A 208,530-nucleotide genomic window follows, 5' to 3' on the forward strand; every position below is an offset into this window, starting at 1 on the left:
AGTTCGTGGTGATTACGGGACTTTCAGGTTCAGGTAAATCTTCACTGGCTTTCGACACCTTATATGCAGAAGGTCAACGTCGCTATGTGGAATCTTTATCTGCCTATGCACGCCAATTCCTGTCACAAATGGAAAAACCTGAAGTCGATTCGATTGAAGGTTTAAGCCCAGCTATTGCCATCGAGCAGAAATCAACCAGTCATAACCCACGTTCAACGGTCGGTACGATTACTGAAATTTATGACTATTTACGTTTGTTGTATGCTCGAGTGGGTACACCCTACTGCCCTGAGCATGACTTGCCGATGGTGGCACAAACCGTGTCGGAAATGGTTGATGCGGTTAAAGCACTTGAAGAAGGTACGGCTTTATTGTTACTTGCTCCTGTTGTACGTGAGCGCAAAGGGGAATACACCAATTTATTTGAGCAATTACAAAGCCAAGGTTTCGTCCGTGCACGTGTAGACGGTGAAATCATGGAAATTGATCCACCGCCTGAACTGGATAAGAAGAAAAAACATACCATTGAAGTCGTGGTCGACCGTTTTAAAGTCCGCGATGACTTAGGCAACCGTATTGCAGAAAGTTTTGAAACCGCACTGCGTTTAGGTGGCGATATTGCAATTTTGTCATGGATGAAAGGCGAACAATCTGATCGTGTGTTCTCAGCAAAACACTCATGTCCTGAATGTGACCGTGCCGTTGCCGAATTAGAACCTCGTCTGTTTTCTTTTAACAACCCATTTGGTGCTTGCCCCGTCTGTGATGGTTTAGGGACACGCAGCCATTTTAGTTCTGACAAACTCATTCCAAACCCCGAAGTCAGCATTAGCCAAGGGGCAATTCGTGGTTGGGATCGTCAGCGTCCATACTATTACAGCATGATTGAAAAAGTCGCTGCACACTTCGACTTCTCTCTTGATACGCCGTGGAATGAACTTGATGCGGATACCAAAAAGAAATTCCTTTACGGTACAGGCAAAGAAAAAATTGACTTAAGCTATATCGATGAACGTGGTCGCCGTCATAACCGTGTGATGGCTTTCGAAGGGGTTTTACCACATTTAGAACGTCGTTACCGTGAAACTGAATCAAACTATGTACGTGATGATTTAGCTCAGTATTTATCGAATGCTGCATGTGACGCTTGTGGCGGTTCACGTCTCAATGAAATTTCACGTCATGTGCGTGTCAAAGACAAAACCATTGCCGAAATCACCAAAATGTCGATTGGCGATGCTGAAAGCTATTATCAAGATCTCAATCTTGAAGGCGCCAAAGGTGAAATTGCCGATAAGATTTTTAAAGAAATTCGTGAGCGTTTGCACTTCCTTGTATCCGTAGGCTTGAACTATTTAAGTCTATCTCGTTCAGCCGAAACCTTATCAGGCGGTGAAGCACAGCGTATTCGTTTAGCTTCGCAAATTGGTGCTGGCTTAATGGGCGTGATGTATGTGCTGGATGAGCCATCGATTGGTTTGCATCAACGTGATAATGACCGTTTGCTTGAGACTTTGGTTCGTTTACGTGACTTGGGCAACACCGTTTTAGTGGTAGAGCATGATGAAGATGCCATTCGTGCAGCGGATCATATTATTGATATTGGTCCTGGTGCAGGGGTGCATGGTGGTCATGTCATTGCCGAGGGGACTTATGATGAATTGGCAGCCAATGAAGACTCTCTGACCGGCAAATACTTGTCAGGCAAGTTAAAAATTGAAGTGCCAAAAACGCGTGTACAACCACCAAAACCTGATGAGCAAATTAAGCTGATGGGTGCATGTGGTCACAACTTAAAGAATGTCGATTTGACTATTCCATTGGGTGTTATGACTTGTGTAACAGGTGTTTCGGGTTCAGGTAAATCAACCCTCATTAACCGCACCTTATTACCGCTTGCAGCAACACAATTGAACGGTGCAACCACGTTAACCGCTGAAAAGTTTGATTCGATTGATGGCTTACAATTCCTCGATAAAGTCGTGGATATTGACCAAAGCCCAATTGGACGTACACCGCGCTCAAACCCTGCAACCTATACAGGTTTGTTTACGCCAATTCGTGAACTCTTTGCTCAAACCCCAGAAGCCAAAGCACGTGGGTATGCCGCAGGTCGTTTCTCGTTTAACGTGAAAGGTGGTCGCTGTGAGGCTTGTGAAGGCGACGGTATGATTAAAGTGGCGATGCATTTCTTACCGGATATGTATGTGCCATGCGATGCCTGCCACGGCAAGCGTTATAACCGTGAAACTTTGGAAGTCGGCTATAAAGGTAAAAACATTTCTGACGTACTCGAGATGACCGTTGAAGATGCAATGCATTTCTTTGATGCGATTCCTGTCATTCATCGTCGTTTAGAAACTTTACATCAAGTTGGTTTAGGTTATATCCGTTTGGGTCAGTCGGCAACCACGCTTTCAGGTGGTGAAGCACAGCGTGTGAAACTTGCGCGCGAACTTGCCAAACGTGATACGGGTAAAACCCTGTATGTGCTGGATGAACCAACCACAGGTTTGCATTTCCACGATATTGCCAAACTTTTAGATATTCTTCATGAGCTACGCAATAAAGGTAATACCATTGTGGTGATTGAGCATAACTTAGATGTGATTAAAACTGCCGACTGGATTGTGGACTTAGGTCCTGAAGGTGGTGCTGGTGGCGGTATGATTATTGCTGAAGGTACACCTGAAGAAGTAGCGAAAAATAAGGTTTCGCATACGGCGAGATTCTTAAAGCCGATGTTGAAATAATCTCCCCCCTTACGGATTAATGCTCCTCATCTTTGAAAAGGAGGGTTAGGGAGGTTTCAAAATAATAATTTATTATGCTAATACGGTGATTCATTCACCGTTTTTTTTTCTTATGACTTTATTAGAAATATTAGATACAGCTATTAAAATTGGTTTAGGTGCGCTCATTACAGGGATCATTACTTATTTCAATCAAAAGGCAAATTTGAAGGCACAACAAAATAAGGAAAACAAAGAGTTTAATCGTAATCTTTTAACAAAAATTTCTTCTGATATAGAGTAAATAAATCATTTAATTTTAAAAATTTGGGCTATATTTGATTTTGAAATTAAAAAGCCTGTATTAGATAAAGAAGTAATTAGCGACAGACTCTCTCCTCTGCGAGAAAACCTATTTGATGACTTTAATCTATTAAGTAAAAATGAAGGGCTTTTACTTTTATATGACTATAAAGATCAACAAGAAATATTGAGAAGATACGGTGAACTTGTAGGTGCTTTTAATTCCTATACATGTTTTCGTAAAGAATCTGTTTCAATTGAGAAAACTGCTGAATATAAAGCAAGTATATTAGAGACTAGAAAACAACTTTATCAAAGTTTAAATAAAGCCATTCCTAAATAATTTTTAACTGAAATCCAATCACATGAAAGCGACCTGGATGTCGCCCGTTTGATTAAGATATAAGGATGTATCCTCAATCAAACAAAAGCATTTTGCCTACTTTTTTCTTTCAAAAGTAGGAAACTACTACGCAAATTTAATAAAAAATCTAACTGACAATTGAGGACGTGATTACAGCCAATATTCACATAATCTTAGCTTGAAACCGTATTGCGTCCCTGCGCTTTCGCTCTAAATAATGCTTGGTCTGCCTTAGCAAATAATGCTTTCCAAGAATCAGCACCTACCGCAACACCCACACTGATCGAAACCGTAAATGATTGACCTTGCTCATCTGTAAATTGTAAATCACCAATACCCTTACGCATCTTTTCTGCAGCACGTAACCCATGTTCAAGGTCTAAATTTTCAATCAACACCAAAAATTCATCCCCACCAAAGCGAACGACTAAATCAGTTGATCGAACATTATGACTTAAACAATTTGCCACCTGCTGAATGACTTGATCCCCTGCCACATGACCATACTGATCATTAACCTGTTTAAAATAATCAATATCTACAATCATCAAACACGTTTGGGTAAACTTATTGGGCTGAGCTTCCATAAGTTTGGTATAGGCTTCTAAAGCAAAACGATTTGAAACACCTGTTAATTTATCAGTATTGGCAATATTCTTTAATTCAAACTCAAATTCATCACGTTGATGCAACATTTTCTGAAGTTTTTGCATCGCTTCGTGTAATGAATGTACTTGCTTCTGCTGATCTTCAATAAAATGACTATCGACCAAAGCATTGGCATACGACAATTCAACTAATTTATCTCTCACCATGATAAGCGGCGAAATAACTTTACGTTGAACATAGATCATCGTAAATAAAGCAGCCAATAGTGAAATTAAAGAGACTATCAACGTGAGTAGGAAGTTCAATTGATTCGCGTCTTTTTCTGACTTTGCGATTTCAACGCTCTTACTGAGCAAATAGTCTTGTAAATCGATAACTGTTAAGAATTTACCAGATACAGCTACACTTAATTCAGTCCCTGATAAAAAATAAGGTTGTCCCTTTCGGCTTTCATCAATTAATCGCATGATGATAGGTAAACCTTGATCAATAAACTGAGTTTTCACTTCTTGGTGTAAGCGAGCGAATTCAGCTGTACGATGGCGTTCGGGTTGAATGGTATTCACTAAATCCCACAAATAGCGAACTTGTTTTTGCGTTTGTAATGCGCGTGCAATATTGTCACTTGGTAACGGCTGCTGAAATGTCACATGTGCAGTTACATTTGAAGCAACACGTCCAGCCTGATCTCGCAAATCAGCCAACACCAAAATCATGGTGTAATAATGCCCCATCGAACTGTCTTTACTTTTAGACTGCATTACCAGTTTCTTCAGTAAATCATGACTGCTATCCCACGCATTAAACATTGTAAGAATAGCTTGATCTAAAGCTTCAGGCGTACGCTCTGCAAATGGCAACGAAATATAATGATCGACTTGTTTGCGACCTTCCGCTAATTTTGGATTTAGGTATTGAGCGACGTACTCTTCTAACCCATCATATCCAGACTGATCTAATCGATGAATCGAGACCTTAATTTGTTCATCTACTCCCGCGCGATACTCAATAAGCGCTTGTTTATTTTTTTCAAACTCTTCTTGTGAACTCGACATTGCCATGTTCGCAGGGCCACGCTCGCGTGAAATACGGTTCGCTAGAGCAGCAACAGCTCGAAGATTTTCAATTTCAATCAATGCTATTTGTGATTTCTGATATTCGCGATAATGGCTAATGACCAATGGGATTGAAATACAGAGGATAGATAAGACGATAATCATCACGAACACAAATAGGCGGCGACCAATTTGCTCGGAATGTGATTTTAACATCCAAACTACCTCTAAAATAAAAGACCGTATAAAGCGGTGAGATTTATAAAATTTCTTTGAACTTAGTTATATTTTACAATATAACCATGCTTAAAAAGCACTTAAAGCACAAGTTTTTATTTAAGAAACAATGTGATAAATATCACACTATTGTAATGCCGTAAATTTTTTTTGTTCAATATTTAAATTATTTTTCCACCAATATACAAGTGACATATTTGGCAGTATTTACTTTTTTTGAATTAAAATCAGATGATTATTTTGATCACTTAATCAGCATCGAAAAAATAGATCATGCGCATAATTTTTAATCATTATACAAACCTCATCCTTTAAACCATAATGCTTACATTGCAAAGACACTGATTCATATCAGATTTGCTTAATGAATTTTATTCTACCCTCGGATGTTTCTCCCACATACAGAACATCCTTTTTCAGCCCAGCCATCCCAATCGGCTGGGTTTTTTTTATCTTTTATATGACTTTTAACGTAAATAATGAAATAAACCAAGTCGATCTAAAATATCTAAAGTGATTTCCTTCCGTTGCTGAATTTTATCACCATTTTTCATTTCTAAATTTAATGCAAAGGCAGTGACTTGACCGCTGGCTTGTTCTACAAAACCCACATACCAGCCCACCTGAGGCTCAATATCCATTCCCCAACCACTTTTGGCATATAGCTTATTCGCACCACGTGATTCGACATACATCATGTCTCTTACATCTTGTTGTACATCTCTACGAAACGGCAATGACAACTGTGCCAATCTATAAACAAATTTAACTTGTTGATCAGGTGTAATCTCTAGAGGACCTTTTAACCAAAACTGATCTATCTCATCCCCGACTTTTGCATTTCCATACTGAATTCGAATTAATTCCTGTTGCATCAATGTTGGTCCAATACGGTGTGGTAAGGCTTGATACACAGGTACAACAGATGATTGTAAGGCCTCACCAAGCGTAAAATCACGTTGCCAACTATCAAATGAACGCTTATTTCCATCCCATTTAAACACTTCATACCGAGTTGATTTATGATGTTCTAATCCAATCAAAGCATTCACTATTTTAAAAGTGGATGCAGGGATAAAATTTTCTTTTGTTCTTGTTCGATCAGAACCGTAAGTTTTAACGTGTTTGCCATCATAGGTGATAAATACACCTTGAATATTTTGCTGATTAAATAGGGTCTCAATATGATGCTGATTCTTTGATTCACTGCTATTCAGCATTGAATCGTCTTTTAAATCGTATGCTTTTATTCTCGGATTAATATGATCTAAGGCCTGGCAGGCAGATAAAAAAACAGACGTTAAAAAAAGTGCAACAACGTAGATTCCTTTCAATTTAATGTTCCAATTTGACCAATGCATTTAATTCAATTTTGACAGATTATTTCCAATTTTTTTGTCTATTTTTAACACTTTTTTTAAAAATAATATTTACATGTGCAATATGCTGGTGCATAATGCCCCACATTAGGGCGAGATAGAAATATACCTCAGCAGAATTTCTGTATTTCCCTCAAGTTTTGGCGAAAAAACCTAGTTTTCTATGAAAACTAGGTTTTTTTTTGCTCAGTATTGATAAAGAATACACCCAGTTATGCACTATAATGGTGCAAATAAATATAAGTTAAAAAAAAACCCAGCCTTGGGGAAAGCTGGGCATATAAGAGAAATAACCACTATAATATTTAGTAAATCTAAAAGGCAGAACTCAATTTATTTAAATATAAAAAAAAACTTAGTTAACGAGCATGTAATTATGTGAAAATTAACTTAAATTGCAAACATCGCAACCCTTTGAAATTCCGAATAGACCTAACACTTTACTACCAAGTAGGTGAAAAAAGTCACATTATTTATTTTCAAATGAGTTAAAATTAAACGAAAATCTTAAATTTCATGTAAATTAACATTTTCTTTATACGTTTTATCCGATTCTAATAATCTTTTTTTTGTATAATTTCGATGCAATTTTTTAAGCTTAATCGACGTTGAAAATCTCCTTATCACATTGTTATTTTTGAATAAAATGTTCAAAAATTCATGTTCTTAATCTTCTTGTATCAAGACATAACACACAAAATAAATTTAGACCAGCAGACTATTACCTTAAAGATCATTGACTTAATACATTGTTACAATACAATATTTACTGCATATTCATTCGACATTTATTTGGTAACTATTATGAAAAAAATTAGTTTAGCCACTGCTTTATTAGTAGCAATGACTGGGGCACACGCATATCAAGTTGAAGTACAAGGGGCTGCTGAATACTTTGATGACTCATTGAACAATGATAACTACACTGGTTCTGTACAAGGTACTTATTACTTCAAGAATGTTGACTCAACTAAAGGTCCTTTAGCTGAAGCGGCTTTCTTAAATCAGGCATCTAATGTATCTGTGGCTTATAATTTCGGTGAATATTCTGCTGATATTAAAGTACCTGCTTACGGTATTAATGAAGAAGTTAAAGCAGAACAACATAACTACGGTGCTAAAGCTGAAGCTTACATCCCAACTAAACTTATTCCTTTATATGCAAGCGCATCATATAGCCACTCAAAAACTGATGCTAAAAATGATTTCACTGCAAACAACCCATTAAACCACCCACAAGTTGCTAAATTAGCAGATGGTAACGGCGATCGTTATGCTTTAGAACTTGGTGCAATGTTACTTCCAAACTTCTTAGTTGCTGTAGGTTATACAAGCGTTGCTGATCAATACTCTTTTGATGTCTTTAAAGCAATCAACAACGGCAGCGTATTCTCAGCACTTGAAACAGGTACTATTGCTGAAGATCAAGATGCGATCACAGCTCGTACTAAATATGTAGGCGGCATCACTGATACAAATATGTCTGTTGGCTTTGAAGCTGGTTTAGTATACGGTGAAGACACACTTTACCAATTAAAATCTGACCTTTACTTCAATCCACAGTTAAGCGCAGGCGTTTCTTATACTGAATCAAGCTTTAATGACACTCCAAGCTCAGCTATCGGTGCTAACGTAAACTACTTCATCACTCCAGCTGTAGCTGTTGGTGCAAGTTATGTAAATGCTAACGCTGAAAATGGTTCTAGCCGTGATACTGAAACTGTTGGCTTAAATGCTAAATTCCGTTTCTAATAAATTATTAGATACAGAATCAAAAAAGGACGCATAATGCGTCCTTTTTTAATCATTCACTATTTACTCAGGGCTACGAATTACACTTAAGAAATGTAAATGTCTTTCGTATTGATCAATGACATCTTGAATTAAGTCTTCTTGTGTCCAGTCCATTACATCATAGGCCTGTCCACCCTCTCTTAAAAACACTTCCGCCTGATAATAATCCTGCTCAGTCACCATTGTATCTGGCATAAAGCTCGGTGGCGTTGTTCTTTGTGACATCACTTGATATACGAAATTCAACTCAGCATGATGATCTACCCTCAACTCTACACCTTCACCCAATCGATTTACACTAACCTTAAACTGTCTTCTCTTGAACTCTTTCTGCACTTGCTCTAATGCTTGAGATACTTGAGATTCAATAAATACATCAACCTCTTCCTTAGAATGAGGATAGTGCATAATCAATCCTAAGCGTTTTTGCCAACTCCGTGGTTGATGAATCGCTCGAGGTGTAATTCTCGCTTCTTGCAAAGCATTCATTTTAATTAAATCTACTTTTAAGGCTTTGAGTAATCCCCAACAAATAAAGAGCATAATGACGGAGAATGGCAATGCACTCATGATGGTTGCAGATTGTAAAGCACCGAGCCCACCGACCAATAATAATACAATTGCCAATACCGCCATAAGCACAGTCCAAAAGAGTCGTTGCCATGTCGGTGAACCTTCACCTTTGGCCGTCAAATAGTCTGTAACTAATGCACCTGAATCCGCTGAAGTGACAAAGAATAAAATAACCAGCGATGTTGCCACCACACTCATGATTGAAGCGAGTGGTAAGCTATTTAAAAATTCGAATAATGCAACGGAAGAATCCTTCTGTACTGCTAGCATCAGTGCTTCATTGCCTTCTTGCATAATACTGAAGAGCGCAGCATTCCCCATAAAGCCCATCCAAATGAGTGTAAATCCAGTAGGAATCAACATAACTCCAACGATAAACTCTCGAATAGTTCTTCCATGTGACACACGTGCGATAAACATCCCGACAAATGGTGACCATGAGATCCACCATGCCCAATACATAATCGTCCAACCACCAATCCAACCATTCGGTTGATAAGCATATAAATTAAATGTCATGGTAAAGAGATTAGAAACATACTGACCCATGTTCTGAATTGTGGTTTGCAAAAGATAAATGGTAGAACTCGCGAAGAATACAAAGAGCAATAAACTTATTGCCAATACCAAATTCAACTCAGACAACCGTTTAATTCCTTTTTCTAAACCTAGAAAAACGGACAATGATGCCAATGAACTGACGATAATGATCAGTATCACTTGAGTACTTGCTGATTGAGGAACATCAAATAAATAATTCAAGCCTGAATTAATTTGCGTTACACCAAAACCCAATGTTGTCGCCACACCAAATACTGTTCCAATCGTGGCAAATGTGTCTACGGCATCCCCCATTGGACCATGAATTTTTTTTCCAATGATCGGATAAAGCGCGGAACGTACTTTTAAAGGCAATTGATGTCGATAAGCAAAATAGGCCAAGGACAATCCAATCAATGCATAGATTCCCCATGCATGAAGTCCCCAGTGGAAGAAAGTCACTCGCATCGCTTGCTGCGCTGCCATAACCGTTTCTCCATCACCGACTGGCGGAGAGACATAATGCATTACAGGTTCTGCTACCCCAAAAAACATCAGGCCAATCCCCATACCTGCGGTAAAGAGCATGGCAAACCAAGAGCCATTACTGTAACTCGGTTGGCTATGATCTGGACCGAGCCTGATTTTGCCGTAGTCAGAAATTGCGATATAAGCCAGCACGATCAGAAATATGGCAACTGCTAAAACATAGAACCAACTAAAAGAATCCGTAATCCATTGGTTCAGTTGCTGAGTAACTAATTCAAAACCATTAGGAGATAACACCACAGTGGCCAAAAATACAAAAATGATGAGTACCGTGCTGATAAAAACACGTGGATTTACATTTGAATACCATGAAGGATGCTGAGAAGACATAATTCCCCTATATATTTATTTTTCGGTGAAACGCTTCAAACTGGATAAAACGCTATATGAATTGAGATCATTTATCCTCAACCTCATATAAAGCCGGGTTAGTTTCATCAAAAACAGAATAGAAAATCGACTCAATATCGAGGGTTGGAGATTATTTTTTGATCTAAGTACTTATTATTCATGATTTTGCAGATGAATGCCGTTAGCAAGATGTAACGTTCTGTTTTAATCATCCTGATGCTTTGGCAAATGAGCAATGTATTGCAGTGCAACTAAGCGCGAAACAATCAAAGCCAGATACATGACTCCACTAAACATTTGAATCATGGCAATCAGTCTCGCCAGCGGACTCAAGGGCATAATATCTGAAAGACCTGTTGCCGACTGAATACTAAAACTGAGAAACAACAAATCTAACCAACTATGTTGAACAGATTGTTCAGGCGTTATGCTAAAACTCAGTGGGTCATATAGCTGGCAGATGCTATATAAAAATGCGAAGCTCCATGCAATTAAAGTAAAAACAGCTGCTGCCGCAAATAATTCATCTTTGGTCAAATAGCGGTCTTCGAACATATATCGAACCAAACCATAAGCCGCTGTCGTATACGCGATAACTTCAAATACATGCGCTGTAATTTGAATATAGGCTTGATGATATCCAATCAGAATCAAGAAAGAAAAAATGAGAGCTCCTAATACCCCAAATAAACCTACAGCACTAAAAATTGGGGTCATTTTGATGACTTTAGCAATAATAAGAAGGACTAAAGCGCCGAGAATCCAAGTCATGGAGCGATAAGCCAAATCATGACTTGATATCACTGCGAGGAATAAAATCAGCAGCTGTAAAATCAGTAGACACGCGGATGGTAAACGTACGAGATCACGTATCACGCGGCATATTAAACTCATCTCAACTCCAACTATTTTTATTGTTTTGTTTGAATGAAAGCATAGCGGACAGTTGATGACTTGTATGTCATTTAAAATAGAAATTTGGTAAAGAAAAAAAGCCCCTTAAAGGGGCTTTTTATCATGATCAGTATGGTTTAGTGGTCTGACGCACCAGAAATACCAATACCTGTTTGTGAACGTACAAACTGTGCATCAAATGCTTTACGTTCTGCTTGCGCTTGTGCAGAATTGTCTGTCACAGAGAACAACCAGCAGAAGAAGAATGCTAAAGGCATCGCAAATAATGCAGGACCGTTATATGGATTAATTGGTGTATCAGAAATACCAAGCGTATCTACCCAAACTGCTTTAGAAAGTACGATGAGTACAACCGCTAAAACTAATCCAACAACACCACCGGCAACTGCACCACGCGTTGTTAAACCTTTCCAGAACATTGAAAGTACAAGCACTGGGAAGTTTGCACATGCAGCAACAGAGAATGCTAAACCTACCATGAAGGCAACGTTTTGTTTCTCGAACAAGATACCCAAGATCATCGCAAAGATCGCAAGACCTAAAGTCGCGATTTTAGACATACGAAGTTCAGATTCAGGTGTAGTTTGTCCTTTTTTCAATACGTTCGCATATAAGTCATGTGAAATTGCTGAAGCACCTGACAACGTTAAACCTGCAACAACTGCTAGAATCGTGGCAAATGCAACCGCTGAAATGAAGCCCATGAACAAGTCACCGCCTAAAGCATCAGACAAGTGAACCGCAGCCATGTTATTACCACCAACAAGCTCTAGCTTGCCAGTTACTGCCATTTTCGCAATATCAAGGAATTGTGGGTTGTTCGATACATAGAGAATCGCACCGAAACCAATGATGAAAGTTAAAAGATAGAAGTAACCGATAAAGCCTGTTGCGACAACAACTGATTTACGTGCTTCTTTCGCATCTTTTACTGTGAAGAAACGCATGAGGATATGTGGTAAACCAGCTGTACCAAACATCAATGCTAAACCAAGAGAAATCGCATCAATTGGGTTTGATGCCAGACTACCTGGTCCCATGATTTTGGTTGCATCATCTAAGGTTAAATCATGTACTTTAGAGAAGACTTGAATCGATTGCTCGAACATATTGGTGAAGCTAAAGCCAACGCCTTTCATCACCATAAATGCCATGAAGGTAGCACCTGACAACAACATCACTGCCTTAATGATTTGCACCCATGTTGTCGCTAACATACCGCCAAACATAACGTATGCCATCATGAGCAGACCGACGATGACGACAGCAATGTTATAGTTCAAGCCAAACAGAAGCTTGATCAACTGACCAGCGCCGACCATTTGGGCAATCAAGTAGAATGCAACAACAACAAGAGAGCTTAACGCTGCCAGTGTGCGTACAGGTTTTTCTTGTAAACGGAATGATACAACGTCAGATAAATTGTATTTACCCAAGTTACGCAAACGCTCTGCTATCAAGAAAAGTACGATAGGCCAACCTACCATGAAACCAAGTGAATAGAGTAAGCCATCGAAACCTGACAGGAAAACCATCGCAGAAATACCAAGGAACGATGCTGCGGACATATAGTCACCAGCAATGGCTAAACCATTTTGGAAACCAGAAATTCCACCGCCTGCGGTATAGAAATCTTTGGTGTTTGTGGTTTGTTTAGCTGCCCATTTGGTAATCCCCAGCGTTGCACCGACGAAAATCAAGAACATGATAATCGCAGGCCAATTTGTTGCTTGTTGTTCTGCTGCACCTAAATCAGGACCTGCAAATGCCAATCCAGATAACATTGCAGTCCCTGCAAATGTGAGTAAAGAATTCCATTTCATCTTAGTGTAGTCCCTTCTCGTGAGTGATGGCTTCAACTTCGCGCATAGCTTCTTCGTTTAATTGATCGAGCTTATTGTTGGCAATGTACGAATACACACCACATAACAAGAAAGACAGCACGATGATGCCTAATCCTAGAGGGATACCCCAAGTGGTTACACCACCTGAAAGCGATGACAATAAAAACTCTTTGTTATAGCCAACTAAAAGCATAAAACCAACGTAGACAAACAGCATAATGCCTGTCAATGTCCAGCTCAGTGTGCTTTTCTTTTTGACCATTTCTTTGAATTTGGGATTCTGTAGAATTTGCTCTACTTGTCTCTCATCCATAAACAAGACTCCATATGAGACCCAACCGTAGGTCATTTTTTTTATTTAAATTATTCCGATTTTTAAATTAGCAAGATTTTGCATTGGTTGTAATTTAGACTTTGGTCGCTAAATTTTGATCAATTTGAACGTGACAGTTCATGGATGCGTTATCATTACACGAGATTCTCAAGTGTAAGTCCTATGAACAGTTGGTTGATTATTGGGGTACTCGCCCTCTACATCCTCATCCTTTTTATTTGCGCCTTTTTTGGTGAAAAACATGCCAGTCGGCTCAGCCCACGTGGACGCATGTTATTGTTTAGTTTGACCTTAGGCGTGTACTGTTCGTCTTGGACATTCTACGGCGCAACGGGTGCTGCTGTTCGTGAAGGGATCATTTTCCTTCCAATCTACTTAGGCCCACTTCTGTTTGTCTGGTTTGGTTATGATATTTGGCGTCGCTTAGGTCGAGTACGTCAGCACCATGCTATTTCCTCAATTGCTGACTTTGTGGCAGCACGTTATGGCAAAAGCGGACCTCTCGCCTCACTCGTCACCATTTTAGCCGTGATCGCCATCATTCCTTATCTTGCCTTACAACTGAGAGCCATTGCACTCAGTGCATCCGTGATGTTGCAACAAGATTCAGAAGTGATGAATCTGACCACCAATGGTGTACTTGCACTTACAGGGGTTCTAGCAATTTTGGCTATGATGTTTGGTACACGTCAGATTGCCAACACCGAACAGCATGGCGGTTTAATGCTGGCAGTCGCTTTTGAATCCTTTGTTAAATTATTTGCACTCCTCTGTGTCGCTTTTTTCTTTTTATTTGAACGCCCCGAAAACCTCATTCAAGTTTCCGCAGACGTATCCAAAACCTTCCATGAAATTCAACTGATGGGCGTGCCAGATACCTTTTGGATTCAAACACTTTTAGCAGCATTAGCAATTATATGTTTGCCACGCCAGTTTCATGTTGCTGTAGTTGAATTACGTGATGAAAAACATATTCGTGGTGCGCGCAGATGGTTTGCCGCTTACATCATTTTAACCGTTGTCGCGATTATTCCGATTGCAAGTTGGGCACTTCATGCTGCACCAGAATACATGGCAGTCCCTGATGTTGCCGTGCTGTCACTGCCTTTGAGCTATAACCAAGAATGGCTGACGCTCTTAGCATTCCTTGGAGGATTTTCGGCTTCAACTGGTATGCTTTTAGTCTCTTCAGTCGCACTCTCAATCATGCTCAGTAACGACTTGATTATGCCTGCGCTATGGCGCTTGGGTTGGATTTCTCGTCATGACAAGCGTTTACCTCGAATGCTGAAATTCACACGTCGCGTATGTATTTTGGCGGTCATGCTACTTGGATTCTTGTTCTTCCATTTCTTTAATGACATTGATCAGCTGTCAGTATTTGGTCTTTTGGCATTTAGTGCTGTTGCACAGTTTGCACCTGCACTTATTGGGGGGTTGTACTGGCGTGGTGGAAGTAAGCAAGGGGTCTATGCAGGTCTCATCGTTGGTTTTGTGATGTGGAGTTACACACTGCTCTTACCAACAATTTTAAGAAGTTTACCAGATGAATATTATCAATTTACTTATTCGTTTCTGATGTTTGGCCCTCTGGGATTTGACTTATTAAAGCCTGAAGCATTACTTGGTTTTGAATCATTTGCGCCATTAACACATGGTGTAATTTGGTCACTTGGCTTAAATATCGTGCTCTACATCTGGATCTCACGAATTTATCGTCCAAGTATTGCTGAGCAAATACAGGCAGAAAGTTTCTTCTATTACGAAACTAAACCCCTACAAACGCAACAAACCTCAAATGAAGTTAATTATTTACATCATGATGTCGCACGATTAAAAGTGGGTGACCTGATCACGCTTGCCAAACGGATTACGGGTGAAGGTCCGACCATGCATGCGTTTAATCAATTCTGCTTATCCAATAATGTGATATTAAACGAAAACAGCAGTGCCAATGGGATGTGGTGGCGCTTCACTGAACAATATCTTGCTGGCACAATTGGAGCTGCATCGGCACGTACCCTACTCACTACAGCCATGGTTAACAATGGATTAGCACTTGGACAGGTCGCTAATATTCTAGACCAAGCATCACAATGGCAACGCTTTAACCAAAATCTAATTATGACCATGATCGACCACATGACCCAAGGGGTAAGTGTTGTCGATGAAAACATGTGTTTAGTCGCATGGAATAATCAATATCTCGTTTTATTCGATTATCCAAAAGATTTGGTATATGTGGGCTGCCCGATTGCAGACTTGATCCGATACAACGCAGAGCGCGGTGAATGTGGACCTGGTTCCGTTGAAGAGCACGTACGTAAACGTATTCATTGGATGAAAGTAGGTAGCGCTCATGAGTTTGAACGTATTCGTAAAGATGGTCGTGTTATCCAAATGCGAGGAAATCCAATCGAAGGCGGTGGCTTCGTGACGACATTTGCTGATATTACGGCATTCCGAGAAACTGAAGCACTACTTGAAGGACGCGTTCAAGATCGCACTCAACAACTTGCCAATGCCTTGGCAGAACAACAATTGGCACGTGAACAAGCTGACAAAGCCAATATGTCAAAAAGTCGATTCATTGCTGCAGCAAGTCATGATTTACTTCAACCTATGCACGCTGCACGGTTATTCAGTACGGCATTAGAACAAAGCATTCAAAATGAAGAAGATGCTAAAACGCTACAGCAACTCGATCGTGCCTTACATGGTGCAGAGAGTATGCTTTCTGCATTATTAGACATTGCACGTTTAGAAGGTGGAACAATACAACCTAAACGACAAGCCTATCCATTACATGACCTATTGAGTGACTTAGAACTACAATTTAAATCAATTGCAGCACAACGAGCGATCTCCTTCCGAGTGCATGACGTGAAGTTCTGGATTGATACAGATCCTCAATGGATTCGCCGTATTATTCAAAACTTTGTCAGTAATGCCCTAAGATACACAGCAAAAGGTCGTGTAATTGTTGGGGTGTTACGTTCAGCAGAAAGAGCAAACCATATTCGTATTGGTGTTTGGGATACTGGTCCAGGGATTGCTGAACAACAACGTATTAAACTCTTCCAAGAGTTTGAACGTTGTGGACATACCTCGCCATGGGGTGAACAAGGTTTAGGTCTTGGACTCGCCATCGTTCAGAGAATGACCAGCATGTTGGGTTATCCTGTGCATGTGTATTCCGAGTTGGGTAAGGGTTCATGTTTTATGATTGAAGTCCCACTCATCGATGCACCAAAGGTTGTGACCGCACCAATTCAAGCCACACCATTAAAATCTGCAGCGTATAAAATTTTATGTTTAGACAATGATGAAACTATTTTAGAAGGCATGGCAACTTTGCTTACTAAATGGGGTTATCAAGTGTTTAAAGCCACAGAACCTGAACAAGCGCTTGAGATTATTCAACAAGAGAACATTCAAGTTTGGTTGGTCGATCAACACCTGAATTCAAATAAAATAGGATTAGATTTTATTGTAGACCATCGTCAAGAAAATGTACCTGTGGCATTGATTACAGCTGATTCAGATCCTGAGCTTCCTCAACGACTCAAAGAGCTGAATATTGTCCTACTGAAAAAACCTCTCAAACCTGCCTCACTACGTTCATGGTTATCAGGTTTAAAAATTTCAAAATAAGATTTGAATAGTTATATTTTGATACATTCATCACCCAGTTTTTCCAAGAAGAGCTGGGTGATTTTGATACATATTCACACCATACTTTACAATGATTGGCAGACCTTAGCTTTAGAGGTGGCAAAAGAGAACAAAATAAAGCTAAAGAGAGCGTTGGCAATTGACCAAAAAAATCAAAGTCCGATTTTCTATGGCAAAACACATCAAAAGTTGAAAGATCATTTAAAACAAATAGTTACAAGTTTACTAACATCATGTTTTTAGATGACAAATTTACTCATCAAATAAAAATTAATACTTTAGTCTTATTCTTATTGCAATCAACATAATTCTAAATCTAGCCATCAGCACATCTTCTTTCGATTAAAGAAATCAAAGTACCTCAAATTTTCTCGAGAATAAAAGTATCAAATGGAGTCTTGCAATGAATATTTCAGAAGCTATGCCACATGGTTTAGATCGTAATCACGAATTTCATCGCCAATATGGTGCCAATGCAATTTTGCCTGAAATCAAGTGGCAAGAAATTTTTCCATCTACATCCTTAAAAAATGTACATGTACGTGCCTTAGAACAGATTTACCAAACTGCAGTACCTTTGGCTTTACAGGTTTTTGAACAATTAAAATTTGATGTATTTACACCAGCAGCTTATCACCCTCAAGGCTTAGGTTTATTTGATAAATTGGCACAACAAGAAAATCAACTTATTCAACGTTTAGCATCAGAATGCCGAGATTTAGATGAACATACGCGTCATCAAGTGTGGAGTATGTTGTTGCGTGGTGGTGCCGTTTTGGTCTTTAAAGCTTGGCTTGGTAAAGTGAAAACTGGTGAAAATACGCTGGATACCACGCAGTTTGATGAAATTTCAGATTTACTCTTCATCAAAACACCGCCGCTTGCACTCGCAGAACAACTGGGCATCGATGCATATGCAGATTTCGATCATATTTTTCTCATGTATGGCAATGAGGTATTTTTAGATCGTTTTAATGGACTTGAAACGGCTGCACTCTTTGTTGATCTGAAAGTTTATGATGCCGCTTTTTTAAGTCTTAGAGATGATCGCGTTGCAGAATATTTAAAACGCAAGGGCTATGTAACACAAGATCAAATTGATGAACTTCAATGTGCACTCAATCCTCTATATTGTAATGAGTTGACACCTAAACAGGACTGTTTAGCCTAAAGTAGATACGCATCGAAAAAAAGACCTTTGATTAGGTCTTTTTTTCAAATCTAAGAATCAATTAAACACGTTTTTCTTCGATGTTTAATGCATTAATCGCTAATACAGCCTGAGTACGATTTTGAACGCCTAATTTACGGAAAATCGCGGTCACATGCGCTTTAATCGTTGCTTCAGAAACATCAAGTTCGTATGCGATCTGTTTATTCAACAAACCTTCCGCAACCATCATTAACACTCGGAATTGTTGTGGTGTTAGAGATTGAATACGTTCTGCTAAAGCTGTTTCATCTGCAGCACGTGGATCAAAGTTTAAATTCGCAGGCAGGTTTGGTGGTAACCACATATCCCCTTCTAATACCTGACGAATCGCTTCACCAATGTGACTTGGATGCGCTGATTTTGGAATATAGCCCATTGCACCATGTGCAATCGAGCGTTGAATAATTGAAACTTCTTCATGCGCCGATACGACAATAATTGGTAACGATGGATACTGTGCACGCACATGCACCAACGCTGAGAAGCCTGATGCACCTGGAAGATTCAAATCTAAAAGCACTAAATCTGGTTCAGGACCTTTTTCTAAACGTTCATAAAATTCATTAACAGCAGCTGTTTCATGGATTTGGGCTTGCGGTAAGCTGTAACGAACTGCTTGAATTAAAGCATGACGAAACAGTGGATGATCATCAACGATTAAAATATTCATAAGCGAGGCGAGAGATCTCAAACACAATCAATATACTAACTGTGCTATAGCTGTTAAGGATATATAAATATTAACGAATTTTTGCAGAAAATGTCGGGCTAAATCTTACAAACGCGATTTTTTTATGTAATTTTGAAAATTCGATAAGCACATCACTTTTAAATATAAAATTTATTCAAATATTGAAATAGCTTATTCATAATCATAAATATACGTTTATTCAGTTATTTATCACTTATTTATATCTCAAAAAGATTAAATTATCGCTATATACGCAAAAATGATATTTATTCTTATTTTGCTTATTTTACAGAATAAGCATAAATCCACATAAATAGTGCATCCGAGATTAATTTTAAATTTTTAGGTTTGTACTATGTCTACTGCTCAACAAAAACCATTAAATATCGTTGCTGTCTCTGGCGGTCTAAATAATCCTTCAAAAACTGAAGCGCTTGTTCAAGCGATTTTGGATGAGTTAGGTGAAGCAACACCTATTAATGTGCATTTTATTAAATTTAGCGAAATCGGTCATTTATTAGGTGGTGCCATTTATCGCAATCAGCTGCCGCAACGTGTTCAAGATGATCTTGCTGCTGTTGAAGCCGCGGATGCATTGATTGTGGGAACGCCCGTATATCGCGCATCTTTCACAGGTTTATTTAAACATTTCTTTGACTTTGTAGAACAAACTGCGCTGGTTGATGTGCCTGTATTACTAGCTGCATCAGGGGGCAGTGATCGCCATGCCTTAGTACTTGAGCATCAATTGCGTCCTTTATTTAGCTTCTTCCAAGCACAGACTTTGCCAATTGGCGTTTATGCAACTGATCGTGATTTTACGCCTGAATACACCATTCACAGTGAACTATTACGTGCGCGCATTACCTTAGCCATTGCTCGTGCTTTACCAATTTTAGAGTGGGCACCAGCCAAAGGTAAACGTGCTGAGGTTGTGAAAGATAAAACCCAACAAGCCAATCAAAACTTGGGCATTAACAAACAAATTGAACAAGAAGAAGTATTACCTTCAGCAGCAGTACCAAGTTTAGATGCAGCAGAGTCACGCTTGCATCACAAGAATAATGCTGCCCCAAAAATTGAAGTGGCATAAATATAATTGAATCAATGAGGGTATAAGCCATGTCTAATGCAGAAAAACAAGCGATTAAATTTGCCTATTGGGTTCCAAATGTCAGTGGTGGTCTTGTCGTCAGTAATGTTGAACAACGAACAGACTGGAGCTACGACTACAATGTTCGACTCGCGCAAGCTGCTGAAAAAAGTGGATTTGAATATGCTTTGACACAGATTCGATTCACGGCAGGATACGGTGCGGAGAATCAGCATGAATCTGTAAGCTTTAGTCATGGCTTATTGGCAAAAACTGAAAAGTTACGTGTAATCGCAGCAATTTTACCAGGCCCTTGGAAACCCGCGCTGGCGGCTAAACAGCTCGCGACAATTGATCATTTAACCAATGGTCGTATCGCTATTAATGTTGTGAGCGGATGGTTCCGTGGTGAATTTGATGCCATCGGTGAAGAATGGCCTGAACACGATCAACGATATGCACGTTCAGAGGAGTTTATTCGTAGCTTAAAAGGCATTTGGACGCAGGATAACTTTAGTTTTGATGGAAAATATTATCAATTTAAAGACTACACCTTGAAGCCAAAACCTGTTCAAAGCCCACATATTGAAATTTTCCAAGGGGGTAGCTCGCGTGCCGCACGTGATATGGCATCTCGTGTTTCTGATTGGTATTTCACCAATGGAAACACGCCTGCTGAAATTAAAAAGCAGATTGATGACATCCGTGAAAAAGCCAAGCTGAATCAACATCAAGTCAAAATTGGGGTGAATGCCTTTATCATTGCTCGCGATACTGAAGAGGAAGCAAAAGCTGTACTTCAAGAAATCATTGACAATGCAAATGTAGAAGCAGTCAATGCCTTTGGTGATGCAACTCGTGAAGCTGGTGCCGCAACTCAAGAAGGTGAAGGTAACTGGGCAAAATCAACATTTGAAGATCTTGTCCAATACAACGACGGGTTCAGAACAAATCTCATCGGTACACCGCAACAAATTGCTGAACGTATCGTTGAATTAAAATCAGTTGGTGTGGATCTGATCTTATCTGGCTTCTTACATTTTATAGAGGAAGTTGAATATTTTGGTGAAAAAGTACTGCCTTTAGTTCGAAAACTCGAAGCTGAACAGCAACAACACATCACCGCTAAATCAGCTTAATTGGTCTTCGATTAATTAACAACGATCTGAATGAAATCAGCGCTTTGTTCAGTCTTGTTTTGACCCTGATAACTATAATAATAGCGTCATGCAGTAGCAACTTAACCCCCAAGGCTCGGCTTGGGGGCTTTTTATTGGATAGTTCATATAATCTGATCAGCAACAGTACATCGAAAATTGAATAAATCGTACATTGTTCCGCTGTTGCACGGTTATAATCACCTCAAAAATGAAGACAGCACAGCCTTATGGGTTCAATTCAATCAATAGAACATTCAAACAATTCCTCTGGTGCTTCAGCGAATAAAATGGCGGTTCATATTATTTTCGCTATTGCATTAGCGCATGGATTACATGATCTGATCCAGTCTTGCTTACCAGCCATTTATCCCATGCTGAAACTCAATTTTGACTTGAGCTTTACCCAAATCGGGATTATTTCTTTGGTCTATCAAATGACTGCATCTATTCTGCAACCTTGGGTTGGACTCTACACTGATAAGCATCCTAAGCCCTACCTCCTCCCTTTGGGTATGTGCGTTACACTGCTAGGTATCGTTCTGCTGGCATTTGCATGGACTTTTCCAATCTTACTGATTTCAGCAGCACTCATCGGTGTGGGCTCATCTGCCTTTCACCCAGAAGCCTCACGAGTAGCGAGAACAGCATCAGGTGGTCGCTTCGGAACTGCTCAATCCGCTTTTCAAGTGGGTGGTAATAGCGGCTCTGCCGTTGGGCCACTGTTGGCCGCAGCAATCATTGTACCGAACGGCCAAGCCTCAGTTGCTTGGCTCATGATATTTGCCATTTTCGCTATTTATCTGCTTTACAGAATCAGTCGATGGACCATTCAATATGGTGTTCAAGCTGCTTCAGCAGTAAAAGCCAAGCAATCAATACCGTTGAAAGGTTCTAAACTTGTACAGGGAATTGTGATTATCTGTGCGTTAATGTTTGCAAAATTCACGTACATTGCAAGTATTGGAAATTACTATACCTTCTATTTGATCGAAAAGTTTCAGGTCAGTATTCAACAGGCTCAGCTTTATTTATTTGCTTTTTTAGCTGCAGTAGCAATCGGTACTTTTGCTGGCGGCCCTATCGGTGACAAAATAGGTCGTAAAGCTGTCATTTGGATTTCCTTCATTGGCATGGCACCCTTTGCATTACTCATGCCACATGTGAATTTGATGTGGACGTGTATCTTTGCGATTCTTGCTGGATTGATTATGTCTTCCGCATTTTCAGCAATGGTTGTATATGCACAAGAAGCGATGCCAGGTCGTGTCGGCATGGTCTCTGGTTTGATGTTTGGTTTGATGTTTGGGATCAGCGGTATCGCGGCAGCAGCTTTGGGCTATGTGGCAGATCATCAAGGTATTCGTTGGGTATTTCACTTTAGCTCATACTTACCACTACTGGGTTTATTGACCTTCTTTTTACCTAGAACCAATTGATCTGCGTAAGATGATCATCGCTACGATCTCAGTTAGGATTAAAAGCAATTAAGATTTATTTTTAGGCAAAGGTTTATTATGTATACAGGTATCGTGCAAGGGTTAGAAAAAGTATTAGATATACAGCATAAAGAGGGATATCGGACTTTTGTTATTTCTAATGCGCTCAATCTTTTTCATGATGTATTTATCGGCGCCAGTGTTGCGATTAATGGTGTTTGCTTAACCGCTACACAAATTGATCTGATCGCTGGTCAAGTGCATTTTGATGTTTCAAATCTGACACTTGAATTAACCACTTTAGGTCAACTCAACGTCGGTGATGAGGTCAACATTGAACGCTCCGCTAAAGTAGGTGCTGAGAATGGTGGGCATAATTTATATGGTCATATTGAAGGCACTGCAACCGTAAAGCATTTAAGCAAAAATGGTGAAACGTTTCATATCGACCTTGAAATTCCAAATGGCAATATCAAATATTTCTTCTTAAAGGGCTTTATCGGTTTAAATGGCTGCAGTTTGACAGTCAATCGGGTTGATCGTGCAAACAATCAAATCTCAATCGATCTTATTCCAGAAACTTTACGCTTAACCACATGGAAATATGTTCAAGTCGGCGATCAAGTCAATTACGAAATTGATCAGATGACACGTACGCTTGTCGATACTTTAGAAAATATTCATCAAAAATAAATAAAAGCCTCTACGATAGAGGCTTTTTTCATAATCAATTGGATCTAAGAGTAGAAACTTGGATCTGGAATTTTTCCAGTTAATGCCCACTCTCCGACTTCCTGATATTTATAATCAATTGGATCATGCAGGGTTTGGGTTCGTACATTACGCCAGAATCGATCTAAATTCAGTTTTGCAGTAGTCGCGCGTGCACCCATCACTTGAAAAATATTTTGTGTCACATAAAGTGAAGTACTAGTCGCTGCAATTTTGGCGGTTGCGATTGCAATTGAGGCTTCACCACGTTGCTCCGCAGTTAATGTTTCCCCTTCATCCCACGCCTTTTGTAATGTATTGATCGCTTTTTCCGCGAGCAAGCGCACACCTTCAAGTTGCACATAAAATTCGGCGAAATGCTTCTGGGTAAATGGATCATTCACCGCTTGTTCAACCAGTGATTTCGACCAAGCTTTTTGTGTTTGAACTGTCTCTTTCGCAACATTGAACGCTCCCTCAGCAACACCTAAAAATAAATGCACGAAAATCAGTTGAGCAATTAGCGGTCTCAAACTTGAATAAGGTGTACTTAAAGGACCGGGATTGAGGAGTAATTCATCCTTGCGAATTTTGACCTGTTCAAAATGACTGGTACCACTATCCGTTTGACGTTGCCCCATATTATTCCAATCCCCAAGAAAGCTCACGCCCTCTCGTGCTGTTGGAATCACGCCAATCAGTAACTTTCCATCTTCATTAAATCCCGAACAGAGCAGGATATCTGAATCAATTGATCCAGAACAAAAACTTTTATCACCATGGAAGATAAATTCTTCATCAGAAACTTGTTTCGCGGTTGTTCTACGATCTAATGGATTTAACGTATTTCCCCAAAATAAGTTGTGTTTGGCGGTTTGTCTAAACCAATCTCCATATTGAGCTGGCTGTGCAAAAAGTTGTACCGTCGCAATAAGCAAATGATGAAAGCCATATACATGCGCAAGTGAACTATCAACTTGAGCAATGGTTTGAATAGTTTTAAAAATCGTGCTCCAAGTTGCACCTTGCCCACCAAATTCTTTTGGAATAGATAAAGACAACAAACCACTTTGTCGAATTAGATCTCGCTGAGCCTTTGGATTTCCACCTTGTTTATCTCGTTCTGCTGCGGTTTTCGCAAACTCAGATGCAAGTATTTGCGCAGTCTCAAGTGGCGTTTCAGGATTAAAATTTAGGGGAGAATTCATTGTTATATTCCGTATCGCATCTGCTGATAAGCTTAGCAGATCAACATGATTTGACTTATCACAATGCCTGCTTTTCTTATCACTGAACTAAAAATACCGCTAGTTGAACTAACGGTATTTAAAACATGACTTCGTCTGTTTAATCAGGATTACTGCTGTGATTTCACTTCAGCAATTAATTGATCCACGACCTGTGGATCTGCCAAAGTTGAGGTATCGCCCAAACTATCTAGCTCATTAGCGGCAATTTTTCTCAAAATTCGGCGCATAATCTTGCCTGAACGTGTTTTTGGTAATGCTGGCGCCCAATAAATTGCATCTGGTGTAGCCACAGGTCCTAAAACTTTTCTTACCCAACCTACTAGCTCTTTCCTGAGTTCTGCTGACTCTGGCGTATCTGCCTGTAAAGTTACATAGGCTGCAATCCCTTGACCTTTGATGTCATGTGGCATACCCACAACGGCTGCCTCTGCAACATGTTCATGTGCAACCAATGCACTTTCAATCTCTGCAGTCCCCAAGCGGTGTCCCGAAACGTTCAGAACATCATCCACTCGCCCCGTAATCCAGTAATAACCATCTTTATCACGGCGTGCACCATCTCCCGTGAAATAATTCCCTGGATAAGTTGAGAAATATGCCTCGATAAAACGATCTGGATCACCCCAAATGGTACGCATTTGTCCTGGCCAAGAATCTTTGATCACCAAATTACCTTCAGCCTCTCCTTCTAGCTCTTTACCATCAGCATCAACCAAAGCAGGTTGTACACCAAAGAATGGGCGTGTTGCAGAACCAGGTTTAAGTGCCGTTGCGCCCGGTAAAGGCGAAATCATGAAGCCACCTGTTTCAGTTTGCCACCATGTATCTACAATTGGACAACGACTTTCACCAACTACGGTGTAGTACCAGTTCCAAGCTTCAGGATTAATTGGCTCACCGACGGAGCCCAACAAGCGTAAGCTACTACGGTCACTTTCACGGATAAATGCATCACCTTCACGCATCATCGCTCGGATCGCCGTTGGTGCCGTATATAAAATTGTGACGTTGTGCTTATCTACAATATGTCCAGTGCGTGCCCAAGTTGGGTATTGTGGAACACCCTCAAACATCAATGTTGTCGTCCCATTTGAAAGTGGACCATACAACACATAAGAATGACCAGTAATCCAACCGACATCAGCGGTACACCAGAAAATATCATCTTGTTTTAAATCAAATACTTCCCTAAAGGTAAAGTTCGCGTAAGTCAGATAACCGCCTGTAGTATGTAGCACACCTTTAGGTTTACCCGTTGAGCCTGAAGTATATAAAATAAACAGCGGATCCTCTGAATTCATTGGTTCAGGTGGACAGATATCTGTGACTGTCATGATTTCCATGTGATACCACAGGTCACGACCTTCATGCATTGTGATTGGGTTACCAGTACGATGCACCACAATGACATTTTGTACAGAGCTCGTCCCTTCAAGCTCCATCGCTGCATCAACGTTTTCTTTCAGTGGAATTGGCTTACCACCCCGCATGCCCGAGTCTGCTGTAATGATGACTTTTGCTTGGCTATCATCAATACGACTTGCTAAAGAATCTGGTGAAAAACCTCCAAACACCACGCAATGTACCGCACCAATACGTGTACATGCCAACATCGCAATGGCTGCTTCAGGGACCATTGGCATATACAGAACAACACGGTCGCCTTTGGTCACGCCATGCTTCTTGAGAACATTGGCAAAACGACAAACTTCATCGTGTAATTCTTCAAATGAAATAATTTTATGGCGTGATGGATGATCACCTTCCCAAATAATCGCAGGTTTATGTGGGTGTTCTTTTAAATGTCGATCGAGACAGTTTTCACTGACATTTAATTGGCCATCTGCAAACCATTCAACTTTGTAATTCTCTTTATCAAAGTTGGTATTTTTGACTTGTGTAAAAGGCTTAATCCAGTCTAGTTTCTTGGCTGCTTCGGTCCAAAATGCTTCGGGGTTTTCAATAGATGCTTTATACCGCTCGAAATATTGCTCTTCATTGGTTCGTGCAGTTTTTTTAAAAACTTCGGGTACTGGATATATTTCATTCATAATTCGCATCCTTGATTTATGTTTCTCATCTCGAGAGTTGTCTTGATCATACTGATCATTTTTTGTCTTATATCTTGAGTATGACTATACTTTAAAATTTCAAACAATCATGCTTTGGTCGTAGACTGAGCATTCATTTATTTCAAAAGTTATCCGTATCTTCTTGCCAATTGAACAACCTAAAATATCTAACAATCAATGATCCGAATCATTGCTGATCATCATTCCTAAGCAAGTAAAATCTGTCGTTGTCAAAAAACTCCATTTTTTTATCAATAAATACCATTTCGATTTTTTTGTTGGACAAGGTGCTGAATGTTTATAAAAACATGCAATTTTTTTGTTATTTTCAGTTTATTCAATGAATAAAAATGACGATAAAACCTGCGAACGTGATTTTTATTCACTGTATTTTCAGGCAAAATGTAAACATTCAATACATTTGGAACACTCGTGGCTGAACAACAAAATTCTTTGAGTCAGGTGGCTCAAGGTACGACTCAACTTCTACAAGATGCAAGTGAGAAAACGGCTCAAACCGTCATTGCACATACTGCGAAATACAATGATGCATATACCACCATTGATAAAATCATGGATGGCTTTTGGGAACGAATCCCTTATATCTGTATTGCTTTGATTGTATTTACCTTATTTTGGTTGTTGTCTAAGCTGTTCAAATTATTTGTCAGAAAAGCACTTTCAGAGCGTTCATATACCAAACAAAATTTAGTGCTCGTCCTCAACCGCGTCGGTAGCTCTTTTATTATTTTCTTTGGCTTCTTAATTGCGATGGTTATTGCAATTCCAGGGTTTACACCTGGACAGCTGATGAGTGCACTGGGGATCGGATCTGTCGCAATTGGTTTTGCATTTAAAGATATTTTTCAAAACCTGCTCTCTGGTATCTTAATTCTACTCGGTGAACCCTTCAAAATTGGCGACGATATCATTGTGAATGGTTTAGAGGGGACCGTTGAAGATATTCAAATTCGTGCAACCTACTTACGTTCACCTGATGGTCGCCGTATCGTCATTCCCAACGCAACGGTTTATACCAATGCAGTTACTGTTAATACGGCATATCCACGTCGTCGTTGTGAATTCGTGGTCGGTATTGGTTACGAAGATGATGTTCAAAAAGCGAAAGATATTATTTTGAGTATTTTAGACCGGGATCAACAAATCCTCAGTCAACCTGCATTTAGCGTGAATGTCTCTGCCTTAGCTGATTTCTCAATCAACCTCACTGTACGTTGGTGGGTGAATACGGGTGAAACTGCGACATCTACATCTATTAGTTTAGTTCAAGAAAAAGTGATTCAAGCTTTTGCTGAACATGAAATTTCGATTCCATATCCAGTTCAAGAGGTTAAAGTCTATCGCGGAGATTCTTCACAAGAAGATGAGTCACCACGTGCTAAACAGACAACCTAACACATAAGGAATCACTGTTTCAGTACGGATAATTCGGTTGCCTAAGCTGACAGCTTGGCAGCCGTTTTTTATGAGTAAATCAATCTCATAAGGAATATAACCACCTTCAGGCCCAATCAATATCGTACATGGGTGCTCAATCGCATGAGGCATACTGTGGGTTGCATAAGGATGTGCTACATAAGCTGGTCGTTCAACGGAAATCATTTGAGGAAGAACATCTTCCACAAAAGGTTTAAAGCGTTTATATATTTCGATTTCAGGTGGAAATGTATCACCCGCTTGTTCTAAGCCCAGTTGAACATAGTGATCAATTTGCTGTAAAAATGGTGTTTGCCAATAGCTTTTATCGACCCGATAGCTGTGCAGCAAAATGATTTTTTCTACGCCTAAAGTTACAGCATCTTGAATCAATCGTCTCAATACTTTCGGTCTAGGCATAGCAACGATTAACGTTACAGGTAATTTCTTCGGTACAGGCTCTTCATAAAGTGGCTGAATTAAGATTTTCCTTTCAGAAATTTCTATGACCTCAGCTGTATATCGACCAGCACCTCTAATACCAACCTTTAAAGTAGCTCCAATTTTAATATCAAGTTGATGCTTCAGATGCTCAATTTGGCGTGCAGATTGAATCGTCCAGAGGTCATCCTGTGCTGATGCAGGATCAAGCAATACAATATTCATATACTTAAAAACTAAAGGTATTGATTCAGGACATGAATATGTTTTTGCAATGACCCTGTATTCCGTTGCATGATCTTTTGAGCCTGATTTTGTACTGCTAAAATCGTTTCATCCTGAGATAAGCACTGAATAAGATGATTCACCAACTCTTCCGTAGTTTGACCGATTAGAATCCCTTTTTCTTCCACAAATTCATCGACAATGGTTTGAAAGTTAAAGTAGTTCGGTCCAATCACAGTCGGGACATTGAGTGATATTGGCTCTAAGATATTATGCCCACCGCCAGGTTCATTTAATGATCCACCCACAAAACTTGCTTGGCTCAATGCATACCAAATCCACATTTCACCCATACTATCAGCAAGATAAACTTGTGTATCAGCCTCAATGATTTCACCTAAACTACGTCGATGCATTTTTAACTCATGACTTTGAATGGCTTGTGCAACTTCATCAAAACGTTCTGGATGACGGGGTACAATAATCAGCAAGACGGCAGGATGATCATTTAAGTAGTCTTTAAACTTGGATAACAGATTTTTCTCTTCAGGATGATGTGTGCTTGCAATCGTAATAATTTGGCGTGCTTGCAAATCCCAATCTTGATGAATTTGTTGCGCTTTCAATAACATTTCTTCGGGCGCATGAATATCAAACTTAATACTGCCCACTGTTTGACTATGCGCTGTAGCAGCACCTAAAGCCCTAAATCGATTCAGTGAAGCTTCATCTTGAGCCAAAAGTTGAGTCAGACCGCTGAGCATAGGCTGAGTAATACTTGGTACTTTGGCGTATCCTTTCGCTGACTTTTCAGATAAACGTGCGTTCACCAAAAAAGTGGGTATTTTATTAATTTTCGCCTGATCAATTAAATTGGGCCATAGTTCCGTTTCAACCAAAACCAACATTTTAGGTTGATATTTTTTAAAAAAAGCACTGACTAATTTTTTTTGATCTGCAGGTAAATATACTGCTTGAAAAAGATCTACATATGGTGCTTTTGCAAATAAGGATTTAGCTCGTGCCTGACCTGTTTTGGTGGTATTCGTAACCAACACAGCATACCCAAGCTTTAAATAATGTTCTATCAGAGGTTGTGCAGCATTGGTTTCTCCAACTGAAACCACATGAAACCATATCGCATTAAGATTTTTTGGAGATTGAAACGGACCGAAGCGCTCTAAGCACTCTTGATGAAATTGCTCAATATTGTCTGCTCGCTTTTTTATACGCCATTTATAAATTGGCTTTAGTAAAGCCAATGCTGCGTTATACCAAAATGGAGTTGTCAAAACGTAAGACCTCGAGCTTTCTTAAAAAATAGGGCATGACCACGAAGTTGAGATCATACCCTGCGAATTTTTTCGGTTCAAATACTTATCTTAAATTTCAATTTCCTTGTAAAAAAGGATAATCGATATAGCCTTCAGCCACATTCGTCCCGATCATATTTTCTAACTTTAATACATTCAAAGGAGCATTGTGTACCAAACGCTCATATAAATCAGGATTGGCGATATAATCTTTACCAAAAGACACTGCATCAGCTTGACCTGAAGTGAGAAGTTGTAAAGCATCCTCTCGACTTAAACGCATATTGGCAATAAAAGGAATACCTTGTCCACGCGCTTTTAATTCTTGACTAATACTGTCTTCTGCCAAATATTCACGTGTAAAGAAAAATGCAATGTGTCTTTGGCCGAGTTGTTCTAACACATAACCGAAAGTTTCACGTGGATCATCATCACCCATATCGTGTTCATCACCACGAGGAGCTAAATGTACACCTACTCGACCAGCACCCCAAACTTCAATTAGCTCATCCACGACTTCTAACAAGAAACGCGCACGATTTTCAACCGAGCCACCATATTCATCTTCACGCTGATTGGTTTTCGATTGCAAGAATTGATCAATTAAATAACCATTCGCCGCATGCAATTCCACACCATCAAATCCTGCCTCTTTAGCACGAATTGCTGCTTCTTTATATTGCGCTGTAATCGCGTGAATTTCAGAAATTTCTAATGGACGTGGCAAGACATAAGGACGTTTCGGACGCAACAAACTGACATGTCCGGCTTGTTGAACAGCACTCGCCGAAACGGGTATATCACCCTTCAGTAAATCTGGATGTGACACACGTCCAACATGCCAAAGCTGAGCGACAATTAAGCCATCTTTATCATGAACAGCTTGGGTTACTTTCTTCCACCCTTCTACTTGAGCATCAGTGAATAATCCTGGCGTATTTAAATAGCCATTCGCTTCCTCAGAAATTACGGTCGCTTCTGAGATAATTAATCCACTACTTGCACGTTGCGCATAATACTCAGCCATCATTTCTGTTGGTACGCGATCATCTGTCGCACGACTACGTGTTAAAGGTGCCATAACCACGCGATTTTTGAGCTTTAATTCACCAAAGACTACTGGGCTACTAAAATCAGTCATTCATCTATCCTCTTCACTCATTATCGTTAGAGTGATTGTTGAAGGTGTTCTGCAAAACTTTTTATCAGTGCTTCATTACGAGAAAAATAAGACCATTGACCATGCTTAGTAACATGAACCAAACCTGCTTGCTGTAAAACAGATAAATGATTAGACATGGTTGACTGAGATACATCTGCAATTTTTTCAATCTGTCCTGCACATACGCCACGACTAAAATCTTGCACGCACTCATCTTGTGGAATAAAGCGCTCTGGATCTTTTAAACATTGTAAAATTTGGCGGCGTATCGGGTTCGATAAGGCTTTAAAAATTGCTTCAGTATCCATCTCATTTCACTCAAGTTAATGATCTGCACTGTGCTGAACTCATTATATCGATTTTTATAGATATTAATATCGAATTATTACGATATTTAACAAATCGAGTTTATGAATGACTGTGCCGAATAATTCTGATTCTAACATTGAACTGATTTAATCTAGCAAGCTTCGTGCTAGAACGAAAAAGGCAGGGCTTTTGCCCTGCCTTTTTTTAAAAAAATATTAAAGCCCTTGTTTCAAACTAGCTTCAATAAATTTATCAAGATCACCATCTAACACGGCACCCGTATTTGAATTTTCAACGCCAGTACGTAAGTCCTTAATACGTGAATCATCCAACACATAAGATCGAATTTGGCTCCCCCACCCAATATCCGATTTAGAATCTTCTAGTGCTTGAGCTGCTTCATTACGCTTATTCATTTCCAATTCGTACAATTTAGCACGAAGCTGTTTCCAAGCATGATCACGGTTAGCATGTTGTGAACGCTGGTTCTGACAAGCCACCACAATTCCAGTAGGTGCATGGGTTAAACGCACGGCAGAATCTGTTTTGTTAATGTGCTGACCACCTGCACCTGAAGCGCGGTATGTATCCGTTCGAACATCTGCTGGATTGATCTCAATTTCAATGTTGTCATCAATTTCTGGAGACACAAAAACCGCTGAGAATGAAGTGTGACGACGGTTGCCTGAGTCAAAAGGTGATTTACGAACTAAGCGATGTACACCTGATTCAGTACGTAACCAACCATAAGCATATTCGCCTTCTACACGAATAGTTGCCGATTTAATCCCAGCCACATCACCGTCAGATTCTTCCATTAACTCAGCTTTAAAGCCATGACGCTCAATCCAACGTAAGTACATACGTAATAGCATAGATGCCCAATCTTGAGCTTCAGTACCACCTGACCCCGCTTGGATTTCGACATAGCAAGGATTTGGATCCATTGGATTACTAAACATACGTCTGAATTCAAGTTTAGCCAGTTCAGCCTCAGCTGAATCAAGTTCTGCTTGAACATCTGCAAGCATTTCTTCTTCATCCGCTTCTACAGCAAGATCAAGCATCGCTTGTGCATCATCAAGTTGTGTTGCTAAACCATCTAAAACATTTAAAACGTTTTCGAGTTCACCTTTTTCTTTTGCCATCGCTTGAGCACGATTTTGATCATTCCAAATTGCTGGATCTTCAAGTTCGCGGAGAACCTCCTCTAAACGCTCTTTCTTTAGATCGTAGTCAAAGATACCCCCGTAGTGTTTGACCACGTTCGTTCAAGTCTTTCAGCTGGAGAAGATAAGGATTAATTTCCACGGTGTAGATCCTAAATATGTCTATATCAAAATTGGCAATATTTTAACACAGCCAAGTAAAACTTGAGAGTTTGCTTTTTTATTCAATATTCTCTTGACCATTGTTTAGTTATTATTAACAATACATTTAATTATTAAAAAATACTTACTTTATTTTTACAACAATAAGCAGAGACTTATGAAAATGAACAAAACCTATTTGGCTTTGGCCATCCTCCCTTTGACAACTTCAGCTATGGCCTACCAAGCTCAAATTGATGCTGGATATACCTATTTTGACCATGATAGTCTCAAGGTTGATTATCACGGTGTATTTGAAACAGAAGGTACTTATTACTTCAAAGCAGTTGATACTGAAAATAAACCACTTAATGAGGCTGCATTTCTTGGCCACCATAATCGCGTTTCAGCGAAATATAGTTTTCAGCATATTAAAGACGATAAAGTGTATATAAATGAAACAGTTGCACAAAGCAAACAAGAGCTGCACGGCTATTCAATAGGGGGAGAATATTATATTGATCAACTGTACTTCACAGGTGAGGTCGGTCGTCAACATTATAAAGTGGAGTCACGCTCAAGCTCACTAAACGGTTCATCTCATGCTAAGCAGCGTTTCGATATAACCACCTATAGAGCTCTCGTTGGTTATACTCCTATTCAAAATTTACTGATAGCAGTAGGTATTAATGCTTATAAAGGTGAAGGCTTTGATGAAAATGCTTTTGCTTTAAAAGCCAAATATGTCACCCCATTAGGCCAAAATGGTCAATATCTCAATTTAGAATTGGATGGTAGTTTTGGACATGATATTGATTCGATTACATTTGGTGGGGATTATTATTTAACTCAACGCTTAAGCCTAGGTAGTGCTTATACACGAGATACGAATAGCACTAGTAAAATTCATAAAGACGAATACCAATTACGTGGCAAATACTTTATCAATAATAATCTCTCTCTTGGGAGTATTTTAAGATTCAGTGATGATGAAGATAAGTTTAATATAAACGGAACATATCGATTCTAATTCCATTCAACATGGGGAAGTAGCAGTGCCAAAACTGCTACTTTCGTTCAAATTGCATACAATTTATATTCAAAAGCAACATAAAATGACTAAAACACCTTATCTTTCACATGAATTAACATGTTTTTTTATTTTTTAAAATCAATAGCTTAAATTTTTATTTTTACATAAAAATTACACAAGATACATTACTGTTACTTTTGCTTGATTGATCCTTCATTATTTTCCCCTACACTGAACTTGTAACAAAAAATGTATTAACAACTAACTCTATTGAGGGGAAGTATCCATGAAAAAATTAGCAATCGCGTCTGCACTTCTTTCTGCTTTAGCTGTAACTGGAACTGCAAATGCATATCAAGCTGAAGTAGGTGCTTCTGCAGGTCTTATCGATCCTGATAATGGTAGTACAAGTGGTTCATTTGGTGTTGATGGTACTTATTATTTCCAACCAGTTCAAACACGCAATGCTCCACTAGCTGAAGCTGCATTCCTTGATCGTGCAAGTAATGTAAATGCGAAATACCAATACAGCGAAGTTGGTGATGATGAAAGACATCAATACGGCGTAGGTGTTGAATACTTCGTACCTAATTCTGATTTTTATGTAAGCGGTAATGTTGGTCGTGATGATCGTAAATTTGATATTGGACCTGATTTTGATGAGACAGTTTATGGTGCTGAAGTAGGTTATTTACCTGCACCTGGCTTATTAATTGCAGCAGGTCTTAAGGGTTACGATAACGACTATGATGATGGTGTTGACCCAACATTACGTGCTAAATATGTAACTACATTGTCTAACGGTAAAGATATCAACTTAGAAGCTGGCGCTGCATTTGGTGACCTTGATGAATATAATCTAGCTGCTGATTACTTTATCGATAAAACTTTAAGTGTTGGTGTAGATTACTATAGTAAAGATACTGGTCCTGCAGATACAAACGAGTTTGGTGTAAGCGCACGTAAATTCTTCACACCTCAAGTCAGCTTAGAAGGTCGTGTAGGTTTTGGTGAACTTGCGAATAATGATTACAACAAATTCGGTTTAGCTGCTAAATATCGCTTCTAATATCTTGATTAAGATTTAATGTTTCTTAAAAGCCCATCTTAATGATGGGCTTTTTTTTGTGCAAAAACCCGATGCAATGTCATTTTTTGTGCATTGACTCATCCCCTTTTGTTCTTACAATAGAAACCAGCTGTCACAAAACAGTCATATTTCTATAACAAAGAGAGTCAATATATGTTTAAAAAAATTACACTTGCGACTGCACTTATTGCAAGCTTAGGAACTGCACATGCGTATCAAGCTGAAGTTGGGGCTACAGCCAAATTGATCGATCCTGATAATGGTAGCAATTCTGCAGGTTTTGCGCTTGATGGCACATATTATTTTAATCCTGTTCAAATCAAGAACTCTCCATTAAACGAAGCTGCATTTTTAAATCGTTCAAGCAACGTGAATGCACAAGTGTCTTATGACGACTTTGATGTAAACGAATATTGGAATTATGGTGTTGGAGTTGAATATTTTGTTCCAAACACTGATTTCTATCTAAATGCCAATATTTCTCAGGAAACTGAAAAAGCTCCGAATACTCCCGACTTTGATATAACTTTCTATAAAGTTGAAGCTGGTTATTTCTTAGCACCATCTTTATTGGTCGCAGCTGGTTTACGTGGTTGGGATCATGATTATGATGATGGCATTGACCCTACTATTCGAGCAAAATATGTCACTCAAATTGGCACAAATGATGTGAATTTAGAGGCTGGTGCTGCATTTGGTGATTTAGACGAGTTCTCTTTAAGAGGCGATTATTACATTGATAAAACACTCAGCGTGGGTGTCGACTATTTCAATCAAGATTTCAACGGCGGATCTTTTGATGAATTTGGTGTAAATGCTAAAAAATTCTTCAATCAGCAAGTAAGTGTCGAAGGTCGAATTGGTTTTGCAGATGACGGTAATACCTTTGCTATACGTGGTGCATACCGCTTCTGATCTTTGAGTGCTAAAAACCGCTCTGATGAGCGGTTTTTTTATTGATGCATATGTACAATGCGCATTTGCAAACTGGTATTACCATTAAAGGTATTTTTATCCAGCTCATAGACCAAGCGAATTTCATTAAGCATCGGATCAAACTGATATTTATCTGCTGCGTTAAAGGCGATTGCCTCTACCACTTGACCATTTTCTAAAGCTACACGCAGTTTCAAGTGCACATCCTTCAGCCAGCGATAATCCAAAATTTTAAATACTCCCTCGAATACAGGCGCAGGAAACTTTTGCCCCCAAGGACTTAAATTTTGTAATACGTCCACCGTTTCAATTTGGAAAGCTGAAGCTGGCAACTCCCCATCCGTCCATAAGGTTGCAGTAAACAGACTTTCATCTTGACTGGCAATCAACTGCTCAAATACCTGCTTAAACTCAGCAAAATGTTCTTTTTTAATGGTTAGACCTGCAGCTGCAGCATGCCCACCAAAGTGACTGACAATATGTGGATATTGCTCAGCCACACGCTCAATCGCATCCCGAATATGAATTCCCTCAATTGAACGCGCTGAACCTTTGATATGAATGCTATCTTCATCACGGGCAAAAACGATACTCGGACGATGGAACTGCTCTTTTAAGCGTCCTGCCACAATTCCAATCACGCCTTGATGCCAATGTGGCTCAAACATAATTAACGCTGCAGGTATTGCATCCTTATCTAGCTGAATTTGATCTAATGCAGTCAATGCTTCTTGTTTAATCTTACCTTCTACCTGACGACGTTCCACATTGAGTTGATTCAGCTGTTCCGCTAAAGGATATGCTGTAGCCAAGTCGGATGCTAAGAGACATTCGATGCCAATGTCCATGGTTTCCATACGCCCTGCCGCATTAATTCGCGGTCCAATCACAAAACCTAAGTCTTGCGCTTTCAGTCCTGCAGGATCACGTTTGGCAATATCTAATAAGGCTGAAATTCCAGGGCGACATAATCCTTGTTGAATCCGCTTTAGACCACTGTCGATTAAGATTCGGTTGTTATAGTCCAAACTGGCAACATCGGCATAGGTCCCAAGCGCAACCAAATCCAAATAGTTAGTCATTTGTGCAAAAGACTTGCCCATTTTTTTACGATGACTGGATAGGTTCGCCAACACATAAAAGGCAACTCCTACTCCTGCCAAAGCTTTACTTGGAAACTCACAACCGAGTTGATTCGGATTCACCACTGCCTCAGCCATAGGCGTTGGCTTGGTTGTGAGATGGTGATCGGTAATAATTACTTGCATCCCATGATCTTGAGCTTGCTTAACTCCATCATGACTTGAAATGCCATTGTCGACCGTAATCAACAAATCAGGCGTAAAGTTGGCAAACGCAAGATCTGCAATAGCAGGTGTCAAACCATAGCCATACTTAAAGCGATCAGGGACTAAATAATCAACATCTGCCCCCATGTCACGTAGTGCAAGCATCATCAGTGCTGTACTGGTCGCACCGTCAGCATCATAGTCACCGACAATCACAATTTTTTTGTGTTGATCAATGGCTTGGTCGATCAACTGAATTGCAGCATCTAACCCCTTCATAGTTGGCGCTAATAAGTATTTTAATTTCAGTTCTAGTTCTTGTTCAGATTCAACGCCTCGACGTGCCAAAATTTCGGCAATAAATGAAGGCACGCCCTGAAAATTTTCAGGGCGTGTTAAAAATGGACGTTGCTTGATTTCAAATTTTGGCATTTATGGCATCAATCGTTGTAATTTCCACGCACCGTCGATTTTTTCATAACACAAACGGTCGTGCAAACGGTTTGGGCGACCTTGCCAGAACTCATAATAATCTGGCTCTATACGGTAACCACCCCAGAAGTCAGGCTTATCTAAAGTTTGTTGATCTGCCACACGCTCATGCAAATCATTAAAGCGTTGCTGTAGCTCGTCACGGCTCGCAATCACACCACTTTGTGGGGTACTAATATGCGCTGCAATTTGACTATCACGCGGACGCTTATGGTAATAATCAGCGGATTCTTGTTCCGAAATTTTTACCACTCGACCTGAAATGCGAATTTGGCGTTCTTGTTCTGCCCAATAAAACAGAATTTGCGCATAAGGATTGGCTACTAAGTCGAGTCCTTTTTGGCTGTCATAATTGGTATAGAACGCATAACCATTTTCATCCGCACCTCGAAGTAATACGGTACGTACGTGCGGTCGACCCTCAGCATTTGCCGTAGCCAATGACATGGCATACGGTTCGTGAAGCTGAGCTTCTAACGCATGGTTAAACCACAATAGAAACTGTTCATGTGGATCAGCATTCACTTGATCCTCATGTAATTCGCCTTTTTGATAATTTAGGCGCAGTTCACTGAGATCTTTAATCAAATCACTCATGAGTCAATCCCCGATTAAGCTGCTGCATTAGCACGTACAGCATCTGCCAAAGCATGTGCCAGTGCAGTCACTTCTTGAAGATTATCACCTTCAACCATCACACGAATTACAGGTTCAGTCCCTGACTTACGAATCAGTAATCGACCACGACCTTTAAGTTGCGCTTCGGCTTTGGCAAATTCTGCAGCCAATGCAGGTACTGAGTATGGATCAAACATTGCATCTAAACGGACATTTACAAGCACGTTTGGCAGTAATTTAAAGTCAGCAACCAACTCATGCAATGCTTTCTTCTGTTCAACCATGACAGTTAAGACTTGTAGGGCTGCAATAATCGCATCACCTGTGGTGCTCTTGTCTAGAGTTAAAATGTGACCTGAAGGTTCACCACCAATAACCCAACCGTTTTCCTCTAAACCTTGCAATACATAACGGTCACCAACTTTGGCACGTAGCAGTGGAACTTCTGCTTTTTCAAGTGCTAATTCAAGTGCCATATTGCTCATGAGCGTACCGACAATACCGGCTGGTTTATTGGCACTTTGTGTCGCCAAGATATATAGAATATGATCGCCATCAATCAGCTTTCCATTCTGATCCACTAGAATGACACGATCTGCATCGCCATCAAATGCAATACCCAAATCTGCTTGGTGATCAACTACAGCAGCTTGCAAACTCTCAGGATGAGTTGAGCCACAGCCTTGGTTAATATTCAAACCATTCGGTTCATTATGAATCGCAATCACTTTGGCACCGAGCTCACGGAATACCGCAGGACCCACGTTATATGCTGCTCCATTGGCACAGTCGACGACAATTTTTAAATTGTTTAAATCGTAATGGTATGGGAACGTTGATTTACAAAATTCAATATAACGACCTGGAGCATCATCAACACGCACACTTTTTCCTAGACTCGCAATATCATCAATGACAATATCTTTCTCGAGTTCAGCATTAATCTCATCTTGAAACTCGTCTGGTAATTTTTTTCCTTCTGAAGAAAAAAACTTAATGCCATTATCATGATAAGGGTTATGTGAAGCTGAGATGACAATCCCTAAACTGGCATGCAAGGCACGAGTTAAATGAGCAATGGCCGGCGTAGGTAATGGCCCCAATAAATGCACATAAACACCAGCTGCGTTTAAACCCGATTGTAAAGCCGCTTCTAAAATATAACCTGATAAACGAGGATCTTTGCCCATCACCACAATCGGTTTATTTCTTTTTGTTCTACGCTTAAGTACTTTACCCGCAGCAAACCCTAATTTGAGTGCAAACTCAGGTGTGATTGGAAATACACCGAATTTCCCACGAATACCATCAGTACCAAAATAACTCATTCATTCTCTCACTTCTTAGCGGGTGATTAACATCATCCTTTTTCAATGCACACCACTTTACACCAAAATAAAAAAACCGTCATTTACATGACGGTTTTTTTTAAAAATTGTTTTATAACAGGCAATTAACCAACACGGTAATTCGGTGCTTCTTTAGTAATGGTCACATCGTGAACGTGTGATTCAGACATACCCGCAGACGTGATTTTGACGAATTTCGCATTTTGACGAAGATCTTCAATCACTGCAGAGCCTGTATAACCCATAGATGAACGTAAACCACCCATCATTTGATGCACGATGTTGCCCATTGGCCCTTTGTAAGGTACGCGGCCTTCAATACCTTCTGGAACCAACTTCTCAGCACCTGCTTTAGAGTCTTGGAAATAACGATCCGCAGAACCTGTTGCACCCGCCATTGCACCCAATGAACCCATTCCTCGGTAAGCTTTGTAATAACGACCTTGGAAGAATTCAACTTCGCCTGGTGCTTCTTCAGTACCAGCAAGTAAAGAACCCACCATAATCGTACTTGCACCTGCACCGATCGCTTTTGCCATATCACCTGAGAAGCGGATACCACCGTCTGCGATCAATGGAATTTGATCTTTCAGTGCGTTAGCAACAGAATCGATCGCCGAAATTTGTGGCATACCAATACCTGCAACAATACGAGTCGTACAGATTGAACCAGGACCGATACCTACTTTCACAGCATCTGCGCCTGCATCAAGTAAAGCCAATGCAGCATCGCCAGTCGCAATGTTACCGCCAATGACTTGAACTTGTGGGTAGTTGGCTTTAACCCAACGTACGCGCTCGATAACACCAGCAGAGTGACCATGTGCAGTATCGACTACAATCACGTCAACACCCGCATCAACCAATGCTTCAACACGGCTTGGAGTTTCTACACCTGTACCAACTGCAGCACCCACACGTAAACGACCTAAGTCATCTTTACAGCTATTTGGATAAAGCTCAGCCTTATTAAAATCTGTTACAGTGATTAAACCTTTTAGTTCGTTGTTTTCGCCAACAACAATCACTTTCTCAATGCGATTTTTTTGGAGAAGTGCCTGAATGTTTTCTTTCGATTCACCTTCGCGAACGGTGACCAAACGATCTTGACCAGTCATGATGTTGCTTACTGGCTGTTCAAGATTAGTTTCAAAGCGTGTATCACGACCTGTCACAATACCAACTACTTTGCCATCTTTCACCACTGGCACACCGCTGATATTGTTCGCTTGCGTAATTGCGATTAACTCACGCACAGTCGTTTCAGGGGTTACTGTAATTGGATCTTTCACCATGCCTGCTTCGAATTTTTTCACACGGCGTACTTCAGCAGCTTGCGCTGCAATATCCATATTTTTATGAAGGATACCAATACCGCCATTTTGTGCCATTGCAATTGCCATACGGGATTCAGTCACCGTATCCATTGCTGCAGACACAAGAGGGATATTCAAATTAATGCCGCGAGTTAAACGTGTCTTTAGAGAGACATCTTTTGGGAGAACAGTAGAGTAGGCAGGGAGTAATAGGACATCATCAAAAGTTAACGCGTCTTGAACGATGGTCAACATAACAGTCTCACTGGTAATTTCCGTGCGCCATTATATACAAATTTTAAGGTAAATTTCATTTCTTATTATCGACAATTTTATGAAATTTACCCACCACCCCTATTTTTATGCAATTTACTATCCGAAAAAATCATAATAAGAGCATATAAAACAGAAGCATATTTTAAATCATTCAAATTAACTGACCTGATCGTAATCGTCATCATTCGACGATGGAACAATTTCAATATCAATTAATGGGATCAGATGATGGGCTTGTCGAGCTTTGGCACATTGCGCATCTCCGGCTTGGACCTCTCTACACGATGAACTGCGAACCGTATAGATCGAGCAAGAGACCTGCTTCCCTATTTCTCCTTCTAGAGCAACGCATCGCGGGTTAGTTTGATTCGTCCCCACCATACAAGCATATACAGGGTTAATATCCTCAACCATCTCGGCAGGGATGTTCATCGCTTCCGCACCATAAAATGAAACACGGAAATAGGCACAACAAGCACCACAACTTAAACACGCATCCTGTGCAGAAATCTGAGAGAGCATTTTTAAATCTCTTAAAAATAATTTTTTAGTGACGAAATCCTAAAAAAACTTAATTTCAAAAACAAGATTTATTTTTATTATATTTATTTACTAATCAATAACTTCCATTAAAAAAATGCACCATTATGAATCACTTTCATGGTGCATTATTTCAATACTATTTATAAATAAACTAAATCTTTTGAAGATTCAGATCTTTATGCGTATACAACCATTTATAAACAATAATGTTGCACTAAAGTGCCCACACCAATGACAAGGAAAATTATTGCGCCAATTTTGTGAATCAAGGAAATAGGTAATCGATTCGCCAATTTATCACCAATAAATACTGCCGGCGCATTAGCGATCATCATACCTAATGTCGTTCCAGCCATCACCCACCAGATACTGTCAAAACGTGCAGCAAGTGCCACTGTCGCAATCTGCGTTTTGTCGCCAATTTCAGCCAAGAAAAATAAAATAAATGTCGCTCCAAAAACGCCAAATTTTTGCCATTGTTGAATACTTGCTGACTCATCCTCTAGTTCATCAGGGACCAGCATCCAAGCAGCCATAGCAATAAATCCTATTGCTAGAATCCACATGAGGATCTCGGGACTTAAAATTGTTGTAACCCATTGTCCTAGAGCAGCGGAAACTCCATGATTGACAATTGTCGCTAACAAAATAGCAATTAAGATTGGAACGGGTTTACGAAAGCGTGCAGCAAGAAGTAAAGCTAACAATTGGGTTTTATCACCCATTTCAGCTAGTGCGACGATACCTGTAGACAGAAGGAATTCATACATGATGTCTTTCTCTGGCTAGCATAACAAATACCAATGACCCACCATCCCTGCTAGCCAAAAATCCGCAGAATGGTAAATCAAAGGTCTTGCCAACAAAAGAAAGCTCAAATAGAGCTCATTTGGTTCTTTGCTATGATGACCATGCTCGTTTTAGAGCAAATATGTTGACCATCACCTGTTCTATTGCAGAACAGCGGCTACTCCCCAATGAAGTTTATCCATTATAATCCTGGCTTTTTGTTTTTACAAATAAAAACCCCACCGAAGTGAGGTTTTGATTCTGCAGACAAAATACGTTAAAAATATTTAGATGAGCAATGTACGAATATCTTTAAGCAGCTTCGTCAGTTTATTGGTAAAGCGAGCAGCATCAGCACCATTAATGACACGATGGTCATAAGACAATGACAATGGAAGCATTAAACGTGGATCAAAACCTTGTCCATTCCACACAGGTTGCATCGTTGCAGGTGAAATACCCAAGATTGCCACTTGCGGCCAGTTGACAAGCGGAGTGAATGCCGTACCACCAATTGCGCCTAGGCTTGAAATCGTGAAGTTGGCACCTTGCAGATCTTTCGGTGGCAATTTCTTATCACGCGCTTTTTGACCCAACTCACCGAGTTCAACTGCGATTTGCTTAATTGATTTTTGATCTGGATTACGTAGCACAGGCACTGTTAAACCATCTGGTGTAGCAACAGCAATACCCATATGGATTTCTTTACGCAGTAATACGGTTTTGCCATCATCAGACAAATGACCTGCAAACTCACGTTCTTCTTTTAGCAAATGCGCTACAGCCTTGATGATGAATGCCATAATGGTCAGGCTAATGCCTTCTTTCTTAAAGTTGCCTTTAAGCTCATTACGCCATGCTTCAAGCTCCGTAATATCTGCCGCATCGAATTGGGTCACTTGCGGGATATAATTGTTCAATGACAACTGTGGAATAGACACTTGCTGTAAACGTGTTAACGCTTTTTCTTCTACACCACCAAAGGCATCAAAACTTGGTAATTTAGGCAATCCTGCTGGTGCAGCAACTGTCGGTGCAGCAGTTACAGGTGCTGGTGCAGTTAAACGTGTTTTCACATACGCAAAGATGTCTTCTTTCATTAAGCGTGCATGTGGACCAGAAGCTTTGACTTCTGCCAACACAACACCAAGCTCACGCGCCAACTTACGTACCGCAGGACCAGCATATACTTTAGCATTTGCTGCATTTTGCTCTTTGGTCAGCTTATCTGCTGAAGGAGCAGCTGTTTGTACAGGAGCACCAGCTTGCGCAGGGACTGCTTTTGGTGCTTCCGCTTTTGTACTCACTGGTGCTGCTACAGGGGCTTCTGTAACTGGGGCTACTTGACCTTCAGCCTCAATCGTAACTAAAGCCACGCCTTCAGACACGTTTTGACCCAATTCAATATGAATTGCGGTAATCACACCTGTGGTGGTACTTGGTACTTCAACGGTCGCTTTATCTGATTCAACCACAATGATGCTTTGGTCTTTTTCAACCTTATCACCAACAGCCACTAAAATTTCAGCTACAGCAGCTTTGTCTACACCTAAGTCAGGGACAGCAATCTCAACTTTACCTGCTGGCGCTGAAGCAACTGTCACTTTTGTTGATTCTGCAGGTGGTGCCACTGCAGCTAGAGCAGTCATCGGTGTAGTTTCTGCAGCAGCTTGCGCCACGTTTGATACTGAAGCTGCTGTTTTCACTTTCAGAATCACAACACCTTCTTTGACTGTATCACCGACTGAAATTTCAATCGATTCAACTGTACCCGCAACAGCACTTGGAACTTCGACTGTCGCTTTGTCAGACTCAACAACAATGATACTTTGATCGGCATCAATTTCGTCGCCAACCGCAACCAAGATCTCACCCACAGTGGCTTTTTCAACACCAATGTCTGGTACTTGAACATCAACAGTTTCAGATGCCGTTGCTGCTTTTGGTGCTTCCACTTGAGATTGGGCTACAGGTTCTGCTTGAGCTTGTGCTTTCAATTCTTCAACTTGTGCTGTAGGTGCTTCAGATGACGTTTGCCCCTCCGCTTCAAGCTCTACCAAAACCGCACCTTCAGCAACTTCGTCACCAAGGCTCACCAAAATACTTTTCACCACACCTGCTGAAGTGCTTGGCACTTCAACAGATGCTTTGTCAGACTCCAACAAAACAATGCTGTCATCGACACTAATCGTATCACCCACTTTGACCAAAATTTCAGCCACTGTAGCTTTATCTACACCAATATCAGGAGTCGTAATTTGCATGCTTAGTTCTCCTCTTTGTAGTCAGCTACAGCGTGAAGTTCAGGCGTTGTTTGAGGTGCCCAAGCGACTGGACGGTCAGTATCTAATTCAAAGCTAGAAATCGCATCTTTAACTAGACGCGCATCTACTTCACCCTCGTCAGCAAGTTTCTTCAGTGTCGCAACAACAATATGTGCAGCATCTACACCAAAGTAGCTACGAAGTTTTGCACGTGTATCTGAACGACCATAACCGTCTGTACCTAATGCTACAAATGGACGGTTATCTGGAAGGTAAGCGCGAATTTGCTCACTGTAAGCACGCATATGATCTGTTGCAGAAACGACGATACCTTTCGTACCACGCAACTGCTTCGACACCCATGCTTCTTTTACATCTTCAGTAAGTGGATGTAAACGATTATATTCTTCGCACGCCATACCATCACGCGCAAGCTCATTAAAGCTTGTTACGCTGTAGACATTCGAATGAATTTGATATTCATCACGTAAGATTTGAGCCGCTTTAATCACTTCACGCAGAATTACACCTGAACCTAAAAGCTGAACTGTGGCTTTTTCATCTTCCTCAAGTAAATACATACCACGTTTAATGCCTTCTTCAGCACCTTGTGGCATCGCTGGATGCTCATAGTTCTCATTCATTACAGTTAAGTAATAGAACACACGCTCCTGATCCACATACATGCGTTTTAGACCGTCATGTACAATCACCGCAAGTTCATATCCGAAACATGGATCATAAGAAATACAATTTGGAATCGTATTCGCAAGAATATGTGAGTGACCATCTTGATGCTGTAGACCTTCACCATTCAGCGTAGTACGACCAGCAGTTGCACCCAATAAGAAACCTTGCGCCTGTGCATCACCTGCCGCCCATGCAATATCACCAATACGTTGGAAGCCAAACATTGAGTAATACATGTACATCGGGATCATAGGAAGGTTATTGGTTGAATAACTTGTTCCTAAAGCAGCCCAAGCACTCATCGCACCTGCTTCATTGATCCCCTCTTGAAGCATATGACCATCTTTCGCTTCACGGTAATGCATCAACTGCTCTTGATCTTCAGGGGTATATTTTTGACCGTGCGCGGCATAAATGCCCAATTGACGGAACATCCCTTCTAAACCGAAAGTACGAGCCTCATCTGGAACAATTGGTACCACACGGTCTTTAATTGCTTTTTCTTTCAGTAGTGCAGAGATTAAACGTACCATCACCATGGTCGTTGATTGTTGCTTACCATTAGAACCAGCTAACACTGCATCAAATACAGACAACTCAGGAATCGCTAAAGATTCGCTCTCTTTACGACGTGCTGGTAAGTAACCACCTAATGCCTCACGGCGAGCCTTCATATACTTAATTTCAGGCGAGTTTTCACTTGGGCGATAAAATGGAACTTCTTCAAGTTGCTCATCGGTAAATGGCAAGTTGAAACGGTTACGTACATATTTAAGCGATTCAAGTTGCATTTTCTTGATTTGATGCGTTTTATTGACCGCTTCAATTTCTTCAGATAAGCCGTAACCTTTAACAGTTTTCGCGAGAATAACCGTTGGCTGACCTGTAGATTTCATGGCTTCTGCATAAGCAGCATATACTTTGTAAGGATCGTGACCGCCACGATTTAAATTATCGATATCTTCATCACTTAAGTGTTTAACTAACTCTTCAGCTTCAGGATATTTACCAAAGAAGTGCGCACGTGTATAAGCACCACCTTTCACTTGATAACGCTGATAATCACCATCTACAGCTTCTTCCATAATGGCTTTAAGCGCACCAGATTCATCTTTAGCAAGTAGTGGATCCCAATGACGACCCCATACTACTTTAATCACGCGCCAACCTGCACCACGGAATAAAGACTCAAGTTCTTGGATGATCTTACCATTACCACGAACTGGACCATCTAAACGTTGCAAGTTACAGTTTACAACCCAAACCAAGTTGTCTAACTTTTCACGACCTGCCAACGAGATTGCACCAGTACTTTCTGGCTCATCCATCTCACCATCGCCAAGATAAGCCCAAACCTTACGATCTTCTTCTTTAATCAAACCGCGGTTCATCAAGTACTTTTGAATATGTGCTTGATAAATGGACATGATTGGACCCAGACCCATCGATACCGTTGGGAACTGCCAATAGTCTGGCATTAAGTATGGATGTGGGTACGAAGGCAAACCAATACCATCAACTTCACGACGGAAATTGTTTAGATGCTCTTCAGTTAAACGACCTTCCAAGAATGAACGCGCATAAATCCCTGGTGCACAGTGACCTTGATAATAAATCATGTCACCGCCGAAGTTATCACTGTTCGCACGGAAGAAATGGTTAAAGCCAACATCATATAAAGTTGCAGAAGATGCAAAGCTGGCTAAGTGACCACCAAGATCGTCGCCTGTTTTATTGGCGCGAAGCACCATTGCTAAAGCATTCCAACGAATCAAAGCACGAATTCGGCGCTCCATATCTGGATCGCCAGGCATTGCAGGTTGCTCTTCTACTGAAATCGTATTTAAGTAAGGAGTATTTAGACGCTGAATGGGAACATGTTTCGCAATCGCACGTTGATACAGTTTTTCAAGAAGAAAGGCTGCTCTTTCCGTCCCCATATGCTGTAAAACAGAGTCAAAAGCGTCCTGCCACTCTTGGGTTTCTTGTGCGTCGGTATCACCGTAATACGCCATATTACACCTATATTCATGCCTATTTGTATGCCCTATATTTAACATATTTTCGCGATACGCAGTTATGGCTATAAATGAATACGACATTAGACTAATATTTCGATAATAAATAGTACTTGACCATTTATTACACAAATTAACACTAAAACGCCAATATTGCTGTTTTTTTATACAAAGCTTTATTCTAATCTTAAATTTAATCAGGTGACCTGACAGCAAAAACGAAAATCGCCAAGACTTTGCTTGGCGATTTATTTAAACGACTTAACAATGGATGTGTATTAATGAGGTTTGATAATTAATTAAGGCAACATCGCTAGGTAAGTTGAAGGGTTTTTACGCTGACCATCTTTGACCACTTCATAATGTAAGTGAGGACCAGTACAACGTCCAGTACAACCCACATTGGCAATATGCTCACCAGCAGTGACTTTATCACCTACTTTAGCAATCAAGCGTGAAGCATGTGCATATCGTGTGATATACCCATTACCGTGGTTGATTTCAACATATTGACCATAACCTGTACCCCAACCTGATTTGGTCACTATACCTGGACCAGTTGCATATATTGGAGTGCCTGTTGGTGCAGCAAGATCTAAGCCTGAATGGTTTTCAGCACGTCCGCCCATTGTTCGGCCGCCATAATTTGAACTGACACGACCAGTTGGAAGCGGGTGTGTCACTAACCATGAATATGCATTATTTGAAGAGTAACGATTTGAACTTGTCGTTGTAGTTTTTTTAGCAGGGTATTTACTATTAAGCAGCGCATTATTTAATTCGATTGGATCCGCCTTCGCTCGAACTGTCACATCGACTTGTGCTGTCGCTGGAATGTCCATGTCATCAGGATGACTATAAGAACCTTGTGATAGTGTTCTTGTTAACTCTTCCAATCGATCAGGATTGGAGGCTTGTGTGGCATCTAATTGAACTAAATCTGCAAATGCAACCGAAGCTGCTGAAGCTGCTAAAGAAAACGCTAATAAAATACGTCGCGTATACATATAAACCTCATTAAACTGTTCTTACTCAAGTCTCTTGTGTGATCTCTTCCTTGATATCGAAAGAAACAAGCGTTTAAGATTAAGACAAAACAATGTAGGAACAATGTATGTCAGAACCAAAAAATATGTTTCAACAAACAAGACAACACATAAAAACAGGAAACTTATCGTTTCTCACAAAGCAAGTTGCTGACTGGCAGAGACTTACAAAATTAATTCAACCGCTATTGCCCAAAAATGAACAATGGCAAGTTGTCTGTTATCAATACGGTATTTTGACCATCACCGGTGAAAATCAAGCCATGATTAGTCAACTCGGTTACCTTCAAAAACAGTATATTTCTCAGTTATCACAAATCCCTGAACTCAAAGATTTACAAAAAATCCAAGTTCGTCTTCGAGCAAAAAAAGAAATTCCCCAAACACAAACTGAAAATTCCAAAACTTCTTTATGTCCGACAACGCAAGAAATGTTACTCAACGCTGCTAGTTTTGTGAACGATCCTAAGCTTAGCCAAGCTATGATACGTTTGGCAAGCAATAAAAAGTAACTGGACCATTTGATTTAAACGTCATTCACTAGTTTAAAAGCGAATTAAGTCACACTTAACAATGTTACACTATAACATTTAACCTGAAGACAATGACTTAGATCACACTTACATATTGAATTGGACAAGACTTTTCGTCATCAAATGTTACAATTTCATAATTAGATGGATCACTCTGAACATTGCGAAGCAGTTGATTATTGAGTGCATGTCCAGATTTGTAACCATCAAACTTCGCAATAATTTGATGTCCGAGTAAATAAAGATCACCCACCGCATCTAATATTTTATGACGTACAAATTCATCAGCAAATCGTAAGCCTTCTTCGTTCACAACACCTGAATCATCAACACCAATTGCATTATCTAAACTAGCACCCAAAGCTAAATTATTCGCCTTAAGATAATCCAAATCTTTCATAAAGCCGAAAGTACGTGCCTCACTGACTTCATAAACAAATGTTTCCGTTGAGAAATCAATACTGGCAGACTGATATTCTTTGGCAAAGGCTGGGTGATCGAAATCAATCGTAAAATTAAGTTGAAAACCATCATGCGGATTAAAAATAGCGCGCTTATCGTCAATTAATGCTTCTACAGGCTTTAATATTTTTATAAATTTTTTAGGCGCTTCTTGCTCCATCAACTCACCTTGCATGAGTAAATAGATAAATGGACCGGCGCTTCCATCCATAATTGGAACTTCTGAAGCTGATACTTCAATAATCAGATTATCAATACCAAGACCTGCAATCGCACTCATAATATGTTCGATAGTCCCAACTTTGGCATTTTCTTGTACCAAATTTGAACACATAAATGCTTCTTGAATCAGCATCGCATTAGCAGGAATATCTACAGGCGGATTTAAATCAATACGGCGAAAAACAATACCCCCATCAGCTACATGTGGTACAAAGTTAATCATTACTTTTTGCCCACTGTGTAATCCGATACCACTCGCTTTCACGACTCGTTTCAGGGTGCGTTGTTTCAACATGTTTCTTCAATATTCATCTAAAATCTAGTATACGTTAGCACATTTAGCCATTGATAAAAATCAAAAAGGTGGCATAAGCGCCACCTTTTCTGTTTGATCATCGTAAACACATTATGTTACATGTTATTTACGCTGTTGATTTTTAAGATAATCTTGAATGCTCATTGGTGCAGATCGAGGCGCTGCAGAAGGCTCTGGGGCTACACTCTCTTGATTCTGACGTTTACTGATTGCTGGAACATCATCTTCATCCAAAGCAGCAGCTTGCCCACCAACTGATGGGTTTACACTCACTGGCGCACGGCGCTTCACTTCCGTTTCATTCGCATTACGAGTTAAACCTGTCGCAATCACAGTAACACGGATTTCATCACGCGCATCTGGATCAAATACTGTACCAAAGAAGACTTCACCTTCATCCAGATCAACAATTTGATTGACAACATCTGTGATAATTTCAGTTTCACGCAAGGTAACATCATTACCGCCAGTGATATTAATTAAAACACCCTTCGCGTTCATAATATTTACGTTGTCAAGCAACGGACTGCGAATCGCAAGACGCGCTGCATCTTCAGCACGATCTGGACCGCTACTCTTACCTTCACCCATCATCGCATAACCGCGTGTGCTCATCGCTGTTTTTAAATCGGCGAAGTCAAGGTTGATATGACCAGGACGCACAACTAAATCAAAGATACTTCGTACCGCATTAAGCAAGACATCATCCGCTTTGCGATAAGCATCTTGCATCGAGATATCACCATAAACGCTAAGTAGGCGTTGGTTTGGAATGATAATCAATGAGTCAACATGCTTTTCAAGTTCTTCGATCCCTTTTTCAGCAGAACGTTGACGACGACGACCCTCGAAGTTAAATGGAGTGGTGACAACACCAACCGTCAAAATACCCATTTCTTGTGCTATTTCAGCCACGACTGGTGCTGCACCAGTACCAGTACCACCACCCATGCCGGCAGTAACAAATACCATATCTGCACCTTCCAGATGCTGACGGATTAATTCGCGACTTTCTTCTGCTGCAATTTGACCGACATCAGGATTTGCTCCTGCACCTAGTCCACGCGTACTTTGTTGGCCCAATTGGATTTTGAATGGCGCATTCATACGATCCAAAGCTTGTTTATCTGTATTTGCACAAACAAATTTCACGCCTTTGATATCAGATTGCACCATGTGTTGTACGGCATTACCACCACCGCCACCAACACCAAACACAGTAAAACGGGCTTGACCGTTATTATCGGTTTGTTCATCTTCTAAAAATTCAAATGAAGCCATGACCTTAACTTTTCCTAATAAATTTGGCAGTCACTTAAGCCCGTATACTGCCTTGATCTTCAATAATAAAAATTTGTTTTTAGGATGCGTTGCAATCACATTCTTGTCAAGCACATGAAGTTGCTCTTACAAGTTGCAAACAATACTCCCTTAAAAACTAAACTTAAAAAATACCTTTCAATTTGTTATTAAACGCATTCCAACCATTAGCTATGCGCTCTAATAATGGACGCTTATTCACTTCTTCAGGTTGCTCAACCGATTCTTGTAAATCGCTTTGACTAAATAACAGCAGTCCCGTTGCGGTAGAATACATTGAACGTCTTAATGCAGGTAAATGTTGATCATCCGCATATACTTGTAGCGGAGGGTTGCCTAAATGAGCAGAAACACCCAACATACGACGTGATAATGTGATCATACCCTCAATCTGACATGCATCACCACTTAAAACCACACCGTGATATAAACTTTGTAGCGCACCACGTTGTTGTAACTCATCACGCACCATAGAAAGAATTTCTTCGTAACGTGCAATAATAATCTCTGATAGCTCAATCCGACTGATCGCTTGAGGACCATCGATCGCTTCAAACTCGATCATATGTTCAGGTTTGACTTGCTGTAAATCAACACAACCGTAAAGCAATTTGAGTCGTTCAGCTTCTTCGGTCGTCGTTTGCAATACTGCGGCGATATCACGCGTTACATTTTCACCACCACGTTGAATGGTGTGTGCTAGCACTAAATGACCTTCAATATAAACTGCAATATTGGTTGTACCAGCCCCAATATCCAATAAGCATACACCATACTCTTTTTCATCTTTCAGCAATGCACCTTCAGCCGTTGCTAAACATGAAATCACCATCTTTTCGACAAAAATATTGGCGCCTTTCATTGCACGATCTAAATTTTGCATGGTGCTGATTGGTAGCATCATGAGTTGATAATGCGCCGTCATGCTATTTGCTGAAAGGTTAATTGGATTATGCACCCACTCAGGTGAATCATCCAACTCAAAACCCAATGGGACTGCACTTGCAAGATAATGATCAGAAGTTAAATGACTGGCTTTTGCCATTTCTAAAGCTTTAACCACTTCTGAAGTCGTAATGGTGCGTTCTGGATTAGAAATCGGTGTCCGGCCTGTCGCATAAGCACTTTGCAGTTCTGTACTCGGGATCGATACCCATGCTGAATGCACACGACACTCCGCCATATCTTCTGCTTCTTGTACCGCATTCTTAATCGCAGAGATCACTTTTTCAAGGCTAACAATTTTTCCTTTGTTCATGCCTTTATTTCGCGCAGTCGCCATACCGATGACCTGGATATTATCCGGCGCATGCACTTTACCAATTAGAACTGAAACTTTATGTGTCCCAATGTCTATCGCAACAACTGAGGGAACAGCCTCATTCATGATTCACTACCATTTTCTTCATTGTTTATATCTGGCTTATGCCTATTTTTAAAGCCACGTATTATGGCTTTGCAACTCTTGAATCTGCAATGTTAATGTCATTAATGGTTACAACAAACTGACCATTTATAATCTTTGGTGGTGTCGCATTTTTCCATTGAATCGCCAAGCCATTACGGTAACGTAAGTCAATCGCTGAAACTCTTGGCCAAACCACTTTCAGATCTGCTTGAGATAAGTGACTCAATCGTTGCAGTTTGCTCATGGTCTGATCCTGATCCACAATAATACGTAAACCCGAATCGAACTGCATAAACCATGTCCGACGATCTGTTAAATATAGCTCTTTCAAACGCAGATTCACTGGACTAAACAGTTGATTAATTTCATGATAACGTCTCATCATGACTTTTGACTGATCTGACGGACCATGCATAAGTGGTAAATTTGCGTGATTTCTAGAATATGCCTCTGTATACACCACACCCTGATCACTTAACAGACGTCCTGTTCCCCAACGTGCAATCGGATGTTTCGGAATAACACGAACCTTAATACCGTCTGGCCAAGCTCTAGAAATGACCACTCGATCTACCCAAGAAATCTCTAATGCCTTATCACGAATTTGCTCAAGATCAGCAGTAAAATAATTGCCTGTAATGGTAGGCATTAACTGCTGTTTCACTTGACTAATTTCAGGCTCGGCTTGCAGACCAACCACATCCAAAGATGCTACCTTTGCACTGGTCATGACGCTATATAAGCCATAAATCCCGACCAAAAGTACACAACATGCAAAAATAAGCATGACCCAACCACCCGCATTAATCATTTTCTCTTTGCGAGTCGGTGGTTTGTCATGAATCGATGTAATCGCCGCACGTTTGCGACGCATCGATGGAGGTAGTTGAGCCATAACTTAGTGTGATTCTTTCGCTAAGGTTTGCTCTAAAATAGCCAAACACAAATCTTCAAAACTATAACCTACTGCTTGAGCTGCTTTTGGTACCAATGAATGACTGGTCATGCCTGGAACAGTATTCACTTCTAGCAGCCAAAATTGACCTTGCTCGTCCTGCATAGCATCAATTCTACCCCAACCACTTGCCCCAACAGCTTGAAACGCTCGTAAGCAAAGCGCTTGTAAACTTTTTTCTTCAGCTTCACTCAAACCACAAGGGATACCATATTCAACATCATTACGTTGGTATTTAGCTTCATAATCATAAAAGGCTACATCAGCTGGAGGTTGTAAACGGATGACTGGTAATGGTTGTCCGTTTAAAAATGAAATCGTAAATTCACGACCTGTAATCCACTTCTCAGCCATGACCACGGCATCATGTTGAGTCGCTTTTTTAATTGCTTCAGCTAAATCCTCTGCTTTCTCAACCTTACTCATGCCCACACTCGAGCCTTCGTGCACGGGTTTGATAATCAGTGGTAATCCAAGCTCTGCAACGAGTACTTGTGCATCAGTATCTTTAGAAACAATGCGGTATGGCGCTGTAGGAAGTTCAGAACCTTGCCAAATTTGCTTGGTCTTTACTTTATCCATTCCGATAGCCGACCCCTGCACACCAGTTCCAGTATATGGAATATTTAACCACTCTAATGCGCCTTGGATTTGACCATCTTCTCCACCACGACCATGTAACACAATAAATGCACGATCGTAATTTACCAGTTCAGTCACACTGCGTTCTTGAGGGTCAAAACCCTCTGCATTCACCCCTGAACGTACCAATGCTTCAAGTACAGCCTTACCACTATCTAATGACACCTCACGCTCTGCAGATTTACCACCAAGCAATACAGCAACTTTGCCGAATTTAGAAGCATTTGACACGTTTAGTTCCTTAAACTTATAAAATTTTCAATTTAGCCAAATCATCAAACGACGATTATTTTAAATAGAGCTGGTTCTGAGCAAGCTCAATTGAAATTGCTCCAACGTTACCCGCACCTTGAGTCAATAACAAGTCATTTGCTTGTAACACTTTTTGTATCACATTTGGCAAATTCCCTTCTACTGGATCAATCAAGATTGGTTCAACATCACCACGCAATCGGATACTTCTTGCCAATGAGCGACTATCTGCACCAACAATCGGCTTTTCACCTGCAGAATATACTTCTAATAGCAGTAATTGATCGACTTGTGACAAGACATCAACGAAATCATCAAAACAATCACGTGTACGGCTAAAACGGTGAGGTTGGAACATCATCACAAGTCTACGATCAGGATGACTTGCACGCGCAGCTTTAATCGTTGCTTCAACTTCTTTTGGATGGTGACCATAATCATCAACCAGTTTGACCGTTCCATCACCTAACTCAAATTCACCTTGAATTTGGAAACGACGCCCTACACCACTAAAACTTTCTAAAGCACGAGCGATTGCAGCATCAGATACACCTTCATCAGTTGCCACACCAATCGCAGCTAACGCATTAAGGATGTTATGCAAACCAGGCATATTAATGGTTAACTTGAGTGGCTCTTTGTTTTTGCGAAGCACAGTAAAATGTGATTGCATCCCTTCTTGTACCACATCTACAGCACGAATATCGTTATCTTCGTTAAAACCATAAGTTAAAACAGGTCGACCAATACGTGGCATGATTTCACGAATATTTTGATCATCGCCACACACCACGGCTAAACCGTAGAACGGAAGTTTCTGCAAGAATTGAACAAAAGTATCTTTCAACACATCGAAGCTACCACCATAAGTATCCATATGATCAGCATCAATGTTGGTAACAATAGCGGCCATTGGTTCTAAATATAGGAATGAAGCATCAGATTCATCTGCTTCAGCTACAATATAACGACTCGCACCTAAAGCAGCATTTACTCCAGAGCGATTAAGCAAACCACCAATCACGTATGTCGGATCCATGTTTTCTTCAGCAAGCATACAGGTCACCAAACTTGTTGTTGTGGTTTTACCATGTGTACCTGCAACCGCAATACCATGACGGTAACGCATCAACTCGCCCAACATTTCCGCACGACGAACTACAGGGATGCGTGTTTCAATCGCTGCTTTAATTTCTGGGTTTTCTTGGTCAATCGCAGTCGATACAACCAATACATTCGCACCGTTAATATTATCAGCAGCGTGTCCGATATGAACTTTAATGCCATTTTCTTCAAGCTGTGCAGTGGTTTTAGAGGCTTTAATATCCGACCCTGAAACTTTATAGCCTTGGTTTTTTAAGACTTCCGCAATCCCGCACATTCCTGCACCACCAATACCCACAAAATGGATATGCTTGATACGGCGCATTTCAGGAATTTTAATCAGGTTTTTTGCTTTATCAGCTGGGTTCGTTGAAGACATAATTTTCTCTAAAACTTACAAATCTTGAATTAAACCAACCACACGCTGAGTTGCATCTGGTTGAGCTTGTTGACGTGCTTTAACAGCCATTTCCGTCAACAATGTACGGTTCATGAGTGGCAATAAAACTGCTTTTAATGAATCAGGAGTGAGTGTCGCTTGTGGACAAATTTTTGCAGCATTAATATCTGCTAGGAATTTGGCATTCGCTGTTTGGTGGTCATCTACTGCACTTGGCAAAGGTACAAATAAGGCTGCAACACCCGCAGTAGCAATCTCAGTGACCGTCAGTGCACCAGCACGACAGATTACAAGATCGGCATTGGCATAGGCTTCCGCCATATTTTCAATAAACGGTTGAACTTCTACCTGTAAATGATCAGGAGCATCGGCATAACGTGCCCGCGTGCTATCAGCATGATTTTGACCACACTGATGATAAACACTTAAAGGAACATCTAATTGTTTCAGTGCTTCGGGTACGCGCTCATTCAATGCTTGTGCGCCCAAAGAGCCGCCTACAATTAAAATACGAATAGGTTGATTGGCTTTTTCTCGCTCTTGATATCGCCAAGCAGGACTCAATATCGCAGAAATTTCCTTACGTACGGGATTACCTGTAGTCACGATTTTATGATTTTCTGGAAATGTTTTCGGGAATGCCTGACAGACCGTTTTAGCAACACGAGCCAATTGGGTATTGGTGAAACCCGCTACTGCATTTTGCTCATGAATGATGACAGGAATACCAAGAATACGCGCAGCCAAACCACCAGGACCCGCAACATAACCGCCAAAACCAGCGACTGCATCAACGTTTAATCGTTTCATATAGCGCATTGCGCTAAGCGTTGCTTTTAAAATTTTAAAAGGGGCTTGCAGCTTACGGACGATTCCATTGCCACGCACACCCTGAATATCAATTTGATAAATTGGAATGTGGTGATTTTTAAGCAAGCGGTTTTCCATACCTGAAGGCGTTGCCAACCATGACACTTCGACACCTTGCTGTTGTAATTCCTGAGCAACTGCTAGGGCAGGAAATACATGTCCACCTGTACCTGCAGCCATCATCATGACATGTTTAGGTTGTTTATGCTGAGCTTGTGTCACGGTCTAATTCTTCAAATCTAAGAGCTAACAGAAAATTTTATATAAGGTATCAATTGTAATCACAATCGTATATCCATGAAAGTTTATTTACTTTTTTTCACGGACGCTTTAATTGTTTTTTTCATATGATTTCAGAGTTTAAACTAGATTTATTATGAGGTGTGCCTTTTTTATGTATTTTACCATTCGATCTAGTTTATAACGCACCAAAATAATGATTAATGTGCACATTAAAAACCACCACAGTATTGGCTCTATTGTTCCTTCGTATCTGCGCTACCACCATATTGGATATAAACTTATGTCTAAATGGTATGAGGCAATAGTTCTATTTATGATATTGCTATATCTCATTGAGATTCAGCTCGCGAATAAAAGGATTTTTAAACGCAAATGTCAAAAATATCATCTTATGACATTTGGATTATTTTGGCAGGCTACCTTGCTGCAATTCATGTCGGTAAACTTTCTGCTGTTATTCCAATTCTTCAAAAAGATTTAAATCTAAGTTTCACCCAAGCAGGCCTATCCTTATCACTGGTTCAAGGTGCTGGAATGCTATTTGCCCTGTGTATTGGTGCTGTATCTGAGAAAATAGGACTCAAAAAATGTCTTATTTTTGCACTCATTCTATTGGGGATGAGTAGTTTTGCAGGCTTATGGATTGATCATAGTATTAGCCTTTATTTTTTTCGATTTATGGAAGGCATTGGATTTCTCACCATTAGTCTTTGCGCTCCCGCAATTTTAAAACGCCTAAGCACGCCTGAAACCATGAATTTTAAAATGGGGTTATGGAGTTCTTATATGGGAGTTGGGGTTAGTCTTGCTATTTTGACCATCCCTGTATTACTCGAATGGCTCAGTTGGCAACACATTTGGGCATTATTTGGTGCCTTTTGTTGGCTGGTTGCCTTGATGATTTACCATTTTTTACGTTATGACGATAAGCAAACCACTGTAACGACAAGGGCACTGAGCACATCAACCTCCAACTCTTTTTTATCTATTGTTAAAGTCACCGTGACCCATCCACCCATTCTCTGTCTAGCCGTTATCTTTGCTTGCTATACCAGTCAATGGATCACACTCACAGGTTTTTTACCCAGTCTTTATGTCTCATTCAATATGGATTTAAAGCTTGCAGGAATTTTGGTGTCAATGGTTGTATTATCTAACTTAGGTGGAACCTTTGGCGCAGGCGTATTACTTCAAAAAGGCATAGCTCCTTTTAAATTACTTCAATTTAGTTTTTTAAGTCTAATTTTATGTAGCTGGGTTGTATTTTCACAACCCTATTGGTTGATTTTTGAGTTGCAATATTTGTGCGCTATTTTGTTTTCTTTTATCGGTGGCATTATTCCGACGACCGTCTTTGCCAATACGCTTAGATACGCACCACAGGTCAACGCAGCAGCATCCAGTATGGGCTTAGTGCTGCAAATTTCTGCATGTGCGCAGTTCCTTGTTCCCCCAGCAACAGCAGCTCTCGTTTCGTCTTCTCACCAGTGGTCCAATGCCGCATGGGTTACCGTAAGTCTTTCCACCCTAGGACTATTGACCAGCTATTATTTATTTAAAATATATACGCAAAAAAAAGAGCCTATTTAGGCTCTTTTTTGCAGATCAGCTAACGTCCAGCTTCCAAAACATCAAATAATGTATCTGCGATAGAAGTACCAAATTGTGCGTCTATTTCACGTATACACGTTGGACTAGTCACATTAATTTCTGTTACATAGTTTCCAATGACATCAAGACCAACAAATACCAGCCCCTTCTCACGCAAGAATGGTCCAACTTTAGCAGCAATCACCTTATCATTTTCAGTCAACGGACGTGCTTCACCACGCCCACCAGCAGCAAGGTTACCTCGCGTTTCACCATTTTGTGGGATACGCGCTAAACAATATGGAATTGGCTCACCATTGACCATCAGAATACGCTTATCTCCATCCACAATTTCAGGAATATAACGTTGCGCCATAATCGGTTGCTGCCCCATTTGAGTCAACATTTCCAAAGTTGAACCGATATTTGCCCCTGCAGCAGTTAAACGGAAAATCCCCATACCGCCCATCCCATCTAGCGGTTTTACAATCACATCTTGATGTTCAGCAATAAACTCTCGGATTAAACTTTGCTGTGAAGTTACCAAAGTCGGAACCTGCAGTTCTGGAAATTGTGTAGCGAACAGCTTTTCGTTACAGTCTCGCAAACTTTGAGGTTTATTGATAATCCAGGAACCTTCACGTTCCGCTTGTTCCAGAATATAAGTTGTATAAACAAAGTTCATATCAAAAGGTGGATCTTTACGCATGAGTACAACATCGTATGCGGCTAAAGATTCTTTCTGTTTTTCACCAAGTTCATAGTAATGATTATAATCCTCAAACACTTTAAGTGGTGAGATCAAACCAAAAGCTTTGCCTTGATCGATATATAAATCTTCCTGAAGTGCATACCCTAACTCATGACCGCGACGTGCAGCAGCCCAAAGCATTGCCATGGTCGAATCTTTTTTGAGGTTTACATTTTCGATGGGATCCATCACCACAAGTACGCGCATGATCTGTTCTCTATTTTATCAATGAAGCGATTATAACGAAGTTTAGTGAACGATCTACTGATCTATCAAAGGATCAATTGTATAAATTCAGAGAAGCTCCTTCCTATTTCTGCTGAGCACTAGAATTTGGATTCATATCAAACTACTAAAAAAAATAATAAAAAACGGCGCAATGAGCGTCAGGAAAAATCCACTGAGAATTGCAATTTGTACATCTAATGGTGAACAATTGTTTTTTACAAAGGGTAAAGTCGAGTCCATCGCCGTGGCACCACATACACCAATGATTGGCTTTGGATAACGCTGACCTAATAAATACAACAATGCAATCGCATAAAACTCTCGTACAAGATCTGTGATCAAAGCAAAAGTTCCCTGCTCAGGTCCTAATACTTTAGCAACTAAAGGACCAGAAAGAGAGAACCAACCAAATCCACTCCCCATCACAACGAGTTCGACAAAAGATTGAGTCATGATATGACTCGTCAAATAAGCCGCAATAAATAGTGCAATGATTGAAAAAAATGGCACTTTAATATGATTCATAGTGAGGGCTTGAATTTTAATCGTAGACAAATCCACTCCGATTAAAAAAATCAACACATACAATAGTATCGCGCTTAACATTTCCCCTGATAAAGTCTTGGGTAATAGCCAATATAGCCCCATCCCGATCAACACCATTCCAATCGCAATCAAGCATTCGGTAATAGGTTTGAGCATATCCTTGAATGATTTTTGGTGCTCAGCCTTAAAGTGGCTACGATTAAATAAAAGTCCAAAGGTAATCACACTTAACACTGTAGAATAAATAAAAGCTTCAATTAATATTTTTGAACCAAGATCTTTATCAAACAAGACACTGCCAAATTGAAAGCCTATAGAGATGAGGAGCAACCACACCAAAAACGTAATTTGACCAACCAATATATTGCGAACTTGAACGTTTGCAGCTTTACCTATGCCCCAACCCAATATAAGAGAAATGAGAATAGGTAAAAGCGAAATTATTAAATTTTGAATCATATTTTTTGCTTTGTAAGAGAGAAATCAATCAAAATCATCCAGCGCTCACCAGCCTCAGCATTTGTGCCTTGATCTATTTTTCTAATAGGTGATACATAATGTGAAACTGCTGGATCGTGTACAGCAAAACTTTCAGAAGCTTGTCTCAACGTAAATTTTTGATAAATATTATAATTATTTACCTCATCTAAACGCTTATTTCTTTCCTGAGGTGATGCAATAAAGTTTTCACCTCCTTCAATGTTATTGCTCCTATAAAACAAATGAGCAAATGTGAATGGCTCACCATCCTGATGAAAACAATTAGGCGAACTAATTCCTAGCTGATCGGCATGAGTTGAACGCAGTTTGACAAAATGGACACCCACGTAAATTGGCAGATAGGCATTTTCCAAACCAAAAGTAAGTTGATAATCATCTACAATCAAATCATTAAGATATTGCGTAGATTTAGCTTCTTGGCTCAACGCGTTAAAATAACGAATCGACTGATGCTCGGGATTGTTCCCTCCCTGATCATATCCAGATAACTCCTGCCCTATATTATCACGCACTGTCGGCAACCAAATAGGCTTAAGATCTTTTTCCCAAGGTAAAATTAAGGCATTTCCGTATCTTCTAAACCTTTGAGTATGTGTAGGTGCAAAAGGATCTTTTTCAAGTTTTTCAAACTCTTTAGCTAGTAATAGTTTAGAAAAATGATCCACCTCTATAGATTTATAATGTAGATACCCTTTTGCTTTGAAGGTATTCTTCAAATCAATTTCTTGATGTTTTATAGCAGTCAAATTGCTATACGATTCAGTATTAGCGTCTAATTGATCAAGCACAATTAATCCTTAAGAATAACTAAATAAATATCATAGTTACGCTAAAATTATTACGTTTTTATTAAGGTTTACTCACAAAATAATATTACTATTTCAAATTAAATTATTAAGAAAAATTACAAAATTATTGTTACAACTTCAAATACGAATTACATCAAACGTTAACATCGTTGAATAAAACTAACAGGACTTAATATTCCAACAATAGGTACAAGTCCATGATTAAAATAATTTCTACACTATGTTTACTCACTATCAGTTCAGTTACTTTAGCAGCAGGCAATCCTACACGAGTCGGTGATGTACTCGGTCGAGACCTCAACGTTCCAATTGTTGGTGCATTAGGGCATACAGGTGTATATGTAAGTTCAAACAATATTGTTCAAGTCATGAACAAAACGGCATATGTAGATGTGATTGAATATGTCAGCTTAAGTGGATTTAAAACTACAAAATATTGGGGAGCAAAGGCCAAAACAAGTTTTGGATATAAATCTCCTTACTCATCTGCTGCTAATCAAATCACTGCGATTTCAAATCAGCAACGACCTCATGTCGCTTACACGCTGTATTCAGCAACACCAAACCCAGCTGTGCAAGTCTGTTCACAATATAACTCCAACGGTGCTTGTAGCAAATATACATGGCAAAAGGGAACGTTCCGATGTGACAGCTTTACGAAATGGCTCTACACTCAGACAGGTAATGGTAATCTAGGAGGAAGCACACCGCGTGGAACTTTCAACAGTAGCTTACTCACAATTACACGAGTGTAAATAAATCATTCCCATTATATTGCCTTCACATCTCTGATGTTGAAGGCAACGACAGCTTAATATTATGAATAAGAAAAATATTTTTTTGGTTATTTTGATCTTCGTGATCTGTGCAGTAATTTTATGGGTGTATTTGAAATCGACAGCAGATACGACTCAAAGTATATCAAATCAAAACAATAATACTTCAACGCTAAAAAGCAATGAAGATCGTGCGACTAGTTTGTCTGAAAATAGTGCAGATATGGAACTCAACACTAGCAACCTACCCGTATGGGCAAAAAAGTTACTTCAACTGGATCAATCTACTGCGAATCGAGATGAAAAAATACATGATTTAATTCAGCTCCTTGAACAAAACCAGCATGATGAAAATGCAATAGAAGAAATCCTGACTCAACTTACTTCTCTCAATCCTTTAGAAGCAACTGAACAAATTTTGCCATTTCTCACACATCAAAATCCTAAAATTCAAAGCTTAGCGATAGGCGCACTGAATAATGCGATGTTGCTGACTGATCGAGAACATGAACTCAAAAAATCCCTACCTGAAAATGATTTGATTCGACAGAAAATTAGTCACGCTTTAGAGCAACGTTTTCAGGATCCAACTTTAGATCCAAAGGTTAAACAAGTTCTTATTTCTAGCCTACCGCATACCGCATCTGTCCAAACTCAGCACAATCTTGCACAAGAACTTCTTCAACAAAATTCTATCTCACCAAACGAAGCACAATTTCTTTCTCAATATCTGCTAAATGGTCAGGGAAATAACACAACTTTAGAACAACTTGCGCATAAAAATCCGAAGATGATTGAAGACATTATTGCGAATTTAAATAATCAAATTGTCGACCAACCAGCTATTGTTGAAGTTCTGAATAATGATCAAAAAAAGCAACTACATAATTTTATCTTACAGCATCCACCAAGCTCGAAAGATGAAAGTTATGGATATAAAAATGATATATGGCGATTTTCTTTAAACCAACTTCAACAATAAATAAAAGTTAGACTGGTTTTATATGAATATTTTTCAAGCTTATAATTACATAAAATTTACATTTAAAATAATTAAATAACTTCTCACTCCTATTTTAACTATAAATCAACATAGATTTAATACATTAATCTTTTTTATTTTAAGCTAAATTAATATTACATTTTAATCATTCATGATTTCATTTTTTTAATCGTGATGACTAAATATTTAGCACTCCAATAATCATAGTTATAAATTTAATGAGGGCATTATGAAAATAGTTTTAATTGGTGCAACAGGCATGGCAGGTTCTCGTATTCTTGAAGAGCTTGTTTCACGTGGACACTACGTCAAAGCGATTGCGCGTAATACAAGCAAAGTTTCAGATACAGAGCGTGTGTTAACTGTAGATTTAGATTTAAATGATCAAGAAGCACTTGTAAATGAGCTGAAAGGTCAAGATGCTGTAATTAGTGCAGTACGTTTCCAAGGTCTTGATATCAATTCACTTCTTAATGCTATTCGTGAATCAAAAGTTAAACGTTATATTGTTGTTGGTGGCGCTGGCGGTTTAACTGTACCAAATCAAAATGTGCGTGTAATCGATACAGAAGACTTCCCTGATGCATATAAAGCTGAGGCGGAAGCAGGCATTCAGTTCTTTGATAAGTTAAAACAAGTGGACGACATTGACTGGACCTTTATTGCTCCTGCAGCGGAATTCGGTCCTGGTAAGCGAACTGGTGAATATCGCTCTGGTAAAGATGAACTTATCGTTGGTGAAGAAGGCAGTAAAATCTCTGCAGAAGATTTCGCAGTAGCGCTCAGTGATGAGCTTGAAAATAATAACCATATTCAAGAGCGCTTTAGCGTAGGTTATTAATATTCAATGATATTATTAAAAAAGGAAGCTTAGGCTTCCTTTTTTATTATTTATTTCGCTCTATGAGATATTTTAAATAAATGAGATGAATGAAATCTAAAGAGGTTATAATATTTATATAAATAAAATTTAAAAAGTAGTATTTTCATGAATTATCTTGAGTATTTTTTATATATTTTCACTGTCATTATTATGATTGCCACTCCAGGCCCTGTTATGATTTTGGTGGCCAGTGCAGGTGCAAAAGGTGGTTATCGAAAAGCATTACAGACTATTTTAGGTACTAATGTTGCCTCACTATGTTTAATTACCCTTTCAATTCTTGCACTTAAGGGTGTTCTGCATTTTAATGAGCATATTTTCAATGTCATCAAAGTCCTAGGATGTCTTTACATTGGCTATTTAGGTTTTGAAATTCTTAGAGAAACTTTTCAGCACAATCAAACTGCCTCTTCAAAGATCAAGCCGATCGATAGTGGTTTTTCCAAAGGTTTTTTAGTTGGTATTTCCAATCCAAAAGATATTATTTTCTTCACTGCTTTTTTTCCGCAGTTTATTCAAATTACACCAAATATAGATTTAAGTTTGACGCTGTTAATCATCACATGGATTCTTCTAGATTTTGTCGTACTATCTTTGGTCTATTTAGGTTTTAACGCTATTTCTCAACAACGTATTTATTCAAAAATCTTAGCCTTGTGTGGCGCGATCCTCATGACCATCGCTGGGTATGGGATATTCAGCACAGCGCTCTTTTATGAGTCTCTTTAACTTATTTAAACTACAATTTATTCCCGGGGTTTCTAATGATGCAACCCGCCATTATCGTCTTTTATTCAGAAGATAAAAATCATTGATTAGATGATTCTTGCCTGCGATCAGGTTATACATTTGATATACCCCACCGTAGCAAAATCGTCCTTGAGTGATGAGGTAACAAGAACTGAATGAAAAGTTGGGCATAACGTAAAAATGTAATTTGTGTGATGCAGATAAGAATTTCGCATAAGCTCTATTATGTTAAATGGGAGGGAGGGAGCAAAATAAGTTAACATTTTGCTTCCGACCACATTAAGCTAGAGTTTTATTTAAATAAAGCTATTTAGTAATCATTAAATTAATTAAAATCTAAATCTAACACCAGCTCCATATAACCAACCTTTCTCAGAGTTTGATTCTATTTGCCACGACGTTTCATCATTACCTTTTGAATACTCATAGGCAATGTCGATATACGGCATGATCTTTTTACTGATTTCATAGCGAGTTTCAAGCCCTGCGGTTGCACTGCTTAAACCAGTTTTTTTCGCATATTTAGAGTCATCACTAAAGATCGCATCCAACTCTAAATAAGTTTGAATAATCAACTTTTGGGTAATCAGAAAATCACGTTCCGTTTCTAGACTAAAGCCCGCATAACTGTCTTCTCCTGCATAGAGATAAGCATCAGTTTCAAAGAAATATGGTGCCATACCATGTAAGCCAATCACTGCATCAACATTTTCTTCGGTGTCTTTGCGATGATCATCGAGTTCAACTTTTTCACTGCGATAACGTGCACCAATCTGTGCATCCCAAAAGTCTGAAATCATACGGCTATATAAAAGTTTGGCATCATAATGTGCATCATGCGATTCTTCTTTATCGGCATGAACTTTAATAAAAACCTTATTTTCATCTGTGCCAATACTGGTTTCAAACTCTGACTTTAAACCGCCTGTGCCATCTTCATTGACAAACCACTTATTATCCACCGTCGTAATCGCATAAATTTGCGCACCGTGTTCTGAGCGATGATCATAATGCGAACTCTGCTGAGTATTCGCATCTGGTACATGATGTAAATGATTAACCGTAGATGTTGCCTGATGTTGTGCATGATTCATCTCAGACATGGCTTGATGATTCATTGATGGCATATTTTTCCCATTATTCTGAGTGGTTGAATGATGCCCTTCGTGCGCCACACTTAAGGTCGTTAAACTCAATACCGCAACAGAAAAAATCGCTTTCAATACAAAATTAGTGATGTGCATGTTCAGCTCCTTTTTGCTCAGTTACTTGGTGAGTTTGAGTCGAATTTGTACCTTGAATTGGCATTGTAGATACTTGTTCATCGCTAACATTCGCCACGATTAACTTGTTCATCATCCCCGCACTCATGTGATACAACAAATGACAATGGATTGCCCATTCACCCAATTCATCCGCAGTTAATAAAGCCGTAACTGTTTTACCCGGTGGTACGATCAATGTGTGTTTATTTGGCATATCTACCGACTCTTGACCATTCTCCAACTGCATAAACATACCGTGTAAATGCATCGGGTGTGCCATCATACTGTCATTAATAAATTTGATACGGATACGCTCGCCATATTTCACTTTTAAAGGCTCAGCATCACTAAATTTTTTACCGTTAATGGTCCAAATATAACGTTCCATAGTACCGCCCAAACGCACGACCAATTCACTGCTGGCTTCACGAGTATCTTTTTGCGGCTCTAACGATTTTAAATCGCTATATTGCAAGGCTTTGTTACCTGCAGGTGTAGAGGCATTTGCCCAACCATAAACCACTTGATCATTTTTTTGCGGTTTTACTGCGCTATGCTGTGAATGATCCGTGCCTTTCATATCGCCATGGTTCATTTTCGAATGATCCATTCCTGAATGATCACCACCACCATGTCCCATATCTTCCATAGTCAAAAGCGAGCGTGAACGTGGCTGAGGCATATGAATGCCGTGTGTTACAGGATTTAGTTCATTGTGTAGCGTACCAATCGCATAACCTGAACGGTCAATTGACTCAGCTTCAATTTGATAATGTCCACCTTTTGGCTCCACAATCACATCATAAGTTTCAGCCGTACCAATACGGAATTCATCTACAGAAATGGGTTTCACAGGCTGACCATCAGCACTAACCACAGTCATTTTCAAGTTAGGAATACGGACATCGTAGAAAGACATCGCAGATGCATTCACAAAACGTAGGCGAATTTTTTCATTCGGTTTAAACATTCCTGTCCAATTTTGTTCAGGTGTTTTGCCATTAATGAGGAAGGTATAACCTGTAACATCCGACATGTCGGTTTTTAGCATACGCATCTGATTCCACATGTTGCGGTCAGACCATGTCGCTTTTATACCATCACGTTTAACCTGCTTCCAAACATCACCCAAGGTTTCACGCTGATCTTGATAATATTCAGCTGAAATTTTAAGATCTTTCTGAATTTGATCACTGGTTTTTTCATGAAAATCTGACAACATCACCACATAGTCACGTTCAGCTTTTTCATGTGCTGCCAATGGTGTTTTACCTTTTGGATAAATCACAAAAGAACCATATAAGCCGTCTTGTTCCTGTCCTTTAGAATGAGCGTGATACCAATAAGTCCCGCTTTGGCGAATCTTGAATTTATAAACATACTCGCTTTGAGGCTTAATACCGTTAAAACCATTGAATCCTGGTACACCATCCATAATGCCCGGCAACAACAGTCCGTGCCAATGAATAGAAGAATCTTGGTTTTTTAAATTATTTTTCACGCGAATGATGGCTTCATCACCCTCTTCAAACTCAAGCAAAGGCGCAGGAAATTGACCATTTACGGTAATGCGCTTTACAGGCTTTCCAGTTGGGCTGACCACTGCTTCATCAATAACAAGCTGATATTCACGCACTTCGGCAAAAACCAAAGGCGACGATGCAAAACAAATACCTGCTAATAGGTACGAACTAATTTTATGAGACATAACTTAACCTTAATTTTTGAAAAATAAATAAATTTTAAAAAAATTGGTTAAGTTTTAGGAGGACGTGAAATTTCTTGCCAATACCCATTTAGATATTGGTTGAGGTAATAAAAATTAGGCTGATCTATAGAATAGAAGGTATCTAGGGGATCTAGCGAGCTTTGCAAAGAATGAAGACATGAGATCTGTGTCTGGCAGGATAAGCTAGAACATTCCTGACACTTTTTGTGATCTATATTCTGATTAATAGCTAAATGATTATGGCAATCGGTATTCGTTTGTACTTCGTGATTAATACCATGTTGAGTGACTTGCTGTGCTTGATCTAAACAATGATCTTGGCTCATTTCAGTTTGCATATTGATATGCATTATCTTTACTGATGCAACAGACACACTACTCCATCCTATGGCAAAAACCATAAGAAAACAAAACCAAAGTTTTTTGGAGAGATGAGTCAACACGAGTGCTATCTAGGAATAGAATTTAATCCAAAATATCTTAACGGAATTTCAACTATTTACAACTCAATATAATTTAGTAGTTTCTCTAAAATTAACATAATACACCTTATGCGAAATCAAAAATGGGAGTCTTAGGCTCCCATTTTTTACTATTTTTTTTAAAATTTCGTATAACGCCTATTATGTTAAATGGGGGGATTTATTTAATCCGCTTACCATCTTTATCTATGATGATTTGACCATCCTCTTTGATAAAAGCTCCTAATTGAGGCGCAGACAAAATATCTAAAACGAGTTCAGATGGTCTACATAGTTTTACACCTAATTCAGTCACTACAAATGGACGGTTAATTAAAATTGGATACTCAACCATAAAATTAATGAGCTGTTCATCTGTCCAGTGTGGCTGATCCAATTTATGAGTTTCAAAAGGTTCTACATTTTTACGAATAGCTTCATGTACAGAAAGACCTGATTTTTCAATTAAATTAATCAGTTCTCTCTTGCTCGGAGGGTTGAGAAGATACTCAATAATTTCAGGTTCCTCTCCGGTATTTCGAATGAGAGCCAGTGTATTTCTTGATGTTCCGCAAGCAGGGTTGTGATAGATCTTAACTTTTGATGACATTGGATTAACTCAAAGCTTAGTAATATTGCATTTATATATGGATATGCGTATATTCGCAATAGCATATATTGGAGTGTAGATGATGGATCAAGCAGATTTCTTTAAATGCCTATCTGACCCGACACGTCTAGATATTTTAAAAATTATTTTAGCAAGACAAAATGTATGTGTTTGTGAAATCACAGAGATATTACAACTGAGCCAACCCAAAATTTCTCGTCACTTGGCTTTACTCCGTAACCTCTCAATTTTGCTAGATGAGCGCAAGGGACAATGGGTGTATTACCGATTAAATCCTGATTTACCAGAATGGGTAAATGCAGTGCTCAATGTCTTAAATGATGAAGTACTGAATAAACCTGCAAGCAACTTATCTATCTCTATGCAATGCGAGTAATTCAATGTCCGGATCAAAGCTCTCATTCTTAGATCGAAATCTAACGCTATGGATTTTTATTGCCATGGCATTAGGAGTAGGTATTGGTGTATTTTTTCCTCAAGCATCTGTGGTACTCGATCAATTAAGCATTAATTCAGTGAATATCCCTATCGCAATAGGGCTTATTTTGATGATGTATCCACCACTTGCCAAAGTAGACTATGCGACTTTGCCTAAAGTCTTTGAGGACAAGCGAACCCTTACATTATCTCTCGTTCAAAACTGGCTAATAGCACCTTGCTTAATGTTTGGTTTGGCAATCATTTTTTTACATGCCTATCCTGAATACATGACTGGCCTAATTCTCATAGGCTTAGCCCGATGTATTGCGATGGTCCTCGTCTGGAACGATCTGGCATGTGGGGATAATCAATATGTCGCTGCCTTAGTCGCGTTTAACAGTATCTTCCAGATCTTATTCTTTAGTACTTATGCCTGGTTATTCTTAACCTTCTTACCACCATTCTTTGGAGTAGAAGCACAAATCATTAATGTGAGCTTTTGGACAATTACCTATGCTGTTCTTATTTATCTAGGTATTCCGTTCTTACTTGGATTTTTAACTCGGTTGATTTTAGTCAAACAGAAGGGGGTGGATTGGTATCAATCTAGATTTATCCCAAAGATTAGCCCAATCAGCCTTATTGCCCTTTTATTCACGATTATAGCCATGTTTAGCCTTAAAGGTGGTGAAGTGGTTAGCCTTCCTCTAGATGTACTTAGGATCGCTATTCCTTTGACAATTTACTTTGTTGCGATGTTCTTCATCAGCTTCTTTATGAGTAAGTGGATGGGTAACGATTATCCTAAAACAACTGCTATTTCCTTTACTGCGGCAGGCAACAATTTTGAATTAGCACTTGCTGTAGCGATTGCCACTTTTGGATTAGCTTCACCTGTGGCTTTCACAACCGTGATTGGACCGCTTGTTGAAGTGCCTGTATTGATTGCCTTAGTGACAGTTTCGCTATGGCTGAGAAAAAAAGTGTTTAAAGAGGCATGAGTCGAATGAACCTACCAAATATTGATCCTAGTCTTTTAGAAAAACCGACTTTAGAAAAAGTTCAGGCAAAGAACCTTAAACATCCACCAAGAATACTGCTTTTGTATGGCTCAAATCGTGACAGATCATATAGCCGTTTAGCTGTTCAGGAAGCTGGTCGAATCCTTGAATATTTTGGTGCGGAAGTGAAAATCTTCCATCCAAAAGGGCTACCCCTCCCTGAAGATGGTGATATGCAACATCCAAAGGTTAAGGAACTCCATGAACTCTTAGCATGGTCAGAAGGCATGGTGTGGTGCTCTCCTGAGCGTCATGGCTCAATGAGTTCGATATTGAAAGCTCAAATTGATTGGATTCCATTAGCAGCGGGTGCAATCCGTGCAACGCAAGGTAAAACCTTAGCTGTAATGCAAGTTTGTGGAGGTTCGCAATCCTTTAATGCTGTAAATCAATTACGTATTTTAGGGCGTTGGATGCGTATGATCACGATACCAAATCAGTCCTCAGTCCCTAAAGCATTTCTAGAGTTTGAAGAGGATGGTCGTATGAAGCCTTCTTCTTATTACATGAGGATTGTCGATGTGATGGAAGAACTTTATAAATTTACGCTTTTAACCAGGGGACAGTCCTCATATCTCACTGACCGTTACTCTGAACGTGTAGAAAGTGCAGAAGAGCTTTCAAAGCGTGTGAATCAAAAGAGTATCTAGATTTCCTAAAATTAACATAATACACCTTATGCGAAATGATTTTTTATTAAATACAAATCAATAACTTATATCAATATAAAAAACCCAGACCTATAGATCTGGGCTTTTTTATAGATTCTTCAAGTTCCACGCTTATTTATTAAGCAATGTTTCACATTAATATTAAGTAGAACTTTATAAGTCTTAAATTCCGTACTTCACACGGTATGCTTCCATTTTCGCTAAAGCATCTTTATCGCCTTTAGCATCTAAGTAATCCATTAAATCTTTCATTGTGATAAGCGCATGCACAGGAATTTCAAGCTCTTTTTGAACTTCTTGAATCGCAGACAATTCACCCTGACCTTTTTCTTGACGGTCAAGCGCAACCAATACACCCGTTATTTGCGCGCCTGCATTTTTTAGAATGGTCACAACTTCACGAATGGCTGTACCCGCAGTGATCACATCATCAATGATCCACACTTTTTTACCTTCTACCGAAGCACCCACAAGCACACCACCCTCACCGTGATCTTTAGCTTCTTTACGGTTGAAGCCCCAAGGTACACTTACACCGTGGTTTTGTGACAATGCTACAGCCGTTGCTGCTACAAATGGAATACCTTTATACGCAGGGCCAAAAATCACTTCAACATTATCGCATTCAGTTAATTTTGCTGCATAGCCAGAAGCCAAGCCAGTTAAGGCTTCACCGTCATTTAACAAACCGGCGTTGAAAAAATAAGGACTCACACGACCTGATTTTAAAGTAAACTCACCAAATTTAAGCACACCACGTGATAATGCCAGTTCGATAAAAGCTTGTGGATTAAATGCCGCTTGCGCTGTCATGAGGTGCTCCATTTATTAAATTGAGGTTAAACTCGAGCATGATACCAAAGAGTAGCTATCCTAGTGATCAAAAAATTTTACGTGTCGTATCAATCAACGTAAATGGTCTTCGTTCTGCAGAAAAAAAAGGAATTTTTGACTGGATGGCAACTTCAGATGCCGATGTCATTTGCATGCAAGAATCCCGTATTACACACGAACAATGGACAGATAAATTTAAGCCAGAAGGTTGGTATACACACCTATTCCCAGCTGAGCGTCCTGGCTATGCTGGTACCGCAATCTATAGTCGTTTGCCGTTTATCTCAGTTACCGATGGTCTGGGTTTTGAATTGGCTGATTCACAAGGTCGTTTTATCTCAGCAGAATTTGATCTAGGCTTAGAGAAAACAGCTCATATTTGCTCACTCTATTTACCATCAGGTTCTTCTGGTGAAGAAGCACAAGCCCGTAAAGATCACTTTCTAAATGAATATAAGCAGATCTTAAAACAATGGCGTGATGAAGGTAAATCTGTGATTGTTTGCGGTGACTACAATATCGTACATAAACGCATTGATATTAAGAACTGGTCAGGCAATCAAAAAGCTTCAGGTTGTTTACCACATGAACGTGCATGGCTCGATCATATTTATGATGATTTAGGCTATGTCGATACCTTCCGTGAAGTGCGTAAAGAAGCAGAACTTTATTCATGGTGGTCAAACCGAGGACAAGCCCGTGCCAAGAACGTGGGTTGGCGGATTGACTATCAAGCTTGCTCACCAGATTGGAAAGATCGTACTGTGAATGCATGGGTATATAAAGAAACGTGGTTTAGCGATCATGCCCCTGTCATTATCGATTATAAAATTTAGTGTCGTGCAAACTGAGTGAACAACTGTTTACTAAATGTACGCTAATTGCTCACAAATCTTGTCGTGTTAACGTATTTTTATTCCGACTAATTCAGTGCATTATTGTCGCACGGCACAGGGACATGTCAGGATGACAATAGGGATTGGAAGCCGTAGGATGAAAAGAAAATAAATTTCGGTTTATTTTCCAAGGATGAAGACATTGGACGTTGAATTGAGACCCGCATGATCAGGATGATTTAATGCGGGTTTTCTCTATTTAAAAGATCAATACAAATTTTAACATAAGAAATTTTCCACCATTTTATTGATAACCACCATAAAGCCACACTGTAGATTTCAAACCTATTTAAAATATTCTGATCACATTTATGTTTTTGCGTAAATTTTGCTAAGCTCTAGACTGATCACAATGAATAAGACTGTTAGAGATGATTAAAGTTTACGGTATTAAAAATTGCAACTCGATGAAGAAAGCATTCGATTTACTCAATGAGTTGGGGCTTAGTTATGAGTTCCACGATTATAAGAAACAAGGTATTGATGCTGAAACAGTACAAAAATGGCTAAATGATCTTGGTGCTGAACTTGTCCTCAATAAAAAGGGAACGACTTGGCGTAAATTGTCTGATGAATATCAACAAACTGCCCTTGCATCTGAACAGGGCTTGATTGAAGCACTGACTACACATACGAGCCTTATTAAAAGACCAGTGATCACTACTGAATCAGGCTATGTAATTGGTTTTGATGAAAATGCGATAAAAGCATTAAAGAAATAGGAAATAAAAAAAGCCGAGCAACTACCCGGCTTTTTTATGAATCTTAAATTAGTTCACGCGTACCCAAGTTTGGTTACGACCAAGCGCTGATACACCGATGAAACCACGAAGTTCAAGCTTTTGACCACCGTCTTTCAATGAACCCTTCAATTTGTAAGTTTTTCCAGATTGTGGGTCTAAGATTGAACCACCATCGTAATTCGTTCCACCTACATTTTTAAGACCCTTCACAATGGTTAAACCTTTTAAAGATTTCTTGTGATAGGGACCTTCACAGTTCGTACATGAATTTTCTTGACCCGGTGTGACAACACTCTGAATGGTTGCATTCAATGTTCCGTTTGGCTGTTCAGTGAATTTTACAAAAGCTTTAGCTTTTTTAGTTTTCTCATCAATCGTATTCCACACGGTACCATTGAGTGGATCTGCAGCATTTGCAAATACTGCTGAAGCGAGTAATCCTAACGCTAGTGCAATTTTTTTCATTGTTTTTTGTTTCCCTTGCTGAATTGACTTTAATATTATTAAAAATTGATAACATTTAAGCAATTTTTGAATGTGACTATTTAGTGTACCATTGTAATGCTGTGTGCTGATAATAAACATAATTTCATTAATATGGAAAAACAATGAAGATCAATCCGGTTTTGAAACAATACATAACAGAGTCTTTTTTAAAAACGAGTCTTCGCTTTCCGAGTCGCTTTAATCTTCCCCCCACCGTACTTCGTGTTGCCTTAGAGCAGATGACGCGTGTTTTTCCACAGTCCAAAGATGTCAGTATTCGAAAACTAAGAATCGCAGGTATTCGTGCCGAAGAAATTTTGCCTCAACCTGAAACGACTCAGCTCATTTTTCACATTCATGGTGGCGCATTCTTTTTAGGATCGTTAAATACACATCGCGCATTGATGACTGAAATGGCACTTCGGACTCAAATGCAAGTGCTACATATCGACTACCCTCTTTCACCTGAACAACGTTTCCCAGATCTCGGAGAAGCAATCTATGATGTGTACCAATTATTGGTAGAGCAAGGTGCTCAACCGAAAGATATTATTTTATCTGGCGATTCTTGTGGTGCCAATTTAGCACTTGCACTGGCTTTACGTTTAAAAGAAGAAAATCCAAAACTTCTTCCAAGTGGCTTGATTTTAATGTCACCCTTTCTTGACTTAACTTTGACCAGTGAATCTCTACGCTACAATCAAAAGCATGATGCTTTATTGTCAATTGAAGCTTTAGAAGCAGGCATAAATCATTATGTTCCTAAAGGTGTAGATGTCTCAATTCCCGAAATTTCCCCAATTTTTGGAGATCTCAAAGGATTGCCACCGACATTGGTTCAGGTGGGTTCAAAAGAAATTTTGTTAGACGATTCTACGCGATTTGAAGAAAAGGCTAAAGCAGCTGGAGTGGATGTTGAGTTTAAGTTATACACCGGTATGTGGCATAACTTCCAAATGTTTAGCGCTTGGTTTGATGAAGCAAAGCAAGCTTTGACCGATATCGCAGAGTTTGCCCATCGTTTGGATAAAGACTGATTGAATCAAAACTGAAGTAAACATAAAAAAGAGTAGCGTAAGCTACTCCTTTTTTATTCATTTAGAATAAGTATGAGACACCAAATCCACCATGATAACTTCGATCGGATCCACTTAGGTCTACACCGATGCTTGCATCTAACTGCGCACGATCATTCAAGGCATAGATTAAACCAGATGCCAGTCCATACTCTCGCTCTTGGCTTTCTTTCTTGGTAAATACTGCTTCAGAATAGCCCGATAAATTACCCACGATTTTATACCCAATAGTAGGTACAGCAGTCACCGACCAGTCACTATTTTGAGCCGAATAGAACATTCCTATTCCTGTCGTTACAGTATCGTTATATTGATACTCAACAGATGAGCCCAAAGTATAAATATCATCAACATAAGTAAAACGATCATTTCCTGTTGCGATTTTAGCTTGTGCCAAAATTGCCATTTTCAGTTGATCATCTTGTAAGTCAACGTGATGCTTAATCCCAACAGAAACATCACCTAAACCATCATGGTCATCAGTTCGATTTTGGATTCGGGTCCGCTCCCACGCTGGGCCATCCCAACCCAATTGAAGCTCAGTATTCTTACTCAATCCCGTACGCAACAGGACATCAGCATTGAGTCGCAATGATTTATTTTTAAAACCATTTTCAGTACTTTCAACATACTGTGCAGTTGGAAGTCCCTGCTCCCATGCCAATTGACCTACGGGCGTAATGCCTGTGCTGAAACTCGTACCAGGTCGATCGAAGGCAAAATCTGCAGCCATCGCACTTACACTCGCGGTTGAGCAAAGTATCAAGCTCAGTTGTTTTAATTTTGTCATGGGGCACCCAAATTAATTTAATTCTTTCGTCATTTTTGCGCCACGGCTACGTAATAACTCGAGTGTCTCACGTTCTTCCGGTAAAGCCTGTGACCAATCAATGGTATCAAAATCGCAGTCGAAAAATAAATCACTAATTGAACTCAGAATGGTATTCCCCTCTTCATCTTTGGTATTAGGATCAACTTGATGATCAAGTAAGCGTTGAACTGCAGGCACACATGCAGCACTCGCAGCATCCCAAAGTGGGCCGTAACATTCCTCTGCATCCCATAAATGGAAATTAGCTTTCGCTGCAATCAGTGCATCTAGAATATCAAGATGTACTTGTAATTTCTGTTGTTTTTCTTCTGTTGAAAGCGCATTTCCTTGCTCATACGCTTCACAAATTTCTTCCCACCATTGAAATAAAGTGTCTGACCACACAGAAACCGCAGGGCCTTTCTCTCCTGCGATAAAGTTTGGATCTAAACCTTCTGCTAACAGGCGCTGTACCTGTGCTAGGTCTAATTCTTCTAAGGCCTGTAAAAACACTTGTTGATGTGCTGTTAGCATTTACTTTCTCTACTATTTATCTATAACGACATTATGCCTAATAATGCAGATCATTATTCAATTAAATAAATCAAAACTGTTCATTCAAAATTTTATTCAAAAAAAAAGCCCCGAAGGGCTTTTTGCTATTCCACATCCACTTCATCTTCTTTCAGTTGGATGGGCGCTCCACGAGGGTTCTCTTTTTTCTCGAATACATGTTCAAGACTACGCTTTAATCGGTCAATCGCACCATGAATCGCTGTGTCGATATTATGACCTCTGTGATTGACCACAACTGGTTTTAGTCCAGCTGGGCGAGCTTCGATCATACATTGAATATCGTCTGCACCGCCTTTATGGGCATTTTCATCACTTAAATGAACCGAAAAATGGGTAATTCTTTCACTATGGCGTTGAAACTCTGTATTTAGTTCTGCACGTACATAATCAATTAATCGCTCACTGTTTTGAATATTCTTATCTGTACGGATTTCTATGTTCATAAATATCATCCTCACTCTTCTTCTGAATCATTTTTGTGCAAAACTTTTTATCTTGGCACGTTTGTAGCTTGCAATCTAATTGCATCGAACATCTTCAATTGCTGTTTGGAATACGTCCCTCCACATTGAATGATGAACACTTTTTGAGTCTGCAGAACCGTGTCCTTATACTTTGAATATCGGGCCTAACTCAAAAATATGCAAGTGGTATTTTAAAAAATTAATAAAAGGATTACTCATTGTGACAAGTACTTACTTACGCGGACAGGCGCTTATTGATTCGATTCAAAATGCACCTTATTCCAGAGACTTAAGAGGTTATGGGGCGAATCCACCTCATCCTCATTGGCCTAATCAAGCGCGTATCGCAGTGCAATTTGTCTTAAATTATGAAGAAGGTGGTGAAAACCACATTGAGCACGGTGATCAAGGTTCAGAGCAATTTTTATCTGAAATCGTTGGTGCTTCCAGTTTTAATGCTAAGCATATGTCAATGGATTCTATGTATGAGTATGGGTCAAGAGTCGGTTTTTGGCGTATTCATAATGAGTTCAAGAAACGTCAATTACCCATGACTATTTTTGGTGTGGGAATGGCTTTGGCACGTCATCCAGATGTGGTCGAAGCAATTAAATCTGCGGATTACGATGTGGTATCTCATGGTCAACGTTGGTTGCATTATCAGAATATGGATATTGAGACCGAAAGGCAGCATATGGATCAAGCCATTAGTGTACTTGAAACGCTATTCGGACAAGCCCCAATCGGTTGGTACACAGGTCGAGATAGTCCCAACACACGTCAACTTTTAACTGAATTTCCTCAAATCAAATACGACTGTGATTATTACGGCGATGATTTACCTTTTTGGACACAGCTCACCCATCCCAATGGCGAGCAGCATCCGCATTTAATTATTCCTTATACTCTGGACACCAACGACATGAAGTTTAGTTCAGCAGGTGGCTTCAATCATGGTGAACAATTTTATCAATATCTAAAGGATGCCTTTGATGTCTTGTATGCCGAAGGAGAAACTGCACCAAAAATGATGTCTATTGGGATGCACTGCCGTCTTTTAGGACGCCCAGGACGCTTCAAGGCACTACAACAGTTCTTAGACTATGTTCAATCTCATGAACATGTTTGGATTTGTCGTCGTGGAGATATTGCGCAACATTGGATCGATCATTTCGCACCATAATTTCACATTCATGAGAAAAAGAGTGCTTTATAAAGTGCTCTTTTGATCTTTTTCAGTCACTTTTTCCACCAAATCTACTTTGGCATTGTTATTGCAATTTAAGCCTAAAGTTTCAATGTATAGGTTTGAATTGTGTTGCTTTCAGAATTTAATCAAACATCTGTTGAACATCAGAAAGCATTTTTATTGCAATGTGTTCATATCCCACGATGGGGCGAGGAAATCATTCATCACGGTCCTTTTGACACACGAGAAGGACTATTAAAGTATGCTGAACAACATGCCATTACATGGACATGGGATGAAATTTTAGCAGCCCTAAATACACACCCAAGGATTGGCGAAAGAAAAGCAAAACTTGAATTATCAGAACAAGAACAAACTTTTTCAAGGCGTGAACAAGCACGCATCACACATGATCAAGAAGTTCTAGATGCGTTATATAAAGGCAACTTGGCCTATGAAAAAAAATTCGGTTTTATTTTTCTGATTAAAGCTTCTGGTTTGAATAGTGAAGAGATTCTGACTGCATTGGAATACCGCTTGCTAAACGATTTTGAGACTGAAAAAAGAATCGTCCATCGCCAACTTTTAGAAATTGCTTTACTGCGCCTCTCACAGGAAATTCAAGCATGATCAGCTCACATATTTTAGATACCCACCTTGGACGTCCTGCAAGTAATGTTGAAGTTAAGCTTTTTTCTGCGTCTGGAGAGTTATTAGCGATAGCCAAAACCAATTCTGATGGACGTGTGACAGCAGCAGATTTTGGACTCGATCAAATTGATGTCGCTGAATACAGCATCGAATTTATGACGCAAACTTATTTCTCAGCGCAGAACATCCCAACTTTTTTTCTAAAAGCCGTCATTCATTTTTCAGTAACCGATGCTCACCAACATTATCACATTCCCTTGCTCATTAGCCCTTATGCCTACTCCACCTATCGTGGCAGCTGAGCACTCGCAAATTTAAAATATAGAGGGATTTATTATGACTGCACACGAACAACAACAATCACCCGAACATGAATATCTTGGTACTGGTAAAAGTGCTGCTTATGGCTTACAACATGTTTTAACCATGTATGGTGGTATTATAGCGCCTCCTCTGATCGTGGGTACGGCTGCAGGCTTATCAGGTATGGAAATTGGGCTACTCATCGCTGCTGCTTTATTTGTCGGTGGCTTAGCGACAATTTTACAAACCATAGGCGTTAAACATATTGGTGCACAATTGCCCTTGGTTCAGGGTGTCTCTTTTGCTGGTGTAGCCACAATGGTCGCAATTGTCACCACAGGTGGCGGATTACAGGCAGTCTATGGTGCCGTCATTGTGGCATCACTTTTAGGGTTTTTCTTAGCGCCCTACTTCTCTAAAATTATTCGATTTTTTCCCCCAGTTGTTACAGGCTGTGTAATTACAATCATAGGCTTATCACTCCTGCCAGTTGCTGTGCGTTGGATGATGGGCGGCAATAAAAGTGCACCTGATTGGGGAAGTGCTGAAAATATTTGTTTAGCGTTAGCGACGCTTGCAATCGTCATAATATTGAATATGGCTGGCAGTGCCACAATTCGACGCCTTTCAATTTTACTGGCAATTATTCTTGGCACTGTCTTAGCATTTATGTTTGGCTTTGGTGATTTTAGCAAAGTTGGGGAAGGTCATTGGTTACAGGTTCCTAGCTTCTTTGCATTTGGTATGCCGACCTTTGAGTTTACAGCAATACTTTCCATGATCATTGTTACCCTCGTGATTATGACTGAAACTACAGCTGATATTATTGCAGTCGGTGAAATTATCGGTACGGATGTAGATTCAAAACGTATTTCAGATGGTCTACGCGCAGATATGTTATCAAGTGCAGCAGCACCGATCTTTGGTTCATTTATGCAAAGTGCGTTTGCGCAAAACGTTGGTTTAGTTGCAATAACAGGGATTAAAAGTCGCTATGTTGTCGCTGCTGGCGGGATAATTCTGGTCGTACTTGGATTACTCCCAGTGATGGGGCGTTTTATTGCAGCGATTCCTGTGCCTGTACTTGGGGGGGCTGGCCTTGTTTTATTTGGTACAGTAGCCGCGAGTGGTATCCGTACACTGGCAAAAATTGATTATAACGATCAGAAAAACTTAATTATTGTCGCGACTTCAATTGCTGCAGGAATGGTACCCATTATTGACCATTCATTCTATTCCGACTTCCCAAAATGGGTCCAAACCTTGTTCCATTCGGGTATTAGCTCAACCTGCTTAATGGCGATAATCCTCAATATATTATTTAATCACTTAAAATTATTTGGACCGAAAATTAATATTAAAAGTAAACAAATAATTGATTCTCATCATTAATTTAACCCATCTTTGTATCAATGCCTGCATACGTGGGCATTAATTTTTCCTTTCATCCACTTTTGGCTTTATTTTTGCAAAAGAATCGTTATTCTGTTACCGCTTTCTCTGGGGATTCTTTTATGAAACTTAATCAAATCGCAGCACTTTGCGCATTAGCTTCTACAGCAGCGTTTACTCAAGCAAGTCCAATTGTTTGGCAAGATTTCAGCCTAACTGGTCTTTATGGCGATAACTACCTAAACCCTTTCTCTCAACAAGAAGGTGAACGCTATACCATCACTGCTGAATATGCTGCAAAGCTTAAGTACTCGGATGTTTTCTTTTTCGTCGATCAACAATGGGGCGGAAAAGATGGCGATTCAACTTACCTTGAATTAGCTCCACGATTAAGTTTAAGTGAAGTTTCTGGCCAAAAACTAAGCGCTGGTCCAATCAAAGATGTATTGATTGCAACGACTTGGGAACACAACGCTGGTTATAACAACAATACTGAGTTCAATAACTTCTTGTATGGCGTAGGCTTTGCTTTAGATATTCCTTACACGCAATATGCAAATATTAACTTCTATCGAGTTGACAATGACTTGACTGAAGATGACTACCAAATGACGATCACTTACGCTGTTCCATTCAAGCTAGGCAATGAAGAATTCTTGGCAGATGCATTCCTTGATTGGTCTACAAATGAAGGTCCTGGTCATGCGAGTGAATTGAACTGGACAAGCCAATATAAATGGAATGTTGGTAAACATATCTCTCCAAAAACCAAATTGTATGTAGGTGTTGAACACTCTGTTTGGAACAATAAATTCGGTCAAAAAGGTCAAGACCAAAACGATGTAAGCGCATTGGTTAAATATCATTTCTAATTGATATTTATAATAAAAAAGCAAGACTAGTGTCTTGCTTTTTTTATGCTCAATAATCAAAATAAAGTTATAAATACTGACGATTAGAATAAAAAATGTCTTTTAAAATTCGTTTCGCAACTGAACAGGATTTAACTCAAATCCAAGATATTTACAACGATGAAATTCTGAATGGTTTTGCAACATGGAATGAGCAAGATCAAGACATTTATTATTATCAGAATTGGTATCGTCAGCATCTAATAGATCATTTCCCTATTTTTGTGGTTGAAAACGAACTCACCCAACAAATTGCAGGTTATGCTGAATATAGTACATTTAGAGCGATCAGTGGTTTTAGACAAACTGTCGAACACTCTGTGTATATTCATCCCAATTTTACACGTTTGGGTTTTGGCAAAGCTTTACTCCAACATTTAATTCAACACGCAAGCCAACATAAAATTCATGTCATGATCGCTGCTATAGATCATGAAAATTTTGCATCCATCAAATTACATGAATACTTTGGATTTAAACAAACAGGCTATTTACCAGAAGTCGGACAAAAATTTGGATCTTGGCGCAATCTCGTCTTATTCCAACTGAATCTAAATACTTAAAAAGGGCATTTAGCCCTTTTATTTAAAATCTCTTAATCCAAAGGATTTCCAACAATATTACTGATAATACCTTTCATAATATGAGGTCCTTGTTCTTTTCTTAAGTCCTCATACCATTCACGAGTAATCGATTCGTCTTTCATATGCGTCACATCACAACGTTTACGCGCTCTCAATACCATTTCAGCCGTGCGTTCATTACGTTTGTTTTGATAACGTCTTAACGCATCCTGAATTCCCAATGTATTAATCTGTAATGCCCGAGCCAAATAAATGGCATCTTCCATCGCTTGGCAACCGCCTTGCCCAATATCAGGTGTTGTACTATGTGCTGCATCGCCAACAATCACTACTCGCCCTTTATAGAAATCTGCAAATGGTTCTATATCATGGATTTCAACACGATTGGTTCGCTGTTCATCAATAGCATCAATCAAAGTTTGTACTTGCGGACACCAACCGTCAAAATATTGTTTTAGTAATTTTTTATACTGAGTACGATCATTTTCCAAACCTAATTCAAGTGGTACATCAAAGAAGAAGTAAAAACGATTACCTGCGACTGGCATTAAAGAAGCTCGCTTCCCTTCTCCCACAAAGGTGGTCCACTGATCGGCAGGAGCGAGCGACTCAGAAATTTCGACCAACCCATTCCAATTCACATAACCTGCATAACGACGCTCAACTTGCTCACCTAAAACATAGGCACGCGTGATTGAATGAGTCCCATCCGCGCCGACCAATAAATCCGTGGTTATTTGTGTTCCGTCAGCAAAATGGATTTTGACATCATCACCTTGATCCTCAAGTCCGATCATTTTTTTTGCAAGATGAATATCTTCACGTCCAAACTCATCCATTAACATATTTTGTAATTCAGCGCGAGAAACAGGATAAGGTCGCTGCCCGACTTCTTCAATCAATGGATATAAACTAAATTGCGTCATGACATCACCCGTGAGCCCATCGACATAAGCAAGGTGATCCATTTTCCCACCAAGTTGAGCGACTTGATCCGTGAGTCCTAGATAGTTCAAACATTTCACACCATTTGACCACAATGAAATCGCAGCACCCACGGGTAAAATTTTTTCAGTTTGTTCATATATTGAAACTTGATGACCAAATTTCTTCAGCGCAATTCCGGTCGTTAATCCTGCCATTCCGGCACCAATAATGGTGATATTCCTTTTTACTTCCACAATTTTTTTTGCTTTAACCCACTGCTTAAAGCGAAAAACGTGCCATTTCCACCAATATAGCGCTACATAAGTGCAAGGTTGGCACATGCTGTGCATTCTTTTTAAAGCCCTTAAGCAGATGCGACATAACAACGCATTACGATTCTAAGAATGCATTCTTTTGATAAGAATCAAGTTTTAAAGTAATAATGGAAGATGACATGGCAACACTATTGGCACCGGAATTTGAAATCCCTACTCATTTACAGCAACTTACTAACCTTGCAGATGCCCGAATTGGTGCAAAAGTCACAACATGTTCTGATGATTTTTTTGCTGAAGCTCAACGTATGCTTCAGTTTGATGCGCCTATCTTTGTAGAAGGTAAATTTGATGATCATGGCAAGTGGATGGATGGATGGGAAACCCGTCGTAAGCGTCACAGTGGTTATGATTGGGCGATTGTTCACTTAGGTGTTGCAGGTAAAATTAAAGCACTCGATATTGATACTACTTTTTTTAGTGGTAATTATCCCGCTTCTGCTTCAGTAGAAGGGTGTTATGCACCAAATGAAAACTTGGATAATGCTGAATGGCACCAAATTTTACCAAATAGTATATTGGGACCAAGTCAGCACCATGTCTTTGAAGTTTCAATGAATCAGATCTTTACCCATCTTCGTTTAAATATTTTTCCAGATGGGGGTATCGCACGATTCCGCGTATATGGTGAAGTCAGCGTTAAAATCCAAGATCAAAACCAAACCCTCGACCTGCTTGCACTTGAAAATGGTGGACGTGTTATTGCCTATAGTGATGCACACTTCGGACATCCACGTAATCTGATCAATCCAGGACGTGGGATTAATATGGGTGATGGTTGGGAAACCGCACGCCGTCGTGCACCCGGTTTCGACTGGTGTATTTTAGCTTTAGGGCAAGCTGGTCACATTGAAAAGATCGAGATTGATACAGCCCACTTTAAAGGAAATTATCCTGCTGAAGTGTCCATTCAAGCCATTTATATAGAAGATGCAACGGATCCTCAATTGACTCCACAAAGTATGTTTTGGCCTTTCTTATTAGATGCTCAACCAATGCAAATGGATCACATTCATAACTTTGTAAATGAAGTATTGCGACACGAAAAAATTTCTCATATTCGGGTGAATATGATTCCTGATGGAGGGATTAGCCGTATACGCCTCTGGGGTAAAGTAAATCCTTAGTTGAGCATTTGTTACTTTTAAAGTGATCTTATTTTGACTGCATTTTCGACACAATTCTAAATTGAAAATGCAGTATCTTTTTAGCGAATTTTTATGATGCATACCATTACCCTACAACCTTTAACCTCCGAAAATTTTGCACCTTTTGGTGACGTCATTGCTTGCCAAGGAAATGATTATTTTCATATTAACGATGCGCATACAGAGCGCTATCATGCTTTAGTGACCACTGAAATTATTGGCGATGCCAAAGCCGGGATTAGTATTTTTCGAAATATTCAAAGTACCAATATTCCGTTCAAAATTTCAATGCTTGAACGTCATCCTCATGGATCACAAGCTTTCATCCCGATGCAGGGACAAAAGTTTTTAGTAGTGGTTGCACCAAACTTAAATGCGAATCAGCCCGATATTTCAAACCTACAAGCTTTTATAACTAATGGCTCTCAAGGTGTAAACTATCGTACGGGGACTTGGCATCATCCACTTTTAACATTGGAAAGCCCGAGTGATTTTGCGGTGGTGGATCGGATTGGCAGTGGACCTAATTGTGATGTGTTTAAGTTTGATCAAATTGAAATATCACATTGAATCTGGTGCTTATGCATCTCAGTTATGCAGATCATGAGACCATCTAATTTTATGTCCATCTTTGACTATTATTTTACAACTAGGTAATCATTGTCATTCACCGATGTCGCATATTCTTCCATTCTTGAAATCAGTCCATTTTCAATGGTGTACTCTTGTACCCATTTTTGCTCAAATTCACCATCTTGACCATCAATCGTAAATTTTTCGCGTCCAAAAACCACCACTTTGTTACCTTCTTTGACCATACGTAAAATATTAAAGTATGCGACATGCATGGTTGTGAAATTGGTATTGAAGAACTGTTCTACACCCGTTTTTCCTTCAAATCGAATTGAAGGCAGTTTTTGTGAGCCATGGTGAATCCATACCGTATCCTCAGTTACTGTTGCAACAGCAGCCTGTAAATCTTGAGACCTAAATGCCTCAAACATTTGGTCTATGATTAGAAGTGAATTGATCATACTCATTTTATTTACTCTTTTTATCTTAGGATAAAAAGAGGTTAATGAAGGGAGAGTGAAAGATCACTATCAGCTGGTATAGCGATTTAAAGATTTTGCTAGAAACGATGAGTTCTATACGACTGCTTGATTTTGACAAGCTGACATCACATGTAACACCGCAGCAGTTCTCGTTTCCACAAACAGCTTCTCAAAAACATGCTCTAAATGTTTATTGACGGTGCGTGGACTCAACTCCAAAATTTCTGCAATATCTCGGTTGGTTTTGCCAAGCGTTACCCAATGCATAACTTCAGCCTCACGTGGTGTTAAATTCGGACAAGCTTGAGCGATCTCCTCAACACTTGGCATGTGTGTTTGCTCTTTGAGCTGAACCAAAACATGTTTAGGTAATTGTCCTTCTTTCAGCTTGGTCAATAAATTTAATTGTAATTGCTGATGCCCATGACCATATTGACCATGTAGCATTTCTTCTTGATAAGATTGCTGGAAAAGTGCTTTTAACCACTGATTTATACTCTTTCTAAAATGAGTAATATCAATTCCATGTTGCGTTAATAAACCTTGCACTACAGGTGTCTGCCAAATAATTTCCCCATCCATATTCATCGACAAAATTGCACTGCCTGTTGCATCGAGCATTTGTTTCTGTTGGTGCATTAAACGGGCTTGCAGTAAATGCGTTTTGACACGTGCTTGTACTTCATCGATATTCAGTGGCTTTGTCACATAATCTACGCCCCCGACTTGAAAGCCTTTTACAATATGTTCGGTTTCCGTCAAACCCGTCATAAATATGACAGGGATGTGCTCAGTCATTGGACTCGCTTTAAGCTGGATACAGGTTTCAAAACCATCAATCTCAGGCATACTCCCATCCAATAAAATCATATCTGGCTGTGAACGGTGCGCAATTTCAATAGCAGTAAAACCATTGGTGGCAACTAAGACCTGATAGCCTGCTTGATCAAGACTTTCATGTAATAAACTTAGATTTTCAGGAATATCATCCACAATTAAAATACTTTCTAACATAGCTTAACTCCCTTCCAAATCAGATCTGATTTCAGATAGGTGCTCGTGTAATCGTTGTAATGCACGTTGGGTATCGAAGCGTTGAATATCAAATTCTATGTGTTGCCATATAGAAGGATCACAGACATTGCGTTTCTTGCAAATTTCGAGGATCTCTTTGGCTCCACGGATATAACCAATACTCAAATAATCTTCTAGTTTGATTAGCGCTTGTTCTGGTGCTACATCATCCTCATCAATCACGCTGACAGATAAAGCGTTACTATCATAGTGTAAGGGTTCAACCTGTTTTTGAGGTTCTTCTGCGACTTGAGTTGGCTCATTCTGATGAACCCAGTTTAAGCCTAATTTATCTCCAATTTTGTTCAGTAGCAGATTTAAGTCCACGGGTTTGACCAGAAAGTCTTCATTCAATACATCGGTTTCAGGGTTCTGCATTCGTTCATTGGCATCTGCGGAAATAATGATGATGGGAACATTGGTCATTTTATTATTTCTCAATAATTTCGCAGTTTCCCACCCTCCCATCAAAGGCATACTCAAATCCATTAAAATTAAATCTGGTCGAAATTCAGGGACTTTTCTTAGACATTGCAATCCCGATTCTGCTTCTTCAAGAATAAAGCCGAGAGGTTTAAGGAAATTTAAAACTAGTCCACGATCAGTTGCTTCATTGTCTACGACCAATATTTTACGGCGATGTCCCGTATAGCCAGATACTGTATTCGATGCGACATCAGCAATGGGATGAATGACCGACTTTGAAGGTAAATATAGTTTTATTTTAAAAATTGAACCGTTTTTTAACGTACTGCTTACCTTTAACTCCCCACCGAGAATATCCACCAATAGTTTAACAATTGGTAAACCCAAACCTGTTCCAGCAAAGCTCCCTTGTACGACATTTTGTCCGCGCTCAAAAGGCTGGAATATTCGCTCTAGATCTGCTTGAGCAATCCCGCATCCCGTATCATGAATTTCAAAATATGCCGTCTGAAAGCGATAATCTACTCGAAATTTCACCTCTCCTTCGAGCGTAAATTTCAAAGCATTTCCCATTAAATTGATAAGGATCTGTTCAAGTCTTTTTTTATCTATACGTACGTATTGTGGTATTTTTTCACTAATTTCGACCGTAAATTTCAGTTGTTTCTGTTGGAATTGTGGCTCAAACATATTCACGATTTGTTGGAGAAACTTCGGAAATTCAATATTCGACATTTCTAAAGAAATTTTACCTGTTTCAATCCTTGCAAGATCAAGTAAACCATCAATCAAGGACGTTAAATGCTGCCCACTACGACGAATCACACCCAGCGCAGCTTTTCCTTGTTCAGAGAGTTGTTCTTGTTTATTGAGTAACTGGCTATATCCTAAAATACTATTTAGAGGTGTTCTCAGTTCATGACTAATTCCAACAACATAACGACTTTTGGCCTCATTGGCTTTTTCAGCTTGAGTTCGTGCATCTTGTAATTGCCGATCTGTAATTTTATGCGCTTCAATTTCGTCCATGAGCAGTTGTGTTTGCATATTACTTTCAAGCTGAGCTTGTCGGCGACTTTCATCATTGAGTACCAACCACCATGCTGCAACACATAACAGTAAAAATAATACGGCATAAATTTTCACAAATAGCATCAGCAACTCATGCTGTTGAGTTGATCCAAATACTGTGCCGAATTTACTCAGTTCTTGTAAATAAACCAGACTTAAACTGACTGCCAAAACCACACTCAGAACAAAGATCATCAAAATATAAAGACTCAATCTAGTATTGATGTATCTCAACCATTGGCGCGGTAGAAACCAAACTGCAAAATGCTTAAGTTGTGCAGACCACCGTGCATGAGGCTTACATAAATCATGGCAACGAGCTTCTAAGGTACAGCATAAAGAACAAATCATATTGTTATAAGCAGGACAAGTCGCCATGTCAGCCATTTCATAATCATGCTCACAAACCACACATCGTTGTGTCTCTATTGGTTTTAATGATTTATCTTCATGACGTGCGATGTAGTATTTGCCACGAGTAAAATAAGCAAGCATTGGGACACAGACGATAGCTGAACCTAAAGCAATAAATCCTGCTAAGGATTTTGCGATATCACCAAATAATCCCCAGTAGCATAAAATCGACAATAAGGATGCAATACATAAACTGCCAACACCGACTGGATTAATGTCATAGAGGTAAGCACGCCTAAATTCAATTCCTTTCGGGCTCAGCCCCAATGGCTTACAAATGACGAGATCAGCAACGATGGCACCCACCCATGCCAAAGCCACATTACTATAAAGCCCCAATACACGCTCCACCGCATGGATGACGCCTAGTTCCATCAACAATAGCGCAATAAAAATATTGAACACTAACCAAACCACACGTCCGGGATGACTGTGCGTTAAGCGTGCAAAGAAATTAGACCATGCCAATGAGCCAGCATAAGCGTTGGTTACATTGATCTTTAACTGTGCGATACACACAAACATGACTGTAAGAAATAATGCAGCAGCAGGATGCTCAATCACTTGTTGGTAGGCGATCCAATATAGATAATTCGGATTGCTTAATTCATGATTCGGCACCATAAATTTAAGGGCGAGTACCATTAAAATCATGCCCATAAAAATTTTAATGAATCCCACCAATATCCATGCAGGACCACCTAAAAATACCGCCCAATTCCATGTCTTTTGAGCATGTTTTTTGTCTGGCAAAAATCTTAAATAATCAGCTTGTTCACCAATCTGCGTAATCAGCGCAAACAAAACAGTGCAAGATGCGCCAAAAAAAGCCAAATTGAATCCTGCACTTTGACTTTGTGCGCCTTCTATTAGGGCAACTTCAGAGAGCAGAGTCGGGTGCTTCACCAAAACAAAGCACCATGGTAGTAATAATAAAAAAATCCATAATGATTGGGTAAACGCTTGTACTTTATTAATAAACCCTATGCCTTTGATCACTAGGGGCAGAATAATAAGCGCAGAAATTAAATAACCTAGACTCAGCGGCACACCTAAACCAAGCTCAAGCGCCAAAGCCATGATAGCGGCTTCAAAAGCAAAGAAGATGAAAGTAAAACTGGCGTAAATGACTGAAGTTATAGATGAGCCGATATAGCCAAAGCCTGCGCCCCGTGTAAGTAGGTCAATATCAACATTGTATTTGGCCGCGTAATATCCAATAGGCCAACTGGTCAAAAAGATAATGATTGAAACGACCACTAAGGCCCAAAATGCATTGCTAAAGCCGTATTGCCATAACATGGTTGCACCAAGCGCTTCCATCGCTAGAAAACTGACTGCTGCAAGCGCTGTATTGGTCACCGTCCAAAGGGACCACCGTCTTACTGACCTCGGCGCGTAGCGTAGTGCATAGTCTTCAATACTCTCATCGACCACCCAAGTATTGTATTTACGGCGTGTATGAATCACCCGTTGCGGTGCTTGAGGAGTATTGCTAGATGAAACCATAAAGCTAGGCAATTTAAATAGACCCTTACAGTTAGCAAAATCTATGCCCAGCTTAACTTTCATCAAAAATCATTTTGAGGAACATCGATATACGTAAAGTGACGTATATGCTCATTTTTTAACACCCCTTAGGCTTAAGTCCATAGCAAGCGCAAACAATAAATCGCGCAATGGCCTTATCCACTTCATCAGGGGAACACCAATGACCTTAAAATCTAAAGTTAAAACATCTGGCTTACTCGCAGGACTACTCGCTGTTCCTTTTTTACTGGCACCTGTCTTGACCACTGCGAGTGCTCCAGCGACAGCAAAAGTAAATACAACCAAACTTAACGTAAATGATAAATTCGTCTATGTCGGTCAGCTTCATTCAGCGACGGGAACGATGGCAATCTCTGAAACAGGAGCCATCCAAGCAGAACGTTTAGCCATTGAGCAGATCAACAAACAAGGTGGTGTATTAGGTCGTCAGATTAAAATTGTTCAAGAAGATGGTGCATCTGACTGGCCAACTTTCGCTGAGAAAGCCCGAAAATTAACTGAAAAGGATCGTGTTGCAGCAATTTTTGGTTGCTGGACTTCAGCTTCTCGTAAAGCCGTATTACCTATTATTGAACGAAATAATTCGCTTCTGTATTACCCAACATTCTATGAAGGTCTAGAACAATCTAAAAATGTGATTTATACCGGTCAAGAAGCTACGCAACAGGTGCTTGAGTCTCTGAATTGGCTTGCACGTGAGAAAAAAGCCAAAACATTCTATTTAATCGGTTCTGACTATATTTGGCCACGTACCACCATGAAAATTGCCCGTACACACATTGAAAAAGTGTTGAAAGGTAAAGTCGTCGGTGAAGAATACTACCCGCTTGGTCATACGCAATTTGGTTCTTTAATTAACAAAACCAAACTTCGTAAACCAGATGCAATTGTCGCTGCCGTAGTAGGTGGATCAAACGTTTCATTCTACAAGCAAATGAAAGCGGCAGGTGTGACTGGCGATAAGCAAACACTGCTTACCTTCTCTGTGACAGAAGATGAATTACTGGGGATTGGTGGCGAAAATATGAAGGGCTTTTACTCTTCAATGAAATATTTCCAAAGTTTAAATAATCCAAGTAACGCAGCTTTCGTAAAAGCATTTAAAGCAAAATATGGTCCTAAAGCAGTAATTGGTGATGTGACTCAAGCCGCTTATCTTGGTCCGTGGTTATGGAAAGCCGCAGTTGAAAAAGCTGGTAGTTTTGATGTTGCCAAAGTTACCAAAGCCTCTTCAGGCATCGAAATGAAAAATGCGCCTGAAGGTTACGTGAAAATTGATGCCAATCATCATTTATGGAGCAAATCACGTATTGCACAAGTGCAAACCAATGGTCAATTCAAAGTGGTCTACGAATCAAAAGGTTTAATCAAGCCTAATCCATTCCCTAAAGGCTACTAAATCGACAGCACATGATCAGGAGAGCCCTCTCCTGATCTTTTCATTTCAAACCTATTATTTAAAGCTTGGAGGATGAGGCGATGGATTTATCTTTAGCTGACTTCGGTGCAATTTTTGCGATGCAAGGCTTTAATGGTCTTTCTGTTTTCTGTGTGCTGTTGTTAATGGCACTGGGCCTTGCAATTATTTTTGGGCAAATGGGTGTCATCAATATGGCACATGGTGAATTCCTCACAATAGGCGCGTATACCACATTTGTCATTTCAACCCTGACTGAAAGCTATTTTCCTCAGTTGCTTCCCTATTATTTTATTGTAGCGATTGTGGCAGCTTTTCTGACAGCAGGCATTATCGGCTATATGGTCGAACGGCTCATGATTAGTCGGCTTTATCAGCGGCCACTCGATACTTTGCTTGCAACTTGGGGCTTGAGCTTAATCATGCAACAAGTGTTTCGCTCTACATTTGGTCCCAAAGAAGTGAGTCCAACACTACCTGATTGGCTTATGGGCTCTTATCAACCGACAGAGACGATTGATATTCCTATTAATGGCTTATTCCTTGTCGGTGTCACACTCACCGTGACCGCTTTCGTCTATTTCCTCATCTATCGTTCTCGCTGGGGCTTACAGCTTCGTGCGACAAACCAAAACCGTTTCATGAGTGGTGCCGTTGGTATTAATACAAAGCGTGTGGACAGTCTAACATTCGCATTAGGTTGTGGTTTGGCCGGTATTGCTGGTGCGGCGTTTACGACAATTGGCTCAACTGGTCCAACTGCAGGCTCTCTCTATATCGTAGACACGTTCTTGGTTGTGGTGTTTGGTGGAGCTGCAAGTCTATTAGGCACTATCGCTTCGGCTTTCAGTATTGCACAAGCCCAATCAATCCTAGAGTTCTTCCTGTCAGGCTCTGTTGCCAAAGTCATTACCTTAGCGACGGTCATCATCATTTTGATGTTACGTCCTCAAGGTTTGTTCTCAATCAAAGTTCGTAAATAGGTATTCAGGAGAGATTGATATGAGTAATCCAATGAATGCCTTGTTAGGCGGTAAAGAAGGTGCGATTGGACTGGCTATATTGGCAGTACTGATCCTATTTGTAATGCCCATGTTTTTAGATGTTTTCCGTCTCAATTTAATGGGTAAATATCTTACATTTGCTTTTGTCGCGATTGGTTTAGTGCTGTGCTGGGGTTACGGCGGCATTTTGAGTTTAGGTCAGGGTATTTTCTTTGGGATCGGTGGCTACTGTATGGCCATGTTCCTCAAACTTGAAGCTTCTGACATGCAATCCACAGCAGCTCAAACCACACCCGGTATTCCAGATTTTATGGACTGGAACCAAATTACCAGCCTACCAATGTTCTGGGAACCATTCCATAGTTTCACATTTACCCTATTCGCGATTGTAATTATTCCAATTTTATTGGCTTTTATTATTGGTTTTGCAATGTTTACTCGTCGTGTAGGAGACGTGTATTTCTCTATCATCATGCAAGCGATTGTGGCGATTTTGACAATTTTGATTATTGGTCAACAAGGCTTTACTGGTGGTATCAACGGTATTACTGATCTCAAGACATTACATGGCTGGGATATCCGTACGGATGAAGCAAAGTACGTTTTGTATTACATCAATGCATTGTTACTCATCGCAGTCATCATGATCAGTCGCTTTGTTCTCAGCTCAAAGTTAGGTCGCTTACTTTCTGCAATGCGTGAAAAAGAAGAACGTGTACGTTTTTCTGGCTATGACGTTTCAATGTACAAAGTCTTTATCTTCTGCTTTGCGGCAGTCGTTTCTTCCGTCGGTGGGGCAATGTTTACACTGCAAGTCGGCTTCATGTCTCCAACGATTATTGGCATCGTCCCATCTATTGAAATGGTGATCTTGGCTGCAGTAGGCGGACGTTTATCACTGATTGGAGCTGTATATGGTGCAGTTTTAGTTAACCTCGGTAAAACTTACTTCTCTGAAGCATTCCCTGAAGTATGGTTGTACTTCCTTGGTGCATTGTTCATAGGCGTTGTGATGTTCTTACCGAATGGTTTAGCTGGCTTATATGAAAAATATGTTCGCCCACTTATCTTCAAAGATAAAAAAACAACGGCTTCGCCTATCCCCCATCAACCCACGGAGTCCAAAAAAGATAGCAATATTGAAGTAGAAGGAGGTGTGAAATGAGTAAAGTCGGCGTAGAAATGGCAAAACCTGTACTTGTTATCGAAGATCTCACAGTCTCGTTTGATGGCTTTAAAGCCGTCAGCGATCTCAACTTCTATCTCGATAAAAACGAAGTTCACGTGGTGATCGGCCCTAATGGTGCAGGTAAAACAACAGTATTGGATTTGATTTGCGGTAAAACTAAAGCAACTTCTGGCACGATCAAATTTAATGATATTGAACTGACTAAGCTCAAAGAGTTCGAAATCGTTCGTAAAGGTGTCGGTCGTAAATTTCAAAATCCCAATATTTACGAAAACCTTTCAGTCTATGACAACCTAGAAATGTCTTTCCCACGTGGTCGTAATGTGTTTGGGGCTTTGTTCTTTAAGCGAACCAAAGATGTCGAAGAACGTATCCAAGAAGTCGCTTCAAAAATTTTCCTCACTGATTTATTACACACCTCCGCAGGCCTATTGTCTCATGGACAAAAACAATGGCTTGAAATAGGGATGTTGCTTATGCAAGACCCCGAGTTGTTAATGCTGGATGAACCTGTGGCAGGCATGAGTGTTTCTGAGCGCGAACAGACAGCACAACTGCTTCGTGAAATCAGTAAAGGACGCTCAGTCCTCGTGATTGAGCACGATATGGAGTTCGTAAAAACTATTGCAGATAAAGTGACTGTATTGCATCAAGGGAAAATCCTCGCAGCAGGAAAAATGGATGATGTGCAAAGTGATCCAAAAGTCATTGAAGTCTATCTCGGACACTAAGGAGGCCTTATGAGCGGATTATTAGAAATTAGTTCTTTGTGTTCAGGTTATAAACAAAGCCAAGTCATTCATGATCTAGAGCTTAAAATTCAACCCAAAGAAATTGTGGCGATTATGGGTCGAAATGGGATGGGAAAAACCACACTGTTTAAAACCCTTATCGGTGATATTAAAAATACTCAAGGCGAAATCAAGCTCGATGGTAAAAACTTAGAAAAGCTTGACCCGTATCAACGCGTGGAAAATGGTGTTGCCTATGTTCCTCAAGGTCGTATGATTTTCTCAACCATGTCTGTTCTAGAGAATATTCAAACGGGTCTCCCTGCGTCTGCCCATGGCAAAGTACCTGACGATCTGTATGAGCTTTTCCCTGTACTTTGGGATATGCGTAAACGCAAAGGGGGAAATTTATCTGGTGGACAACAGCAACAATTGGCAATTGCACGTGCACTCGCCACCAATCCCAAAGTATTGCTGCTCGATGAACCTACCGAGGGAATCCAGCCCTCGATTATTAAAGATATTGCGAAAACGCTAAAAGAAATTCGCGATCAACGAGACCTCACTATCGTGGTCTCCGAGCAAGTACTGAGCTTTACTATGGCGATGGCAGATCGCTTCTTGGTCATCGATAAAGGCCGTTTTGCTTATGAAGATGTCAGAGCGAATGTCGATGAAGCGACCATTAGCAAATATCTTTCAGTTTAAAGCACGTCATCTCATCAATTCTTAATTTGGCATCTCCCTCGATTTTTCGGGGGATTTTTTTTGACCATTTGTTGGAGTGGTATTGTTATTTCGATCTAAAGACTCATTCAAAATATCGCTTCATATACGCAATTCACCGTATTTTGCATCGATCAATTTCACGAGAAACTCCTTACATAGATTTTAATTTTAAAGATATGGGGAGTAAGTTGAATGCGTCACGGTGATATCTCAAGTAGTCCAAATACAGTAGGTGTAGCAGTAGTGAACTATAAAATTCCACGCTTGCACACCAAAGCAGAAGTACTTGAGAATGCAAAAAAAATTGCTGAAATGTTGAAAGGAATTAAACAAGGTATTCCAGGTATGGATCTCATTGTTTTTCCTGAATACAGCACCATGGGCATTATGTATGATCATGATGAAATGATGGCAACGGCAGCCACAATCCCAGGTGATGAAACGGCAATTTTCTCTAAAGCTTGTATTGAAGCAAATGTTTGGGGCGTATTCTCAATTACTGGGGAACAGCACGAAGAACACCCGCATAAAGTGCCATATAACACCTTAGTGCTCATCAATAACAAAGGTGAAATCGTTCAAAAATATCGCAAGATTATTCCATGGTGCCCAATTGAAGGCTGGTGCCCTGGAGATACGACTTATGTGACAGAGGGCCCTAAAGGCATCAAAATGTCACTCATTATCTGTGACGACGGTAATTACCCTGAAATTTGGCGCGACTGTGCGATGAAAGGTGCTGAACTTGTGGTGCGATGCCAAGGTTATATGTACCCGGCTGATGAACAGCAAATCAATATGGCCAAATGTATGGCTTGGGCAAATAACGTTTATGTCGCTGTTGCCAATTGTACTGGTTTTGATGGGGTATATACCTACTTTGGACATTCGGCAGTGGTCGGCTTTGACGGACGTACATTAGGTGAATGTGGTACGGAAGAAAATGGTATCCAATACGCACAGTTATCACTCACAGAAATACGTGATGCACGTAAATACGATCAATCACAAAACCACTTGTTCAAGCTGCTACACCGTGGCTATACAGGCGTATACAACAATGGTGATGGTGATAAAGGGGTTGCCGATTGTCCATTCGACTTCTACAAGACATGGGTCTTAGACGCACAAAAAGCACAGGAAAATGTTGAGCAGTTTACGCGTTCAACCATTGGCGTTGCAGAGTGCCCAATTGGCAACTTACCTCACGAAGGGTTAGAGAAAGAAGCTTCTTAAAGAAGCTTCGTCCGACTTGATTTCAGGAGGTTTCGAACATGACATTTGCCAGTGACCGTATACATGCCAATCAGGAAAGTTTGGCAAAACAACGCTATGACATGCAAAGCAAGGAATGTATTGCACGTACTTCCCGATTCAGTTTTGAACCAGATGCCGTGATGACCCATCTACGTGAACATATTATTGGACAAGAAGCCGCACTTGATGAAATTGAAAATATGCTCACCACAGTGAAAGCAGATTTTAACGCAGCTCATCGTCCTTTAAGTGTCACAATGATGTTAGGTCCTACCGGTGTAGGAAAAACTGAAACAGTCCGCCTCATTGCTGAAGCGATACACGGTAAAGCTGATGCATTCTGTCGAATTGATATGAATACATTGGCACAAGAGCATTATGCAGCCGCCCTGACAGGTGCCCCACCAGGCTATGTCGGCTCTAAAGAAGGAAATACTTTATTCGATGAAGCCCTGATTCAAGGGAGTTTCTCCAAACCTGGCATTGTTCTCTTTGATGAAATTGAAAAAGCCAGTACTGAAGTCATTCGAGGGCTACTCAATGTGCTTGAAACAGGAACTTTAAAATTAACTGCGGGTACAAAGGTTTTAGACTTTAAAAACTGCATGATTTTTATGACGAGTAATGTGGGTGCCAAAGATGCTCAAAAGCGTCTGAAACAACTCAGTCAATTACCAAAACCACTCCAGAATTTAGCCAAGCATTTGAAATTAGATGACAGTGAAATCACGACAAAAGCACTCGATAAAAAGTTTGATCCTGAGTTTCTAAATCGAATTGAGCGAATCTTACATTATCAGCCAGTTGAATCTGATTTTGCTGCAACCTTAGTCCAACTCGAAATTGACAAAATGAACCAACGTCTAAAAAAGCAAAGTCGAACCATTGCTTTGACCGATGCTGCCATTCGATTCCTGAGTTCAGGACATGATGTTCGATTTGGTGCTCGGGGTTTAAGCCGTCGTTTTAAAGTGTTAGTTGAACCTGCACTCGCGAAAGCTTTTCTAAACAACAAGCACATTAGTGAATTCATCATCGATTACGACAATACGAAGCTTCAAATTCAGATGATTGAGCCTGCAGTGAAACAACTTGATCCGTTACTGATACACGAAGCATCACAACAACACTGAGACCTAAACTTTATTTGACCTCAATACAGGGGATACATTATGCAACATATTAAAATCAAACCAGGAGTTCCACTTGCGGAGCAAGCCGAAATTGGTCACAACCGTTGGCACCCAGACTTACCTTTTCTGACATCAGTAAAACCTGGTGAAGAAATTCTGATTGAAAGTTTGGATTTCCTTGACGCACAAATTAAAGATACTGACGATATTTCTGATGTTAAAAATGTGGATTTAACACGTGCTCATCCTTTAACAGGTCCATTCTATGTTGAAGGTGCAGAACCAGGTGATTTGTTGGTCATTGATCTACTAGACATTCAACCGATTTCTGATGTGGGTTTTTCGGGTGTTTTTGCCAAGGAAAATGGTGGTGGCTTCTTGGCGGACTATTTCCCAGAGGCAGATAAAGCCATTTGGGATTTGAAAGGTTTATTTGCAACTTCACGTCATATCCCTGGTGTACGTATTGCAGGATTAAAACATCCTGGCTTGATGGGAACTCTACCATCACATGATTTACTGAAAGAATGGAATCGCCGTGAAGCATTGCTCGTTCCTAAAGGTCAGGCAAACCCTCCTGATCCACGTACAGCCGTTCTGCGTGGTGTGAAAGGTCCAGAATTTGATCGTATGGCGGCTGAAGCTGCACGCACAGTTCCTCCACGTGAACATGGGGGTAACACAGACATTAAAGACCTTGCTGCAGGAAGCCGTATTTACTTCCCTGTTTATCAAAAAGGTGCTGGCTTCTCAATGGGCGACCTCCACTTCTCACAAGGTGACGGTGAAATTGGTTTCTGTGGTGCGATTGAAATGGATGGCGTTACACGTGTCGGTTTCGATTTAATCAAAGGTGGAATGGAAAAATACAATATTGATTCACCTATCTTTGTTCCAAGCAATGTACGTCCAAATTATGATCAATGGCTGACTTTCGAAGGGATCAGTGTTGAAGATGGTGTAAATCACTATCTCGATGCGACAGTGGCTTACCGCCAAGCATGTTTAAAAGCCATTAAGTATCTTGAAAACTTTGGCTTTACTGGGTCACAAGCCTACATGTTACTTACCGCTGCACCGGTTGAAGGTCGTATCGGAGGTATTGTAGATATTCCAAACTGTGCATGTACCGTCTCACTCCCAACCTCCATTTTTGAACAAAATATCTTGCCGCAAGGTGCTTTAAATGACGATAAATTTTGGGGGCATAAACGCTAATTAGCGCATTATTGTTGTTACAGGTTTCACCATTTTACGGGGTAGCTTGAGTAAGCATGCGAGCTACCTCCTTTTTAACTTTTAAACATGCGCATGCTTAAAAATAAGTAGGAGCACGACCATGCCATTATACGATTTCCGCTGTGATCACTGCGAAGGAATTTTTGAACAACGTGTGCCTATTTCTAGGATTGCAACTGACACCATCGAATGTAAATACTGCCAACAACAAACCTTAGCAAAACCGATGATAACTGGCAGACAACAAATCAACATGAAGACCAAATGGCGCCCAGGGTCAGGCGCAGAACAACTTGCAGGACCTTTAGTCGGCGGTCCAGGTACCAATAAAAATAGTGCGCGCAGTTCAGTGCTACACAATTGTCGTGGTGTGAATTGTTCACTCTGTGAAGTATAAAAAGGCCCGCAGATGCGGGCTTTAATGCTCGTGTCTACGAACAATTAAACGACTAATTCAGCTAAGTTGCCTTTTTGTTCCAACCATTCTTTACGATCACTTGCGCGTTTCTTGGCTAATAATTTATCTAATAAACCTGAAGTAAAATGCACATCATCCAAATCTAGTTGCACCAAACGACGAGTATTGGGATCCAATGTTGTTTCACGGAGCTGACTTGCATTCATCTCACCCAAACCTTTAAATCGTGTGATTTGTGGGGATTTAGTTTTGGCTTTTTTCAATATGCCTTCTAATTCTGCTTCATCAAGCGCGTAATGCACATCTTTACCGTCATCAATACGGAATAAAGGTGGCATCGCAACAAATAAGTGCCCTGCTTCAACTAGACTTGGGAAGTGCTTCACAAATAATGCACATAGCAAAGTCGCAATATGTAATCCATCTGAGTCTGCATCGGCAAGAATACAGATCTTGCCATAGCGAAGTTCAGACAAATCATCAGAACCCGGATCGACTCCTATTGCGATTGCAATATTATGAACCTCTTGAGAAGCAAGTACTTCATCTGAAGAGACTTCCCAAGTGTTTAAAATTTTTCCGCGGATCGGCATAATCGCTTGGAAATTCTTATCACGCGCCTGTTTAGCAGATCCTCCAGCAGAATCACCTTCCACAATAAATAGTTCTGACTCTTCCAAACTATGTCCCACACAATCAGATAATTTGCCTGGTAAAGTTGGACCTGAAACGATTTTTTTGCGCTCAACTTTCTTCGCTGCTTTTAAACGACGTCCCGCTTTTGAAATCGCCATTTCAGCCAATTGCATTGCAATTTCAGAGTTTTGATTCAACCATAAGGCAAAAGCATCTTTGGCGATGTTCTGTACAATCCCTGAGGCTTCACGACTTGAAAGACGCTCTTTGGTTTGACCTGAAAATTGTGGCTCTTGAAATTTCAAAGACAGAATATAGTTCACGCCATCCCACACATCTTCCGCTGAAAGCTTCATATTACGTGGTAAGAGATTACGTAACTCACAGAACTCACGGATCGCATCCGTCACACCTGAACGAAGACCATTCACATGTGTGCCACCTTGCGCCGTTGGAATCAAGTTCACATAAGATTCTTGAATGCTCTCTCCGCCTTCAACATTCCAACAAATCGCAAACTCCGCACTGGCACGTTCCGCGTCACCTGTAGCGACAAATGCAGGCATAGGGATGATTTCACGATCTTCTAATTCATCCATCAAATAATCGACGAGACCATTTTCAAACTGCCAAGTGATTTTTTCGTTGTTAATTTCATCAACATAATTGATTTGTAAGCCAGCAGCTAATACCGCCTTCGCTTTTAAATTGTGTTTAAGTGCCTTTAATGCAAATTTAGGTGAATCAAAATATTTCGCTTCAGGCCAAAAGTGAACTGAGGTACCCGATGCACGTTTAGGGGCTTTACCTTCCAGAACTTCAAGTGGTGCCGTTGCTTCACCTTGCTCAAAGGCCATTTTGTATAAATTACCTTGGCGCTGAACTTGAACTTCCACACGTGTGGAAAGCGCATTTACAACAGAAATACCAACCCCGTGCAAACCACCAGAGAATTGATAATTATCTGTGCTGAATTTCCCACCTGCATGCAGTTTAGTCAGAATAATTTCAATGCCGCTTTGACCATATTCAGGATGAATATCAACTGGCATACCACGCCCGTTATCTTCTACTGACAATGAACCATCTTTATACACAGTCACTGTAATTTTATTCGCGTGTCCTGCCAATGCTTCATCGACCGCATTATCAATGACCTCTTGCGCCAAATGGTTTGGACGTGTGGTATCGGTATACATGCCTGGACGACGGCGTACAGGATCTAAACCAGATAAGACTTCAAGGGATTGGGCCGTATATTGAGACACGTTGAATTGTTTCCTTATTTTAAGCTGTCAGCTAAAAACTGATATACCAAGGGTATTTTATCCGCGAAATCATCCATCGCGTGATTGCCATATGTTTCTGTAATGAGGAACGCTTGATGACCATCGCAATTATAATAACGTTCCGCTTCACGATAATCCAAAACTTCATCACCTTGTTGTAACAAGACCAAGATTTTGTCTGCATCTTGCACAAACGGAACTGCCATATGCTCCAATTGATCAAGCTGAGCTTCATCTAACGACCAATTCGCAGTGACTGGATAAGGAAACTGCGCCGTTGAAAACAAGTTTCTAAATAATTTCCATGGTTGCATAGCGGGATTAATCAGTACAGCTGCGACTCCATGTTTCGCGGCAAGCTGCGTCGCATAAAATCCACCTAAACTGCTCCCAATCAAAACGACATTTGACATAGACTCGATGAGCGTCGAAATCGAAGTAATGACCTGATCAGGCGGCATATTTAAATCGGGCAAATGCACTTGTACATGTTCATGTCTTTCAAAATACTGACGAATCAGTTGCCCTTTAATCGAAAAAGGACTACTTTGAAATCCATGTAGATAGATAATATTCATGAACTGATTAATTGCATTTTCCTCAAAATTGTTCTAATTTTTATTGTGAATCAGATCACATATTTGTTTCTCTTTTGTACGATAACAAATATTGTCAGACAAAAAAATTAGAGCCGATCTGAAATCAAAGTTATCTTAAAAATTGTTCGGGATGAACAACATAAGATAAATACAAGGAATTTTATACAGTGATCATTGCTAAAAATAAAGTGTCTTTAGATGATCATGCACTATCAGGATAAGACTAGATGCCGAGTTTAACGCCACTACATGAAACCTATTGTAAATGGGATCGATCTCCTCCGAGTCAGGCCGATGTGCTTGAAGGTTTGGCACAACTGGTCAGCACTCCAATCAACCTTGCTGTTCAAAATCTCATTCAATCACTTCAACGTGAAGTGCTCTTAACCGTATTTGGTTTAAGTAAAAAAACATCAAAAGAATTTCAAAAAAAAACCTACGTTCGAAAGTTATATCAATTTTCATATGACACGCTTCTAAATTACGGAAATTATTTGGTCGCACCAGCCCTGCGCAAAATCATTGATCAATTTCCGAAACTCCATGATAAACCCCTCACGCCAAAAATGATTTTTTTGGTCAGTGCTCTTAATGGCGTGATTGGCGACTATTTACTCAAAAATCAAAATCCGTTGGCGATTACCAGTAATCTGTATGATCACTATGGAGAGTTACAACAGGGTGACCTGTCAGGTCGTGTCGTGATCTTTTGCCATGGTCTGTGCATGAATCATCTTGATTGGACCAATCGTAACTATGGCGGTATTGGTGAAAAACTGCTTGCACAACGCGACAACAACACCATGCTTTATTTGCATTACAACACTGGTCGCAGAATTTCAGCGAATGGTCGTTCGTTGGCCAATATGCTTGAAGACTTGGTAAAGCGCAATCCACGTATCACCAGCCTTGATTTAATCGGTCACAGTATGGGTGGTTTGGTTTCTCGAAGTGCTTTGTTTTATGGTAAACAAAATCTCCATCAATGGTTTCACATGGCAGAGAATTTGGTCTGCTTAGGTTCTCCACATCATGGTGCAGTTCTAGAACGTATTGGCTTTGCCGTTCAAGAAAAAATTGGACACTTTCCCGTCATCAAGTTAGCCAGCCACATTGTGAATATTCGCAGTGATGGTATTTTGGATTTACGCCATGGTAGTGTCCGTGATGATGACTGGGAACACAATCACGCTCGTATTGGCATGATGGATGATAATCGTAAACCTGCACCGCTGCCTTCACATATCAATACATTCTTAGTAGCTGGAACAATTGAGTTTGAAAATCGTAAAAATCGTACACTCAAAGTCATTGGCGATTACTTAGTGAGTGTGCAAAGTGCTTTGGGTGAACATCCAAATCCGCGATTCCAACTGAAATTGCCAGAATCACACAAAGCGGTGTTCTACGGGCTCAATCATATGGAAATTCAATACCATTCCAGTGTTGCTGAGCAAATCGTTAAATGGTTCTATCCACATCACGATGAATTAGCTGAAGAGCAAATCCGTAAATATTTAATCAAATTAGAAAGCATGGAAGGAATCGTAGAAACCTGACCATCTTCAATAAAAAAGCCAACTATTAGTTGGCTTTTTTATTTTAAGCAGGATACTTTCTGAATAACTGCCAAATCGAGATGATCAGCAAAATACTAAAAAATACCAAAGACCACACAGGTAAAGACTGACCTAGGAAAGTCCAGTCTACTACCGCACATTCGCCTGATCCTGACAGCACTTGTTGAAGCACTGTTTTAAGCGGCAAAGCATCTACCAAATAATCTAAACCGGGCCCACAACTTGGCACTTTATCTGGAGGTAAACTCTGCAGCCAGACATGACGTGCAGCAACACCCGCTGACCATAAAATCGATAATGTCCCTAGGAAAGCATATGCTCGTTTTAAACCATTACGGACGGGATTGTGTAGAACCGCAATAAAAGAAATCAGTCCCAGTCCGATCAGACCTAACCGTTGAAATACACACAATGGACAAGGCTCAAGTCCTTGGACATGTTCGAGATACAACGCGAAGGCCATTCCAATCACGCTGGCTACAAACAACAGACCACTCACCATGCGATAATTTTGCCACTGCATATACTTTCCTCAATATTTTTATCGATATGCTTTTAGATATTCTTTAAAGGTTAGACTACACTCTGCTTCCAACTGTTGTTGCTGTTCAAGTGATTGCACTGTGAGTTGTTCAAAATAGGTGACTTTATCCTGAGATAACACATAATTTTGATAATGATCAGCATGTTGATGCGCGAGCACACTGCCTAAGCTCCAAGTACCACTATGTTTTACAGTATCTTCTACTATTTTCGCAGAGAAGGTTTCATCCACCTCATCTACACGTGATTGCATGATTTGCATTGCATCAGAATACAACGAGGTCAAGTGAACTTGATCTAACGTTTCTGCTAAAGGCTGCATCTGTTTGAGATATTGATTTGCCCATGTCTCAATTTCAATTGATTGACCATTTTCAACAATGGCAGCATTTGGCGCACGTCCACGATTCACAACTTCTTGCTGGTTTTGTTCAATCACTTCAAGTTCATCATCTAGCAGCTCAGGACTGTCTTTTAATAAACAATAAAGCGCTAATACCTCTAGGAAGCCTGCAGTATCTTCATTGATACCAATTGGGCTGTATGGATTCACATCTACTGCGCGTAATTCAACATACCCTACCCCACGGTTTGCTAATGCATCAGATGGTGTTTCACCAGACTGTGGTACTTGTTTAGGGCGTACAAGACTGTAGTACTCATTTTCAATTTGCAGTACGTGATCATTAATTTGGATCGGTTCGCCCGCTTCGTCATCTAATCCCAAACGACTGAAAGCAGCATAAGACGTTTTCACCGCCTTTTGTAAGCCTGCTAAATATCCTTTCAAATCATTGTAATGAATACCTAACTCTTTCTGCGCTGAGTTTTGATATCCAAAGCGCCCCATACGCAATGCAGTGGCATATGGCAAATACAATGTTCCCTTAATTAAAGGCAATAAATGATGTTCACGACCCGTCATAAAACAACGACAGACCGATGGGCTTGCACCTATCAAAAACATAACCAATGGGGTTAAACGAATGAAATTTCGAATTAAAGCGAAATATCGATGGCTGCGATAATCCTGCAAACTGAGCTGTTTTAAAGCTTCATCTTGCTCGTTTGCTTGCAACTGCTCAAACAACGCATCAGGGAATGAAACATTGTAATGTACACCTGAAATCGTCTGCATACGACGACCATAACGTACACCTAAACCACGACGGTATAAGGTTTTGAATTTACCAATATTGGACGAGCCATATTGCGCAAGACGAATACTTTCTTCTTCATCATCCAACATACATGGCATCGACATTGGCCATAGCTTTTCACCATCTTCTAGATGTCGATGAGTGAAAGCATGAATATCTTCTAAGTAGCTTAATGCTTCAGGAATTGAAGATTGAGGAGGCGTAATAAACTCAAGTAAGGCTTCAGAATAATCTGTCGTAATATGAGGATGAGTTAACGCAGAGCCTAAACCCTTAGGATGATCTTTCTGGGAGATAAAGCCATCACTTTGCATCCTTAAGCTTTCGCGCTCAATGCCTCGTAACATACCTTTAAACACCGACGAATCCACCCAATTTGGTAAAATTGTTTCAGAGAGCGCTTCGGGTTGACTCATTACTTACTCGCTTATCTAGAAGAACGACTGAGATAAAAAATTATTGATTTATATCAAGTATACCGTGATTTATATTCCCAAATGCAGTTTGCATATACATTTCAGTTGGATAAACCTTTTATTTTGGCAAATTTTTAACACAATCTTAGTCTTTAAGACATCTGAAATTTGTGATTTTATTGCAGAATAAATGCTAACAAACTGTAAAGAATATGAATTATCACAACGTTATAGATTTTTGGTTCAGTGCTGAAACTCAACCACATTGGTTTGCGAAAAGCGATGCTTTCGATCAACTTATTCAAGCGCAATTTGGTCACACCATCCAACAAGCTGCCGCAGGCGAACTATGGACATGGCGGGAAACTGCTTTAGGACGCTTAGCAGAAATCATTGTCTTGGATCAATTTTCTCGTAATGTTTATCGTGGCAAAGCTGAATCTTTTGCCCAAGATCCATTAGCACTTGGGCTAGCTCAAGAAGCGGTTCGTCTTGGTTTAGATCTCGAACTGGAACCTGAACAACGTAGCTTCTTATATATGCCTTTCATGCATAGCGAATCAAAAATCATTCACACTCAAGCGCTTCGTTTGTTTGAGGCATTAGGCAACCCTGTAAATTTAGACTTTGAGAAAAAGCATCAAGTCATCATTGAACGTTTCGGCCGCTATCCTCATCGTAATGAAATTTTAAATCGTCTCTCTACGCCTGAGGAAATAGAATTCTTAAAACAGCCAAACAGTAGCTTCTAAATTGATATTGACACAACAGACTTCAGGAGAGCGAAATGAAAAACTTATGCATGATTTTGGGATTATCTGGCATGCTCCTGCTGTCTGGTTGTGTCACGACGCCAAGTAAACCGCGTACATTTGATCAGCTTGGGCAATTCGCAACTATTCCCTTGAACCAATCAACGTATCGTATTAGTTTTCAAGGCTCATCTAACATGAGCTATGGTAAAGCTGAAGAAATAACCTTACTTAAAGCTGCACAAACAACAGTCAAACAGGGCTTTCATTTTTTTAAAGTCCAAGATGATCCAAGCAATCGCACACAACAACCACCTCGTCAAGCTGTGGTTTATTCCAATCCTTACCCGTATGGTTATGGATATCGTAGACATCCTATGTTCTTTGATCCTTTTAATGATGTGCCACAGGTGGTCAGTTTAGAGCCAGTTCAAGTAGCCTATACCATCACCTGTTTTAAAGATCAAAAAACAGCACCTCAAGATGCTTTTGATGCACGTTTAATTTTACAGGCCTTAGGGTCTAAATATGGTTTAAGTGCTACAGGCGACATACTGCCTGTACAAACACAGCCTTCTCAATCACAATAAAATAATATTAATACAACAGCTTACATAGGAATTATGCATGAGTGTATCACCAACAATGACTACCCCTAGTCTGGATCGAAGCAAACGGTTTGCCATGATCGCACTGGTTGTCGCTGTATTGGCTTGGATATCGCTCATGGTGGCTGCCAAAATTTTTCCAGAATATGTTTGGCTTATTCATATTTTAATGTTGTCTGCTGAAGCAGGTGTGGTTGGTGGTTTAGCAGATTGGTATGCCATTACGGTTTTGTTTCGGAACCCATTCGGCCGTATCCCTATTCCTAAGTTTTTAAAAGATCACACCGAAATTATTCCACGTAACAAAGCGCGTATTGCAGAATCCATGGGACGTTTTGTTCAAGAAAACTTCCTATCGCCACAGATTGTGGCAAAAAGCTTGAGTCAAACAGATGTGAGTTTGGCAGTAGGACAATGGCTAGCCAATCCAGATAACAATCGTCAAGTGACTCAAGTGATTCAACAGACAGTGCCTAAAGTTTTTGAGTTTGTTGGACAAGAACAAGTCGGTAGGTTTATTCAAACTAACAGTGTGCAATGGGTAAAGAACACTCAAATCAATACCCTGGCCAGTGAAATGATTCGTGCCGTATTAGAAAATGACTTCCACCAAGATGTTTTACAACGTGGTCTCGATGTTGCGCACGGTTGGGTGACTTCACATCCTGAACAAACTCGGGAGCTAACCCGCACCCTATTTAAAGAACTCGGAGTGTGGCGTTTAGCCAAAGGCGCAAGTTGGATCGGTATCGATGTTCAACAAAGAACGATTGACTCTTTAATAGAGCGTGTCGAGTCAATGTTGGCAGATCCAGAGCATCCATGGCGTCAAAAAATTGAGAGTATTGCACAGCATTTAATGACTGAACTCGCAAATCCTGAAAGTCAGGCGAGTCTTAAATTAAATGAAACTAAAAATGCATTGTTAGATAGTCCTCAAGTTTTAAATTTTATTACTGGTGCCGTCGTCATTCTGTGCAATGCCATTCGTGAAGATTTGGAGAAAGCAGATTCAGGTATAGCTGAAAATTTACGTGTTGCGATTCAACAAGTCGGTCAAAACATCATTTCCAATCCTGCATTACGCCAATTATTAAATGAAAAAATGAGTTCAATGGCAGTCAATCTCAGTGATCAATACAGCGAAAAAGTCATTTTATTTATCAGTGAACGCATTCACGAATGGGACTCACGAGAAATGATCGATAAAATTGAAAATGAAGTCGGTGGTGACTTACATATGATTCGCGTCAACGGTGTTGTCGTTGGTGCATTTATCGGTTTAGTGTTAGGGATCATCCGAGCAGCAGTTGAATTTTTGATTTAACTTAGAAATGAAATTTAAATTTGGTCGCTGACTAAAATTGAATTCATTGTGAATTGACGTCATCAAAAAGCCCATTTCTGCATGAATGGGCTGTATTTATTATTCTTAATCCATTTAAAGAACTAAGCTATCACTAGAGTCATTCCTATCTGCTTCATCTTATATAAACCATAATAATATTATAAGGTTACATAATTTTTTTTACGATTTAAATGTGAAATAATATCTTGATAAGAGTCTACTTTACAAAAATAAGCTGGGGAGTTCTTTCTCACGTCTTCTGAGGGTTGAAATAAAAAACCATAATCAACTAAATGCAACATCGAAAAATCATTGAATGCATCACCGATCGCAATACTATTGGTCATTGAAACGTTTTCTTTTTGGAACTTTACAATAATTTCATGTTTCCCTTTATCTCGTGTATACAGAACATTTTCTATAAATCCATCTGGTCCAATTTCTAAGTGATGACAATATGTATTTTTAACAGGAAGATTTAATTTTTCAAAAAAGGGAAATAAAAACTCATAAAAGCAATCTGAAATAATGTTAACTTCAAAATTTTCAGCCTTTTGCAAATATTCTAAAAACTCCTTAGCATCTGGAATGACATCCAGTTCTTTAATGTCATCGATTAATTGTTTTAAAGGAATTTTATTTTCTTTCAGTAAATTAATTCTAAATTCCATCAGAGACTTATAGTCTGCGACTTCTCGAGTTGTAATCGCCAACTCTGGGATATTGTATACATTTGAAAAGTGTTTCCATATTTCAGGGACAAGAACACCTTCCATATCGATAAAAGCCATCTTTTTCATATTGCTACCCTATTATTGAAATTTAGCAAACAGAAGTGCTATCCCTAGCAGACATAATACAGTTCCAATCACTCTGTTAATCTGTACTTGCTTAGCTAACATTTTCTGTCTTAAAACAATCGATGAAAAAAGCAAAGCCACCAATCCAAACCATAAAAAATGAGCAAAAGACATAAATAGCCCATAACCGACCAGAATCGCTTTCGGCGTACTCACACTGATGATCTGAGTGTATGTACTAATCACAAATAAAGTCGTTTTAGGATTAAGTGCATTGGTGAAAAAGCCATATTTCACTGCTTGAAAAGGATTAATTGCAGCAGTTGATGACGTCTCGACAACCGGACTTTGTACAAAAGTTTTATAACCGATATAGATGAGATAGATGGCTCCAATATACTTCACAATATTTAGAATTTGAGGTGTATACGCCATGACAAATGCGACAGCAATAAGCGTATAAGTCACATGAATCAAAACACCTAAAGAAATTCCCAGTGAAGTGAGAACACCTATCCTTCTACCATATAAGTAACTGTTTTTTGTCACGATAGCAAAATCAGCACCAGGACTCACAACAGCGAGTATGGTGATGAGAATAACTGCTATAAACTCACCCATTCATTATGCCTTTTTAAACGTGATCACTAATACATCTCTTAATCCAGTATCACCCAACGTAAAATCATTGACTTTGATTTCCGTTACGCTGTGATAGACCTGATGATCATCCACAAGTGCGATATCTAAAAAATTTTCAAGCATAAATTCTGCTTTCAAATTCTTATTTAAGTCATAAATTCGGGTCATTCCACCCTGAACATTTTGACGGTTGATCATGGCCATTAAAACGAAATCCACCCCATCTCGATGTATCCCCTCAGGGGTTGGCTTACCACTATCGTTAAATTTTGCTTCAATGCGAAATTGATGCGCTTCGATAAACCAATTTTCAGTTTCAATTTCTGAAAAGGTGAGATATGCGAATTGTAGTAAATTTCTAAAAATTGGATTTTCAATTGTATTTTTATCAATCTCTGAAAAATATCTCGCAATTCCACCATTCAAAGTGTTGTATTCAATCGTCTGAAAATGAGGAATATAAGAATTTTTCAGTAAAATTTTATGCTTATCATTAATAGTAAAAGTTGCATGTTTTCTTGTTCGATATTTACCTTTATCCGACATAAATTGATCTAAATCTAGAGCGTTCCAACTGTCTATAAAATCACTGACATCTTGCTCATTAACATCGTGAAAATTATTATTTTTCTGTATTTCTTGGAATGTATTTAAATCAATAAACGCATAACCCTTTTTGATTATCTCTTTTGAATATGTGTATTCATGGAGATGCTGCTTGTTAAATGGACTGAATTTTAATATATTTTCCATTGTATTAGCTTTATTTTGCTTTTGGTAATCTTCATTTTGAACAAAAGTTAAAAAAATAAAATCAATAAAATCGACTAAAAATATATGAGTTTTTGGAATGATAGAAAAAATATCTTTGAATTCACTGAAGTTTTTTTATTTTGTCGCTAAATACAGCAGTGTCACGATTGCAGCAAAGAAATTATTTGTTACGCAAAGTGCCGTCAGTAAGCAAATTTACAATCTCGAAGAAATATTAAATATCACATTATTTGAACGACGAAATAAAACCTTGATACTCACCAAAGAAGGAGAAACTCTTTTTCATTGCGCTCAGAATATTTTCAATCAATTGGATGATTGTTTAATTGGACTAACTCAAAATAAAACTGAAAACAAACAATTGGTACTGTCCTGTGAACCAACCATTTCGATGAAGTGGTTAATTCCACGACTTGTTGAATTTAAAAAACTTGGACATGATTTTGAAGTGGTTTTGCTCACAGGTGGTGGTGTAGTCGACTTTGAAAAAGATAATATCGATATCGCAATACGAAGAAATGATTTTGAATGGGGATCGCATCTGTTTAGTGAGAAAATTGGCGATGAATATATTGTGGCAGTCCAAGCATCTCACCACCCTAAAACCAAAGAATTGTTAATTTCTAAATCACGCCCTTATTTTTCAAAAAAATTACACCAATTGGATGAACTCAAAGATATTCTGAAGAAACATTCCAAAATAGAATTAGAGCATTTTTACTTATGTTTAGAAGGCTGCTTGGCTGGCCTAGGAAAGACGATCATTTCTATCTACATGATTGAAAAAGAATTAGAGCTCAAGTCTGTAAAAAAAATAACACCAATTCTTCAGGATGGTTCTGCCTATTATCTACTGTCCCATACTAGATTTATTGAAGATCCTCGGAAGATTATTTTTTTAAATTGGTTAAAAAATGAAATGAAGCAAAGTCAGATCAATCATTTTTAACATGAGATCACATAGATCATCTAAGGTTTTAAACTTAATTGAAGATCATTAGAATCTTATGAAAATTAAAACGAATATGTCGCAGATATTTGTATTTAGTGCAGGCATTTCAACTGCTAAACTACGAAGAAACGGGCTAAATATTACTATCCAGCATGATTAAAATTGAATCTAAATTACCAGACTTAGGTGTCACTATTTTTAGCGTGATGTCAGCACTCGCCCAAAAGTTGAACGCGTTAAATCTTTCTCAAGGTTTTCCTGATTTTCCACCTCCTCCTGAATTAATTGCAGCTTTAGCTCAAGCCACACAACAAGGCTATAACCAATATCCACCTGGTGACGGTCTGCTGAGTTTAAGACAAAAAATTGCAGCCCAATTCTGCCAACGAGACCAAGTCGATTTAGACCCGATCAGCGAAATCACCATTACACCTGGTGCAACGACTGCAATTTTGTGTGCGATTCAAGCTGTTGTAAATGCTGGAGATGAAGTAATTATTTTCGATCCTGCTTATGATAGTTATGCACCTGCAGTGAAACTCGCTGGGGCGCAAGCGATCCATATCAACTTGGTACATCCAGACTTCCATGTTGACTGGAATGTGGTGAAAGATCGAATAAATGAACGAACGCGATTAATCATTGTAAATACACCACATAATCCCTCAGGTGCAATTTGGTCCAAGCAAGATTGGCAACAACTGATCGAGTTGATTCAGGATAAAAACATTTGTGTACTATCTGACGAGGTCTATGAACATTTAGTGTTTGATGGTCAACAACATTATTCTGCGCTTAGTTTTCCTGAACTTCGAGATCGTAGTTTTGTGATTGGTTCATTCGGAAAAACGTTTCATGTTACTGGTTGGAAAACTGGATATTGCGTTGCACCTCAGGCACTGATGAAAGTATTTCGTCAAATTTATCAATTTGCCAATTTCTGTGGTGTCCATCCGATTCAAATCGCGCTTAATCAATTCATCGAACAACATCCTGAACATATTTTAGATCTCCCCAATTTTTATCAAGCTAAACGTGACTTATTCATCCATGGAATTCAACATTCAAAATTTCAATATGTGCCGTCACCAGGAACTTATTTTCAAAACTTAGATTTCAGTACACTAAGACCTGAGCTCACAGATATAGAAATGTGCCAATATCTTGCAGAACAACACAAACTGGTAGCGATTCCTATATCAGTGTTTTATCAACAGCCACCTCAAGATCTGAAGCTCATTCGGGTCTGTTTTGCAAAACGAGAGGAAACCTTGCATCTTGCAGGAGAAATTTTAACGAAGGTTCAATCACAATAACGAAAAGAGACGAGACGGATTACTTTATTACTAAAGCAATTTGAATGATAAGGTGCTAAGGTCAATCCGTTGATATAGAAAACAATAATGGATAAGACTTATATATGGCGAGAACCTTACGGCCGATTGATGAACCTGGTTTCTGGAAAGTTTTTTTAGTTTTTTTAGTTCCGCTGATTGCAACCAATATCCTGCAAAATTTATCCGGCACAATTAATACGATCTTCGTCGGGCAAATGATGGGCGTTCAAGCAATTGCTGCTGTTTCCGTCTTCTTCCCTATTTTGTTCTGTCTCTTGGCTTTTGTAATTGGGCTTTCGGCTGGCTCGACGGTATTGGTTGGTCAAGCGTGGGGAGCACAAAATTTAGAAAAAGTAAGAGCGGTTGTCGGCTCTACTATTTTTATGACATTGATCGGCGGGACGATTATTGCCATTTTAGGTGTTCTATCTGCACGCCACATTCTTGAGGCCTTGGGCACAGACCCAAGTGTCATGCATTTATCTTTGCCTTATGTTCAATGGATGTTAGCAGGTAGCCCACTCCTTTTTATTTATATTATTTATACCTCTATCTTACGTGGTGTCGGTGATAGCATTACACCTCTCATCGCTTTGGGAATGACCAGTTTAATTGGGCTCTTTATTACCCCTGTTCTCATCGCTGGATATTTTGGATTTCCTCAATTGGGTATCATTGCACCTGCCATCGCCACGATTGTGGGTTATCTGGCCGTGCTTATTTTTCTGTACGTTTATTTAAATAAAAAAAATCATCCATTACGTCCAGATTTAGCAATGTGTAAACATGTACGCCACAATCCTGAACTGAGCAAAATTATTCTCAGACTTGGCGTTCCTACAGGCATTCAAATGGTCACGACCTCTGTGGCAGGATTAGTCATTGTCGGCTTGGTCAATCGCTATGGTTCAGAAGCAACAGCTGCTTATGGCGCAGTTAATCAGGTTTTGAACTACATCCAATTCCCTGCTCTGTCTATCGCAATTGCTGCCTCTATTTTTGGGGCTCAAGCGATCGGTGCAGGTAAAGCGGATTCTTTATCACGTGTAACTAAAACAGCACTGGGGATGAATTTTGTCTTTACAGGCGGGCTCGTAATCTTGGCTTATTTGTTCTCAAAATATGTCATGGCATTATTTATTACAGATGAAAAAGTCGTGATACTCGGGCAACAATTATTGTTTATTGTGCTGTGGTCAATTTTATTTTTTGGCGCGAGTGCTATTTTCGCCTCAATTATGCGTGCAAGTGGCACTGTGACTATGCCAATGATCATCAATATTGTAGCCATACTCTGTATAGAACTCCCAGCAGCTTATCTATTTAGCGCATGGTGGGGGCTGGCGGGAATCTGGTACGCTTATGCTTTGGCTTTCGTTTGCTTATGTGTGATGCAAGGTTTGTATTATCAATTTGTTTGGAAAAAGAAAACTGTTCAAGTACTGATTTAAATTAGAAATCAAGAAAATAAAAAAACCCGCATGACGCGGGTTTTTTTAACGATTATTTAGAATCGAAACGTTTACTCATTTTAGTCGCAAATGCAGTCACTTTTTGATAGCCCGTTGGCATCACACGTTGCATTAAATCAATCACTTTCGCATCGTTACCAATCAGTAAACGACGGCGATCTTTTTGCACTGCTTCTAGAATTTGACGCGCTGCTTCTTCAGGTGGACAACGTAATAATTTATCAAATGTCTGTGCAGATTTCTGTGGATTCATGCCCAAAGATTTTAAACTGTCATTCATTTTTGCAGCTTTCGCAATATTGGTACGAATGCCACCTGGATGTACGCAAAGCGCGCTCACACCCACATTTTCAATATCTAGCTCTTGACGAAGAGATTCAGTGAAACCACGTACAGCAAATTTAGTTGCATTATACGCAGACTGAGTTGGTTGCGCAGTTAAACCGAATAAACTTGAAATGTTGATAATGTGTCCATCACCTGTTTTCTTAATATATGGTAAGAATTCTTTGGTGCCGTACACGACACCCCAGAAGTTAATGTTAACAATCCATTCCAACTCTTCGTATGTTGCGCCTTCAACGGTCGAACCCAATGCCACCCCAGCATTGTTGAAAATCATGTTCACTGAACCATGATTCTGTACAGTTTCAGCCGCCCATGCTTTAACTTCGTCACGATTCGCAACATCTACTTTCTTGGTTGTGACTCGTACATTTGCATTCTTCGTCAGTTCAACTGTTTCTGCTAAGCCCTTTTCATTTACGTCACTTAAAGACAAATGACAACCTTGCTTGGCCAGTAACACCGCAAGTTGTTGACCAATACCAGAACCTGCACCTGTGATTGCAGCCACTTTGTTTTTAAAATTTTTCATTGTGAATCCTTTTTTTGATTTTTATGCACCACAGCGTTGATCTGGGTCATTCATGTTCACTATAATTTTGACAATTATTATTGTCAATGTAACTATCGACCATTTTTATTGTTACTATAGGCCAATTTAGTATCTTTAGCTGATCAGTACTCTATACTGACCGCAGCATAACACTTTTATAAAAAGACTCGAATTGCTATGAACCCAGAGAACCTCACTCCATCAGAACACGAGCAAGCGATTGAAAAGCCTCCCGCAAAAGAGCGTCAATTTAAAGGGATGTCCTTAACTGAACGCAAACAAGCACGCCGTGAGAAACTTATTGAAGCGGGTATTGAAGCATATGGAACTCATGGTTTTTTCTCAGTAACCGTTAAAGATATTTGCACACAAGCGAAATTAACTGAACGTTACTTTTATGAATCTTTTAAGAAAAGTGAAAACTTATTCCAAACGATCTTTTTAGAACTGATTGAGAAGCTTCAACAAACATTAATGCAAGCTATTATGAAAGCCTCTCCTGAGCCTCTCAACATGATTGATGCAGGTCTAAATGCGTTCTTTAGTTTTTTAGAAGATGATCCGCGTACCGCTCGGATTATTTATATTGATGCAATGCTCGTCCAAGAACTTCATAATCATGCAACCATTCAAGAAACAATGGGCCGTTTCGACCGAATGATTCATGCCTTTGTCACATTAATGATGCCACATACCCATCTCACTGAAAAAGAGATCTCCTTGATTGCAACTGGTCTAAATGGCTATGTCACTCAAGTTGCTGTTCGCTGGGTAGTAGGTGGTTTTAAACTTCCACGTGCTGAGGTCGTTCAGGCATGTAAAACCGTTTTTCTCGCCCTATTGAATGATCTAATGAAAAAGTAGCATCAAATTAAGATGAAGAAATTGTGACAAATCGTAAGTAAATTTAAGATATTGATTTAATTTCAGATTAATAAATATCAATGAGACAAAATTCAGCCTAATTGTCACAAAACATTGCTATATTTAACTTCGATTTCCATCTTGCAATGATACTGTCATAATTAATCTTTGTAATAAGCCTGTCATAAATATAAAACGGTTCACCGTTCATCATAGGATATTGCGTTGTGAAAGATGACTACATTTTAATTGTCGACGACGAGCTCCCAATTCGGGAAATGATCCATACTTCTTTAGATATGGCAGGCTTTCAATGCTTGGAAGCAGAAGATGCGAAACAAGCACATCAAATGATTGTTGATCAACGTCCAGCGCTTATCCTACTCGACTGGATGTTACCGGGTGGCGTGAGTGGCGTAGATTTGTGTCGTCGCCTTAAGCGTGATGAAACACTTTCAGAAATTCCAGTCATTATGTTGACTGCGCGTGGCGAAGAAGACCATAAAGTTCAAGGTCTTGATGCTGGTGCAGATGACTATATGACGAAACCATTTTCAACACGTGAGTTGGTATCCCGTATTAAAGCAGTGTTAAGACGTGCAAATGCGTTAAATGGCGAAAAAACCATTGATGCAAATGGCTTAATTCTTGACCCAGTAAGCCAACGTGTCAGCTATAATCAAAATATTCTTGATATGGGGCCAACAGAATATCGTCTATTGGCATTCTTTATGACTCATCCAGAACGTGCCTATACCCGTGCTCAATTACTTGATCAGGTATGGGGTGGAAATGTGTATATTGAAGACAGAACCATCGACGTCCATATCCGTCGCTTACGTAAGGTGCTCGAACCTTATGGTGCAGACCGTTATGTTCAAACTGTGCGTGGTACTGGCTATCGTTTTTCAACACGAGCTGATGTTGCTTTAGGTTAATTTAGATTTTATGTACGAACCCTACCCCGTCCCAGAATTGGCACGTGAACATCAAAAGTTTCTATATAGCAGTTTATGGACTTTTGCCAAGCAAGACTTACGTTTACTGGTATTTCTACTGATTATTGCGGGCTGTATCGGGTTAGGGATTGGCTATCTTTGGATATGCTTAGGCATTGCCTGTCTCATATTTTTTGGTATCCAATTACGCTCATTATATTTAGTCAATGATTGGATTTCGAATCGTCCTTACGATGTACCACCAAATTTAAATGGAATCTGGGGGGCATTACTGTTCAATGTATATCGGGCTCAACGCCAAGAACGTATTGTTCAGTCTGAAATGGTTGGACTGATCGATCGAACTCAATCTTCTCTCGTGGCTTTATCAGAAGCGATTATTCTTACGGATGATTCCCATCAAATCGAATGGTGGAATCCTGCTGCGGAAAAGTTATTTGGCATTCAAGCTGTTGATCGTGGCCGCAACCTGCTCACGATTATTCGCCAGCCAGATTTTATTGAATATTTTCATAATACCAATCAAGCACCAGATGGTGTAAAAATTAAATTGGTGAACCATGATAATAAGTACGCGCAAATCAAACTGACTCGCTTTGGCAATGAAAGTCGCCTCTTAGTTGCGCACGACATTACGCGTATGAAAAATCTCGAGCAAATGCGTTCAGATTTTGTTGACAATATTTCACATGAATTAAGAACACCACTCACAGTGTTAAGTGGGTATATCGAAACATTCACAGATCAAGAAGATATCAATCCGCGTTGGAAACGTGCCTTTGAACAAATGCAATCGCAAACTAAACGCATGAATGCATTGGTCAATGATCTTTTGCTTTTGTCTCGTTTAGAAAATGAAAAACAAATTGCGAAAAATCAAATTATCGAAATGCCAAGTTTAATGAACCATCTGTTTGATGATGCGCAAGCTTACAATATTGATTATGGTCATACACTTAACCTTGATATAGACAGCCACTGTGACTTAATTGGTTCAGATATGGAATTGGCGAGTGCATTTAGCAACTTAATTACCAATGCCATAAAGTACACCCCGAAAGGTGGCACCATCACCATCGGCTGGCATGATGATGGAGAACGTGGCTATTTTTCTGTTCAGGATACTGGTATTGGAATTGATCCAAAACACTTACCGCGTTTAACTGAGCGTTTTTATCGTGTGGATAGTGCACGCAGTCGTCAAACAGGTGGTACTGGTTTAGGCCTTGCCATCGTTAAGCACGTACTTATGCAACATGGCGCACATATTGAAATCGAGTCGAAAGAAAACGAAGGCTCTACATTTATTGCCGTGTTTCCCAAAGAACGCTTGTATAAAATGCACGAATAAAAAAAAGCGCCTTAGGCGCTTTTCTTATTCAAAAGATATACTCAAATAAGATGACCCAACGCTTCACCCATTACTACAGTTGAGTTCGCCTTAAATGCTTGGTCCCATTGCATTTTATCTTTCTCAAACAAAACTACAGCCGTTGAACCCAAATAAAAACGTCCGAGCTCATCACCTTTTTCAAGTTTCATCGCATGATGGTTCAGCTCTAAGCGACCTGTTGGTTTTACTTTACCTGTCGCAACAGTTTCAATTCCAGCAACAATCATTGCGCCAACTAAAACAACAGCCATACGACCAATATCAGTATCGAATAAACATACCATTCGTTCATTACGTGCAAACAAACCCGGAATATTTTCAGCTGTAGTTTGGTTGACTGAAAATAATTCACCTGGAATATATAAAGTTTCAGTCAATGTACCAGAATAAGGCATATGCACACGATGATAATCACGCGGTGATAAGTACACTGTTGCAAATTCACCATTTTTGAATGGTGCTGCCAATTGAGGATCACCAATTAACTTTTCAACTGAAAAGCTTTGACCTTTTGCCTGAAAAATATCGCCCTCATTGATTTTACCTAATTGTGAAATTGCACCGTCTGCAGGTGACACGACACTTTTAGGATTAGGATCAATTGAACGAACGCCTGTTTTCAAAGAGCGAGTGAAAAACTCATTAAAGGATTTAAATTTCAAGGCATTTTGTTGCTCAGCAATTGACATATCAATGCCATATTTTGCTTTAAATGCTTGAATGACAACATTCTTTAATACTGGGTTTTCACTGGCTGCGACTTTACCCACCAAACGGCTGAGTTTTTGTTGCGGGACGATTTGCTGCGCTTGAATAAATAGTTTCTTTTTTAAATTTGTCAGACTCACTCAGGTGACTCTCCAGTAATGATTGGACTGTCGAGGCGGTTGCCCCACTCGCTCCACGCACCATCATAAGCTTGGATATCCCAACCCAGTAATCGACCAATAATGTAAGCTAAACCTGAACGGTGATGAGACTGACAATATACGACGACTGGCTGATCAAATTGAAAGCCCAATTGTTCTAAACGTTGTTGCGTGCGTTCTAAGGGGTGCAATTTTAAATGATTTTGACGATTAAGTGCAGTACTCCACTCAAAATGTCTAGCCGTTGGAATATGTCCCCCACGACGTGCCGCGAGACGTTGCCCGGTATACTCCTCAGCCGTTCGGCAATCCCATACTTGGCAAGTTTTATTTTCAATTTTTTTTATCAAAGTTGAATAATCAATACGGTGTTGATCAACATTGGATATCTTAACTTGAAAAAGACATGTGACTGGCTGAACCTCTTCAACTTCTGAAGAAGTAGGATAGTTGGCGCCTAACCATGCATGAATACCACCATTTAATAAACTGGTGTTATAAAAACCCATACAGTGTAGATTCCATATCAGTCGACCAGCCCATGCCCCACCTTCATCATCATAGACCACGACATGATGCTCAGGTGATATGTTTAATATCTGGACTAGCTGCTGAAGCCCTTCATCATCAGGCAATAAACCCGTAGCTTGTTCCTCTTGGCGCACTAAAAATTTTGGCTTCAGATGTATAGCATGCGGAATATGTAATTGCTCATAGACCGAACTTCGGGTCAAATCAACAATACGTAACTTTTCACTTCCTAAATGAGGAACAAGTTGTTCTGCTTCAATGAGCAGACCGAAATCAAAAGCGTTAGTGGTCATATTTATTGAATAGTTCTATTGGCCTTGTTCAAATCTTAGCACAAGACTTTTTCAAAATTATTCTGATTTTTTGCATGGTATTAGCAAAAAATCAGAAAAGGGAAATTATGATTAAGGAGACTCAACATCAAATACCTGACGCAAATATGCGAGGAAGGTATCATTATCAGTCATCGTTTTTCCTGGACTATCAGAGAGTTTAGCTACCGATTGACCATTGCATTCGACTAACTTTAGAACAATATTCAAAGCAGTTTGTCCCATATCATTGGTGAGGTTAGTACCAATCCCGAAACTGACTTGGAAACGATCTTTAAAATATTGATGCAAATCCCATGCCTTCTCTAAGTTTAGACCATCACTGAAAGTGAGCATTTTAGTTTTGCTGTCAATTTTTAACTTTTTATAATGTGCGTAGGCTTTATCGCCCCACGCATATGGGTCACCACTGTCATGTCGTAGACCATCAAATAGTTTGGCAAAATACAAATCAAAGTCTCTTAGGAATGCATCCATACCAACAACATCTGTCAGTGCAATGCCTAAATCTCCGCGATATTCCTGCACCCAAGTTTCAAGTGCAGCTTTTTGGAAATCACGTAAGCGAACATCAAGTGCTTGGAAAGCTTGTAAAAATTCATGTGCCATCGTACCAATGGGTGTAATACCCAACTGCTTTGCCAATAAAACATTACTGGTGCCACGAAAAATATGTGGTGCAGCCTTATTAAACTCTTCCACCACGTGTTTCTGCCAGTCAAAACTATAGCGACGGCGTGTTCCAAAATCGGAAACAAGAAATGGTGGATCATTCGGTTGTTGACTACTTTCATAGTGTTTCAACAATTCAATTTTAGCTTTAAGACGGCGCTCTCCTTCTGCCAATACCTGCTCATCGCGAATACGACGAAAATAGAGTTCATTGACGATTGCAAGCACGAAAATTTCAAACATCATTGCTTGAACCATAGGTCCTTCGATACGAATATCTAAACGACCTTGATCATCGATACTGGCTTTAATAAAGCGGCGCTTAAGTTGGAATAATTCTAAATAGTCTACAAAATCACTTTTAATAAAGCGTAAACTTCTTAAATATTGTAATTCATCTTCTTTAAATTTGAGCTGACACAGTAAATCTAACTGTTCGTTCAGTTCCTCTAATATATCCACGAGTGGATAGGCTGTATCTTCAAGGTTACGACAACGAAATTGATAGACACTATCCGTTTGAGGAAATTGATGTAATACCACTTGTAACATCGTGAATTTATACAAGTCAGTATCAAGTAAGGATTGAATAATGGCAGACATATTATTTTTCAGTTTTTAGCAACTTATTGCATTAAAGCACATTTTGTTGCAATTCATAGCTCGTTTTAGTAATTGTCGAAGATTATTCGACTAATTACTAAAACTTAAACTGATTATTTTTTTGCATTGTCTTGACTATATGACTCAGTCAAAGCTTTCAATGCTTTATCTTGCCCAATAACTTTTGCGAATTCTTCTGTGGTCTTGTGTCCTGTCTGTTTTGCTTGAGCATCACAATCGACCTGGCGTAATTGTTTGGCAATCGACCATTCAAGCTTAAAGATAGCACCCATCAAAGCTGTATTACCCTTATTATCACGAGCACAGCGGTCTGCGCCGTTTTCCAATAGAGTCGTTACAATATCTTGATGACCATAGTAGGTCGCCATCATTAATGGTGTAAAACCAGCATGGTTTTTAATATTGACTGGAAACCCATGTTTCAAAAATTCATGAATAACTTCTTTGTTTCCTGTTTTCGCTGCTGCAAAAAATAAGTCAATCACTTCTTTCTGATCTGATTGTTGTGAGCTACTGACAGACGTCGTTTGAGCGTGAAGCATTACTGAACTTAAACTCAGTAAAGCGATTAATAAACTATATACAATATTTTTCATTCTTCCCTCACCTGAGTTTAAATTCGATAACGAGTGCCTGTAAAACTCCCCTAGGGTTGCAGGAAAGGAATTGAGTTTTACAGGACTTTTTTGAGGTGACACCTTAGACCCTAATCACCAATTCAAGGACTAATCTTGATTAGTCTTTTAAAGCTGCCGCTTTCGCTTTAACAGTCGCTAAGTTACCGTTTACAGCTTTAGTCATACGTGTGCCGTAATCCGCATCTGCTTTATAGAAATAAGACAACATGATGTGTTTAGTTTCTGAATCTTTTACGTTACCAAGATCAGCTGCTAAGTTCATAATGAGGTCAGATTTCTCTTTAGCAGAGTATGAACGGTATAAATCACCCGCTTGCTTAAAGTTTTGCTCTTTCACACCACGTTGCTGAACTGTGCCAGAAAGTGGAGTTTCAACAGCACGAGCTTTCGCTGTAGATGGTTTTGGTTCAATACGACTTGGTTCATAGTTCACGTTAGATGAAGTTGCACCAACATTCATATAACCATCTTGGTTATTGTTGTTCACATTTACCAATGGACGGTTTACTGGAATTTGCTGGTGATTTGCACCCAAACGGTACATTTGTGTATCAGAGTAAGAGAAGATACGACCTTGAAGTAAGCGGTCTTCTGATGGCTCGATACCTGGTACTAAGTTACCCGGAGCCATTGCCACTTGTTCCGTTTCTTGGAAGAAGTTTTTAGGCATACGGTTAAGCGTTAACGTACCTACTTTTGTTTCTGGTACTAAATCAGTAGGCCAGATTTTAGTTGGATCAAGTGGATCGAAATCGAAGCTATTCAAATCTTTAGGATCCAATACTTGGATATAAAGATCCCATTTCGGGAAATTGCCCGCATTGATGTTCTTATAAAGATCATTCGTTAAGTGGTTGAAGTCTTTACCTTGTAATTCAGCAGCTTCTTTAACGTTTAGACCTTTAACACCTTGCTTAGAACGGAAGTTAAATTTAACGTATTTATATTCGCCTTTGTCGTTGTACAATTTAAATGCATGTACACCGAAACCGTCTTGTTCACGGTAGCTCGTAGGAACACCTTGGTTACCATATACATAAGTCAACATATTTGTTGCCCATGGCTGGCTAGACAAGAAGTCAAATACGCGATTAGCGTCTTGAACGTTGTCAATTGGGCTTGGTTTCATTGCGTGGATGAAGTCTGGGAACTTGATCGCATCACGAATGAAGAATACAGGCGTTTGGTTACCAACTAAATCCCAGTTACCTTCTTGAGTATAAAACTTAATTGCGAAGCCATGTGGGTCACGTAAAGTTTCTGGAGAATGCTTACCATGAATTACTGTAGAGAAGCGTAAGAATACTGGAGTTTTCGTACCTGCTTTGAAAAGTGAAGCAATAGTAAGATCTGATAAATCTTTAGTTGCAACGAATTCACCATAAGCTCCCGTACCACGTGCGTGTACAACACGCTCAGGGATACGCTCACGACCGAAACGTTGAAGTTTTTGAATCAACTGTACATCTTGTAATAATACAGAACCATTTGGACCTGCAGTGATTGAATTTTGGTTATCACCCACTGGTGCGCCGTTATCTTTTGTCAATGGTGCAGCTGATGCTGCTGTCGCAGTTGCAAGCATTGCAACCAACATTGAACGCTTAAACATCGTTTTCTCTCTCAAATTTACCTTTCCTGCACGCGTAAATTACCTTCTTTAACAAAATTGGTAAAAAGGTTAATTTTTATTATTTCAATCGCTTTATTAGATCAAAAGTATATACTCCAATTAATTATTTTTTTATCAATGAGTTATTAGGATAGATGACGACTTTATCCCTTTTCTTTTTTCCAATTTGATACAATTCATTTGAATTAAAAAACATCAAACTTGGTTGAATTATGCGTGCTTTACTCCAACGCGTCCTTGAAGCGAAAGTCGTTGTGGATGGTGAGATTACTGGTCAAATCGAAAAAGGGATTTTAGTTTTTATTGGTATTGGCAAAGAAGATAACTTTGAAAAAGGTAAGAAGCTCATCGATAAGATTTTAAAATACCGTTTTTTTGATGATGACCAAGGAAAAATGGGTTGGAATCTTAGCCAAGCCGGAGGCGGATTATTATTAGTCTCGCAATTTACCCTGATGGCACAAACCCAAAAAGGTTTGCGTCCTGACTTCGGCCCTGCAATGCCGCCTCTCGAAGCAAAAGAACTGTATGAACAGTTAGTTGAATACGCAAAATCTCAGTTTGAACATGTACAAACAGGAATCTTTGCAGCGGATATGAAAGTACATCTCATCAATGATGGTCCGGTAACCTTTAATCTTGAAGCTGAATGACTAGAAAAGCCCTCTGATGAGGGCTTTTTTTCTTGCATTTCAATACTCATCTCTAGAATCAAAACGAGAAAAGTCCGTATTTAGGTGCTGTATTACTTACCTGTCTTTTCTTTAATAAATTGACGAGCAAATTGTATTTTTTCTTTTACAGGTTTAGGAATTTTTGGTGGAATTAATTTAGCGACTTGGTTAAACCATACCAATAAGCTGAAATCACCTTCCATTTTAATACTGCCATTTTGCATACCCGTCATGAATGCAGTTGGATCACCTTTCATCAGGGTTTTAACACCTTGCTCGCTATCAGCAAACTGAAGTACGAAATCTGCTTTCTCTGCATCACCTGAAACAGAATCAATCTGACCATTGTTGACTAAAATCTGACGTGCAACACCGAGATCTGTACCAATTTGAATACGGAACTGACGATCATGAATTAACTCAATAAATTTTGGACTCGTACGTGACAATTGTTTCATACGCAACGCCAAACCTAACACCAAAAGGTCTAGTGGATCTGTGCTTGCATCAACGATAGGTAATTTCACAACAGGTATTGAAGATAGTTTCATGACAATTTAAGTCCGTTTTTTTAATATCAAAAATAATTGATTCATCCTAGCATATCTTATAAGTAAGGAAATGCAGCTTTGTTAAACAAAACGTATAGGCAAAAAAAAGGTATATCATTTTGATACACCTTTAAATATAAAATTGTTACCACGCAGTTTTGGTCTACATATCATTTGTCATGAGTAGGATTTAATCGTCCTCATATACAGGAGTATGTTCAATATAACGACGATTTTCTAAAGCCTTTTGCGCACGACTATCTTCGCGAAGTAGGAAAGCCGTTAAAGCCACCATGGCTAAGCTAATCGCTGTTAAATAACTATATGCCAAAGACATGTCAAATACGTGTTGGACACTATAACGAATACCTTCAAGTAAACCCCAGAAGACCATACCCGCCAACATAAACCCTAGCCAATGACGATAAGGTGAAAAGAATACGGCCGCCAATGCTACAGCGATCAGAGCAAATCCGAGTATCGTTGCAAAAGTTAAAGTGACCATAAAAATCTCCGTCAAAATTTAGATGTTTCAAATACTGCCTAATGGTGTTTCACAACAAATTAAATAACGCTTCACTTTCTTCAATGGTCTTGTTGGCGTCTATGAAAGCATTATGGTGAGTTTTTTTCAGAAAAAAAGACCTGATGCTTTTGTAAGCGACACATATTGTCGCAACATTCTTTTGTCATTACATTTTTTAAGATTAGACATTTTTCATAGAGTCAGAATCAGTCAAACTTGGCGTGTCATTACAAAAAAATACCTCGTAATTTTTTGTCAAAAACATCTTTTTTTCGATGATGACCATCTGTTTTTTCGTCTGAACTTAGCTGATTAAAATTTGTCTAAGAATGATTCACTTAGATAAAAAAAAGCGACCATTTGGTCGCCTTTTTAATAAGCTTTTTTTGATTTTAAGCTCGACTTAAATCTTTATCATGTACACCTAACAGGTACAGAACACCATCCAAACCAACACTTGAGATGGCTTGATTTGCATTTTGACGCACCAATGGTTTAGCACGGAATGCAACGCCCAAGCCCGCTATAGAGAGCATTGGCAAATCATTCGCACCATCACCTACTGCAATCGTTTGCTCAAGTGAAATGCCCATTTCATCCGCAATTTGGCCTAATAAAAATGCTTTACGAGCGCCATCCACAATATGCCCTTTAACTTCGCCAGTGACCTGCCCATCTTGAACATCCAAGATATTGGCATGAACTTCATCAATCCCAAGTTTTGCTTGTAAATATTCAGCGAAGTATTGGAAGCCACCAGATAAAATAGCCGTACGATAACCCAAAGATTTCAGGGTTGAAATAAGACGTTCTGCACCTTCAGTAATCGTTAAACGTTCTGCAATTTTAGGCAATACAGAAGCATCCATACCTTTCAGTAGCGCCACACGCGCACGGAAACTGCTCTGAAAGTCCAGCTCACCTTGCATAGCACGCTCAGTAATTTCTGCGACTTGTGCACCGACACCTGCTTCAATTGCAAGCTCATCAATCACTTCTTGTTCGATCAGCGTTGAATCCATATCAAAGCAAACTAAACGACGATTACGACGGTACGGCGTGTCTTCTTGTACTGCAACATCGACACTAAGGTCATTTGATAAACTTAAACATGCCGCTCGCATCGTTGCAGCATCTAACATCTGACCGCTCAAACCAAATTGCACACAAGCACGTTTTGGTTCATTTTCAAAATGATTCAACGTTGGGCGACCAGACAAACGAGTGACTGTTTCAATATTAAACCCTTGACTTGAAACAATATTAGTCACTGCTTGCAAATGTGCTGCAGTAAGTTCAGGTGCCAATGCCGTCACGATATATCGTGTACGTCCACCCTCTTTCACCCATTGCTCATAATCTTCTGAATCGATCGGTTTAAAGCGCACAGTAAGACCAATATCGTGTGCTAAAATCAGAATATCTTTCATGGCCAAAGCCGTTGCTGTCTGGTCTTCGGAAGCAACCACGATGCCGAGAGTCAATTGGTTATGGATAACTGCTTGTCCTACATCTAAAATTTGCAAAGAATGTACGGACAACACCTGCATCAATCGAGTAAACTGATTCGGTTGGTCAGGTCCTAAAAATGAAATAAGAATGATTTCTCGCATGAATTGACTCGGGTCTGAGCTACGAATATTGTAAGAATCATAATCGAAATTGAATTAATTTTCTTTGGAAGTTTACGTTGAATGCGCCTAGACAAGGGCTATTTGCTAGCCTGCTGATTGTAAGTTTTGCCTTGCATACCTTTTTATTGGTTATTGCAACGACACATCAATTAAATGAAAACCGTGCAAGCCAAGGTTTGCTAATGACGACTCAACTGGTCGCAGATAGCTTAACTGAACTTGAACCTGCCAATACTGTATCTCTTGCATTATTAGCCAACCGCTATGCAACGAATCCAAGTGTTGCATATATACGTATTCTTGGCACAGGAGATCAAGTTCTCGCAACTGCAGGCTTGTCTAAGACGCGTCAGGGTGAAATCTTCGTTCGAGATGCACTACAAAATGAAAAGAAAATTGGCAGTGTGGAAATCACATTGGTTAAACCAAGTATCGGTGAAATATTAAGAACACAATGGCTGGCGATCCTCTCGTCACTCTTTATTCATGGCTTATTATGGTTGGCTTATCGTGCCATTGCTCGCCCTACGCGTAGCGAATATCTTGCGAGATTAAATAATGAGTCCCGTTTACGTCATGAGATCAAGCTGCTCACTGAAGCATTAGAACTGGAAAAGAGTCAGCCTAAACAACCTCATACGCCAGAGCAAAATAAAGAACAAGCTGCAATTACGCCAAAAGTACCGACTCTGCAGTTAGATCAGGATGCTTTATCACTGAATATCCAATTTTATGATCCGAAACAATTAATTAATACGGTCAACAAATCTGTCTCTTTACCTTATTTTAATTTATGTCAAATTTTCTTAAATAAGAGCATCGAACTGTGTACAGCGCATTATCATTTGAATGTTGATGATATCGTTGTGAATCGTAGTTTTGATCAACAAGGCGCTGTCATCAGTATTTCTTCACTCAAGAATAACTCGATTGCTTGCATCTTAATGATTGGTTCGGTGTTTCAATTATTGTCAGAAGTACTCTATAAACGTTACCGTGAAGATAAACGGTTCGTATTGCAAACACGTTGTGCAGTAACCGCACCAGTGGAGGCAATGCAACTCGATTCAGTACAAGCGGCGGAAAGACTCACACATCACCTGATTGCGAAAGAAATGGCGCTATATTTGACCCACGATCAGTTAAAGCATATTGGTGAATGCTATCAATTGGTTCCGATGCCGAATCCAACCAGTGTGTTAACACGTCACGCTTTCATGATTAATGGTATGAACGAAGCCTGTGCCGAACTCGCACAAAATATCCGTACTGAGATTTTGAAAGGCAAAGCCCAAAGCTCCTCGACGGATCGTACAATCAGCTCTTAATTAGATTAAATTTTAATAAGTAAACCAGATTTGATGCTAAGTTAAATCTGGTTTTTCTTTTTAAAAGCTCACAGTCCTGAAAAGTTAGACTAAGCGTCTAGTTTGTATACAAAATTGCTCTTTTGGTAATTTTATCTCTCTTTTCAATGTGCTATGAAGGTGTATGTTGGACTGTGTTGAATGGTACAGTCATAAGCATAGGCAAACTGGCTAAAAAAGCGTTAGACTATGGCGCAACAAATTTATTCAAATGTCAGAATGACATAACAAAAAGGTGAAGGTTGATGTCGCTCAATACTGTAGAAGAACTTGTAGCAGATATCCGTGCAGGAAAAATGGTCATCCTGATGGATGATGAAGATCGTGAAAATGAAGGCGACCTCGTTATTGCTGCAACGCACGTACGACCTGAAGACATTAATTTCATGATCACGCATGCTCGTGGCTTGGTTTGCTTAACGTTAAGTCGTGAACGCTGCAAACAATTAAATTTACCGTTAATGGTTGATGCGAATGGCGCTCAACACGGGACAAACTTCACGCTTTCTATTGAAGCTGCAAATGGCATTTCTACAGGTATTTCTCCAGCAGAACGTGCGCACACGATTCAAACAGCAGTTGCGGCACATGCAAAACCAGCAGATATCGTTCAGCCAGGCCATATTTTTCCACTCATGGCACAACCAGGTGGTGTGCTCCATCGTGCAGGTCATACCGAAGCAGGTTGTGATTTAGCTCGTCTTGCAGGTCTTGAACCAGCTTCTGTGATTTGTGAAATTATCAATGAAGACGGGACTATGGCCCGTCGTGCTGACCTTGAAATTTTTGCTGAAAAACACGGTCTAAAAATTGGTACAATTGCTGATCTTATTCACTACCGCATGACCAATGAACAAACGGTAGAGCGTTTGGATCAACAAAAACTCGATACCGAGTATGGTACTTTTGATCTTTACCGTTATCGTGAAGTCGGGAATCCTGATATTCATTTGGCATTGGTTAAAGGTCAACCTGAAGAAGGTGTGACGACTGTTCGCGTTCATGGCTTCAATCCAGCGCGAGACTTATTAAAACTTAATAAGCAAGATGGTGAAGCAGCTTGGAACTTAGATCGTGCTTTAAAAGAAATTGCTCAAAGCGATCGTGGTGTCTTGGTATGGATTGGACAACGTCAGCCGTCTGATTTAGGTCCAGCATTAGAAGCATTAACTGCGCCAAAACCAGCCAAGTCAAATGCTGCCTTATCTCAGCAATACCAAACTATTGGTGTGGGTGCACAAATTTTACGTGATTTAGGCGTACAGAAAATGAAGCTCCTGAGCTCACCTTTACGCTTCAATGCATTGTCTGGCTTTAATTTAGAAGTGGTCGAATACATCACAGCTGATCAGAGCTCTCATTCATAACTCTTATTAAATATCGAGGTTGCTATGGCGATTCGCCGTATTGAAGGTTTATTACATCTCGCGAGCGAAGATCGTTACGCGATTCTAGTTGGTCGTTTTAACAGCTTTGTTGTTGAACATTTATTAGAAGGTGCAATTGATACATTGCATCGACATGGTGTTAAAGACGATAATATCACTGTCGTTCACGCGCCAGGCGCTTGGGAACTTCCGGTTGTGGCGAAAAAACTCGCAAATTCTGGTAAGTTTGATGCGGTAATTGCACTTGGTGCAGTTATTCGCGGTAGCACTCCTCACTTTGACTTTGTTGCTGGTGAATGTGCAAAAGGCCTTGGTGTTGTTGGTTTAGAAGCTGGTTTACCTGTGATCAATGGCGTATTGACCACAGACAGCATTGAACAAGCCATCGAGCGTTCAGGTACAAAAGCAGGTAATAAAGGTGGCGAAGCTGCCTTGACTGCAATTGAAATGGTTAACTTGCTAAAGGCGATCTAAAGCATGTCGCAGACACTCCAAGCTACTTATGCAGCTAAACGCAAAGCACGTCGTTTTGCTGTACAAGGGATTTATGAATGGCAAATGAGCCACAACCCTGTGCATGAAATTGAAGCACGTACACGTGCTGAAAATGCCATGCATAAAGTGGATCTCAGCTATTATCACGAGTTGCTCACACAAGTGATTGCAAATCATGAAGCATTGGATGCGTTATTAATTCCAGTACTAGATCGTGAGATCTCGGCACTGGACGGCGTTGAATTAGCTACTTTGCGTCTTGGCGCGTATGAATTGAAAGAGCATCTTGAAATTCCATATCGCGTCGTTCTCGATGAAGCAATTGAATTGGCTAAACACTTCGGCGGTGCAGATAGTCACAAATACATCAATGGTGTATTAGACCGTTTAGCACAAAGCCTACGTGAAGCAGAAAAGCAACAAGCAAAATAAGTTGTTGTTGAAATGGCTGAGTTTTCTATTATTGACACCTATTTCAATCGACCGAGTTATTCTTCAGTCGATCTAGGTGTCGGTGATGACTCAGCCCTGCTCACCCCGCCTCCACAGCAACAATTGGTCATTTGTGCCGATACCCTCGTTGCTGGTCGACATTTCCCCATCGATACAGATCCCCATGCGATTGGATGGAAATCTGTAGCTGTGAATCTTTCAGACATTGCAGCCATGGGTGCAAAACCTCAAAGCATTCTCTTGGCATTGAGCCTACCCCAAATTGATCATCACTGGCTAAAAGGGTTTAGTCAGGGTTTGTATGATTGTTGCGATCAATTTGGAGTAAGTTTAATTGGCGGCGACACAACGCAAAGCCCACATCTCACATTATCAGTTACCGCTCTAGGCTGGGTGGATATTGGAAAAGCCGTGCCACGTTCTGGTGCTCAAGCAGGTGATTTAATCTGTGTATCCGGCACTGTCGGTGATGCTGCATTCGGATTAAAATATCCCGATCATGCTTTAAAAAAACGTCTCGATTATCCCACTCCACGTTGTGAACTCGGTCAAGCGCTTAAAGGATTGGCGCATAGTATGATTGACGTATCCGATGGTTTAGCACAAGATTTAGGACATATTCTCAAAGCATCTCATGTTGGTGCCGACCTACACTTAGATCAACTTCCACTTAGTCCTGCCTTACAAGCATTGTCCAATCAGCAAAAATGGAAATTGGCTTTAGCAGGTGGTGATGATTATGAATTGTGTTTTACCATTCCTTTACCTGCCTTGGATGAATTAAAAGCTCGACACTGCGATACACCGATCACGGTGATTGGTGTCGTAAAAGAGACACAGCAATTAGATTTTTATCATCATCAACAACCACAAGAACTAGAATTACAGGGATATCAGCACTTTGCAAAAACAACCAATTAATTTTAAAACGATGACTTGGTCTGAACGTTTCATTGTTTTTTGTGGCGTTGGATTCGGTTCTGGTTTAGCGCCAAAAGCACCTGGTACTTTTGGTTCAGCTTTTGCCTTGTTGTTTATCCCTGCTTTCATGGCAATAGGTTTTTTGTATAGCACGATTGCCATAATCGTTATGTCATTGATTGGGATATATATTTGTGGAAGAGCTGCTGATATAATGCGCGTCCATGATGACGGACGAATTGTGTGGGATGAATTTGCGGGTCAATCGATCACGTTTCTCCCTTTAATCTATCTAGGCCTGATGAATTGGGTATGGCTTTTTATTGGTTTTGCACTTTTCCGTCTCTTTGATGTTTGGAAACCTTGGCCTATTCGCGTCATTGATCGTCAAGTCGACGGTGGTTTCGGCATTATGCTTGATGATCTGATCGCAGGTCTGTGGGCAGCACTTTGTATTATAATTTATCTCTATATTGATATGGCTTAAGCCAAGCTCCAAAGAAAGGATGTTGTATGTCAACCACAGTTGTTATTCTTGCTGCAGGTAAAGGGACGCGAATGCGTTCAAAACTACCAAAAGTATTACAACCTTTAGCAGGACGTCCACTCTTAGGGCATGTCATTGAAACCGCAAAAAAAATACAAGCTGAAAATATTATTACTATTTTCGGTCACGGCGGCGCTCTAGTTAAACAAGCATTTTCGACAGAAAATATTGACTGGGTTGAACAAGCTGAACAACTTGGTACAGGTCACGCTGTTCAAATGACCTTACCTGTATTACCCAAAGATGGTATTTCTTTAATTTTATCCGGCGATGTGCCTTGTATTACAGCCGATACATTACAAAAATTACTTGAAGCAACACAATCTAAAGGTATTGGCTTAGTCACACTTACACTAGACGATGCTTCAGGTTACGGTCGTATCGTGAGAGAAAATGGTAAAATCCAAGCCATTGTTGAACATAAAGATGCTTCTGAAGCGCAACGTTTAATTCAAGAAATTAATACTGGCATTTATGCAGTAAGCAATGCCAAATTGCACGAGTGGTTGCCACGTCTGAATAATAATAATGCGCAAGGCGAATACTATTTAACAGATATCGTAGCAATGGCTATTGACGATGGACTCGAAATTGCCTCAGTTGAACCTGCTTTAGCTTTCGAAGTTGAAGGTGTAAATGATCGTGTGCAATTGGCAGCATTGGAAAGAGAATACCAAAACTACCAAGCGAAATTACTGATGCAGCAAGGTGTACATTTGATCGACCCGAGTCGTTTCGATCTCCGAGGTTCACTCAAGGTTGGTCAAGATGTACGTATCGATATCAATGTCATTATCGAGGGCGAATGTGAACTTGGTGACAATGTCGAAATCGGTGCAGGCTGTGTAATTAAAAACTCCAAAATTGCTGCAGGCACGAAAGTTCAACCGTATAGCGTATTTGATTCAGCCATTGTGGGTGAGCAGACTCAAATTGGACCATTCGCACGTTTGCGCCCTGGTGCTAAATTGGCAAATGAAGTACACATTGGCAACTTTGTTGAAGTGAAAAACACCACCATTGGTTTAGGCTCTAAAGCCAATCATTTTACGTACTTAGGTGATGCTGAAGTGGGTGAGGGTTCAAATATCGGCGCGGGTACGATCACATGTAATTATGATGGTGCCAACAAGTTTAAAACGATCATTGGTGACCAAGCCTTTATAGGTTCAAACAGCTCTTTAGTCGCGCCGGTTAAAATTGGTAATGGTGCAACAGTTGGTGCTGGATCGACGATTACTCGTGATGTGGATGATCATAGTTTAGCCGTAGAACGCTCTAAACAATTTGTGAAAGACAATTATCCACGTCCACAAAAGATTAAGAATTAAGGGGATTACAATATGTGTGGTATCGTCGGCGGTGTAGCAGAACGAAGCATAACGAATATTCTAATTGAAGGCTTAAAGCGTCTTGAATACCGTGGTTATGACTCAGCGGGATTAGCTTTAATCAATGCAGGTCAAGTTTTACGTGAACGTCGTGTCGGTAAAGTTATCAACCTTGAAGAAGCGGTTTCAGAAGCAGCGATCACTGGCGCGCTTGGTATCGCACATACACGTTGGGCTACTCATGGCAAACCTACAGAAAATAATGCACATCCGCATATATCTGGTCAAGTCGCTGTGGTACATAACGGTATTATTGAAAATTACCAAGAGCTTAAAGATGATCTTGAAGCATTAGGATATGTGTTTACATCCCAAACAGATACTGAAGTTGTTGCACACTTAGTTCATGATGCACTGAAGTCTGCTCCTAACCTGCTTAAAGCCGTTGAACAAGTTGTGCCTCAACTCAAAGGTGCATTTGCACTCGGTATCGTACATACAGATTACCCAAATGAATTGATCACTGTTCGTGAAGGTTCACCGCTCGTGATCGGCGTGGGAATTGGTGAGAACTTTATCAGTTCTGATCAATTGGCCCTATTACCGATTACCAATCGTTTTATATACCTTGAAGAAGGTGATATTGCGCGTTTAACACGTGATACGATTGAAGTCTATGTACAAGGTGAGCGCGTTGAACGCCCTGTCAAAGAACTTGATGCGACAGTGAGTAATGCTTCAAAAGGTGAATACAAGCATTACATGCTGAAAGAAATTTATGAGCAACCCGAAGCGATCAAGCAAACCATCTCTCAAGCCTTAAATGCCGATCACTTACGTGATGATTTTCTTGCAAATGCTGTAGAAGATTTTTCTCAGATTCAGCAAGTTCAAATCATCGCTTGCGGTACCAGTTACCATGCAGGCATGATCGCAAAATATTGGTTTGAACAACTGATTGATGTACCTTGCCAAGTTGAAATTGCAAGTGAGTTCCGCTATCGCACTCCAGTCATCGTGAACAATACACTCTATGTGTGTATTTCTCAATCAGGTGAAACTGCCGACACATTGGCTGCTCTTCGTGATACACAAAAACGTGCCAAAGCGAAAAATATTAATATCACCACGATGACGATCTGTAACGTTGCAACATCTTCCATGGTGCGTGAAACAGATTACAGCTTATTGACATTAGCAGGTCCAGAAATTGGGGTTGCGTCGACCAAAGCATTCACCACACAACTTGCTGCCTTGATGCTTCTCGTGCTTAAGTTCGGTCAAGTTAAACAAACGATTTCTAATGAACAAGTAACTGAAATCATTACTGGATTGTGGCATACACCTAAAGTGATTCTTGATACATTACAATGTGATAAAGAAATTTTACGCCTATCTGAATTGTTTGTTGAAAAACAACATTGCCTATTTTTAGGTCGTGGAACACAGTTCCCAATCGCGCTTGAAGGAGCGCTTAAGCTGAAAGAAATTTCATATATTCATGCTGAAGGTTATGCAGCTGGTGAGTTGAAACACGGCCCATTGGCCTTAGTTGATAATGATATGCCTGTTGTCATTCTTGCTCCTCAGGATGACATGCTTGATAAGCTCAAATCAAATATGGAAGAGGTTCAAGCACGTGGTGGTGAGCTGTTTGTATTTGCAGATGAAAATAGTGGCATTAAGGAGAAAGAGCGCCAACACGTCGTTCAAGTTCCGAGCGTTTCAGCACTATTATCACCAATCGTATACAGTATTCCTGTGCAGCTTTTGTCCTATCATGTCGCTGTACTACGTGGTACCGATGTAGATCAGCCGCGTAACTTAGCTAAGTCAGTTACGGTTGAATAATTCAATTTGATCTACACTTAAAAAGTGTATGAGAGTAATAAAGTTTCATACTAAGTAATAAAGTCTCATACTGAGTAATAAAGTGTAATACTGAATTGCTCAAAAAATCCACACAAGCTATGCTCTAAACAGCATGATGTGTGGATTTTTTTATGGCCTACTTTAAGAACACACAAAATCATGAACTCAAAATTCAAAAATGGATTAAAGAAGGACGAGGACAGGGTTTTGGAAATAACTATAAACCTTGGCTCACAATTCGAGATGTGAGTTCAGAAGGTCGATCTCACCGAGTTTTTGGTCATAAAAGCCAAAGAACTCATCATCTTCTCTCTGATCTAGAACTTTCTACTTTTCTATTACTAGAATGGCATTCAACGACTATCGATATTCGAGAACAATATCCCTTAGACCTCGAACAAACTCTAGAAATTGCGAAGACAATTGGAATACCTCACCCTAGATTTGGGAAACATTATCAAATCATGACAAGTGATTTTTTAGTGGATACACATAACTCAATAACACCTAAATTTGTAGTCCAAGTTAAGTATTCAAATGCTCTCAATGATCCACGCACAATAGAAAAAATAGAAATTGAGCGACAATATTGGAAACAGCAAAACATACCTTTTTATATTTTTACCGAGCACCAAGTTCCTAAAACTGTCAGCCAGAACATCCAATGGTTATACAGTTCAATAAATACTCTGGAACTAAGTGAACAAGATACGCTAGATAAACTTAACTTTTATGCAGATATTTTCATTAAAAATAAATCTAAAAAAATTAATGAATTAGCGAGAACCATTGATCAAAAGTATCATTTTGAGCTAGGAAAATCGTTAAGAGAAATTAGAGACTTGCTTGCTCAAAGGTATTTCATATTTGATCTTAATATTTCTTTTAAGGATTTAAATACAGACCATATTCAATTGGGTGAGCTTCATATTTGGAATGAGGTACTTCATGCTGAAAATCAATGAAGTATTAAATTTTGAAAGCTCTTTATTTAGGATTTTAACGATCCTCCCTGACTCTGTGATTTGGATTAGTCTTGACTTGGAAAATGCTTTCCCAATTGAAGTTAGTAGAACAGAAATCTTAAAAGGTTTGGAAGATGGCAATATTGAAAGAGCAACAGACCCACATGAGTCACTTGCTTTCATTCAGTCTGAGAAGGAATCAGTACAAGAAATAAAACGTGACCAAAATTATGCCCTTATTTATCCTTTGATCTCTCATGAATTATTTTATATTCCAGTACAAAGAGGAAAAATAATTAGTGAAATCATGAGTCAACATGAAGTCACCAAACAAACTATTTATCGCTTAGCTCGCAGATATTGGCAAAGAGGACAAACTCCTAATGCATTGCTTCCTGATTACAGAAATAGTGGAGCTAAAGGTCAAAAAAGAACAGCTAAAGACAAAAAATTAGGTCGACCTCGTATCTATAATAGTGAACAAGGCATTAATGTTAATGAAAACATTGAAAAACTTTTCTATCGAACCATTAAATTATTCTTTTTAAAAGACAATAAACATTCACTCCCATTTGTATATCGAAAATTTCAATCCACATATAAAAATCTCTATCCTGATACAGCCGAATCAGATATTCCAACAATATGGCAGTTTAAGTATTACTACGAAAAAGAATTCAAAAAAGTTGAAAGCATAAAAGCTCGTATTGGTACATCCAACTACCGCAAAGACTATCGTCCTTTGCAATCAACATCTAACGCTCAAGCCTTAGGCCCTGGTGCACGTTATGAAATTGATGCCACTATCGCTGATATTTATCTTGTTTCCAATTCAAATCCAGAAAGTATCGTTGGTAGACCCACCATTTACTTTGTGATTGACGTCTTCAGTAGATTAGTCACAGGCTTTTATATAGGTTTTGAATCACCTTCATATTTAGCTGCAATACAAGCATTGAATATAGCGATGACCGATAAGGTTCAGTATTGTGCTGAGTATGGGATCTCAATTCAGCAAGAGGATTGGCCAGCTGTTGGTCTACCTGATGCTTTACTCGCGGATCGAGGAGAATTATTAGGCTATCAAATTGAAGCCTTAGAGAAAACTTTCGCTGTAAGACTTGAAAATGCGCCAGCTAGACGTGGTGATGCTAAAGGCATCGTAGAACAAGCTTTCAATACATATCAGGCTTATTTCAAAAAAGAAGGTAAGGGAAAAGGTATTGTTGAAAGCACAACTGTAAAAAAGACTGGTGGTAATGATTACCGTCAAGATGCCACATTAAATATTCACCAATTTACTGAAATCATTCTTGCTTGCATCATCTCGCATAATCAATTTCATGTGCTAAAAACATATGATCGTGAAGCAGATATGCCCAATGACTTACCAACTATTCCCTTACATTTATGGAATTGGGGTATTCAAAACCGAACAGGAAAATTGAGAAGTGTTCCAGAAGAAGCACTCAGAATCGCATTATTGCCACGTACTAAAATCACAATATCAGACCTAGGCATCAAAGCATTTGGTCTTTACTACCTAGCGAAAGAAGTACTTGATCTCGGTTGGTTACATCGTAAAACAGGAAGTTCTCGTCCTCAAAACCTTGAAGCTGCCTATGATCCCTACTCAATGAATAAAATTTATATTTTTCCAAAAGATAGTAGTCTTGAATACTGGATAGGGTCTCTCTCTGATCGATCGAGAGAATTTATGGATTGTACTTTGTGGGAAGTTAAAGAAAGGCAAAAAGCCCAAAAAGAGCACCTTGTACAGCACGAACTAGAGGCTTCAAAAAAACGAAGAGAGCTTGAAGTTTTTATCAGTGAGAAACTTAATACTAAGCATCCAAAGAGCCCAATTAAACCATCTCAACGAATCGCTGAAATCACTGAAAATAAAGCAAAAGAAAAAAATATTGAACGCAAAGCTAAGGTAAAACAGCAAAAAATATTGGATACAAATATTATTCCAATGCCTAAACTGAAAGCCTCAATTAAGCCTCAAGATGCTGAAGCGGTTCATTATCCAGACTTAACAGACGAATTATTTGGTGAGGATGACTAAATGACTTTGCCATTAAATTTTATTCAAGCACGTTACACACCTAGTTTTGGTGAATATAAAGACAATCCATTTATTGAAGCTCTACCACCAATCATGCAAGAAATTGCAGATATCAAAGCTAATCTGATTGGTAAGGTGGACTTTAACCCTGAGGATATTCTGAGATCTAAGAACGAAAGAATTCATCTTTCATCTCAACTTCTTCATCAATTTTTTCAACCGATTACTCGGCATATTTCATTAGAACAAAAAATTGCAATATTAATCCGTAAAGGCTACGTCGGGCGTAATATTGCTGATGGTAAATTGCACCAACATTTGCAAAACGGTTATGAGCGTATTATGTCGGGAGACATTAACGCTTTTCGTTTTGATGCGCCAAAATCTACAGCTTTAAGCTATTCACTGATCGGTTGTTCAGGCAGTGGTAAAAGCACAACCCTACAGCGAATTCTGAACCTTTATCCTCAAGTGATTTATCATGATAAATATAACTTCACCCAACTCGTTTATCTCAAAATAGACTGCCCTCATGATGGCTCATTGAAAAATCTATGTTTACATTTCTTTCATGCGATTGATGTTGCATTAGGGACTGATTTTGGAAGAAAAGTGGCCTTAAAAAGATTAGGAGTTGATGCTCTACTCAACTATATGCGTCAAATTACCAATACCTATGCTATTGGTGTACTCGTCATTGATGAAATTCAACATCTGAGTGTTAAAAATTCAGGTGGTGCTGAAAAAATGCTGAGCTTCTTTGTCACTTTAATCAATGTTGTAGGCTTGCCAGTAGTAATGGTCGGCACACCCAAAGCTAAATTTATATTTGAGGGAGATCTACGTTCAGCACGTCGCGGAGCTGGTTTTGGCGCAGTTATATGGGAACCTATGAAGAATAATCCCCCATTATCAAATACCACAACGAGAACAGAATGGATGGCTTTTACCAATGCTCTATGGAAATACCAATGGCTAACCAATAAAGAACAACTGAGTGAAGAAATTCGAGACTGTTGGTATGAACTGTCGCAAGGCGTACTGGATATAGTCGTTAAACTTTTTGTTTTGGCTCAATGTCGAGCGATCATGACAGGACTAGAAAGAATAACGCCAAGTTTGCTTAGACAAGTCTATGAGGATGAGCTCAAATTTGTCCATCCTATGATAGAAGCACTCAAGTCTGGAGATCCTAATCGCATCGCACTTTATTCTGACTTAACTATTCCATATGTGGATAAAACCTTACTTTTACTTCAGAAAAAAATAGAAGAAGAACAAGAAAAAGTTGAACAATATAATGGAAATGTACATGCGCAAAGATTGCATAACCTATTGATTGCCACTGGTTATCCAGAATCTAAAGTAATCGCTGTAATCAAAAAAGCCTTTGTCGATTTCCCTCATCTCAATATGCAAGAACTCATGCCTATCGTTTCTAATTGGCTCACTGAAGTTGAGGAGGATAAAAAAACTAAAACTGCAAAAATCAATGTCAGAAAAATAAAACAAAGTGAATGGATGAGCTTACCATCAGATGATTTAAGGTTTAAGTTTTCTCAAAGGCAAAAATCCCAAAATTTTTATGACATTCTTCAATCAAGCGATTTAATTTTTGATATTCAAACTTGGGTGAAATCAATGTAACAGTGGAATTGGCATGTTGAATTTTCCTACACCATATCCCAATGAGTTAATTTACAGTACGATAGCACGAACTGGAATTCACCATGCTATTACAAGTCCTAAGCAATTACTCGAAGAAGTATTTGCTAATCGTAAAGTCATTGCCACGATTGATTTACCTAGCCATCTAATATGCCTGTTAACGCATTTATCACCGAATTACACACTTGAAAAGATTGTTTATGAACATACACTTTTTCCAATCCACGCTCTATTTTCTCCTGAAAATACACGGTTAAAATGCCTTCACTGGATGGGGAGTCAATCAAAAGGTTCTATCCATTTAGCATTAGGAGTTGCGGCATCCAAAGTTAAGCAGATAACAACGCATCGCTATTGTCACCATTGCTTAGAAGAACAATATCACCAATATGGAGAATTTTTTTGGTCAAGACTTTGGTACATTCAAGGTGCAAATTGCTGTAGCAAACATAAAGTTAAATTGTCAGAATTTTTACCACCAGCCCATTTGAATGGACGACATCAATTTATTCCTGCAAGTTTTATTCTGGATCGCAAGCAACCTCATAACCCTGCTCATGAATTAGATATAATCGTGAGTAGGCGTGTTGATGAGCTGTTAAACCTTCCTCCAACAACATCACCTAACTTTTATCAATGGAGTCAATTCTATCAGCGTATTGCAAAACGATTAGGTTTCAACAGAGGTTTTAAACACATTGATCATTCAAAAATTCATGTAGCAGTTATAAAAACATGGGATTTAAAATGGTTACAGCAACATCACCTTGATGAACTGAAATCCGAAACAAGTTGGCTTAAAGCTATCTTTAGAAAGCATCGTAAGTCATTCAGTTATCTTGAACATATTATCGTCTTAGAGACGTTTTTCCCTAAAGGCTGGACATGGACAGCCATTCTGAGTGAAATCCATCAGTTCCCATCTCATCCATCTGATACTGATAAACCAATTCAAAAAACTAAATTTAAAGACAGTTCTATACTCAGTACAAAGCGAAATGAATGGGTGTCTTTGATTCAAAATTTTGGAATAAAGCCGTCCAGAGTCAGAAATGCTGCTTTATATGCATGGCTTTATCGCAATGATAAAACTTGGTTACTCACAAAAAATAAATGCTATCACGCTTTGCCCACAAGTATTCCCAAGAAAGTAGATTGGCCTCTGAGAGATTGGCACATGGTGAGGCGATTATTCAAAATATTCTATCAATCATTAGACGATTTGAGTTTACCTAGGCAATCTAGAAACTGGTATCTCAAACAACTACCGCAACACTCTACCGTAGAGAAAAACCTATATCAGCTGCCCTTAACACATAAATTTTTGAGTACTTTTTCAGAAGATATTAGCTCTTATCAAATCCGAAGAATCACTCGAACAATTATTCAATTTCAAAAAAATAATCAACACCAAGCGAGTTGGCAATTATTACGATACTCGGGATTAAGTGAAGAACGATTAACAGATGAAGCTCTCAAATTCCTAAATCAAATTAAAAGGATTAATCATGGCTAAGATCAGTCACATTGCTAAGAATATGAAAATAAAAAAGATTGGTTCTTTGTTTAAAAAACATAACTCAGGCAGTTGGGCAATAAATCTAGCTTTGGAAAATGAAAATAAAATACATGAGACGACTTTCACTAATTTTTCTAATGCAAAATTATTAAGAAAAAATAGTCACATCAACCCCACTCAAGAATATCCCAAAGGCTACAATTTACGCTTTAAAATTAGTTCAACTCGAGATTGGCTATCTTCTGTCAATAATACAAACTTACCGAAAGGAAAGTTTCTAGAACATTATTTCTTGTTTGATGCAGTCCGTGTGGATCAATTCGGTCAGCCAATGTCCGAAACCATCAAAATTAAGCTCCCTCAATTTGAACTTGCTCGATCTCTGTTTTTCTACACTCCATATTTAGCAAGATCAGCAATCATAGAGAATAGTTTGAGTATCGATTTCGATATTGCTTCAAATCGAGATCACTACCTCATCAATATTTTACCAGCCTGTTCATACCCAATTTCGCATTTCAATGATTCAGGTATCCGACGGATCTTATCTTGGATTCTTCTCGATCCTGATATTCGACAATCTTTTGAAAGTATCAGTCAGTTTTGTACCAAATATGGCTATGACGTTGACCAATATCGTATATGGAGTTTTTGTTTTAATCCCCCTCAACTCAATGGAGTGATCTTTGATTCATATGGCTATTACAAGGCTGAAACTTCTGAGTTTTTTGTCAATGAAATATCAGGTTTCGAAAGAATCTCAAGCCGAATTTCGAAAGAAGTTGAGTTCTATAGCGATAAATTCATTGAGTCTAAATCAGGCGGTAAAGGTGAAAACTCTTCAGGAACTAAAAATAACGGAAAAGAACCGACCATCAAAGATGACGAGGATGGCAATAGTGATGATGTTCAAATCATTGATGTTGTACCGACACACTTCGACTTCCTAGAAGCCATTGAAACAAGGAAAACTTCTAAAAAAACTAGGCATAGAAATCATGGTACAAAAGATCAAGACTTACCATCCACTAATGCGACATCGGAAGTTAGCACCAACGAGCCTATTTCTGAGGGTACTATCCCCTCTGCTGAATTTAATGGTGTTGAAGATGAAACTGAAGATCTTCATTTGTATCTTGATCGTTTCTCTGCATTTCAACAAATGATTGATTTGTTTTGCAAGGAAAACACAGTTAAAAATTCTACCTTTCAACTCCATAAATTACCCAACATTCAAGGTCACTCCAAACATATAAAAACTGATGGAAATCCTAGATGTGTCGCAGAAGTTAGTTTTCAATATAATGGTCAAAACATTGTGATCTTAGAAGTAGATACATCCGATAATAAAAAGCCTCTTTCGACTCGGGTTTTATCACTTAAGGATGTGAATCAATGGAACCGAACTGATCGAGCTAAAATACTTGAGCTTGTCGTCACTCAATGCTTACGTTGGCCAAAAGGCATATTTAACAATATTAGTTTTAAAAATAGTACTTTGAACCATCCTCGGATGGATTCAAAAAATAAACAGATTTCTGATCAAGAATTGCAAAATTGGGCGAAGCGTTTAGAATCTAATATTTTAGCCTAACGCAAAATTACATTAATGCTAAAAGTTGATAATCGATCAATAAAAAGCCTATTTGGCAAATTGCCGATCTGGAAGTTAAGGGAAATTTATGAGTAATCAATTAAATTTTAAAGTTAGTTCTGGATTAAAAAATATTATTGGTCGTGATTTAATTATTAACGATACTGTAGCTATTTTTGAATTAGTAAAAAACTCATTTGATGCGGATGCTAAAAAAGTTCAACTCTATTTTGATAAAGAACGAATCATGGTCATTGATGATGGCCATGGCATGACATACGATGATTTAGTTAACAAGTGGTTATTTGTTGCTTATTCGGAAAAGAAACTAGAAAATCAGCTAAATCATACTGACTATCGCCATACTGTTACGAATAAAACTTTCGCTGGTAGTAAAGGAGTAGGAAGATTTTCTTGTGATAGATTAGGAACAAGTCTAAAGCTTCAAACAATCCATAAAGATGCTTTAGATCACAGTGAGATTTTAGATATTGAATGGGATATGTTTGAATCTGATGATCTCAAGCGATTCGAATCAATTAAAGTCTATAATAGCTCTGACTCTAGATTTAATCTAGAAAATATTGATTACTCCTATGATTTATTTAACAGATTCTCATTAAATAAATCTTTAAAAATTCCAAAACATGGAACAATTATCGAAATAAAAAATTTACGTGAAGTTTGGGATAGAAAAAAATTACTAGATCTTAAAAATTCTTTAGCGAAACTTATTAACCCATTTAAGCAAGAAAATGATTTCGAAATTATTATTTATGCCCCTGACGAAATGGATAAAGATAACAAAGAATACGAAGATAAAAAAAACTTAGATGAACATATACCTTTAGTAAATGGCCCAATCCAGAATTTTATTTTTGATACATTGCAATCTAAATCAACTTATCTAGATGTTAATTTTACCGATAATGGTGAAACCATTACTTCAATACTTAGAGATCGTGGAGAGTTGATATATAAAATTAAAGAACCTAATGATTACTCATATATAAAAAATTCAGAATTTTCATCCAGTATTTACTATTTAAATACAGCAGCAAAACAAACATTTAAACGACGAATGGGCATAGCATCAGTATCGTTTGGATCAATTTTTGTATTTCGTAATGGCTTTCGCGTCTACCCTATTGGTAATGAAGGGGATGATACTTTTCATCTGGATCGAAGAAAACAACAAGGTTATGCCAGATATTTAGGCACACGTGATGTTATAGGAAAAATTGATGTCAAAGGTACTGAAGAACAATTTAAGGAAGCAACCAGCAGAGATCAAGGACTAATTGAGACGCCTGCATATCTTCAATTAGAAGAATGCTTTATGGAAAAATGTATCAAACGATTAGAAAGCTATATTGTTGATGTTACTTGGAAAGATAGTCTTGATAGAGAATTAGATACTCCTGAAAGATTAAATACAGATCTTGCTAAAGCACGCATCATACAAATTGTTTCGAAATTAGCTAATTCAAAAAAAATAGAGTTATTAGAATATAGTGAAAATTTAATCACTATTCTTAATGAGAAATCAAAAGAATTCGAAGAATCTATTGAAGGGTTAAAAGCAGTTGCCCGTAAATCTAATAATAGTGAACTATGGGATAAAGTTAATAAAGCTGAACAGAGATATTTAGAACTTAAACAAGCCGAATTACAAGCTAAAAAGGAGGCTGAAGAAGCTGTAGAAGCCAGAAGAGTAGCTGAAGAAGAAGCAAGAAAAGCAAATCAAGAACGTCAAGAGGCTGAAAAACAAAAGCAGGCGGCTGAAGAGGCATCAAAGCAGGCTGAGGAAGAGAAACAAGAAGCTTTATCTGAAAAAGAGAAAGTCTCTCTAGCATATGAAGAAGAGAAGAAAAGAAATCTATTTCTAACCGCCAATTCATCATTAGATAAGGATAATATTGTTAATCTTATGCACCAAATTGGAATTTATGCTTCAACTATTCATACTATTATTACAAATCAAATTGATAAACTAAATCATAACGAAGAATTAAATAAAGAAGAATTAATTAATATATTCGAAAAATTAACATTTAAAAACCAACAAATGTTATCTATATCTAGATTTGCAACACAGGCTAACTTTAGAATTAAGTCAGAACAAATTACTGCTAACATAATTAATTTTTTTGAAGAATACCTGTTAGCAATTTGTAGTATATATACTGGTGATGCATTAAAAATCAATTTTGATACTGATATTGATAATTTCGAAAGAACATTTTTACCAATTGAACTTTCTATGGTAATTGATAATCTTGTACATAATTCACGTAAGGCTGGAGCAACTACTGTTGATTTTAGCTTTAAAAAAATAGGCTCCAAACAAATTGAAATTTCTGTAACTGATGACGGTCAAGGCATAGATTCATATGAAAAAAATAGAATATTTGAAAAAGGCTTTAGTACTACAGATGGTTCAGGACTTGGTCTATATCATGTAAAATTCATTATAGAGCAAATGGGTGGAAGTATTTCTTTAAAAGAAGACTACCAGAATGGTTGTCAATTTATAATTAGGTTAGTATAAAATGCGTTTAGATTACCAGATATTATGGTTTGAAGATCAGAAAAATAATGTTGAGGAAGTCGCAAAAGGCTTATCCACACGATTAAGTCGATTAGGGTTTAATTTGAAAGTAGAATGGATTAAACCTGGTAATGATCTTAATAATACTTTCGGCAGTATAAAAAATATTGTTAATAATTTTGACCTTATCTTACTTGATTATGATTTAGGTAAAGATAACTTCAATGGTGTAGATATTGCTAAAAAACTTAGACGCTCAAACTTTCTAACTGATATTATTTTTTACAGTTCAGCTTCACCACATGACCTACGTAAGTTTATGTTTGACAATCACGTGGATGGTGTTTTCTGTATTAACAGGAATAATTTACAGAGCGAATCATTCGATATTATACAAAATAGAATACGTAAAATTCTTGATATTAACCATATGCGCGGTATTGTAATGGAGGTTGTTAGCGAATTTGATGAGTCAATTAATGATTTAGCCAAAAATCTTGAAACTAAGATTGAGTGTCTAGAAAAAAAACAAGAAATTTACTCATTCATACATTCTAAAATTACTTCTCTAAGTTCAAAAAATGATACTCAAATATCAGAAATCATTAATAATCAATCTGGTTGTAACTTCGAAGAGCTTATAAATCATAGAGCATGTAGTAGTTTCATCAAGTATCAAGTTTTAAAAAAAATGTTGGAAGATTTAGAAGATAAATACAATATAACAAATATATTAGATGTCTTAAAAAAATATAATGAGGAAGTTATAGGCCCAAGAAATGAGCTGGCACACGTAAAACCAACTGAAGAAAAAGGGAAAACTGTTTTTAAGGTGGGTGACAAGCTTTATGGCGAAAATGAATTTAAATTATTACGTCAAAACTTATTAAATCACCGTGATAATTTTAACGATCTTAAAAATTTGCTTATTAACGGTAATCTTGAAGAAGTGCAACGTGAATAGTCCTGGTATTTGAATCATTAATCCATTACAATTATTTTGAAATTCTAGTATAAGAACCTATTATGCGCTTTATAGACTTGTTTTCTGGCTGTGGCGGACTCTCGTTAGGACTACTAAATGCTGGTTTGACAGGCCTTTTTGCTATTGAAAAGAATGCAGATGCCTTTCTTAGTTTAAAAAATAATCTTGTTATACCTAATCCTAATTTGAAAAATACTTTCAATTGGGACTACTCTCAAATTTCTGTACAACACCACGATATTCATGAAGTCTTAGAAGAAAAAAAAGATTATTTAGCTCAATTAGGGAAAAATCAAATTGTTGATTTGATAGTAGGTGGTCCACCATGCCAAGGGTTTTCAACAGCTGGAAGACGGGATCCAAATGATCCTAGAAGTAAACTGGTATACGATTATTTAAAAGTAGTCTCTTTAGTACGCCCCAAGATTATTTTAATGGAAAATGTTAAAGGAATAACATATAAAATTAAAGATCAACCAGCAACAGCTAATAGTATTAAAATTAATTTAGCGAAATTGGGCTATTTACCAATAACATTCATTGAAGATTGTTCTGTATGGGGCGTACCTCAGCATCGTATTCGATTCATATTATTTGGTATTAATATGGAAGAGATTATTGGTGTAAATTCATTTTTATCTGAACAACAAATATTAGAGTTCAGCCAAAAAGTAACTCCCTTATTTGAAAAAAAATTTAATCTATTTGCTTACAACTTTAAAGCTCAGAAAAATTTACCAATTAAAGTTTCTGCTCAAGAAGCTATTGCTGATTTAAAAACGTTAAGCAAGTATAACCGTGTATATAAATTAAAAAATGTCACTGATATTTCAAGTGATAAGTTCTTACAAATATCAAGTATACGTTGTCCTGAAAATTTAAATAGAAGTTATATTGATTTAATGAGGAATGGACTTGCTGAAGATTTTTTACCAACTGGTTTACGCTTAGCTAACCATACTCCTAATATAAAAAATAAATTTAAAAGAATTTTAAGCGATTTAAATAACCCTAAAGTATCAGAAAAATATCAACTACGACGGATGCGAACTCTACCAAAAGATTATGTACTTGATACTTTCAATACTAAGAAGCAGATTACTAAAGTTTTAGATCCATCAGAATGTGCTCCAACTATCACAACACTACCAGATGATTTACTGCATTATGATGAACCTCGTATCTTAACTGTACGAGAATGCGCTCGTTTACAATCATTTCCCGACTGGTTTGAGTTCCATGGCCCTTATACAACTGGCGGAGAAAGAAGAAAAATAAGCTGCCCGAAGTACACTCAAGTCGGCAACGCTATTCCTCCCTTAATGGCAGAGGGTATTGGATTATTTTTATTAAATGAATTTAGTAATATTTGTCATGAGCTAAAACTAGAACTACTCAATTACATGAAAGAAAAGTCTGAAACTCAAGGCAGTAATTTAGATGGTAAAGTTTCTAAAGCACTTGCCAATTCGTAAATTTTTTCCAAAGTAGGATTAACTTCTCCTCTTTCAATTCTTCCTAAATAACTCCGATCCATGTTACAGAGTAATGCCAGTTGCTCTTGTGACATGTTTCTTTCTTTTCTGTATTTACGAACCAAATGTCCAAATTGAATAGTAAGTTCTGACATAAACATTCAAATGCTTAAAAAACAGAACTATCACTATTTGAGGACTATATATCCACGGACTATAATCCTCTTTTTAGGTTTTCTAGTTTTTCATCATGAAACAAATTGCTTCACCTATCTTTCAATCTTTTCTATTACTTCTATCTCACAATCAAATTGATGGATGGACATCAAACAAAATTTGGAAAAACTTGAATCTTTCAAAAGATGAAAAGCAACGAATCAACCAGCAGCAACTTTATAGACTGCTTAGAAAACTTGTACAGCAAGGCTATTTGATCAAAAACATTCATTTAGACAATCCAAGGCTTTCAACATTTTTTGAAACAGAAAGCATGTACGCTTTTAGAAAACAATTTGAAAATCATACCGAGATACATGATTCAGAAAAACTTGAATTAAAAACTAAAGAATTAAAAGAAAAGCAAAAGATTTGCGAAAACCAAATCAAAGCTTCTGAGCAAGCACTTATAGATTTCCCAGAATTGAAATCTGAAATTTTGCGTAAAAGAAAAGATTTACAAAAAGATGTAGAGCAATTAGAGGCTTACTCATCATTTATTAACCGACTTATTTCAAACTTTTAAAAGAAGCATGCTCATACAGTTTTAGATTCTAATTCAGTCACAGCAGTCATAGAATATTCCGCAAGCTGTATGAGCACATATATCAAAAGAAGAGCTCACGGTTTCATCGAAACTACTACAAAGATGAAATATTTTTCTTAATTTTTCTACGTAAAAATTCAACCATTCTTCCTGATTTTGAAAGTCTTCGATATTCTTTAACTTGGCATGGAAATCGACTAATAGATGACTTAATTTACTTATATTTTCAGGTCTCATTGTCAATTCAATTGTCATGGGTTCCACGATATTTGAATAGATATTTCCGACTTGATCAGTTGAACATATTTTTAAAATTAAACGATTGTTTTTCCTTGAAGAAAAAAACAACTTTGTTTTTCCAATTTGTTCATGTTCACCTATTTCTGTTTTCCTTCTTTGAATTTCTTTAAAAAAACTGTTGGACAGCATCTCAGATGTAGTTTTGTCCAAAAGCTCGTCTTTCAATCTTCTAATAATTAAGGCATCTCCACTACCTGAGAAAACAATATGCTCCAAATAGGCTATTTTTTTATAAGAATCAGAAACTATTGAAAACTTTAAATCATCTGTCTGATGGGTTAATCGCCGATCCGCAGCAATAATTACGCTATCTTTTAATTGAATTCCAATAATTAAAGTCATGTTAAATTAGTAAAGAAACTTAAGTTTCAATGTTACATCACCTATCTTATTCTGTGATATATTTTGCAAAATACTATTCATAATATTAATAAAAGATGAATTTAGAGCTTAATCCCAAAAATACTATTGCTAGTGCTGGTGGTTCTCAAGTGATCATCAATAAAAATGGGATCACTATTATCACACCAGCGAAGTTTGAAGTTAAAGCTGGACAACATCTCTTTCAAAGTGGGGCCAAAATCCCAATGAATCTTCCTAATCTTCCCACTTGGATACCTCATCAAGAATTTTTTGTGATTACCGATGAAAATAGCAAAGCCATTCACAATCAACACTATATTATGACTGATGAAGATGGCTCTAAAATTGAAGGCTATACCGATAAAAATGGTCATACAAAAACGTTTAAATCTATGAAACCTAAAGCTGTGAAGATCGAACTTCTAGAACGTAATGATCCTCAATATCATAATTTTGAGGAGGATTTTTATGGCTAAAGGTAGCAAAGGTTCAGGTCAAACGTCTTCCTCGACTACTCAGCCTCAAACAAATGGCAAAGTTGTTAAGTTAGAACCAGGCAAAGAGAAAGATTACCTCTGTGCTCATATTTGTTTTGCTAAAAAAAATCCTATCAAAGGCAAAGCTGGTCAATTTTTAAATCAAAGAGCATGTACATATGCTATTTGGAAACAAGAAGAAGCGAATGAATTGATTTGGCGCTATAAAGCTGAAGTGGGCTACCGAATGAGGGACCGTTTTCCGACACCCATTATGAGTGAAAAGCAACTTCAGAGAGCAAGCCGTTTTCCATTGGGAGTAGCAGCACGTGAAGGTATGTTTAAGTTGTCAGAACTTGAGCAAAGTGCTAAAGGTCGTTTAAGAATCCCTGATGTCATTGTTTTAAAAGTGACTGATCAAGAACTCATTAATATGAGAGTTCAAGGACAGGCCGATTGGAGTAAACTTATTCCAGTTCAAAAAAATATTTCTAAAGTGATTGAAATTAAATTTGGCAAAGATAAATTATCTAGAGAACAAAGAAATGACTACATACAAATTGCAGGTAACAGAAATAATTTCAAGTTACTTGAAGATGTAGATTGCTCATGTGAACTTAGAGACAATAATTCAAATAGTAGTTCTGCAACTGTTGGCTCTAAATACACTTATATTCAAAACATGTTAGTGGCAATTAAAATTAAACAGCAGCAAGGTATACAACATCCACCTGTAAATACACCTAGTCCTATTGCCGATTTTCTAGATAAAGCACCTTTATATGAGATAGCTGTAGGAGTTGGGATTACAGTAGTTGTTGTAGGTGCAATAGTTCTCCTTCCCGTAAGTGCGACAGTAGCTGGTGCTGGTGCATTGGGTGGATATGTATTAGCTACATCTTAATTAGAGAGAATAATGAACGGTTCAGATTTTGAAAAAATTGTAGATGATGCAGATTATATCAATTATGACTATGGAGATCATGGGGAAACTGTACTTTCAGTGCATTTCCAGTCTTGTTTTTACTTTTGGAATGGACATACTTCTGAAATCCGCCAAGCAATCTTAAACTGTTATACAAAATATATTGAGCTCTGGGGAGGCCATATCACATGGGGCTTTGATCCATTAACAGATTGGAAGCAAAAAAAAATAAGCAATCTTCCATCACTTCAAGATGTAATAACTAAACGTGCTGATCCTGATGAAGTTATTGAATGGTACGTAGCAGATGGCAGCTTTGAAGATGACAAAATTGAATATGCAAATAGATACGTATTTTCATTGTTGACTAATCGAGCTTGGCAAATTCAACACGGAAATATTTTGTATTTCAGATTACCTAGGGATCTTTTTTTTAATCAAACAACACACGATGAAATTTTAAGATTCAATCAATACTGCTTACAACAGCTTAGACCATGGTATATGGTGAGTGGGATGCAAGCTGCTACACCTTTTAGTGATGAAGGCGTAAAAATAGATCTTGTATCTCAGGCTAGGGACTTTAAAGGCATCTATATTGAAGACTCTTGGGATACTATGAGAATGCCATACGGTATACGCGGTTTTGATTGGCTTACCTTCGTGAGTAATGATCTTTCAGAAAAAATCGGGGGTGCATTAAAGCTTCAAGATACCCTAACAAAAGCAAAACTTCGATTTCAAACTATTGCTAATGGCGTCCTTATTCAAGCATCTGATTACCCTGAACTCATACCTAATGGAACACCAGATCCACAAGGCTACTTAAAACTAAATCATATTCTGCGGCCTTTAAGAGATGGCAATTACGGTTCCATGGGGGATGCTACCTATTTAGGAGAAAATGACCAAAGTTTCGATATCCCATTAACTGATTTATGGATGCGTCGTTTTGATCACGAAAGAGTATGGAACGATTTAGTTTCAACAGCCAAATATAGAAAACCTAAATCCATAGTAAAGCTATCAACGAATCACATATGTGAAATTTCTGGACGATATCGATATGAAGATGATTACGATTATGTCCGGAATGAGCCTATGCCTTTTGAAGAGCCAGACAGTAGAGAAAACGATCACCGAAGTTACATTATTTTGAATAAAGGCGATATTGCACCATATTATTTAAAATTAGGTCAGCATGGCGAGCTTTTAGAAACAATGGAAATCGAATGGACTCTCTTTGAAGAATTTAACTATTGACCTCTTATTTGGGTATGAAACTTTATTACTCGATAAAGATTAAAAATAGAAGAAAAGATAGAGCTGAGTATGAAACTTTATTTTTTCTTCTACTTATTACGAAGTTGAAATATCAATGAGATAAGGTTCGTTCAGTATGAAACTTTATTACTCGCCTACAAAAAGATCGATAATGAAAATTATCGGTCTTTTTTTTATCAAATGAAATATCTTATCAGTGCATGTTTAGTCGGACATCCAGTTCGCTACGATGGTCAACATTGCCTTCAAGAAAAAATTAAAACGCTGATTGATACCGATCAGGCCGTCGTAATCTGCCCTGAAATTTCTGGAGGACTTAGCACTCCCAGAGCCCCTGCTGAAATTCAAAAAGGAACAGGCTCCGATGTTTTGAGTGGTCATGCAAAAGTATTTGATCTTTCGGGAAAAGATGTTACCGAAGCATTTATTTTAGGTGCCAAACAGACCTTAGCTTTTGCGAAAAAACATGGGATTACTCATGCGATTTTGAAAGCTAAAAGTCCATCATGTGGTTTTGGTCAGATTTATGATGGCTCTTTTTCGGGGTCAAAAATAAATGCGGACGGTGTTACAGCAGCGCTTTTAAAGCAACATGGTATTCACATCATGACTGAAAAAGAATTTCTAGATCAGTTAATGAAATAAAATCAGCTACTTAATCACATCATCGTCATATTCATGTTTTTTAAGGTGAGCTTTGTCACGCGTCGCCCAATAACTCGCCAAGATGGGTCCCGAAATATTGTGCCATAAACTAAAAATCGCACTTGGAAGTGCTGTAATGGGTGTTGCCGCAAAATGAACCGCAGCTAAAGCAACGCCTAAGCCAGAATTTTGCATCCCTACTTCTATCGAAACTGCTTTAGCATCTGCTTGATTAAGCTGCAATAATTTTGCAGCCCAATAACCTATAAAATATCCTAATCCATTATGTAAAATTACAACAGCAAGGATCAGTAACCCTGACTGTAAAATTTGCATTTTGCTTCCAGCAATAATCGCAGCCACAATCAATACAATCGCGATGACTGAAACCATAGGCATCATTGCGATATATCGATCTATTTTTTGCTTAAATAGGCCGCTCACGATCACCCCTAAAATGATAGGGAACAAAATCACTTGCATTACCGATACAAGCATTGCTACCGCATCTATATCGATCCACTGACTCGCTAAGAGATAAAAAATCAATGGTGTCAGCAAAGGTGCTAACATCGTTGAAACTGAGGTACACGCGACGGACAAAGCCACATTTGCCTTTGCCATATAAGCAATGACGTTAGATGCTGTACCTCCGGGACAACATCCAACAAGGAGTACGCCAACGGCAATTTCAGCGGGTAATCGAAATGCTATGCACAATCCCCATGCCAATAATGGCATCACTATAAATTGAGCACTCACGCCAACGGCAACCGCCTTAGGCTGGCTGAAAACACTTTTAAAATCTTCCCACGACAGGGTCATTCCCATGCCAAACATGATAATCCCGAGCATCCAAGTGATATAAGACTTAAGCCAAATAAAAGCTTCTGGCATATACATGGCAATTCCTGCAAATAGGAGTACCCACAGCGCAAAGGTTTTCTGCACGAATTGATTGATAGCTTTCATTTAGAAGTTCACTTGTTGGATTAACGACGTATGATCTTGAGCCATGCCTTTAAATGGTCTGCGCTGAGTGTCTGAGAGTCATCAGTTCTTTGGCGTAAATTCGTTTCACACCTTGTGCAAGCATTTCTTGCCATGCATGTTGCAACGAACCATTTAAATCGATGCCTTTAGTCGCATCTGACACGACATAACTGTTAAAACCTAATTTTGCAGCATCAATTGCCGTCCAAGCCACACAAAAATCAGTGGCGATCCCGACAATGAAGATGTCACGAATTCCACGCTCACGCAGATAACCTGCTAAGCCAGTCGATGTTCGATGATCAGCTTCTAAAAAGGCAGAATAACTATCAATATGTGGATGAAAACCTTTACGAATGACCAACTGCGCTTTGGATATATTCAAGTCTGGATGAAAATCTGCATCATGTGTACCCTGCACACAATGTGAAGGCCATAACACCTGGCGGCCATAAGCTAATTCAATCGTCTCATAAGCAGACTTTCCAGGATGATTTTCAAAAAATGAAATATGGTCTTGAGGATGCCAATCTTGGGTAAGGACAACATTGTCAAAATGCCGAGCAAGTGAATTAATGGTTGGAATAATTTGATCTGAATTTGCTACCGCCAAATTTCCCCCAGGGGTAAATCCATTCTGTACATCAACAACGATAAGTGCACTTTGTTGTGGTTGGAACATCCTTTTCAGCTCCCAATATTTTTAAAATTGTTAGGGACTATTGCATAGGATCAAGAGAACTACAATTGCTTGAGTTGAAAATTTGATATCAAAATTCTATAAAAAAAGCCTGCATCAAGCAGGCTTTAATCTATGTTTTTGTCTTAATTCTGGATACGACGTACCAACATTAACATGAAGATTGCAGAAATAATAATACAAGGGATTGCTGCAGAGATTACGCCTGCTGCACCAAATCCTGCCGTTAACAATGATCCTGCAATTGCTGGCCCAAGCATAGCACCGATACGACCTACTGCCGATGCTACACCAACACCTGTACCACGTACTTCTGTTGGGTACACAATACCACCAAATGCGTAAAGCACACCTTGACAGCCAATCACGAAAGCACCAACCAATGCTGAAGCCAAATACATTTGTGTGAGTGAGCTTGCTGCATTCAACGCAAGAAGGCCAGCCAAAATACCACCGTACATTAACAAGATCACATAAGCTTTTTTCCAGCGGTCAGTTAATACACCTAAAATCACAGTACCTACAGTAGCACTTACCATGAAGTAGAATTGCGCTGTCGCACCTTCTTTTCTCGAAAAACCTAATTCTTGGAATAGAGAAGGTAACCAGCTGAGCATGATGTAAACCACCATGAGCGTGAAGAAATAGCTACACCAGATGAACATCGTACGAAGAAGATTCTGTGAATTAAACAAATCTTTAAACGAACCTTGTGGAGCTTCTGCAATTTCAGCTTCAGTTCTATTTTGCGTTTTCAAAAATTCTTTAGATTCAGGTAAGAATTTCATCATCACTGGTATAACAATTAATGGTAATAAACCACCAAGATAGAAAATATTTTTCCAATTAGCACCGAAATCTGTACTTGCAATTAAAGATAAGATCGCAGCACCGACAGGCATACCACAGTACATTAGCCCTACAGCACGACCACGATTTTGTGGGGTTACTGCTTCAGAAGCCAAAGTGATGAGAATTGGCATTGCTGCACCTAGTCCTGCACCTGCAAGGAAACGTACAGCCAATAAACTGTTAAAACTATTTACCCATACCGTACATAAAGTGAATACAGCGAAAACAGCAACAGACCAAATTAAAACTGTTTTACGACCAATACGGTCCGCAATACGCCCACCTACCAGTGCCCCAGGTAACAGACCTAAAATACCGGCACTAAAAAACACACCTAATTGTGAACTATCTAAACCAAAATGTTCACGAATACCCGCAGCTGCAATACCTGCAGCCTGAATATCTAAGCCTTCAATTACTGCAATGAGGAAGCAGATACCTACCGTCAAAATTGCATGTTTGTTACTTACTGATTCTTGCATTGAACTTCCCTCACTCATCAGCATTTGAGTCCGATGCCCGATTATCTATGTAAGTCAATGAAAGTGAGAGTTATCAAATGGTGTAATAAAATGTAATCAAAATAAGATTAAATTTCATACCTCTTGCCAACCAAAATAAATTCTAGTCTTCAAAACGATTAATTATTTTTTTTATTTAGGAAAAAACCAAGAAAAATCTATTATAAAATCTATAAGTATTAGAATAATTTAACCTTTAAGTAAAAAAAATAAGACGTTTTATAAATTATAATAATCACATAATTTAAAAATTATTAGTCTATTCACCTGTATATACATACATCTTAAATCTGATGTAAGTGATATAAGCTATTAATTCAGGGTAAATTGGTCAGATTTTAGTTCGAATTTTCATTTTTATCCGCAATACTTTCATAGACGAACATCTATCTTCACTGTAATTTAAATGCCTAACCATAAGGTCTTAAAATTGCTTTTTTTAAAAAAAGTTACTTGTTTTAACTAAACTTTTTTTTGACTGAAGTGAATTCATATTGTTCTTATTGGTAGCTTAGTTCATAATTTGCATACGCATTATCCAGTATGCAGGCATATTGGATCGTGATATAAATCAAAATACATACCCATCCAAACTTCGCTTCTCAACCTTCACTGGATGGAAAAATAGGATCGTGTTTTAAAATGACTACTCAGCAAGCTCAGGTAATTCAAGGCTCAATCGTCGCAATCGTCACTCCAATGTTTGAAGATGGAACTGTTGATTGGAAGGGTCTCGAGAAGCTTGTTGAATGGCACATTGAACAAGGTACAAACAGTATCGTTGCCGTGGGAACAACAGGTGAAGCTTCGACCTTAAGCATGGCTGAACACACTCAAGTGATCAAAGAAATCATTCGTGTAGCCAATAAACGCATTCCAATTATTGCCGGCACAGGCGCAAACTCAACGCATGAAGCGATTGAGCTTACCAAAGAAGCTAAAGAGCTTGGTGCAGATGCTGCACTTTTAGTAACGCCATATTATAACAAACCGACTCAAGAAGGCTTGTATCAGCATTACAAAGCAATTGCTGAAGCTGTTGATTTACCGCAAATTCTTTATAACGTACCTGGCCGTACTGGCGTTGATATGAGCAATGAAACTGTAGTTCGTCTTGCTGATATTCCTCAAATCGTAGGGATTAAAGATGCAACAGGTGATGTTCCTCGCGGTGCTGAGCTTTTAAAAGCACTTGAAGGCAAAGAAATGGTGGTCTATTCAGGTGATGACGCAACAGCATATCAACTGATTGAGCATGGTGCGAAAGGTAATATTTCTGTGACCGCTAACGTTGCTCCAAAGCAAATGAGCCAAGTGTGTGCCGCTGGTTTAGTGGGTGATGCAGCTCAAGCAAAAGCAATTAATGATCAAGTTGCAAATTTACACGAAATTCTATTTTGTGAATCAAACCCAATTCCTGTGAAATGGGCACTTCATGAAATGGGATTAATTGGTACAGGTATCCGTTTACCACTTACTCCATTAGCAGAACAATATCGAGCTTCACTGCGTGATGCATTAAAAGCTGCGAGCATTATTTAAAGAAGAGTTTAACAACTATGCAACTACGTTTTGGTTTACCCCTTGCCCTTTCAGCCCTCAGCATGGTCGGTTGTAGTACGATTGGTATCGATAATGGTTCACTCGATTATAAAAAATCTACTGCACAAGCCCCGCTTAAATTCCCTGAAGGTTCAATGGTTAGACCAGCAACACCGCTTTATCCAGCGCCTGTTGTTGAACAGCTTGCAATAGACAATGCGCCACAAATGATTAATAAGCGAGGTAATCGTTTTGAGCTACCTCGTCCTAATGTGGCACCAACCATTTCTAATCCTGTTGAGAGTGAACAATCAACTGCTGTCGGTCGTCCACAACTTTTAACTGATGGAAATGGCAATCCGTTGATCAAAATTGACGGAAATTCTGCTACAATTTGGCAATACACAATCGCCACCCTCAGTAGCCTCAACTACAACTTTGTCAATCAACCTAAGAATCCCCATTCCGCGACAATTCAAGTGGATGGTGAAAGTTTAGTGCTTAAACTGACATCTGTAGGTTCGAGTCATACCTTGGCCGTGTTTACCCCAACTAACGCGTTTGCAGACAAACAAAAAGCTGCGAGCCTGTTAACCCAGATTTATCAAAACTGGCCAGCCTAGTCGTTCTAGGCATATTTTTTCTGAAAAAGGTTCCACCATGTTAAAACAAACCTTGCTCTATACTGGTAAAGCTAAATCCGTTTATGAAACCGATAGTGCAGACCACCTGATTTTAGTCTTTCGTGATGATGCCTCAGCATTTAATGGCGAAAAAATCGAACAGCTAGATCGCAAAGGTAAGGTGAACAACCGTTTTAACGCCTTTATCATGGAAAAACTTGCAGCTGCAGGTATCGAAACTCATTTCGAAAAACTTTTAACACCAAACGAAGTTTTGGTTAAAAAGTTAAACATGATTCCAGTTGAATGTGTAATCCGTAACTATGCAGCTGGTTCGCTTTGCCGTCGTTTGGGTGTTGAAGAAGGTTTAGAACTTACACCACCTACATTTGAATTATTTTTCAAAGATGACGCTTTGGGCGACCCAATGGTGAATGAATCTCAAGCCATTGCTTTAGGTTGGGCTACTGCTGAACAACTTGAGCGTATGAAAGAGTTAACGCACCAAGTAAACGTGGTGTTAAAAGATCTTTTTGCTCAAGGCAACATGCTTTTAGTTGATTTTAAACTTGAATTTGGTGTGTTCCATGACCGTATCGTTCTTGGTGATGAGTTCTCTCCAGATGGTTGCCGTCTATGGGACAAAGATACCAAGAAAAAATTAGATAAAGACCGTTTCCGCCAAGGTTTAGGTGGTGTGGTTGAAGCTTATGAAGAAGTTGCGACACGTATCGGTGTTGACCTTTCTGATATCTAAATCAAAATTTAGATAAAATGAAGCCGAGTCATATGACTCGGCTTTTTTGTATCTGTTGATATTATTTTTATATTTTGAAATTGTTGTTATGCATTCATTATTTTTGTTAAGTAGCATTACCAATGCTCTCTCCTCATTGGTAATGCTACTAATTTATCGAATGGATATTTAAATAAGATGACAAATCTGGGGCCTTGATCATTAAAAAACTCAATTGTTGTTTTTGTTTTTAAATTTACCCCCATTAATCGAATAAATTAATGTTATTTATTAAAATGATCGTTTTTACAATATTACTAAGTTCAACTAATATATTTTTATACCAGGCAACTACAGGAGTTGGTGGCTCAAGAGAGAGACTGTAGTTGCCGACCAGATGAATCGCTTTTCGCCCAGCTTCCCATAGAACTGGGCTTTTTTTATTGTTGTTGCTGCTCTTGCTGCCAACGTCGCTGCTGTAAACGCTCTGCTTCGACTTCACGCTTATTACGAGCTGATTCGTACAATTTGGTACCTTTCAGCTCTGGAGGCATATAATCCTGCAACACGAAATGTTCTGGATAGTGATGTGGATATAAATAATCTACACCATATCCCTGCTCTTTCATTAACTTGGTCGGAGCATTTCTTAAATGTAATGGAACTGGAAGATTTGACGTACGTTCAGCCAACTCTAATGCTTTATTGATTGCTAAGTAAGTGCTGTTACTTTTCGCGCTTGTAGCCAAATACACTGCACATTGGCCTAAAATAATACGGCATTCTGGCATTCCAACCGCTTGAACGGATCTAAAACACTCCCCAGCCAATAGCAATGCATTAGGATTAGAATTTCCAATATCTTCCGAAGCGGCAATCAACATCCGACGTGCAATAAAGACGGGATCTTCTCCCCCCTTTAACATTCTCGCCATCCAATATAGTGCAGCGTCAGGATCACTTCCACGAATTGATTTAATGAAAGCTGAGACTAAATCATAGTGCTGCTCACCAGATTTGTCATATCGCGCAATATTTTGTTGACCTACTTTCACCACGATGGCATTGGTGACAATATTTTCAACATCTGCTTCAAATGTGCTCGCAATGAGATCCAATAAATTGAGTGCTTTACGAGCATCACCTGCGGCAAATTGAATTAATGCATCATATTCTTCGATGTGAATATGACGGTCTTTCAGAAATTGGTCTTGCTTGAGTGCACGTTCAATTAAATGTTGAATATCATGCTCAGATAATGCATTCAGCGTATACACCTGACAGCGCGACAACAAAGCATTATTGACTTCAAAAGAAGGATTTTCTGTGGTTGCACCAACCAGAGTAATCTTGCCTTTTTCTACTGCGCTCAGTAAGGCATCTTGTTGAGATTTATTAAAGCGATGAATTTCATCAATAAAAACCACTGGCACAATGAGATCACCACTTTCCCCAATGATTTCTCGAAGCTCTTTAACACCAGTGTTGAGTGCAGACAAGCTAATAAAAGTACGATCTACAGCTTGAGCTAACAAAAGCGCAATGGTGGTCTTGCCGACGCCTGGAGGCCCCCAAAAAATAATCGAAGGTAAATGTCCTTGGTCAATCATTTGACGTAAAGGTGCGTCTTCACCAAGCAAATGATCTTGTCCGATAATCTCAGACAAATCACGTGGACGTAAGCGTTCAGGTAGCGGAATTTGTGTATCGGACATATTTTTTATAGATCTCAAAGTGCTGTTGACTAGTCTACTATGTAATAGTCAAATTCCAATATTAATAGTCAAAACAACCATCACTATTCAACATTTTTCATTTTACTCAGATTCGAGTTTTGCTTTTAATTTGAATAAATAAGCTTGCGGTCCATCTTCTATTCCCCAAATTGTGCCATCCTTCGCTTCATGCAAGTCTCGTACTCGAACCCCCATATCCAAGCGCTGAATTTCTCGTACAGGTTCAGATTGTGGATCTACCACAATAATGGCTTTCGATGATAATCCACCGATTAAGGCTTTGTTCTTCCATTGTGGAAAATAGTTAGATTTATAAAAAATCAGACTCGAGGGTGAAATCACTGGAGACCAATCAAGTTTAGGGGCTATAAATTCAGGTCGCGTTTCATGATTCGGAATCTGTTTCCCATCATAGTGATCACCATTAGATACAATTGGATAGCCATAATTCTTACCTTTTTCAATAAGATTGAACTCATCACCACCTTTAGGGCCCATTTCTGCCACCCACAAACGATTTTGATGATCGAATGCCATACCTAAAGGATTACGATGACCTAAACTCCAAATCTGCGCTGAGACACCACCTTGTTTGGCAAATGGATTAGATTCTTGAGCACGACCATCATCATACAAATATACAATTTTACCTAGATTAGACTGCATATCTTGTGCAGGCTGAAACTTCTGCCGTTCCCCTGAACTAATCCATAAATTCGCTTGCTGGTCAAACACTATACGATGTGCATAATGCCCCTGACCCGACACTTTAGGGACTTGCTCCCATATGCGTTCGACATCCGTCAGTTTCGGTGCTTCGATATTCGATAAATCCAATTTCGCTCGGATTACCACTGCACCAAATAATCCATTTTTTTCTTCGGCATAACTGAGATATAACCAAGCGTTATTATTGAAATTAGGATGAATCGAAACATCACCTAACCCACCTTGTCCGCCATAAGCAACTTGAGGCACACCAGCCACGTTAAAACTAAGTTTTGATTGTGGGTCAAACAACTTAAGTATGCCTGACTTTTCTGTAATTAACAGTTGCCCATTTGGTAAAGTTGCAATCGCCCATGGTTCATTAAATAGAGCAATTTTTTCAACTTGATATCGTTGTTCTTGAGCTTTTGAATTTTCGTTTTTGACTGTTGATTCCTGCGGATTCTGTGCTTCAGTGGCTTTATTTTGATTGGCATGACACGCCATTATGATTCCGCTCAAACCAACAATCCAAATCAGTTTTGCAGCTTTTAACATGCCTTTCCCTTTTTAAATCCTTGAATATCAGTCTCAAGGATTAAACGACAATGATCATTTTAAAAGTGTTTTTATATTACAAAATATGTGCAGTCTCGCAATTGAATGTACTAGCGTACCCACCGCACGATGTATTCATCTATTTCATTTTCATTAACAAGCTGTTCAGATATACAACGACCTGCTACAGATTTTCGAGCACTAATCACACTTTGTTTATTGCCTGTCACCAAGTGATGCCAATTCGGTAGCTTTTTACCTTCATTAATACGTCGATATGCACAACTCGAAGGTAGCCATCGTATTTGTTGTAATTTTTCAGGCGTTAACTGAATACAGTCAGGTACATGCACCTGACGATTTTCATAATCTGAACAATGCCCCGTCTGACAATCTAGAAGTTTGCACGCCACTTTGGTATATGCGATTTCTTCGGTTTCATCATCTTCTAATTTAACCAAACAACACATACCACAACCATCACACAGTGCCTCCCATTCTGCTTGGTTCATTTCAAACAGTGAATAATGTTTCCAAAATTCAGGGCGTAAAGATGTGCTCATGATTCAGCTAAATATCAAAAATTTGAGTCAGTATATCACTAATAATTCTCATAAAATTTCACCAATCTCAGTTACAGTTGATTAACTAAAGAATATCAATACTCTACGTTAAAATACCCTTTGTATACATTTTGCTCAGTTTATTTTCTTATACTGAATGAACATTAATAAAAATTTATGGAGAATCAAAATGTTCCGTTGGGCGATTATTTTTGCAGTGATTGCATTGATAGCAAGTTTGCTAGGGTTTGGTGGTGTAGCAGGCTTATCTAAAGATTTCGCAATTATCTTACTTGTGATTGCAGTGATTCTCGCAATTGTAGGCTTTATCTCAAGAGGCAAAGTCTAGTGTTCTAAATCACTAGATTAAATTGAAAACACAAGATTGATGAAAAGAAGAAGGTACTCCTTCTTCTTTTTTTATTTCTTTTTTATCTGTTCATTGATACGCGTTTTATATATTCCAATCTTTCATAAATTCTCACATTTGATTTTACTTTCTTATTGCAAATTCATCACTTCGGAAAACATTTATGCTTTAATCTTTGCTGATTTTCATAAACGAAAGGACTTTCAATAATGACTTCAGCAATTCAAACAAGAGAAATTCAGTATAAAGCGGCAGATGGTACACAATTGATTGGTTATTTTGCCGCACCTGAAAACTCTTCAGGAGCTGCGGGTATTATTGTAGCCCCAGAGTGGTGGGGTCGTAATGAATATACAGAACAACGTGCTCGAGAACTTGCAGAACAAGGATATGCTGCTTTTGCCATTGATATGTACGGCGACAAAAAGGTAACCACTGAAGCTTCTCAAGCAAATGAGTGGATGATGCAAACTTTCGCACAGCCTGAAACAATTGTACAACGCGCTACAGCTGCGTTAGACACTTTATCTGCACAGCCTGAAGTTGACGCAACTCGATTAGCTGCGATTGGTTTTTGTTACGGCGGAAAAGTTGTTTTAGATCTTGCTCGCTCTGGTGCGAACTTAAAAGCAGTTGCTACCTTCCATGCTAATTTATCTGCGCAAACACCTGCTCAACAAGGTCAAGTAAAAGCTGAAATTCTGGTTTTGCATGGTGAGCTAGATAGCATGGTCACGCTAGATGATGTGGCACAATTTAAAGAAGAAATGTTTGCAGCTCAGGTGCCACATGAGGTCATTATCTTTGAGGATGCAAAACATGGTTTTAGCAATCCACAAGCTGATGAACGGGCAAAAGCCAATGATGTAGATCTCGGTTATAACGCTGAAGCTGAGGAAAAAAGCTTAGCTGCGATGTATGAGTTACTGTCGCGTCACTTAGATTAATTACTTTCAAAGTTTATTAGCGCTAAGATTATTGAAGAAAGAAGATAAAATATAAGAGGAATATAAGGATGAGTGAACAATGTACTTATTGCAATCACGATGAATATGATGTGATTGATAAAAATGAATTCGGTGTGATTTTGCCAGAACAGCAGCCGTTGACTAAAGGACATTCCGTTATTATTCCTTTACGTCATGTGAGTTCTTTTTTTGAAATTACCGATAAAGAGCGTAAAAGTTTACAGTCATTGTTAGAACTGGCACGTAACGAGTTAAAAATCCGTCATCATCCGGAAGGCTTTCATATCGCTTTTAATGATGGCAAAGTTTTTGGCGATGAAGAGTCGGAACATTTACACATCCATATTATTCCTCGTTACAAAAACCAACCGCTTAAATTAGATAGTCGTTGGGGCATTATTCAAGAGTAATGTTGATTTTACAAAAAGGCGCAATATGCGCCTTTTTTCATGCTTTTTTAAAAGGTCTTTGCCTAGATTGGTTATACTGAGCACAGATTGTATTAATGGTATTTTCATGTTTTCTTTTTCAACTGCGTTACTGGATTGGTTTGATGTACATGGTCGACATGACCTGCCATGGCAAGTCGCAGATGATCCTTACAAAGTTTGGGTCTCTGAAATTATGTTGCAGCAAACCCAAGTGAAAACTGTTCTGAAATACTATGATCGTTTTATTGAGCGCTTTCCGACGGTCACCGATTTAGGTCGTGCTACTTGGGATGAAGTTGCTCCTTACTGGGCAGGTCTAGGCTATTATGCGCGTGCTCGCAACCTGCATAAAGCAGCCACAATCGTAAGTCAAAATGGACATTTTCCAGAGACTTTAGAAGCTTGGATGGCACTGCCAGGAATAGGTAGATCAACTGCTGGTGCATTGATGTCACTTGGATTACGCAAATACGGCGTGATAATGGATGGAAATGTTAAGCGTGTTTTAGCACGTTTCTTTGCCATTGAAGATGATTTATCAAAGCCTGTCCATGAACGTGCAATGTGGGAATTAGCCGAGCAACTCTGTCCTGAACAACGCAACCATGATTACACGCAAGCCATTATGGATTTGGGTGCAACAATTTGTACTCCTAAAAAACCACTTTGCCTGTACTGTCCAATGCAGTCAGAATGCCAAGCTTTAAAGCAGGGTCTGACACAAGAGTTACCCTTTAAAAAGCCAAAAAAAGCAGTGCCTATAAAAACTGCGGATGTTTTATTACTGCGAAGTACTGAAAATACATGGTTATGGCAACAACGTCCGCATTCAGGCTTATGGGGTGGTTTATGGACCTTACCCATCATTGATGAAACTTCAGAATTTAGTCAATTGACTCAGCAATATGGTTTGGTGAGTAATCAATTACCAACTCAAATTTCACACAGTTTCACCCACTTTACCTGGTTACTGAATGCACATATTTTCCATGTTGATCTCGACCAGATGGAATACCTCCAAACAGAATTAGGAGGTGAATGGCTCGCTCCACAAGTTGTAACAGAAATGGGCATTCCAACTGCGATGAAAAAATTGATCTCAGCCGTGAATTTGTGACATAGTCGATTCAAATAAGTGTGGCTGTATCATATCAAGGAGTTCGAGTGACTAAGTATTTGCGACATTACATCATCCTAAGTGTAGCTATTTTACTTGTCGCCTGCAGTAGCCAACCTCCAAAACAAACGCCGCTTGATCCAACCCTCGTTGCTCGCTTACATATGCTTCCTTTGGATCGAAAATTACCTATCCCAGTACAAGGTGTAAAAGCGAGACAACTGACAGACACTTGGGGTGCATCACGAAGTCACGGTCGAACACATGAAGGCATTGATATCTTGGCGGCTCGTGGTACAAAAGTTTATAGTGCAACTGATGGAATTGTTCGCAGTATGCGCGATAATAAGCTGGGTGGGAAAGTCATTTGGATTTTAGGACCCGCTGGTTCTTGGCATTATTATGCGCATTTAGATCAGCATAAAAAAGGTCTCAATGAGGGTGACTTCGTGCGACGAGGTGACCATATTGGTTATGTCGGCAATACGGGTAATGCTCGACATACTGCCCCTCATTTACATTATGGAATTTACTTAGATGGTCGCGGTCGAGGCCCTGTCAATCCATACCCTTATTTACGTTAAATTAAAGTTTTTATTTTTAGGAAGTTTTCATGTCAGAAGCCTTGATTAATCGTCTAGTTGAATTTGCAGAATCTGGCAATCAACAACGTATTGTCTTAAATGGACAAAGCCATCAGGGCTGGATTATGGAAATTACCGAAGAAGCTCTGTTGATTAGCACTGGTTTTGCAGATAAAGCAGGTAAAGATTTCTGGATTAATTTTTCGGATTTAGAACAAGCAGAGTTGTTCTTTTGGGACAATCAAAACGATCAGTGGGTTGCTTTTACCATTTGATCACTTCGGAGCATTCGCATGACGATTCAACGCTGTAGCTGGTGCTCCGATGAGCAGATTTATATTGATTATCACGATCAAGAATGGGGTGTTCCTTTATATGATGAACACACCTTATTTGAAATGCTCTGTTTAGAAGGTCAGCAAGCAGGACTCGCTTGGATTATTGTTTTAAAAAAACGCGAGCGATATCGACATCATTTCTTTCAATACACCATTGAAGAAATTGCGACTTTTACAGATGAACATTTAATCGAAATAGCACAAGATCCGGGCATAATTCGTCATTTAGGTAAACTAAAGGCGATTCGAGATAATGCTCGAGCATGGTTGAATATGCGCCAAATCATGCCTGATATGGTCAAATGGCTATGGAGTTTTGTAGGGCATCAACCCAAAGTTCATTCTGTGCCAGACTATCGCTTAGCACCAACACAAAGCGAATTAAGCCTGCAACTGTCTAAAACTCTAAAAAAGAATGGTTTTAAATTCGTGGGTCCAACCATTATCTATTCTTATCTGCAAGCGGTAGGAATGATTGATGATCATGAAAATCACTGCTTTAAAAAGCTTAGTTTAGCGCCATAATCTTTTTAAGAAGGTGCTTGGGATGATGACCTCATTTTTTGTTTCACCCAATCCGCTAAAAACACGATGGAGTCATGAATTTCATGAGTTAGTTCATGCCCTGCATTTAAGCGAATATAATTTTTATAACGGCGTTCTTCTCCAAAAACATCACCGGGAACAATGTTAATACCATGTTGACGTGCAGCATAATAGAGTTCTAAACCATCAATATGTGTCGGCAATTGCAGCCATAAAACATAACCACCATCCGGCTGACTTAACCCAATGTCGATCCCGTGAAAAGCGTTTAATATCGTTTTTCGATATGCATCAACTTGATGATTTAATTTTGGTTTTAATCGGAGTAGATGCTCACGATAGGCTCTACTATACATCAGGTCAGCCAAAGCCAATTGCAAAGGTGTATTCACACTGACATTTTGAATGACAATTTGACGATGCAAATATTTAAGCCTCGGCGGTAAACAAAACCAACCTACTCGATATGCGCTCGACAATGATTTTGATATTGAACTGCATAAAATGACATAGCCTGCTTCATCCCAATGTTTGATCGGTAAAGGTCGCTGTAAATTAAAACTACATTCAGCATAAATATCATCTTCAATCACATAACATTGATATTGTTCAGCCAATTGCACAATTTTCTGTTTATCATGATTTGAAAGCTCAAATCCTAGTGGATTTTGATAATTCACAGTCAATAGACAGGCTTTGGTATCGGGGTGCTGCATTGCTCTTTCTAAGCGTTCTAAATCAAAACCATCCACATTTGCAGGTATCTCAATCAACTTGCGTTTCAGTGTCCCTAACAACTGTAATTGACCATTAAAATTTGGGGTTGGAATCACAATGCCATCCCCTTCCTTGGTCAAGAGCTGAACCACGAGTGATAACGCAGCCATACAGCCATTGGTGATATAAATCTCGTCTGGATTGATATAAAAACCATCTTCAGCCCAATGGTCTGATAAAGCTTGTCTCAATCTCAAATGCCCTTGTCGATTACTGTAAAGGAAATCTTCTGGTTGACTGTGTTTTAAAGCACGTTGAATTGACTTTCGGATTGCATCTACAGGCACGTGATTTGGAGAGATTTGTACTGCACCTAAATGAATTGATCGGTTATTGATTGAAGACTCCTGTATTTCAATTTGCAAATCTAAGTTACTGATATCCTTTGCTTCAGCTTCAAATTCACGATGATAAGGCAATACTGGTGGATCATTTTTGGATTTCAAATGTTGTACAAAATAACCTGATTTATTTTTAACAGTGATGAGCCCTTCCGATTCCAATATTGCATAACAATTTTTTGCTGTATTTAAACTGACGGCATGTAATGCTGAAAATTGTCGAAGGGAAATGAGCTTCTGTCCTGAACACAGTTCTCCACTCAGAATTTTCTGTTTAATATGTTTGGCTAAGATTTGATACTGGAACATGAACTGTGCTCATTTTTATAAAATGTGTGTATCTGTATCTATAAACCTAGCAAATTTATGATGGTCTTACAGCTAAAAAAACACAGGAGGCCACATGAACAACGATAAATTATATTTGATATTACCCTTGGTAACACTTTTGACAGCTTGCCAACCAAAGCATGCGATCGATCAAGTTGCACTTGAGCAAAAATTTATTTGTACATCATTAATTGATGGCTTCTTGAAAGTGACACACAACAGCCATTATCGTTTTACGAAAAATATTGAATCTCCAGAGCAGCAGAAAATTTACCTTTACACCGTGTCTTCTGATCATGCAGTCAAGCTCAATAGCCCCACACAAAAAAATTTAAATTTTCAATGTGATGATTCCAAAAAACAGACCTACCAAGTTTTTCTATTGGATCAGGCATCTAAGACAAAGCAACCAATTTTGAGTTTTCATTTGCCTCAAGCAGCAGAGTTAAAGCAATTTACAGCTTACACTTTGAAAAATGATTAAATGCCTGATCTAAAGTCATTATTTCAAAATATCTGGTAACGATATCTGCACAGATTGAGATTTTGCTAATTCAGTTTTCATTTTTTGCAACATTTGATAAGGCTGCTGTTGTACAAACATATTGGTCACACTTTGTGGAATTGCACCTTCTGGATCCGCATATCCTGAAGTGCTGACCTTCACCTTATTCGGTCCAATCTGTTCAAAGCTCCAGTCTCCAACATAGTGTTGCAGCCGAATATACTGAGGATTCTTCGATTTACCCGTTTGCGAAGCTTTATTCTTAATATGAACAATACCTTTTGAATCCTTATACATTTTCCCTTGCACAATCAGATCTCGATCTTTCAAAGGAAATGGAAAATCTAACACCATGTAGAGTTTAAATTCCCCTTGCTTCAAATCTTGAGAAATCACCTGTGCTGAACCGACATTGGGTACCCATGATTTTGCATTTTCCACATCCAAAACTATTGCAACTGCTCTTTCGAGTGAAGCATCCACTACTGTTTCAGCACGATAGGACAACACAGGATGATCAGGATTTTGCATCGTCCACACTTTAATATTGTTTTTGTTAATGGTGAGTCGAGAGGCTTCATTGGCTTGAACTTGGCTTGTCAGGCCAATGGCACTGACAAGCAAGCAGATCATAGAAATTTTCTTCATTTTTATTCTTCATATTTAACATTATTATTTAGATGATCACGCAGTATTTTTAAACTTAAACTTTGATATCGTTGAAGCCTAAAACGTCTTTCATGTCATATTTTTTCGGTGCTTTACCTACAACCCAAGCAGCGGCACGTACTGCACCTGCAGCAAAATTCATGCGATTCGTGGCTTTATGTGTGATTTCTACACGTTCACCTTCACCAATAAACATTACCGTATGTTCACCCACAATATCGCCACCACGAATGGTTTGGAAACCAATACTTTGACGTTCACGAGGACCAGTATGTCCTTCACGGTGATACACAGCATCTTGCTTCAAATCACGACCTAATGCATCAGCAATCGCCTCACCCATCATTAAAGCAGTACCTGATGGCGCATCAACTTTATGACGATGATGTGCTTCGATCACTTCAATATCGACACTGTCACCAAAGACTTTAGATGCTAATTCTAAAAGTTTAATGGATACATTCACGCCTACGGAGTAGTTTGCTGCGTACACTACAGGAGCAATCGTTGCACTTTCATCTAAAAATGCTTTTTGCTCATCGTTCATTCCCGTCGTACCGATCACTAATGCAACACCAGCCTCACGGCACAGTTTCAAATGCTGTTCAGTTGCAACTGGTGCAGTAAAATCAATAAATACATCGCAATCATTTAAAACATCTTGGATATCACCCACGACTTTCACACCAAGTGTACCAATACCCGCTAATTCGCCTGCATCCGCGCCAATAAGGCTACTGCCTGGACGCTCTACCGCTGCTGCTAATTGATAACCAGCATCTTGAACTGCTTGAATCAATGTACGACCCATACGGCCACCAGCACCTAAAATCCCAATACGCGGAGCGACAGACATAACCTATTCCTAGTGTTGCTTTAAAATTGTTCTTACTATAACAAAAGTCTATACATACGCTAAGTTTATCGATATAAAAAATTATGCTGTCTTCTAAGCATTTGATTCAAACATTAATCGAATAATCAGATTAAATTGAGAAAAATATTCGGTTTTTTATATTTATAAATTTTAACTATGATCAATGCCATGAAATTCAACACTTTTATAAGGAAATAATATGGCAGACCAAGCTCGAAAATTATCAACGATCCAAACGATCGAACAGTTACAGTTGGATGCTTCATTAGTTCAAGGTTTAGATCATGCCGAAACTGCGTGGATCATTATCGAAGCTATTCAACAATTGCAGGAATATCATAATCAGTGGCACTGAGATGAAACGGATCAGATGATTTTTCTTATTTAAAAGAAAATCATCTTCTGTGTTATTAAAATATTTACAATTTAAAAATCATATTAGGATTCAAAATTTAAAATTGCTCAAAGCATTGATTGCTCAGCTAAAGCATCGGTTTCTATTTTCATTCCTATTAAAATATGTTCTTATTATCTCGTTATTTTTAATCTAAATTACATTCTATCTTCACAGTTTCTCTGCATTTTTTCAGTACATTAGTGTGAACCCCAATTTATAAGGTCAACGAGGGCGGAATATGAAAAAGATTATGACAGTTTTGACATTATCTTTAAGTGCAATATTTACAGCAAATATTGCCAATGCTGCTCCTTACTCTGATGACTACCAAGATAAAGGTTCACGTGAACGTGGTAAAGGATTTGAGAAACGTACTCAATATGATGCTTCATCAGATCAAGAGTTCCAAGATCGTCGTAAAAACAGAGAAGAGCGTGGCGTAAAACGTTTACGTCAACATAAATGGCAAACTGGCTACGTCATGCCTCAACACTATCGTGGCAATAGTTATAAAACCGAATATAAAGATCATAACCTACCAAAACCTGGTAAAAACCAACAATGGTACAAAGTGAATAATGACTTTATTCTGGTGGATTCAAACAGCAATAGCATTTTGAAAATCCAGCAAGATTAATTTTGGCGTTTAAATCGACCCGACTTCATGTCGGGTTTTTTGTTGAGTTCAATCCTAATCATTCATCTTCATCACTTCTTCATACATTTCACAAATTGACTATATCTCTCCACGGTTTATCTCAAATCATTTTGTACTTTAGCGATATCGGATAAATAACAAAGTTAGAGGTATCCCACATGAAAAAGTTAGTATCAGTACTTACATTAGCAATGAGTGGTTTATTGGCAACATCTGCGATGGCTGGTCCACATGACGATGGTCGTCACTATTCAAAACCAACTCCACCACCAGCGCATTGGAATAAAGGTCAGCCTGGGAAATATCAACATGACCGCTATGAACAAAATCGTGGCTTCCAAAATGTAAATCCAAGCCGTCAATGGCGAGTAGGTCAACTGTTACCACGTCAATTCAACTCTTCAAAATTTGAGTTAAGTGATCGTCAAGCGAAGAATCTACCTAAAGCGGCGCGTAACCAGCAGTGGTACAAAATTAATGGAGACTATGTCTTAGTGAATGAGCGTACAGATCGCATCGTGCGTATCATCGGATAAGCTTATTCCTAGATCTTCTCAAATTGATCTTCCCTGCACTCAGCCCAAACTCAGTTTGGGCTTTTTTATGTCTTTATTTTAATGCAGGTGTGGAAAATCATTTTTTTGTTTAGAATCTGATGACCACTTCCCGCTTCTATCGGTACATGCATGCAATCGGACTCAATAGATACAACTCAAAATATGACACAGCAATATGTGCATTGGTTCCGAAACTCAGCGCCGTATATCAACGCCCATCGTAATAAAACCTTCGTTTTAATGTTTGGCGGCGAAGCAGTTCAATCACCAAATTTTCAACATATTATTCATGATATTGCCCTTTTACATTCTCTCGGCATTCGACTCATTCTGGTTCATGGAGCAAGACCACAAATCAGTGCAAATCTTGCTGAGAAGAATTTAGATAGCCCTTTTCATAATCATCGTAGAGTAACAACACGTGATTCATTAAGTGCGGTCATGTCTGCCGTAGGTTCAATCCGTTTACAAATCGAAGCCTTATTGTCTATGGGACTTGCAAACTCACCCATGTATGGTGCTCGCATTGATGTGGTATCTGGTAATTTTATAACAGCTAAACCTTATGGCATTCGTAACGGCATCGATTATCAACTTACCGGTGAAGTGCGTTCAGTCGATGCAGATGCGATTCAAAAGCATTTGGACAATCACAATATTGTATTGCTTGGCCCCTCAGGTTATTCAACCACTGGTGAAGTTTATAACTTGCTTGCTGAAGAAGTGGCGACCAAAACAGCTATCCAACTCGGTGCCGATAAACTCATTTTTCTCGGTTCCGAACAAGGTTTAATGCAAAGCCCACAGCAGTTGTTGCGCGAAGTGACCCCGCATCAGCTAGATCAACATATTGACGTTGCTTTAGAGCAAAATTATGAATTGGCATTGCATTTACAAAATGCCAAGGAAGCCTCTTTAAATGGCGTTAACCGCGTACATTTATTGTCATATGAACATGATGGTGCATTAATCGAAGAATTATTTACTCGTGATGGGCATGGCACGATGATCACCGATGCACATTATGAAGAAGTCCGCACAGCGACGATTCAGGATGTCGGTGGATTAATCAGTTTATTACGGCCATTAGAACAAGAAGGCATTTTGGTATACCGCTCTAGAGAACGCTTGGAAAATGAAATTGATCATTTCGCTGTGATTGAACGTGACGGTATGGTTCTGGCTTGTGCAGCATTATATCCAATACCAACTGAATCAAATGAAATTCGTTCTGCAGAAATAGCCTGTGTGGCAGTACATCCAAGTTACCGCAAATCAAATCGTGGTAGCCAAATCTTGCACTATTTAGAAGAGAAAGCAAAAAAGTCTAATATCCAACAGTTATTTATTCTTACGACACGAACCGCACATTGGTTTTTGGAACAAGGGTTTGTCAAAGCATCGGTGGATGACTTACCACAAGCGCGTCAGGCACTTTATAATTTCCAAAGAAACTCAATTGTTTGTAAAAAGCCACTCTAAAGTGGCTTTTTTATTGCACCCTTATGAACTGCTTTATCTTTCTTTTATATATCGATATTCCTAGGTGAACTATCTTCACAATCATTCGATATATTCATACAAATCATATCCTTATCACAATTTAATATTTTAATATATATTTATATATTTCATAAACTTAGAAAAAAAATATCGTTATTCTTAGATTGAGCCTTTTGCATTTTTTTAGATATTTTTTTCTCTTTTAATTTTATCTTTTTTATTCATTAGGAATTCCTGAATTCTTATTTTTTACGAAATAGAAAATTCATTAACTTAGGCTCGTTACATGACGCATTTATTTTTTTGATTTTTTTTATTTTTAAGTTTTCAGGATTTTCAATATGAGCAGCTTTAACGCTAATCTTTGGAAAAAAACACTCATTTTGTCTTCTGCGTTAACAGGTGCTTTGCTACTCACTGGTTGCGACTCAAAAAAAGAAGATAAAACCCAAGTGTTAAATATCGGTTATCAAAAGTATGGCTTACTGCCCGTGATTAAAGAACGTGGTGAATTAGAAGCCGCTTTGAAGGATCAAAACATTCAAGTGAAATGGGTAGAGTTCCCAGGTGGACCACAACTGTTAGAAGGTTTGAATGTCGGCAGTGTTTCATTTGGTGAAGTCGGTGAAGCCCCCCCTATTTTTGCCCAAGCAGCGAATTCAAATTTGGTTTATGTCGCAAATCAACCTGCGACTCCACGCGCTGAAGCGTTGATTGTTCAAAAAAATTCGAACATCAAAGATATTCAACAACTTAAAGGTAAGCGTGTAGCGTTAAACAAAGGTTCTAACGTTCATTATCTTCTCTTGAAGATCTTAGAAAAGAATCATTTGACGCTTGATGATATTGAAGTGGTTTACCTACCACCATCGGATGCTCGCGCAGCATTTGAGCGCGGTGCAGTCGATGCATGGGTAATCTGGGATCCGTTCTTTGCAGCAGCAGAGCATCAAATCGGCGCACGTGTTCTCGCTTCTGGCGAAGGGAATGCCAATAACTACCAGTTCTATATGGCTGATCGTAAGTTCGTTGAACAGAATCCTGAAATTATACAAACCGTTGTTCAAGAACTTAATGAAGCATCTGATTGGATTGCTTCCAATAAAGATGAAGCCGCTCAACTGCTCGTGAAGCCTACAGGTCTAGATTACAAAATTCTTCAAACCTCAATTGGACGTATGAGCTTCGGCGTTTATCCAATTAGTACTGAAGTTGCTCAACATCAGCAAAAAGTTGCCGATGTATTCCATCAACAGAAATTGATTCCAAACAAAATCAATATTCAGGCCGCAATTATTGCGCCTACACCCAAATAACAACATGAAAAGGTGATGAACATGACTCAATATCAATCAGCAAATACAGCACACACTTGGTTTAAAACCTCAAGTCATTCAATGACAACGATGCTATTTGCCTGTGCGATGTTGGGTTGCTCAGCTGCATGGGCTGTTGATCCCTCAGTGAAAGAATTACGCATTGGCTTCCAAAAATCTTCCGTAAATTTGGTGATTGCTCAACAGCAAAAACTGTTTGAGCAAGAATTTCCCAATGCCAAAATTACATGGAATGAGTTCCCTGGTGGTCCTCAAATTTTAGAAGCACTTGCAGTGGGTTCAGTGGATATTGGTGCAACAGGTGATACCCCCCCTGTTTATGCGCAAGCAGGAAACAAACCTCTGCATTACATTGCTTATGAGGCGGCGAAGCCACTTTCTTCAGCAATCTTAGTGCCGCAAAAATCCAAAATTACTCAGCTTAAACACCTCAAAGGCAAGCGTGTCGCAGTACATCGTGGCTCTAGTTCACATTATCTATTGGTCCAAGCCGTCCGAAAAGCAGGTTTGCAATGGAGCGATGTAAAACCAATTTGGTTAAGTCCTGCTGATGCACGCGCAGCATTCCAAAAAGGTGCTGTTGATGCATGGGCCATTTGGGACCCGTATTACGCTGCTGCTGAACTTGAAGATAAAGCAAAAGTTTTGACCACTGGACAAGGGCTGAGCCCGAATTACACGTTCTATCTCGCTTCAGGCAAGTTTATCGACAAACATCCTCAAGCGATTTCTGATGTCATTGAACAGATTAATCTTGCTGATCAATGGGTTCAAAAGAACTTAAAAACTACAGCAACGATTTTTGCCAAAACAACAGGTTTAAAGCCGAATGTCAGCCAAACCTTTGTTCAGCGCCGACCTCGTCCATCTTATGCAGCACCTTTAACCGCGAAAGTCATTGCAGATCAGCAACAACTGGCTGATCGCTTTGCTGAGCTCAAAATCATTCCTAAACCGATACAAATTAACCAAGTCGTATGGACTGGTAAGTAACTCATATTAAGGACTTAAGTAATGAAAATTTTCTGGTTTATTCCTACTCATGGTGATAGTCGCTACCTAGGTACAAGCAAAGGCGGACGTGTTGTCGACCATGCCTACATGAAACAAATCGCTGTGGCGGTGGATAATCTAGGTTATGAAGGTGTGCTTATCCCGACTGGTCGTTCTTGTGAAGATCCATGGTTGACTGCCGCAAGTTTAATTGATGCCACCAAAAATCTTAAATTTCTCGTTGCTTTGCGTCCAGGGGTAACCACTCCTGCACTGGCTGCACGTATGGCAGCAACCTTTGACCGTCTTTCAAATGGCCGTGTTCTATTGAACTTGGTCACTGGTGGTGATGAGCAAGAGTTAAAAGGTGACGGCGTCTATGAAGATCATAAAACGCGTTATAAAACTGCGACTGAATATACTACGATTTGGCGCGAAATTTTAAAACGCTCTCATACGGGTGAAAGCTTCACGTTCCATGGTGAACGTCTAAGCGTGGATGATGCAAAATTATTATATCCACCCGTCCAAAAACCTTATCCACCATTGTGGTTTGGTGGTTCTTCTGATGATGCTGTTGAACTGGCAACTGATCAAGTAGATACCTATTTAACTTGGGGAGAGCCTCCAGCAGCGGTTAAAGAAAAAATTGAAAATGTCCGCGCTAAGGCGGCAGCTAAAGGTCGCACCCTAGATTACGGTATTCGTTTACATGTCATCGTCCGCGAAACCAACGAGGAAGCATGGAGAGCTGCTGAAGAATTAATTCAGTATGTTGATGATGAAACCATCGCTGCGGCACAGAAAAAATTTAAACAAATGGACTCTGTTGGTCAACGTCGTATGGCTGAACTTCATAATGGAGATCGCTCGAAACTTGAAGTGTCACCAAACTTATGGGCTGGCGTAGGTCTCGTCCGTGGGGGTGCAGGCACGGCATTAGTAGGTGACCCTGAAACTGTGGCCGCACGTATCCAAGAATATGCAGATTTAGGCATTAATACCTTTATTTTCTCGGGTTATCCGCACCTTGAAGAATCAATTCGTTTTGCTGAATTGGTATTCCCTCTTCTGCCATTAGAAACACGCCAAAAACTGACTCAACCTAATCTGACTGGTCCTTTTGGTGAGATTGTCGCGAATAACTATACTCCTGAAGAAAATAAAAAAGGAGATCAGGTTCAGGAGCCGGCATGACAACAGCGGTAGATAAAACTCAAAAACATTCTATCGTGTTGAGTAAAACCAAGGTGGTTAAAGCTGAAGGTTTTCTCTCTCGAGGAACCAAACAACTGGGGCAACGTTTGTTGCCTTGGTTAGTACCCATTTTCCTTATTGTGATTTGGCAACTGGCATCAGTCACTGGCATTTTAGAAAGCCGCGTCTTGCCTGCTCCAACCGCAGTGGTTTTGGCTTTTTGGCATCTATTGCTCAGTGGTGAACTGTGGACACATGTCCAAGTCAGTGCGGGACGTGCACTGATTGGCTTGCTGATTGGTGGGGGCTTAGGATTATTTTTAGGATTGTTAAATGGCTCATCTAAAGTAGCCTCTACGTTACTCGACACGACCCTACAAATGATCCGTAATATTCCAGCTTTAGCTTTAATTCCATTGGTGATTCTATGGTTTGGAATTGACGAATCTGCCAAATTATTTTTGGTCGCGATTGGCGTGTTTTTCCCAATTTATATCAATACGTATCACGGTATCCGATCTGTAGATCCTCAGCTGATCGAGATGGGCAAGAGTTATGGTTTAACACGCTGGCAGTTATATAAAGAAATTATTTTACCAGGTGCTCTTCCTTCCATTTTAGTTGGTTTGCGCTTCGCACTAGGTTTAGTTTGGGTTCTTTTAATTGTGGCTGAAACCATCTCAGCACAAGCTGGAATTGGCTACATGACCATGAATGCGCGTGAATTTTTACAAACAGATGTCGTTTTAGTTGGGATTCTACTGTATGCCCTACTTGGTAAATTAGCGGATGTACTCGCGGTTGCCTTAGAAAAATATTTATTACGCTGGCATCCAGGCTATCAAAAATAGGAATGCGTATGACTGATTTAAGTATTTCAAATCTCGCTGATGAACATGTCATTCCAGATCATGCCAGATCAGCTCCACAAAAGATCGGTGCAGAAATCAATATTGAACAACTGCACAAGTTCTATGGCAAAGTTAAAGTATTAGAGGATTTAGACCTACATATAGAACCTGGTGAATTTGTTGCCATTGTGGGTCGAAGTGGCTGTGGTAAGAGTACGTTGTTACGGTTAATCGCGGATTTAGAACAACCGAGTTACGGTGAGATTAAATTTAAATCTGCACTGAACTTTCGTGAAGGTATTACCGCAGATGACATCCGCGTCATGTTCCAAGATCCTCGCCTATTACCATGGAAAAGCATTTTAAAAAATGTGCAATTGGGCTTAGATAAATCCCAGCATGATAAGGCTGAAGCATTATTGGAAAAAGTTGGCTTAAATGAAAAAGCTGAACTTTGGCCTGCACAACTTTCAGGTGGACAACGTCAACGAGCAGCGCTAGCACGTGCCTTGTCTCATACCCCTCGAATACTATTACTTGATGAACCTTTGGGGGCTTTAGATGCGCTTACGCGTTTAGACATGCAAAATTTAATCGAGAAACTATGGTTAGAACAAGGCTTCACCACCATCTTAGTGACACATGATGTCAGTGAAGCTGTTCAGTTAGCAGATCGTATTATTTTGCTCGATAAAGGTCATATCGCACATCAGTTCAAAGTAGATTTACCACGACCGCGACAAAAAAATGTCAAATTTGCAGAGCTTGAACAACAAGTTTTAGAAGCCGTACTTTCAACTTAAGCGATACAAAATATGACATTCTGAATTGTTGAATGAGGTAAATGGAAGTGTCTAATTTTCGTCGGAAAATTAGACACTTTTCGTACTGATAAATGGCTTTTTTTAATTAAATTAAAAGATATTCTCGATCAGCATTTCCCACATGAGTAATATGTATTTGTTTATCAAATAAATTGTACATGTGTCTTATTATTAGTTTTATCACTTAACTACACAATTATTCTTCATATTCTTTTGCAAATGCCCTAATCCTTGTGCACAAATCGCACGTTTTGCCGTACAATTTGAGGTTCCTTTTTATAATTTACTGACGAGATGGAACAAAAGAAGAGTACGCAAAAACGTCAACAGCTTTTAGCTGCTGCATTAGATGTGTTTTCTGTGTATGGTTTTAGTGGTGCAAGCTTAGATGAAATTGCACAACTCGCGGAAATGCACAAATCGAATATTTTCTATTACTATGAAAATAAAGAAGCGCTCTATGTCGAAGTACTGACTACTGTCATGCAAAAATGGTTAGCTCCACTGCAAATGTTGGAAGCTGATTTAGAGCCTGCTGAAGCGATCACACAATATCTCATGCAAAAGATTGAGGTTTCCCGTACTCAACATAAGGCATCAAAATTATTTGCTTTAGAAATTATCCAAGGCGCACCACATATCCTGCCAATTTTGAAAGGCCCATTAAAAAAACTCTTCAAACGTAAATCTAAAGTCATTTCCACGTGGCAAGAGCAAGGCAAAATATCAGACAAGATCGATGCTGAGGTTTTAATTATTAACCTTTGGGGTATCACACAAAACTATGCTGATTTTAGCACCCAAACTGAAATGGTAACGGGAAAAACCTTGCGCAATCGCACCATGTATCAACGTACCATTGAGCATACAGTCCATATGATGCTATACGGTATTTTACCTCGACCATAATTGGTTTCTCTAAATCTCTTCGAGATTGATCTCTGGCATACGACCATAGTTTCTATGGTCGCCAAAATCTTCAAAATCTAGTGTTCCATACTCTGATATAAAGCCAATAATTTTTGAGCGCCCAACAACAAGTTCTCCTCCCAATCTAAATGTGCGGTGTCATTTGCCCCATCTGTAATGTATTTCACGGAAATCAAACGAACGCCAAGTTTCTTACATACTTTGGCGAGCGCATATCCTTCCATATCAACCAACTGACATGGCACCTTAGGTGCACCAGTTTCAAAGCTATCGCCAGTCCCACAAATGCCCTTGGGAAGATGTTGAAAATACGGCTCTAGGTTAATCGCTGCGGGAAATTCCTGATCCATCGGTGTAACACCAACTTCAAAGCCAAGCGGTGAAACATCCATATCTCGCTGTACAAATGTCGTTACTTCAACCAAGGAATGTGCATCAAAATGCGAACTTCCTGCTGTTCCTAAATTCAGCAAAGTTGTGCATCCCGTTTTTTGAATCACTTCAAATGCTTTAAATGCTGCATTCACCTTACCAATACCACTGTAATGTACTGCAATATTTTCAGCTTCGAATAATCCTTTAGATTCACTTGCTAGGGCCATAATTAGGGCTAGATCAGACATTACTTACTCATTAAATTTCGAATGGAATACATTAGACAAAAATATATCCCGAAATAAAAGTTTCTTTGATCTAATGACTCAAGCGTCTTGATCTAGAACAAGAAAAGTATTGAATAAAAACACAACAACAAGACGAAACTGTGAGAATATGGCAATATATAGCCCAAATTAATTTTAGTCACCATTTCGCCCATGAAGCTACTCCGTCTGAATGCTTTAGCGCCCAACTTTCAATTGCCCAAAACTGCCGTCACCATTGGCAATTTTGATGGTGTTCATTTGGGTCATCAGGCGATGGTTCAGCAATTAAAAGACATTGCACAACAACAAGATTTAAAAACTGTGGTGATGATTTTTGAGCCACAGCCTTTAGAATATTTTAAAAGTTACGATGCACCACCACGAATTAGTTCATTACGTGAAAAAGTGGAACATTTGGCTGCACTTGGTATCGACTATATTGTTGTTGCCAAATTTGATGACACTTTCCGTAATTTAAGTGCGGAAGAGTTTGCTGATATTCTAAAATACAAGCTGAATACCCAAAGCCTAGTACTTGGTGAAGATCATCATTTTGGTAAAAACCGACAAGGTAATAGCCAATTCTTGCGCGATTATGGTTTTCAAGTCACCGATTTAAATAACGTTGAACTGAATGGCGAGCGTATTAGCTCTACCTTAATACGCCAAACTTTGGCTACAGGGGACCTTAAAAAAGCTGCGGAGCTACTTGGTCGCCCGTATAGCATTACGGGTCGTGTTCAATATGGTGATCAAATCGGTCGCACCATTAACTTTCCAACTATCAATGTTCGTCTAAACCGCCATAAGCCCTGTTTACATGGTATCTATGGTGTTGAAGTGATTTGTGAAACAGAATCGTTAAAAGACAAAGTTCGTAATGAAAATGCCGAATATCTAGGTATCGCTGGTTATGAGTCTACAGCCCTTTTCGGTGCAGGACATGTCGGCACCCGACCAGCCATCCAACAGGAACATCCAGAGTGGCGATTAGAAGTACATTTCCCTGATGTTTCTGCTAATCTGTATGGTCTGTTAATGCGGGTAACATTTTTGAACTTTGTTCACGGCGAAAAGAATTATCCTTCGCTAGAAGCACTCAAAGCTGGGATCGATGATGATGTTGAGCAACTGCTTGAGTTTCGCCGAAATAACCCCAACTTTCCTTATTAATACTCCTTAATTTTTGTAAAACGCGTCAGCTTTAGACTGATTAAATTGGAAGACAACTTGCATGAGCGATAAGCAAACTCCTGAAAATGCAGTGGACTATAAAGCCACGCTAAACCTCCCAGGTACTGACTTTGCGATGAAAGCAAATCTCGCAGTACGTGAAGCGAAATGGTTAGAAGAGTGGTATGCCGACAACATTTATCAGCAGATTCGTGCGTCGCGTATTGGCAAGAAAAAATATGTGCTTCATGACGGCCCTCCATATGCGAATGGTCAAATTCACTTAGGTCATGCGGTTAACAAAGTCTTAAAAGACATCATCATTAAAAGCCGAGTGATGGATGGTTTTGATGCACCATACGTACCGGGTTGGGACTGTCATGGTCTTCCAATTGAACTTAAAGTTGAAGAAAAAGTCGGTAAAGTCGGCGTAAAAGTAAATGCTTCTACATTCCGTAAAGCCTGCCGTGAATATGCTTACACACAAGTTGAACTGCAAAAGAAAGACTTCGTGCGTATGGGCGTGTTTGGTGATTGGGACAATCCGTACTTAACGATGAACTTCAAACAAGAAGCCGACATCGTGCGTTCATTGGGTGCTATTGCCAAAGCAGGTCATATCGAACCAGGTCTTAAACCCGTCAACTGGTGTTTAGACTGTGGTTCATCATTGGCTGAAGCTGAAGTTGAATACGAAGATAAAAAATCAGACGCAATTGATGTGGGTTTCAGCGTTGTTGATTTAGCTGACCTTTCTGCACGTTTGGGTGTAGACATTGCTGAACGTACCGACATCGTGATTTGGACCACAACACCTTGGACTATGCCTGCCAACCAAGCGGTTGCGCTTCATGCTGATCTCGAATATCAACTTGTGAAAGCGACTGGCGAAGACAAAGCACCTCAAAACTTCATTCTTGCGAAATCATTGGTTGAATCAGCTATTCAGCGTTATGGTTTTACTGCATTTGAAGTCATTGCAGAATTCACTGGTGCAAAACTTGAAAACCTTGTTCTGCAACACCCACTGATCGCTGAACGCCAAGTGCCTGTAATCTTAGGTGAGCACGTGACTGACGGTAGCGGTACAGGTGCTGTACATACTGCACCAGGTCATGGTGTAGACGACTATAAAGTTGGCTTACAGTACAACTTAAAAGTTGAAAACCCAGTCGGTGGTAATGGTGTGTATCTACCAACTTCGCCACTCTTTGCAGGCGAGCACATCTACAAAGCCAATCCAAAAATTATTGAAGCATTGACTGAAGCAGGCAAACTTTGGGCACATGTTGTGATTAAACATAGCTACCCACATTGCTGGCGCCATAAAACACCTATTATCTTCCGTGCAACACCACAATGGTTCATCAGCATGGATGCCAAAGGTCTACGCCAAGGTGCATTGAACGCGATTGAAAATGATATTGAGTTTGTACCAGATTGGGGTAAAAACCGTATTCAAGCGATGATCGAAGGTCGCCCAGATTGGTGTATCTCTCGCCAACGTACTTGGGGTGTGCCAATTCCATTCTTCGTTCATAAAGATACTAACGAGTTACACCCTCGTACACCTGAATTAATTGAAGAAGTTGCGAAGTTAATCGAGCAAGAAGGTATTGATGGTTGGTATAACCGTGATGCACGCGAATTCATCGGTGATGATGCAGATTGCTATAACGCTGTTCGAGATACTTTAGACGTATGGTTCGATTCAGGTACAACACACTTTGCAGTCCTTCGTGAACGTGAAGAGCTACAAGACCCTGCTGATTTGTACCTTGAAGGTTCAGACCAACACCGTGGTTGGTTCCAATCTTCATTGTTGACTTCAATGGCAATCAACGAACGCGCACCGTATAAAGGCTTGTTGACACACGGCTTCGTGGTCGATGAGAAAGGCCGTAAGATGTCGAAATCGATCGGTAACGTCATCACACCGCAAGACATCATTAAAGATATGGGTGCTGATGGCCTTCGTTTCTGGATTGCATCTGCAGACTACCGTTATGAAATGACCGCAGGTAAAGAAATCTTTAACCGTGCCTCAGACGGTTACCGTCGTATTCGTAACACATTGCGTTTCTTGTTAGCAAACTTAAATGGTTTCCAACCTGCGACTGATTGCTTAGCGATTGATGATTTGATTGCACTTGATCAATACATCTTGCAACGTGCTTCAGAAGTGCAAGAAACCATTAAGAAAGCTTACGAAGATATGAACTTCCATATCGTGACAAGTGCGCTGACGAATTTCTGTATCAACGATTTAGGTGGTTTCTACCTAGACATTATCAAAGACCGTCAGTACACCACCAAAGCAGATTCTCAAGCACGCCGTTCTGCACAAACTGCGTTGTACCATTTGGTTCAAGCATTTGTACGTTGGATGGCACCTATTTTAACGTTCACCGCACAAGAAGCTTGGCCATTGATTCCCGGTCAAACTGAGAAATATGTCTTCACTGCTGAATGGTATGATATTCCGACTGCATCAAGTGCCAATGTCGTATCAGAAACTGAATGGCAAACATTGATCAATGTGAAATCGGCAGTGAATAAGTTTATCGAGGCAGCACGTGGTGCGAAAACTGTGGGTTCAAACTTGTCTGCTAAGGTTGAGCTTTGGGCGAATGATGAACTTAAAGCCGTTCTAGACAAATTAGGCGATGAACTTCGTTTCGTTCTCATTACTTCACAAGTGATGGTCAATAGTTTCGATGCAGCACAAGGTGAAGTATCTGACTTAGAAGGCTTGAATGTGAAAGTTTCTGCTGCTGACGGCGAAAAATGCGTTCGTTGCTGGCATGTTCTGCCTGATGTGAATACACATCCATCACATCCAGGACTATGTGGTCGTTGTATTATTAACCTCCCTACAGGTCAAGGCGAAGAGAGAAAATATGCCTAATCCACAAAATAATAAAAAAGGTTTATTCCAATTCTATCCCCACAATTTGTGGTGGATAGGATTGTCTATTGTTGCCATTATTTTGGATCAATGGACTAAATGGATAGCAAGTACACATCTGACTTATGCAGACCCTGTACCTGTTTTACCTTTTTTAAATTGGACATTACTACATAACTACGGCGCTGCCTTTAGTTTCTTGTCCGATGCCGGTGGATGGCAACGTTATTTCTTTACATCACTTGCAGGAATTGTCTCGGTTATTTTTGTGTTTTGGATTATGCGTATGCCAAAAAACATGAAAGTATTGCCTTTAGCCATCGCACTCATCTTAGGTGGGGCGATTGGTAATCTTATTGATCGAGTAAGTTTAGGCTATGTTGTAGATTTTATTCATGTCTACTATAACAATAGCCACTTCCCTGCTTTTAACCTTGCAGATAGTGCCATTACTTTAGGTACCATCTTAATGCTGATCGATACTTTTTTCTTAGAGAAACATCGTATTCAACGTGCGGAAGCGCAAAATGACTGATTTTATTAATCCAAATGAAGATACTCGCATTGAAGCGGGTTCAAAAGTACATTTACACTTTTCAGTAGCCATTGAAAATGGTGTTGAAATTGATAATACCCGTAGTCGCGAAGAACCTGTAAGCCTCGTGATAGGTGATGGCAGCTTATTGCCTGGTTTTGAAAAAGCTTTATTTGGCTTACGCGCGGGTGACCGTCGTACAGTAAGTTTACCTGCTGAAGATGCTTTTGGCCCTTGGAACCAAGAGAACGTGCAAAAATTTGATACTGTTAAATTTGAGCAACGTCCTGCTGAAGGTCAAATGATTGAGTTTGAAGATAAAGCAAAGCAGTCATTATATGGTGTGGTTAAATCGGTTGGTGATGATATCACTGAGGTCGACTTTAACCATCCGCTTGCTGGTAAGGACATTACTTTTGAAGTTGAAATTTTCAAAGTAACACCAGCAGGTCAGCAAGGCATCAAAATTATGTAATGCCTGATTCGTACATAAAAAAGCGCCTTATGGCGCTTTTTTTTAGATACATTTTCGATCTACCTTTTTTAAAAAAAACATTTTAAAGTCAGTGTGATAACAGATAGAAGGATAAATTTGGTGAATATTCAAATTATTGTGGGAAGCATTCGAGAAGGCCGCACAGCCATTAAAGTTGCAAATTGGGTTCAAAACACGATTTCATCATATAACTACAGCACGATTAAGACAGAAATTGTGGACTTAAAAGAATGGGATTTACCGTTTTTCGCTGGAGCAAATCCACCACTAACGGGTATATATGATCAACCTAAGCAACAAGAATGGGCTGCTCAAATCGCGAAAGGTGATGCATTTATATTTATTAGTCCTGAATATAATCATGGATACAGCCCTGCACTTAAAAATGCACTCGACTATTTAGGTAAAGAGTGGAATGGAAAACCTGCTGCTTATGTCAGTTATGGCGGTAGTAATGGCTCTCGCTCTATCGATCAAATCCGTCAAGTTGCTACGCAATTAGGTTTAGTCGACTCAAATGCCGTGGTTGAGATTCGCGATATTTTTGCACGCAATCGCAATGAAACATTCGAAGGCAATGAATTCGATGACAAAGCGCTTAAATCTGCGTTTGATAAAATTGTGCAATATGTAAGTGCGTAATAATCATCTTCAGATCATCAGTAGGTGCGCGATTACAAATACCGAAGACACTTTGATCGAGATAAAATTATAGTTGAAAAAGTAAACCCTCTAAAATTAGAGGGTTCTTTTTAGATACAGATCCCAATGAATTAACTAATTTTGTCCAACCGTTAAACTTTGATTCCCTATACATTTGCATCCACATGCCAAAGGTGAATTATGCTGTGCGGCGGGTTTTCCCATAATAACCATTTTGCTGTCACCCGCAACAATTGTCGTCACCGTTTTATGTTTAGGACAGGTGGCCTTATCCCCTACACAAGCAACTGGCTTACCTTCGATTAAGAAAGAACTATTTGCTGAAATAACCTGCCCACCACCAGTGGTTGGAGAGCCAATCGTAATATAAGGGAAAGCCATACACTTGTTCCTTTTATAATATTTTATTGAACTTCAAACTCGATTCTTCGATTTTTCTTACGACCCTCTTCCGTTGCATTGTCTGCAACAGGTTCATCAGCACCCATACCCGCTGTACTTAATCGTGAAGGTGAAATATTCTTGGCAATCAAATATTGTTTTACTGCATCCGCACGTTGCAAGCTCAATTCTTTGTTTTTCTGTGGATTACCTTGACTGTCAGTATGTCCGATGATTTTGACATTTTTGCCTTGAACTTTGTTTAGCGCAACCACCATTTCGTCTAAAATTTGTGTGCCTGCTGGTAAAAGTGTGGCACTTCCAGAAGCAAATTCAATAATTCGATTTTTTAAAGCATTATCAATGATGGCTTGTTCTGCATGATTCACAGATAACTGTGCATTAAAGCGATAAGGTGCCACAACTAAATTTTGAAATGTATTTTGAGTCGGTACGATATCATTTTGATTGAGGACTTTACCTGTGAGCTCAACTTGTGTTCCTCTTACACTCAATTTTCCTTGAGAAACTTTTTTAAGATCAGGTGTAATGACTTGTGTCACGGAATCACTCCATCCATTGGGTGCAGTGACAGGACGAACCTGAATTTTATCGATAATTTGGTCTTGGCTATAGACCACTTTCATTTTATTCAATATGGCCTGTTTGCTCATCTCGTTAGGAACAACTCCCTCAACGATAATTTCTTTCGCAAACGATATAACACTTATACTCAATATCGAACTAAGCAGTGAAATCTTTAATAAGGTTTTCTTCATCATTATTCTTCTATAAAAGTCTGTCGGAATAATTTCATTCCTTGATTTAAACTTAACTGTCGTTCGCACAAAGATTGCTCGAGTGCAGCAAGACCTGCATTTTGCTCCAAATAGCGATCAATCCACTGTGCTTGTACCAATGAAACCCAATGTTCAGAGCTTAAGTTCTGATTGAAAATATCACTTAATGCTTCAATATCTGCGCCCTGAAAGCCAAATAATAAAACTGGACGTTCTGAATGAAGAATACCAATTAACACTTCGGTATTATGTTTTGGCAAAAATCTTGCAATTAAACTAACCCAGAATGCTGCGATTTCATAACAAAAACTAGGGTTGTGAATCGGTAAAATTAACACCTTATTCAGTTTACTCGTTCCATTTTTTAATACAGGTTGGAGTAAAAGACCTAGCCCAATCATGCTTTGTGCAAGCTCATAGACCGATATTTTCATCATTTGTGCAAACGAATGCATGGTATGATTTTCAAAAAAAGCGGTTGATTCAGTTACATCAAGAACTTGAATTTCTTTTTTGAGCTGAGCCAGTTTTTCGATTAAATCATCAGCATCTCGAATTTGACGAATCACACGGTTTCTTTGAAATAAGTCAATCAAAACTGGCTTATAGCTATAAGGTGCATAGAGCAAATTTTGGTAGGGTGCATCCACTTCCAATAAGTGACTCAACACCATAGGAAACTGACGACCTGAGCTGTCTTGGCTGGTCACTAAGTTTGCAACCAAGAACATATTTTCACGCGGATTGGCAATAAAGAAATCTAATGATGCCAAACTTTGATAATTTTGATCGAAATTTGGATTTCTCATTGCCATTTCAAGCGCTTCAGTAATCCACTGATCAATTACTTGAATCAGAGAATACTGTCCTTTGGTTTTCAGAAAATCGCCACGAGCAGGACTCTTACCATAGTACAAAGGCATTGTTTTCACACTGTACATATCGCCTCCTACTGATGATCCATCTTAAGTTGTACTCCATACATCATGGCTGTGCTCCTTGTGTTGCATTTTGCAATGCCGTATTCGTTGAATTCTCAGCTTGAGGTGCTGGTGTTGGTGCCTTTTGAGCAGATACCACACGTGCTGTCGCCTTGTTGGTCGTCACCTTATCAACCAATTGCAAACCGTTTAAATCACGATTAGAACCAACGCCTGTTCCACCTTGACCTGAATTCCCACTGATCAAACGGAAGTTTACTTTTACCGCTAATGATGGTTGTTGAGCACTTGCCCAAGTCATTTCGATGACACCATTTTGATCACGACGTTGCGAAGAGTCGATCAAACGATTGATCCCGTATTCACCTGGTGCATCAAAAATCGTATGCGTTTTCCCTTCAAGATCGACTGCAGTAATACGTGCTCCAGGAATAGCACCAGTATTCGGCCAAACAAAGTTCACCCACTGTTGGATACCATTTTCAAAGACCATACGTTGACCATCAATATCAATCGTATAAGACAGCAACTGTGGATTAGACAATGGATAGAATTGGAAGTTGGACTGATTGGTCGCAGCAGGCGCAGAACTTTGTGACAAAGTACCTGTAGCTACACCGTTAAGTGGTGAAACATAGCGTTGGAAACTCATCACAAATTGTGGATTCAAGATAATGCCTTGGTCTTTCCACGTTTTAGAAGTCAGTGTGTAGCCACGACGAATCACAAATGGATCGAGCGTTTCTTTAACAAAATTGGCAATACTACCGCCCTCACCGAAGATTTGACCGATTTCACTACTCGTCGCTTGGATTGAAGCCGAGGTATTGAATGGAACCTTTTGGCTCAGAGTCTGATTAAACGGTTGATAAGCTTGCATCACCCATAATTTATTAATCTCATCTTGTGCTGGCGTGATTAAGCTTGCAAAGGATTGTGTCAGTGGACTCACCAAAAGCTTTTGAATGAGCTTATTGTCAATATCATTCAGACCGACCGTCAGTTTTTCATCGACAAGTTTTTGCGTAGTATTAAATACTGAGGTTTGTTCATTGATGGTTTGTTTTACCAAAGCCATCGCATTTGGGCCAATATCCCCTGCATTTCGGAGATCATTAAACTTACTGCGTACCTGTGCGAGATTTTCTAAATACTCATCAAGTAATGATTTATTTTGCTGATCATCACGTTTACGAACCAACTGATAAAAAACGTTAAATTCTTTTGAGATAGCACCTTGGGCGCGCTCAGCTGCACGTTGAATTTCATTGGTATTATCTTGACGAAGAACCTTACGTTTAAACCAAGCGATAAATCCTGTTTGTGGAGCAGCCAATTCCGCTTGAACCACAGGGTTATCCCAATTGGTTTCTTTCGCTGTATGCTCAATGAGCAAACGTATCGGGGAGTTTTGAGGCTCACCCAATAAATCTATTGTTTTATGTTGCTGGGCAAAATCAGGTTGTTTTGCATAATAAATTCCATTCAAGAATTTACGCCACTCTGCGATATATTCTTTCTTATAGAGTTCAGTCAGCTGCTTACGAATTTGATCTGGACTACCACTAAAGGTGAGGTCATCTGATTGATTGCTGTTCAACACCCAGTCACGACTGTCTGTCGGACTATTCGCAGCTTCATCAATGGCTTGATCGATATATTCGTTCCATGCCTTATATGTAAATACCCCAGGAAGAGCATAAGAACCTAATACGGCACTACGATTGTTCTCACCTACAATTTGAGCTGCTGTCACCGCTGGATATCGTACAGCAGCACGCATTTTGATCTCATTATAAACTCGATCACGTGCTGGCATCCCCTTCATCACCGCCAACAATACTTGTCGGCTTTGATCAACCAATTGCGCATCCGCTGACAACTGTGGGAATTTTGGATCATTCGCCAATGTCATGGTATAGGTCAGCACCTGCTCCGCTTTTTGGATCATTTCACCACGTGGCATTTGTCCACGATTCGCATCTAACCATGAACGCCAAAAGCGCGTAACCTGATCACTCAGATGACTTGCTTCCATATATTTTGAATTGCTCATCATCAAATAAGCTTTCAATGCGTTGTAAGCATCTTGCGGATTCGAATCAGAAGGTTCCAAAGCATTTTGTGCAGGTTTAGCCGATACTTGCTGAATTTCAACATTAACGTGATTTTCTTTTAGTGTCGCTTCATTATTTTTGACACGTTGCAAGAACTGGCCAATATTTTGTTGAGACGGTTCTAAAACAATTTGTCGCACACCATTTAAATATTCGGTTTTAAGTTTTTCCCGCAGATCATTGCCTTGATACAAACCAAAGCCAAACTTTAATGGACGATCTTCTTCAAATTGATCTAACTGTTCTAAACGCTGTTGTAAAATTAGTAACGAGTCGAGCTGTGTCGCCAAATGCTGACCTGATGCCTGCTCCATTTGCATCACTTTATTCAGATCGGCTTGAACATCTGCGATCAACTGTTGGTTGTTACGGTAAGACCACACCCACAGGCCTAAAATTACAGATACCCCAAGTAAAGCTGCAATAAAACTCAAATAACGTTGGCGCTTTTTCGCTGGGTTAATATGTTGCTTCACCAAGTTTTTATCTTTCAGAATGACATCTGAAAATAATCCCTTTAAGAAATACCCATGATTCTGTGATACAGAATTTTGTGGAATACCATGTTCGCTGTTCGGAATTTTCTGAAGTCTAAATTCTTGAGCAATTTGCTCCGTCATTGGACTCTCGATCGTTCCTTCTTGTAAGGCACTGGTGAAGTAAAAACCACGGAATACAGGTTTGAACTGATACGGGTTTTCCTCAAATAGTGTTCCTATAAAAGTTTTGAGTGCTGGCTTTAAAGTCTTAAACTCAAGCGGAAAAGTCATCACACTTGGTGAGATATTCTGTGCATGACGGCGACTTAAATGAGTCGTACTCACGCTTTTCAATCCATCATACAAAATGTTGTAATGATGCTCGAATAGATCAACAGCATTTTCAGATGAATCTGGATTATAAGGCAGCGTTGCTCCCCAAACTTGGTCAAATTCATCTTGATCATAACAATCAAAAAACTCAGTGAATCCTGCGATCAAATCCATTTTCGAAAACACCAAATATACAGGTGCAAAGATTTCTAAACGTTCCGTCAAATCTTGTATACGTGCTCTCAAGTTTTTAGCAAGTTTCAACGATTTTTCAGGACTTTGACTAACTAACTCGGCAATACTGACGGTGACAATCAGTCCATTAATCGGCGCTTTAGATCTATTTTTTTTGAGCAAGTTCAAAAAACCAATCCACTCAGAGTGATCTTCTGCATAGACTGAGTAACGACCAGCAGTATCCAACAACACCCCTTCTGTTGAGAAAAACCAGTCGCAATTACGTGTTCCACTCAAACCTGAAGACACTGCATTTTTATGCGTTTCTTCGAATGGGAACTTTAAGCCCGAGTTATAAATGGCAGAACTCTTACCGGCAGCAGGGTTACCAATGACCATATACCAAGGCAACTCATATAGCGCTGCATTCCCTTTTCTATCACCCAGCTTTGACTTACGAATGAGCTGAATTGAATCCTTCATCTGTTGATGAACCAATTGTAGTTCATCTTTATCCTTCTGCTTACCATACTCAGCTTGGGTATCTTTTTCGATTGCTTCCGCCAATTCTTCCCCTTGCTTCTCATGGCGTTTGCGTTGAATGAACCAATAGATTCCATAACCGATTAGACCCAGTACATAAGCCACCGCAAGCGGCCAGAAATACTGTCTAGGTATCGTGTGATAGGCAGACACTAAGGCAACAAACAATGACAATGCAATGATTGCCTTTGGGTTTGAAACGTACTGCCATACATAGCCTAATATCGTGTGCATTGTATTCTCATTTTTTTCGTAAATTTTTAAACGTTTTGCTGCTCAGGATTTATGTCTGTTTCTGATTGATAAGTTTGAATAAATGTCTGAACATCAGGGTTTTGAGTTGTATACACCATTGTCATTAACGCATCATCAAACTGAAAAGCGAGAGTAAATCCAAAAATTTTAGCTAAGCTTTGTGTATTCCCAAGTGTTGGATGAAGCATTAAATAATGATGTTGCTCAATATTCGTATTGGCAAAATTTTGCTCAATTTTTTTAAGTGTTTTGAGTTGAGTAATGTCATCCAACAGAACTGTAAAGGGCTGCTCATTTTCCACTTTGAACTGATGATCAATGTTATAGCGATCTAAACTCTGTTTCAGTTGTTTTTCATTTATCGCAATATCTAATGTTTTCGTAGGTAAAACATTTTCAATTTGAATTTTAGGTGAAGCTAAACAACAGCTCGAAATATATTCTGCAGGAATATACTGTTCTGAAATCCAAATCTTTTCATCTAATGTATCTTGGTCAATTTCGGAATCAACGATGAACACAAGACTTATAGATGACTCATCTTTTTCAATACTTTGTAAAAGATGAATCCATTCACTATAGCTTGTTTCAACACCCCAATAGTGGTGTTCCACGTGAAACACTTCAGGAATATAATTGAGCTGACTCAGGTAGTCTGAAATGAGTTGCTCAGAATCTTGTTCATCCCAAACATGCAATAATTCTTCAGCGAGAACCAAGTGGATTTTAAGCTTATTCAGTCGATAAACTTGCAGCACAGAAGGAGTATCTTCTTCCCCATCATGATACTCAGCCTGAGGATCAATCCATGCTGGATGCATACGATAAGATTGGCTAATTTGAGTATCGTAGAAAAGCGCTGATTTTTTTAAATGCTCACTAATTTCCCAGAGTATTTCTGTTTGTTGTTCAAGTTGAGTCAGAATCAATTGATGAATTCGGTATTGCCGTTTGAAGCTATATTCATCCTCTTCATCTTGTTCGACGTCTAAATCAGAAATTCGATAACTCAGAATAGGCAAGCCATACCCATTCAATAATTTGTCATCAAGTTCAGGACTCTTGAATTCCCGAATCGCATCAATAATCAGATGATTTTCACCCAAAGCATTGAGTGCATAAGCGCGATAGACATTTAAATTGATCCACTCCACAGGCTCAGGCTGTAGCTCCTCAATTGCGACCTCATCGCTAAGTTGAGGATCATTCTGTTTATTTTTTTGCTCTTTTATCCAATGATAAATCATATATGGCATCACCAAAAAAGCAGTGATTGCAACAGGTAACAATCCAAAAAAGATAAGTAGATCACTGCCAGAAGGATCAAAATTGATGTCACGCCAATACAGCACCACAATCGCAGAAATCACCAGATAAACCGTAAGGAACACTCCAACAATGATTTTGATCATGACGCTACTCCAAGCAATGGGTAGCAAGTTTCATCATTGTCTAGCGGTTGATTATGAGCTAAAAAGGCACCCTGACTAAGCCCCATAGAATGCTCCGAATTTAAAGTAATAGGCTGTATTTCTTGTTTTGATAAAATTAAACGAACATCAACCAATAAGGTTGGGCTACACCAGCTTTGTAGTAGTTTTTTTAATTTTAAACTTAGTTTTTGTTGTGGTAGAAAATCTAGGTAAGTTTTACGATCCAACGGTCCAATTTGAATTTCAATTTTGCCATCAATTTGGGTAATAGTCTCTCCACAAAATGTATTCAATCCTAACAAGCTTGGCGTCGCCCCTCCTAAGGATGTTCTCTGCTGAAGCTCTAATTTAAATTTTTCAGGGATAAACTCTTGTATTGCCACATGCTGATTAAATACTTGTGCAATCATGGTTTTTAAAGCATGTGCTGTATTATTTTGCCCTTGCATTAATCCTGCAAATTCAGCAAAATAATCATCAAGTTCTTGTTGTTGATGTTGCTGACTAATATAACCATTTAAAGCATGGATAATATTCAGATAATGATTTTCAGACTCGACCTCATACCGTACTGGTAAATTGTACTTGACCGTCGCATCAACGAATTGTGAAGTGAGCTTATGATTAAATAAACTCAAGAATTGCGTTGTTTCAACTCGAAATTTGCGTGATGCTGATTTAACTTTATTGGTATAGCTATAGGGTAATGCCCCCTGCATGCCAGTCAAACCCACCATTAAATTTGTAAGCTGAACTTTTTCATCTTCTAAAGCGAGTGATTCAATTTCTTTTTTAGGAAAGTTAAGCTCTAAGGAAGGATGAAATTTAAAATCACGATCCCATGGTGTATGTGGCCGAGCAAAGGGCACATGTCTTAACAATCGAATCGACTGAATAAACTCATAAGCAGTCGGCTGTTGAAATAAATGGTCTATTACAGAAGCTTCTTGCCACCAACGTTCTGCACGCATTGGTATAACTCCTGTTGTGATTGAGCATCTTCGATTATGACATCGACAAAACTGTTTAACTGCACTTTTAAGTTAAACACATGACTCAGCAATTGACTGAAAATATAAAGACTATGACCTCTGAATATTTGTTCATCGATTCGGATAACAACTTTGAGTCCTCGTACGAAAAGCGGGAAAGGTTTTGCTTCAACCAACTTATGCGTCAGGCTAAATTCAATTTGTTTAATCGAATTAATTAACAGATGATTTTCTTTATTCGCCGGTAAGTTATATAACTCTAATAATTCTTTTAAATGTGCTACCGCATCCCCTTTCATCAGTGCTAACGTATTTAATGAAAGATGAGAAATAATGCGCCATTGCTCTTTCTGATTTTGCTCAAATTGATAGGGTAAACTCGGACGCTTCAATACCAACGCTCGACGTGCCAAACTACTATCATTCAGATTTAAAATATTATTTGACTGGCTTAATGCTTCATGCGGTAAATTCCGATTCGAACATAGCAATACGGTGCTAATAAAATCAGACTTTGTATCATACGGCTGTAAATGCTTAGAAATAATGGAATAACCCGTTTCAACAAACTTATTGTTGAGCTGTGATGAGTTCAATGCATAGAAAAATTGGACATTTTCATCATGGTAATGACTCATTCCAAAGAACGGCAACACTGGATGATAAACCTGTTCCTGATTAATCTTTTCACGAACCATGTGCATTTTCTGAATCGAATAGACCTGATAAAACTCAGGATGATGCGCATCCGTGATCAATGGATATTCAAGTTGTCGATGATGTATTTTTTGTGGTTCAGCATTTTTTTCAAAAAGATTAACAGCCGGCGTGCTAAATAATTTGAAATTTGCAACATTCAGCTCTGAATAATTACGAATAATCGCCTGATCGTTTAGGTTTAACTTAAAATGAATTTGGAGATCAAAACTCGTTTGCTGATCTAATAAATTTCTTAAAAAAGACAAATCAAGATTAAGAAAGCTGAATTTATCTGCAAAACAAAAATATTCCATCAACAAGCGATAGGCATGATGTGTATGTTGATCAATAGGCAATAAACTCTCATGTTCCTCAAAGCCCATTAAGGAAAATGGATTAGAAATTTGATAAAGCTGTGTTCCAATGCGTACCGTAAAAGTCGTATCTTTTTTGAAAATACTATCCAAAACTTGCAGCGGAAAATTTGAAATAGCATCTAAATAAATAGGGAGTTTTTCTTGATGAATCCACAAGCCTGCTTCATTGAAAGTTTCAAAACTTAATTGCAAAGTGGCATTTTGATTGAGATGAATTTGAGCACTTGGGTTCGTTTTAAATTGAACTTGATTCAGTTGAATGGGAAGTAATCGTACAGCTTGAGAGGTATTAAATTCACATTGTACCCCCTTAAAGCTTCGTGATTTTAGCGTTGTTGCCTGCGGAATGACGTGAGCTTCAGTTAATTGTTTTATTTTATTTTGATCCTCGAAACTGACGACAGTACAACTTGGAAAATGTCTTAGATATTGAGGGAACATCACCTCAAATAAAGCACGTGTAAAAACGTCATAACTGTCTGCTAATTTTTTATCAATTCGAGCAGCAATCAACGAAAACGCCTGAATTAAGCGCTCAATGTGTGGATCATCAATCTGTTCTTGGTTGAGCGAGAGCCGTTGGGCAATTTTAGGATACTTCTGAGCAAACTCGCGAGATTGTTGACCAAATTCTTGTAATTGTTTTTCGTAGTACGGTAAAAGTTCTTCTATCACAAAAGCCCCAATCTTAAGATCTAGCCGAAATTACATATTGTTGTGTCGTTGGTTTCAATAAAGCATCAAAAACTACAGGCTCATACAATGGATGGATATTTAAATATGCTTGAATACTGAGGCAAAGTGCGCCCATATTGTCGCTGTCTAACAACATTTCAACTTGAATTTGTCGTAGGCGAGGTTCATGTGCCGCAATGGACTGCTGAATAGATTGGCAAATTTTGTCTCGATCCATTGGATTGGCTGTTGATAATCCAACAAAATCAATAATGCCAAACTGTGCAATCGAGCCTTTAACCGTAGGGAAGTCATCAATTTGATCAAACTTGGCTACTCGACTATTGAGTAGATCTTCCAAGTCATGTGCAACAGATTCACGTAGCTCTTGCATAGATAAGCCTTTGATCTGATCCTCATATTCTGGAATCAAGCGGTCAAATAAAGTTGCACGGAAGCCAAATGGATAAAGATGATCTAAATTTGTTTTCATCTTGCCTACTCTAAAAGATGAATAAAGGCCAACTTAAGTCAGCCCCTACTCCTCTCACTTTCAAGACTTTAAGCTTTGTAGCTTGCAGTGTTGTTAGAAAGTGACCATTGCTTCGTGATCGCACCTTTTTGAGTACCATCGATATCTTGTTGGTTGTATGTCCACTCAACAGCAGCATATTTCAAACCAAATGCTTCAGTCGGAACACCTTCAGCATTTACAGATGGTGTTACGCTTGAAACTAGAACATGTTTCAATTTGATTTGAAGGTACTTAATACGCTTATCACCATTCGCACGGTAGTAATCGATTTGTACTTCATCAAAAGTGTAACCAGCAGAACATGCTTCCCAAAGTTTCGGGCTAGTCGCATCTAAATCTTTAACGAATAACATGTCTGAATGTTCAACACGCTCAGAAGTATGACCACCAACACTTGAAGATGTCGCAGATTTAGGCTGACGGATGTTATGAGACCAAGAATTAACTTCCAACCAATCTTTGTGCTCAGTGTCACGAGATTCGCCGTCTACTTTGTATTTTCCTCGAAATTGAACATATATATCTTTCATGAAGATTTCCTGTTTTATTTAACGTTATTATAAAGTTGCTCTATTTAATTAGAGGACTGAGGTAACTCAGTGACAAGTCTCAAAGATACCGACAACTCGTCCAACTGGAAGTGCGGTCTTAAAAACACGACCGATTTGTAGTGACCAGGGTTCGCCGGGTCTTCCACAACTTTTACAGATGCTTCACGAAGCGGGCGCTTAGCTTTGGCCTCTTGTGATGCACCATCATCTAGTAATACATATTGAGATAACCAATCATTCAAGAAGCTTTCTACATTTCCAGCTGAAGCAAAACTTCCGACTTTATCTCGCATCATTGCTTTCAAATAATGCGCAATACGCGACACAGCCATGATGTATTGAATCTGGCTTGAGAGTGCTGAATTTGCATTCGCTGTATCGCTATCATATTTCTTAGGCTTTTGGGTCGATTGAGCCCCAAAGAACGCTGCGTAGTCTGTGTTTTTGCAGTGTACTAATGGAATAAAACCGAGATCGCTCAACTCTTTCTCACGGCGGTCCGTAATCGCAACTTCTGTCGGACACTTAAATACGACTTCACCATCATTGGTTTTGAAGGTATGTACTGGCAAGCCTTCCACTAAACCACCACCTTCAACCCCACGAATTGCCGCACACCAACCATGCATATCAAATGCATTCGTTAAACGTGTACCGAAACCGTATGCTGCATTCATCCAGAGATATTGATCGTGATCTTCACCTGACACTTCTTCAACGAAGTTAAACCCTTCTGTTGCCCAACCCTCTTTAGGGTCATAAGGCAGGCGACCCAGAACGCGTGGCATAGTTAAAGCCACATAGCGAGAATCATCACTTTCACGGAATGAGCGCCACTGTACATATTCTGCAGTTTCAAAAATTTTAGATACATCACGAGGACGATCAATTTCAGTGAAAGATTCAAGACCTAGAATTGAAGGGCTTGCTGCTGAAATAAAGGGTGCATGAGAGGCAGCGGCAACATGAGAGATTTGTTCTAAAAGATACATATCTGACGGTGTGCGATCGAATTCAAAATCACCAATCAAAGTTGCGTAAGGTGCACCACCAAAAGAACCATATTCTTCTTCATACACTTTTTTGAACAATGTGCTTTGATCAAAGTCAGTTGCGCCTTGGAAGTCCTTAATCAATTCTTTTTTAGTGGTATTTAAAATGCGGATTTTAATTAAAGGATTTGAAGGTGTTTCTTGACAGAAATAGTAAAGTCCACGCCAAGTCGACTCAATCTTTTGAAACTGTTCATGATGCATAATTTTGCTTAATTGAGCAGAAATTAAAGCATCAATTTCAGCAATACGCTTATCTATTGAGACCGTCATGTTTTCTGAAACAGTAATTGTTCCAGCCATAACTTCTTTGGCTAATTCACCAATTAAATTTTTCGCACGAACATGTTCATCATCGTTACGCGCTATTCGACTTTGTTCAACAATCGAATCTAGAAGACTTGTTTCTTCAACAGCATTGCTTGTCGCAGGTGCGGTTTGTAAATTACTCACGGTCATCGCCTCCTGCTTCGGCACTTAATTTGCGTACTTGATCTGTATTTTGAAGAATTTCATCAAGCAGATCTTCTAGACGTTCGCTATTTGAAATTTTATTACGCAAATCTGAAAGGCGTTCACGCGCTTCAACCAATTTGCGTAAAGGGTCAACTTGTTGAACAACATTTTCAGGTCGGAAATCTTCCATTGAGTTAAAAGTAAGATCTACCGACATATTTCCACCCTCTTCCGAAATTGTGTTTTCAACTTGAAAGGCAGCTCTTGGTGCTAGCGAACTCATTACTTCATCAATATTATCCAAATCTACATTAATAAATTTCTTATCTTTCAGTTTGGTTCTTTCAAGTTCAGATGCTGCTGAGAAGTCCCCTAATACACCAACAACAAAAGGAAGTTCTTTTATTTCTTTACCATCACCTACTTCTACGTCATACGTCAGTTGTACTCGAGGTGGTCGGATGCGTTGTAATTTTTTTTGAACACTTTCACGCTTAGCCATATTATTTTTTCCTAAATTTGTAATTTGATCAGTTCAACGAGCCAAATGGATTCTCACGTTTTGGTGCTGCTGGTTTTTCAACTTTCGCAGGTGTCGTTGTTTTAGCGGGTGTTGTTTTTGCTGGAGTCGATGCACGGCGCGTCGTACGTGCAGGCTGTCGAGTAGTTCGAGTCTCTTGAACACGCTTAGGTGCTTCTTCAACTTTGGTTTCGATTACAGTCAAAGGTTTAGCTTTTTTAACTGCTTCAGAAAGTGCCAACGCAGGTTCGTAAGTCTCTTCAGTCAAATAACGTACTTCTGGTCCACGCATTTGCTCTAATGCCTCATTCGCGATTCCGATTCCAGCTAAAAACTTAATATCTGTTAACGATGAGTGCTGAACATTTTGTGCATTAAGACTGTTCACCAATTGAAGTGCTTTCTGATTTTGTCCGATTTGTTGAAAACGCTGAGCTGCTTGTGCTAGAAAACCATTTTTGTTGTCTTTATTTTTTTTATCACATGCTTGAGCATAAATTTGTAGCAATGTCTGGTCTGTTTCACCCGCTACTAATGGATGATCTTTAACACAACCTCTTTTGAGTTTTACTTCATCTGCGTAAGTTGTAGACGCCATCCCCAACCCAATTAGCAGAGTTGTAAGCAGAATTTTAGTATTCAAAACACACCCTCATTTATTATAAAATTTACATTAACTATATGATTCACTAAATCATTTTTTAACACACTCAATGTTTAGAGCAATGTCTTCTATATATATTAGATTTAATTAAAATTTAAACTTATAAATGCAAACTTAGTCAACATTATGACCATTATAATAAAGAAACAATTAAGTTTTTTAAGTTACAAAATTATATAGTTCTGTAAACGATTCACACTATAGGATAGTTTTTTTATCACCTTTATTTAGGTAGAATAAAAAATATGGGTGAATTTTTTCATACTAAAAATTATTGTTTATTAAATATTTAGTCGTTAAAAATCTTAAAAATAGACGTTATGTAGGTTTATTTTAAGTAACTATAAATAATTTGAACACAGAGAATTCTGATGAATAACTTGAAAATTTTGATTACAAAACTATCTCCTACGACAAGAACAGCACTAGAAAAGTCTGCAAATTATTGTATTAATCAACAAAATTACGAAATTGAAATTGAACATCTACTCTTCGAATTATTAAATCAAAACGTAAAAAATGATCTCTCTATTTTGCTCGATCACTATAAAATTTCTAAAAATGCACTGATCGATGATTTACAAGAAACGATTTCGCACTTGCCCAAAGGCAATACGCGTACACCTATTTTTGCTCAATCGATTGTACGTCTGCTAGAACAAGCTTGGCTTATTGCTTCCGCAGATCAAACCCCAGTCATCCGTAGCGGGCACTTATTAGTTGCGTTATTGACTGCAGGAGATTTATATCAAATCGCGCTTCGTGCATCGAGTTTATTCGATCTGTTCCCGATTGATACGATGAAACACAAATTTATAGAAATTTGTAAAGCTAGCATTGAAGAGCATCTCCCTCAAGCTGATCATCAAAATGATGTTCAGGATCAGGATACGATTCAAAGTTCAGAATCTCATGCAAAAACACCTGCACTAGATCAATACACCATTAACTTGACTCAAAAAGCGCTGAACGGTGGGATTGATCCTGTCATTGGACGTGAGTTTGAAATTCGCCTTATGTTGGATATTCTGATGCGTCGTCGTCAAAATAATCCTATTTTAACAGGTGAGCCAGGTGTAGGTAAAACTGCTGTCGTTGAAGGTTTAGCGCTGAAGATTGCCAACAACCAAGTGCCTGATGCATTAAAAAATGTACATATCCATGTTCTTGATATGGGTCTATTACAAGCAAGTGCAAGTGTAAAAGGTGAGTTTGAAAATCGCTTAAAACAAGTCATCCAAGAGGTTCAAAGTTCCGCTCATCCTATCATCATCTTCATTGATGAAGCACACACACTGATTGGTGCAGGCGGTCAAGCTGGTCAAAATGATGCGGCGAATCTCCTTAAACCAGCCTTAGCACGTGGCGAGTTAAGAACAATTGCTGCAACTACATGGGCTGAATATAAGCAATATTTTGAAAAAGATGCGGCGCTCAGTCGTCGTTTCCAAGTCGTCAAAGTTGAAGAACCGACTGAAGAGGTTGCGATTGATATGCTTCGCGCCATGATTCCTGTCATGGCTAAACACTTTAATCTTCAAATCGATGACGAAGCCATTGTGACTGCTGTTCATTCTTCACATCGATATATTGCTGGTCGACAACTCCCAGATAAAGCAGTGAGTGTTTTAGATACTGCTGCCGCTCGTGTGGCATTAACTCAGAATGCTCAGCCGGTAAAGTTAGATCAGCTACATGCTCAACATCATAATTTATTGCTTGAATTAGATATTTTGGAACAAGAGAATAATCAGTTCCCACAGCATGACGAACGCCTCTCCAATCTTAAAAATACGATCACTGAAATAGAAAATGAGTTAAATGCCACAACTGAAAAGTGGAAACAAGAACTAGAAATTGTTCAAAAAATCAAAACACTTGAGCAAAAAAATTCTGAATTAAAAGATGAAGAACACATTAATGATTTTAAAAATCAGATTCAGCAACTTAGATCCGATTTAAAAATATTACAAGGTGAACAACCTCTGGTATTTGAACGTGTTAATGCACAAATCATTAATGAGATTATTTCAGACTGGACTGGTATTCCTGTAGGAAAAATGGTCAATGACGAAATTAAGCAAATTCTAAGTTTAGAAGAAAAACTGGAACAACGCGTCATGGGGCAAGACTATGCCCTGCATCAACTTGTTCAAGGAATCAAAACTTCTAAAGCAAAACTTGAAGATCCAAACAAGCCTCAAGGGGTATTTATGTTGGTTGGACCAAGTGGTGTAGGGAAAACAGAAACGGCTTTAGCTTTAGCCAATGAGCTGTATGGTGGGGAATCTCATCTCATCACGATTAACATGTCTGAGTATCAAGAGGCTCATACTGTTTCCTCATTGAAAGGTGCGCCTCCAGGCTATGTAGGATATGGTCAAGGTGGTGTCCTCACTGAAGCTGTTAGACGCAATCCGTATAGCGTTGTTTTGTTAGATGAAATTGAAAAAGCACATTCAGATGTTCAAGAGTTGTTTTACCAAGTCTTTGACAAAGGCACACTTGAAGATGGTGAAGGACGTGTTATCGATTTTAAAAACACCACAATTTTATTGACCTCTAACACTGGCTCAAGCGCAATTATGCAGGCCTGTTTGACTAAACCTGTAGAAGAATGGCCTACGGCAGAAGACTTAATTGAACATTTAAAACCAAGTTTATATAAACAGTTTAAACCTGCCTTCTTAGGGCGTATGCGTATCGTGCCTTACTTCCCACTCCATGATGATCTACTTGTGCGTATTATTCATCATAAGTTAGGCAAAATTACTGATCGTATTTTCAAACAATATCAAACACGTGTTGAGTATACGGATGATTTGGTGGAACTACTCTTAAGTCGCTGTACAGAAGTCGATAGTGGCGCACGTAATGTCGACAATATTCTAAACTCTTCAGTTTTACCTGAACTTGCAACACAAATATTGATCGCCTTGGCGGATAACAAAGTCCCTAAGTTAATTCAAATTGATAGCAAAGATGACGTGATTGAGTATCGATTAGATCCAACAACAGCACCGAAAAAGCGTAAAGCCACCAAAAAGAAAATTGTTGAAGCATAATTATTTGAGTATATAAATTAATATGAACATTGATATAAAACAGCTACTTCAACCAATCTCAGATCAAGCGATCTGTGGCGAAGATCTATCTTTTTCGAATGAATTTCATGAGATCAAGAAAGCGAAAACTCAAGATGATCCGCTCTTAGATATGGGGGATTGGGTAGCTGAACCTAAACAAGCAGATTGGTCATTTGTTTCGGCAAAATGTATCGATGTTCTGACTCAAAAAAGTAAAGATATTCGTTTATTGACTTGGTTAAGCGAGGCTTGGAGTCAAATCTACGGTTACGAAGGAGTCGCTCGTAGCCTTGAGCTTTCACATCGCATGTTATCCAATTATTGGAAAGATATACATCCTGAAATTGAAGATGATGATTTAGATCAACGTCTAGGTTTATTGCAAGGTTTGACTTCTCAGTTACCTGCTTTGATTAAACGTGTTCCACTCATCAATTCAGCTCCTTTCTATTCAATCTATGATTATGAAAAATTACTGCATCAACAAAATGTAAGATTAAAAAATGCTGATGATTATGGATCTTCTCAGAATCATCCAGAACTCGAGCAATTCGAACAAAGCTTATTTAATACCTCAAAAAGTTTCCAATACAACAATTATCAGTTCTTTTTAGAAATTTTGACGCACTGGGATACCCTCAAGCAAGTACTTGATCAACTGATGCAATTAGATGCTCCAAGTTTCGCAAATACTGATTCTCAGTTGGAAGACATACATAAAACACTGAAAAAAATTTATAAAGCAGATGCATTTTTAATGTCTGAGGATACTCCTGACATGAATCAAGACCTACAATTCCAAGAAAACAATTCAAATATAAATTCTGCTCCAACAGCAAATATACAAGCAGCAGTAACTCAACAGTCATTTCAACCTCAACCACAAAGTCATCTACAAAATCGTGAACAAGCAATGCGGGTGCTTAAAGATATTGCGGATTATTTTCAAGCAAATGAACCACATAGTCCTGTGAGTTATATGCTTCAAAAAACCATTAAATGGAGCCAAATGCCGCTTCATGAATGGCTCGCACAAGTTATTAAAAACGATAACAACCCATTGGAATCAGTCCATGAACTCTTGGGTGTAAAAAATAGCAATGAATCTAATGAATGGTAATCTCAATGTTTAAAGCAGAAAAAGTACTGTGGGGTGAAGGTCTGTTTTTAAGACCACAGCACTTTCAAATTCAAGACAGTTATCATGAACAGCGTTTAAATCAAACTATTCGCGCCACCATTCCATTCGCATATGGGGTACAACAGCTCAAATTTGATGAATCTCAATTAACGACCCATGTGCTAGCAATTGAGCACATTGAAATGATTTGGCAAGATGGTGAAATTTACGCTGCTCCTTCGCGAGATCTTTTACCTCAGCCCGTACTGCTCGATGAGCTCAATTTCCGTGGTGAAATGACCATTTTTCTTGCGCTCCCTATCGTTCAACCAAACAAGCGTAATATCGCCCATGAGGCTTCGACACAACCAAGTCGATATCATTCGTATCTGAATGAAACTCATGATTTGTTCACAGATGCCACACCTGCTGAAATTACTTACATTCGTCGTCGTGCTGAGCTGAAATTACTGGAATCTCAGAATGATACTCCTCATGAACTGGATGGTTTTTTATATTTGCCAATAGGAAAAATTAAGCGTCATAGTTCAGGAAGCTTTGAACTTGATACAAAATTTATTCCACCAATTTTGCATATTGCTTCATGTGAGTCATTGGTTGCTAATTTAAAACGTACCTTGAATGTCATTAAAGCAAAAATCAAAACTATTCAAACCAACAATCGCGAAAACGAACAAAAATTAATTGAATTTAGATCAGGTGACATTGTTTCATTTTGGCTAGTGAATGCATTGAATACTGCTCATGCAACTCTCAGCCATTTATTGACTCATCCCCAAATTCACCCTGAACGCTTATTTTTTGAATTACTCAGATTGACTGGCTCATTACTGACATTCTCAACAGCCTATGAAGTTGAACATTTACCTCAATATCAACATCATAATTTACAAGATAGCTTTGCGCAGTTAGATGTCATTTTAAGAGAGTTACTCGACACAATCATTTCAAGTCGATACTTCAATATCAGTCTTAAAGAAATACGTCCTTCGTATTGGGTTGGTAGCTTAGAGTCAGATAAGATCACTCGCGAATCTCGTCTGTATATTGCTGTGTCTAGTTCAATGATGCAGACACACGAACTTGTACAAATTGTCCCACTACGTTTTAAAGTGGGCACAACAGTCGATGTTGAGCAACGTGTCGTCTCTGCATTGCCTGCTATTCCGATTCACCATTTGATGCAAGTACCTACTGCGATTCCAGTCCGCTCTGGTGTGAGTTATTTTGAAATTGAACCTCATCATGAACTCTATCAACGCATGTTGGAGTCTGAAACCATCTGTATTTATGTACCTGCTGGATTCCAAGATATCAGTATTGAACTCATCGCAGTGATGAATGGCTAGAGATTGAGAAGAGAAAAATATGAATATGCCTAATGGAGCACCTTCACTGTTCGATGACGGTCAGATTGGAGCAGGCTCTACACCACAGCAACAGAATAAATTGACACAGTCTTCTAATTTGGTTGATTTAATGCATGACGGTTTCTATATCGTTTTTTTAATTCGTAACCAATACGTTCCTGACAATGTCGATGAATTTCGCCAAAAAATCATGGATCAACTACAACGTTTCGAATTACAAGCGAAGAAGTTGCAGTTCTCAGCCGAGGATATCCATGATGCAAAATATGCATTTTGTGCATTACTTGATGAAACGATTGTCACACAACAGGACCCTAGTTATTTCCATTTACAAAATTCGTGGTTAATTAGTCCTCTTCAGTTAACTTTATTTGGATCTCAACTCGCAGGTTATCAATTTTTTGACTTATTAGAAAAAATTAGAACTCGTGGAAAAGATCGCTTAGCGGCTTTAGAAGTTTTTCACTACTGTTTACTGTTAGGTTTTCAAGGTAAATACCGTATTGAATCAATTGAAAGCTTAAATCATTTGGTTGCACGCGTAGGCGATGAAATAGATTATTTAAAAGGTAAAAAAGCCCTCTTTTCACCTTTCGCTGCATTGCCTGATCAAATTAAAAACATTATTCATAGAGAACTTCCATTCGCTTGGATTCTCTTATTTTTACTCCTCTTTGCATTGTTGGCATTTTCTGGACTTCGCTATATGCTCAGTCAACAAGAGACCAAAGCCATGACTCAATATAATAATGTCATTAGTGCACCTGCTGAACAGGCCCACATAACGATTCATTTACCATAAAAGATATTCAACATGAGCCAAGAAAAGAAAAATATTAGAGTCCTTACACCTACTAAAAAAAATAAAAAAATTTCGCCTCTAGTAAGTGGGATCATTGGTGTAGCAATTGGTATCTCTGCCACATCTTTAGCTTTTTATACCTATTTAAATCAACCAAGCTTCCAACCGATTAACGCAGCAGATACAGATTCAACACACTCAAATGATAAATTATCCAATATTGATTCAGGAGTCACTCAAGCTGATCAAAACGAGCAATCTGAACCTGATGAATATCACCAAGCTCAACCCAAGCTAAATGAGCTTAATAATATTTTCAAACATCAGCAAACAAACTCTGCTCAAGCAACTCAACCAGTGACTTCAAGTAAAAATCCCTTTGAATCAACTTTTAATCAAGCGCAACCTTTAAGTAACAAAACTCCCCAAGTTCCACCTAAAGCAGAACCAGTAAAAAAGACCACAACTGAAGCATTACCGAAAACCATAAAAAAGCCTGAGTCTAAGCCTACGACAGCCAATGCAAATAAAGTTGCTGAAAGTAAAGCTGACACTGATGAAAATATTGATATTCCTGTAGCCAGCGTAGAAGTTTCATTCACACGAACTGCTAAAGAACCTGCACCGTGATTTTTTTTATCATTGTCAGTTTTGTGATATTAATCATCGCACTGACTTTATTGATGTCTTATGAGATAAGACAAAAAGTAATAGATTTTGCACAAAGCTTATTACCACAAGGTAAAAAAAAGCTTTTAAACGCACGTAAATTTGCACATGAAATGAATCATGCTGCTTCAGCAGACCAAATTCAAACGCATTGGCACTTACAGCAATGGTGGATACTCATTGCTGGTTTTTTGTTACTTAGCAGTATTATGCTTTTTGCTTTTACAAAACCCGTTGATCCTACAAAAATAGAAGCAAACTATTTAAAGAAAGCTGATCCTCAAATTTATAACTTATTAAATGGGGAAATTCTTTCCCCTCCACCAGAGGTTGAAGAAAGTCTCGTCGATGCAGCAATCGTTGAAGCTGTACGTCTTGAGCAACAATATCAAGCTCAAACTGGCGGTTCTGTTTCATCTACAACTATTCCTAATGTAGAAAATTCAGAGTTTTCTCATGGTCATCTCGATACTTCAATGGTAAATCGTAAGTGGGACAAGATGCATCCACGCTATAAACAACGATTACTTATGGTCTTCAAAATTATGAAGGAACAACATGGCTATGAATTAGTATTACTAGAGGGTTATCGTAGTCCTGCACGACAAAATAGCCTATCTCGGAATAAAGCAACCACTTTAGCGACTGCATACCGTAGCTATCACCAATTTGGTTTAGCAGCTGATGTCGCATTCAAGCGAGATGGTAAAGTCGTTATTTCTGAACGTGATCCTTGGGCTATGCGTGGCTATCAGTTATATGGTCAAGTTGCTGAGTCTGTCGGTTTAGTTTGGGGAGGACGTTGGACAAAAATTCATGACTACGGTCATACAGAATATCGAATGCCTGGCTTGGTTCGTAGCAAGGAAACTCATGATCGTTTCATGCGAGAAGCTGAACAAGGTAATTTAATGGCAAGCAATATAGAACAGTAATAATCCGTTGATTCTCTTTTCAAAATGCCTGTTAACGATACAGGCATTTTTGTATTTATTGATATATTTTGCGCTTGTAATTAACTATGTGAAGACATCGATTTAGAAGTTAATTTTTCCGTACCCATGCATTTCCCTTAATTTTATTTGTTTATTTTTTTCTTTACTGC

At 39.1% G+C, this 208,530-nt stretch carries 192 protein-coding genes and 1 riboswitch (1 of these 193 cut by a window edge); of the genes, 106 read left to right on the plus strand and 86 right to left on the minus strand.

The genetic code is table 11. The features are described 5' to 3' along the window. Both uvrA and AC1M9N_RS04305 read left to right on the plus strand, forming a co-directional pair. A protein-coding gene (gene uvrA / locus AC1M9N_RS04300) for an excinuclease ABC subunit UvrA (RefSeq protein WP_180028471.1) crosses the window boundary here: on the plus strand, positions 1 to 2,753 show its 3' portion. 79 nt of this gene lie to the left of the window's left edge; only the last 2,753 of its 2,832 coding nucleotides appear in the window; its start codon lies beyond the left edge, outside the window; it ends in the stop codon at positions 2,751 to 2,753. Positions 2,754 to 2,865: 112 nt separating this feature from the next. After that, positions 2,866 to 3,036, plus strand: a complete 171-nt coding sequence (locus AC1M9N_RS04305) for a hypothetical protein (protein WP_481952005.1) — start codon at positions 2,866 to 2,868, stop codon at positions 3,034 to 3,036. Positions 3,037 to 3,572: 536 nt separating this feature from the next. On the opposite strand, the gene AC1M9N_RS04310 is transcribed toward AC1M9N_RS04305, so the two are convergent. Next, positions 3,573 to 5,279: a GGDEF domain-containing protein gene (locus AC1M9N_RS04310; RefSeq protein WP_481952006.1), complete on the minus strand. Its 1,707-nt coding sequence runs from the start codon at positions 5,277 to 5,279 to the stop codon at positions 3,573 to 3,575. Positions 5,280 to 5,767: 488 nt separating this feature from the next. After that, a complete protein-coding gene (blaOXA, locus tag AC1M9N_RS04315; protein WP_481952007.1) occupies positions 5,768 to 6,634 on the minus strand; it encodes a class D beta-lactamase in 867 nt (288 codons plus the stop codon). A gap of 849 nt (positions 6,635 to 7,483) precedes the next feature. Here blaOXA and omp33-36 point away from each other — a divergent pair. After that, positions 7,484 to 8,431 (plus strand): porin Omp33-36, encoded by a 948-nt coding sequence (gene omp33-36 / locus AC1M9N_RS04320; protein WP_481595757.1) that lies wholly within the window; start codon positions 7,484 to 7,486, stop codon positions 8,429 to 8,431. Between the two features lie 63 nt (positions 8,432 to 8,494). Here the strand turns inward: omp33-36 and AC1M9N_RS04325 are convergent, their stop codons facing one another. From AC1M9N_RS04325 to AC1M9N_RS04340, 4 genes are all read right to left on the minus strand, one after another. Then, positions 8,495 to 10,465: a BCCT family transporter gene (locus AC1M9N_RS04325; protein ID WP_481608656.1), complete on the minus strand. Its 1,971-nt coding sequence runs from the start codon at positions 10,463 to 10,465 to the stop codon at positions 8,495 to 8,497. Positions 10,466 to 10,690: 225 nt separating this feature from the next. Continuing rightward, a complete protein-coding gene (locus tag AC1M9N_RS04330; RefSeq protein WP_481608657.1) occupies positions 10,691 to 11,380 on the minus strand; it encodes an ion channel in 690 nt (229 codons plus the stop codon). 137 nt (positions 11,381 to 11,517) lie between these two features. Next, positions 11,518 to 13,224 (minus strand): cation acetate symporter, encoded by a 1,707-nt coding sequence (locus AC1M9N_RS04335; RefSeq protein ID WP_180028478.1) that lies wholly within the window; start codon positions 13,222 to 13,224, stop codon positions 11,518 to 11,520. Position 13,225: 1 nt separating this feature from the next. Next, positions 13,226 to 13,558 carry a DUF485 domain-containing protein gene (locus tag AC1M9N_RS04340; RefSeq protein WP_035265779.1) on the minus strand — a complete coding sequence of 111 codons (333 nt, stop codon included), beginning with the start codon at positions 13,556 to 13,558 and terminating at the stop codon, positions 13,226 to 13,228. 183 nt (positions 13,559 to 13,741) lie between these two features. On the opposite strand from AC1M9N_RS04340, the gene AC1M9N_RS04345 reads away from it, so the two are divergent. Then, complete coding sequence (locus tag AC1M9N_RS04345; protein WP_481954320.1) at positions 13,742 to 17,233, plus strand: hybrid sensor histidine kinase/response regulator; 3,492 nt, start codon at positions 13,742 to 13,744, stop codon at positions 17,231 to 17,233. A 424-nt stretch (positions 17,234 to 17,657) separates the two neighbouring features. Next, complete coding sequence (locus tag AC1M9N_RS04350; protein ID WP_035265786.1) at positions 17,658 to 18,425, plus strand: hypothetical protein; 768 nt, start codon at positions 17,658 to 17,660, stop codon at positions 18,423 to 18,425. Between the two features lie 61 nt (positions 18,426 to 18,486). Here the strand turns inward: AC1M9N_RS04350 and AC1M9N_RS04355 are convergent, their stop codons facing one another. Further along, complete coding sequence (locus tag AC1M9N_RS04355; RefSeq protein WP_035265788.1) at positions 18,487 to 19,137, minus strand: response regulator; 651 nt, start codon at positions 19,135 to 19,137, stop codon at positions 18,487 to 18,489. A gap of 376 nt (positions 19,138 to 19,513) precedes the next feature. Here AC1M9N_RS04355 and msuE point away from each other — a divergent pair, with 376 nt between their 5' ends. The 4 genes from msuE to AC1M9N_RS04375 all read left to right on the plus strand — a co-directional run bounded on the left by msuE (position 19,514) and on the right by AC1M9N_RS04375 (position 23,540). Beyond that, entirely contained in the window at positions 19,514 to 20,251 is a 738-nt protein-coding gene (gene msuE / locus AC1M9N_RS04360; RefSeq protein WP_035265789.1) for an FMN reductase, read from the plus strand. Between the two features lie 29 nt (positions 20,252 to 20,280). Then, entirely contained in the window at positions 20,281 to 21,390 is a 1,110-nt protein-coding gene (sfnG, locus tag AC1M9N_RS04365; protein ID WP_481609742.1) for a dimethylsulfone monooxygenase SfnG, read from the plus strand. A 308-nt stretch (positions 21,391 to 21,698) separates the two neighbouring features. Further along, complete coding sequence (locus tag AC1M9N_RS04370; RefSeq protein WP_481586961.1) at positions 21,699 to 22,847, plus strand: MFS transporter; 1,149 nt, start codon at positions 21,699 to 21,701, stop codon at positions 22,845 to 22,847. Positions 22,848 to 22,925: 78 nt separating this feature from the next. After that, positions 22,926 to 23,540, plus strand: coding sequence for a riboflavin synthase subunit alpha (locus AC1M9N_RS04375; protein ID WP_481586860.1), 615 nt, complete (start codon positions 22,926 to 22,928; stop codon positions 23,538 to 23,540). Positions 23,541 to 23,584: 44 nt separating this feature from the next. Here AC1M9N_RS04375 and AC1M9N_RS04380 read toward each other — a convergent pair whose 3' ends face one another. Beyond that, positions 23,585 to 24,766, minus strand: a complete 1,182-nt coding sequence (locus AC1M9N_RS04380) for an acyl-CoA dehydrogenase family protein (RefSeq protein WP_481586861.1) — start codon at positions 24,764 to 24,766, stop codon at positions 23,585 to 23,587. A 149-nt stretch (positions 24,767 to 24,915) separates the two neighbouring features. Further along, positions 24,916 to 26,859 carry an acetate--CoA ligase gene (gene acs, locus AC1M9N_RS04385; RefSeq protein ID WP_035265794.1) on the minus strand — a complete coding sequence of 648 codons (1,944 nt, stop codon included), beginning with the start codon at positions 26,857 to 26,859 and terminating at the stop codon, positions 24,916 to 24,918. A 453-nt stretch (positions 26,860 to 27,312) separates the two neighbouring features. On the opposite strand from acs, the gene AC1M9N_RS04390 reads away from it, so the two are divergent. Continuing rightward, positions 27,313 to 28,296 (plus strand): mechanosensitive ion channel family protein, encoded by a 984-nt coding sequence (locus tag AC1M9N_RS04390; RefSeq protein ID WP_481586863.1) that lies wholly within the window; start codon positions 27,313 to 27,315, stop codon positions 28,294 to 28,296. Here the strand turns inward: AC1M9N_RS04390 and AC1M9N_RS04395 are convergent. From AC1M9N_RS04395 to prfB, 5 genes are all read right to left on the minus strand, one after another. After that, on the minus strand, positions 28,270 to 28,983 hold the full coding sequence (locus tag AC1M9N_RS04395; RefSeq protein ID WP_481954321.1) for a 16S rRNA (uracil(1498)-N(3))-methyltransferase: 714 nt from the start codon (positions 28,981 to 28,983) through the stop codon (positions 28,270 to 28,272). The genes AC1M9N_RS04390 and AC1M9N_RS04395 overlap by 27 nt on opposite strands. Positions 28,984 to 28,994: 11 nt before the next feature. Beyond that, positions 28,995 to 30,275 carry a 3-deoxy-D-manno-octulosonic acid transferase gene (locus tag AC1M9N_RS04400; RefSeq protein WP_481954322.1) on the minus strand — a complete coding sequence of 427 codons (1,281 nt, stop codon included), beginning with the start codon at positions 30,273 to 30,275 and terminating at the stop codon, positions 28,995 to 28,997. A 97-nt stretch (positions 30,276 to 30,372) separates the two neighbouring features. Next, positions 30,373 to 31,437, minus strand: coding sequence for an alkene reductase (locus AC1M9N_RS04405; RefSeq protein ID WP_481954323.1), 1,065 nt, complete (start codon positions 31,435 to 31,437; stop codon positions 30,373 to 30,375). Positions 31,438 to 31,463: 26 nt separating this feature from the next. Next, complete coding sequence (locus tag AC1M9N_RS04410) at positions 31,464 to 31,766, minus strand: ArsR/SmtB family transcription factor (protein ID WP_035265803.1); 303 nt, start codon at positions 31,764 to 31,766, stop codon at positions 31,464 to 31,466. A 216-nt stretch (positions 31,767 to 31,982) separates the two neighbouring features. After that, positions 31,983 to 33,078, minus strand: a protein-coding gene (gene prfB, locus AC1M9N_RS04415; protein WP_481591851.1) for a peptide chain release factor 2 whose coding sequence is annotated in 2 segments (ribosomal slippage) — positions 31,983 to 33,005 and positions 33,007 to 33,078 — 1,095 coding nt in all. Because the reading frame shifts where the segments join, the coding sequence is not laid out codon by codon here. A 177-nt stretch (positions 33,079 to 33,255) separates the two neighbouring features. Here prfB and AC1M9N_RS04420 point away from each other — a divergent pair. The 3 genes from AC1M9N_RS04420 to AC1M9N_RS04430 all read left to right on the plus strand — a co-directional run bounded on the left by AC1M9N_RS04420 (position 33,256) and on the right by AC1M9N_RS04430 (position 36,115). Further along, a complete protein-coding gene (locus tag AC1M9N_RS04420) occupies positions 33,256 to 34,107 on the plus strand; it encodes a putative porin (protein ID WP_481954324.1) in 852 nt (283 codons plus the stop codon). 289 nt (positions 34,108 to 34,396) lie between these two features. Then, positions 34,397 to 35,179 carry a putative porin gene (locus AC1M9N_RS04425; RefSeq protein WP_035265806.1) on the plus strand — a complete coding sequence of 261 codons (783 nt, stop codon included), beginning with the start codon at positions 34,397 to 34,399 and terminating at the stop codon, positions 35,177 to 35,179. Positions 35,180 to 35,353: 174 nt separating this feature from the next. Then, positions 35,354 to 36,115: a putative porin gene (locus AC1M9N_RS04430; RefSeq protein WP_481954325.1), complete on the plus strand. Its 762-nt coding sequence runs from the start codon at positions 35,354 to 35,356 to the stop codon at positions 36,113 to 36,115. A 38-nt stretch (positions 36,116 to 36,153) separates the two neighbouring features. Here the strand turns inward: AC1M9N_RS04430 and recJ are convergent, their stop codons facing one another. The 9 genes from recJ to AC1M9N_RS04475 all read right to left on the minus strand — a co-directional run bounded on the left by recJ (position 36,154) and on the right by AC1M9N_RS04475 (position 48,787). Continuing rightward, a complete protein-coding gene (gene recJ / locus AC1M9N_RS04435) occupies positions 36,154 to 37,857 on the minus strand; it encodes a single-stranded-DNA-specific exonuclease RecJ (RefSeq protein ID WP_481954326.1) in 1,704 nt (567 codons plus the stop codon). After that, on the minus strand, positions 37,858 to 38,514 hold the full coding sequence (pdxH, locus tag AC1M9N_RS04440) for a pyridoxamine 5'-phosphate oxidase (RefSeq protein WP_481614034.1): 657 nt from the start codon (positions 38,512 to 38,514) through the stop codon (positions 37,858 to 37,860). A 14-nt stretch (positions 38,515 to 38,528) separates the two neighbouring features. Beyond that, positions 38,529 to 39,863: a phosphoglucosamine mutase gene (gene glmM / locus AC1M9N_RS04445; protein WP_481586871.1), complete on the minus strand. Its 1,335-nt coding sequence runs from the start codon at positions 39,861 to 39,863 to the stop codon at positions 38,529 to 38,531. Positions 39,864 to 39,988: 125 nt separating this feature from the next. Further along, on the minus strand, positions 39,989 to 41,455 hold the full coding sequence (gene guaB / locus AC1M9N_RS04450; RefSeq protein ID WP_035265814.1) for an IMP dehydrogenase: 1,467 nt from the start codon (positions 41,453 to 41,455) through the stop codon (positions 39,989 to 39,991). Between the two features lie 177 nt (positions 41,456 to 41,632). After that, the gene (locus AC1M9N_RS04455; RefSeq protein WP_481954327.1) at positions 41,633 to 41,998 is read right to left on the minus strand and encodes a YkgJ family cysteine cluster protein; all 366 of its coding nucleotides are present in this window, start codon (positions 41,996 to 41,998) and stop codon (positions 41,633 to 41,635) included. Between the two features lie 215 nt (positions 41,999 to 42,213). Beyond that, complete coding sequence (locus tag AC1M9N_RS04460) at positions 42,214 to 42,789, minus strand: TMEM165/GDT1 family protein (RefSeq protein ID WP_481595743.1); 576 nt, start codon at positions 42,787 to 42,789, stop codon at positions 42,214 to 42,216. Between the two features lie 75 nt (positions 42,790 to 42,864). After that, positions 42,865 to 43,007: riboswitch (yybP-ykoY riboswitch) on the minus strand. Positions 43,008 to 43,095: 88 nt separating this feature from the next. After that, positions 43,096 to 45,072, minus strand: coding sequence for a 2-oxo acid dehydrogenase subunit E2 (locus AC1M9N_RS04465; RefSeq protein WP_481954328.1), 1,977 nt, complete (start codon positions 45,070 to 45,072; stop codon positions 43,096 to 43,098). Positions 45,073 to 45,074: 2 nt separating this feature from the next. After that, entirely contained in the window at positions 45,075 to 47,777 is a 2,703-nt protein-coding gene (gene aceE / locus AC1M9N_RS04470) for a pyruvate dehydrogenase (acetyl-transferring), homodimeric type (RefSeq protein WP_092766512.1), read from the minus strand. 302 nt (positions 47,778 to 48,079) lie between these two features. Further along, complete coding sequence (locus tag AC1M9N_RS04475; RefSeq protein ID WP_481591846.1) at positions 48,080 to 48,787, minus strand: M23 family metallopeptidase; 708 nt, start codon at positions 48,785 to 48,787, stop codon at positions 48,080 to 48,082. Between the two features lie 107 nt (positions 48,788 to 48,894). On the opposite strand from AC1M9N_RS04475, the gene AC1M9N_RS04480 reads away from it, so the two are divergent. Then, positions 48,895 to 49,338 (plus strand): DciA family protein, encoded by a 444-nt coding sequence (locus tag AC1M9N_RS04480; protein WP_035265826.1) that lies wholly within the window; start codon positions 48,895 to 48,897, stop codon positions 49,336 to 49,338. 97 nt (positions 49,339 to 49,435) lie between these two features. Here the strand turns inward: AC1M9N_RS04480 and lpxC are convergent, their stop codons facing one another. The 7 genes from lpxC to murG form a co-directional block, all read right to left on the minus strand. Then, on the minus strand, positions 49,436 to 50,338 hold the full coding sequence (gene lpxC, locus AC1M9N_RS04485; protein WP_481591845.1) for a UDP-3-O-acyl-N-acetylglucosamine deacetylase: 903 nt from the start codon (positions 50,336 to 50,338) through the stop codon (positions 49,436 to 49,438). Between the two features lie 123 nt (positions 50,339 to 50,461). Beyond that, positions 50,462 to 51,640, minus strand: coding sequence for a cell division protein FtsZ (gene ftsZ, locus AC1M9N_RS04490; protein ID WP_035265829.1), 1,179 nt, complete (start codon positions 51,638 to 51,640; stop codon positions 50,462 to 50,464). A 163-nt stretch (positions 51,641 to 51,803) separates the two neighbouring features. Next, positions 51,804 to 53,066, minus strand: coding sequence for a cell division protein FtsA (ftsA, locus tag AC1M9N_RS04495; RefSeq protein WP_035265831.1), 1,263 nt, complete (start codon positions 53,064 to 53,066; stop codon positions 51,804 to 51,806). 61 nt (positions 53,067 to 53,127) lie between these two features. Next, on the minus strand, positions 53,128 to 53,982 hold the full coding sequence (locus tag AC1M9N_RS04500; protein ID WP_035265833.1) for a cell division protein FtsQ/DivIB: 855 nt from the start codon (positions 53,980 to 53,982) through the stop codon (positions 53,128 to 53,130). A gap of 3 nt (positions 53,983 to 53,985) precedes the next feature. Then, positions 53,986 to 54,915, minus strand: coding sequence for a D-alanine--D-alanine ligase (locus AC1M9N_RS04505; protein ID WP_481954329.1), 930 nt, complete (start codon positions 54,913 to 54,915; stop codon positions 53,986 to 53,988). A gap of 55 nt (positions 54,916 to 54,970) precedes the next feature. Continuing rightward, entirely contained in the window at positions 54,971 to 56,419 is a 1,449-nt protein-coding gene (gene murC / locus AC1M9N_RS04510; protein ID WP_180028490.1) for a UDP-N-acetylmuramate--L-alanine ligase, read from the minus strand. Between the two features lie 15 nt (positions 56,420 to 56,434). Further along, positions 56,435 to 57,532, minus strand: a complete 1,098-nt coding sequence (gene murG, locus AC1M9N_RS04515; RefSeq protein ID WP_481954330.1) for an undecaprenyldiphospho-muramoylpentapeptide beta-N-acetylglucosaminyltransferase — start codon at positions 57,530 to 57,532, stop codon at positions 56,435 to 56,437. A gap of 393 nt (positions 57,533 to 57,925) precedes the next feature. On the opposite strand from murG, the gene AC1M9N_RS04520 reads away from it, so the two are divergent. Next, a complete protein-coding gene (locus AC1M9N_RS04520; RefSeq protein ID WP_481591842.1) occupies positions 57,926 to 59,143 on the plus strand; it encodes an MFS transporter in 1,218 nt (405 codons plus the stop codon). A gap of 19 nt (positions 59,144 to 59,162) precedes the next feature. Here the strand turns inward: AC1M9N_RS04520 and gshB are convergent, their stop codons facing one another. From gshB to AC1M9N_RS04535, 3 genes are all read right to left on the minus strand, one after another. Further along, positions 59,163 to 60,101, minus strand: coding sequence for a glutathione synthase (gene gshB, locus AC1M9N_RS04525; protein ID WP_035270267.1), 939 nt, complete (start codon positions 60,099 to 60,101; stop codon positions 59,163 to 59,165). Positions 60,102 to 60,233: 132 nt separating this feature from the next. Then, on the minus strand, positions 60,234 to 61,127 hold the full coding sequence (locus tag AC1M9N_RS04530; RefSeq protein WP_035270265.1) for a LysO family transporter: 894 nt from the start codon (positions 61,125 to 61,127) through the stop codon (positions 60,234 to 60,236). Then, entirely contained in the window at positions 61,124 to 61,957 is an 834-nt protein-coding gene (locus AC1M9N_RS04535; protein ID WP_081403308.1) for a 2OG-Fe dioxygenase family protein, read from the minus strand. Before AC1M9N_RS04535 ends, AC1M9N_RS04530 begins: the two co-directional genes overlap by 4 nt. 218 nt (positions 61,958 to 62,175) lie before the next feature. Between AC1M9N_RS04535 and AC1M9N_RS04540 the strand changes: the two genes are divergently transcribed. From AC1M9N_RS04540 to AC1M9N_RS04555, 4 genes are all read left to right on the plus strand, one after another. Continuing rightward, complete coding sequence (locus AC1M9N_RS04540) at positions 62,176 to 62,733, plus strand: hypothetical protein (protein ID WP_481588798.1); 558 nt, start codon at positions 62,176 to 62,178, stop codon at positions 62,731 to 62,733. 64 nt (positions 62,734 to 62,797) lie between these two features. Continuing rightward, entirely contained in the window at positions 62,798 to 63,736 is a 939-nt protein-coding gene (locus AC1M9N_RS04545) for a hypothetical protein (RefSeq protein WP_481609726.1), read from the plus strand. Between the two features lie 250 nt (positions 63,737 to 63,986). Continuing rightward, positions 63,987 to 64,598, plus strand: a complete 612-nt coding sequence (locus AC1M9N_RS04550) for an NAD(P)-dependent oxidoreductase (RefSeq protein WP_092766521.1) — start codon at positions 63,987 to 63,989, stop codon at positions 64,596 to 64,598. 147 nt (positions 64,599 to 64,745) lie between these two features. Further along, entirely contained in the window at positions 64,746 to 65,369 is a 624-nt protein-coding gene (locus tag AC1M9N_RS04555) for a LysE family translocator (protein ID WP_481608666.1), read from the plus strand. A gap of 350 nt (positions 65,370 to 65,719) precedes the next feature. Here the strand turns inward: AC1M9N_RS04555 and AC1M9N_RS04560 are convergent, their stop codons facing one another. From AC1M9N_RS04560 to arsC, 4 genes are all read right to left on the minus strand, one after another. Continuing rightward, the gene (locus AC1M9N_RS04560) at positions 65,720 to 66,634 is read right to left on the minus strand and encodes a copper resistance protein B (protein ID WP_481954331.1); all 915 of its coding nucleotides are present in this window, start codon (positions 66,632 to 66,634) and stop codon (positions 65,720 to 65,722) included. Then, positions 66,621 to 68,363 carry a multicopper oxidase domain-containing protein gene (locus tag AC1M9N_RS04565; RefSeq protein WP_481608668.1) on the minus strand — a complete coding sequence of 581 codons (1,743 nt, stop codon included), beginning with the start codon at positions 68,361 to 68,363 and terminating at the stop codon, positions 66,621 to 66,623. The genes AC1M9N_RS04560 and AC1M9N_RS04565 overlap by 14 nt, the downstream gene beginning before the upstream one ends. 47 nt (positions 68,364 to 68,410) lie before the next feature. Continuing rightward, positions 68,411 to 68,758, minus strand: a complete 348-nt coding sequence (locus tag AC1M9N_RS04570; protein ID WP_081401042.1) for a hypothetical protein — start codon at positions 68,756 to 68,758, stop codon at positions 68,411 to 68,413. Positions 68,759 to 69,026: 268 nt separating this feature from the next. After that, positions 69,027 to 69,455: an arsenate reductase (glutaredoxin) gene (gene arsC / locus AC1M9N_RS04575; RefSeq protein ID WP_481609722.1), complete on the minus strand. Its 429-nt coding sequence runs from the start codon at positions 69,453 to 69,455 to the stop codon at positions 69,027 to 69,029. Between the two features lie 82 nt (positions 69,456 to 69,537). Here arsC and AC1M9N_RS04580 point away from each other — a divergent pair, with 82 nt between their 5' ends. Genes AC1M9N_RS04580 through arsH form a run of 3 tightly spaced genes read left to right on the plus strand, consistent with a single transcriptional unit; the run spans position 69,538 to position 71,607 of the window. Beyond that, entirely contained in the window at positions 69,538 to 69,852 is a 315-nt protein-coding gene (locus tag AC1M9N_RS04580) for an ArsR/SmtB family transcription factor (protein WP_035264683.1), read from the plus strand. A 4-nt stretch (positions 69,853 to 69,856) separates the two neighbouring features. After that, the gene (gene arsB / locus AC1M9N_RS04585; protein ID WP_481609721.1) at positions 69,857 to 70,897 is read left to right on the plus strand and encodes an ACR3 family arsenite efflux transporter; all 1,041 of its coding nucleotides are present in this window, start codon (positions 69,857 to 69,859) and stop codon (positions 70,895 to 70,897) included. A 5-nt stretch (positions 70,898 to 70,902) separates the two neighbouring features. Beyond that, on the plus strand, positions 70,903 to 71,607 hold the full coding sequence (arsH, locus tag AC1M9N_RS04590) for an arsenical resistance protein ArsH (RefSeq protein WP_481586963.1): 705 nt from the start codon (positions 70,903 to 70,905) through the stop codon (positions 71,605 to 71,607). A gap of 183 nt (positions 71,608 to 71,790) precedes the next feature. Here arsH and pyrE read toward each other — a convergent pair whose 3' ends face one another. Beyond that, complete coding sequence (gene pyrE / locus AC1M9N_RS04595) at positions 71,791 to 72,441, minus strand: orotate phosphoribosyltransferase (RefSeq protein ID WP_481954332.1); 651 nt, start codon at positions 72,439 to 72,441, stop codon at positions 71,791 to 71,793. Positions 72,442 to 72,479: 38 nt separating this feature from the next. Here pyrE and AC1M9N_RS04600 point away from each other — a divergent pair, with 38 nt between their 5' ends. Further along, positions 72,480 to 73,298, plus strand: a complete 819-nt coding sequence (locus tag AC1M9N_RS04600; RefSeq protein ID WP_092766525.1) for an exodeoxyribonuclease III — start codon at positions 72,480 to 72,482, stop codon at positions 73,296 to 73,298. A gap of 431 nt (positions 73,299 to 73,729) precedes the next feature. Next, entirely contained in the window at positions 73,730 to 74,080 is a 351-nt protein-coding gene (locus tag AC1M9N_RS04605) for a Spx/MgsR family RNA polymerase-binding regulatory protein (RefSeq protein WP_481609720.1), read from the plus strand. Between the two features lie 48 nt (positions 74,081 to 74,128). Here the strand turns inward: AC1M9N_RS04605 and AC1M9N_RS04610 are convergent, their stop codons facing one another. Beyond that, a complete protein-coding gene (locus AC1M9N_RS04610; RefSeq protein ID WP_035264927.1) occupies positions 74,129 to 74,566 on the minus strand; it encodes a DUF2147 domain-containing protein in 438 nt (145 codons plus the stop codon). Positions 74,567 to 74,709: 143 nt separating this feature from the next. Here AC1M9N_RS04610 and AC1M9N_RS04615 point away from each other — a divergent pair, with 143 nt between their 5' ends. Further along, positions 74,710 to 75,624, plus strand: coding sequence for an alpha/beta hydrolase (locus AC1M9N_RS04615; RefSeq protein WP_035264694.1), 915 nt, complete (start codon positions 74,710 to 74,712; stop codon positions 75,622 to 75,624). 61 nt (positions 75,625 to 75,685) lie between these two features. On the opposite strand, the gene AC1M9N_RS04620 is transcribed toward AC1M9N_RS04615, so the two are convergent. From AC1M9N_RS04620 to AC1M9N_RS04630, 3 genes are all read right to left on the minus strand, one after another. Beyond that, on the minus strand, positions 75,686 to 76,453 hold the full coding sequence (locus AC1M9N_RS04620; RefSeq protein ID WP_035264697.1) for a transporter: 768 nt from the start codon (positions 76,451 to 76,453) through the stop codon (positions 75,686 to 75,688). 12 nt (positions 76,454 to 76,465) lie between these two features. Continuing rightward, positions 76,466 to 77,008 (minus strand): ankyrin repeat domain-containing protein, encoded by a 543-nt coding sequence (locus AC1M9N_RS04625; RefSeq protein WP_035264700.1) that lies wholly within the window; start codon positions 77,006 to 77,008, stop codon positions 76,466 to 76,468. 125 nt (positions 77,009 to 77,133) lie between these two features. Further along, the gene (locus AC1M9N_RS04630; protein ID WP_035264715.1) at positions 77,134 to 77,493 is read right to left on the minus strand and encodes an HPF/RaiA family ribosome-associated protein; all 360 of its coding nucleotides are present in this window, start codon (positions 77,491 to 77,493) and stop codon (positions 77,134 to 77,136) included. A gap of 241 nt (positions 77,494 to 77,734) precedes the next feature. Between AC1M9N_RS04630 and puuE the strand changes: the two genes are divergently transcribed. From puuE to AC1M9N_RS04660, 6 genes are all read left to right on the plus strand, one after another. Then, on the plus strand, positions 77,735 to 78,697 hold the full coding sequence (gene puuE / locus AC1M9N_RS04635; RefSeq protein ID WP_481954333.1) for an allantoinase PuuE: 963 nt from the start codon (positions 77,735 to 77,737) through the stop codon (positions 78,695 to 78,697). A 132-nt stretch (positions 78,698 to 78,829) separates the two neighbouring features. Beyond that, positions 78,830 to 79,333, plus strand: a complete 504-nt coding sequence (uraD, locus tag AC1M9N_RS04640; protein ID WP_481591960.1) for a 2-oxo-4-hydroxy-4-carboxy-5-ureidoimidazoline decarboxylase — start codon at positions 78,830 to 78,832, stop codon at positions 79,331 to 79,333. Continuing rightward, complete coding sequence (gene uraH, locus AC1M9N_RS04645) at positions 79,330 to 79,656, plus strand: hydroxyisourate hydrolase (protein WP_481954334.1); 327 nt, start codon at positions 79,330 to 79,332, stop codon at positions 79,654 to 79,656. The genes uraD and uraH overlap by 4 nt, the downstream gene beginning before the upstream one ends. 34 nt (positions 79,657 to 79,690) lie before the next feature. Then, entirely contained in the window at positions 79,691 to 81,049 is a 1,359-nt protein-coding gene (locus AC1M9N_RS04650; protein WP_481954335.1) for a nucleobase:cation symporter-2 family protein, read from the plus strand. A gap of 122 nt (positions 81,050 to 81,171) precedes the next feature. Then, the gene (locus AC1M9N_RS04655) at positions 81,172 to 81,921 is read left to right on the plus strand and encodes an outer membrane protein OmpK (protein ID WP_035264928.1); all 750 of its coding nucleotides are present in this window, start codon (positions 81,172 to 81,174) and stop codon (positions 81,919 to 81,921) included. A gap of 95 nt (positions 81,922 to 82,016) precedes the next feature. After that, entirely contained in the window at positions 82,017 to 82,523 is a 507-nt protein-coding gene (locus AC1M9N_RS04660; RefSeq protein WP_481595718.1) for an N-acetyltransferase family protein, read from the plus strand. Between the two features lie 32 nt (positions 82,524 to 82,555). Here AC1M9N_RS04660 and hpxO read toward each other — a convergent pair whose 3' ends face one another. Further along, on the minus strand, positions 82,556 to 83,812 hold the full coding sequence (gene hpxO, locus AC1M9N_RS04665) for an FAD-dependent urate hydroxylase HpxO (protein ID WP_481954336.1): 1,257 nt from the start codon (positions 83,810 to 83,812) through the stop codon (positions 82,556 to 82,558). Between the two features lie 113 nt (positions 83,813 to 83,925). Here hpxO and alc point away from each other — a divergent pair, with 113 nt between their 5' ends. Together alc and AC1M9N_RS04675 are read left to right on the plus strand one after the other, a co-directional pair. Beyond that, positions 83,926 to 84,933, plus strand: coding sequence for an allantoicase (gene alc, locus AC1M9N_RS04670; RefSeq protein ID WP_481595716.1), 1,008 nt, complete (start codon positions 83,926 to 83,928; stop codon positions 84,931 to 84,933). A 93-nt stretch (positions 84,934 to 85,026) separates the two neighbouring features. Continuing rightward, entirely contained in the window at positions 85,027 to 85,524 is a 498-nt protein-coding gene (locus AC1M9N_RS04675) for an ureidoglycolate lyase (RefSeq protein ID WP_481595715.1), read from the plus strand. Between the two features lie 68 nt (positions 85,525 to 85,592). Here the strand turns inward: AC1M9N_RS04675 and AC1M9N_RS04680 are convergent, their stop codons facing one another. The 3 genes from AC1M9N_RS04680 to AC1M9N_RS04690 form a co-directional block, all read right to left on the minus strand. Continuing rightward, on the minus strand, positions 85,593 to 85,994 hold the full coding sequence (locus tag AC1M9N_RS04680; RefSeq protein ID WP_481595714.1) for a nuclear transport factor 2 family protein: 402 nt from the start codon (positions 85,992 to 85,994) through the stop codon (positions 85,593 to 85,595). Positions 85,995 to 86,102: 108 nt separating this feature from the next. Next, positions 86,103 to 87,023 carry a response regulator gene (locus AC1M9N_RS04685; RefSeq protein WP_481595713.1) on the minus strand — a complete coding sequence of 307 codons (921 nt, stop codon included), beginning with the start codon at positions 87,021 to 87,023 and terminating at the stop codon, positions 86,103 to 86,105. Positions 87,024 to 87,026: 3 nt separating this feature from the next. Further along, entirely contained in the window at positions 87,027 to 90,503 is a 3,477-nt protein-coding gene (locus AC1M9N_RS04690; RefSeq protein ID WP_481954370.1) for a hybrid sensor histidine kinase/response regulator, read from the minus strand. A gap of 202 nt (positions 90,504 to 90,705) precedes the next feature. Here AC1M9N_RS04690 and urtA point away from each other — a divergent pair, with 202 nt between their 5' ends. From urtA to AC1M9N_RS04735, 9 genes are all read left to right on the plus strand, one after another. After that, a complete protein-coding gene (gene urtA / locus AC1M9N_RS04695; RefSeq protein WP_481607188.1) occupies positions 90,706 to 91,944 on the plus strand; it encodes an urea ABC transporter substrate-binding protein in 1,239 nt (412 codons plus the stop codon). 80 nt (positions 91,945 to 92,024) lie between these two features. Further along, positions 92,025 to 92,945: an urea ABC transporter permease subunit UrtB gene (gene urtB / locus AC1M9N_RS04700; protein ID WP_035264743.1), complete on the plus strand. Its 921-nt coding sequence runs from the start codon at positions 92,025 to 92,027 to the stop codon at positions 92,943 to 92,945. A gap of 19 nt (positions 92,946 to 92,964) precedes the next feature. Continuing rightward, positions 92,965 to 94,131 (plus strand): urea ABC transporter permease subunit UrtC, encoded by a 1,167-nt coding sequence (urtC, locus tag AC1M9N_RS04705; RefSeq protein WP_481590162.1) that lies wholly within the window; start codon positions 92,965 to 92,967, stop codon positions 94,129 to 94,131. Next, positions 94,128 to 94,886 (plus strand): urea ABC transporter ATP-binding protein UrtD, encoded by a 759-nt coding sequence (gene urtD / locus AC1M9N_RS04710; RefSeq protein ID WP_092766538.1) that lies wholly within the window; start codon positions 94,128 to 94,130, stop codon positions 94,884 to 94,886. The genes urtC and urtD overlap by 4 nt, the downstream gene beginning before the upstream one ends. A 9-nt stretch (positions 94,887 to 94,895) precedes the next feature. Beyond that, the gene (urtE, locus tag AC1M9N_RS04715; protein WP_035264750.1) at positions 94,896 to 95,594 is read left to right on the plus strand and encodes an urea ABC transporter ATP-binding subunit UrtE; all 699 of its coding nucleotides are present in this window, start codon (positions 94,896 to 94,898) and stop codon (positions 95,592 to 95,594) included. Positions 95,595 to 95,807: 213 nt separating this feature from the next. After that, positions 95,808 to 96,851: an aliphatic amidase gene (locus tag AC1M9N_RS04720; protein ID WP_481954337.1), complete on the plus strand. Its 1,044-nt coding sequence runs from the start codon at positions 95,808 to 95,810 to the stop codon at positions 96,849 to 96,851. 38 nt (positions 96,852 to 96,889) lie between these two features. After that, the gene (locus AC1M9N_RS04725; protein ID WP_481595712.1) at positions 96,890 to 98,005 is read left to right on the plus strand and encodes an AAA family ATPase; all 1,116 of its coding nucleotides are present in this window, start codon (positions 96,890 to 96,892) and stop codon (positions 98,003 to 98,005) included. A 39-nt stretch (positions 98,006 to 98,044) separates the two neighbouring features. After that, positions 98,045 to 99,223 (plus strand): formamidase, encoded by a 1,179-nt coding sequence (gene fmdA, locus AC1M9N_RS04730; RefSeq protein ID WP_092766540.1) that lies wholly within the window; start codon positions 98,045 to 98,047, stop codon positions 99,221 to 99,223. 121 nt (positions 99,224 to 99,344) lie between these two features. After that, the gene (locus tag AC1M9N_RS04735; RefSeq protein WP_481591968.1) at positions 99,345 to 99,641 is read left to right on the plus strand and encodes an FmdB family zinc ribbon protein; all 297 of its coding nucleotides are present in this window, start codon (positions 99,345 to 99,347) and stop codon (positions 99,639 to 99,641) included. A gap of 44 nt (positions 99,642 to 99,685) precedes the next feature. On the opposite strand, the gene parE is transcribed toward AC1M9N_RS04735, so the two are convergent. Then, a complete protein-coding gene (gene parE, locus AC1M9N_RS04740; RefSeq protein WP_481954338.1) occupies positions 99,686 to 101,566 on the minus strand; it encodes a DNA topoisomerase IV subunit B in 1,881 nt (626 codons plus the stop codon). 14 nt (positions 101,567 to 101,580) lie between these two features. Then, positions 101,581 to 102,165, minus strand: coding sequence for a YqiA/YcfP family alpha/beta fold hydrolase (locus AC1M9N_RS04745; protein WP_035264764.1), 585 nt, complete (start codon positions 102,163 to 102,165; stop codon positions 101,581 to 101,583). A gap of 248 nt (positions 102,166 to 102,413) precedes the next feature. Between AC1M9N_RS04745 and AC1M9N_RS04750 the strand changes: the two genes are divergently transcribed. After that, positions 102,414 to 103,745, plus strand: a complete 1,332-nt coding sequence (locus AC1M9N_RS04750) for a PGAP1-like alpha/beta domain-containing protein (RefSeq protein ID WP_180028389.1) — start codon at positions 102,414 to 102,416, stop codon at positions 103,743 to 103,745. 43 nt (positions 103,746 to 103,788) lie between these two features. Here AC1M9N_RS04750 and AC1M9N_RS04755 read toward each other — a convergent pair whose 3' ends face one another. Together AC1M9N_RS04755 and gshA are read right to left on the minus strand one after the other, a co-directional pair. Next, complete coding sequence (locus tag AC1M9N_RS04755) at positions 103,789 to 104,289, minus strand: disulfide bond formation protein B (protein WP_180028388.1); 501 nt, start codon at positions 104,287 to 104,289, stop codon at positions 103,789 to 103,791. An 18-nt stretch (positions 104,290 to 104,307) separates the two neighbouring features. Continuing rightward, on the minus strand, positions 104,308 to 105,885 hold the full coding sequence (gene gshA / locus AC1M9N_RS04760) for a glutamate--cysteine ligase (protein WP_481954339.1): 1,578 nt from the start codon (positions 105,883 to 105,885) through the stop codon (positions 104,308 to 104,310). Between the two features lie 212 nt (positions 105,886 to 106,097). On the opposite strand from gshA, the gene AC1M9N_RS04765 reads away from it, so the two are divergent. The 3 genes from AC1M9N_RS04765 to AC1M9N_RS04775 are packed head-to-tail and all read left to right on the plus strand — an operon-like array spanning position 106,098 to position 108,572. Next, positions 106,098 to 106,637, plus strand: a complete 540-nt coding sequence (locus tag AC1M9N_RS04765) for a DUF924 family protein (RefSeq protein ID WP_035264779.1) — start codon at positions 106,098 to 106,100, stop codon at positions 106,635 to 106,637. Between the two features lie 35 nt (positions 106,638 to 106,672). Then, positions 106,673 to 107,227, plus strand: coding sequence for a CC0125/CC1285 family lipoprotein (locus AC1M9N_RS04770; protein ID WP_481609711.1), 555 nt, complete (start codon positions 106,673 to 106,675; stop codon positions 107,225 to 107,227). A gap of 37 nt (positions 107,228 to 107,264) precedes the next feature. Continuing rightward, positions 107,265 to 108,572: a DUF445 domain-containing protein gene (locus AC1M9N_RS04775; protein WP_481591972.1), complete on the plus strand. Its 1,308-nt coding sequence runs from the start codon at positions 107,265 to 107,267 to the stop codon at positions 108,570 to 108,572. A 179-nt stretch (positions 108,573 to 108,751) separates the two neighbouring features. Here the strand turns inward: AC1M9N_RS04775 and thrH are convergent, their stop codons facing one another. From thrH to AC1M9N_RS04790, 3 genes are read right to left on the minus strand one after another with little or no spacing between them, the layout of a single operon-like run. Further along, complete coding sequence (gene thrH, locus AC1M9N_RS04780) at positions 108,752 to 109,393, minus strand: bifunctional phosphoserine phosphatase/homoserine phosphotransferase ThrH (protein WP_481597155.1); 642 nt, start codon at positions 109,391 to 109,393, stop codon at positions 108,752 to 108,754. Positions 109,394 to 109,405: 12 nt separating this feature from the next. Beyond that, positions 109,406 to 110,014, minus strand: coding sequence for a LysE family translocator (locus AC1M9N_RS04785; RefSeq protein WP_035264787.1), 609 nt, complete (start codon positions 110,012 to 110,014; stop codon positions 109,406 to 109,408). A gap of 3 nt (positions 110,015 to 110,017) precedes the next feature. Beyond that, positions 110,018 to 110,788, minus strand: a complete 771-nt coding sequence (locus tag AC1M9N_RS04790) for a 2OG-Fe dioxygenase family protein (protein ID WP_035264789.1) — start codon at positions 110,786 to 110,788, stop codon at positions 110,018 to 110,020. A 97-nt stretch (positions 110,789 to 110,885) separates the two neighbouring features. Here AC1M9N_RS04790 and AC1M9N_RS04795 point away from each other — a divergent pair, with 97 nt between their 5' ends. The 3 genes from AC1M9N_RS04795 to AC1M9N_RS04805 all read left to right on the plus strand — a co-directional run bounded on the left by AC1M9N_RS04795 (position 110,886) and on the right by AC1M9N_RS04805 (position 114,549). Continuing rightward, positions 110,886 to 111,758, plus strand: a complete 873-nt coding sequence (locus tag AC1M9N_RS04795) for a LysR family transcriptional regulator (protein ID WP_035264791.1) — start codon at positions 110,886 to 110,888, stop codon at positions 111,756 to 111,758. Positions 111,759 to 111,913: 155 nt separating this feature from the next. Beyond that, positions 111,914 to 113,077 carry a methionine aminotransferase gene (locus AC1M9N_RS04800; protein WP_481595706.1) on the plus strand — a complete coding sequence of 388 codons (1,164 nt, stop codon included), beginning with the start codon at positions 111,914 to 111,916 and terminating at the stop codon, positions 113,075 to 113,077. Positions 113,078 to 113,181: 104 nt separating this feature from the next. Then, positions 113,182 to 114,549, plus strand: a complete 1,368-nt coding sequence (locus AC1M9N_RS04805; protein WP_481608677.1) for an MATE family efflux transporter — start codon at positions 113,182 to 113,184, stop codon at positions 114,547 to 114,549. 52 nt (positions 114,550 to 114,601) lie between these two features. Here AC1M9N_RS04805 and AC1M9N_RS04810 read toward each other — a convergent pair whose 3' ends face one another. Continuing rightward, positions 114,602 to 115,447: an SDR family NAD(P)-dependent oxidoreductase gene (locus AC1M9N_RS04810; RefSeq protein WP_035264797.1), complete on the minus strand. Its 846-nt coding sequence runs from the start codon at positions 115,445 to 115,447 to the stop codon at positions 114,602 to 114,604. Between the two features lie 198 nt (positions 115,448 to 115,645). On the opposite strand from AC1M9N_RS04810, the gene AC1M9N_RS04815 reads away from it, so the two are divergent. The 3 genes from AC1M9N_RS04815 (at position 115,646) to phoR (ending at position 118,642) form a co-directional block, all read left to right on the plus strand. Further along, positions 115,646 to 116,332, plus strand: coding sequence for a TetR/AcrR family transcriptional regulator (locus AC1M9N_RS04815; RefSeq protein ID WP_035264798.1), 687 nt, complete (start codon positions 115,646 to 115,648; stop codon positions 116,330 to 116,332). Positions 116,333 to 116,559: 227 nt separating this feature from the next. After that, positions 116,560 to 117,270, plus strand: a complete 711-nt coding sequence (phoB, locus tag AC1M9N_RS04820; RefSeq protein WP_035264799.1) for a phosphate regulon transcriptional regulator PhoB — start codon at positions 116,560 to 116,562, stop codon at positions 117,268 to 117,270. Between the two features lie 10 nt (positions 117,271 to 117,280). Further along, positions 117,281 to 118,642 carry a phosphate regulon sensor histidine kinase PhoR gene (gene phoR / locus AC1M9N_RS04825; RefSeq protein WP_481591974.1) on the plus strand — a complete coding sequence of 454 codons (1,362 nt, stop codon included), beginning with the start codon at positions 117,281 to 117,283 and terminating at the stop codon, positions 118,640 to 118,642. Positions 118,643 to 118,683: 41 nt separating this feature from the next. On the opposite strand, the gene asd is transcribed toward phoR, so the two are convergent. The 5 genes from asd to AC1M9N_RS04850 form a co-directional block, all read right to left on the minus strand. Continuing rightward, entirely contained in the window at positions 118,684 to 119,532 is an 849-nt protein-coding gene (gene asd / locus AC1M9N_RS04830; RefSeq protein ID WP_035264801.1) for an archaetidylserine decarboxylase, read from the minus strand. Beyond that, the gene (locus AC1M9N_RS04835; RefSeq protein WP_481591975.1) at positions 119,529 to 120,377 is read right to left on the minus strand and encodes a sulfurtransferase; all 849 of its coding nucleotides are present in this window, start codon (positions 120,375 to 120,377) and stop codon (positions 119,529 to 119,531) included. The genes asd and AC1M9N_RS04835 overlap by 4 nt, the downstream gene beginning before the upstream one ends. 111 nt (positions 120,378 to 120,488) lie before the next feature. Then, complete coding sequence (gene pncB, locus AC1M9N_RS04840; RefSeq protein WP_481591976.1) at positions 120,489 to 121,691, minus strand: nicotinate phosphoribosyltransferase; 1,203 nt, start codon at positions 121,689 to 121,691, stop codon at positions 120,489 to 120,491. Positions 121,692 to 121,804: 113 nt separating this feature from the next. Beyond that, positions 121,805 to 122,308 carry an ankyrin repeat domain-containing protein gene (locus AC1M9N_RS04845; protein WP_180028377.1) on the minus strand — a complete coding sequence of 168 codons (504 nt, stop codon included), beginning with the start codon at positions 122,306 to 122,308 and terminating at the stop codon, positions 121,805 to 121,807. A 139-nt stretch (positions 122,309 to 122,447) separates the two neighbouring features. Further along, a complete protein-coding gene (locus tag AC1M9N_RS04850) occupies positions 122,448 to 123,962 on the minus strand; it encodes a catalase (RefSeq protein ID WP_481954340.1) in 1,515 nt (504 codons plus the stop codon). Between the two features lie 233 nt (positions 123,963 to 124,195). On the opposite strand from AC1M9N_RS04850, the gene dtd reads away from it, so the two are divergent. Further along, a complete protein-coding gene (dtd, locus tag AC1M9N_RS04855; protein WP_481954341.1) occupies positions 124,196 to 124,636 on the plus strand; it encodes a D-aminoacyl-tRNA deacylase in 441 nt (146 codons plus the stop codon). Positions 124,637 to 124,728: 92 nt separating this feature from the next. On the opposite strand, the gene AC1M9N_RS04860 is transcribed toward dtd, so the two are convergent. The 3 genes from AC1M9N_RS04860 to serB all read right to left on the minus strand — a co-directional run bounded on the left by AC1M9N_RS04860 (position 124,729) and on the right by serB (position 127,347). Beyond that, positions 124,729 to 125,208: an SCP-2 sterol transfer family protein gene (locus tag AC1M9N_RS04860; RefSeq protein WP_092766561.1), complete on the minus strand. Its 480-nt coding sequence runs from the start codon at positions 125,206 to 125,208 to the stop codon at positions 124,729 to 124,731. Between the two features lie 190 nt (positions 125,209 to 125,398). Next, a complete protein-coding gene (gene aciT, locus AC1M9N_RS04865) occupies positions 125,399 to 125,713 on the minus strand; it encodes a ciprofloxacin tolerance protein AciT (protein ID WP_035264816.1) in 315 nt (104 codons plus the stop codon). Between the two features lie 413 nt (positions 125,714 to 126,126). Beyond that, positions 126,127 to 127,347: a phosphoserine phosphatase SerB gene (gene serB / locus AC1M9N_RS04870; protein ID WP_035264823.1), complete on the minus strand. Its 1,221-nt coding sequence runs from the start codon at positions 127,345 to 127,347 to the stop codon at positions 126,127 to 126,129. A 77-nt stretch (positions 127,348 to 127,424) separates the two neighbouring features. Here serB and AC1M9N_RS04875 point away from each other — a divergent pair, with 77 nt between their 5' ends. From AC1M9N_RS04875 to AC1M9N_RS04950, 16 genes are all read left to right on the plus strand, one after another. Further along, positions 127,425 to 128,696, plus strand: a complete 1,272-nt coding sequence (locus AC1M9N_RS04875; protein ID WP_092766563.1) for a hypothetical protein — start codon at positions 127,425 to 127,427, stop codon at positions 128,694 to 128,696. Positions 128,697 to 128,980: 284 nt separating this feature from the next. After that, positions 128,981 to 130,102, plus strand: a complete 1,122-nt coding sequence (ribBA, locus tag AC1M9N_RS04880; RefSeq protein ID WP_035264829.1) for a bifunctional 3,4-dihydroxy-2-butanone-4-phosphate synthase/GTP cyclohydrolase II — start codon at positions 128,981 to 128,983, stop codon at positions 130,100 to 130,102. A 24-nt stretch (positions 130,103 to 130,126) separates the two neighbouring features. Further along, entirely contained in the window at positions 130,127 to 130,597 is a 471-nt protein-coding gene (gene ribH / locus AC1M9N_RS04885; protein ID WP_035264832.1) for a 6,7-dimethyl-8-ribityllumazine synthase, read from the plus strand. A 3-nt stretch (positions 130,598 to 130,600) separates the two neighbouring features. Further along, positions 130,601 to 131,050 (plus strand): transcription antitermination factor NusB, encoded by a 450-nt coding sequence (nusB, locus tag AC1M9N_RS04890; protein ID WP_035264834.1) that lies wholly within the window; start codon positions 130,601 to 130,603, stop codon positions 131,048 to 131,050. Between the two features lie 12 nt (positions 131,051 to 131,062). Continuing rightward, complete coding sequence (thiL, locus tag AC1M9N_RS04895) at positions 131,063 to 131,992, plus strand: thiamine-phosphate kinase (protein ID WP_481954342.1); 930 nt, start codon at positions 131,063 to 131,065, stop codon at positions 131,990 to 131,992. A 10-nt stretch (positions 131,993 to 132,002) separates the two neighbouring features. Next, positions 132,003 to 132,479 (plus strand): phosphatidylglycerophosphatase A family protein, encoded by a 477-nt coding sequence (locus AC1M9N_RS04900; RefSeq protein WP_081403227.1) that lies wholly within the window; start codon positions 132,003 to 132,005, stop codon positions 132,477 to 132,479. 26 nt (positions 132,480 to 132,505) lie between these two features. Next, positions 132,506 to 133,870: a bifunctional UDP-N-acetylglucosamine diphosphorylase/glucosamine-1-phosphate N-acetyltransferase GlmU gene (glmU, locus tag AC1M9N_RS04905; protein ID WP_481592787.1), complete on the plus strand. Its 1,365-nt coding sequence runs from the start codon at positions 132,506 to 132,508 to the stop codon at positions 133,868 to 133,870. Positions 133,871 to 133,882: 12 nt separating this feature from the next. Then, complete coding sequence (glmS, locus tag AC1M9N_RS04910; protein WP_035264843.1) at positions 133,883 to 135,721, plus strand: glutamine--fructose-6-phosphate transaminase (isomerizing); 1,839 nt, start codon at positions 133,883 to 133,885, stop codon at positions 135,719 to 135,721. A 152-nt stretch (positions 135,722 to 135,873) separates the two neighbouring features. Continuing rightward, complete coding sequence (locus AC1M9N_RS04915; protein ID WP_481954371.1) at positions 135,874 to 136,707, plus strand: TnsA endonuclease N-terminal domain-containing protein; 834 nt, start codon at positions 135,874 to 135,876, stop codon at positions 136,705 to 136,707. Next, positions 136,691 to 138,778: a transposase gene (locus tag AC1M9N_RS04920; protein ID WP_481954343.1), complete on the plus strand. Its 2,088-nt coding sequence runs from the start codon at positions 136,691 to 136,693 to the stop codon at positions 138,776 to 138,778. The genes AC1M9N_RS04915 and AC1M9N_RS04920 overlap by 17 nt, the downstream gene beginning before the upstream one ends. Continuing rightward, positions 138,779 to 140,425 carry an AAA family ATPase gene (locus AC1M9N_RS04925; protein ID WP_481954344.1) on the plus strand — a complete coding sequence of 549 codons (1,647 nt, stop codon included), beginning with the start codon at positions 138,779 to 138,781 and terminating at the stop codon, positions 140,423 to 140,425. It abuts the gene before it with no gap. Positions 140,426 to 140,438: 13 nt separating this feature from the next. Further along, positions 140,439 to 141,962 (plus strand): TniQ family protein, encoded by a 1,524-nt coding sequence (locus AC1M9N_RS04930; RefSeq protein ID WP_481954345.1) that lies wholly within the window; start codon positions 140,439 to 140,441, stop codon positions 141,960 to 141,962. Further along, the gene (locus AC1M9N_RS04935; RefSeq protein ID WP_481954346.1) at positions 141,955 to 143,559 is read left to right on the plus strand and encodes a Tn7-like element transposition protein TnsE; all 1,605 of its coding nucleotides are present in this window, start codon (positions 141,955 to 141,957) and stop codon (positions 143,557 to 143,559) included. The genes AC1M9N_RS04930 and AC1M9N_RS04935 overlap by 8 nt, the downstream gene beginning before the upstream one ends. A gap of 88 nt (positions 143,560 to 143,647) precedes the next feature. Next, the gene (locus AC1M9N_RS04940) at positions 143,648 to 146,110 is read left to right on the plus strand and encodes an ATP-binding protein (RefSeq protein WP_481954347.1); all 2,463 of its coding nucleotides are present in this window, start codon (positions 143,648 to 143,650) and stop codon (positions 146,108 to 146,110) included. Position 146,111: 1 nt separating this feature from the next. Then, entirely contained in the window at positions 146,112 to 147,074 is a 963-nt protein-coding gene (locus tag AC1M9N_RS04945) for a hypothetical protein (protein WP_481954348.1), read from the plus strand. Between the two features lie 62 nt (positions 147,075 to 147,136). Next, positions 147,137 to 148,570, plus strand: a complete 1,434-nt coding sequence (locus tag AC1M9N_RS04950) for a DNA cytosine methyltransferase (protein WP_481954349.1) — start codon at positions 147,137 to 147,139, stop codon at positions 148,568 to 148,570. On the opposite strand, the gene AC1M9N_RS04955 is transcribed toward AC1M9N_RS04950, so the two are convergent. Next, complete coding sequence (locus AC1M9N_RS04955) at positions 148,519 to 148,731, minus strand: helix-turn-helix domain-containing protein (protein WP_481954350.1); 213 nt, start codon at positions 148,729 to 148,731, stop codon at positions 148,519 to 148,521. The two genes, AC1M9N_RS04950 and AC1M9N_RS04955, sit on opposite strands and share 52 nt — an antisense overlap. An 89-nt stretch (positions 148,732 to 148,820) precedes the next feature. Between AC1M9N_RS04955 and AC1M9N_RS04960 the strand changes: the two genes are divergently transcribed. Further along, positions 148,821 to 149,312 carry a hypothetical protein gene (locus AC1M9N_RS04960; RefSeq protein ID WP_481954351.1) on the plus strand — a complete coding sequence of 164 codons (492 nt, stop codon included), beginning with the start codon at positions 148,821 to 148,823 and terminating at the stop codon, positions 149,310 to 149,312. A 33-nt stretch (positions 149,313 to 149,345) separates the two neighbouring features. Here AC1M9N_RS04960 and AC1M9N_RS04965 read toward each other — a convergent pair whose 3' ends face one another. Further along, the gene (locus AC1M9N_RS04965; protein ID WP_092766577.1) at positions 149,346 to 149,975 is read right to left on the minus strand and encodes an Ntn hydrolase family protein; all 630 of its coding nucleotides are present in this window, start codon (positions 149,973 to 149,975) and stop codon (positions 149,346 to 149,348) included. Positions 149,976 to 150,070: 95 nt separating this feature from the next. Here AC1M9N_RS04965 and AC1M9N_RS04970 point away from each other — a divergent pair, with 95 nt between their 5' ends. The 4 genes from AC1M9N_RS04970 (at position 150,071) to AC1M9N_RS04985 (ending at position 153,326) form a co-directional block, all read left to right on the plus strand. Next, positions 150,071 to 150,472 carry a hypothetical protein gene (locus AC1M9N_RS04970; protein ID WP_481954352.1) on the plus strand — a complete coding sequence of 134 codons (402 nt, stop codon included), beginning with the start codon at positions 150,071 to 150,073 and terminating at the stop codon, positions 150,470 to 150,472. Beyond that, positions 150,465 to 151,376: a VRR-NUC domain-containing protein gene (locus tag AC1M9N_RS04975; RefSeq protein ID WP_481954353.1), complete on the plus strand. Its 912-nt coding sequence runs from the start codon at positions 150,465 to 150,467 to the stop codon at positions 151,374 to 151,376. The genes AC1M9N_RS04970 and AC1M9N_RS04975 overlap by 8 nt, the downstream gene beginning before the upstream one ends. Positions 151,377 to 151,388: 12 nt before the next feature. Next, positions 151,389 to 152,660: a type VI immunity family protein gene (locus AC1M9N_RS04980; protein WP_481954354.1), complete on the plus strand. Its 1,272-nt coding sequence runs from the start codon at positions 151,389 to 151,391 to the stop codon at positions 152,658 to 152,660. Positions 152,661 to 152,861: 201 nt separating this feature from the next. Further along, entirely contained in the window at positions 152,862 to 153,326 is a 465-nt protein-coding gene (locus AC1M9N_RS04985; protein ID WP_035264844.1) for a 2-thiouracil desulfurase family protein, read from the plus strand. A gap of 6 nt (positions 153,327 to 153,332) precedes the next feature. Here the strand turns inward: AC1M9N_RS04985 and AC1M9N_RS04990 are convergent, their stop codons facing one another. The 3 genes from AC1M9N_RS04990 to mhpT form a co-directional block, all read right to left on the minus strand. After that, the gene (locus tag AC1M9N_RS04990; RefSeq protein ID WP_481954355.1) at positions 153,333 to 154,298 is read right to left on the minus strand and encodes a bile acid:sodium symporter family protein; all 966 of its coding nucleotides are present in this window, start codon (positions 154,296 to 154,298) and stop codon (positions 153,333 to 153,335) included. 49 nt (positions 154,299 to 154,347) lie between these two features. Further along, a complete protein-coding gene (gene pncA / locus AC1M9N_RS04995) occupies positions 154,348 to 155,001 on the minus strand; it encodes a bifunctional nicotinamidase/pyrazinamidase (RefSeq protein ID WP_481595696.1) in 654 nt (217 codons plus the stop codon). A 143-nt stretch (positions 155,002 to 155,144) separates the two neighbouring features. Continuing rightward, complete coding sequence (gene mhpT, locus AC1M9N_RS05000) at positions 155,145 to 156,353, minus strand: 3-(3-hydroxy-phenyl)propionate transporter MhpT (RefSeq protein ID WP_035264856.1); 1,209 nt, start codon at positions 156,351 to 156,353, stop codon at positions 155,145 to 155,147. A 681-nt stretch (positions 156,354 to 157,034) separates the two neighbouring features. On the opposite strand from mhpT, the gene dapA reads away from it, so the two are divergent. From dapA to purC, 3 genes are read left to right on the plus strand one after another with little or no spacing between them, the layout of a single operon-like run. Next, entirely contained in the window at positions 157,035 to 157,934 is a 900-nt protein-coding gene (gene dapA / locus AC1M9N_RS05005) for a 4-hydroxy-tetrahydrodipicolinate synthase (RefSeq protein ID WP_481592783.1), read from the plus strand. Between the two features lie 17 nt (positions 157,935 to 157,951). After that, entirely contained in the window at positions 157,952 to 158,557 is a 606-nt protein-coding gene (locus tag AC1M9N_RS05010) for a lipoprotein-34 precursor (NlpB) (RefSeq protein WP_481595694.1), read from the plus strand. 37 nt (positions 158,558 to 158,594) lie between these two features. Next, positions 158,595 to 159,314 (plus strand): phosphoribosylaminoimidazolesuccinocarboxamide synthase, encoded by a 720-nt coding sequence (gene purC / locus AC1M9N_RS05015; RefSeq protein WP_092766585.1) that lies wholly within the window; start codon positions 158,595 to 158,597, stop codon positions 159,312 to 159,314. A 419-nt stretch (positions 159,315 to 159,733) separates the two neighbouring features. Here the strand turns inward: purC and AC1M9N_RS05020 are convergent, their stop codons facing one another. From AC1M9N_RS05020 to AC1M9N_RS05030, 3 genes are all read right to left on the minus strand, one after another. Then, entirely contained in the window at positions 159,734 to 161,008 is a 1,275-nt protein-coding gene (locus AC1M9N_RS05020) for a replication-associated recombination protein A (RefSeq protein WP_481954356.1), read from the minus strand. Positions 161,009 to 161,110: 102 nt separating this feature from the next. Then, positions 161,111 to 162,295: a PQQ-dependent sugar dehydrogenase gene (locus AC1M9N_RS05025; protein ID WP_481954357.1), complete on the minus strand. Its 1,185-nt coding sequence runs from the start codon at positions 162,293 to 162,295 to the stop codon at positions 161,111 to 161,113. 110 nt (positions 162,296 to 162,405) lie between these two features. Next, positions 162,406 to 162,858, minus strand: a complete 453-nt coding sequence (locus AC1M9N_RS05030; protein ID WP_481591991.1) for a YcgN family cysteine cluster protein — start codon at positions 162,856 to 162,858, stop codon at positions 162,406 to 162,408. A 190-nt stretch (positions 162,859 to 163,048) separates the two neighbouring features. On the opposite strand from AC1M9N_RS05030, the gene AC1M9N_RS05035 reads away from it, so the two are divergent. From AC1M9N_RS05035 to AC1M9N_RS05065, 7 genes are all read left to right on the plus strand, one after another. After that, a complete protein-coding gene (locus AC1M9N_RS05035; RefSeq protein ID WP_035264869.1) occupies positions 163,049 to 163,207 on the plus strand; it encodes a DUF1328 domain-containing protein in 159 nt (52 codons plus the stop codon). A 230-nt stretch (positions 163,208 to 163,437) separates the two neighbouring features. After that, the gene (locus tag AC1M9N_RS05040; protein ID WP_092766589.1) at positions 163,438 to 164,175 is read left to right on the plus strand and encodes a dienelactone hydrolase family protein; all 738 of its coding nucleotides are present in this window, start codon (positions 163,438 to 163,440) and stop codon (positions 164,173 to 164,175) included. Positions 164,176 to 164,237: 62 nt separating this feature from the next. Further along, on the plus strand, positions 164,238 to 164,606 hold the full coding sequence (locus AC1M9N_RS05045; protein ID WP_265596980.1) for an HIT family protein: 369 nt from the start codon (positions 164,238 to 164,240) through the stop codon (positions 164,604 to 164,606). A gap of 106 nt (positions 164,607 to 164,712) precedes the next feature. Beyond that, positions 164,713 to 165,744 (plus strand): A/G-specific adenine glycosylase, encoded by a 1,032-nt coding sequence (gene mutY / locus AC1M9N_RS05050; RefSeq protein ID WP_416224315.1) that lies wholly within the window; start codon positions 164,713 to 164,715, stop codon positions 165,742 to 165,744. 59 nt (positions 165,745 to 165,803) lie between these two features. After that, the gene (locus AC1M9N_RS05055) at positions 165,804 to 166,328 is read left to right on the plus strand and encodes a M23 family metallopeptidase (RefSeq protein WP_035264946.1); all 525 of its coding nucleotides are present in this window, start codon (positions 165,804 to 165,806) and stop codon (positions 166,326 to 166,328) included. Between the two features lie 29 nt (positions 166,329 to 166,357). Then, positions 166,358 to 166,603 carry a hypothetical protein gene (locus AC1M9N_RS05060; protein WP_035264881.1) on the plus strand — a complete coding sequence of 82 codons (246 nt, stop codon included), beginning with the start codon at positions 166,358 to 166,360 and terminating at the stop codon, positions 166,601 to 166,603. An 18-nt stretch (positions 166,604 to 166,621) separates the two neighbouring features. Beyond that, entirely contained in the window at positions 166,622 to 167,191 is a 570-nt protein-coding gene (locus AC1M9N_RS05065) for a DNA-3-methyladenine glycosylase I (RefSeq protein ID WP_481608685.1), read from the plus strand. A 5-nt stretch (positions 167,192 to 167,196) separates the two neighbouring features. On the opposite strand, the gene AC1M9N_RS05070 is transcribed toward AC1M9N_RS05065, so the two are convergent. Then, positions 167,197 to 168,639, minus strand: coding sequence for an aminotransferase-like domain-containing protein (locus AC1M9N_RS05070; protein ID WP_481954358.1), 1,443 nt, complete (start codon positions 168,637 to 168,639; stop codon positions 167,197 to 167,199). A 94-nt stretch (positions 168,640 to 168,733) separates the two neighbouring features. Here AC1M9N_RS05070 and AC1M9N_RS05075 point away from each other — a divergent pair, with 94 nt between their 5' ends. Continuing rightward, positions 168,734 to 169,144 carry a hypothetical protein gene (locus AC1M9N_RS05075; RefSeq protein WP_481954359.1) on the plus strand — a complete coding sequence of 137 codons (411 nt, stop codon included), beginning with the start codon at positions 168,734 to 168,736 and terminating at the stop codon, positions 169,142 to 169,144. An 18-nt stretch (positions 169,145 to 169,162) separates the two neighbouring features. Here AC1M9N_RS05075 and AC1M9N_RS05080 read toward each other — a convergent pair whose 3' ends face one another. Beyond that, complete coding sequence (locus AC1M9N_RS05080) at positions 169,163 to 169,813, minus strand: START domain-containing protein (RefSeq protein WP_481612781.1); 651 nt, start codon at positions 169,811 to 169,813, stop codon at positions 169,163 to 169,165. A gap of 55 nt (positions 169,814 to 169,868) precedes the next feature. Beyond that, positions 169,869 to 170,690 carry a 4-hydroxy-tetrahydrodipicolinate reductase gene (dapB, locus tag AC1M9N_RS05085; protein WP_035264896.1) on the minus strand — a complete coding sequence of 274 codons (822 nt, stop codon included), beginning with the start codon at positions 170,688 to 170,690 and terminating at the stop codon, positions 169,869 to 169,871. Positions 170,691 to 170,910: 220 nt separating this feature from the next. On the opposite strand from dapB, the gene AC1M9N_RS05090 reads away from it, so the two are divergent. The 10 genes from AC1M9N_RS05090 to AC1M9N_RS05135 all read left to right on the plus strand — a co-directional run bounded on the left by AC1M9N_RS05090 (position 170,911) and on the right by AC1M9N_RS05135 (position 179,937). Further along, positions 170,911 to 171,066 carry a hypothetical protein gene (locus AC1M9N_RS05090; protein WP_171076739.1) on the plus strand — a complete coding sequence of 52 codons (156 nt, stop codon included), beginning with the start codon at positions 170,911 to 170,913 and terminating at the stop codon, positions 171,064 to 171,066. A 280-nt stretch (positions 171,067 to 171,346) separates the two neighbouring features. Beyond that, positions 171,347 to 171,745 carry an RcnB family protein gene (locus AC1M9N_RS05095; RefSeq protein WP_092766593.1) on the plus strand — a complete coding sequence of 133 codons (399 nt, stop codon included), beginning with the start codon at positions 171,347 to 171,349 and terminating at the stop codon, positions 171,743 to 171,745. Between the two features lie 179 nt (positions 171,746 to 171,924). Next, positions 171,925 to 172,302: an RcnB family protein gene (locus tag AC1M9N_RS05100; protein ID WP_481954360.1), complete on the plus strand. Its 378-nt coding sequence runs from the start codon at positions 171,925 to 171,927 to the stop codon at positions 172,300 to 172,302. A gap of 150 nt (positions 172,303 to 172,452) precedes the next feature. Further along, complete coding sequence (gene argA, locus AC1M9N_RS05105) at positions 172,453 to 173,805, plus strand: amino-acid N-acetyltransferase (protein WP_481609691.1); 1,353 nt, start codon at positions 172,453 to 172,455, stop codon at positions 173,803 to 173,805. Positions 173,806 to 174,167: 362 nt separating this feature from the next. Then, positions 174,168 to 175,142 (plus strand): sulfonate ABC transporter substrate-binding protein, encoded by a 975-nt coding sequence (locus AC1M9N_RS05110; protein ID WP_481954361.1) that lies wholly within the window; start codon positions 174,168 to 174,170, stop codon positions 175,140 to 175,142. Between the two features lie 81 nt (positions 175,143 to 175,223). Continuing rightward, complete coding sequence (locus tag AC1M9N_RS05115) at positions 175,224 to 176,156, plus strand: sulfonate ABC transporter substrate-binding protein (protein ID WP_481586966.1); 933 nt, start codon at positions 175,224 to 175,226, stop codon at positions 176,154 to 176,156. Positions 176,157 to 176,177: 21 nt separating this feature from the next. Then, positions 176,178 to 177,353: an FMNH2-dependent alkanesulfonate monooxygenase gene (ssuD, locus tag AC1M9N_RS05120; RefSeq protein ID WP_092766595.1), complete on the plus strand. Its 1,176-nt coding sequence runs from the start codon at positions 176,178 to 176,180 to the stop codon at positions 177,351 to 177,353. Positions 177,354 to 177,406: 53 nt separating this feature from the next. Beyond that, positions 177,407 to 178,204: an aliphatic sulfonate ABC transporter permease SsuC gene (gene ssuC, locus AC1M9N_RS05125; protein ID WP_180000343.1), complete on the plus strand. Its 798-nt coding sequence runs from the start codon at positions 177,407 to 177,409 to the stop codon at positions 178,202 to 178,204. An 8-nt stretch (positions 178,205 to 178,212) separates the two neighbouring features. After that, entirely contained in the window at positions 178,213 to 179,007 is a 795-nt protein-coding gene (locus AC1M9N_RS05130) for an ABC transporter ATP-binding protein (RefSeq protein WP_481592770.1), read from the plus strand. A 315-nt stretch (positions 179,008 to 179,322) separates the two neighbouring features. After that, positions 179,323 to 179,937: a TetR/AcrR family transcriptional regulator gene (locus AC1M9N_RS05135; RefSeq protein ID WP_035264923.1), complete on the plus strand. Its 615-nt coding sequence runs from the start codon at positions 179,323 to 179,325 to the stop codon at positions 179,935 to 179,937. 77 nt (positions 179,938 to 180,014) lie between these two features. On the opposite strand, the gene AC1M9N_RS05140 is transcribed toward AC1M9N_RS05135, so the two are convergent. After that, positions 180,015 to 180,581: a 5'-methylthioadenosine/S-adenosylhomocysteine nucleosidase family protein gene (locus AC1M9N_RS05140; protein ID WP_481608689.1), complete on the minus strand. Its 567-nt coding sequence runs from the start codon at positions 180,579 to 180,581 to the stop codon at positions 180,015 to 180,017. Positions 180,582 to 180,773: 192 nt separating this feature from the next. On the opposite strand from AC1M9N_RS05140, the gene ribF reads away from it, so the two are divergent. The 5 genes from ribF to AC1M9N_RS05165 all read left to right on the plus strand — a co-directional run bounded on the left by ribF (position 180,774) and on the right by AC1M9N_RS05165 (position 186,356). Beyond that, positions 180,774 to 181,775: a riboflavin biosynthesis protein RibF gene (ribF, locus tag AC1M9N_RS05145; protein WP_481954362.1), complete on the plus strand. Its 1,002-nt coding sequence runs from the start codon at positions 180,774 to 180,776 to the stop codon at positions 181,773 to 181,775. Between the two features lie 61 nt (positions 181,776 to 181,836). Continuing rightward, a complete protein-coding gene (ileS, locus tag AC1M9N_RS05150; protein ID WP_481954363.1) occupies positions 181,837 to 184,683 on the plus strand; it encodes an isoleucine--tRNA ligase in 2,847 nt (948 codons plus the stop codon). Then, a complete protein-coding gene (gene lspA, locus AC1M9N_RS05155) occupies positions 184,676 to 185,218 on the plus strand; it encodes a signal peptidase II (RefSeq protein WP_035270556.1) in 543 nt (180 codons plus the stop codon). The genes ileS and lspA overlap by 8 nt, the downstream gene beginning before the upstream one ends. Then, complete coding sequence (locus AC1M9N_RS05160; RefSeq protein WP_035270560.1) at positions 185,211 to 185,693, plus strand: FKBP-type peptidyl-prolyl cis-trans isomerase; 483 nt, start codon at positions 185,211 to 185,213, stop codon at positions 185,691 to 185,693. Before lspA ends, AC1M9N_RS05160 begins: the two co-directional genes overlap by 8 nt. Before the next feature lie 120 nt (positions 185,694 to 185,813). Beyond that, positions 185,814 to 186,356, plus strand: a complete 543-nt coding sequence (locus tag AC1M9N_RS05165) for an NADPH-dependent FMN reductase (RefSeq protein ID WP_481588750.1) — start codon at positions 185,814 to 185,816, stop codon at positions 186,354 to 186,356. Between the two features lie 135 nt (positions 186,357 to 186,491). Here AC1M9N_RS05165 and AC1M9N_RS05170 read toward each other — a convergent pair whose 3' ends face one another. The 12 genes from AC1M9N_RS05170 to AC1M9N_RS05225 all read right to left on the minus strand — a co-directional run bounded on the left by AC1M9N_RS05170 (position 186,492) and on the right by AC1M9N_RS05225 (position 200,291). Next, a complete protein-coding gene (locus AC1M9N_RS05170) occupies positions 186,492 to 186,758 on the minus strand; it encodes a PAAR domain-containing protein (RefSeq protein WP_092766603.1) in 267 nt (88 codons plus the stop codon). Positions 186,759 to 186,781: 23 nt separating this feature from the next. After that, complete coding sequence (locus tag AC1M9N_RS05175) at positions 186,782 to 187,540, minus strand: OmpA family protein (protein WP_092766604.1); 759 nt, start codon at positions 187,538 to 187,540, stop codon at positions 186,782 to 186,784. After that, positions 187,540 to 188,499 (minus strand): type VI secretion system-associated protein TagF, encoded by a 960-nt coding sequence (gene tagF, locus AC1M9N_RS05180; RefSeq protein WP_481588748.1) that lies wholly within the window; start codon positions 188,497 to 188,499, stop codon positions 187,540 to 187,542. The genes AC1M9N_RS05175 and tagF overlap by 1 nt, the downstream gene beginning before the upstream one ends. Before the next feature lie 43 nt (positions 188,500 to 188,542). Continuing rightward, the gene (gene tssM, locus AC1M9N_RS05185) at positions 188,543 to 192,382 is read right to left on the minus strand and encodes a type VI secretion system membrane subunit TssM (protein WP_481954364.1); all 3,840 of its coding nucleotides are present in this window, start codon (positions 192,380 to 192,382) and stop codon (positions 188,543 to 188,545) included. Between the two features lie 26 nt (positions 192,383 to 192,408). Beyond that, positions 192,409 to 193,815, minus strand: a complete 1,407-nt coding sequence (locus tag AC1M9N_RS05190; RefSeq protein WP_481954365.1) for a hypothetical protein — start codon at positions 193,813 to 193,815, stop codon at positions 192,409 to 192,411. Next, the gene (tssG, locus tag AC1M9N_RS05195) at positions 193,812 to 194,807 is read right to left on the minus strand and encodes a type VI secretion system baseplate subunit TssG (protein WP_481607148.1); all 996 of its coding nucleotides are present in this window, start codon (positions 194,805 to 194,807) and stop codon (positions 193,812 to 193,814) included. The genes AC1M9N_RS05190 and tssG overlap by 4 nt, the downstream gene beginning before the upstream one ends. Then, a complete protein-coding gene (gene tssF / locus AC1M9N_RS05200; RefSeq protein WP_481954366.1) occupies positions 194,771 to 196,579 on the minus strand; it encodes a type VI secretion system baseplate subunit TssF in 1,809 nt (602 codons plus the stop codon). Before tssF ends, tssG begins: the two co-directional genes overlap by 37 nt. Positions 196,580 to 196,592: 13 nt before the next feature. Continuing rightward, on the minus strand, positions 196,593 to 197,072 hold the full coding sequence (tssE, locus tag AC1M9N_RS05205) for a type VI secretion system baseplate subunit TssE (RefSeq protein WP_092766610.1): 480 nt from the start codon (positions 197,070 to 197,072) through the stop codon (positions 196,593 to 196,595). Between the two features lie 68 nt (positions 197,073 to 197,140). Next, positions 197,141 to 197,644, minus strand: coding sequence for an Hcp family type VI secretion system effector (locus AC1M9N_RS05210; protein ID WP_092766611.1), 504 nt, complete (start codon positions 197,642 to 197,644; stop codon positions 197,141 to 197,143). Positions 197,645 to 197,688: 44 nt separating this feature from the next. Further along, on the minus strand, positions 197,689 to 199,170 hold the full coding sequence (gene tssC, locus AC1M9N_RS05215) for a type VI secretion system contractile sheath large subunit (protein WP_092766612.1): 1,482 nt from the start codon (positions 199,168 to 199,170) through the stop codon (positions 197,689 to 197,691). Continuing rightward, positions 199,163 to 199,675: a type VI secretion system contractile sheath small subunit gene (tssB, locus tag AC1M9N_RS05220; RefSeq protein ID WP_092766613.1), complete on the minus strand. Its 513-nt coding sequence runs from the start codon at positions 199,673 to 199,675 to the stop codon at positions 199,163 to 199,165. Before tssB ends, tssC begins: the two co-directional genes overlap by 8 nt. Before the next feature lie 28 nt (positions 199,676 to 199,703). Beyond that, complete coding sequence (locus AC1M9N_RS05225; RefSeq protein ID WP_481954367.1) at positions 199,704 to 200,291, minus strand: hypothetical protein; 588 nt, start codon at positions 200,289 to 200,291, stop codon at positions 199,704 to 199,706. Between the two features lie 434 nt (positions 200,292 to 200,725). On the opposite strand from AC1M9N_RS05225, the gene tssH reads away from it, so the two are divergent. Genes tssH through AC1M9N_RS05255 form a run of 6 tightly spaced genes read left to right on the plus strand, consistent with a single transcriptional unit; the run spans position 200,726 to position 208,360 of the window. Continuing rightward, positions 200,726 to 203,422 (plus strand): type VI secretion system ATPase TssH, encoded by a 2,697-nt coding sequence (gene tssH, locus AC1M9N_RS05230; RefSeq protein WP_481954372.1) that lies wholly within the window; start codon positions 200,726 to 200,728, stop codon positions 203,420 to 203,422. Positions 203,423 to 203,444: 22 nt separating this feature from the next. Next, a complete protein-coding gene (gene tssA / locus AC1M9N_RS05235) occupies positions 203,445 to 204,563 on the plus strand; it encodes a type VI secretion system protein TssA (RefSeq protein ID WP_481592012.1) in 1,119 nt (372 codons plus the stop codon). Between the two features lie 5 nt (positions 204,564 to 204,568). Beyond that, entirely contained in the window at positions 204,569 to 205,933 is a 1,365-nt protein-coding gene (gene tssK, locus AC1M9N_RS05240; RefSeq protein WP_481594548.1) for a type VI secretion system baseplate subunit TssK, read from the plus strand. A 19-nt stretch (positions 205,934 to 205,952) separates the two neighbouring features. Next, positions 205,953 to 206,756, plus strand: a complete 804-nt coding sequence (gene icmH / locus AC1M9N_RS05245) for a type IVB secretion system protein IcmH/DotU (protein ID WP_481592014.1) — start codon at positions 205,953 to 205,955, stop codon at positions 206,754 to 206,756. 12 nt (positions 206,757 to 206,768) lie between these two features. After that, complete coding sequence (locus tag AC1M9N_RS05250) at positions 206,769 to 207,386, plus strand: hypothetical protein (RefSeq protein WP_481954368.1); 618 nt, start codon at positions 206,769 to 206,771, stop codon at positions 207,384 to 207,386. Then, entirely contained in the window at positions 207,383 to 208,360 is a 978-nt protein-coding gene (locus AC1M9N_RS05255) for a M15 family metallopeptidase (RefSeq protein ID WP_481608696.1), read from the plus strand. The genes AC1M9N_RS05250 and AC1M9N_RS05255 overlap by 4 nt, the downstream gene beginning before the upstream one ends. The last annotated feature ends 170 nt before the right edge of the window (positions 208,361 to 208,530 follow it).

Source organism: Acinetobacter sp. ANC_7655 (genome assembly GCF_056784015.1).

What these genes read in the sequence shown, in the direction of transcription:
- AC1M9N_RS04750 (WP_180028389.1), top strand. Translation starts at nt 102,414, where the DNA reads ATGCCGAGTTTAACGCCACTACATGAAACCTATTGTAAATGGGATCGA.
- murC (WP_180028490.1), bottom strand. Translation starts at nt 56,419, where the DNA reads ATGTCTTCAACGAACCCAGCTGATAAAGCAAAAAACCTGATTAAAATT.
- AC1M9N_RS04935 (WP_481954346.1), top strand. Translation starts at nt 141,955, where the DNA reads ATGGCTAAGATCAGTCACATTGCTAAGAATATGAAAATAAAAAAGATT.
- tagF (WP_481588748.1), bottom strand. Translation starts at nt 188,499, where the DNA reads ATGTACAGTGTGAAAACAATGCCTTTGTACTATGGTAAGAGTCCTGCT.
- AC1M9N_RS04745 (WP_035264764.1), bottom strand. Translation starts at nt 102,165, where the DNA reads ATGAATATTATCTATCTACATGGATTTCAAAGTAGTCCTTTTTCGATT.
- AC1M9N_RS04330 (WP_481608657.1), bottom strand. Translation starts at nt 11,380, where the DNA reads ATGAGTTTAATATGCCGCGTGATACGTGATCTCGTACGTTTACCATCC.
- arsH (WP_481586963.1), top strand. Translation starts at nt 70,903, where the DNA reads ATGAACCTACCAAATATTGATCCTAGTCTTTTAGAAAAACCGACTTTA.
- AC1M9N_RS04380 (WP_481586861.1), bottom strand. Translation starts at nt 24,766, where the DNA reads ATGAATTCTCCCCTAAATTTTAATCCTGAAACGCCACTTGAGACTGCG.
- AC1M9N_RS04790 (WP_035264789.1), bottom strand. Translation starts at nt 110,788, where the DNA reads ATGGAAAATATATTAAAATTCAGTCCATTTAACAAGCAGCATCTCCAT.
- AC1M9N_RS05115 (WP_481586966.1), top strand. Translation starts at nt 175,224, where the DNA reads ATGACAACGATGCTATTTGCCTGTGCGATGTTGGGTTGCTCAGCTGCA.
- AC1M9N_RS05025 (WP_481954357.1), bottom strand. Translation starts at nt 162,295, where the DNA reads ATGTTAAAAGCTGCAAAACTGATTTGGATTGTTGGTTTGAGCGGAATC.
- AC1M9N_RS04610 (WP_035264927.1), bottom strand. Translation starts at nt 74,566, where the DNA reads ATGAAAAAAATTGCACTAGCGTTAGGATTACTCGCTTCAGCAGTATTT.
- AC1M9N_RS05225 (WP_481954367.1), bottom strand. Translation starts at nt 200,291, where the DNA reads ATGGCGTCTACAACTTACGCAGATGAAGTAAAACTCAAAAGAGGTTGT.
- AC1M9N_RS04955 (WP_481954350.1), bottom strand. Translation starts at nt 148,731, where the DNA reads ATGTTTATGTCAGAACTTACTATTCAATTTGGACATTTGGTTCGTAAA.
- AC1M9N_RS04540 (WP_481588798.1), top strand. Translation starts at nt 62,176, where the DNA reads ATGATTAAAATAATTTCTACACTATGTTTACTCACTATCAGTTCAGTT.
- AC1M9N_RS05075 (WP_481954359.1), top strand. Translation starts at nt 168,734, where the DNA reads ATGAACAACGATAAATTATATTTGATATTACCCTTGGTAACACTTTTG.
- phoR (WP_481591974.1), top strand. Translation starts at nt 117,281, where the DNA reads ATGTACGAACCCTACCCCGTCCCAGAATTGGCACGTGAACATCAAAAG.
- alc (WP_481595716.1), top strand. Translation starts at nt 83,926, where the DNA reads ATGGCAACACTATTGGCACCGGAATTTGAAATCCCTACTCATTTACAG.
- AC1M9N_RS04480 (WP_035265826.1), top strand. Translation starts at nt 48,895, where the DNA reads ATGTCAGAACCAAAAAATATGTTTCAACAAACAAGACAACACATAAAA.
- AC1M9N_RS05135 (WP_035264923.1), top strand. Translation starts at nt 179,323, where the DNA reads ATGGAACAAAAGAAGAGTACGCAAAAACGTCAACAGCTTTTAGCTGCT.
- thiL (WP_481954342.1), top strand. Translation starts at nt 131,063, where the DNA reads ATGGCTGAGTTTTCTATTATTGACACCTATTTCAATCGACCGAGTTAT.
- arsB (WP_481609721.1), top strand. Translation starts at nt 69,857, where the DNA reads ATGTCCGGATCAAAGCTCTCATTCTTAGATCGAAATCTAACGCTATGG.
- AC1M9N_RS04975 (WP_481954353.1), top strand. Translation starts at nt 150,465, where the DNA reads ATGGCTAAAGGTAGCAAAGGTTCAGGTCAAACGTCTTCCTCGACTACT.
- acs (WP_035265794.1), bottom strand. Translation starts at nt 26,859, where the DNA reads ATGAATGAAATATATCCAGTACCCGAAGTTTTTAAAAAAACTGCACGA.
- AC1M9N_RS04355 (WP_035265788.1), bottom strand. Translation starts at nt 19,137, where the DNA reads ATGAATATTTTAATCGTTGATGATCATCCACTGTTTCGTCATGCTTTA.
- AC1M9N_RS04915 (WP_481954371.1), top strand. Translation starts at nt 135,874, where the DNA reads ATGGCCTACTTTAAGAACACACAAAATCATGAACTCAAAATTCAAAAA.
- AC1M9N_RS04795 (WP_035264791.1), top strand. Translation starts at nt 110,886, where the DNA reads ATGATAGAAAAAATATCTTTGAATTCACTGAAGTTTTTTTATTTTGTC.
- AC1M9N_RS05140 (WP_481608689.1), bottom strand. Translation starts at nt 180,581, where the DNA reads ATGTCTGATCTAGCCCTAATTATGGCCCTAGCAAGTGAATCTAAAGGA.
- AC1M9N_RS05130 (WP_481592770.1), top strand. Translation starts at nt 178,213, where the DNA reads ATGACTGATTTAAGTATTTCAAATCTCGCTGATGAACATGTCATTCCA.
- AC1M9N_RS04735 (WP_481591968.1), top strand. Translation starts at nt 99,345, where the DNA reads ATGCCATTATACGATTTCCGCTGTGATCACTGCGAAGGAATTTTTGAA.
- tssA (WP_481592012.1), top strand. Translation starts at nt 203,445, where the DNA reads ATGAACATTGATATAAAACAGCTACTTCAACCAATCTCAGATCAAGCG.
- AC1M9N_RS04845 (WP_180028377.1), bottom strand. Translation starts at nt 122,308, where the DNA reads ATGAAAAATATTGTATATAGTTTATTAATCGCTTTACTGAGTTTAAGT.
- omp33-36 (WP_481595757.1), top strand. Translation starts at nt 7,484, where the DNA reads ATGAAAAAAATTAGTTTAGCCACTGCTTTATTAGTAGCAATGACTGGG.
- pncA (WP_481595696.1), bottom strand. Translation starts at nt 155,001, where the DNA reads ATGTTCCAACCACAACAAAGTGCACTTATCGTTGTTGATGTACAGAAT.
- AC1M9N_RS04945 (WP_481954348.1), top strand. Translation starts at nt 146,112, where the DNA reads ATGCGTTTAGATTACCAGATATTATGGTTTGAAGATCAGAAAAATAAT.
- AC1M9N_RS05065 (WP_481608685.1), top strand. Translation starts at nt 166,622, where the DNA reads ATGACGATTCAACGCTGTAGCTGGTGCTCCGATGAGCAGATTTATATT.
- urtB (WP_035264743.1), top strand. Translation starts at nt 92,025, where the DNA reads ATGGATTTATCTTTAGCTGACTTCGGTGCAATTTTTGCGATGCAAGGC.
- AC1M9N_RS04335 (WP_180028478.1), bottom strand. Translation starts at nt 13,224, where the DNA reads ATGAAATGGAATTCTTTACTCACATTTGCAGGGACTGCAATGTTATCT.
- AC1M9N_RS05010 (WP_481595694.1), top strand. Translation starts at nt 157,952, where the DNA reads ATGCAACTACGTTTTGGTTTACCCCTTGCCCTTTCAGCCCTCAGCATG.
- AC1M9N_RS04755 (WP_180028388.1), bottom strand. Translation starts at nt 104,289, where the DNA reads ATGCAGTGGCAAAATTATCGCATGGTGAGTGGTCTGTTGTTTGTAGCC.
- ssuD (WP_092766595.1), top strand. Translation starts at nt 176,178, where the DNA reads ATGAAAATTTTCTGGTTTATTCCTACTCATGGTGATAGTCGCTACCTA.
- AC1M9N_RS04580 (WP_035264683.1), top strand. Translation starts at nt 69,538, where the DNA reads ATGGATCAAGCAGATTTCTTTAAATGCCTATCTGACCCGACACGTCTA.
- icmH (WP_481592014.1), top strand. Translation starts at nt 205,953, where the DNA reads ATGAATATGCCTAATGGAGCACCTTCACTGTTCGATGACGGTCAGATT.
- uraH (WP_481954334.1), top strand. Translation starts at nt 79,330, where the DNA reads ATGATCAGCTCACATATTTTAGATACCCACCTTGGACGTCCTGCAAGT.
- AC1M9N_RS04475 (WP_481591846.1), bottom strand. Translation starts at nt 48,787, where the DNA reads ATGTATACGCGACGTATTTTATTAGCGTTTTCTTTAGCAGCTTCAGCA.
- AC1M9N_RS04970 (WP_481954352.1), top strand. Translation starts at nt 150,071, where the DNA reads ATGAATTTAGAGCTTAATCCCAAAAATACTATTGCTAGTGCTGGTGGT.
- pdxH (WP_481614034.1), bottom strand. Translation starts at nt 38,514, where the DNA reads ATGAGTGATTTGATTAAAGATCTCAGTGAACTGCGCCTAAATTATCAA.
- gshA (WP_481954339.1), bottom strand. Translation starts at nt 105,885, where the DNA reads ATGAGTCAACCCGAAGCGCTCTCTGAAACAATTTTACCAAATTGGGTG.
- AC1M9N_RS05070 (WP_481954358.1), bottom strand. Translation starts at nt 168,639, where the DNA reads ATGTTCCAGTATCAAATCTTAGCCAAACATATTAAACAGAAAATTCTG.
- AC1M9N_RS04375 (WP_481586860.1), top strand. Translation starts at nt 22,926, where the DNA reads ATGTATACAGGTATCGTGCAAGGGTTAGAAAAAGTATTAGATATACAG.
- tssG (WP_481607148.1), bottom strand. Translation starts at nt 194,807, where the DNA reads ATGCGTGCAGAACGTTGGTGGCAAGAAGCTTCTGTAATAGACCATTTA.
- urtE (WP_035264750.1), top strand. Translation starts at nt 94,896, where the DNA reads ATGAGCGGATTATTAGAAATTAGTTCTTTGTGTTCAGGTTATAAACAA.
- AC1M9N_RS05030 (WP_481591991.1), bottom strand. Translation starts at nt 162,858, where the DNA reads ATGAGCACATCTTTACGCCCTGAATTTTGGAAACATTATTCACTGTTT.
- urtD (WP_092766538.1), top strand. Translation starts at nt 94,128, where the DNA reads ATGAGTAAAGTCGGCGTAGAAATGGCAAAACCTGTACTTGTTATCGAA.
- mutY (WP_416224315.1), top strand. Translation starts at nt 164,713, where the DNA reads ATGTTTTCTTTTTCAACTGCGTTACTGGATTGGTTTGATGTACATGGT.
- AC1M9N_RS04835 (WP_481591975.1), bottom strand. Translation starts at nt 120,377, where the DNA reads ATGACCACTAACGCTTTTGATTTCGGTCTGCTCATTGAAGCAGAACAA.
- AC1M9N_RS04350 (WP_035265786.1), top strand. Translation starts at nt 17,658, where the DNA reads ATGAATATTTCAGAAGCTATGCCACATGGTTTAGATCGTAATCACGAA.
- AC1M9N_RS05210 (WP_092766611.1), bottom strand. Translation starts at nt 197,644, where the DNA reads ATGAAAGATATATATGTTCAATTTCGAGGAAAATACAAAGTAGACGGC.
- AC1M9N_RS05110 (WP_481954361.1), top strand. Translation starts at nt 174,168, where the DNA reads ATGAGCAGCTTTAACGCTAATCTTTGGAAAAAAACACTCATTTTGTCT.
- AC1M9N_RS04990 (WP_481954355.1), bottom strand. Translation starts at nt 154,298, where the DNA reads ATGAAAGCTATCAATCAATTCGTGCAGAAAACCTTTGCGCTGTGGGTA.
- AC1M9N_RS04930 (WP_481954345.1), top strand. Translation starts at nt 140,439, where the DNA reads ATGTTGAATTTTCCTACACCATATCCCAATGAGTTAATTTACAGTACG.
- AC1M9N_RS04600 (WP_092766525.1), top strand. Translation starts at nt 72,480, where the DNA reads ATGATACCAAAGAGTAGCTATCCTAGTGATCAAAAAATTTTACGTGTC.
- AC1M9N_RS04460 (WP_481595743.1), bottom strand. Translation starts at nt 42,789, where the DNA reads ATGTATGAATTCCTTCTGTCTACAGGTATCGTCGCACTAGCTGAAATG.
- AC1M9N_RS04675 (WP_481595715.1), top strand. Translation starts at nt 85,027, where the DNA reads ATGATGCATACCATTACCCTACAACCTTTAACCTCCGAAAATTTTGCA.
- glmS (WP_035264843.1), top strand. Translation starts at nt 133,883, where the DNA reads ATGTGTGGTATCGTCGGCGGTGTAGCAGAACGAAGCATAACGAATATT.
- glmM (WP_481586871.1), bottom strand. Translation starts at nt 39,863, where the DNA reads ATGAGTTATTTTGGTACTGATGGTATTCGTGGGAAATTCGGTGTATTT.
- AC1M9N_RS05160 (WP_035270560.1), top strand. Translation starts at nt 185,211, where the DNA reads ATGACTGATTTTATTAATCCAAATGAAGATACTCGCATTGAAGCGGGT.
- guaB (WP_035265814.1), bottom strand. Translation starts at nt 41,455, where the DNA reads ATGTTGACCATCGTTCAAGACGCGTTAACTTTTGATGATGTCCTATTA.
- AC1M9N_RS04950 (WP_481954349.1), top strand. Translation starts at nt 147,137, where the DNA reads ATGCGCTTTATAGACTTGTTTTCTGGCTGTGGCGGACTCTCGTTAGGA.
- AC1M9N_RS04405 (WP_481954323.1), bottom strand. Translation starts at nt 31,437, where the DNA reads ATGACTGATTTTAGTAGCCCAGTAGTCTTTGGTGAATTAAAGCTCAAA.
- arsC (WP_481609722.1), bottom strand. Translation starts at nt 69,455, where the DNA reads ATGTCATCAAAAGTTAAGATCTATCACAACCCTGCTTGCGGAACATCA.
- AC1M9N_RS04425 (WP_035265806.1), top strand. Translation starts at nt 34,397, where the DNA reads ATGAAAAAATTAGCAATCGCGTCTGCACTTCTTTCTGCTTTAGCTGTA.
- mhpT (WP_035264856.1), bottom strand. Translation starts at nt 156,353, where the DNA reads ATGCAAGAATCAGTAAGTAACAAACATGCAATTTTGACGGTAGGTATC.
- AC1M9N_RS04660 (WP_481595718.1), top strand. Translation starts at nt 82,017, where the DNA reads ATGTCTTTTAAAATTCGTTTCGCAACTGAACAGGATTTAACTCAAATC.
- AC1M9N_RS04685 (WP_481595713.1), bottom strand. Translation starts at nt 87,023, where the DNA reads ATGTTAGAAAGTATTTTAATTGTGGATGATATTCCTGAAAATCTAAGT.
- AC1M9N_RS04720 (WP_481954337.1), top strand. Translation starts at nt 95,808, where the DNA reads ATGCGTCACGGTGATATCTCAAGTAGTCCAAATACAGTAGGTGTAGCA.
- AC1M9N_RS05170 (WP_092766603.1), bottom strand. Translation starts at nt 186,758, where the DNA reads ATGGCTTTCCCTTATATTACGATTGGCTCTCCAACCACTGGTGGTGGG.
- ribH (WP_035264832.1), top strand. Translation starts at nt 130,127, where the DNA reads ATGGCGATTCGCCGTATTGAAGGTTTATTACATCTCGCGAGCGAAGAT.
- AC1M9N_RS04530 (WP_035270265.1), bottom strand. Translation starts at nt 61,127, where the DNA reads ATGATTCAAAATTTAATAATTTCGCTTTTACCTATTCTCATTTCTCTT.
- tssK (WP_481594548.1), top strand. Translation starts at nt 204,569, where the DNA reads ATGTTTAAAGCAGAAAAAGTACTGTGGGGTGAAGGTCTGTTTTTAAGA.
- AC1M9N_RS04500 (WP_035265833.1), bottom strand. Translation starts at nt 53,982, where the DNA reads ATGGCTCAACTACCTCCATCGATGCGTCGCAAACGTGCGGCGATTACA.
- dapA (WP_481592783.1), top strand. Translation starts at nt 157,035, where the DNA reads ATGACTACTCAGCAAGCTCAGGTAATTCAAGGCTCAATCGTCGCAATC.
- AC1M9N_RS04420 (WP_481954324.1), top strand. Translation starts at nt 33,256, where the DNA reads ATGAAAATGAACAAAACCTATTTGGCTTTGGCCATCCTCCCTTTGACA.
- sfnG (WP_481609742.1), top strand. Translation starts at nt 20,281, where the DNA reads ATGTCTAATGCAGAAAAACAAGCGATTAAATTTGCCTATTGGGTTCCA.
- recJ (WP_481954326.1), bottom strand. Translation starts at nt 37,857, where the DNA reads ATGCCAAAATTTGAAATCAAGCAACGTCCATTTTTAACACGCCCTGAA.
- AC1M9N_RS04560 (WP_481954331.1), bottom strand. Translation starts at nt 66,634, where the DNA reads ATGCACATCACTAATTTTGTATTGAAAGCGATTTTTTCTGTTGCGGTA.
- AC1M9N_RS04520 (WP_481591842.1), top strand. Translation starts at nt 57,926, where the DNA reads ATGTCAAAAATATCATCTTATGACATTTGGATTATTTTGGCAGGCTAC.
- lpxC (WP_481591845.1), bottom strand. Translation starts at nt 50,338, where the DNA reads ATGTTGAAACAACGCACCCTGAAACGAGTCGTGAAAGCGAGTGGTATC.
- AC1M9N_RS04605 (WP_481609720.1), top strand. Translation starts at nt 73,730, where the DNA reads ATGATTAAAGTTTACGGTATTAAAAATTGCAACTCGATGAAGAAAGCA.
- ribF (WP_481954362.1), top strand. Translation starts at nt 180,774, where the DNA reads ATGAAGCTACTCCGTCTGAATGCTTTAGCGCCCAACTTTCAATTGCCC.
- AC1M9N_RS04980 (WP_481954354.1), top strand. Translation starts at nt 151,389, where the DNA reads ATGAACGGTTCAGATTTTGAAAAAATTGTAGATGATGCAGATTATATC.
- AC1M9N_RS04985 (WP_035264844.1), top strand. Translation starts at nt 152,862, where the DNA reads ATGAAATATCTTATCAGTGCATGTTTAGTCGGACATCCAGTTCGCTAC.
- AC1M9N_RS04785 (WP_035264787.1), bottom strand. Translation starts at nt 110,014, where the DNA reads ATGGGTGAGTTTATAGCAGTTATTCTCATCACCATACTCGCTGTTGTG.
- AC1M9N_RS04625 (WP_035264700.1), bottom strand. Translation starts at nt 77,008, where the DNA reads ATGCTAACAGCACATCAACAAGTGTTTTTACAGGCCTTAGAAGAATTA.
- glmU (WP_481592787.1), top strand. Translation starts at nt 132,506, where the DNA reads ATGTCAACCACAGTTGTTATTCTTGCTGCAGGTAAAGGGACGCGAATG.
- urtA (WP_481607188.1), top strand. Translation starts at nt 90,706, where the DNA reads ATGACCTTAAAATCTAAAGTTAAAACATCTGGCTTACTCGCAGGACTA.
- gshB (WP_035270267.1), bottom strand. Translation starts at nt 60,101, where the DNA reads ATGCGCGTACTTGTGGTGATGGATCCCATCGAAAATGTAAACCTCAAA.
- AC1M9N_RS04345 (WP_481954320.1), top strand. Translation starts at nt 13,742, where the DNA reads ATGAACAGTTGGTTGATTATTGGGGTACTCGCCCTCTACATCCTCATC.
- AC1M9N_RS04565 (WP_481608668.1), bottom strand. Translation starts at nt 68,363, where the DNA reads ATGTCTCATAAAATTAGTTCGTACCTATTAGCAGGTATTTGTTTTGCA.
- AC1M9N_RS04615 (WP_035264694.1), top strand. Translation starts at nt 74,710, where the DNA reads ATGAAGATCAATCCGGTTTTGAAACAATACATAACAGAGTCTTTTTTA.
- argA (WP_481609691.1), top strand. Translation starts at nt 172,453, where the DNA reads ATGCAATCGGACTCAATAGATACAACTCAAAATATGACACAGCAATAT.
- msuE (WP_035265789.1), top strand. Translation starts at nt 19,514, where the DNA reads ATGTCTACTGCTCAACAAAAACCATTAAATATCGTTGCTGTCTCTGGC.
- AC1M9N_RS05080 (WP_481612781.1), bottom strand. Translation starts at nt 169,813, where the DNA reads ATGAAGAAAATTTCTATGATCTGCTTGCTTGTCAGTGCCATTGGCCTG.
- urtC (WP_481590162.1), top strand. Translation starts at nt 92,965, where the DNA reads ATGAGTAATCCAATGAATGCCTTGTTAGGCGGTAAAGAAGGTGCGATT.
- AC1M9N_RS04410 (WP_035265803.1), bottom strand. Translation starts at nt 31,766, where the DNA reads ATGGATACTGAAGCAATTTTTAAAGCCTTATCGAACCCGATACGCCGC.
- ftsA (WP_035265831.1), bottom strand. Translation starts at nt 53,066, where the DNA reads ATGAATGAGGCTGTTCCCTCAGTTGTTGCGATAGACATTGGGACACAT.
- AC1M9N_RS04805 (WP_481608677.1), top strand. Translation starts at nt 113,182, where the DNA reads ATGGCGAGAACCTTACGGCCGATTGATGAACCTGGTTTCTGGAAAGTT.
- lspA (WP_035270556.1), top strand. Translation starts at nt 184,676, where the DNA reads ATGCCTAATCCACAAAATAATAAAAAAGGTTTATTCCAATTCTATCCC.
- AC1M9N_RS05095 (WP_092766593.1), top strand. Translation starts at nt 171,347, where the DNA reads ATGAAAAAGATTATGACAGTTTTGACATTATCTTTAAGTGCAATATTT.
- AC1M9N_RS05060 (WP_035264881.1), top strand. Translation starts at nt 166,358, where the DNA reads ATGTCAGAAGCCTTGATTAATCGTCTAGTTGAATTTGCAGAATCTGGC.
- AC1M9N_RS04620 (WP_035264697.1), bottom strand. Translation starts at nt 76,453, where the DNA reads ATGACAAAATTAAAACAACTGAGCTTGATACTTTGCTCAACCGCGAGT.
- AC1M9N_RS05250 (WP_481954368.1), top strand. Translation starts at nt 206,769, where the DNA reads ATGAGCCAAGAAAAGAAAAATATTAGAGTCCTTACACCTACTAAAAAA.
- AC1M9N_RS04725 (WP_481595712.1), top strand. Translation starts at nt 96,890, where the DNA reads ATGACATTTGCCAGTGACCGTATACATGCCAATCAGGAAAGTTTGGCA.
- AC1M9N_RS04850 (WP_481954340.1), bottom strand. Translation starts at nt 123,962, where the DNA reads ATGTTTAAGCGTTCAATGTTGGTTGCAATGCTTGCAACTGCGACAGCA.
- AC1M9N_RS05040 (WP_092766589.1), top strand. Translation starts at nt 163,438, where the DNA reads ATGACTTCAGCAATTCAAACAAGAGAAATTCAGTATAAAGCGGCAGAT.
- AC1M9N_RS04770 (WP_481609711.1), top strand. Translation starts at nt 106,673, where the DNA reads ATGAAAAACTTATGCATGATTTTGGGATTATCTGGCATGCTCCTGCTG.
- AC1M9N_RS04765 (WP_035264779.1), top strand. Translation starts at nt 106,098, where the DNA reads ATGAATTATCACAACGTTATAGATTTTTGGTTCAGTGCTGAAACTCAA.
- AC1M9N_RS04340 (WP_035265779.1), bottom strand. Translation starts at nt 13,558, where the DNA reads ATGGATGAGAGACAAGTAGAGCAAATTCTACAGAATCCCAAATTCAAA.
- thrH (WP_481597155.1), bottom strand. Translation starts at nt 109,393, where the DNA reads ATGAAAAAGATGGCTTTTATCGATATGGAAGGTGTTCTTGTCCCTGAA.
- AC1M9N_RS04860 (WP_092766561.1), bottom strand. Translation starts at nt 125,208, where the DNA reads ATGAAACTATCTTCAATACCTGTTGTGAAATTACCTATCGTTGATGCA.
- aciT (WP_035264816.1), bottom strand. Translation starts at nt 125,713, where the DNA reads ATGGTCACTTTAACTTTTGCAACGATACTCGGATTTGCTCTGATCGCT.
- AC1M9N_RS04655 (WP_035264928.1), top strand. Translation starts at nt 81,172, where the DNA reads ATGAAACTTAATCAAATCGCAGCACTTTGCGCATTAGCTTCTACAGCA.
- fmdA (WP_092766540.1), top strand. Translation starts at nt 98,045, where the DNA reads ATGCAACATATTAAAATCAAACCAGGAGTTCCACTTGCGGAGCAAGCC.
- AC1M9N_RS05035 (WP_035264869.1), top strand. Translation starts at nt 163,049, where the DNA reads ATGTTCCGTTGGGCGATTATTTTTGCAGTGATTGCATTGATAGCAAGT.
- AC1M9N_RS05100 (WP_481954360.1), top strand. Translation starts at nt 171,925, where the DNA reads ATGAAAAAGTTAGTATCAGTACTTACATTAGCAATGAGTGGTTTATTG.
- nusB (WP_035264834.1), top strand. Translation starts at nt 130,601, where the DNA reads ATGTCGCAGACACTCCAAGCTACTTATGCAGCTAAACGCAAAGCACGT.
- AC1M9N_RS04925 (WP_481954344.1), top strand. Translation starts at nt 138,779, where the DNA reads ATGACTTTGCCATTAAATTTTATTCAAGCACGTTACACACCTAGTTTT.
- AC1M9N_RS04305 (WP_481952005.1), top strand. Translation starts at nt 2,866, where the DNA reads ATGACTTTATTAGAAATATTAGATACAGCTATTAAAATTGGTTTAGGT.
- AC1M9N_RS04370 (WP_481586961.1), top strand. Translation starts at nt 21,699, where the DNA reads ATGGCGGTTCATATTATTTTCGCTATTGCATTAGCGCATGGATTACAT.
- AC1M9N_RS04680 (WP_481595714.1), bottom strand. Translation starts at nt 85,994, where the DNA reads ATGAGTATGATCAATTCACTTCTAATCATAGACCAAATGTTTGAGGCA.
- AC1M9N_RS04965 (WP_092766577.1), bottom strand. Translation starts at nt 149,975, where the DNA reads ATGACTTTAATTATTGGAATTCAATTAAAAGATAGCGTAATTATTGCT.
- purC (WP_092766585.1), top strand. Translation starts at nt 158,595, where the DNA reads ATGTTAAAACAAACCTTGCTCTATACTGGTAAAGCTAAATCCGTTTAT.
- AC1M9N_RS04550 (WP_092766521.1), top strand. Translation starts at nt 63,987, where the DNA reads ATGAAAATAGTTTTAATTGGTGCAACAGGCATGGCAGGTTCTCGTATT.
- pyrE (WP_481954332.1), bottom strand. Translation starts at nt 72,441, where the DNA reads ATGACAGCGCAAGCGGCATTTAATCCACAAGCTTTTATCGAACTGGCA.
- AC1M9N_RS04545 (WP_481609726.1), top strand. Translation starts at nt 62,798, where the DNA reads ATGAATAAGAAAAATATTTTTTTGGTTATTTTGATCTTCGTGATCTGT.
- AC1M9N_RS04310 (WP_481952006.1), bottom strand. Translation starts at nt 5,279, where the DNA reads ATGTTAAAATCACATTCCGAGCAAATTGGTCGCCGCCTATTTGTGTTC.
- AC1M9N_RS04940 (WP_481954347.1), top strand. Translation starts at nt 143,648, where the DNA reads ATGAGTAATCAATTAAATTTTAAAGTTAGTTCTGGATTAAAAAATATT.
- AC1M9N_RS04555 (WP_481608666.1), top strand. Translation starts at nt 64,746, where the DNA reads ATGAATTATCTTGAGTATTTTTTATATATTTTCACTGTCATTATTATG.
- AC1M9N_RS04775 (WP_481591972.1), top strand. Translation starts at nt 107,265, where the DNA reads ATGAGTGTATCACCAACAATGACTACCCCTAGTCTGGATCGAAGCAAA.
- AC1M9N_RS04325 (WP_481608656.1), bottom strand. Translation starts at nt 10,465, where the DNA reads ATGTCTTCTCAGCATCCTTCATGGTATTCAAATGTAAATCCACGTGTT.
- AC1M9N_RS04810 (WP_035264797.1), bottom strand. Translation starts at nt 115,447, where the DNA reads ATGAAAAATTTTAAAAACAAAGTGGCTGCAATCACAGGTGCAGGTTCT.
- aceE (WP_092766512.1), bottom strand. Translation starts at nt 47,777, where the DNA reads ATGGCGTATTACGGTGATACCGACGCACAAGAAACCCAAGAGTGGCAG.
- AC1M9N_RS04690 (WP_481954370.1), bottom strand. Translation starts at nt 90,503, where the DNA reads ATGGTTTCATCTAGCAATACTCCTCAAGCACCGCAACGGGTGATTCAT.
- AC1M9N_RS04900 (WP_081403227.1), top strand. Translation starts at nt 132,003, where the DNA reads ATGACTTGGTCTGAACGTTTCATTGTTTTTTGTGGCGTTGGATTCGGT.
- tssM (WP_481954364.1), bottom strand. Translation starts at nt 192,382, where the DNA reads ATGCACACGATATTAGGCTATGTATGGCAGTACGTTTCAAACCCAAAG.
- pncB (WP_481591976.1), bottom strand. Translation starts at nt 121,691, where the DNA reads ATGTCTGCCATTATTCAATCCTTACTTGATACTGACTTGTATAAATTC.
- AC1M9N_RS04800 (WP_481595706.1), top strand. Translation starts at nt 111,914, where the DNA reads ATGATTAAAATTGAATCTAAATTACCAGACTTAGGTGTCACTATTTTT.
- hpxO (WP_481954336.1), bottom strand. Translation starts at nt 83,812, where the DNA reads ATGTGCCAACCTTGCACTTATGTAGCGCTATATTGGTGGAAATGGCAC.
- AC1M9N_RS05090 (WP_171076739.1), top strand. Translation starts at nt 170,911, where the DNA reads ATGGCAGACCAAGCTCGAAAATTATCAACGATCCAAACGATCGAACAG.
- AC1M9N_RS05190 (WP_481954365.1), bottom strand. Translation starts at nt 193,815, where the DNA reads ATGATCAAAATCATTGTTGGAGTGTTCCTTACGGTTTATCTGGTGATT.
- AC1M9N_RS04815 (WP_035264798.1), top strand. Translation starts at nt 115,646, where the DNA reads ATGAACCCAGAGAACCTCACTCCATCAGAACACGAGCAAGCGATTGAA.
- AC1M9N_RS04465 (WP_481954328.1), bottom strand. Translation starts at nt 45,072, where the DNA reads ATGCAAATTACGACTCCTGATATTGGTGTAGATAAAGCTACAGTGGCT.
- AC1M9N_RS04630 (WP_035264715.1), bottom strand. Translation starts at nt 77,493, where the DNA reads ATGAACATAGAAATCCGTACAGATAAGAATATTCAAAACAGTGAGCGA.
- AC1M9N_RS05175 (WP_092766604.1), bottom strand. Translation starts at nt 187,540, where the DNA reads ATGATGAAGAAAACCTTATTAAAGATTTCACTGCTTAGTTCGATATTG.
- AC1M9N_RS05020 (WP_481954356.1), bottom strand. Translation starts at nt 161,008, where the DNA reads ATGTCCGATACACAAATTCCGCTACCTGAACGCTTACGTCCACGTGAT.
- tssB (WP_092766613.1), bottom strand. Translation starts at nt 199,675, where the DNA reads ATGGCTAAGCGTGAAAGTGTTCAAAAAAAATTACAACGCATCCGACCA.
- AC1M9N_RS04455 (WP_481954327.1), bottom strand. Translation starts at nt 41,998, where the DNA reads ATGCTCTCTCAGATTTCTGCACAGGATGCGTGTTTAAGTTGTGGTGCT.
- tssE (WP_092766610.1), bottom strand. Translation starts at nt 197,072, where the DNA reads ATGAAAACAAATTTAGATCATCTTTATCCATTTGGCTTCCGTGCAACT.
- AC1M9N_RS04920 (WP_481954343.1), top strand. Translation starts at nt 136,691, where the DNA reads ATGCTGAAAATCAATGAAGTATTAAATTTTGAAAGCTCTTTATTTAGG.
- AC1M9N_RS04960 (WP_481954351.1), top strand. Translation starts at nt 148,821, where the DNA reads ATGAAACAAATTGCTTCACCTATCTTTCAATCTTTTCTATTACTTCTA.
- AC1M9N_RS04395 (WP_481954321.1), bottom strand. Translation starts at nt 28,983, where the DNA reads ATGAATATTGTATTGCTTGATCCTGCATCAGCACAGGATGACCTCTGG.
- ileS (WP_481954363.1), top strand. Translation starts at nt 181,837, where the DNA reads ATGAGCGATAAGCAAACTCCTGAAAATGCAGTGGACTATAAAGCCACG.
- ribBA (WP_035264829.1), top strand. Translation starts at nt 128,981, where the DNA reads ATGTCGCTCAATACTGTAGAAGAACTTGTAGCAGATATCCGTGCAGGA.
- ftsZ (WP_035265829.1), bottom strand. Translation starts at nt 51,640, where the DNA reads ATGGCTTCATTTGAATTTTTAGAAGATGAACAAACCGATAATAACGGT.
- dapB (WP_035264896.1), bottom strand. Translation starts at nt 170,690, where the DNA reads ATGTCTGTCGCTCCGCGTATTGGGATTTTAGGTGCTGGTGGCCGTATG.
- serB (WP_035264823.1), bottom strand. Translation starts at nt 127,347, where the DNA reads ATGCGAGAAATCATTCTTATTTCATTTTTAGGACCTGACCAACCGAAT.
- AC1M9N_RS04650 (WP_481954335.1), top strand. Translation starts at nt 79,691, where the DNA reads ATGACTGCACACGAACAACAACAATCACCCGAACATGAATATCTTGGT.
- AC1M9N_RS04430 (WP_481954325.1), top strand. Translation starts at nt 35,354, where the DNA reads ATGTTTAAAAAAATTACACTTGCGACTGCACTTATTGCAAGCTTAGGA.
- dtd (WP_481954341.1), top strand. Translation starts at nt 124,196, where the DNA reads ATGCGTGCTTTACTCCAACGCGTCCTTGAAGCGAAAGTCGTTGTGGAT.